This is a genomic window from Pseudooceanicola sp. NS-SX8 (assembly GCF_057380755.1).
Map to the genome: position 1 here is coordinate 2,740,191 of NZ_CM170819.1, position 228,920 is coordinate 2,969,110.

Annotated in this window: 203 protein-coding genes, 4 tRNA genes and 4 pseudogenes (2 of these 211 cut by a window edge); 111 read left to right on the forward strand and 100 right to left on the reverse strand. The window is 65.9% G+C overall.

Annotated elements, in window-relative coordinates:
- On the reverse strand, positions 1-50 hold the 5' end (the start) of the coding sequence (locus AC2IR1_RS12525; RefSeq protein ID WP_486472302.1) for an invasion associated locus B family protein. The gene continues 532 nt to the left of window position 1, outside the view; the window shows 50 of its 582 coding nt (coding positions 1-50); it begins with the start codon at positions 48-50; the stop codon falls past the left edge of the window.
- A 671-nt stretch (positions 51-721) separates the two neighbouring features.
- Here AC2IR1_RS12525 and AC2IR1_RS12530 point away from each other — a divergent pair.
- Positions 722-2,272 carry a helicase HerA-like domain-containing protein gene (locus tag AC2IR1_RS12530; RefSeq protein ID WP_486472303.1) on the forward strand — a complete coding sequence of 517 codons (1,551 nt, stop codon included), beginning with the start codon at positions 722-724 and terminating at the stop codon, positions 2,270-2,272.
- 226 nt (positions 2,273-2,498) lie between these two features.
- On the forward strand, positions 2,499-2,843 hold the full coding sequence (locus AC2IR1_RS12535) for a hypothetical protein (RefSeq protein WP_486472304.1): 345 nt from the start codon (positions 2,499-2,501) through the stop codon (positions 2,841-2,843).
- A 195-nt stretch (positions 2,844-3,038) separates the two neighbouring features.
- On the opposite strand, the gene AC2IR1_RS12540 is transcribed toward AC2IR1_RS12535, so the two are convergent.
- Positions 3,039-3,260 (reverse strand): hypothetical protein, encoded by a 222-nt coding sequence (locus AC2IR1_RS12540; RefSeq protein WP_486472305.1) that lies wholly within the window; start codon positions 3,258-3,260, stop codon positions 3,039-3,041.
- Positions 3,261-3,459: 199 nt separating this feature from the next.
- On the opposite strand from AC2IR1_RS12540, the gene AC2IR1_RS12545 reads away from it, so the two are divergent.
- Positions 3,460-4,332 carry a hypothetical protein gene (locus AC2IR1_RS12545; RefSeq protein WP_486472306.1) on the forward strand — a complete coding sequence of 291 codons (873 nt, stop codon included), beginning with the start codon at positions 3,460-3,462 and terminating at the stop codon, positions 4,330-4,332.
- A gap of 18 nt (positions 4,333-4,350) precedes the next feature.
- Here AC2IR1_RS12545 and AC2IR1_RS12550 read toward each other — a convergent pair whose 3' ends face one another.
- Together AC2IR1_RS12550 and AC2IR1_RS12555 are read right to left on the reverse strand one after the other, a co-directional pair.
- Positions 4,351-5,646, reverse strand: coding sequence for a sulfatase-like hydrolase/transferase (locus tag AC2IR1_RS12550; protein WP_486472307.1), 1,296 nt, complete (start codon positions 5,644-5,646; stop codon positions 4,351-4,353).
- A 193-nt stretch (positions 5,647-5,839) separates the two neighbouring features.
- Positions 5,840-6,847, reverse strand: a complete 1,008-nt coding sequence (locus AC2IR1_RS12555; protein ID WP_486472308.1) for a GlxA family transcriptional regulator — start codon at positions 6,845-6,847, stop codon at positions 5,840-5,842.
- Positions 6,848-7,029: 182 nt separating this feature from the next.
- Here AC2IR1_RS12555 and AC2IR1_RS12560 point away from each other — a divergent pair, with 182 nt between their 5' ends.
- Positions 7,030-8,397 carry a class II 3-deoxy-7-phosphoheptulonate synthase gene (locus AC2IR1_RS12560; RefSeq protein ID WP_486472309.1) on the forward strand — a complete coding sequence of 456 codons (1,368 nt, stop codon included), beginning with the start codon at positions 7,030-7,032 and terminating at the stop codon, positions 8,395-8,397.
- A gap of 148 nt (positions 8,398-8,545) precedes the next feature.
- Here AC2IR1_RS12560 and AC2IR1_RS12565 read toward each other — a convergent pair whose 3' ends face one another.
- Positions 8,546-9,319: a PAS domain-containing protein gene (locus tag AC2IR1_RS12565; protein WP_486472310.1), complete on the reverse strand. Its 774-nt coding sequence runs from the start codon at positions 9,317-9,319 to the stop codon at positions 8,546-8,548.
- A gap of 306 nt (positions 9,320-9,625) precedes the next feature.
- Here AC2IR1_RS12565 and AC2IR1_RS12570 point away from each other — a divergent pair, with 306 nt between their 5' ends.
- The 10 genes from AC2IR1_RS12570 (at position 9,626) to phoB (ending at position 19,695) form a co-directional block, all read left to right on the forward strand.
- On the forward strand, positions 9,626-10,516 hold the full coding sequence (locus tag AC2IR1_RS12570) for a YicC/YloC family endoribonuclease (protein WP_486472311.1): 891 nt from the start codon (positions 9,626-9,628) through the stop codon (positions 10,514-10,516).
- Positions 10,517-10,831: 315 nt separating this feature from the next.
- Entirely contained in the window at positions 10,832-11,476 is a 645-nt protein-coding gene (gene gmk / locus AC2IR1_RS12575; protein ID WP_486472312.1) for a guanylate kinase, read from the forward strand.
- A complete protein-coding gene (locus tag AC2IR1_RS12580; protein ID WP_486472313.1) occupies positions 11,473-12,006 on the forward strand; it encodes a gamma carbonic anhydrase family protein in 534 nt (177 codons plus the stop codon). Before gmk ends, AC2IR1_RS12580 begins: the two co-directional genes overlap by 4 nt.
- Before the next feature lie 184 nt (positions 12,007-12,190).
- Positions 12,191-13,231 carry a sensor histidine kinase gene (locus AC2IR1_RS12585; protein WP_486472314.1) on the forward strand — a complete coding sequence of 347 codons (1,041 nt, stop codon included), beginning with the start codon at positions 12,191-12,193 and terminating at the stop codon, positions 13,229-13,231.
- A 212-nt stretch (positions 13,232-13,443) separates the two neighbouring features.
- Positions 13,444-14,472, forward strand: a complete 1,029-nt coding sequence (locus AC2IR1_RS12590; RefSeq protein ID WP_486472315.1) for a substrate-binding domain-containing protein — start codon at positions 13,444-13,446, stop codon at positions 14,470-14,472.
- A 107-nt stretch (positions 14,473-14,579) separates the two neighbouring features.
- Positions 14,580-16,043, forward strand: a complete 1,464-nt coding sequence (gene pstC / locus AC2IR1_RS12595; RefSeq protein WP_486472316.1) for a phosphate ABC transporter permease subunit PstC — start codon at positions 14,580-14,582, stop codon at positions 16,041-16,043.
- Positions 16,040-17,407 carry a phosphate ABC transporter permease PstA gene (gene pstA, locus AC2IR1_RS12600; RefSeq protein ID WP_486472317.1) on the forward strand — a complete coding sequence of 456 codons (1,368 nt, stop codon included), beginning with the start codon at positions 16,040-16,042 and terminating at the stop codon, positions 17,405-17,407. Before pstC ends, pstA begins: the two co-directional genes overlap by 4 nt.
- 30 nt (positions 17,408-17,437) lie before the next feature.
- Positions 17,438-18,235 carry a phosphate ABC transporter ATP-binding protein PstB gene (gene pstB / locus AC2IR1_RS12605; RefSeq protein WP_486472318.1) on the forward strand — a complete coding sequence of 266 codons (798 nt, stop codon included), beginning with the start codon at positions 17,438-17,440 and terminating at the stop codon, positions 18,233-18,235.
- 31 nt (positions 18,236-18,266) lie between these two features.
- Positions 18,267-19,001 (forward strand): phosphate signaling complex protein PhoU, encoded by a 735-nt coding sequence (phoU, locus tag AC2IR1_RS12610; RefSeq protein ID WP_486472319.1) that lies wholly within the window; start codon positions 18,267-18,269, stop codon positions 18,999-19,001.
- A 1-nt stretch (position 19,002) separates the two neighbouring features.
- Positions 19,003-19,695, forward strand: coding sequence for a phosphate regulon transcriptional regulator PhoB (phoB, locus tag AC2IR1_RS12615; RefSeq protein ID WP_486472320.1), 693 nt, complete (start codon positions 19,003-19,005; stop codon positions 19,693-19,695).
- Between the two features lie 860 nt (positions 19,696-20,555).
- Here phoB and AC2IR1_RS12620 read toward each other — a convergent pair.
- The 4 genes from AC2IR1_RS12620 to AC2IR1_RS12635 form a co-directional block, all read right to left on the reverse strand.
- Complete coding sequence (locus AC2IR1_RS12620) at positions 20,556-21,089, reverse strand: chemotaxis protein CheD (RefSeq protein ID WP_486472321.1); 534 nt, start codon at positions 21,087-21,089, stop codon at positions 20,556-20,558.
- A 12-nt stretch (positions 21,090-21,101) separates the two neighbouring features.
- A complete protein-coding gene (locus AC2IR1_RS12625) occupies positions 21,102-22,160 on the reverse strand; it encodes a protein-glutamate methylesterase/protein-glutamine glutaminase (RefSeq protein WP_486472322.1) in 1,059 nt (352 codons plus the stop codon).
- An 84-nt stretch (positions 22,161-22,244) separates the two neighbouring features.
- Entirely contained in the window at positions 22,245-25,274 is a 3,030-nt protein-coding gene (locus AC2IR1_RS12630; protein WP_486472323.1) for a methyl-accepting chemotaxis protein, read from the reverse strand.
- Between the two features lie 252 nt (positions 25,275-25,526).
- A complete protein-coding gene (locus AC2IR1_RS12635) occupies positions 25,527-26,132 on the reverse strand; it encodes a response regulator transcription factor (protein WP_486472324.1) in 606 nt (201 codons plus the stop codon).
- Positions 26,133-26,286: 154 nt separating this feature from the next.
- Between AC2IR1_RS12635 and AC2IR1_RS12640 the strand changes: the two genes are divergently transcribed.
- Both AC2IR1_RS12640 and AC2IR1_RS12645 read left to right on the forward strand, forming a co-directional pair.
- On the forward strand, positions 26,287-26,847 hold the full coding sequence (locus tag AC2IR1_RS12640) for a putative pterin-binding protein (protein ID WP_486472325.1): 561 nt from the start codon (positions 26,287-26,289) through the stop codon (positions 26,845-26,847).
- Between the two features lie 37 nt (positions 26,848-26,884).
- Entirely contained in the window at positions 26,885-29,356 is a 2,472-nt protein-coding gene (locus AC2IR1_RS12645; RefSeq protein ID WP_486472326.1) for an ATP-binding protein, read from the forward strand.
- On the opposite strand, the gene AC2IR1_RS12650 is transcribed toward AC2IR1_RS12645, so the two are convergent.
- Genes AC2IR1_RS12650 through AC2IR1_RS12675 form a run of 6 tightly spaced genes read right to left on the reverse strand, consistent with a single transcriptional unit; the run spans position 29,344 to position 35,451 of the window.
- Positions 29,344-30,708, reverse strand: a complete 1,365-nt coding sequence (locus AC2IR1_RS12650) for an aminotransferase class III-fold pyridoxal phosphate-dependent enzyme (protein ID WP_486472327.1) — start codon at positions 30,706-30,708, stop codon at positions 29,344-29,346. The genes AC2IR1_RS12645 and AC2IR1_RS12650 overlap by 13 nt on opposite strands.
- Before the next feature lie 4 nt (positions 30,709-30,712).
- Positions 30,713-31,501: a carbon-nitrogen hydrolase family protein gene (locus AC2IR1_RS12655; RefSeq protein WP_486472328.1), complete on the reverse strand. Its 789-nt coding sequence runs from the start codon at positions 31,499-31,501 to the stop codon at positions 30,713-30,715.
- 8 nt (positions 31,502-31,509) lie between these two features.
- A complete protein-coding gene (locus tag AC2IR1_RS12660) occupies positions 31,510-32,535 on the reverse strand; it encodes an extracellular solute-binding protein (RefSeq protein ID WP_486472329.1) in 1,026 nt (341 codons plus the stop codon).
- A gap of 59 nt (positions 32,536-32,594) precedes the next feature.
- Positions 32,595-33,401 carry an ABC transporter permease gene (locus AC2IR1_RS12665; RefSeq protein ID WP_486472330.1) on the reverse strand — a complete coding sequence of 269 codons (807 nt, stop codon included), beginning with the start codon at positions 33,399-33,401 and terminating at the stop codon, positions 32,595-32,597.
- The gene (locus tag AC2IR1_RS12670) at positions 33,398-34,321 is read right to left on the reverse strand and encodes an ABC transporter permease (RefSeq protein WP_486472331.1); all 924 of its coding nucleotides are present in this window, start codon (positions 34,319-34,321) and stop codon (positions 33,398-33,400) included. Before AC2IR1_RS12670 ends, AC2IR1_RS12665 begins: the two co-directional genes overlap by 4 nt.
- Entirely contained in the window at positions 34,321-35,451 is a 1,131-nt protein-coding gene (locus tag AC2IR1_RS12675) for an ABC transporter ATP-binding protein (protein WP_486472332.1), read from the reverse strand. The genes AC2IR1_RS12670 and AC2IR1_RS12675 overlap by 1 nt, the downstream gene beginning before the upstream one ends.
- Before the next feature lie 82 nt (positions 35,452-35,533).
- On the opposite strand from AC2IR1_RS12675, the gene AC2IR1_RS12680 reads away from it, so the two are divergent.
- Complete coding sequence (locus tag AC2IR1_RS12680) at positions 35,534-36,334, forward strand: helix-turn-helix transcriptional regulator (RefSeq protein WP_486472333.1); 801 nt, start codon at positions 35,534-35,536, stop codon at positions 36,332-36,334.
- Between the two features lie 458 nt (positions 36,335-36,792).
- On the opposite strand, the gene AC2IR1_RS12685 is transcribed toward AC2IR1_RS12680, so the two are convergent.
- From AC2IR1_RS12685 to AC2IR1_RS12715, 7 genes are all read right to left on the reverse strand, one after another.
- Positions 36,793-36,882: transfer RNA gene (locus AC2IR1_RS12685), tRNA-Ser, on the reverse strand.
- A gap of 207 nt (positions 36,883-37,089) precedes the next feature.
- Complete coding sequence (locus AC2IR1_RS12690; protein WP_486472334.1) at positions 37,090-39,651, reverse strand: DUF3772 domain-containing protein; 2,562 nt, start codon at positions 39,649-39,651, stop codon at positions 37,090-37,092.
- An 18-nt stretch (positions 39,652-39,669) separates the two neighbouring features.
- A complete protein-coding gene (locus tag AC2IR1_RS12695) occupies positions 39,670-40,704 on the reverse strand; it encodes a cysteine synthase A (protein ID WP_486472335.1) in 1,035 nt (344 codons plus the stop codon).
- 57 nt (positions 40,705-40,761) lie between these two features.
- Positions 40,762-41,889, reverse strand: coding sequence for an NUDIX domain-containing protein (locus AC2IR1_RS12700; RefSeq protein WP_486472336.1), 1,128 nt, complete (start codon positions 41,887-41,889; stop codon positions 40,762-40,764).
- Position 41,890: 1 nt separating this feature from the next.
- Positions 41,891-42,337: a TrgA family protein gene (locus tag AC2IR1_RS12705; protein ID WP_486472337.1), complete on the reverse strand. Its 447-nt coding sequence runs from the start codon at positions 42,335-42,337 to the stop codon at positions 41,891-41,893.
- Between the two features lie 264 nt (positions 42,338-42,601).
- Positions 42,602-44,023, reverse strand: a complete 1,422-nt coding sequence (locus AC2IR1_RS12710) for a cryptochrome/photolyase family protein (RefSeq protein WP_486472338.1) — start codon at positions 44,021-44,023, stop codon at positions 42,602-42,604.
- A 109-nt stretch (positions 44,024-44,132) separates the two neighbouring features.
- Positions 44,133-45,269 carry an anhydro-N-acetylmuramic acid kinase gene (locus AC2IR1_RS12715; RefSeq protein ID WP_486472339.1) on the reverse strand — a complete coding sequence of 379 codons (1,137 nt, stop codon included), beginning with the start codon at positions 45,267-45,269 and terminating at the stop codon, positions 44,133-44,135.
- A 64-nt stretch (positions 45,270-45,333) separates the two neighbouring features.
- On the opposite strand from AC2IR1_RS12715, the gene tyrS reads away from it, so the two are divergent.
- Positions 45,334-46,590 carry a tyrosine--tRNA ligase gene (gene tyrS / locus AC2IR1_RS12720; protein WP_486472340.1) on the forward strand — a complete coding sequence of 419 codons (1,257 nt, stop codon included), beginning with the start codon at positions 45,334-45,336 and terminating at the stop codon, positions 46,588-46,590.
- A 71-nt stretch (positions 46,591-46,661) separates the two neighbouring features.
- Here tyrS and AC2IR1_RS12725 read toward each other — a convergent pair whose 3' ends face one another.
- Positions 46,662-47,480: a GNAT family N-acetyltransferase gene (locus tag AC2IR1_RS12725; RefSeq protein WP_486472341.1), complete on the reverse strand. Its 819-nt coding sequence runs from the start codon at positions 47,478-47,480 to the stop codon at positions 46,662-46,664.
- A 181-nt stretch (positions 47,481-47,661) separates the two neighbouring features.
- Here AC2IR1_RS12725 and AC2IR1_RS12730 point away from each other — a divergent pair, with 181 nt between their 5' ends.
- On the forward strand, positions 47,662-48,027 hold the full coding sequence (locus tag AC2IR1_RS12730; protein WP_486472342.1) for a SpoIIAA family protein: 366 nt from the start codon (positions 47,662-47,664) through the stop codon (positions 48,025-48,027).
- 81 nt (positions 48,028-48,108) lie between these two features.
- Here the strand turns inward: AC2IR1_RS12730 and AC2IR1_RS12735 are convergent, their stop codons facing one another.
- From AC2IR1_RS12735 to AC2IR1_RS12760, 6 genes are all read right to left on the reverse strand, one after another.
- Positions 48,109-49,743, reverse strand: a complete 1,635-nt coding sequence (locus tag AC2IR1_RS12735; RefSeq protein WP_486472343.1) for a BCCT family transporter — start codon at positions 49,741-49,743, stop codon at positions 48,109-48,111.
- Positions 49,744-49,762: 19 nt separating this feature from the next.
- Positions 49,763-50,179: a universal stress protein gene (locus AC2IR1_RS12740; protein ID WP_486472344.1), complete on the reverse strand. Its 417-nt coding sequence runs from the start codon at positions 50,177-50,179 to the stop codon at positions 49,763-49,765.
- A 359-nt stretch (positions 50,180-50,538) separates the two neighbouring features.
- Complete coding sequence (acuI, locus tag AC2IR1_RS12745) at positions 50,539-51,531, reverse strand: acryloyl-CoA reductase (protein WP_486472345.1); 993 nt, start codon at positions 51,529-51,531, stop codon at positions 50,539-50,541.
- A 53-nt stretch (positions 51,532-51,584) separates the two neighbouring features.
- Positions 51,585-52,100 carry a DinB family protein gene (locus tag AC2IR1_RS12750; protein ID WP_486472346.1) on the reverse strand — a complete coding sequence of 172 codons (516 nt, stop codon included), beginning with the start codon at positions 52,098-52,100 and terminating at the stop codon, positions 51,585-51,587.
- Positions 52,101-52,237: 137 nt separating this feature from the next.
- Entirely contained in the window at positions 52,238-53,383 is a 1,146-nt protein-coding gene (gene aroB / locus AC2IR1_RS12755; RefSeq protein ID WP_486472347.1) for a 3-dehydroquinate synthase, read from the reverse strand.
- Between the two features lie 2 nt (positions 53,384-53,385).
- Entirely contained in the window at positions 53,386-53,979 is a 594-nt protein-coding gene (locus AC2IR1_RS12760) for a shikimate kinase (protein ID WP_486476415.1), read from the reverse strand.
- Positions 53,980-54,063: 84 nt separating this feature from the next.
- Here AC2IR1_RS12760 and AC2IR1_RS12765 point away from each other — a divergent pair, with 84 nt between their 5' ends.
- From AC2IR1_RS12765 to AC2IR1_RS12780, 4 genes are all read left to right on the forward strand, one after another.
- Positions 54,064-54,213 carry a hypothetical protein gene (locus AC2IR1_RS12765; RefSeq protein WP_486472348.1) on the forward strand — a complete coding sequence of 50 codons (150 nt, stop codon included), beginning with the start codon at positions 54,064-54,066 and terminating at the stop codon, positions 54,211-54,213.
- A complete protein-coding gene (locus tag AC2IR1_RS12770; RefSeq protein WP_486472349.1) occupies positions 54,203-55,900 on the forward strand; it encodes a hypothetical protein in 1,698 nt (565 codons plus the stop codon). Before AC2IR1_RS12765 ends, AC2IR1_RS12770 begins: the two co-directional genes overlap by 11 nt.
- A 46-nt stretch (positions 55,901-55,946) precedes the next feature.
- The gene (locus AC2IR1_RS12775; protein WP_486472350.1) at positions 55,947-56,900 is read left to right on the forward strand and encodes a tyrosine recombinase; all 954 of its coding nucleotides are present in this window, start codon (positions 55,947-55,949) and stop codon (positions 56,898-56,900) included.
- 148 nt (positions 56,901-57,048) lie between these two features.
- On the forward strand, positions 57,049-58,386 hold the full coding sequence (locus AC2IR1_RS12780) for an HlyC/CorC family transporter (RefSeq protein WP_486472351.1): 1,338 nt from the start codon (positions 57,049-57,051) through the stop codon (positions 58,384-58,386).
- 88 nt (positions 58,387-58,474) lie between these two features.
- Here AC2IR1_RS12780 and AC2IR1_RS12785 read toward each other — a convergent pair whose 3' ends face one another.
- On the reverse strand, positions 58,475-59,647 hold the full coding sequence (locus tag AC2IR1_RS12785; RefSeq protein WP_486472352.1) for a DUF2254 domain-containing protein: 1,173 nt from the start codon (positions 59,645-59,647) through the stop codon (positions 58,475-58,477).
- 174 nt (positions 59,648-59,821) lie between these two features.
- Here AC2IR1_RS12785 and AC2IR1_RS12790 point away from each other — a divergent pair, with 174 nt between their 5' ends.
- The 5 genes from AC2IR1_RS12790 to AC2IR1_RS12810 all read left to right on the forward strand — a co-directional run bounded on the left by AC2IR1_RS12790 (position 59,822) and on the right by AC2IR1_RS12810 (position 66,279).
- A complete protein-coding gene (locus AC2IR1_RS12790) occupies positions 59,822-62,230 on the forward strand; it encodes a GcvT family protein (RefSeq protein WP_486472353.1) in 2,409 nt (802 codons plus the stop codon).
- A gap of 297 nt (positions 62,231-62,527) precedes the next feature.
- Complete coding sequence (locus AC2IR1_RS12795; protein WP_486472354.1) at positions 62,528-63,277, forward strand: cytochrome c biogenesis CcdA family protein; 750 nt, start codon at positions 62,528-62,530, stop codon at positions 63,275-63,277.
- Between the two features lie 65 nt (positions 63,278-63,342).
- The gene (locus AC2IR1_RS12800) at positions 63,343-64,599 is read left to right on the forward strand and encodes a hypothetical protein (protein ID WP_486472355.1); all 1,257 of its coding nucleotides are present in this window, start codon (positions 63,343-63,345) and stop codon (positions 64,597-64,599) included.
- A complete protein-coding gene (locus tag AC2IR1_RS12805) occupies positions 64,596-65,945 on the forward strand; it encodes a cytochrome P450 (RefSeq protein ID WP_486472356.1) in 1,350 nt (449 codons plus the stop codon). The genes AC2IR1_RS12800 and AC2IR1_RS12805 overlap by 4 nt, the downstream gene beginning before the upstream one ends.
- A gap of 106 nt (positions 65,946-66,051) precedes the next feature.
- Positions 66,052-66,279, forward strand: a complete 228-nt coding sequence (locus AC2IR1_RS12810; protein ID WP_486472357.1) for a sulfurtransferase TusA family protein — start codon at positions 66,052-66,054, stop codon at positions 66,277-66,279.
- Positions 66,280-66,377: 98 nt separating this feature from the next.
- On the opposite strand, the gene AC2IR1_RS12815 is transcribed toward AC2IR1_RS12810, so the two are convergent.
- From AC2IR1_RS12815 to purC, 7 genes are all read right to left on the reverse strand, one after another.
- Complete coding sequence (locus tag AC2IR1_RS12815) at positions 66,378-69,116, reverse strand: Rne/Rng family ribonuclease (RefSeq protein ID WP_486472358.1); 2,739 nt, start codon at positions 69,114-69,116, stop codon at positions 66,378-66,380.
- Positions 69,117-69,910: 794 nt separating this feature from the next.
- A complete protein-coding gene (locus AC2IR1_RS12820) occupies positions 69,911-71,248 on the reverse strand; it encodes a sigma-54-dependent transcriptional regulator (RefSeq protein ID WP_486472359.1) in 1,338 nt (445 codons plus the stop codon).
- Between the two features lie 23 nt (positions 71,249-71,271).
- On the reverse strand, positions 71,272-73,026 hold the full coding sequence (locus AC2IR1_RS12825; protein ID WP_486472360.1) for a sensor histidine kinase: 1,755 nt from the start codon (positions 73,024-73,026) through the stop codon (positions 71,272-71,274).
- Positions 73,027-73,171: 145 nt separating this feature from the next.
- Entirely contained in the window at positions 73,172-73,840 is a 669-nt protein-coding gene (gene purQ / locus AC2IR1_RS12830; RefSeq protein WP_486472361.1) for a phosphoribosylformylglycinamidine synthase subunit PurQ, read from the reverse strand.
- Positions 73,841-73,928: 88 nt separating this feature from the next.
- Positions 73,929-74,414 carry a DUF1203 domain-containing protein gene (locus AC2IR1_RS12835; RefSeq protein ID WP_486472362.1) on the reverse strand — a complete coding sequence of 162 codons (486 nt, stop codon included), beginning with the start codon at positions 74,412-74,414 and terminating at the stop codon, positions 73,929-73,931.
- 451 nt (positions 74,415-74,865) lie between these two features.
- Positions 74,866-75,093, reverse strand: coding sequence for a phosphoribosylformylglycinamidine synthase subunit PurS (gene purS, locus AC2IR1_RS12840; RefSeq protein ID WP_486472363.1), 228 nt, complete (start codon positions 75,091-75,093; stop codon positions 74,866-74,868).
- 14 nt (positions 75,094-75,107) lie between these two features.
- The gene (gene purC, locus AC2IR1_RS12845) at positions 75,108-75,866 is read right to left on the reverse strand and encodes a phosphoribosylaminoimidazolesuccinocarboxamide synthase (protein WP_486472364.1); all 759 of its coding nucleotides are present in this window, start codon (positions 75,864-75,866) and stop codon (positions 75,108-75,110) included.
- A 296-nt stretch (positions 75,867-76,162) separates the two neighbouring features.
- Between purC and AC2IR1_RS12850 the strand changes: the two genes are divergently transcribed.
- The 3 genes from AC2IR1_RS12850 to bmt all read left to right on the forward strand — a co-directional run bounded on the left by AC2IR1_RS12850 (position 76,163) and on the right by bmt (position 79,597).
- Positions 76,163-76,474: a DUF1476 domain-containing protein gene (locus AC2IR1_RS12850; RefSeq protein WP_486472365.1), complete on the forward strand. Its 312-nt coding sequence runs from the start codon at positions 76,163-76,165 to the stop codon at positions 76,472-76,474.
- 199 nt (positions 76,475-76,673) lie between these two features.
- Positions 76,674-78,563, forward strand: a complete 1,890-nt coding sequence (locus AC2IR1_RS12855; RefSeq protein ID WP_486472366.1) for a GNAT family N-acetyltransferase — start codon at positions 76,674-76,676, stop codon at positions 78,561-78,563.
- Positions 78,564-78,589: 26 nt separating this feature from the next.
- Positions 78,590-79,597 carry a betaine--homocysteine S-methyltransferase gene (gene bmt, locus AC2IR1_RS12860; RefSeq protein WP_486472367.1) on the forward strand — a complete coding sequence of 336 codons (1,008 nt, stop codon included), beginning with the start codon at positions 78,590-78,592 and terminating at the stop codon, positions 79,595-79,597.
- A 99-nt stretch (positions 79,598-79,696) separates the two neighbouring features.
- Here the strand turns inward: bmt and AC2IR1_RS12865 are convergent, their stop codons facing one another.
- Complete coding sequence (locus AC2IR1_RS12865) at positions 79,697-80,785, reverse strand: PA0069 family radical SAM protein (protein ID WP_486472368.1); 1,089 nt, start codon at positions 80,783-80,785, stop codon at positions 79,697-79,699.
- A gap of 181 nt (positions 80,786-80,966) precedes the next feature.
- Between AC2IR1_RS12865 and AC2IR1_RS12870 the strand changes: the two genes are divergently transcribed.
- From AC2IR1_RS12870 to AC2IR1_RS12880, 3 genes are read left to right on the forward strand one after another with little or no spacing between them, the layout of a single operon-like run.
- A complete protein-coding gene (locus AC2IR1_RS12870; protein WP_486472369.1) occupies positions 80,967-81,668 on the forward strand; it encodes a corrinoid protein in 702 nt (233 codons plus the stop codon).
- A 13-nt stretch (positions 81,669-81,681) separates the two neighbouring features.
- Positions 81,682-82,323: a DUF1638 domain-containing protein gene (locus tag AC2IR1_RS12875; protein ID WP_486472370.1), complete on the forward strand. Its 642-nt coding sequence runs from the start codon at positions 81,682-81,684 to the stop codon at positions 82,321-82,323.
- Positions 82,320-82,820 carry a hypothetical protein gene (locus tag AC2IR1_RS12880; protein WP_486472371.1) on the forward strand — a complete coding sequence of 167 codons (501 nt, stop codon included), beginning with the start codon at positions 82,320-82,322 and terminating at the stop codon, positions 82,818-82,820. Before AC2IR1_RS12875 ends, AC2IR1_RS12880 begins: the two co-directional genes overlap by 4 nt.
- 3 nt (positions 82,821-82,823) lie before the next feature.
- On the opposite strand, the gene AC2IR1_RS12885 is transcribed toward AC2IR1_RS12880, so the two are convergent.
- Positions 82,824-83,222: a SufE family protein gene (locus AC2IR1_RS12885; protein WP_486472372.1), complete on the reverse strand. Its 399-nt coding sequence runs from the start codon at positions 83,220-83,222 to the stop codon at positions 82,824-82,826.
- Between the two features lie 162 nt (positions 83,223-83,384).
- Here AC2IR1_RS12885 and AC2IR1_RS12890 point away from each other — a divergent pair, with 162 nt between their 5' ends.
- Positions 83,385-83,891: a hypothetical protein gene (locus AC2IR1_RS12890; RefSeq protein ID WP_486472373.1), complete on the forward strand. Its 507-nt coding sequence runs from the start codon at positions 83,385-83,387 to the stop codon at positions 83,889-83,891.
- A gap of 84 nt (positions 83,892-83,975) precedes the next feature.
- Here AC2IR1_RS12890 and rnd read toward each other — a convergent pair whose 3' ends face one another.
- Positions 83,976-85,139 carry a ribonuclease D gene (rnd, locus tag AC2IR1_RS12895; RefSeq protein WP_486472374.1) on the reverse strand — a complete coding sequence of 388 codons (1,164 nt, stop codon included), beginning with the start codon at positions 85,137-85,139 and terminating at the stop codon, positions 83,976-83,978.
- A 128-nt stretch (positions 85,140-85,267) separates the two neighbouring features.
- Positions 85,268-86,377 (reverse strand): NADH:flavin oxidoreductase, encoded by a 1,110-nt coding sequence (locus AC2IR1_RS12900; protein ID WP_486472375.1) that lies wholly within the window; start codon positions 86,375-86,377, stop codon positions 85,268-85,270.
- A gap of 120 nt (positions 86,378-86,497) precedes the next feature.
- Here AC2IR1_RS12900 and AC2IR1_RS12905 point away from each other — a divergent pair, with 120 nt between their 5' ends.
- A complete protein-coding gene (locus tag AC2IR1_RS12905) occupies positions 86,498-86,902 on the forward strand; it encodes a winged helix-turn-helix transcriptional regulator (RefSeq protein WP_486472376.1) in 405 nt (134 codons plus the stop codon).
- Positions 86,903-87,002: 100 nt separating this feature from the next.
- Positions 87,003-87,179: a hypothetical protein gene (locus AC2IR1_RS12910; protein WP_486472377.1), complete on the forward strand. Its 177-nt coding sequence runs from the start codon at positions 87,003-87,005 to the stop codon at positions 87,177-87,179.
- On the opposite strand, the gene purN is transcribed toward AC2IR1_RS12910, so the two are convergent.
- Both purN and purM read right to left on the reverse strand, forming a co-directional pair.
- On the reverse strand, positions 87,176-87,748 hold the full coding sequence (purN, locus tag AC2IR1_RS12915; RefSeq protein WP_486472378.1) for a phosphoribosylglycinamide formyltransferase: 573 nt from the start codon (positions 87,746-87,748) through the stop codon (positions 87,176-87,178). The two genes, AC2IR1_RS12910 and purN, sit on opposite strands and share 4 nt — an antisense overlap.
- A 5-nt stretch (positions 87,749-87,753) precedes the next feature.
- A complete protein-coding gene (gene purM / locus AC2IR1_RS12920) occupies positions 87,754-88,797 on the reverse strand; it encodes a phosphoribosylformylglycinamidine cyclo-ligase (protein ID WP_486472379.1) in 1,044 nt (347 codons plus the stop codon).
- 167 nt (positions 88,798-88,964) lie between these two features.
- On the opposite strand from purM, the gene AC2IR1_RS12925 reads away from it, so the two are divergent.
- Positions 88,965-89,040, forward strand: a tRNA-Ile gene (locus AC2IR1_RS12925).
- Between the two features lie 426 nt (positions 89,041-89,466).
- Here AC2IR1_RS12925 and AC2IR1_RS12930 read toward each other — a convergent pair.
- Positions 89,467-90,363: a LysR family transcriptional regulator gene (locus tag AC2IR1_RS12930; protein WP_486472380.1), complete on the reverse strand. Its 897-nt coding sequence runs from the start codon at positions 90,361-90,363 to the stop codon at positions 89,467-89,469.
- Between the two features lie 179 nt (positions 90,364-90,542).
- Between AC2IR1_RS12930 and AC2IR1_RS12935 the strand changes: the two genes are divergently transcribed.
- The 3 genes from AC2IR1_RS12935 to AC2IR1_RS12945 all read left to right on the forward strand — a co-directional run bounded on the left by AC2IR1_RS12935 (position 90,543) and on the right by AC2IR1_RS12945 (position 92,441).
- On the forward strand, positions 90,543-91,619 hold the full coding sequence (locus AC2IR1_RS12935; protein WP_486472381.1) for an alpha/beta hydrolase: 1,077 nt from the start codon (positions 90,543-90,545) through the stop codon (positions 91,617-91,619).
- A 223-nt stretch (positions 91,620-91,842) separates the two neighbouring features.
- Entirely contained in the window at positions 91,843-91,995 is a 153-nt protein-coding gene (locus AC2IR1_RS12940; protein ID WP_486472382.1) for a carboxymuconolactone decarboxylase family protein, read from the forward strand.
- Between the two features lie 50 nt (positions 91,996-92,045).
- A complete protein-coding gene (locus AC2IR1_RS12945; RefSeq protein ID WP_486472383.1) occupies positions 92,046-92,441 on the forward strand; it encodes a (R)-mandelonitrile lyase in 396 nt (131 codons plus the stop codon).
- A 502-nt stretch (positions 92,442-92,943) separates the two neighbouring features.
- On the opposite strand, the gene AC2IR1_RS12950 is transcribed toward AC2IR1_RS12945, so the two are convergent.
- Both AC2IR1_RS12950 and AC2IR1_RS12955 read right to left on the reverse strand, forming a co-directional pair.
- A complete protein-coding gene (locus tag AC2IR1_RS12950; RefSeq protein WP_486472384.1) occupies positions 92,944-93,648 on the reverse strand; it encodes a hypothetical protein in 705 nt (234 codons plus the stop codon).
- A 369-nt stretch (positions 93,649-94,017) separates the two neighbouring features.
- Complete coding sequence (locus AC2IR1_RS12955; RefSeq protein ID WP_486472385.1) at positions 94,018-94,683, reverse strand: gamma-glutamyl-gamma-aminobutyrate hydrolase family protein; 666 nt, start codon at positions 94,681-94,683, stop codon at positions 94,018-94,020.
- 305 nt (positions 94,684-94,988) lie between these two features.
- On the opposite strand from AC2IR1_RS12955, the gene AC2IR1_RS12960 reads away from it, so the two are divergent.
- From AC2IR1_RS12960 to AC2IR1_RS12985, 6 genes are read left to right on the forward strand one after another with little or no spacing between them, the layout of a single operon-like run.
- Entirely contained in the window at positions 94,989-95,900 is a 912-nt protein-coding gene (locus AC2IR1_RS12960; RefSeq protein WP_486472386.1) for an N-formylglutamate amidohydrolase, read from the forward strand.
- A gap of 21 nt (positions 95,901-95,921) precedes the next feature.
- Complete coding sequence (locus AC2IR1_RS12965; RefSeq protein WP_486472387.1) at positions 95,922-97,517, forward strand: ABC transporter substrate-binding protein; 1,596 nt, start codon at positions 95,922-95,924, stop codon at positions 97,515-97,517.
- Between the two features lie 55 nt (positions 97,518-97,572).
- The gene (locus AC2IR1_RS12970) at positions 97,573-98,538 is read left to right on the forward strand and encodes an ABC transporter permease (RefSeq protein ID WP_486472388.1); all 966 of its coding nucleotides are present in this window, start codon (positions 97,573-97,575) and stop codon (positions 98,536-98,538) included.
- 8 nt (positions 98,539-98,546) lie between these two features.
- Entirely contained in the window at positions 98,547-99,437 is an 891-nt protein-coding gene (locus AC2IR1_RS12975) for an ABC transporter permease (protein ID WP_486472389.1), read from the forward strand.
- A gap of 4 nt (positions 99,438-99,441) precedes the next feature.
- Positions 99,442-101,133: a dipeptide ABC transporter ATP-binding protein gene (locus AC2IR1_RS12980; protein WP_486472390.1), complete on the forward strand. Its 1,692-nt coding sequence runs from the start codon at positions 99,442-99,444 to the stop codon at positions 101,131-101,133.
- A gap of 46 nt (positions 101,134-101,179) precedes the next feature.
- The gene (locus tag AC2IR1_RS12985; RefSeq protein ID WP_486472391.1) at positions 101,180-102,112 is read left to right on the forward strand and encodes a LysR family transcriptional regulator; all 933 of its coding nucleotides are present in this window, start codon (positions 101,180-101,182) and stop codon (positions 102,110-102,112) included.
- Positions 102,113-102,500: 388 nt separating this feature from the next.
- Here the strand turns inward: AC2IR1_RS12985 and AC2IR1_RS12990 are convergent, their stop codons facing one another.
- The gene (locus tag AC2IR1_RS12990) at positions 102,501-103,460 is read right to left on the reverse strand and encodes an SMP-30/gluconolactonase/LRE family protein (RefSeq protein WP_486472392.1); all 960 of its coding nucleotides are present in this window, start codon (positions 103,458-103,460) and stop codon (positions 102,501-102,503) included.
- Positions 103,453-104,292 carry an SMP-30/gluconolactonase/LRE family protein gene (locus AC2IR1_RS12995; RefSeq protein ID WP_486472393.1) on the reverse strand — a complete coding sequence of 280 codons (840 nt, stop codon included), beginning with the start codon at positions 104,290-104,292 and terminating at the stop codon, positions 103,453-103,455. The genes AC2IR1_RS12990 and AC2IR1_RS12995 overlap by 8 nt, the downstream gene beginning before the upstream one ends.
- A 260-nt stretch (positions 104,293-104,552) precedes the next feature.
- Between AC2IR1_RS12995 and AC2IR1_RS13000 the strand changes: the two genes are divergently transcribed.
- From AC2IR1_RS13000 to AC2IR1_RS13010, 3 genes are all read left to right on the forward strand, one after another.
- The gene (locus AC2IR1_RS13000) at positions 104,553-105,236 is read left to right on the forward strand and encodes a TetR/AcrR family transcriptional regulator (protein ID WP_486472394.1); all 684 of its coding nucleotides are present in this window, start codon (positions 104,553-104,555) and stop codon (positions 105,234-105,236) included.
- Positions 105,237-106,286: 1,050 nt separating this feature from the next.
- Positions 106,287-107,447, forward strand: a complete 1,161-nt coding sequence (locus tag AC2IR1_RS13005) for an ABC transporter substrate-binding protein (RefSeq protein WP_486472395.1) — start codon at positions 106,287-106,289, stop codon at positions 107,445-107,447.
- A gap of 97 nt (positions 107,448-107,544) precedes the next feature.
- Complete coding sequence (locus tag AC2IR1_RS13010) at positions 107,545-110,154, forward strand: methyl-accepting chemotaxis protein (protein WP_486472396.1); 2,610 nt, start codon at positions 107,545-107,547, stop codon at positions 110,152-110,154.
- A 198-nt stretch (positions 110,155-110,352) separates the two neighbouring features.
- Here the strand turns inward: AC2IR1_RS13010 and AC2IR1_RS13015 are convergent.
- Both AC2IR1_RS13015 and AC2IR1_RS13020 read right to left on the reverse strand, forming a co-directional pair.
- Positions 110,353-110,576: pseudogene (locus AC2IR1_RS13015) on the reverse strand (transposase); the annotation flags it as partial.
- Positions 110,577-110,759: 183 nt separating this feature from the next.
- On the reverse strand, positions 110,760-111,680 hold the full coding sequence (locus AC2IR1_RS13020; protein ID WP_486472397.1) for an alpha/beta hydrolase: 921 nt from the start codon (positions 111,678-111,680) through the stop codon (positions 110,760-110,762).
- Between the two features lie 107 nt (positions 111,681-111,787).
- Between AC2IR1_RS13020 and AC2IR1_RS13025 the strand changes: the two genes are divergently transcribed.
- The gene (locus AC2IR1_RS13025; protein ID WP_486472398.1) at positions 111,788-112,684 is read left to right on the forward strand and encodes a LysR family transcriptional regulator; all 897 of its coding nucleotides are present in this window, start codon (positions 111,788-111,790) and stop codon (positions 112,682-112,684) included.
- Positions 112,685-112,756: 72 nt separating this feature from the next.
- Here AC2IR1_RS13025 and AC2IR1_RS13030 read toward each other — a convergent pair.
- Positions 112,757-113,107 (reverse strand): annotated as a pseudogene (locus AC2IR1_RS13030) (transposase); the annotation flags it as partial.
- A gap of 483 nt (positions 113,108-113,590) precedes the next feature.
- On the opposite strand from AC2IR1_RS13030, the gene AC2IR1_RS13035 reads away from it, so the two are divergent.
- Positions 113,591-114,799 carry an MFS transporter gene (locus tag AC2IR1_RS13035; RefSeq protein WP_486472399.1) on the forward strand — a complete coding sequence of 403 codons (1,209 nt, stop codon included), beginning with the start codon at positions 113,591-113,593 and terminating at the stop codon, positions 114,797-114,799.
- Positions 114,800-114,813: 14 nt separating this feature from the next.
- Here the strand turns inward: AC2IR1_RS13035 and AC2IR1_RS13040 are convergent, their stop codons facing one another.
- Positions 114,814-115,704: a LysR family transcriptional regulator gene (locus AC2IR1_RS13040; protein WP_486472400.1), complete on the reverse strand. Its 891-nt coding sequence runs from the start codon at positions 115,702-115,704 to the stop codon at positions 114,814-114,816.
- A gap of 121 nt (positions 115,705-115,825) precedes the next feature.
- Here AC2IR1_RS13040 and trxB point away from each other — a divergent pair, with 121 nt between their 5' ends.
- The 10 genes from trxB to AC2IR1_RS13090 all read left to right on the forward strand — a co-directional run bounded on the left by trxB (position 115,826) and on the right by AC2IR1_RS13090 (position 125,732).
- Positions 115,826-116,770 carry a thioredoxin-disulfide reductase gene (trxB, locus tag AC2IR1_RS13045; RefSeq protein ID WP_486472401.1) on the forward strand — a complete coding sequence of 315 codons (945 nt, stop codon included), beginning with the start codon at positions 115,826-115,828 and terminating at the stop codon, positions 116,768-116,770.
- 34 nt (positions 116,771-116,804) lie between these two features.
- Complete coding sequence (locus tag AC2IR1_RS13050) at positions 116,805-117,128, forward strand: thioredoxin family protein (RefSeq protein ID WP_486472402.1); 324 nt, start codon at positions 116,805-116,807, stop codon at positions 117,126-117,128.
- A gap of 37 nt (positions 117,129-117,165) precedes the next feature.
- Positions 117,166-117,594: an OsmC family protein gene (locus AC2IR1_RS13055; protein ID WP_486472403.1), complete on the forward strand. Its 429-nt coding sequence runs from the start codon at positions 117,166-117,168 to the stop codon at positions 117,592-117,594.
- 104 nt (positions 117,595-117,698) lie between these two features.
- The gene (gene grxC, locus AC2IR1_RS13060; protein WP_486472404.1) at positions 117,699-117,956 is read left to right on the forward strand and encodes a glutaredoxin 3; all 258 of its coding nucleotides are present in this window, start codon (positions 117,699-117,701) and stop codon (positions 117,954-117,956) included.
- 90 nt (positions 117,957-118,046) lie between these two features.
- Positions 118,047-118,532 carry a DUF2938 family protein gene (locus AC2IR1_RS13065; RefSeq protein WP_486472405.1) on the forward strand — a complete coding sequence of 162 codons (486 nt, stop codon included), beginning with the start codon at positions 118,047-118,049 and terminating at the stop codon, positions 118,530-118,532.
- Between the two features lie 642 nt (positions 118,533-119,174).
- Positions 119,175-120,800: an iron uptake transporter permease EfeU gene (efeU, locus tag AC2IR1_RS13070; protein ID WP_486472406.1), complete on the forward strand. Its 1,626-nt coding sequence runs from the start codon at positions 119,175-119,177 to the stop codon at positions 120,798-120,800.
- Positions 120,800-121,993: an iron uptake system protein EfeO gene (gene efeO, locus AC2IR1_RS13075; RefSeq protein WP_486472407.1), complete on the forward strand. Its 1,194-nt coding sequence runs from the start codon at positions 120,800-120,802 to the stop codon at positions 121,991-121,993. Before efeU ends, efeO begins: the two co-directional genes overlap by 1 nt.
- An 87-nt stretch (positions 121,994-122,080) precedes the next feature.
- The gene (locus tag AC2IR1_RS13080; RefSeq protein WP_486472408.1) at positions 122,081-123,319 is read left to right on the forward strand and encodes a Dyp-type peroxidase; all 1,239 of its coding nucleotides are present in this window, start codon (positions 122,081-122,083) and stop codon (positions 123,317-123,319) included.
- Positions 123,320-123,747: 428 nt separating this feature from the next.
- Positions 123,748-124,707: a CobW family GTP-binding protein gene (locus tag AC2IR1_RS13085; RefSeq protein ID WP_486472409.1), complete on the forward strand. Its 960-nt coding sequence runs from the start codon at positions 123,748-123,750 to the stop codon at positions 124,705-124,707.
- Entirely contained in the window at positions 124,704-125,732 is a 1,029-nt protein-coding gene (locus AC2IR1_RS13090) for a WD40 repeat domain-containing protein (RefSeq protein WP_486472410.1), read from the forward strand. Before AC2IR1_RS13085 ends, AC2IR1_RS13090 begins: the two co-directional genes overlap by 4 nt.
- Positions 125,733-126,343: 611 nt before the next feature.
- On the opposite strand, the gene AC2IR1_RS13095 is transcribed toward AC2IR1_RS13090, so the two are convergent.
- A complete protein-coding gene (locus AC2IR1_RS13095; protein ID WP_486472411.1) occupies positions 126,344-127,276 on the reverse strand; it encodes an IS5 family transposase in 933 nt (310 codons plus the stop codon).
- A 78-nt stretch (positions 127,277-127,354) separates the two neighbouring features.
- Between AC2IR1_RS13095 and AC2IR1_RS13100 the strand changes: the two genes are divergently transcribed.
- On the forward strand, positions 127,355-127,642 hold the full coding sequence (locus AC2IR1_RS13100; protein ID WP_486472412.1) for a hypothetical protein: 288 nt from the start codon (positions 127,355-127,357) through the stop codon (positions 127,640-127,642).
- 85 nt (positions 127,643-127,727) lie between these two features.
- Positions 127,728-128,762, forward strand: a pseudogene (locus tag AC2IR1_RS13105) (recombinase family protein); the annotation flags it as partial.
- A gap of 496 nt (positions 128,763-129,258) precedes the next feature.
- Here AC2IR1_RS13105 and AC2IR1_RS13110 read toward each other — a convergent pair.
- From AC2IR1_RS13110 to iscR, 13 genes are all read right to left on the reverse strand, one after another.
- Positions 129,259-129,335 (reverse strand) — tRNA-Arg (locus AC2IR1_RS13110).
- A gap of 111 nt (positions 129,336-129,446) precedes the next feature.
- Entirely contained in the window at positions 129,447-130,457 is a 1,011-nt protein-coding gene (locus AC2IR1_RS13115) for a methyltransferase (protein WP_486472413.1), read from the reverse strand.
- A gap of 413 nt (positions 130,458-130,870) precedes the next feature.
- Positions 130,871-132,091 carry a cysteine desulfurase gene (locus AC2IR1_RS13120; protein ID WP_486472414.1) on the reverse strand — a complete coding sequence of 407 codons (1,221 nt, stop codon included), beginning with the start codon at positions 132,089-132,091 and terminating at the stop codon, positions 130,871-130,873.
- A 43-nt stretch (positions 132,092-132,134) separates the two neighbouring features.
- Complete coding sequence (locus AC2IR1_RS13125; protein WP_486472415.1) at positions 132,135-132,692, reverse strand: YIP1 family protein; 558 nt, start codon at positions 132,690-132,692, stop codon at positions 132,135-132,137.
- Between the two features lie 89 nt (positions 132,693-132,781).
- Positions 132,782-133,267 carry a YIP1 family protein gene (locus AC2IR1_RS13130; RefSeq protein ID WP_486472416.1) on the reverse strand — a complete coding sequence of 162 codons (486 nt, stop codon included), beginning with the start codon at positions 133,265-133,267 and terminating at the stop codon, positions 132,782-132,784.
- On the reverse strand, positions 133,267-134,580 hold the full coding sequence (gene sufD, locus AC2IR1_RS13135; RefSeq protein ID WP_486472417.1) for a Fe-S cluster assembly protein SufD: 1,314 nt from the start codon (positions 134,578-134,580) through the stop codon (positions 133,267-133,269). The genes AC2IR1_RS13130 and sufD overlap by 1 nt, the downstream gene beginning before the upstream one ends.
- Complete coding sequence (sufC, locus tag AC2IR1_RS13140; protein WP_486472418.1) at positions 134,580-135,335, reverse strand: Fe-S cluster assembly ATPase SufC; 756 nt, start codon at positions 135,333-135,335, stop codon at positions 134,580-134,582. The genes sufD and sufC overlap by 1 nt, the downstream gene beginning before the upstream one ends.
- Before the next feature lie 26 nt (positions 135,336-135,361).
- A complete protein-coding gene (locus AC2IR1_RS13145) occupies positions 135,362-135,961 on the reverse strand; it encodes a class I SAM-dependent methyltransferase (RefSeq protein ID WP_486472419.1) in 600 nt (199 codons plus the stop codon).
- Positions 135,962-136,276: a heavy metal-binding domain-containing protein gene (locus AC2IR1_RS13150; RefSeq protein WP_486472420.1), complete on the reverse strand. Its 315-nt coding sequence runs from the start codon at positions 136,274-136,276 to the stop codon at positions 135,962-135,964.
- Positions 136,277-136,290: 14 nt separating this feature from the next.
- The gene (locus tag AC2IR1_RS13155; RefSeq protein ID WP_486472421.1) at positions 136,291-137,085 is read right to left on the reverse strand and encodes a polysaccharide pyruvyl transferase family protein; all 795 of its coding nucleotides are present in this window, start codon (positions 137,083-137,085) and stop codon (positions 136,291-136,293) included.
- Positions 137,085-138,614 carry a Fe-S cluster assembly protein SufB gene (gene sufB, locus AC2IR1_RS13160; protein WP_486472422.1) on the reverse strand — a complete coding sequence of 510 codons (1,530 nt, stop codon included), beginning with the start codon at positions 138,612-138,614 and terminating at the stop codon, positions 137,085-137,087. The genes AC2IR1_RS13155 and sufB overlap by 1 nt, the downstream gene beginning before the upstream one ends.
- 124 nt (positions 138,615-138,738) lie before the next feature.
- On the reverse strand, positions 138,739-139,797 hold the full coding sequence (locus AC2IR1_RS13165) for a cysteine desulfurase family protein (protein ID WP_486472423.1): 1,059 nt from the start codon (positions 139,795-139,797) through the stop codon (positions 138,739-138,741).
- A complete protein-coding gene (gene iscR, locus AC2IR1_RS13170; RefSeq protein WP_486472424.1) occupies positions 139,797-140,255 on the reverse strand; it encodes a Fe-S cluster assembly transcriptional regulator IscR in 459 nt (152 codons plus the stop codon). The genes AC2IR1_RS13165 and iscR overlap by 1 nt, the downstream gene beginning before the upstream one ends.
- A 332-nt stretch (positions 140,256-140,587) precedes the next feature.
- On the opposite strand from iscR, the gene AC2IR1_RS13175 reads away from it, so the two are divergent.
- Positions 140,588-141,244: an alpha/beta hydrolase gene (locus tag AC2IR1_RS13175; protein ID WP_486472425.1), complete on the forward strand. Its 657-nt coding sequence runs from the start codon at positions 140,588-140,590 to the stop codon at positions 141,242-141,244.
- A 12-nt stretch (positions 141,245-141,256) separates the two neighbouring features.
- Positions 141,257-141,514 carry a hypothetical protein gene (locus AC2IR1_RS13180; protein WP_486472426.1) on the forward strand — a complete coding sequence of 86 codons (258 nt, stop codon included), beginning with the start codon at positions 141,257-141,259 and terminating at the stop codon, positions 141,512-141,514.
- A gap of 43 nt (positions 141,515-141,557) precedes the next feature.
- Here AC2IR1_RS13180 and AC2IR1_RS13185 read toward each other — a convergent pair whose 3' ends face one another.
- The gene (locus AC2IR1_RS13185) at positions 141,558-142,481 is read right to left on the reverse strand and encodes an HNH endonuclease (protein ID WP_486472427.1); all 924 of its coding nucleotides are present in this window, start codon (positions 142,479-142,481) and stop codon (positions 141,558-141,560) included.
- A gap of 209 nt (positions 142,482-142,690) precedes the next feature.
- Between AC2IR1_RS13185 and AC2IR1_RS13190 the strand changes: the two genes are divergently transcribed.
- The 4 genes from AC2IR1_RS13190 to AC2IR1_RS13205 all read left to right on the forward strand — a co-directional run bounded on the left by AC2IR1_RS13190 (position 142,691) and on the right by AC2IR1_RS13205 (position 148,706).
- A complete protein-coding gene (locus AC2IR1_RS13190) occupies positions 142,691-143,830 on the forward strand; it encodes an HD domain-containing protein (protein WP_486472428.1) in 1,140 nt (379 codons plus the stop codon).
- Between the two features lie 71 nt (positions 143,831-143,901).
- A complete protein-coding gene (locus AC2IR1_RS13195) occupies positions 143,902-145,758 on the forward strand; it encodes a P-loop NTPase fold protein (RefSeq protein ID WP_486472429.1) in 1,857 nt (618 codons plus the stop codon).
- A complete protein-coding gene (locus tag AC2IR1_RS13200; protein WP_486472430.1) occupies positions 145,755-147,437 on the forward strand; it encodes a hypothetical protein in 1,683 nt (560 codons plus the stop codon). Before AC2IR1_RS13195 ends, AC2IR1_RS13200 begins: the two co-directional genes overlap by 4 nt.
- Positions 147,438-147,830: 393 nt before the next feature.
- Positions 147,831-148,706, forward strand: a complete 876-nt coding sequence (locus AC2IR1_RS13205) for a GNAT family N-acetyltransferase (protein WP_486472431.1) — start codon at positions 147,831-147,833, stop codon at positions 148,704-148,706.
- A gap of 240 nt (positions 148,707-148,946) precedes the next feature.
- Here the strand turns inward: AC2IR1_RS13205 and mfd are convergent, their stop codons facing one another.
- Together mfd and AC2IR1_RS13215 are read right to left on the reverse strand one after the other, a co-directional pair.
- Entirely contained in the window at positions 148,947-152,423 is a 3,477-nt protein-coding gene (gene mfd, locus AC2IR1_RS13210) for a transcription-repair coupling factor (RefSeq protein ID WP_486472432.1), read from the reverse strand.
- 3 nt (positions 152,424-152,426) lie between these two features.
- Complete coding sequence (locus AC2IR1_RS13215) at positions 152,427-152,948, reverse strand: component of SufBCD complex (RefSeq protein WP_486472433.1); 522 nt, start codon at positions 152,946-152,948, stop codon at positions 152,427-152,429.
- A 231-nt stretch (positions 152,949-153,179) separates the two neighbouring features.
- On the opposite strand from AC2IR1_RS13215, the gene hemB reads away from it, so the two are divergent.
- Together hemB and AC2IR1_RS13225 are read left to right on the forward strand one after the other, a co-directional pair.
- A complete protein-coding gene (gene hemB / locus AC2IR1_RS13220) occupies positions 153,180-154,175 on the forward strand; it encodes a porphobilinogen synthase (protein WP_486472434.1) in 996 nt (331 codons plus the stop codon).
- Between the two features lie 219 nt (positions 154,176-154,394).
- Complete coding sequence (locus AC2IR1_RS13225; protein WP_486472435.1) at positions 154,395-154,958, forward strand: lipid-binding SYLF domain-containing protein; 564 nt, start codon at positions 154,395-154,397, stop codon at positions 154,956-154,958.
- A gap of 72 nt (positions 154,959-155,030) precedes the next feature.
- Here AC2IR1_RS13225 and AC2IR1_RS13230 read toward each other — a convergent pair.
- A pseudogene (locus AC2IR1_RS13230) lies at positions 155,031-155,294 on the reverse strand (usg protein).
- 194 nt (positions 155,295-155,488) lie between these two features.
- Here AC2IR1_RS13230 and gyrA point away from each other — a divergent pair.
- The 3 genes from gyrA (at position 155,489) to AC2IR1_RS13245 (ending at position 160,417) form a co-directional block, all read left to right on the forward strand.
- A complete protein-coding gene (gene gyrA, locus AC2IR1_RS13235; protein WP_486472436.1) occupies positions 155,489-158,221 on the forward strand; it encodes a DNA gyrase subunit A in 2,733 nt (910 codons plus the stop codon).
- Positions 158,222-158,254: 33 nt separating this feature from the next.
- Positions 158,255-159,094, forward strand: coding sequence for a LysR family transcriptional regulator (locus AC2IR1_RS13240; RefSeq protein ID WP_486472437.1), 840 nt, complete (start codon positions 158,255-158,257; stop codon positions 159,092-159,094).
- Between the two features lie 600 nt (positions 159,095-159,694).
- Positions 159,695-160,417, forward strand: coding sequence for a hypothetical protein (locus AC2IR1_RS13245; RefSeq protein ID WP_486472438.1), 723 nt, complete (start codon positions 159,695-159,697; stop codon positions 160,415-160,417).
- 76 nt (positions 160,418-160,493) lie between these two features.
- Here the strand turns inward: AC2IR1_RS13245 and AC2IR1_RS13250 are convergent, their stop codons facing one another.
- The 3 genes from AC2IR1_RS13250 to AC2IR1_RS13260 all read right to left on the reverse strand — a co-directional run bounded on the left by AC2IR1_RS13250 (position 160,494) and on the right by AC2IR1_RS13260 (position 163,973).
- Positions 160,494-161,996 (reverse strand): carboxypeptidase M32, encoded by a 1,503-nt coding sequence (locus AC2IR1_RS13250; protein WP_486472439.1) that lies wholly within the window; start codon positions 161,994-161,996, stop codon positions 160,494-160,496.
- A gap of 1 nt (position 161,997) precedes the next feature.
- Complete coding sequence (gene ctaA / locus AC2IR1_RS13255; protein WP_486472440.1) at positions 161,998-163,131, reverse strand: heme A synthase; 1,134 nt, start codon at positions 163,129-163,131, stop codon at positions 161,998-162,000.
- 107 nt (positions 163,132-163,238) lie between these two features.
- Entirely contained in the window at positions 163,239-163,973 is a 735-nt protein-coding gene (locus tag AC2IR1_RS13260) for an RNA methyltransferase (protein WP_486472441.1), read from the reverse strand.
- 328 nt (positions 163,974-164,301) lie between these two features.
- Between AC2IR1_RS13260 and AC2IR1_RS13265 the strand changes: the two genes are divergently transcribed.
- Positions 164,302-164,919, forward strand: coding sequence for a thiamine phosphate synthase (locus AC2IR1_RS13265; RefSeq protein ID WP_486472442.1), 618 nt, complete (start codon positions 164,302-164,304; stop codon positions 164,917-164,919).
- A 3-nt stretch (positions 164,920-164,922) separates the two neighbouring features.
- Here AC2IR1_RS13265 and olsA read toward each other — a convergent pair whose 3' ends face one another.
- From olsA to AC2IR1_RS13280, 3 genes are all read right to left on the reverse strand, one after another.
- Positions 164,923-165,759 (reverse strand): lyso-ornithine lipid O-acyltransferase, encoded by an 837-nt coding sequence (gene olsA, locus AC2IR1_RS13270; protein WP_486472443.1) that lies wholly within the window; start codon positions 165,757-165,759, stop codon positions 164,923-164,925.
- 1 nt (position 165,760) lies between these two features.
- Positions 165,761-166,534 carry an L-ornithine N(alpha)-acyltransferase gene (gene olsB, locus AC2IR1_RS13275; protein WP_486472444.1) on the reverse strand — a complete coding sequence of 258 codons (774 nt, stop codon included), beginning with the start codon at positions 166,532-166,534 and terminating at the stop codon, positions 165,761-165,763.
- A gap of 234 nt (positions 166,535-166,768) precedes the next feature.
- Positions 166,769-166,948 carry a DUF3553 domain-containing protein gene (locus AC2IR1_RS13280; protein WP_486472445.1) on the reverse strand — a complete coding sequence of 60 codons (180 nt, stop codon included), beginning with the start codon at positions 166,946-166,948 and terminating at the stop codon, positions 166,769-166,771.
- Between the two features lie 53 nt (positions 166,949-167,001).
- Here AC2IR1_RS13280 and AC2IR1_RS13285 point away from each other — a divergent pair, with 53 nt between their 5' ends.
- The gene (locus tag AC2IR1_RS13285; protein WP_486472446.1) at positions 167,002-167,607 is read left to right on the forward strand and encodes a histidine phosphotransferase family protein; all 606 of its coding nucleotides are present in this window, start codon (positions 167,002-167,004) and stop codon (positions 167,605-167,607) included.
- 61 nt (positions 167,608-167,668) lie between these two features.
- On the opposite strand, the gene AC2IR1_RS13290 is transcribed toward AC2IR1_RS13285, so the two are convergent.
- The 8 genes from AC2IR1_RS13290 to AC2IR1_RS13325 all read right to left on the reverse strand — a co-directional run bounded on the left by AC2IR1_RS13290 (position 167,669) and on the right by AC2IR1_RS13325 (position 174,927).
- The gene (locus AC2IR1_RS13290) at positions 167,669-168,934 is read right to left on the reverse strand and encodes a glutamate-5-semialdehyde dehydrogenase (RefSeq protein WP_486472447.1); all 1,266 of its coding nucleotides are present in this window, start codon (positions 168,932-168,934) and stop codon (positions 167,669-167,671) included.
- 125 nt (positions 168,935-169,059) lie between these two features.
- Positions 169,060-170,193, reverse strand: a complete 1,134-nt coding sequence (gene proB / locus AC2IR1_RS13295; RefSeq protein ID WP_486472448.1) for a glutamate 5-kinase — start codon at positions 170,191-170,193, stop codon at positions 169,060-169,062.
- Positions 170,181-171,224 carry a GTPase ObgE gene (gene obgE / locus AC2IR1_RS13300; protein ID WP_486472449.1) on the reverse strand — a complete coding sequence of 348 codons (1,044 nt, stop codon included), beginning with the start codon at positions 171,222-171,224 and terminating at the stop codon, positions 170,181-170,183. The genes proB and obgE overlap by 13 nt, the downstream gene beginning before the upstream one ends.
- Before the next feature lie 49 nt (positions 171,225-171,273).
- Complete coding sequence (locus tag AC2IR1_RS13305; RefSeq protein ID WP_486472450.1) at positions 171,274-171,879, reverse strand: GNAT family N-acetyltransferase; 606 nt, start codon at positions 171,877-171,879, stop codon at positions 171,274-171,276.
- Positions 171,880-171,977: 98 nt separating this feature from the next.
- A complete protein-coding gene (rpmA, locus tag AC2IR1_RS13310) occupies positions 171,978-172,247 on the reverse strand; it encodes a 50S ribosomal protein L27 (RefSeq protein WP_486472451.1) in 270 nt (89 codons plus the stop codon).
- Between the two features lie 27 nt (positions 172,248-172,274).
- Positions 172,275-172,910: a 50S ribosomal protein L21 gene (locus AC2IR1_RS13315; protein WP_486472452.1), complete on the reverse strand. Its 636-nt coding sequence runs from the start codon at positions 172,908-172,910 to the stop codon at positions 172,275-172,277.
- Positions 172,911-173,122: 212 nt separating this feature from the next.
- The gene (locus AC2IR1_RS13320) at positions 173,123-174,007 is read right to left on the reverse strand and encodes a hypothetical protein (RefSeq protein WP_486472453.1); all 885 of its coding nucleotides are present in this window, start codon (positions 174,005-174,007) and stop codon (positions 173,123-173,125) included.
- A gap of 2 nt (positions 174,008-174,009) precedes the next feature.
- Positions 174,010-174,927 carry a DUF2059 domain-containing protein gene (locus tag AC2IR1_RS13325; RefSeq protein WP_486472454.1) on the reverse strand — a complete coding sequence of 306 codons (918 nt, stop codon included), beginning with the start codon at positions 174,925-174,927 and terminating at the stop codon, positions 174,010-174,012.
- A 352-nt stretch (positions 174,928-175,279) separates the two neighbouring features.
- Between AC2IR1_RS13325 and AC2IR1_RS13330 the strand changes: the two genes are divergently transcribed.
- Both AC2IR1_RS13330 and AC2IR1_RS13335 read left to right on the forward strand, forming a co-directional pair.
- Positions 175,280-175,369, forward strand: a tRNA-Ser gene (locus AC2IR1_RS13330).
- 269 nt (positions 175,370-175,638) lie between these two features.
- Positions 175,639-176,460 carry a transglutaminase family protein gene (locus tag AC2IR1_RS13335; protein WP_486472455.1) on the forward strand — a complete coding sequence of 274 codons (822 nt, stop codon included), beginning with the start codon at positions 175,639-175,641 and terminating at the stop codon, positions 176,458-176,460.
- A 272-nt stretch (positions 176,461-176,732) separates the two neighbouring features.
- Here the strand turns inward: AC2IR1_RS13335 and AC2IR1_RS13340 are convergent, their stop codons facing one another.
- The 6 genes from AC2IR1_RS13340 to AC2IR1_RS13365 form a co-directional block, all read right to left on the reverse strand.
- Positions 176,733-177,530: a hypothetical protein gene (locus AC2IR1_RS13340; RefSeq protein ID WP_486472456.1), complete on the reverse strand. Its 798-nt coding sequence runs from the start codon at positions 177,528-177,530 to the stop codon at positions 176,733-176,735.
- A 700-nt stretch (positions 177,531-178,230) separates the two neighbouring features.
- The gene (locus AC2IR1_RS13345; RefSeq protein WP_486472457.1) at positions 178,231-180,216 is read right to left on the reverse strand and encodes a glycosyltransferase; all 1,986 of its coding nucleotides are present in this window, start codon (positions 180,214-180,216) and stop codon (positions 178,231-178,233) included.
- Positions 180,216-180,935, reverse strand: coding sequence for a hypothetical protein (locus AC2IR1_RS13350; protein WP_486472458.1), 720 nt, complete (start codon positions 180,933-180,935; stop codon positions 180,216-180,218). The genes AC2IR1_RS13345 and AC2IR1_RS13350 overlap by 1 nt, the downstream gene beginning before the upstream one ends.
- Positions 180,936-181,103: 168 nt before the next feature.
- Positions 181,104-182,084: a 4-hydroxythreonine-4-phosphate dehydrogenase PdxA gene (gene pdxA / locus AC2IR1_RS13355; protein ID WP_486472459.1), complete on the reverse strand. Its 981-nt coding sequence runs from the start codon at positions 182,082-182,084 to the stop codon at positions 181,104-181,106.
- A gap of 218 nt (positions 182,085-182,302) precedes the next feature.
- Positions 182,303-183,058: an RlmE family RNA methyltransferase gene (locus AC2IR1_RS13360; RefSeq protein WP_486472460.1), complete on the reverse strand. Its 756-nt coding sequence runs from the start codon at positions 183,056-183,058 to the stop codon at positions 182,303-182,305.
- A 160-nt stretch (positions 183,059-183,218) separates the two neighbouring features.
- Entirely contained in the window at positions 183,219-184,331 is a 1,113-nt protein-coding gene (locus AC2IR1_RS13365; protein ID WP_486472461.1) for a Ppx/GppA phosphatase family protein, read from the reverse strand.
- Positions 184,332-184,625: 294 nt separating this feature from the next.
- On the opposite strand from AC2IR1_RS13365, the gene AC2IR1_RS13370 reads away from it, so the two are divergent.
- From AC2IR1_RS13370 to AC2IR1_RS13420, 11 genes are all read left to right on the forward strand, one after another.
- Positions 184,626-184,931, forward strand: coding sequence for a virulence factor (locus tag AC2IR1_RS13370; protein ID WP_486472462.1), 306 nt, complete (start codon positions 184,626-184,628; stop codon positions 184,929-184,931).
- Between the two features lie 132 nt (positions 184,932-185,063).
- Positions 185,064-186,011 carry a methylenetetrahydrofolate reductase gene (locus tag AC2IR1_RS13375; RefSeq protein WP_486472463.1) on the forward strand — a complete coding sequence of 316 codons (948 nt, stop codon included), beginning with the start codon at positions 185,064-185,066 and terminating at the stop codon, positions 186,009-186,011.
- Positions 186,012-186,185: 174 nt separating this feature from the next.
- A complete protein-coding gene (locus tag AC2IR1_RS13380) occupies positions 186,186-187,145 on the forward strand; it encodes a methyltetrahydrofolate cobalamin methyltransferase (protein ID WP_486472464.1) in 960 nt (319 codons plus the stop codon).
- A 273-nt stretch (positions 187,146-187,418) separates the two neighbouring features.
- Entirely contained in the window at positions 187,419-187,694 is a 276-nt protein-coding gene (locus AC2IR1_RS13385) for an STAS domain-containing protein (RefSeq protein WP_486472465.1), read from the forward strand.
- Positions 187,691-188,056: a response regulator gene (locus AC2IR1_RS13390; RefSeq protein ID WP_486472466.1), complete on the forward strand. Its 366-nt coding sequence runs from the start codon at positions 187,691-187,693 to the stop codon at positions 188,054-188,056. Before AC2IR1_RS13385 ends, AC2IR1_RS13390 begins: the two co-directional genes overlap by 4 nt.
- Positions 188,057-188,069: 13 nt before the next feature.
- Positions 188,070-190,238, forward strand: coding sequence for a chemotaxis protein CheA (locus AC2IR1_RS13395; protein WP_486472467.1), 2,169 nt, complete (start codon positions 188,070-188,072; stop codon positions 190,236-190,238).
- Entirely contained in the window at positions 190,231-190,689 is a 459-nt protein-coding gene (locus AC2IR1_RS13400; RefSeq protein WP_486472468.1) for a chemotaxis protein CheW, read from the forward strand. The genes AC2IR1_RS13395 and AC2IR1_RS13400 overlap by 8 nt, the downstream gene beginning before the upstream one ends.
- Positions 190,686-191,546, forward strand: coding sequence for a CheR family methyltransferase (locus AC2IR1_RS13405; protein ID WP_486472469.1), 861 nt, complete (start codon positions 190,686-190,688; stop codon positions 191,544-191,546). Before AC2IR1_RS13400 ends, AC2IR1_RS13405 begins: the two co-directional genes overlap by 4 nt.
- Positions 191,547-191,564: 18 nt before the next feature.
- Entirely contained in the window at positions 191,565-191,951 is a 387-nt protein-coding gene (locus AC2IR1_RS13410) for a response regulator (protein ID WP_486472470.1), read from the forward strand.
- Between the two features lie 4 nt (positions 191,952-191,955).
- Positions 191,956-192,372: a hypothetical protein gene (locus tag AC2IR1_RS13415; RefSeq protein ID WP_486472471.1), complete on the forward strand. Its 417-nt coding sequence runs from the start codon at positions 191,956-191,958 to the stop codon at positions 192,370-192,372.
- A gap of 255 nt (positions 192,373-192,627) precedes the next feature.
- The gene (locus AC2IR1_RS13420) at positions 192,628-193,383 is read left to right on the forward strand and encodes a LuxR family transcriptional regulator (RefSeq protein WP_486472472.1); all 756 of its coding nucleotides are present in this window, start codon (positions 192,628-192,630) and stop codon (positions 193,381-193,383) included.
- Between the two features lie 346 nt (positions 193,384-193,729).
- Here the strand turns inward: AC2IR1_RS13420 and AC2IR1_RS13425 are convergent, their stop codons facing one another.
- The 4 genes from AC2IR1_RS13425 to AC2IR1_RS13440 form a co-directional block, all read right to left on the reverse strand.
- Positions 193,730-195,004 (reverse strand): MFS transporter, encoded by a 1,275-nt coding sequence (locus tag AC2IR1_RS13425; RefSeq protein WP_486472473.1) that lies wholly within the window; start codon positions 195,002-195,004, stop codon positions 193,730-193,732.
- 178 nt (positions 195,005-195,182) lie between these two features.
- Positions 195,183-196,058 (reverse strand): translation elongation factor Ts, encoded by an 876-nt coding sequence (gene tsf / locus AC2IR1_RS13430; protein WP_486472474.1) that lies wholly within the window; start codon positions 196,056-196,058, stop codon positions 195,183-195,185.
- Between the two features lie 79 nt (positions 196,059-196,137).
- Entirely contained in the window at positions 196,138-196,920 is a 783-nt protein-coding gene (gene rpsB / locus AC2IR1_RS13435) for a 30S ribosomal protein S2 (protein ID WP_486472475.1), read from the reverse strand.
- Positions 196,921-197,131: 211 nt separating this feature from the next.
- Positions 197,132-198,292, reverse strand: a complete 1,161-nt coding sequence (locus AC2IR1_RS13440; protein WP_486472476.1) for a HupE/UreJ family protein — start codon at positions 198,290-198,292, stop codon at positions 197,132-197,134.
- A gap of 227 nt (positions 198,293-198,519) precedes the next feature.
- Between AC2IR1_RS13440 and AC2IR1_RS13445 the strand changes: the two genes are divergently transcribed.
- From AC2IR1_RS13445 to AC2IR1_RS13455, 3 genes are all read left to right on the forward strand, one after another.
- Positions 198,520-199,425, forward strand: a complete 906-nt coding sequence (locus tag AC2IR1_RS13445; RefSeq protein WP_486472477.1) for a PfkB family carbohydrate kinase — start codon at positions 198,520-198,522, stop codon at positions 199,423-199,425.
- A 37-nt stretch (positions 199,426-199,462) separates the two neighbouring features.
- Entirely contained in the window at positions 199,463-200,365 is a 903-nt protein-coding gene (locus AC2IR1_RS13450) for a pseudouridine-5'-phosphate glycosidase (protein ID WP_486472478.1), read from the forward strand.
- Between the two features lie 116 nt (positions 200,366-200,481).
- Positions 200,482-201,171: a DUF502 domain-containing protein gene (locus AC2IR1_RS13455; RefSeq protein WP_486472479.1), complete on the forward strand. Its 690-nt coding sequence runs from the start codon at positions 200,482-200,484 to the stop codon at positions 201,169-201,171.
- Positions 201,172-201,204: 33 nt separating this feature from the next.
- Here the strand turns inward: AC2IR1_RS13455 and AC2IR1_RS13460 are convergent, their stop codons facing one another.
- Together AC2IR1_RS13460 and AC2IR1_RS13465 are read right to left on the reverse strand one after the other, a co-directional pair.
- The gene (locus tag AC2IR1_RS13460) at positions 201,205-202,251 is read right to left on the reverse strand and encodes a patatin-like phospholipase family protein (RefSeq protein ID WP_486472480.1); all 1,047 of its coding nucleotides are present in this window, start codon (positions 202,249-202,251) and stop codon (positions 201,205-201,207) included.
- Positions 202,252-202,302: 51 nt separating this feature from the next.
- Positions 202,303-203,076, reverse strand: a complete 774-nt coding sequence (locus AC2IR1_RS13465; RefSeq protein WP_486472481.1) for a 3-hydroxybutyrate dehydrogenase — start codon at positions 203,074-203,076, stop codon at positions 202,303-202,305.
- Between the two features lie 416 nt (positions 203,077-203,492).
- On the opposite strand from AC2IR1_RS13465, the gene AC2IR1_RS13470 reads away from it, so the two are divergent.
- A complete protein-coding gene (locus tag AC2IR1_RS13470) occupies positions 203,493-205,340 on the forward strand; it encodes an extracellular solute-binding protein (RefSeq protein ID WP_486472482.1) in 1,848 nt (615 codons plus the stop codon).
- Positions 205,341-205,642: 302 nt separating this feature from the next.
- Positions 205,643-205,789, forward strand: a complete 147-nt coding sequence (locus tag AC2IR1_RS13475) for a hypothetical protein (protein WP_486472483.1) — start codon at positions 205,643-205,645, stop codon at positions 205,787-205,789.
- 11 nt (positions 205,790-205,800) lie between these two features.
- On the opposite strand, the gene AC2IR1_RS13480 is transcribed toward AC2IR1_RS13475, so the two are convergent.
- A complete protein-coding gene (locus tag AC2IR1_RS13480; protein WP_486472484.1) occupies positions 205,801-206,424 on the reverse strand; it encodes a helix-turn-helix domain-containing protein in 624 nt (207 codons plus the stop codon).
- 85 nt (positions 206,425-206,509) lie between these two features.
- Between AC2IR1_RS13480 and AC2IR1_RS13485 the strand changes: the two genes are divergently transcribed.
- From AC2IR1_RS13485 to AC2IR1_RS13515, 7 genes are all read left to right on the forward strand, one after another.
- The gene (locus AC2IR1_RS13485; protein ID WP_486472485.1) at positions 206,510-208,045 is read left to right on the forward strand and encodes a class I adenylate-forming enzyme family protein; all 1,536 of its coding nucleotides are present in this window, start codon (positions 206,510-206,512) and stop codon (positions 208,043-208,045) included.
- Positions 208,029-208,688, forward strand: coding sequence for a DsbA family oxidoreductase (locus tag AC2IR1_RS13490; protein WP_486472486.1), 660 nt, complete (start codon positions 208,029-208,031; stop codon positions 208,686-208,688). Before AC2IR1_RS13485 ends, AC2IR1_RS13490 begins: the two co-directional genes overlap by 17 nt.
- A 170-nt stretch (positions 208,689-208,858) precedes the next feature.
- A complete protein-coding gene (locus tag AC2IR1_RS13495) occupies positions 208,859-210,067 on the forward strand; it encodes a multidrug effflux MFS transporter (RefSeq protein ID WP_486472487.1) in 1,209 nt (402 codons plus the stop codon).
- 166 nt (positions 210,068-210,233) lie between these two features.
- Positions 210,234-211,448, forward strand: a complete 1,215-nt coding sequence (locus AC2IR1_RS13500) for an NADP-dependent isocitrate dehydrogenase (protein WP_486472488.1) — start codon at positions 210,234-210,236, stop codon at positions 211,446-211,448.
- A 234-nt stretch (positions 211,449-211,682) separates the two neighbouring features.
- A complete protein-coding gene (locus AC2IR1_RS13505) occupies positions 211,683-212,309 on the forward strand; it encodes a YitT family protein (RefSeq protein ID WP_486472489.1) in 627 nt (208 codons plus the stop codon).
- Between the two features lie 62 nt (positions 212,310-212,371).
- A complete protein-coding gene (locus AC2IR1_RS13510) occupies positions 212,372-213,007 on the forward strand; it encodes a YitT family protein (protein ID WP_486472490.1) in 636 nt (211 codons plus the stop codon).
- 9 nt (positions 213,008-213,016) lie between these two features.
- A complete protein-coding gene (locus AC2IR1_RS13515) occupies positions 213,017-213,349 on the forward strand; it encodes a DMT family transporter (RefSeq protein WP_486472491.1) in 333 nt (110 codons plus the stop codon).
- A gap of 87 nt (positions 213,350-213,436) precedes the next feature.
- Here the strand turns inward: AC2IR1_RS13515 and AC2IR1_RS13520 are convergent, their stop codons facing one another.
- A complete protein-coding gene (locus tag AC2IR1_RS13520; RefSeq protein WP_486472492.1) occupies positions 213,437-214,309 on the reverse strand; it encodes an NAD(P)-dependent oxidoreductase in 873 nt (290 codons plus the stop codon).
- 110 nt (positions 214,310-214,419) lie between these two features.
- Here AC2IR1_RS13520 and AC2IR1_RS13525 point away from each other — a divergent pair, with 110 nt between their 5' ends.
- From AC2IR1_RS13525 to hflX, 5 genes are all read left to right on the forward strand, one after another.
- Positions 214,420-216,921 (forward strand): penicillin acylase family protein, encoded by a 2,502-nt coding sequence (locus AC2IR1_RS13525; protein ID WP_486472493.1) that lies wholly within the window; start codon positions 214,420-214,422, stop codon positions 216,919-216,921.
- A gap of 228 nt (positions 216,922-217,149) precedes the next feature.
- Positions 217,150-218,526: a Trk system potassium transporter TrkA gene (gene trkA, locus AC2IR1_RS13530; RefSeq protein ID WP_486472494.1), complete on the forward strand. Its 1,377-nt coding sequence runs from the start codon at positions 217,150-217,152 to the stop codon at positions 218,524-218,526.
- Between the two features lie 9 nt (positions 218,527-218,535).
- Positions 218,536-220,086: a TrkH family potassium uptake protein gene (locus tag AC2IR1_RS13535; RefSeq protein ID WP_486472495.1), complete on the forward strand. Its 1,551-nt coding sequence runs from the start codon at positions 218,536-218,538 to the stop codon at positions 220,084-220,086.
- 124 nt (positions 220,087-220,210) lie between these two features.
- Entirely contained in the window at positions 220,211-220,450 is a 240-nt protein-coding gene (gene hfq, locus AC2IR1_RS13540; RefSeq protein ID WP_085890017.1) for an RNA chaperone Hfq, read from the forward strand.
- Positions 220,450-221,721: a GTPase HflX gene (gene hflX / locus AC2IR1_RS13545; protein ID WP_486476416.1), complete on the forward strand. Its 1,272-nt coding sequence runs from the start codon at positions 220,450-220,452 to the stop codon at positions 221,719-221,721. Before hfq ends, hflX begins: the two co-directional genes overlap by 1 nt.
- A gap of 91 nt (positions 221,722-221,812) precedes the next feature.
- Here the strand turns inward: hflX and AC2IR1_RS13550 are convergent, their stop codons facing one another.
- Positions 221,813-222,277: a DNA polymerase III subunit chi gene (locus AC2IR1_RS13550; RefSeq protein WP_486472496.1), complete on the reverse strand. Its 465-nt coding sequence runs from the start codon at positions 222,275-222,277 to the stop codon at positions 221,813-221,815.
- Between the two features lie 4 nt (positions 222,278-222,281).
- Positions 222,282-223,748: a leucyl aminopeptidase gene (locus tag AC2IR1_RS13555; RefSeq protein WP_486472497.1), complete on the reverse strand. Its 1,467-nt coding sequence runs from the start codon at positions 223,746-223,748 to the stop codon at positions 222,282-222,284.
- Positions 223,749-224,031: 283 nt separating this feature from the next.
- On the opposite strand from AC2IR1_RS13555, the gene lptF reads away from it, so the two are divergent.
- The 4 genes from lptF to AC2IR1_RS13575 all read left to right on the forward strand — a co-directional run.
- Complete coding sequence (lptF, locus tag AC2IR1_RS13560; protein WP_486472498.1) at positions 224,032-225,180, forward strand: LPS export ABC transporter permease LptF; 1,149 nt, start codon at positions 224,032-224,034, stop codon at positions 225,178-225,180.
- A complete protein-coding gene (gene lptG / locus AC2IR1_RS13565) occupies positions 225,177-226,292 on the forward strand; it encodes an LPS export ABC transporter permease LptG (RefSeq protein WP_486472499.1) in 1,116 nt (371 codons plus the stop codon). The genes lptF and lptG overlap by 4 nt, the downstream gene beginning before the upstream one ends.
- A complete protein-coding gene (locus AC2IR1_RS13570) occupies positions 226,292-228,472 on the forward strand; it encodes an LPS-assembly protein LptD (RefSeq protein WP_486472500.1) in 2,181 nt (726 codons plus the stop codon). Before lptG ends, AC2IR1_RS13570 begins: the two co-directional genes overlap by 1 nt.
- Before the next feature lie 209 nt (positions 228,473-228,681).
- On the forward strand, positions 228,682-228,920 hold the 5' end (the start) of the coding sequence (locus tag AC2IR1_RS13575) for a peptidylprolyl isomerase (protein WP_486472501.1). It continues 1,030 nt past the right edge of the window; the window shows 239 of its 1,269 coding nt (coding positions 1-239); the start codon lies at positions 228,682-228,684; its stop codon lies beyond the right edge, outside the window.

Genomic DNA, 228,920 nt, shown 5'->3' on the forward strand with positions numbered 1-228,920 from the left:
ATCAGCACTGCGGTCACGAGGGCGAGCGAAAGGTTGGAGATAGAGCGCATCGTGCTTCCCGTTGAATGATTGCGTTGCCGCCCGCTTAGCATGGGCGAACGGCGGTGTCAGGTCCCGCGCGGCGGGCTTTGGACACAACTGCGTAAATGGCGGGCGGTTCCCCGCTGTTTTTGCAGGGTGAACGGCTGGCGGGGCAGGGGGTGCCTGGCGGATCGCTCCCGGGGCTCTCCGGGACGTGAAGAGAGCGGAGCGTGAGCTGGGCCGGAGGTGGAAAAAGGGGCCGAAAACGGCCCCTTTTCCCTTATTTTTCGCTCCCCGTCGGACTGGCCGACTTGTATTTGAGGTCACGCTAGGCGCTTTGCATGGGGTAGTCAACACGGAAATATGACAGCCCCGTGGCAGCAGGTTAAAGCTGCTTAATGCCTGTGCGCATTGAAAAGTGTGGCGCTAATGCGCGTCAGTTTGTCATAGGCAATTCGCTGCCGAATGGGGCCGCCCTGCGGGGCAATCCGGGGGCGGGGGCCTAAGCCGATCGGGGACAAAAATGCCGCGCCCCGAAAGGCGCGGCCAGTCTGACAGGGAGGAAGTCTGTTCTTCGTCAAGAGGACATGAGACGAAGAACACGTGGACCAAGCTGGCACCAATTGGTTAAGCAATTACTCCGGACCGTACGTTCGGGAAGACATATCGGCCCGGGGGCCGCGAAACGGGGGCGGAAAGCATGAGCGATTTGAAGGGCATTTTCATCGGTGGCGGTGGCGAAGGCTATATCGAGCCGCAGGAACTGGCGCTGGAATATGCCAACCGGCACGGGCTGATCGCGGGGGCCACGGGCACCGGCAAGACGGTGACGGTGCAGATCATGGCCGAAAGCTTTGCCGCCGAGGGGGTGCCGGTCTTCCTCGCGGATGTGAAGGGGGACCTGTCGGGCATCGCCAAGGCCGGCGATCCGGCAGGCAAGCTTCACAATGCCTTCACCGCTCGGGCGATCCAGATCGGCTTCGACGCGTACGACTACACCGCCTTTCCGGTGATCTTCTGGGATCTTTTCGGCGAGCAGGGCCATCCGATCCGCACCACGGTGACGGAGATGGGCCCGCTGCTGCTGGCCCGGCTGATGGAGCTGAACGACACCCAGGAGGGGATCCTGAACATCGCCTTCCGGGTGGCCGATGAACAGGGGCTGGCGCTGGTCGACCTGAAGGACCTGCAGGCGCTGCTGGTCTGGCTGGGGGAGAACCGGGCGGAGCTGAGCCTGCGCTACGGCAATATCGCCACCGCGTCGATCGGGGCGATCCAGCGGCGGCTGCTGGTGATGGAAACGGAGGGCGCGGTGAAGCTCTTCGGGGAACCGGCGCTGGAGCTGGCGGACCTGATGCGGGTGGACCGCGACGGGCGCGGGGTGATCTCTGTCTTGGCGGCGGACAGGCTGATGCAGACGCCGCGGCTTTACGCAACCTTCCTGCTGTGGTTGCTGTCGGAGCTCTTCGAAGAGCTGCCGGAGGTGGGCAACCCCGAAAAGCCGCGCATGGTCTTCTTCTTTGACGAGGCGCATCTGCTGTTCGACGACGCGCCCAAGGCGCTGCTGGACAAGGTGGAGCAGGTGGCGCGGCTGATCCGGTCGAAGGGCGTGGGGATCTACTTCTGCACCCAGAACCCCGCCGATGTGCCCGATGACGTGCTGGGCCAGCTGGGCAACCGGGTGCAGCATGCGCTGCGCGCTTTCACCGCGAAGGACCGCAAGGAGCTGCGCCTGGCCGCCCAGACCTATCGCGACAACCCCGATTTCGACATCGAGGAAGCCATCACCCAGGTCGGAACCGGGGAGGCCGTCACCAGCTTCCTGCAGAAGAAGGGCGTCCCGGGGATCGCGCAGCGCACGATGATCCGGCCACCTTCGTCGCAGCTGGGCCCGATCACGCCGGCGGAACGGCGGGCGATCATGGCCGCGAGCCCGGTGGCCGCGCAGTACGACAAGCCCGTGGACCGCGAAAGCGCCTACGAGATCCTGGCGAAGCGGGCAGCCGTGGCGGCGAAGGAGGCTGAGGAGGCCGAACGCCGCGAGGCGGAGATGGAGGCGCGCGAACGCGAGGAAAAGGCGCGGCGGCGCTACTCCGCACCGCGCAGCAGCCGGAGCCGGTCGTCGCGCGACGGCGGGCTGGGCGCGGACCTTGGCCAGGCGCTGCAGAAGGCGGTGATCCGGGAGCTTTCGGGCACCACCGGCAAGCGGATTGTCCGTGGCATCCTGGGATCGCTGTTCAAGGCGCGCTAGCTTCGCCCCCGGTGCGGGCCAGACATGGAGGATCAGCATGGGCGCGGGGGCGGGATGCCGCTGGCGCCCTTGCTTTCAACGGTATTCCTTGCCTTGCAGGCAAATCTCGGTCACCGTGAAACTTGTATGCAGACATCCACGTATCTGAGGGCGACCGGGGTCAATCCCGGAGGCTGCACGTGCAGATACGTGTTCGGATTGGTTGCAACAGGAGATCGGTCGTCCCGTGAAGGAAGAAACCTTTACCCTTGCCGGAGAACTTGCACTTGGCACCCTGCAGGGCCAGGATCTTCGCGATGCGCGGCATGAGCTGGACGTGAACCCGGACATGCGTGCGGCCTACCGGGACTGGTGCGAACATTTCAGCCGGGGCTATGCGCTGCACCAGGCGCCCGACGTGGCGCCGCCAGCCCATGTCTGGCGCGGGATCGAAAGCGTGCTGTTTGCCGAAGAAGGGCAGAAGGCGCGCCTGTGGAATCTGATCCGGGCGCCGGAAAATCGCCCGCTTGTCTTGGCGGTTGCCGCCGCGAAGGTGAGCCTGATCCTGTGGATCCTCTACCTGTTCCTGTAGCGCGCCAAGGTTCTGAGGCGCGACATCTTTCCTGAAACCTGCTGCAAGTCCCCCGCTCAAATCCCACGGTGCGGCGGGCCGATCGACCCGTGCGGTCCCTGGTCTTGCGGTCTGGCTTGAGTGAGGTGTTTCGGCCTGTCGGCCGGCCGGGGACGCGCGTCCCAGCCCCCGCTGGACGCTTTCGCCGGTGTGCCGTCAGCCGTTTCCAGGCAGCGGGCTTGCCCCGTCGAGCGCGCGGCCCAGGAAGGGCACGAGCGTCAGCGTGGCGGCAAGGGTCGCGACAAGCGCGACGAGGAGGACCGTCAGGTGATCCATGAAACCGGTCGCGATGGCATAGGCCAGGATCGCCACCAGCGGAACGTGCAGAAACAGGGCGCAAACGACCTGTACGCGCCGTTTGAGGTGAGTGTCATGCATTCGCTTTCTCCCAGAACGTGCAATATTGCGCATTAGGGACAATTTTTGCATCTCTTCGATTTGCTGGCAAGTGTGAGAATTTGGCGATGACAACATGGTCAAGCGTATGGAAACATGGGAAAAGATGGTGGCGCCGCCAGTTGACCAGCGGGTAAGCTGGCGGCGCGTCCCCGGTCGGGGCGGTTAGGGGAATTCGGACATGCGCAGCAGGGTGGGCAAGAAGTTTGGCAACGGGAGCGACGGGGGGATCCGCCGCCGGACCCTGCTGTCGGGGCTGACATCGGCCACGGCCTTTGCGGCCTGGCCGGGGCAGGTCCTGCGCGCCCAAGATATCGGCGAGCAGGGTATCGGCGGGCAGGATGTGCCCGTGCTGCGCCCAAGGGTCACCCGCCCGAAGCGGGAGCCGGAGAGGGTCCTGTTCATCGGCAACAGCTATTTCTACTACGGCGACAGCATCCATTACCACGTGGAGCAGATGTTTCGCGCGGCCTTCCCGGACCGGCCGAACCTGTTCCGGCTGGCGGCGATTTCGAACGGCTATCTTGAGGAACAGCCGATCGATGCCTTCCTGCAGCTGGGCGGGGAGGAGGGGTTCGACATGGTCGTGCTGCAGGCCCATTCCACCGCGATGCTGACGGTGGCCAAGCACACCGGATTTGCCCGGGCGGCCAGTTCTGCCGCGCGCAAGATCCGCGCGGCGGGGGCCGAGGTCGCGCTTTACATGACGCCCGCCTATACCGAGCAGCACTGGCTTTATCGTCCCGGCCTGCAGGGGCAGCTGGAGCGGGGCTATACCGCGGCGGGCAACCGGCTGGACGCGCTGGTGATCCCGCTGGGGATCGCCTTTGCCCGGGCGAAGGCGGCGCGGCCTGACCTGGCGCTGCACCGGGCCGACAACAGCCATCCGACGCTGGCGGGCACCTACCTGGGGGCTGCCACGATCTTTGCCAGCTTCTACGAGACCTCGGTGGTGGGCAATTCCTGGACCTACCGGGGCGCCCTGCCGGAGGCGGAGGCGCGTTTCCTGCAGGAGATCGCGGAAGAGGCCGTGACGGCCTATTTCGGCAGCTGATCGGGCTGCCGGCGGGGGTCAGTTCACGTTCAGGCCGTATTCCGCGCAGGTGTCGTTGTGGGCCTGGCGCATCTCCTCGTAATCGGGGTGATCGGGGCCGAGGTCCGTGGTCTGCCACCAGTCGTTTTCGACATCGAAGAACTCGGTGGTGCCATCGGCGTAGCGGATGAAGCGGTACTTCCCCTTGCGGATCGAGGAATTGCGGAAGTGGAAGGTGGGCACCGCGCGGTCGGGCACCCGGTCGCCGGCCATCTGCGGCCGCAGGGAATGGCCCACGCTGCCCTCGATCGGCGGCAGGCCCATGTAGTCCATCACCGTGTTGCCGACGTCGATCAGGCCCACGGGGTCCGTCACCACGCGGCCTTCGGGCGCCTGGGGGTCGTGGATGATCAGCGGCACGTTGGTGACCTGTTCCCACAGGCTGCCCTTGGTGAACCGGTCCCTTTCGCCCACGTGCAACCCGTGGTCCGACAGGATCACCACCATGGTGTTTTCCGCAAAGCGGGAGGCTTTCAGCGCGTCCCAGACCCGGCCGATCTGGTAGTCGGCGTAGGAAATGGAGGAGAAGTAGTTGCGCAGGCTCTTCTTCCAGAAGTGGCTCTTGCGCGGGTTAATGTTCTTGTGGCTGATCTCCTCCGCCATGGGCGGTTCGGAGAAGCCGGCCTGCCATTCCTTCGGCTGTTCGAACTGGAAGACCTTGTACATTTCCTTGAACCGGCGCGGGGTGGTCCAGGGGCCGTGGGGCGACTGGAACCCGACCCCGCGATAGAAGGGCGCTTCGCCGTCGTAGTCTTCGAGGAAGGCGATGGCCCGGTCCGCCACGCGGTTGCAATAGAGATTGTCCTCGGCCCACTGGACATTGGTGGCCAGGCCGCCGCGAAAGCCGCCGAACTCGATATGGCCGGGCAGCATACGGTCCTCGTAATGCCGGCGGCGCTTGGCGATGTGGTAAAGCGTGCGTTCATCCGAATGGACGATCTCATGCACCCATTCCGGCAGGGCGCGGTAGCCGCGCATGACCTTGCCCCCGGTGGAGGAATAGACCCCGCTGGATTTCAGCGCATGGGGCCACATCTTCTGCGGCGGGAAGTGGTTGTAGTAGTGCGGATCGCGTTCGACGATGCCCGAGTGATGCGGAGAGATGCCCGACATGAAGCTGGCCCGCGAGGGGCTGCAGACGGGGACCTGGCAATAGGCGGAGTGGAACGCCGTCGACTGGGCGCAGATCCGGTCGAGGTTCGGGGTCTGCAGTTCCTGACCGAAGAGCGTCTTGTACTTCCAGTAGGCGACCATGTCATCGAGACTGATGAGCATGACGTTCTTCTTGGCCGCTGTGGTCACCGGATTGTCCCATCTTGCAATGCACCGGGCGCCTGCGCGCCCGCTGCCACGTCGCGCGCATGCGCGCCCTCTGCCACTATGCGCAGATGCAAAGGCATATCAAGGAGAAGGCCCGAAATCCGAGGGATCAAACCGACCTCTCAGACCGAGCGATCAAACCGGCCCATCAGATCGACAACCGTGTCCCCTGCGTTCCGCGTTCGCGATAGGGCGTCGTCTGATACTGGGCGCGGTAGCATTTCGAGAAATGCGAAGGCGAGGCGAAGCCGCAGGACAGCGCCACGTTGATCACCGACATGTCCGTCTGCATCAGCAGGTTGCGCGCCTTCGACAGGCGCAGTTCCATGTAATAGCGCTTGGGAGAGCGGTTGAGGTAGCGGCGGAACAGCCGTTCCAGCTGGCGGGTCGACATGCCGACTTCCTTGGCCAGGATCGCGGGGCTGATCGGCTCCTCTATGTTGGCCTCCATCATCTGGATGACCTGGGAGAGCTTCGGATGGCGCACGCCGATCCGGGTGGGCACGGACAGGCGCTGCGTGTCCTGGTCCGTGCGGATCGAGGAATAGATCAGCTGGTCGGCCACGGAATTGGCCAGGTCCTCTCCGTGCTGATCCGCGATCAGCTTCAGCATCAGGTCGATGGAGGAGGTGCCGCCGGCGGTCGTCATCCGGTTGCCGTCGATCACGAAGACCGACTTGGTCAGCGAGACTTCCTCGAACTCCTCGGCGAAACTGTCGTGGTTTTCCCAGTGGATCGTGGCGCGCTTGCCATCCAGCAGGCCCGCCTTGGCCAGTACGTGGGCCGCGGTGCACAACCCGCCGATCGCGGCCCCCTTGCGGGATTCGCGGCGCAGCCAGTTCATCAGCTTGCGGGAGGTTTCCTCCTTCACGCCGATGCCGCCGCAGACCACGACGATATCTTCGCGGGTCACTTCGCCCAGCGGCGCATCGACCGAGAAGGTGACGCCGCCGGAACATGTCACCGGCTCCCCCGTTTCGCTCTGCAATTCCCAGCTGTAGAGCGGCTGCCCCGCCATGCGGTTGGCGATCCGCAGGCATTCCAGCGCCGAGGCGAAGGAGAGCATCGTGAAATTGTTCAGCAATACAAAGAGGAAACGGCGGGGGCGCGCCTTGGGAGGGGCTACCGAAGAGAGCGGGGGGCGGAGCTCCGGCATGGGGATACCTGGCAGATGGAGTGGGTCATGAATCGCGTCTCGCCGCGGGGGCTTGCGACGGGATGTCGGCAATCAGCGCAGAGCCCGGTCGCGACGTCAAGCGTCGCAAAAGAATTGTGGCTCTTTCGGGGGCATCTGGGTATACGCTTGACGCCTCAAGAAGCTTGAACCCGGAGGAAGAGATGGGGACCTGGCAGAAGTCCGATTGGCGCAACAAGCCGCGGGTGCAGATGCCTGACTATCAGGATCAGGAAGCGCTGCACGCCGTAGAGGCACAGCTTTCGAAGTATCCGCCCCTCGTATTTGCCGGGGAGGCGCGCCGCCTGAGGGAGCAGCTGGGTGCTGCTGGCCGGGGCGAGGCCTTCCTGCTGCAGGGCGGTGACTGTGCCGAAAGCTTCGACCAGTTCAGCGCCGACAGCATTCGCGACACCTTCAAGGTGATGCTGCAGATGGCGATGGTCCTGACCTTCGGCGCCAAGGTGCCGGTGGTGAAGGTGGGCCGGATGGCCGGCCAGTTCGCCAAGCCGCGTTCGGCGCCGACCGAGACCGTCGGCGGTGTCGAGCTGCCCAGCTACCGGGGCGACATCATCAACGACCTGGCCTTCACCCCCGAGGCGCGGATCCCGAACCCGGGCAAGATGCTGCAGGCCTACACCCAGGCGGCGGCCACGCTGAACCTGCTGCGCGCGTTTTCGACCGGCGGTTATGCCGACGTGAACGAGGTGCACCGCTGGACCCTGGGCTTCACCGCCTCCGACAAGGCGGACCGGTTCCGTGACATGGCCAACCGGATCTCCGACTCGCTGGATTTCATCCGCGCGGCCGGTGTCACCGCCCAGAACGCGCATACCCTGCGCTCGGTCGATTTCTACACCAGCCACGAAGCGCTGCTGCTGGAATACGAAGAGGCGCTGTGCCGGATGGATTCGACCTCCGGCAAGTGGCTGGCAGGGTCGGGTCACATGATCTGGATCGGCGACCGGACCCGCCAGGTGGATGGCGCGCACGTGGAATTCTGCAAGGGCGTGCTGAACCCCATCGGGCTGAAGTGCGGGCCCACGACCACGGCCGAGGACCTGAAGCAGCTGATGGCGAAGCTGAACCCGCTGAACGACATGGGCCGGCTGACCCTGATCGCGCGCTTTGGTGCGGGCAAGGTGAACGAACATCTGCCGCGGCTGATCGAGACGGTGAAATCCGAAGGGGCCAACGTGGTCTGGGTCTGCGACCCGATGCATGGCAACACGATCAAGTCCGCCTCCGGCTACAAGACGCGCCAGGTGCAGACGGTCTTCCAGGAAGTGCAGGAATTCTTCGGCGTGCACCGCGACATGGGCACCGTCCCCGGCGGCGTGCATTTCGAGATGACCGGCAACGACGTGACCGAATGCACCGGCGGCGTCTATGCCGTGTCGGACGAGGACCTGTCGGATCGCTACCACACCGCCTGCGACCCCCGGCTCAACGCCTCCCAGGCGCTGGAGCTGGCCTTCATGGTCGCGGAAGAGCTGGTCAGCCTGCGCGAAACCCGCCTGGCCGCAATCGGCTGAGGCCACGAAAAGTCGGGGCCTGCCGGGACCTTCCCGGGGGCCAGGCACCCGGAACGGAAACCGCCGCGCTGAGGTCAGCGCGGCGGTTTTTCCTTGTGCCGTCCGTCCCGCCTTGGCTGCGGAGCAGGGACCGACGGGAGGGACCGGATCAGTCGTCTTCGACCACGCGCAGGTAGGGGCGCGGCCCGGGTTTCAGGCGCGGGGCATCCTCTGCCCCGGCGGGAACGCGGGGGATCGGCGCGGGGGAAAAACGGGCGGGCGGTTCTTCCAGGCCCGGCCCCTTGTCCGGCCCCTTATTCGGCGTTTTCAGCGCAGGGCCCGGGTCGCCGGCGACGGGATCGGGATCTTCTTCCAGCGGCTCCTTCGCCATGAAGTCGCCCAGCAGCGGGGTGACCTGGTGGCCCGTGATCTCGAACCGGCGGGGGGCGCGACCGATCTCTCCGGTCGTGGCAAGGCAGCCCAGGACGCGGGTGATGTCGCCCAGGTCGCTCTTCATCGGCAGCAGCAGAAGGCGGGCCTCGATCTCGGGCTTGCCGATGCCGCGTTCGGCGTGCAGGTCCACCATGGCCTTGGCAGGGCTGTCGAAGACCTCTTCCAGGATCTCGCCCAGGGCATTGCGCCCGGCGGGGGTCATGAAGGCGGAAAGCGGCATGCCGCGCACCTCCATCCCCATCAGGTCGGACAGGTGCGACCCGGCGATCCGCAGCCGGGCGATCCCGGGGGCCACGCGTTCCAGGATAAAGGCATATTCCAGCGCGCGTTCGATCCCGCGCGGGTCGATATCGGACCGGCGCGGCACCAGCCGCCCGGCACGGATGGCTTCCCAGTAGGCCTCGACCTCCTGCACCGCGTTGAACCGCGCGGCGCTCATGAAACCGGCCATGCTGACGACGGTGCTGCCGTCGCTTGCGTCCTTGGGCATCTCGAAACTCCAGCTTGTGTCACCGCTCCCCCCGTCGCTTCAAGCCTGGCAGCGCCGATGCGGCCCGGCGGGTCCCCCGACCCGTCGCGGCCCCCCGAATGCCGCAGGCCCCGGGCGGACAAGCGGCCCGGGTGACATCACGGCAAGGAGTTAAGACGCCTGGTTCTTGGTTAAAGCTATCTTCACAGAGGTTACGTATCCATTAATATGCCAGAATTGAGTGTAAATTTCCGGGAAATCTCGACCAATGGTTAACCCCTCCCGAAGGGGCAGGATCGAGTGCACCGCGCAAGGAGGGCAGGGCAGATGACCAATTCCATGACGGGCTTTTCGGCCGGACGGGGCCAGGGACTGGGCCACCAGTGGACCTGGGAGTTGCGGTCGGTCAACGCGAAGGGGCTAGACCTGCGGTTGCGGGTGCCCGACTGGGTCCCGGGGCTGGAAGCTGCGCTGCGCGCGGCGCTTGCGGCGGGGCCGGCGCGCGGGTCGGTCACGCTGAACCTGCGGCTGGGGCGGGAGGAAAGCAGCGGCGCGCTGTCGGTGAACCCGGGACAGCTGGGCGCCATGCTGGATGCCCTGGCACAGGTGGAGGCCGCGGCGGAGGCGCGCGGCGTGACGCTTGCCGTGCCCACGGCGGCGGAAGTGCTGGCCATGCGGGGCGTGCTGGAAGTGGCCGCGCCCGAAGAGGCGGGCGAGGCGCTGAGCAAGGCGCTGGTGGCCGATTTCGCCCCCGTGCTGGCCGACTTCCTGAAGATGCGCGCCAGCGAAGGCGCCGCGGTGGAGGAGATCCTGCGCGGGCAGCTGGATGCGATCGAAGCCCTTGTGGCCCGCGCGGCCAAGGCCGCCACGGCCCGCACCCCGCGCCAGGCCAGCGCCCTGAAGGCCGCGCTGGAGCGTGTGCTGGATCACACCACCGGCCAGGACCCGGACCGCATCGCGCAGGAACTGGCCCTGATCACCATCAAGTCCGACGTGACGGAGGAGCTGGACCGGCTGACCGCCCATGTCGCCGCCGCCCGCGCCCTGCTGGCCGAAACCGCCCCGGTGGGCCGCAAGCTCGACTTCCTGAGCCAGGAATTCAACCGGGAGGCCAACACCCTGTGTTCCAAGGCGCAGGACAAGGATCTGACGGCCATCGGGCTGGAACTGAAGACCCTGATCGACCAGATGCGGGAGCAGGTGCAGAATATCGAGTGAACGCTGGCGCCCCTGAAAGGGGTCGGCCTGCGGCCGATGCCTCCGGCGGGACTATTTCCAGCCATCGAATGGGGAAGGGGCAGGGCGCATCGGGGCGGCCCGGAGCGCACCCCCCACATCTATTTTTTGGCCCCAAATATCCTGGGGGGAGTCTCCGGAGGAGACGGGGGGCAAAGCCCCCCTTTCGGCGCGACCGTCCGCCCGCCCGACTTGTCCCCCCGACTTGTCCCCCGACTTGTCCGTCGCCGCAAAACCTGCATAACCGCACAAAGGGGCCGGTGCTGGCCCCGTCAACGGAAGGAAGGAATCCGGGACATGAGCCAGCGGCGCGGTCTTCTCATCATCATCTCCTCGCCGTCGGGCGCCGGCAAGTCGACCCTGTCGCGGCGCCTGTTGGACTGGGATCCCGACATCCGCTTCTCCGTCTCTGCCACCACGCGCGCGCCCCGCGCCGGGGAGGAGCACGGGTTGCACTACTTCTTCCACGAACGTGCGGATTTCGACCGCATGGTGGCCGAGGGCGAAATGCTGGAGCATGCCACCGTCTTCGGCAATTCCTACGGCAGCCCGCGCGGCCCGGTCGAGGAGGCGATCAACGCCGGCAAGGACCTGCTGTTCGACATCGACTGGCAGGGCGGGCAACAGATCCGCGCCAGCGCCCTTGGCAAGCACGTGCTGTCGATCTTCATCCTGCCGCCCTCGATGAAGGAGCTGGAACGCCGCCTGCACGCCCGCGCCACCGACGCCGCCGAGGTGATCGAGAAGCGCATGCAGCAGAGCCGGGACGAGATCAGCCACTGGCCCGAATATGACTACGTCCTGGTCAACGACGACCTGGACGAGACGGAGGAGCGCCTGCGCACCATCATCAGTGCCGAACGGCTGCGGCTGAGCCAGCAGCCCGGCGTGCTGGAGGTCGTGCGGCGGCTGAACGCGGAATACGAGGAGGAGGAAAGATGACGATCTATTCGCTCGACGGGGTGGCGCCGCTGATCGCGGCCAGCGCCTGGGTCGCGCCGGATGCCAATGTGATCGGCAACTGCGTGCTGGAGGCCGACAGCTCGGTCTGGTTCGGGGTCACCCTGCGCGGCGACAATGAGGAGATCCGGATCTGCCAGGGGGCCAACGTGCAGGAAAACGTGGTCTGCCACACCGACATGGGCTTTCCGCTGGAAATCGGCGTCAATGTCACCGTGGGCCACAAGGCCATGCTGCATGGCTGCACCATCGGGGAGAACTCCCTCATCGGCATGGGCGCCACGGTGCTGAACGGCGCGAAGATCGGCCGCAATTGCCTGATCGGGGCCGGCGCGCTTGTGACCGAGGGCAAGGAGATCCCCGACAATTCCATGGTGCTGGGCGCGCCGGGCAAGGTGGTTAAGCAGCTTGGCCCGGACTGGGAACAGCGGCTGACGGCCTCTGCTCTGCATTACCAGGAACGCGCGCGGCGGTTCCGCGACGGGTTGCAGGTGGTGACCTCCGCAGGCTGACAGGCTGGCGGAGAGGGTGCCCCCCGATCTGGGGGGCCGAATGTGACAGCCGGGGCGGGATCCGCGCGTTTTGTCACGAGACTGTCACATATTCCTGTTCCAAGGGCGTCTGCGCGCCACGGCGCGTGCCGGATCGTCGCGCGGGCGGCATAGTGACCGGCAGTGAAAGAACGGACCCACCGACATGCCTGAGACCTCCATCACCGCGCTGCTGAGCGCGATCCCCATGCCCGGCATCCTCGTCGGGCGGGGCGAACGGATCATCGCCGCCAACGAGCTGAGCGGGAACCTGTTCGGGCCTTCCATCACGGGGCGGCATTTCATCACCGTGATCCGCCAGCCTGCCGTGCTGGACGCGGTGGAGCACTGCCTGGCGGACCGGCAGGTGCACAAGACGCAGTACCTGTCGACCCGGCGCGGGCGGGAAACCCATTTCGAGGTCACCTGCTCCTACGTCGATACGGTCGTGGGGCAGGGGGTGGTGGTGGTCTTCCAGGACATGACCCAGGTGACCCAGGCCGAACAGATGCGCCGCGATTTCGTCGCCAATGTCAGCCATGAGCTGCGCACGCCTCTGACGGCGCTAATCGGGTTCATCGAAACCCTGCGCGGCCCGGCGAAGGATGACGCGGTGGCGCGCGAACGCTTCCTGGAGATCATGGGCCGCGAGGCGGAGCGGATGGAGCGCCTGGTGAAGGACCTGCTGTCGCTGAGCCAGGTGGAGGGAGAGGCGCGGGTGCGCCCGACGGAGCGGGTGGCCCTGCATGCGCTGATGCAGTCGGTCTGCCATGCGCTGGCCCCGCTGGCGCGCGATGCGGAGGTGGAGCTGCAGGTGACCGCCGATGTCGAGGAGGTCGAGACCCAGGGCGATCCGGACCAGCTGCGCCAGGTGCTGACCAACCTGGTGGAGAACGCCATCAAGTACGGCCGCAGCGGCAAGCTGGTGACGATGCACCTGTCCGCCCCGGCGGAGATGCCGGAGCTTCAGGGGCAGGGGGTCGCGCTGACCGTGACGGACCGGGGACCCGGCATAGACGAGATCCACATCCCCCGACTCACCGAGCGATTCTACCGGGTGGACAGCCACCGATCGCGCGAAATGGGGGGCACCGGGCTGGGCCTGGCGATCGTGAAGCACATCGTGAATCGGCACCGGGGCCGCATGCGGATCACCTCCCGCCTGGGCGAGGGGACGTCGATCCGGATCGTTCTGCCGGTCACCTGACCGCGCAACGTAACGATTCTTCAACAACTGCAGGGATTTGTCTATTTTCCGGCCCGCCTTTGCGGGCCGGTCTGCGTAAGGCACCATGGAATAAAGAGAAACGTTGTCATGTAACTGTTACAGAACTGTCGCAAAAGCATCGCGCGGGACCTCTAGCAGGGGGACGCAAGGCCGCCGGGGGATGGTGGCCTCTCAGAAAACAGGAGCATTCCATGTCCTTCATGAAACTGACCGCCTCGGCGCTTGCCGTTGCCGCCGTTTCCGCCACTGCCGCGTCCGCTCGCGACAACCTGCAGATCGCAGGCTCCTCGACCGTTCTGCCCTACGCGTCCATCGTCGCGAAGGCCTTCGGCGAGAACTTCGAATTCCCGACCCCCGTCGTCGAATCCGGCGGCTCCTCCGCTGGTCTGAAGCGCTTCTGCGAAGGCGTCGGTGAAAACACCATCGACATCGCGAACGCCTCCCGCGCGATCAAGTCCTCCGAAGTCGAAACCTGTGCCGCCAACGGCGTGACCGACATCATCCAGGTCCGCATCGGCTACGACGGCATCGTCTTCGCCTCCCAGATCGACGGCCCGGCCTACACCGCCTTCGAACCGGCCGACCTCTACAACGCCCTGGCACCCAAGGTGCTGAAGGACGGCGAACTGGTCGACAACCCCTACACCAAGTGGTCCGACTTCAACGCCGATCTGCCCGACAGCGAGATCCTGGCCTTCATCCCGGGCACCAAGCACGGCACCCGCGAAGTCTTCGAAGAGAAGGTCCTGGCGGCTGGCTGCGAAGCCACCGGCGCAATGGAAGCCATGGTTGCCGCCGGCATGTCCGAAGATGACGCCGAAGATGCCTGCATCTCCGTGCGCACCGACGGTGCCTCCGTCGACATCGACGGCGACTACACCGAGACCCTGGCCCGCATCGACGCGAACCCGAACGCCATCGGCGTCTTCGGCCTGGCCTTCTACGAGAACAACACCGACAAGCTGAAAGTGGCGACCATGTCCGGTGTCGAAGCCTCGACCGAGACCATCGCCTCCGGCGAATACCCGGTGTCCCGCCCGCTGTACTTCTACATCAAGAAGGCCCACATCGGCGTGATCCCCGGCCTGAAGGAATACGCACAGTTCTTCGTCTCTGACGAAGTTGCCGGCCCCGATGGTCCGCTGTCCGCCTACGGCCTGGTCTCCGACCCGGAACTGGCCGCCACCCAGGCCATGATCGAAAACGAAGAGACCATGTAAGGGTCTTCCGGGCAGCCCCCCCCGGGCTGCCCACCGAAACTTCGGGCCCCGACCGGCCTTTCCGGTCGGGGCCCTTTCGCCCTAATGCCCAATCCAGCGAGTATTCCATGCCTGCAACCTGGATCTTCCTGATCATCCTGGCGCTTGCCGTCATCGGATACGTGCTGGGCCGCAAGCGCGCCCTGGCTTCCGCAGGCGGGGACGCACGCCACCTGCATTCCCTGCCGACCTACTACGGGTCGAACGCCGCGCTCTTCGTGCTGGTCCCCTCGCTTCTGGTGCTGGTGGCCTGGCTCTTCGCGCAGCCGATGCTGATCGAAAACCGGATCACCCACATGATCCCGGAAGACCTTTACGAGACCGAAGGCGAGCTGAGCCTGGCCATGTCCGATGTGCGCCGGATCGCCGACGGCCTGGATGTCGCGGTGGAGCGCTACGCGCTGACCCCGCAGGAGGCAGGCTCGCTCCGGGTCGAGGATACCGATGTTCGTGCGCTGCTGGGCACCGTGGGGGTCGCGCTCGGCTCCGAGGTGCAGGCACCGATCCTGCAAGCGGCACAAAGCTGGCGGGAGATGACGAAATCCGGCAACCGGATCCGCACCGTCGTGGTTCTGCTGATCGCGCTGGCCGGGCTTGGCTACGCGGTGGCGCGCACCAACAAGGATTTCCGCGCCCGGAACGCGGTGGAAAAGGTGGTGAAGGCGCTTCTGGTGCTGGCCGCCTCGCTGGCGATCCTGACCACCGTGGGCATCGTCCTGTCGCTGCTGTTCAACACCATCGAGTTCTTCAAGCTCTACCCGGCGAAGGATTTCTTCTTTGGCACCACCTGGTCGCCCTCCTTCGGCGGCGGATCGCAGCTGGGCATCATCCCGCTGCTCTGGGGGACGCTCTACATCTCTCTCATCGCGCTGATCGTGGCCGTGCCGATCGGGCTTTTCGCCGCGATCTACCTCAGCGAATATGCCTCTCCGGCCGTGCGCGCCTTCGCCAAGCCGATGATCGAGGTCCTGGCCGGCATCCCGACCATCGTCTACGGCCTCTTCGCGCTGGTGACGGTGGGGCCCATGCTGCTGTCGGTCTTCGGGCCCGACAGCATCGGCTGGATGAAGGGCGGCACCGCCGTGATGACCGCGGGTCTCGTGATGGGGATCATGCTGATCCCCTTCGTCAGCTCCCTGTCGGATGACATCATCAACGCCGTGCCCCAGGCGATGCGCGACGGCTCTCTCGGCCTGGGCGCCACCAAGTCCGAGACGATCAAGCAGGTGGTCATGCCTGCGGCCCTGCCGGGCATCGTGGGCGCCATCCTGCTGGCCGCCTCCCGCGCCATCGGTGAAACGATGATCGTGGTGATGGGGGCAGGGGCCGCGGCCCGCCTGTCGCTGAACCCCTTCGAGGCCATGACGACGGTCACCGCCAAGATCGTCAGCCAGCTGACCGGCGATGCCGATTTCGCCTCGCCCGAGGCGCTGGTGGCCTTTGCCCTGGGCATGACGCTCTTCGTCATCACCCTGGCGCTCAACATCTTCGCGCTCTGGATCGTGCGCAAATACCGGGAGCAATACGAATGACCGACGCGACCGCAAATTCCCCGGCGTCAAATCCCGCGGCGCCGAAGCCGTCTACCTCCCTGCTGGAGCAGGACGCCCGCACCAAGAAACGCAACGCCCAGGAAGCCCGCTTCCGCTTTTACGGCATGGCGGCCGTCGGCATCGGCGTGCTGTTCCTGGTGGTGCTGCTGGTGGCAATCATCCGCAACGGCGTGCCCGCCTATACCCAGACCTTCATCGAACTGCCCGTGCAACTGACGGCAGAGAAGCTGGACAAGAACGGCAACCGCGACCTTGACGACATCAAGAAGGTCTCCACCTTCGGCTACAAGCCCCTGGTCGAGGCCTCGCTGATGACGCTGCTGCAGGACAAGGGGATCGAAACGCCGATCACCAAGGCCTCCGACCTGGGCAAGATGATCTCTTCCTCCGCGGCCGCGCAGGTGCGGGACACGGTGATCGCCAACCCCGATCTGATCGGCACGACGCATGTCTTCCGGATCCTGGCCTCCTCCCGCGTGGATGGCTACCTGAAGGGGCGCGTGACCCGTGAAAGCCTGGCCCGGGACAAGAACCTGGATGCGGAACACCTGGACGTGGTGGATGCGCTGAAGGCCGACGGGGTGATCTCCCGGCCGTTCAACTGGGCCTTCATCTTCGGCGCCGACTCCTCCGAAAGCCGCCCCGAACAGGCCGGGATCGGGGTGTCGATGCTGGGCTCGCTCTTCATGATGCTGGTGGTGCTGGTGCTGTCGCTGCCCATCGGTGTCGCGGCCTCCATCTACCTGGAAGAATTCGCGCCCAAGAACCGCTTCACCGACCTGATCGAGGTGAACATCTCGAACCTGGCGGCCGTGCCGTCGATCGTCTTCGGTATCCTGGGCCTGGCCGTCTTCATCCAGTTCATCCAGCTGCCGCAGTCCGCGCCGCTGGTGGGCGGGCTGGTGCTGACGCTGATGACCCTGCCGACGATCATCATCTCGACCCGGGCCTCGCTGAAATCGGTGCCGCCCTCGATCCGCGATGCAGCGCTCGGGGTAGGGGCCTCCAAGATGCAGGCGGTCTTCCACCACGTGCTGCCGCTGGCCATGCCCGGCATCCTGACCGGCACCATCATCGGCCTGGCGCAGGCGCTCGGCGAAACCGCGCCGCTGCTGCTGATCGGCATGGTGGGCTTCATCGCCTCCAACGTGCCCGACGGCATCGCCGCCGGTTTCCTGTCGCCCAACTCGGCCATGCCCGCCCAGATCTACGAATGGGCCAAACGCGCCGACCCGGCCTATTACGAACGTGCCTGGGGGGGGATCATCATCCTGCTGCTCTTCCTCATGACCATGAACATCATCGCCGTCATCCTGCGCCGTCGGTTCGAACGCCGCTGGTAAGATCTGGTAAGAGATAGGGGAACCGAACCCATGTACGACTCGCCCGCCCTGGAGAATGAAGTGAACAGCAAGAACATCAAGATCGCCGCCAAGGACGTTCAGGTCTTCTACGGCGACACCCACGCCATCAAGGACGTCAACGTCGAGATCCAGGACAAGACCGTCACCGCCTTCATCGGCCCCTCCGGCTGCGGCAAGTCCACCTTCCTGCGCTGCCTCAACCGGATGAACGACACCATCGACATCTGCCGCGTCGAGGGCGACATCCTGCTGGATGGCGAAGACATCTACGACAAGCGCGTCGACCCGGTGCAGCTGCGCGCCAAGGTCGGCATGGTCTTCCAGAAGCCGAACCCCTTCCCGAAGTCGATCTACGACAACATCGCCTATGGGCCCCGCATCCACGGCCTGGCCAAGTCCAAGGCCGACCTCGACGTCATCGTCGAAAAGTCCCTGCGCCGCGGCGCCATCTGGGATGAGGTGAAGGACCGCCTGAACGCCCCCGGCACCGGCCTGTCCGGCGGCCAGCAGCAGCGCCTGTGCATCGCCCGCGCCGTGGCCACCGAACCCGAAGTCCTGCTGATGGATGAACCCTGTTCCGCGCTCGACCCGATCGCCACCGGCCAGGTGGAGGAGCTGATCGACGAACTGCGCGACAGCTATTCCGTGGTCATCGTGACCCACTCCATGCAGCAGGCCGCGCGGGTCAGCCAGAAGACGGCCTTCTTCCACCTCGGCAACCTGGTGGAATACGGCGAGACCAGCCAGATCTTCACCAACCCGGTCGACCCCCGCACCGAAAGCTACATCACCGGCCGCATCGGCTGATCCGAACTCAGGGGTGAGGAGCCCGAACGACATGGCCCAACATATCGCAAGCGCCTACGACCGCGATCTGGAAACCGTCCAGGCCCATATCATGAAGATGGGCGGCCTGGTCGAACAGGCGATCCTGGAAGCCTCCGAAGCGCTGGAAGCGCGGGATGAGGAAAAGGCCGAGAAGGTCCGCCGCAACGACGTGACCATCGACGACATGGAAGAGATGATCCAGACCGAAGCGGCCCGGATCATCGCCCTGCGCCAGCCGGCGGCGGGGGACCTGCGCATCGTGCTGACGATCCTCAAGATCGCCGGCAACCTGGAACGTATCGCCGACTACGCCAAGAACATGGCCAAGCGGACCTCGGTCCTGGTGCAGATGCAGCCGATCGCGGGGGCCCACACCGCCCTGCGCCGCATGGCGCGGGAGGTCGAGGCGATGCTGCGCGACGCGCTTGACGCCTATATCCAGCGGGACGCGGCCCTGGCCCAGGACGTGATCACCCGCGACCGCGACGTCGACCAGATGTACAATGCGCTGTTCCGCGAATTCCTGACCTTCATGATGGAAGATCCGCGCAACATCACCGCCTGCATGCACCTGCATTTCATTGCCAAGAACACCGAGCGGATGGGCGATCACGTCACTTCCATCGCCGAACAGGTGGTCTATCTCGTCACCGGAGCCGCGCCCGAAGAGGCGCGTGTAAAGGGCGACAAGACCTCCACCGACCTGTCCGTTGCCCCCTCCGCGCCCCTGAGTGGAGACGAGTAAAATGCCCGCAGAACAGCAACCCACGGTCCTGGTCGTCGAAGACGAACCGGCCCAGCGGGAGGTCCTGGCCTACAACCTCGAGGCAGAGGGGTTCCGCGTGTCCCGGGCCGAGAACGGCGAGGAGGCGATCCTGCTGGTGGATGAGGTCGCGCCGGACATCATCGTGCTGGACTGGATGCTGCCGAACCTTTCCGGGATCGAGGTCTGCCGCCAGCTGAAGATGCGCTCCGAAACCCGTGGCGTGCCGATCATCATGCTCTCTGCCCGTTCCGAAGAGGTCGACCGGGTGCGGGGCCTCGAAACCGGCGCGGACGACTACGTGGTGAAACCCTATTCGGTGATCGAGCTGATGGCGCGGGTGCGCGCCCAGCTGCGGCGCACGCGCCCTGCCTCCATGGGGGAACGGCTGGAATACGAGGATATCGTTCTGGATGCCGAAACCCACCGGGTGGTCCGCGCGGGCAAGGAGCTGAAGCTTGGCCCGACCGAGTTCCGGCTCCTGTCCACCTTCATGGAGAAGCCGGGCCGGGTCTGGTCTCGCGATCAGCTTCTGGACCGTGTCTGGGGCCGCGACATCTACGTCGACACGCGCACCGTGGACGTGCACATCGGCCGCCTGCGCAAGGCGCTCTGCGCCCATGGCGGCAGCGATCCGCTGCGCACCGTGCGCGGTGCCGGCTACGCGCTCGGCTGAGGCAAACCGGGCAGGGGGATCGCCCCCCTGTCCAGCACAGCTCAAACCTGAGCATCACACCGCAACCACCTGCAATACCGACATTTTCCCGTAGGGCGGGTTTTCAACCCGCCAATGCTTCGTGTCCGACCCGCCAATGCTTCGCATCCAAGCCGCCGATGCTCCTGGTCACGTTGCCACTCCCGTCCCACGGCCACATCCCCCCGACACGCGCACCCAAACCGCGCTGCATGTCGCATCCATCCCGCAGGCCAACTCTCTGAAATTTCGGCGCCCAGGCGTCAATCCAGAGCGGTGATAGCGCCATGGTATGGAAGCGGCTGTAGAGGATGTCACAGTAGCGTCGGAAGTCGTAGCGTCGACGGATCTGCACCAGCTTCTCCGCCGGGGCGGCGCAGGATGATGGTGCGTCGGTGCGGCTTTCCAGAGGCCACGGCCCCCAGATCGCGCACCTAACTGCCCGCGACGCCCCGAACCGATCACCGCCGCAGCTCCCGACATCCTCACCCGCCAAGCGCCCGCAGCGCTGCCATCTCAATGCCACAGACCCGCTGACTGGTGGAGAAACGCGCAAACCCTCGTAAAACAAGGCGCCGGGGGCCATTCCACGTTCCGCACCCACAAATACTATAATCGGTATTATGTAATTTAACTGTGCTAACCAGACGCACCCGTTTGCGACCCGGCTACCAGATGATGCCCTTCGCTTCCTGCATCAACAAGGCTGAAAAACTTCTCCATTGCAACGCGTTACAGAGATCAGCGAACCTGTACCACCGCTCTGTCTGCTCTCTGCCCACAGGCTCCATCGCCATTGCGCCCCGACGCTTCCCTGTCGCCTGCGCTCCCACTCATCCATGTCAGAACAGTTCGACACCATTGCGCGGCTCGGGCTGCGGCTTGTGAATGGGTTCGACCACGTCCGGCGCCGCCGAAACCGTGCGCTGCATCACGCGCCCCTCGGACACGTGGAACCGGATCTGGCGCGCCGAATTGCCGCCCAGGCTCTTGCCCAGCAACGGAATGCCCTCACGCTCCAGGTACTCCACGACGAAGCTGCCGTTGGTGTGGCCGATGTCCGACAGTCCGTTGATCATGTTCGCGCCGCCAAAGACCTTGGCGTTAAGGCGCCCGCGCACGGCCCCCAGGCGCACCAGCCCGTTGATTAGCAGCTCCATCGCATTGACCCCGGCGTAGTCGTTCACGCCAAGCGCCGTATGCGACCGCGCCACCAGGATATGGTTCATCCCGCCGGTGCCTGCGACCGGATCCCAGACGCAGGTCGCGACGCAGGACCCCAGGATCGTGGTGATCGTGCCACCCTGGGTCCGCGACACGGCGAATTCGCCCTGGGTTATGTTGATGTTCGGGCCTTGCCCCCTGGCTTCCCTCACGTCGTCACTCCCTCACGTCCGGCGCCCGTCACAGGCGGTGCAGATCGCCTGGGCGATCTCCGGCAGCGCGAGCTGCTCATCCAGGATCCCCAGTTCCGCCGCGGCGCGCGGCATTCCGTAGACCACGCTGGTGTCCTCATCCTGGCCAATGCAAAAGGCTCCGTTCCGTTTCAATTGCTCCATGCCGCTGGCGCCATCCTTGCCGATCCCCGTCAGCAGCACCGCAACCACATCCCCCGCATTGTCCACGGCGGACATGAACAGCTCGTCAACGGATGGGATATGTCCGTTCCGTTTGGGCGCATCGATCGCCCGGATCTGGAAAGCGCGGCCCGCCCGGCGCACGCCGGTATGTTCCGATCCGCCCGGCGCCAGGTAGATGTGGCCTTCCTGCAGCGGCTCGCCATCCCGGGCCAGCTGCACGCGCTGCGCCAGCAAGTCATCCAGCCGCCGCGAAAAACTGACGAGAAAGCTTTCCGGCATATGCTGGGAAATCACGATCGGCGGACAGTTCGGCGGCATGCGCCGCAGCACCGTTTCCACGGCCGTCACGCCCCCGGTCGAGGCCCCAAGCAGCACCACCTTGCCGTTCCAGCGCCCGTAGCGCGCCTGGGGCACCTCGGCGTCCCGGTCCGGTCCGGGCATCTGGCCCTGGCCCCGGCGAAACCGCTTGGCCGTCCGCACCCGGGACACCAGCTTTTCCAGCGCCTCTTCCGTCATGCCGCTCAGCGGTTTGGGCAGCACATCGACCGCGCCCAGCGACAGCGCGCGCACCGCGTTTTCACTGCCTTGCTGGGTGACCGAACTGAACATGATCACCGGCATCGGCCGCAACCGCATCAGCCGCTCCAGGAATTCCAGCCCCGTCATCCGCGGCATTTCCACATCCAGGGTCAGGACATCCGGTTCCAGCTTCTTGATCATTTCCCGCGCCATGTAGGCGTCATTCGCCACGCCCACGACCTCGATCTTGGGGTCCTTGCTCAGCGCATGCCGGATCAGGTTCTGGACCGAGGCCTGATCATCGACGATCAGCACCCTCGTCACTGCGGACTGACTTGAAGTTTGCATTCTAAGCCCCTGCAAATCCGTTATTATTCAGATTAACGCCCGACCTACGTCGCTCCCTGTCGCATCGGGCGGCCCCGGTCGCGCTCAGAAATCCTCCCAGTCGCTCGCATCCAGCGCGGGGTTCGGCGCCAGCGCCAGGTTCCCCTTGGTGCCCCCGCCGGTGGCCTTCTTGCGGGCGGGCCTTGGGCGCTGCACCGGGCGTTCCTCGGTCGGCATGTCCTCGACCCGGAAGTGACCGATCGTCTCCGACAGGCTCTCCGCCCGATGGGCCAGCGCATGGCTCGCCGATGTGGTTTCCTCGAACATCGCCGCGTTCTGTTGCGTCACGTGGTCGATCTGGTTCACGGCGGAGTTCACCTGGTTCAACCCGATGCTCTGCTCCTTCCCGGCCTGGGCGATCTCGGCGATGTAATCGCTGATTTCCGAAATGGAGCTGACGATCTTCTTCAGCGTCTCGCCCGTCACGCCCACCAGTTCGACCCCGCGATTCACATGCTGGCCCGAAACCGTTATCAGCTGGTTGATCTCTGCCGCCGCATTGGCACAGCGCTGCGCCAGGGCGCGCACCTCGGTCGCCACCACGGCAAAGCCCCTGCCCGCCTCGCCGGCACGGGCGGCCTCCACCCCCGCGTTCAGGGCCAGAAGGTTCGTCTGGAACGAGATATCGTCGATGACCGAGATCACCTTGACGATCTCCTTCGACGAACTGGCGATCTCTGCCATGGCGTTTTCCGCCTCGTCCACCACGCTGCCGCTTTCCTCGGCCCGGGCACGCGCCTCCGTCACCACCTGGTTGGCGCGGGCGGCGCCATCGGCGGTCTGGGCGATATTCGTCGTCAGCTCGTCCAGGCTTGCGGCGGTGTCCTGCAGGGTCATCGCCTGGCGTTCGGTCCGCACCGACATCTCGTCCGCCGCCTTCACGATCTCCGCCGTCTCGCTCTGCATGGCAGAGGTCTGCTGCGCGATATTGCCCATGGCGCGGGTCAGATTGCTCAGCGCGTCGTTGAAATCCGTCCGCAGCTGCTCGTACTCCGGCGCGAAGGGCGTGTTCAGACGGGAGGTCAGATCGCCGTTGGAAATGTCGCGCATGCCGATGCGCAGCGCCTCCACCACCTTCTGCTGGGCCTGCTGCATGATCTTCTGGCGTTCCTCGGCATCGCGCAGCTGCGCCTGTGCCGAAGTCACGTCGGAGCCGATCAGGGTGATCCCGCTGGTGTCGCCACGGCTGTCGGTGATCGGGTAGATCCCGCCCTCGACCATCGCCTCGGCCCCGCCGGGGCAGCTGATCAGGAAGCGGCCCTGCACCGCCTCGCCCGCCATCACCCGCGCCAGCAGGCCATCGCTCTGGGCGCTGCCATCCAGGCGCAGGCAGTCGGTGAAGCTGGTGCCAAGAAGCTCCGCTTCCTCGCGGCCGATCATGGCGGTGAAATTCTCGTTCAGGCGGGTGAACTTGCCCGCGACATCGCATTCGACGAAGATCTGTCCGCTATTGATCGCATTCAGCACAGAGGTGCGCCGGCGGACCTCGGTCACGTCGACCCATTCCACCACCAGCCCGGCAAAGTTCTCCTCCTTGTCGAAGACCGCGTTCAGCTCGATCTGCACGCGCGCGTCGCCCACCCGGATATCGGTCTGGAACGGCAGCTTGTCGGGCTGCTGGATCAGGGCGCGGATCTGCCCGGGCTTGGCATGGAAGATGTCCATGTTGACGCCGATCAGGTCATCGGGGTCGAAGCTGGCCATGATCTTGCGGAATTCGCTCAGCTGGCTGCGCATCATCTCCCGCACGGCGGCGTTCAGGTAGGTAATGTTGAAATCGTGGTCCGTGATCATCAGCGCGGCGGAGGTAGAAGCCAGCGCCGCCGTCTGGAAGGCCATCTCGGACTGCAGCGCATGGGCCTTGCCCAGGGTGCCGCGCAGATCGTCCAGGTCGCGGGCGATACTGCCCAGCTCGTCTCCGCGTTTCACATGCGGCACCGGCGTTTCGAAATCGTCGTCCCGCACGGCAGTGATGCTGTTGCTCAGATCCCGCAGCGGGCGCGTGACGCTCAGCGCGATCAGCGTGCCCAGCACCGCGGCGAGAGCCAGGATGATCCCGCCATAGGTCAGCGTCGTAGACAGGAAGCTCGACACCGGCGCCAGGATTTCCTTGCGGCTCTTCATGGCCAGGAACAGCCAGCGTTCCCCGAAGACATCGGCGGGCGCGAAGCCGGTCAGGATATCGGGCACCGAACTTTGCGACGGCGGCACCTCGCTCACGCCGCTCTCTCCACGCAGGCCGGCGCCGATCGGGCTGGCGGGATCGATCCGGCTCGCGGTCCAGGAGGTCGCAGCGGTGCGCGGGCGGCCATCGGCGCCCAGGACGAAGGCCTGGCCGGTCGTGCCCAGCCCGCCGGTCTGGCCCAGGTTTTCGGTAATGGTGCCCGCGGTGATCCGGAAGGCGATCGCGCCCAGCGTCACGTTGTTGCCATAGCCCACTGGCGCGATGACGAAGGCGGACTGCTCGGGCAGGTCCAGGTAGTCGCCGAAGTCCATGAAGACCGGATCGCTGGAGGCATCCATCTGCATCACCGCCATCGCCTCGCGCAGGAAGGCCTGCTCTGCCAGGTCGCCCTGCCCCGCCGCGAAATCGGCGCCCTTCATCACGGTGTAGACGATATCGCCCTGCGGGTTCATCAGGAAGACATCCGCATAGCCGCCACGCTTTGCCAGGCCCCGGAAATGATCGTGGAAGCGGGTATGGACCAGCGAATAGACCGATCCGTCCCCGGCATCGGTCAGACCGTCCCGTTCCTCTGTCCCGTAAAGCCCGCGCAGCTGGGTCGCGGCCGTGGGACCCAGCGTCGCCCAGGCGGCGTTGAAGCTGCGCAGCGCGTTGTAGACCAGCGCGTTGCGCGACTGCATCTGCAGGTCGGTCAACACATGTTCGGACCAGTTTTGCAGCGCCCGCGCCCGGGCCTCTGCGATCTCCACCAGCTCGATCTCGCCGCTTTCCATCAGGGTGCGTTTCGCGGTCGAATAGGACATGTAGCCCATGATGCCCAGCGACAGCGCCACGATGAGGAAGAAGAAGGCAGGCAGGCGCAGTGCGATGCGAAGTCTGGAAAGGCCCATGTGGTTCCCCTGGTTATGCGTCCCGATTGACCGTTTCGGCCCAGAACGGCCCGCGGCAATGGCCGTACGGACCGGTGAAAACTGGTCGGCAGATATGGGGGGCAGCCGTGAAAATTGGCTTAATCGGGCCCCGCCGCGGCCTCGGGACAAGCCCGGAAATATCGCAAATTGCGGAAAAATCCGAACCCGCCACGGCCTCGCAAGAGCATAATACCGATTAAAAACAAAGTCTTGAGGCGCATATCTCAGGCGCTACACCAACCCCAGATCCCGCCCGATCAGCGCCGCTTGCGTCCTGTTGCGCGCGCCCAGCTTCCGGCTCAGCCGCTGCACATGCAGCTTCACCGTGACCTCCTGCAGGCCCAGCTGCCGGGCGATCTCCTTGTTGGGCCAGCCCTGCGCCAGCCCCGTCAGGATCTCTCTCTCCCGGGTCGAAAGGGGCTCCCTGATGGCAGCCTCGGCGGAGGTATGACGCTGGATTTCCTCCAGGATCCGCGCAGGCGGCAGCGCCTTGCCCAGCACCGCCCGGGCCCCTGCGCGGGTCAGGGCCTCGGCCTCCGCGCGGTCATGGGCGCCCGCCATGACCAGCACAGGCACCGGCCCCAGGACCTCCGCGATCCGGGCCAGGCCCGCCGGCGGCTCCAGGTCCGACAGCTTCAGATCGACCATCAAGAGGTCCGGCAGCGCCCCGGATTGAGCCCCGGATTGGCCCCCCGACGGTACCCCGGACAGCGCCTCTGACAACGCCTCTGACAGGGACCCGCAGCAGCGCACCTCGATCCCCCGCGCGCGCAGCCAGGCCGCGAGCGTGTCACGCAACAGCGCGTGGTCATCGACCATCAGGATACGGATCGTCACAGCCTGCCTCCCAAGCCTCTTCCCAGCCAGCATCCCACCGGCACATTCGACCCGGCGTCGGGGCCAAATGCCGTCCGGCTACAGGGAACCTTAAGACATTGGCGGTAGCCAAACCCTTACCGCCACAGGACTGACCGCAGGAAAGGATCGGCCCATGCCCCACCTGATGACCCACCCCAGGCACCACAGGATGCTGCGCCCGGGGCCAGCCCGGATCACCGGAACCACCGCCCGCCCGGCACCCATCCTGCCGCGCCTTCTGCTGGCGCTGACGATGCTGATGACACTCCTCTGGGCCGCTCCGCTGCGGGCGGGCGACACCCTGCTCACCCTCACCCTGCCCGACCGCACCGTCACCCTGGATCGCACCGCGCTCGAAGCGATGCCGGTGTCCGAATTCGAAACCAGCACGATCTGGACGGAGGGGGTGCAGCAGTTTCGCGGCGTCCGCATGACCGACCTGCTGGCCCGCTACGACATCACCACGGGCATGCTGCAGCTCACCGCGGCAAATGACTATGCGATCGAAATCCCGGTCGACAGCTTTCGCAGCGATGGCGCCATCCTGGCCTATGACCGCAACGGCGCCCCCATGACGCTGCGCAGCAAGGGGCCGCTGTGGCTGGTCTACCCCTATGATTCCTCGCCCGATTTCCGGTCCGAACTGATCTATTCCAACTCGATCTGGCAACTGGACCGGATGCGGCTCCACTGACCCCGGCGCGGGCGCGGCGGCAATGAAACGGCGCATCATGGCCCGTCATGTAAAGGCCGGTCACATAAAAGACCGCCACATCAAGGCCGCTCACGCGCAGGCGGGACGCAGGCAAGCTGGCGATCCGCCCCAGGGGGCGGAGGGCACCGCTGCCAAGGCAACCACCCGGCGCGCATCCCGTCCCCCCCGGCACGCCCGGATCGACGCGGCCGTCACCCGGCTGACGGTGCTGGGCACCATTGCGGTCCTCTGTCTCGTGGTGATCTCCTTCCTGCTGACGGAGGTGCGTCAGAAACTGGCGGAGCTCGCCTCCTCCCCGGCGGACAACGTCCAGTGGTCTCTCGTCCAGCTGGAGGTCGAATACCTCAACCTGCAAAAGGCCGTGGGCGTGGCGCAACTGGCCACCGCACCCACCCGGGGCGCGCCCTCCGCCTCCGCGACGTCCCCCCCGGACAGCCGCGCCGACGCAGCCGCCAACGCCCCGGCAGAGGCGCTGCTGCAGGTCCGGCGGCGCTATGACATCCTCTACAGCCGCTTCGACACGCTGGCGGTCTCCCCGCTCTATGCCGGGGCGCTGCGCGATCCCTCGCTCGGCGGGGCCTTCGATCACCTCCGGCAGGAGGTGATCTCCCTCGCGCCGCTCATCGACGGGGATGACGACGCCCTGACAACCGCCCTGCCCCAGCTGGCCCGCACGCTGGAAGACCGGCGGCCCTCGCTGCGCCGCATGCTCTCCTTCGCCAACCTGCAGCTGGTGCGCGCCTCCGACAGCGCGCGGCTCGACGTGCTGAAGGTGCTGAAGGTCCTGGCGGCGGCCAGCCTGGTGCTTCTGGCGGCGCTGACGGCGCTGGTCGTGCTCTTCCGTTCCCTCGCCCGGGTCTCCGAACGCCGCCTGGCCCAGCGGCAGGAGGCCGCGGCGCGGCTTGAAACCATCTTCTCCACCTCCCGCGATGCCATCCTGATGCTGGATGCCCGGGGGCGCATCCGCGATGCGAACCTGGCCGCGATCACCCTGCTGGGCACCGAACACGGCCTGCTGAACGGTCAGCCCGTGGGCCGCTTCCTGCGCTACGAGGTCGCCGAAGGCTCCGTCCCCGTGACCGGCAAGGCCCTGCTGGAGGCCTGCGCGGAAGGTGCGCGCACCGGCTATCGCCTGCTGGGGCGGCGCCGCGACGGGGCGCGCTTCCCGGTCGAACTGTCGATGGACGTGACCGACCGTACCGGCGAACGCGCGCTGGTCTGCGTGCTGCGCGACATCTCCCACCAGGTCGCGGCGGAACATGAACTCATGACCTCCCGGGACAAGGCACTGGCCGCCGAACGGGCCAAGGCGCGCTTTCTCGGCGTCATCAGCCATGAAATGCGCACGCCGCTCAACGGGATCCTGGGGGCCATCGACCTGATGGCGGAAAACGACGACCCGGCAGAGGGGCGCCGATTCATAGAGGTCGTGCGCGGTTCCGCCCAGTCGCTGCTGCAACTGGTGAACGACGTGCTGGACATTACCCAGATCGAAGGCGGCGACATCACGATCCGCGCCCTGCCCTTCGACCTCGACAGCCTGCTGGCCGATATCCTGGCCGCGGAAATGCCGCGCGCCCGGGCGCAGGGGAACCACCTCTTCCGCATCGGCACGGCAGAGGCCGGCTGGGTCACCGGCGATGCCACGCGCCTGCGCCAGGTCCTGCTCAACCTCGTGTCCAACGCGGTGAAGTTCACCCGCGACGGCTCCGTCAGCATCGAGGTCCGGCGCGATGCGGAGGAGGTCACCTTCCTGGTGCGCGACACCGGCATCGGCATGACGATGGAGGAAGCCGCCCGCGTCTTCGACGATTTCGTCCGCCTCGACGGGGCGCTGCACCGCCAGATCCAGGGCACCGGCCTGGGCCTGGGCATCGCCCGCCAGCTGGCCCGCGCCATGGGCGGAGAGATCGAGGTCGCCTCGGCGCCCGACAGGGGATCGGTCTTCACCCTGCACCTGCCGCTGCCGCAGGCCTCCGGCCAGAGCCGGCCGCGCGCCACCGGCGCCGATGCAGACGACGCCCCCCGCGCCCCGGCGCAGCGGATCCTGCTGGTGGAGGACAACCCCACGAACCGTTTCGTCGCCCGCCGCATGCTGGAACGCGACGGCCACGCGGTGACAGAGGCCCATGATGGCCGCGCCGGGGTCGAGGCCGCCCAGGCCGCGCCCTTCGACATCATCCTCATGGATGTCTCGATGCCGGTGATGGACGGGCTCGAAGCCTCCGCCGCGATCCGCGCGGGCGACGGGCCCAACCGTTGCACCCGCATCGTCGCGCTGACGGCCCATGCGGGCGAAGATGTCTCCGAACGGCTGCTGGCGGCGGGCCTGGACGAGGTCGTGGCCAAGCCCATCCGCGCCCGGGTCATCCGCCGCCTTCTGGCCGAACCCCGGCGCAGCCCACGCCACGCGGCAAGGGCCGAAAGGGATGCAACGGACGGCGGGGACGGCACGCCCCCGCCATCCTCATCACCTCAGAGCGACTGAGCGACCTCCACGATCGCCTCGCGCAGGATCTCCGCGCAGCGGTCGATCATCGCCTCGTCCATGATCAGCGTCGGCGACAGGATCAGCGAATTGCCCAGCGGCCGCGCGATCAGCCCGCGCTTCTGCGCCGCCTTCGCCACCCGCTCGCCGATCATCACCTCGGGTGCAAAGCTCGCCTTCGTCGCCTTGTCCTGCACGAACTCGATGCCGATCATGAAATGCGACCCGCGCACCTCTCCCACGATCTCCAGATCCGCCAGCGCCTTCAGCCCGGCCTCGAACCGCGGGCCGGTCACGCGCACCCGCTCGGGGATCCGCTCCGCCTCCATCAGCGCGATATTGGCCAGCCCCGCCGCCGCCGCCGCCGGGTGCCCGGCATAGGTCATCCCCTGCAGGAAGCTGCCGCCGGGGCCGGAAATCACCTCGTGGATCTCATCCGACAGGATCGTCGCCGACAACGGCTGGTAGCCCGAGGTCAGCCCCTTCGCGGTGTTGATGATATCCGGCTGCACGCCGAAAACGTCCTTCGAGGCAAAGAAATGCCCAAGCCGGCCAAAGGCGGTGACCACCTCGTCGCTGACATACTTGATGTCATTGGCGCGGCAGACCTCGGCCATGCGCAGGTGATAGCCCTCGGGCGCCACGATCACGCCGCCCGCGCCCATGATCGGCTCCGCCACGAAGCAGGCAATGTTGTCCGCCCCGATCCGCGCGATGGTCTCCTCCAGGTCGAGGATCAGCGCATCGAGGAATTCCGCCTCGGTCATCTCGCCGCCCTCGCGCCAGTAATGCGGCGACTTCAGGTGATGCACGATCTCCCGCGCGCCGGACCAGCCGACGGAATAGACCGGCGTGGTCATCGCGGCGGTCAGGTAGCTGGACCCGTGGTAGGCGCCGTGCCGGCTCAGCACCATCTTCTTCGCAGGCTTGCCCAGACGCTCCCAGTAGTGGTGCAGGATCCGCACCGCGCCGTCATTGGCCACCGACCCGGAATTGCCGAAATGCACCTTGTTCAGGTCCCCCGGCGCCAGCTCCGCCACCTTTGCGGCCAGCGCTGCGGCGGCGGGATGGGTGAAGCTGTAGAAGGTGGAATAGTAATCCAGCTCCTTCAGCTGCGTGGTGATCGCGTCGATGATCTCGTCCCGGCCGTGGCCGACGTTAACGCACCACAACCCGCCGATCCCGTCGATGTACTCGGTCCCCTCGGCATCGCGCACCATGGCGCCCCTGGCGCCCACGATGGCCATGCGCGCGGCATTCTGCTTCAGCGCGTTCAGGTCGGCCCAGCACTGGACCAGGTGGTTGTCGGCGGACAGGATCTCATCCGTGCTCTTGGGCAGGTCCAGGCTCATCGTCTCATCTCTCTTTCGCTTCTGTGAAATCTTTCAACTGGCGCGACCGCAGGTCCGCCGCCACCTCCGCCGCCGGGGCAAGATCGGCCACCAGCAGCACTTCGCCCCGTCCCGCAGCGGCCAGCGCGCGCCCGTCCGGCCCCGCGATCACCGATCGCCCGCCGAACCGCAGCCCGCCGTCCGCCCCGCAGAAGTTGGCATAGGCAATCACCATGTCCCCTTCAGAGGCCCGCGCGGGCACCAGCAGGTCGGACACATGCTCGAACCCCTCCGGGTTCGCCGTCGGCACCAGCAGGAGGTCAACCCCCCGCGCCGCCAGCGCCCGCACATGGGACGCGAATTCCACGTCGTAGCAGATCAGCAGACCCGTCCGGATCCCCTCCAGCTCGAAGTCGACATAGGCCTCTCCCGCCACGAAGGAGGCCTTCTCCATCGGGCCGAAAAGCTGGATCTTGCGGTAATGGCCCAGCAGGCTTCCCCGCCGGTCCAGGCAGGAGGCGGCGTTGTAGACCGCCGCCCCCTCCCGTTCCGCCCAGCCGATGGTCAGGCCGCATCCCTCGGCCCGGGCCATCTCGGACAGCCTGCGCAGCCACCCGGCCTCAAGGCCATGCTCAAGGCTCTGGGCGACTGTCCCGTGCAGGTCCGGCCGGTTGTAGCCGGGCAGGAACAGCTCCGGCATCACCAGCATATGCGCCCCGGCCGCCGCGGCGGCGGCAAGGGATCTGCGGATGACGGAGAAAGCCTCCTCCGTGGCCCCGCCGCAGGCGGGGCCCTGGTAAAGTGCCAGTTTCATGGATGGGATTACTTCTTCAGGTTGGTCCAGATCTGGTCGTACATGACCTGCACATCCTGCGGGCAGGCCTCGACGAAGACGCCATGTGCGCCTTCCGGCGGATTGCCTTCGGGGCTGTCGGCGACCTCGGGCAGCAGGAAGTCATGCACGCCCTTCACGCCCGCGCTGTAGCGCGCGTAGTTGGTCAGCTCCGCCGCGTTTTCCGGCTCCAGCATGAAGTCCATGAACTTCAGCGCGTTCTCGCGGTTGGGGGCATCCTTCAGCAGGGCCAGGTTGTCCATCCAGACGATGAACCCTTCCTTGGGGAAGGCATATTCGATGTTGGCGCCCTCTTCCCGCGCCTTGGACGCGAAGCCGGACCAGATCATGCCGGCCGCCGCATCACCGGACACCAGCACGTCCTTGGCCACGTCGGACCCGAAGCTCGCCCAGCCCTTCTTGGCCTCCTGCACCAGCGCGTTCAGCGCCTTCAGCTGCTCGCGGTCGCTGGTGCACTGCGGGATGCCCAGATGCAGCGAGGCAAAGGTCAGCGTCTCGCCCGCCGTGTCCAGCACGTTGATCTTGCCGTAAAGCTCCGCCGGCGGCTCGAAGATGATCGAGGTGGTCTCGATATCGCCCTTGTAGACGTCGCGGTTGACCGCGAAGGAGGTCGACCCCCACTGGTAGGGCACCGAGCTGTGGCGGCCCTCGTCGAAGGGCACGTCGACCCACTGCTGTTCGATATTGTCGAAGTTCGACAGCTCGGAAGGCTCGAAGGTGTCCAACATGCCCTCGTCGCCGAGGATCTTCACCATGTAGTCGCCCGGCACGGCCAGGTCGTAGCTGCCCAGCTTGCCCGCCTTCAGCGCCGCCAGCAGCGCCTCGTTGCTGTCGTAGGTGTCCATGGTGACATGGATGCCGGTCTCCGCCTCGAACTTGTCGAGCAGGTCCTGGGGCATGTACTCGAACCAGTTGTAGAGCATCAGGTCACCTTCCGCATGGGCCGCGGTGGCGACGCTCAGCGCCAGGATGGAGGAGGTAAGGAGCTTTTTCATGAGGATCTCCGCTGTTGGTTGGGTTGGTTATGGTTGTTGGTCGTGCGTATTGGGTCAGGTCAGGACTTCTGCTGGCCGATCCGGCCGATCAGCCAGGACAGGGTGACGAAGACCACCGAGATGCCCAGCATCAGCGTGGAAATCGCCATGATGTTCGGTTTGATCCCCTGTTTCACCGCGCCGAAGATGGCGGTGGGCAGGGTCTCCACCCCCGCGCCCTTGACGAAGTTGGTGATCAGGAAGTCGTCGAGCGAGATGATGAAGGCCAGCAGGAAGCCCGACAGGACGCCCGGCATCATCAGCGGCAGCAGCACCAGCTTGAAGGCCTCCCAGGGGCTTGCGTAAAGGTCCATGGCCGCCTGTTCGTACTGGTCCGAAAGGCTCTCCATCCGGGCGCTGATGGGCAGGTAGGCGAAGGGGATGCAGAAGGTGATATGCGCCAGCAGGATCGTCCCGATGCCACCCCGGAACCCGATGGTGGTGAAGAAGATCAGGCTGGCCACCGCCGTCACCACCTCGGGCACCATCAGCGGCAGGTTGATCAGGGCGAACCCGGCCATCTTGCCCCGGAACCGGCCCGCCCGGTGCATCGCCACGGCGGCGCTGGTGGCGATGATCGTCGCCGCACTGGCCGCCAGCACCGCGATCACCAGCGAGTTGACCATGGCGCGGCGGAACTTCGGGCTCTCCGGTCCGGTGAAGACATCGACATACCAGTCCAGGCTGAACCCGCCCCAGTTGGTGATCGAGGTCGAGGCGTTGAAGCTGTAGACCCCCACCACCAGCAGCGGCGCGTAAAGCACCACAAGGCACAGGACGGTCACCGGGAAGAAGCCGGGAAAACGGCGCAGGTCGAGGCTCTTCATCGCTGCGTCTCCTTCATCTGGGCGCGGGCGTAGATCAGCAGGACGCCCATCACGATGGTCATCAGGATCATCGCCACGGCGGCCCCGAAGGGCCAGTTGCCGGCAGCACCCTTGAACTGCTCCTCGATCAGGGACCCGATCATGAAGGTCTTCGCCCCGCCCAGCAGGTCCGGCGCCAGGAAGGCCCCAAGCGAGGGCACGAAGACCAGGATGGATCCCGCGATGATCCCCGGTTTCACCGCCGGCAGGATCACCAGCCTGAGCGTGGTCCAGGGCCCGGCGTAAAGATCGGCGGCAGCCTGGCTCAGCGCGAAATCGTAGCGTTCCACGGCGGCATAGATCGGCAGCACCATGAAGGGCAGGTAGCTGTAGAACAGCCCCAGCTGGACGGCGAAATTGGTGTTAATCAGGTGCAGCGGCTCCGCGATCAGGCCCAGCCCGGTCAGCGCCGCGTTCAGCGGCCCGTCATCGCGGATCACGAACTTCATCGACACGGTGCGGATCAGCAGGTTCACCCAGTATGGGATCGTCACCAAAAACAGCCAGACCGCCCGCTGCGACGGCGCCCGCGTGGCGATGAACCAGGCCGTCGGGAAGCCGATCAGCAGGCAGGCAATCGTCGCCACCCCGGCCTGCCAGATCGACCGCCAGAAGATGCCGATATAGGTCCATTCGATCTTCGGCGCCTCGTCTCCGAACAGGCCCCGGTCGAAGAAAAACTGGTCATAGGCCGCCAGCGTCGGCTTCCAGATGACGCCGCCCCGGAACTCCTTGGTCAGGAAACTGTAGACCGCCATCAGCAGCACCGGCAGCAGCAGGAAGATCCCGATGACGACCCAGCTGGGCAACATCAGCCGTCCCGCGTTGCCGCGATAGATGTCCGAAGACTGGCCCGGGCCGCCGGGCGCTGCCCCGGCCATCAGTCCGCCAGCAGGCGCGCCGCACCTGCCTCCAGCGTCACGCCGACCTCCGCGCCGCGCTCCGGCACCTGTGTGCCCGCCGCATTCTGCAACCGCAGCTTCAGCTGCGTCCCATCCGCCAGCCGCGCCAGCATCTGGATGTCGGTGCCAAGATAGACCTCATCCTCCACCACGGCGGTCAGCTCCCCTGCCCCAGCGGCACAAAGCGCCATCCGCTCGGGCCGCACCGACAGGTGCCCGCGCCCGGAAACGGCGCCGGGCGTCGCCGGACAGTCGATCGGCGCGCCCCCGGGCAGCACGACATGTGCCATGCCCTCCGAAACGCGCTCCACCGCGACCTCCAGCAGGTTGGTCTCCCCGATGAAATCGGCCACGAACCGGTTCGCGGGCGCCTCGTAGATCTCCCGCGGGCTGCCCACCTGCTGCACGTGACCGGCGCTCATCACCGCAATCCGGTCCGACATGGTCAGCGCCTCTTCCTGGTCATGGGTGACAAAGACGAAGGCGATCCCGGTCTCCCGCTGCAGCGCCTTCAGCTCGGCCCGCACCGCCTGGCGCAGCTTCAGGTCCAGCGCCGACAGCGGCTCGTCCAGCAGCAGGACCTGCGGACGCGGCGCCAGCGCACGGGCCAGGGCCACCCGCTGCTGCTGCCCGCCGGACAGCTGCCCGGGCTTGCGGTCCGCGAATTCCGTCAACTGCACCAGCGCCAGAACCTCACGCGCCCGCCCCGCCGCATCCGCCCTGGTCCAGCCCAGCCGCCGGGTGCCGAAGGCCACGTTCTCCGCCACGCTCATGTGCGGGAACAGCGCGTAATGCTGGAACACCGTGTTCACCGGCCGCTTGTGCGGCGGCAGCGCGGCAATCGGCGCCCCGCGCAGCAGGATCTCGCCCTCGGTCACATCCTCGAACCCGGCAATCGCCTTCAGCAGCGTGGTCTTGCCGCAGCCCGAGGGGCCCAGCAGGGTGAAGAACTCGTTTTCCCGGATTTCCAGCGACACACCGTGCAGCGCCGTGAACCCGCCATAGCGTTTCACCACCTGCCGCACGTCCACGGCGATACCGCCCGTGCCTGCCTTGCCCGTGCCTGCCTTCACGGTCCCTGACGTCTCGGAAATCCCAGCCTGTTTCATCGCTGCTTGCATACCCCGTCTATTCGCCCTCATACCCTAGAATGACGATTTACAGGGGGTATATACCCCCATGGAGGTATGGATGCGTAATTTGCCCAACATGACCGAGGCCGGCCTTGGCCGCGCCATTGCAGCGCTGGGCACGGATCGCTTCGAAACCCATCTAAATCAATGGCTTGCCCGCTGCTTTGAGATCGACAACACCTCCATGCTGGCCTATTTTCAGGACCGCCCGCCCCAGGCGCTCTTCACCCGTGCCGAAGAAAAGCGCGTCCATGCAGAGCTCGAATCGGCCTACATCCAGGGCGGCGCATACCTCCTCGATCCCTTCCATGCCCTGCACGTGGATCGCGCCGCCCCCGGGCTCTACCGCCTGCAGGACATCGCCCCGGACCAGTTCCGCCGGAACGAATATTTCGCCGTCTACTACCAGCGGACCACGCTGATCGACGAACTGGCCTATGCCGCAAATCCCGCCGAAGGGGTCTCCGTCCATGTCTGTCTTGGCCGCGACGCGACCTCGGCCCGGCGCTTCAACGCCCGCGACATGGAAGCGGCGGCGCGTATCGCGCCCATCGTCACCGCCCTGATCGAACAGCATTGGAGCACGCTCTCCTCCACCGGCGATTTCTCCGAAAAGGCGCTCTCGACCCGGCTGATCGCGGAACTGAAGGCGCACAACGGCATCGCCCTGTCCCCCCGCCAGGCAGAGATCGCGATGATGATCCTGCAGGGGCACAGCTCCGTCTCCATCGGCCTGCGCCTGGGGATCAGCCCCCAGACCGTGAAGGTGATCCGCAAGCAGCTTTACCGCAAATGCGCGATCTCCTCCCAGGCGGAGCTCTTCTCGCTGATGATGCCGCTCTTCTCCGCGCTGACCTGAAGCCAAAGGGGCCTGCCCCGCACCTACCCCGTAGGGCGGGGTTCACCCCGCCGCTCCCGCCACCCCCGACGCCCGCGCTTACGCCGTAGGGCGGGGTTCACCCCGCCGCTCGCGCCGCCCCCAAAGCCCGCGCTACGCCGTAGGGTGGATGCAATCCACCTGCCGAAGCCCCGCCCAAACCCACCGCACGCTCCGTTAACCCGCGGCGTTTTCCGGTTTCTGCACCGCCGCGATACCGACGCAATACCGACGTGATACCGACGTGCCGTTTTGGCCCCGAAACGCCTGTTAACCCGGGGTTTCACAAGGTGAGTCGCCGCAGTGCAGTACCGACGTTGGGACGATGCGGGTAAGGTCCCGTTCACCTTTCGATACGGGTTGCGATCTGCCGTGTGCCGGAAACGAAGAAGGCCCGCTTGCGCGGGCCTTTCTGCTGCCAACCATCCCCGGGGGGATGATGGCGGAGAGACAGGGATTCGAACCCTGGAGACGGTTTCCCGCCTACACACTTTCCAGGCGTGCGCCTTCGACCACTCGGCCACCTCTCCGTGAGGGGGCTTCTAGCTAAGTTCGCAGGGGGAGTGCAAGAGGCCAAAGTCAAAAAGATGAAGGTTTTTTTCGCCCTTCCGTCAGGGGCATGAACCACCCCCGCGCCGAACCCCTTGCAGGCTTGGCGCAACCCCGGAATCAGGCCCGAAATCCGGCCCAAAATCAGGCCCCAATTCCGGTTCTGAAACCGGGGCCCTCAGCGGCGCTCAGCGCTCCCCGCCGTCGCCATCTCCATCGCCACCGGCGCCGCCGTCCTCGATGTCCTGCGGGCGCAGCTGGGCGCGCGCGGCAGCCGGGCTGATCGCCTCCTCGCCGCCGGCGGGCTTGCCCTGGGCTTCTGCGGGTTTCGCTTGCGTCGCAATGGGTTGCGCATCGTCCGCGCGCGGCCCGCGCCCCTGATCCTGCCCCTTCGGCATCAGCGCCTCGGGGTTGCGCAGCCAGATGTCGCGCTGCGCGAAGGGGATCTCTATTCCCTCCTCGCGGAAGCGTTCGGCGATGCGGTGGTGCATCTCCGTCTGGACCACCAGGATCTGCGTCACGTCGCGCAGAATTGCCCGGATTTCGAAGTTCAGACTATCCGCCCCGAAGGCGGTGAAGATCACCCCCGGCGGCGGATTCAGCAGGACCAGCGGCTGCTCTTCCGCGATCTCCTGCAGGATCTGCACGACCCGGCGCGTATCGGTCCCGTAGGCCACCCCGACAGAGACGATCAGCCGCCCGATCAGGTTCCCCCGGGTCCAGTTCGTCACCTGCCCACTGATCAGGTCGGCGTTCGGCACGATGACATCCGTCCGGTCAAAGGTCTCGATCCGGGTGGAGCGGACGGAGATCGACCGCACAAAGCCCATCTGCCCGCCGACCTCGATCCAGTCGCCCTCCGAAATAGGCCGTTCAATCAACAGGATAATGCCCGAAACGAAGTTCGACACGATGGTCTGAAGGCCGAAGCCGACCCCGACCGAAAGCGCACCGGCGACAATGGCGAGGGAGCTGAGGTCGATCCCCGCCGTGGTGATCGCCACCAGCGCGGCAAGGAAGATCCCGACGTATCCCAACCCGGAAATCACCGCGTTCTGGCCGCCCTTGTCCAGCTTGGTCTTGGGCAGGACAGAGGTCTTCATCGTCCCCTGCACCAGCCGAGTGATCCCGTATCCCAGCACGAAGACGATGATGAAGATCATGAAATCGCTGGGAGAAATATGCGTCTCCCCGATGTCGAAGCCGACCTTGAAGCGGGTCCAGGCCTCTGCCAGGTCGGTCTGGCGCGCGCCCCAGATCAGCGCGAAGAGCGGGATGGAAAGCACCGTCAGCAGGAAGGCCAGCAGCACCGGCAGCAGCGCCTCGGTCGCCCGCGCGCGGTCCCCCGTGATCACCACGTAAGTTTCCAGCACCAGCTTCTGCAGGATCGACAGAAGCGCAATCAGTTCCAGCGTGTAGAGCGTGCGGATGGTCAGCGCCGTGCCGACCTCGAAATACCCGATCGCGGCCAGAATCGGCCCCGCCACGGCGCAGATGGAAACGGTCTGCCCCAGCAGGAACACCAGCTGCCGCCGGAAGGAGGCATTGCCCGCGCCCTCCTCGTCCTCGACCTCTGTCCGGCCGTGTTGCACCAGGAAGCGCGAGATCCGCAAAAGGAACAGCCCGGTGACGACAAGTAGCGGGAAAAGCAGGACATTATGCGTCGCGGCAGAGAAATCTTCCTGCGACGCAGCCTGGTAGAACATCCAGTAGAGCGCCAGGACGAGGCCCAGCACATTGGCATAGACGCGGCCCTCGCGGCGCTGCGTCGGGCTCAGTTCCAGCATCACCCCCGCCCGGTCGGACACGGGGAAGACATAGCCGCTCAGCCAGCGGGTGGTGAACAGCAGCAGCCCCGCCCCGAAGAGCGAACGCATCACCGCATCGCCCCGGTCGCCCAGCAACCCGCTGGTGATCGCCGCCGCGCTCAGGATCGCCACGCCGACGGCCGGCAGCGCGATCTGCCCAAGCGACACGATGAAGGAGGCGAGCCAGCGTGCGGCCGATCTTTCCTGGTCCAGCAGCCTGACTGCCAGCCGCTCGATCCAGCCGCGCCCCCGCGCCACCAGCAGCAGCGCCAGCAGCACCAGCAGGCCGATGACCGGAAGATTCCCCTTGAAGACAGAGCGTTGCGCCTCGTCCTTCCAGTTGGAGGAGATGTCGGAAACGATTGCGCTCAGGAAGGATTTCAGGTCCTCGAAGGCCCCCGGCCACTTCGTCGGATCCAGGGGCGACGGCCCCAGTTCCAGCAGGGCCTTGGTCTGACGCGCGCGCATCGCGGCATCCAGGGCCTGGATCAGCGCATCGGCCCGGCTGTAGGCGATCTGGGCCTGGCGCGCAGGGCTTGCCAGCTCATCCAGCCGCGCCTGCAGCTCCTCGCGCTGCTGGGCGATGGCTTCCGTCTCCTCGCCGTTCTCCGGCGCCGGACCCAGGGTGTCCAGCTGGGCCTGGGCGGCGCTGATGGCGGCGGAATTCGCCGTCTGGGCGGAATCGAACTTCGACCGCCAGGTGACCAGGTCCGTGCGCAGCGCGGTCAGGGCGTTGTCGCTCGTCCCGTCGTCGCTGATCGCAGTTTCCGCTTTTGTCGCAAAGGCTTCCCAGTCGGAATAATCCGACGACGTCAGGGTTACGGTCTGGCTGTCACCGTCCTGTGCCACCGCCGGGGCCGGTGGCAGCCCGGCGGTGAGAAGGAGTGCCAGACACAGCGCGAGGATCCGCAGGGAAGCGGGGAAGAAACGTCTCGCAGTCATGGGCACTCCTTGGTCGTGTCAGTCGTCGGCGAACACCCCAGGAATAGACCGGGGCGCTTCCGTCATCCAGCCCGGCGTGGGCAGCCCCTTGGCGCGCAGGAACTCGGGGTTGAACAGCTTGGACTGATATCGGGTTCCGTAATCGCACAGTACAGTCACGATGGTGTGTCCCGGCCCCATCTCTCGCGCCATGCGCACCGCACCAGCCACGTTGATACCGGACGATCCGCCAACGCACAGGCCCTCTTCGGCCAACAGGTCAAAGCAGTAGGGCAGCGCCTCATCATCCGGGATCTGGTAGGCGAAATCGGGCGTAAACCCTTCCAGGTTGGCGGTAATCCGCCCCTGCCCGATGCCTTCGGTGATCGAGCCGCCTTCGGATTTCAGCTCCCCGGTCTTGTAGTAGCTGTAAAGGGCCGCCCCCATCGGATCCGCCAGGGCGACCTTCACGCCCTTCGGCTGCAGCGCCATGGCCGTGCCCACCAGCGTCCCGCCGGAGCCGACGGAGGCGACGAAGCCGTCAACCTTGCCATCGGTCTGTTCCCAGATCTCCGGCCCCGTGGTTTCCACGTGGGCCTGCCGGTTGGCGACGTTGTCGAACTGGTTGGCCCAGATCACGCCCTTGTCGCTGGTCTTGGCCAGCTCCTCTGCCAGGCGCTGCGAATAATGCACGTAGTTGTTGGGGTTGCGGTAAGGCGCCGCCGGCACCTGAACCAGCTCGGCCCCGGCCAGGCGGATCATGTCCTTCTTTTCCTGGCTCTGGGTCTCGGGGATGACGATGACCGTCTTGAACCCCATCGAGGCCCCCACCAGCGCCAGCCCGATCCCGGTATTGCCGGCCGTGCCTTCGACGATGGTGCCGCCGGGTTCAAGCTGCCCCTTGGCAATGGCGTCCTTGATGATGAACAGCGCGGCACGGTCCTTGACCGACTGGCCGGGGTTCAGAAACTCCGCCTTGCCGAGGATGGTGCAGCCCGTTTCCTCGCTCGCGCGGCGCAGCTTGATCATGGGCGTGTTGCCGACGGCCTGAGCCAGGTCCTGAGCGATAAGCATGGGCGTCATCCTTCCGTTGAATTCCGGCACCAGATGTATCCCCCGGCGCATGGCAACTCAAGCCGCACCCCGCAACTCGGAACGCTTGGATGCCAACCAGAGCAGGGAAAGGATCAGCGGCGCGTTTCTGGCCTCGCCGGAGGACACCAGTTCCATCGCACGGTCGAAACTCAGGACATGGGTCCGGATGTCCTCGACCTCCTCGTCCAGTCCGCCGCTGCCCTGGCCCCGCTCGGCCAGCGTGCAAAGGCCCAGGTAGCAATGATGAAACTCGCTCAGACAGCCCGGCGAAGGATAGACGGACCCGATGTGATGCACCGTCTCCAGCGCGATCCCGGCCTCCTCCCGCGCTTCGCGGCGCGCGCAGTCCTCCGGGCTCTCTCCCGGGTCCACCCGCCCGGCGACCGGTTCCAGCATCCAGGGCAGCGCCTCGCCCCGGGCATAGGGCCCCATGCGGAACTGCTCCACCAGCAGGACCACGTCGCGCACCGGATCATAGGGCAGCACGATCGCCGCGTCGGGCGCCAGGTAGACCTCCCTACGGATCAGGGGGGAACTCTTGCCCTCGAAGGTCTGGTGTTTCAGGTCGTAGGTCCGGGCGTAGAAATATCCCGCGTGATCATCGAATTGCGCCTCTTCCTCCACCCAGGGCTGTTCCGGCCCGCGGGCAAAGGCATGCACCGCCGGATAGCGTTCGGCCGCCACGCGGGAGGCGGCGCGCGCACGGATCTGGTCAAGCCGGAACCGAAGGTCCCCGCCACTGAACCGCCCCTGCAGCTTCATGATCTCATCCGCCGCGTGACAGGCTTCCTCGCCGCGCGACAGGGCCCAGTTCGTCATGTTCCAGTAGCCGGGCGCGACGCTGGCGCGGGGGCGTTCGGGGCGGAAGACGGTCGTGCGCACCGCCTGTCCGCCGCATTCGACGGTGACCTCTGCCGGGGTCAGCCCGTGAGCATCGGCGTAATGGGCCAGCTTGCCCGCGATCTCCGGCGTCAGCTCCTGCAGCAGCAGCCCGCGCGAAGCCGCCCCCGGTTCCTGCAGCAGGACCGGCCAGTCATCCTTGCGCCGGGGCGCCGCGCGGTAGCCTTCAAGGATCGCGGGCTCGCTCAGCGGGATGTCCCCGGCCACGATCTGCATCATCACCGGCAGGCAGAGCGGGCCATAGATGAAAACACTGCGGGTCATGTCACCTCCAGATGCGGTCGACGGCCTTGGCAAGGATGGCCGCCAGCATGCCACCGCCGAGCAGCGTCAGGATGATTTCCGGGTGCAGCATGTTGCGTCCCCAGCGGGCCGAAATAGGCAGCATGTCCAGCAGGGCCTCGATCGGCCCGTGGTAGCGGTGATCCAGCGCCTTGCGCAGCGCCTCGTTGCCGGAAAACAGGAAGAAGGCGACAAAGAGCATCATGATCAGCCCGGTCAACCCATAGCTGATCACCTGCGCGGTGCTGGACCGCCGGTTGATGCGTCGCCCGATATAGATCCACCCGGTCCAGATGCCGACGGCGGCACTGACCCAGGGAAAGAGCCCGAAATTGTAATCCTCCGGCCAGGCCTGCATCACCTGGTTCGACACGATGTAGCCCGTCGCGCCCAGTGTTGCCGAGGCAGCAACCTTCCCCATGGTCAGCATCCGGCGCCTCCTGCTCGTCTCGTTCCGGCCGTGTCTTTCCCTTCGCGTTTCGCATTTTCGGCACGGGCAAGGCAAGGACCCCCGTAGGTACCCCGCGGGCCCCCTCCCACCACAGAAACATGAGGAAGCGCCTGCAACCACTTCAAAATAATCCAATAATTACCAAAGCTGATGTTCGACCTCAGCCGCGCAACTTCTGCTCCGGCACGCGGGGCGCTTGCCAGTTCAGCAGCAGGACAGGCCCCGGTGACCCGTCATGGCCGATCAGGCCTCAGCCTTCAGATCCTTGTAGACCGCCAGCGCCCTTTCCCGGCCCGCCTTCAGGTCCGACACCGGCGCAGGCCGGGGATCATCGGGCGACAGGTTCCAGCTCAGCGGTGCCGCCTCGAAGAAGCTCAGCGCATCCTCCCCCGGGCTCCTCTGCCCCTCTGCCAGCCAGCGCCGGCGGTAGGCGGCCTGCTTGTCGAACTTCTCTGCCTGGGTGTCGGGGTTGAAGATCCGGAAGTAGGGAGCTGCATCCGGGCCACAGCCCGCGACCCATTGCCAGCCCATGGCATTGGAGGCCGGATCCCAGTCGACAAGGCAATCCTCGAACCACTTCTGCCCGACACGCCAGTGCACCAGCATGTGCTTGGTCAGGTAGGAGGCCACGATCATCCGTGCCCTGTTGTGCATCCGCCCCGTCACGAAAAGCTCCCGCATGGCGGCATCGACGAACGCGATCCCCGTGCGTCCCTGCTTCCAGGCCAGCACCTCCGGCCTGTCCTCGTCCTCCGACCAGGGGAAGTCATCCCATTCCTCGCGCCAGTTCCGGTCCAGCATCTGCGGCATGTGGTACATCAGGTGATAGGCGAACTCGCGCCAGACCAGTTCCTTCAGGAAGGTCTCCGCCCCCGCCTTGCCTTCCTCCATCGCGCGGCGCCCCGCGTGCCAGCACTGGCGCGGGGAGATCTCCCCCACCGTCAGATAATGCGACAGGTCGGAGGTGCCCTCGACCGCCGGCAGATCCCGCTGCGCGCCATAGCCCTCAACCCGGTAGCGCATGAAGGTTGCAAGCGCCTGCTGCGCCTCCGCCTCGCCTGCGGCGACATGGCCGCGAACGACGTCCCGCCCGCGCCGCATCGGCGCCGACAGGGCCCAGTCGGTCAGCACCTCGCTCTCGGGCCAGGTATCTGGGGCCGCGATCTCCTGCGGGGCGGCGATGGCGGGCGGCACATCGCGCCCGCGCACGGCCCGCCAGTAGGGGGAATAGACCCGGTAGGGCCCGCCCTGCCCGGTCGCCACATCCCAGGGTTCGAACAGCACGTGCCCGGCAAAGCTGCGCGCCTCGATCCCGTCCTCCTTCAGCCCGGCCTTGACCGCCTTGTCCCGCTCGATCGCCTGCGGATCGTAAAGCCGTTGCCAGTAGACCGCCCCGGCGCCGGTTTCCTTCACCAGGGCGCGCAACACGTCCAGCGCATCACCGCTGCGCAGGATCAGCCGCGCCCCCCTGTCCTCCAGCCCCCGCGCCAGCGCCTCCAGCGCCATCTCCAGCCGCAGCGCAGGCGCCGCGCCCAGCCCGGTCACGCTCCCGTCCCGGATCACCACCGGGATCACCGGCCCGCCCCGGGCCACGGCGGCGGCCAGCGCCTCGTGATCGCTCGTCCTCAGGTCACGGCGAAACCAGATCAGGGTGGGTGCAGTCATCGGTCTTCCTCGTCTTTGCAAGACGATACGTAGCGCGGCCCCCGGTTGGATCACTCAGGCCACTAGAATTTCCGGGCGCATTGTTGGGCAGATTTCCGGGCAAATCAGCTCAGGGCGCCAACGCCCGCCGCACGGGCCGCGAAATCTCTCCTCCGCCGACCGCCATCCGCACGCCGGTCGTGCCCTCGCAAGAGGTCGGCAGCCCCTGGAAAACCCGCGCCGCGAGGTAGGCAAAGGCCTGGGCTTCCAGCATGTCCCCGTCAAAGCCTGCGTCCTCCACCGGGACCACCGGACAGTCCAGCGACACCTGCAGCATCTCCATCAGCACCGGGTTGAGGCGCCCGCCGCCGGTCACCAGAAGGCGCGCGGGCGGTTCGGGAAGATGCTCCATCCCGCGCATGACGGCGGCGGCACACATCGCCGTCAGGGTCGCGGCGGCATCTGCATCGGGCAGTTCGCGCACCAGCTCCACCATCGCGGGGAAATCGTTCCGATCCAGGGACTTCGGCGGCATTCTTGAGAAATAGGGATCCGCGAGGAAAAGCTCCAGCGCGCCTTCGGCCACGGTCCCGGTGGCGGCAAGCGCCCCGTCACGGTCAAAGGCCTCGCCCCGGCGATCCTGCATCAGGTCATTGACCGGCGCATTGGCAGGCCCGGTGTCGAAGGACAGCAGCGCCCCGGCTGCCTCGGGCGCGGCGATGCGCGGGTCGGCCCAGGTCAGGTTACCGACACCGCCGAGGTTCAGGAAGGCGACCGGGGCCGCGACGCCCATCTGCCGCGCCAGCGCGTGGTGATAGAATGGGGCCAGCGGCGCGCCTTCCCCGCCAAGCGCCACATCCGCGCTGCGGAAATCCCAGACCACGGGCCAGCCCAGCCTGTTGGCCAGCGCCGCCCCGTGCCCGGCCTGGAAGGTGCCCCGGCCGCGCGGTTCATGGGCCAGGGTCTGGCCGTGAAACCCCACCAGGTCGACCTCTTCGAACTGCGCCAGCAGCTCCGCATGGGCGCTCAGCACGACATCCTCTGCCGCGGCAATCCTCGGATCCGGCTCCGCCCCGGGCCAAAGGCCGAAGGCCGCCGCGATCACCCGGCGCTCCTCAGGGCTGTAGGGCCTGTAGGCGGCAGGGCCGAAGCCCAGCACCCGCGCCCCGTCGGTTTCCAGCACCGCCGCATCCACCCCGTCCAACGAGGTGCCCGACATGGCCCCCAGGACACGAAGTGGCCGCAACTCCCTTGTACGCTTCGACATGGTCTTTCCCTCTGCCCCCACCGGCACTATAGAGTGCCGCGCAACCCTGATACGGACAAGAGTGATGACCTACACCCCCAAATCCGACTTCATCAACGTGATGCAGCAGCGCGGCTTCGTGGCCGACTGCACGGATTACCAGGGCCTGGACGAGGCGCTGGTGAAGGGGATCGTGCCCGGCTATATCGGCTTCGACGCGACGGCGAAATCGCTGCACGTCGGGTCCCTCATCCAGATCATGATGCTGCGCTGGCTGCAGAAGACGGGTCACAAGCCGATCACCCTGATGGGCGGCGGCACGACAAAGGTGGGCGATCCTTCCTTCCGGGCCGACGAACGCCCGCTGCTGACACCGGCGCAGATCGACGACAACATCGCCGGCATCCGCAAGGTCTTCTCGGCCTACATCGACTACGACAGCGGGGCCGACAACGCGGCGCTGATGCTGAATAACGCCGAATGGCTGGATGAACTGAACTACCTCGACTTCCTGCGTGACATCGGGCGGTACTTCTCGGTCAACCGGATGCTGTCGTTCGAAAGCGTGAAATCCCGCCTGGACCGCGAACAATCGCTGTCCTTCCTGGAATTCAACTACATGATCCTGCAGGCCTACGACTTCCTGGAGCTGAACCGGCGCTACGGCTGCCTGATCCAGTTCGGCGGTTCGGACCAATGGGGCAACATCGTCAACGGCATCGACCTGACCCGCCGGGTGATCGACAACCAGGTCTTCGGCCTGACCTCGCCCCTGCTGACCACCTCGGACGGCAAGAAGATGGGCAAGTCGCAGGATGGCGCGGTCTGGCTGAACGCCGACATGCGTTCGCCCTACGAGTTCTGGCAGTTCTGGCGCAACACCACCGATGCCGACGTGGGCCGCTTCGCCAAGCTCTATACCGAGCTGCCGGTAGAGGAATGCGAGCGTCTCGGTGCCCTCGGCGGGTCCGAGATCAACGCGGCCAAGATCATCCTGGCCAACGAGGTCACGACCCTGCTGCACGGCGCCGACGCGGCAAAGGCGGCAGAGGCCACCGCGCGCGAAGTCTTCGAGAAGGGCGGCGTGGGCGATGACCTTCCGACGCTGGAACTGACGGCCGAAGAAGTGGGCGGCGGAATTTCCGTGGCCCAGCTGATCGTGCGCACGGGGCTTGCCAAGACCGGCAAGGAGGCCAAGCGCCTGATCGCCGACAACGGCGCCCGGATCGACGACGCGCCGCTGACCGATGCGGGCCTCATGCTGGATGCGGCGGCCCTGTCCTCCCCGGTGAAACTTTCCGCCGGGAAGAAGCGCCACGCGCTGGTCAAGCTGGCCGACTGATCGCCGACTGATCGCCGACTGATCTCGGTCACATCCGAATCCGAAGGGGCCCTGCGGGGCCCCTTTTCGTTTTAGCCAAGCTCCATCGAGGCAATCGCCATCAGGCGCCCGTCACCTTGGGGCGCGGCACCACGATACATCCGGGCGGTGGCAAAGGTCTCCTCCCAGCCCAGCCCTTCCAGATGGCGCGCCAGCGGGCTGCCCGGCGCCGTATCGATGAAAACCTCTTCCGAAGGCAGCTCCGCCAGGGCGGCCCGGGCCAGGCGCATCGCCTGCTCCGGATCACCGGCCAGGATCGGCCCGATCTTCACGCCCGTCCGGCACCGCCGGATCGTCGCGACCCCACCCGAGGCGTCCATGACCGTCCGCCGCGTCTCCGCCGGGGCGACCCAGGCCGCAAGGAAGGCGTCCCGCCGGTATCCGCAGGCCGCCGCATCCAGCGCCAGCACCTGCGGCAGATCCTCTGCCGTCACGGCGCGCACGCCTTGGGCCGCCTCTGCGTCCAGCGGCCCGGTGAACCGGCGCGAGGCCCCCGCGCGCACGAAGCCCGACAGGGCATAGTTCGCCTCCTGCGCCGCCACGCCATCCAGGCCCACGACACGCCCGCCCGCATGGGCCAGCGCATGATCCCACAGCGCCTTGCCGATCCCCTTCCCGCGCCAGTCCGGATCGCAGATGTAGAACCCCAGAAAGGCCATGCCCGCATCATGGTTCACCACGGAAATACAGGCGACGGGGCGGCCCGCGACCTCTGCCAGGAAGAAGCCGCCGGGATCGGCGGCATGGAACGGTCCCGCGTCCTGCAGCCCGGGGTTCCATCCCTCCGCCGCGGCCCAATCGGCCATCATGGCCAGATCCTCGGCACGCGCGGTTCGAAATTCAGGGGGCATGGGGTGTCCTTCCGGCTGGGTCTGCCGACCCTCGCAATCCGGCGGATCCCGGTCAAGTTGCATCCCCCTGGACGTCGGCTCTTGCAGTACGCCGCCGTCGGGTGTCCGCTGGGCCCGGACGACTCGGGTGGGCGCCACTTCGGCCCCGCCCCGGAAAGCCCGCCCCGGAAAGGAGGATCCGATGATCGAAACCCGCTACGATGCCGAAAAGGCCCTGCTGGTGGCCAGCGCCGCCGGAGAGGTGACCGAGGCGGATTATACCGAACGCCTCGTGCCCGCGATCGAGGCCGCCTGCGTCAACGGCCCCATCCGCATGCTCTACGAATTCGGGCCGGAGTTCGAAACCTTCTCTGCCGCCGCGATGTGGCAGGACACGAAGGTGGGCCTTCTGCATATGTCCGACATCGCCCGCGTCGCGGTCGTAACGGATGAACCCTGGCTCTCGGCCATGGTGCATGCCTTTTCCTGGGCCATTCCGGTTCCGGTCCGGGTCTTCGGCAATGACGCCATGGGCGCCGCCAACAGCTGGCTTCTGGAAGACGACTGACACCGTTCAGCAGTCATGACAGACCTGCAGACACGAAAAGGGCCCCGAAACCGGGGCCCTTTCCTGTTCTATCGCGAAGGATCAGTTCCGTTCGGCCTGCAGGCCGCGCCAGATGGCAAAGCACATCAGCAACAACACGATGGTGAAGGGCAGCCCGGTGGAAATCACCATGGACTGCAGGCTGGAGAGCCCACCGGCCGACAGCAGCAGCACGATGGCCACCGCGCCTTCGAAGACGCACCAGAAGACTCGCTGCGGCACCGGCGCATCGACCTTGCCGCCCGCCGTGATCGTGTCGATCACCAGCGACCCACTGTCAGAGGAGGTGACGAAGAACACGATCACCAGGACGATCCCCACGAGGGAAGTGATCCCCGTGAGCGGCAGGTGATCCAGCATCTTGAACAGCTGCAGCGGCAGATCGGCGTCCTGCGCGGCGGTATAGCCGTCCTGCACGACCTGCTGGATGGCCACGCCACCGAAGACCGACATCCACAGCACGCAGACCAGCGAGGGGATCAGCAACACGCAGATGATGAACTCCCGCACGGTCCGACCGCGGCTGACGCGGGCGATGAACATGCCCACGAAGGGGCTCCAGGAAATCCACCAGGCCCAGTAGAAGCTGGTCCAGCCCTGCATGAAGTTCACGTCCTCGCGGCCCACCGGGTTCGACAGCGCCGGCAGGTATTCGATATAGGCCAGCAGGTAGTCGGCAAAGCCCGTCAGGATCGCCAGGGTGTGCCCGGCGAGCAGCACGAAGACCAGCAGCACGAAGGCCAGCCCCATGTTGATCTCCGACAGGAGCTTCACCCCGCCATCAAGACCCCGCAGGACCGAGACCAGCGCGATGGCCGTGATCCCGGTGATCAGCAGCACTTCCACCGTGTCGCTGATCGGGATCCCGAAGAGCTCGTTCAGACCTGCATTGGCCTGGGTCGCGCCGAAGCCCAGCGATGTCGCCAGCCCGAAGAGCGTGGCGAAGACCGCCAGGATGTCGATGGCATGGCCCCACCAGCCCCAGACGCGTTCGCCCAGGATCGGGTAGAAGGCCGAGCGGATCGTCAGCGGAAGACCCTTGTTGTAGCTGAAGAGCGCAAGCGCCAGCGCCACCACGGCATAGATCGCCCAGGGGTGCAGCCCCCAGTGGAAGATCGTCGCGGCCATGCCCAGCCGGATCGCCGCCTGCTCGTCACCGGCCGCAGCCCCCAGCGGGGCCCAGTCGGTGCGCATGCCGTCTTCGACGGAGGTCCCGCCGAGGGAGCTGGAAAAGTGGCTCATCGGTTCGGACACGCCATAGAACATCAGGCCGATGCCCATGCCGGCGGCAAAGAGCATCGCGAACCAGCCGACATAGCCGTAGTCGGGCGTCGCATCCGCCCCGCCCAGCCGGACCGCCCCCAGCGGGGTCACGATCAGCAGCAGGCAGAACAGCACGAAGATGTTGCCGGCCGACAGGAAGAACCAGTCGAAGCCCTTGGTGACGCTGTCGAACAGCCAGCTGAACAGCGTGCCCGCCTGCTCGGGCAGGACCAGCGTGTAGAAGACGAAGGCCACGATGGCCACGCCCGAGATCAGGAAGACGGGGTTATGGATGTCGAAGCCGAAGGGCCCGATACTGCCGTCGATATTGTCCTGTCCGATCTCGTATTCGGTATCGATGACCTCTGCGGCGCCTTCCGGCGCGGGAATTCCCTGGTCGTCGGTATCGCTCATGTGTTTCTCCTTCTTCCGTTCAGCTGCGCACGATCATGACGGAGACCTTGGCATGGCCCGCCACGCGCCCGCCGTTGGACGGCCAGACGTAATCGGTGATGTTGGGAATATGGCTCGCCATGACGACAAGATCGGCGCCCGTCTCCTCGACCGCTTTCAGCAGCGCATGGTCGATCTCGACCGAGGGGTCATGCTCGATCATGACATGGGATGTCGCGGGGCACCCGTGGCTTGCGGATTGGTCCGCGGCGAATTTCGCCAGCTTCTCTCGGTACTCGTCGACCGTATGGGCGATGGATCCGGGCAGGGCCGAGGTGACGCCGACATAGACGACCTCCGCCTGCCATGCAGACGCGAGAGAGGCCGCAACCTCCAGCGAGCGGGAGAGCCTGTCGGCATGGGTCAGGTCCACAGGGACCATGATCTTCGTGAACATTCACGCCTCCTTTCCGTCGCGCCGCCCCCTCTGGCCTTCCCGCGATCCGGTGATCGCGCGGCATGCCGCAGCTGGGGCGCGCAGGTTTCCGGGCCCCTCTTGCGGGGGCCTGGTTGAAGGGTAGGTCTGCGCGAAACTTTGCCTAGGCAGTGAACGCCAATTTTTGCCCAAAAGCGACAAAAGACCTGTCGCGAAGTGGCATTTTCACACGCATGGGGTGAATTGAGGTCCCTGCCGCGCGCTGGCACACCCAATGCTGGCCAGGAAAATGGGGCGGGAAAGAAAAGGGACCGGGCATGGGCCGGTCCCTATGGTGTCTCTGGCGGCGTGCCTGGCAAGATCACGCGCAGCCGGGTGCCTCAGGCAGACAGGTCGACGACCACCCTGCCCTTCACCTTCCCGGCCAGGATATCGGCTCCAAGTCCGGGCAGATCCTCCAGCGTGGCGGGCCGGATCATCTCTTCCAGCTTGGCCATGGGCAGATCGGTCGCGACCCGTTTCCAGGCACGCAGGCGGTTTTCGTAGGGCTGCATCACGCTGTCGATCCCCAAAAGGTTCACCCCGCGCAGCAGGAAGGGAATGACCGTCGCCGGAAGCTTGGCCCCTCCCGCCAGGCCCACGGCGGAAACCGAGGCACCGTATTTCATCTGCCCCAGCACCCGGGCCAGCATCTCTCCACCCACGGCATCGACGCAGCCGGCCCAGGTCTCGCTTTCCAGCGGCCGCTTCACCGTCTCGTTCAGCTCCTCACGCGCGACGATGCGGGTGGCGCCCAGGTCCGTCAGGTAATCTGCCGTTTCGGGACGTCCGGTCACCGCGGCAACCTCGTAGCCCAGGTGCCCCAGGATCGCCGTGGCGACGGAGCCGACGCCACCTGCGGCGCCCGTCACCAGGACCTCTCCCTTCGCGGGGCTCAGCCCGTGGTCTTCCAGCGCCATCACCGCCAGCATCGCGGTGAAGCCCGCGGTGCCCACGGCCATCGCCTGGCGCGGGGTCAGCCCCTCGGGCAGCGGCACCAGCCAGTCGGCCTTCACCCGGGCCTTCTGCGCATAGCCGCCCCAGAAGGCCTCTCCGACACGCCAGCCGGTCAGGACAACCTTGTCCCCGGGGGCATAGCGGGGATCATCGCTCGCCTCGACCGTGCCGGCCATGTCGATGCCGGGCACATGCGGATAGTTCCGCACCAGCCCGCCGCCCTTGGGCGACAGGCACAGCCCGTCCTTGTAGTTCACCGTGGAATATTCCACCGCGACCAGGACCTCTCCCTCCGGCAGGTCCGCCTCGGAGATCTCGCGGATGGCGGCAACGGCATCGCCGTCGCCCTCCTTTTCCATCATCAACGTCTTGAACATCTCTTCTCTCCCTTTCTCGGTCTCTCGCGCGCACCTGTCCGGGCCCGGGCCGGTTACAGCCAGGGCCCCTCCTCCGGCATCAAGATAAGGTCGGTATCCTCCGTCTCCACCCCGGCCGCGGTCAGCATCGCGTGGATCTGGCCCCGGTGATGGGTCTGGTGATTGAAGATATGGGTCACCACCTGGCTCATCGGCCGGCGGGAGGTCTTCCCGCTCAGCACCGCGGTCCAGGTCAGATCCCCCGTCAGGTCCAGCGCGCGCAGTTTCTCGGCCCAGAGGATCAGCCGGGCATCGGTCCGGTAGCGCTCCGCCTGCCAGGCGGCGAAGGTCGGCATGAACCGCACGCTGTCCGGCCCCGAAACCGCCGGCGCCGGCGCATCGCCCAGGCGCGACATCCACAGCGCATCGGCCCACAGGACATGGTTCGCCGTGCCCAAAATCGACCCGAAGAAGGCCCCGCGATCCTGGGTCAGCGCGGCCGCATCCAGCTGCGCCATGGCGGCGGTCATCTGCTTGTTCTGCCACGCGTTGTAGCGGGCCATGGTCAGGCAATAGGCGGGGGTGATCATCTGCGGCCTTTCCTCGTCACGGCGCGATAACATCGCGCACGGCGGGGAAATGCAAGACCGTCAGATGGTTGGGCCAAATGCTCGGGTCAATTGCTCGGGCGCCCGGTCCGACCAACCCCAGAGCAGTCCTGTGCCGATCAGCGCAGCGACAGCGCCTCTTCCAGGACACGGCGCACCACGTCACCGGGCACGTCGGAGGTCACGAAGGCCTCCCCGATGCCACGCGCCAGGATGAACCGCAGCTTGCCGTCGACGACCTTCTTGTCCTGTGCCATCAGCGCCAGCAGCCCTTCGGCATCGGGCAGCTCGCCCTCGATGTCGCGCAGGTCCACCTTCATGCCCATCTCGCGCAGATGCGCGCGCACACGGCTCGGCGCTTCCTGCGAACACTGGCCCAGTTTCGACGACAGCTCGAACGCCAGGGCACAGCCGATGGCCACCCCTTCGCCATGCAGCAGCCGGTCGGAATAGCCCGTGGCGGATTCCAGCGCATGCCCGAAGGTATGGCCCAGGTTCAGCAGCGCACGGTCGCCCTGCTCCGTCTCGTCCCGCGCCACGATCTCCGCCTTCATCTCGCAGGCGCGCTTGACCGCCATGACCCGCGCATGCATGTCGCCCGCGGCCAGCTTCGGGCCCATGGCCTCCAGCCATTCGAAGAACAGCAGGTCGCCCAGCAGGCCGTATTTCACCACCTCGCCGTAACCGGCCAGGAAATCGCGCGGTTGCAAGCTCCCCAGGATCGCCGTATCCGCCAGCACCAGCGACGGCTGATGGAAGGCACCGACCAGGTTCTTGCCGTGCTGGCTGTTGATCCCGGTCTTGCCCCCGACCGAACTGTCGACCTGCGCCAAAAGGCTCGTCGGGATCTGCACGAAGCGCACGCCGCGCCGCAGGACCGAGGCGGCAAAGCCCGCCAGGTCGCCGATCACCCCGCCGCCGAAGGCCACGACCACGTCGGAGCGTTCGACCTTCTGCTCCAGCAGCCATTCCACCGCACGGGTGAAATGCGGCCAGGATTTCGTCGCCTCGCCCGCCGGCAGGGTCAGGGACACCATCTCGATCCCCGCGCCCGCCAGCCCGTCCCGAAGCGCCTTCAGGTGCAGGGCCGCGACGTTTTCGTCGGTCAGCACTGCCACGCGCGGACGCCGCAGCAAAGGCGCGATGCGGGCACCCGCTTCGGCGATCAGGCCGGGGCCGATCACGATGTCGTAGCTGCGCGCACCCAGGGCGACCGTCAGGGTCTCGGGCGCGATCTCGGGCAGGGTCTCGGGGGCGGACGTCATCGTCAGGTTTCCTCCAGCACGTCTCCTCTGGCCGCCAGGGCGGCCACGACCTTTTCGGCCATCTCCTGCACGGAATAGCGCGCGTCGGCCTGCACGGAAAGATCCGCCAGCCGGTAGACCGGCACGCGCGTTTCATAGAGACGGGTCAGCGTCCCCTTGGGATCGGCCGTCTTCAGCAGCGGCCGCGTATCGCGATGGCGCACGCGGTTCCACAGGATGTCCAGGTCCGCATCGATCCACAGCGCGACACCACGGTCCGTGATCATCCGCCGGTTCGGCTCGGCCATGTAGGCGCCGCCGCCGGTGGACAGGATCGCGGGATCCTCCTCCAGCAGGCGGGCGATCACCTGGCTCTCCTTCTTGCGAAAGAACGCCTCCCCGTCGCGCGCGAAAATCTCCGCGATGCTCATGTTCGCAGCAGCCTCGATCTCGGCGTCGGAATCCCTGAAGGGAACGCCCAGGATCTGCGCCACGGCCTTGCCCACGGCGGTTTTCCCGGCGCCCATCATGCCGACCATCACCACGCTTTTCTTAAGCTTCCAGCTCATTGCCCCCGCATGCTCGTGCCGCCTTTCGGCGTCGCACTGCCTTTTGATCGTTTTCGCGCCTGAATGACGTGATCTTGCGGAAAAGGCCAGTTATAAGTTGCCAAAACGACAGGCAAACGGGACGACAGAAATATGCTCCGCATCCTCAAATGGCTGCTTTACCTGGCTATCCTCGGCGGAATCGCCCTGGTCGCATACGCCTATGTCGGCCCCTGGCTCGGCGCCGACTTCGCGCCGCCCATGCACGAGATCCGGACGCCCCTGGTGCTGGATGCCGGCTAGGGCCCTCCGCCGCCCGGCGCATTTCCGCGCATCGGTGCTGGGCCTTTCCCTGGCCCTGCTGCCCGGGCTCGCGGTTTCCCAGACCTTCGGCATCTCGCAGATGCAGACGACCGACAGGTTCGGCATGGCTACCAGCCTGCCGGTGACCCAGCCTGACCGCCGCCCCGGCAGCGCGCAGGCCACCACCGGCGGCACCTCCGGCCCCATAGGCGCCATCGACTGGCTCGATGCGCTGAACCAGGCGGGGATCACCGCCCCGCAGGAGGACGCCACGTCCGACATCGCCGAAAGCGCCCTGGCGCCGGAGGTGCGCACGCTTACACTCAGCGCCTCCGATGCGGGCGCCGTGGGGCTTTTGCCCGCCTCGGTCACCGGGCTGCCGACGACGCTCTGGCAGGGCTCCGACAGTGCGACCCTGATCCAGCGGATCTCGACCCTGGATGTCGCGGGCCTGCCCGCGATGCAGGCACTTCTATACACGCTCCTGCTGGCCGAAGCGGATCCCCCCGAAAGCACCAGCGCGCAGCAGGACGATCCGCTCCTGCTTGCCCGCATCGACAAGCTTTCGGACCTGGGCGCGCTGGACCCGGCGCTGGCGCTCATCGAACGGGCGGGGCAAACCCGCAGCCCGGCGCTCTTCTCGGACTGGTTCGACCTGTCGCTGCTGGCCGGGCTCGAAACCCAGCCCTGCCGCCGCATCGCCTCGGATCCCGAAATCGCGCCCTCCCAGTCGGCGCGCATCTTCTGCCTGGCCCGCAATCGCGACTGGCAGACCGCGGCCCTGCTGCTGGAAACCGCCAGCGCCATCGGCACGCTGGAACCGGCGGACGAACAGCTGCTGACGCGCTTCCTGCATGTCGACCTGGATGACACGGCCGCGCCCCTGCCGCCCCCGGCCCATATCACCCCGCTGCGCTTCCGCCTGTCCGAGGCGATCGGCGAACCGCTGCCCACCAATGACCTGCCGCGCGCCTATGCCTATTACGACCTGCGCGGGCGGGCCGGCTGGAAGGCCGCGCTGGAAGCGGCGGAGCGTCTTTCCCGCTCCGGTGCGCTGCCGGAAAACCGGCTGCTGGGCCTTTATTCCGGCGGGCAGCCCTCTGCCTCCGGCGGGATCTGGGACCGCGTCGCGGCGGTACAGGCCTTTGACGCCGCCATCGGCGTGCCGCGCCCGCTGACGCAGAATGTCATCGACACCCTGCCCCCCGCCTGGGACGCCATGCGCGGCGCGGGGCTGGAAACCGCCTTTGCCGCGCTCTACGGCGCGCGGCTGCTGCCCTATGCCTCTGGCAATGGCGCGGCCTCCCGCATCGCGATGCAGGCCGTCCTGCTCTCGCCCGATGCCACCACCCTGGCGGAGGATCTGACGGCCCATAACGCGACCGAAACTTTCCTGCTGGCCCTCGCGCGCGGCGAACCCGGCACGGTGGAGGCCCCCTCCTCCCGCGCCCGCATCGTCTCCCAGGGGTTCTCGGCCGATGTAGAACTGCCTGACCGGCTGCAGGACCTGATCCGCCAGGGCCGCCTGGGCGAGGCGATCCTGGGCGCGATGCAACTCTATACCTACGCCATGTCCGGCGACCTGAAGGACAGCGCCCCCGCGCTCGCCACCTTCCGTGCCATCGGGCTCGAAGACACCGCCCGCGCCGCTGCCCTGCAGATCCTGCTGCTCGACGACAGGGGCTGACGCCATGAGGCCAGCACTATGAGGCCAGCACGATGAGGAAGGCGCAATGACAGCCGGGTGCAGCCACTGGATCTCCGCCTTTCTCGAAGCCCAGGCGGCAGAGGCGGGCGCGGCGCGCAACACGCTGCTGGCCTACGGGCGGGACCTCAAGGATGTCGAAGCCTGGCTGACCGGCCAGGGGCGCGACTGGCTCAGCGCCGCGCGCAGCGACATAGAGGCCTACCTGGTCCATTGCGACGCGCAGGGCTTTTCCCGCGCCACCCGGGCCCGCCGCCTTTCCGCGATCCGCCAGATCTACCGCTTCGCCTACGAAGAGGGGCTGCGCGACGACAATCCCGCGATCCAGATCCGTGGCCCGGGTCGCAGCCGCGCCCTGCCCAAGATCCTGGAGGTGGAGGAGGTCTCGCGCCTGCTGGCCGCCGCCGCGACACAGGGCAGGACAGAGGCGGACCGCCTGCGCAACCTCTGCCTGGTCGAAGTGCTCTATGCCACGGGGATGCGGGTCAGCGAACTGGTCTCCCTGCCCGTCGCCGCGGCCCGGGGCGATCCGCAGGTCCTGCTGATCATGGGCAAGGGCGGAAAGGAACGCCTCGTGCCGCTCTCGCCGCCCGCGCGCGCCGCCCTGGCCGACTGGCTGGCGACCCGCGACGCGGCAGAGGCCGAGGCCCGCGCCAAAGGCCTGCCCGAGTCGCGCTTCCTCTTCCCCTCGCGCTCCGCCGACGGGCACCTGACCCGGCACCGCTTCTACCTGCTGATCAAGGAAATCGCGGTGGCCGCGGGCGTGTCGCCGGAAAAGGTAACCCCGCACCGCCTGCGCCATGCCTTCGCCACCCACCTGCTGCAGAACGGCGCCGACCTGCGGGCGATCCAGGCGCTGCTGGGCCATGCCGACCTCGCCACGACCGAGATCTACACCCACGTGCTGGACGAACGCCTGCGCGAACTCGTCGAACAACACCACCCGCTGGTGACACGCGGCACCGATCCCGGCGACAGCTGACCCCGCACCCCGACAGCGCGAGAAAACTCCCGCGAAGCACACTTAGCCCCCCCCGCGCTCCCGCGCCACAGCTGGCCGTCGCGCCGCCGCCTCCCCTTGATCCCGCGCCCCGCCGCGCCCATAACCTCCCTGACGCAACGGAGCATTCATGGACAACGCAAGCGCAGCATCCACCGGCCTCGCCGCCCTAGACGCGGCCTTCTGGCTCACCACGGCGGCCATCCTCGGCCTGCTGGTCTTCTCGGCCTTCTTCTCGGGCTCCGAAACGGCGCTGACGGCGGCCTCGCGCGGGAAACTGCGCGCCCAGGCCGACAAGGGCAGCCGTGGCGCCGAACGCGCGCTGGCCATCACCGAGGACAACGAGCGCCTCATCGGCTCCGTCCTGCTGGGCAACAACCTGGTCAACATCCTCGCGACCTCGCTCACCACCTCGCTCTTCACCCGGGTGCTGGGCGATGGCGGCGTGGCGCTGGCGACGCTGGTGATGACCCTGCTGGTGCTGATCTTCGCCGAAGTCCTGCCCAAGACCTACGCCATCACCAATGCCGAAACCGCCGCCTCCAAGGTGTCCGGCCCGATCGCGCTGGTGATCGCCGTGGCCGCGCCCGTCGTCAGCATGGTCCGCTTCCTCGTCCGCATGGTGCTGCGCCTCTTCGGCGTGAAGACCGACCCGGACAGCCAGATCCTCGCCGTGCGCGAAGAAATCGCGGGCGCGCTCAATCTCGGCCACTCCGAAGGGGTTGTCGAAAAGGAAGACCGCGACCGGATCCTGGGCGCGCTCGACCTCGGCGATCGCACGGTGGAGGAAATCATGCTCCACCGCTCGCGGATAGAGATGATCAACGGCGCCGACAGCCCCGAGAAGATCCTGTCGCAGTGCATGGAATCCAACCATACCCGCCTGCCTGTCTACGAAGGCGACCACGAGAACATCATTGGCGTCCTGCACGCCAAGGACCTGTTCCGCGCCATCTACTCCATCGCGACAGAGGCCGGTGCGCCCTCCGACGTGCTGAAGGATTTCAAGATCGCGGACGTGATGATGCCACCCTACTTCGTCCCCGACACCACCACGCTGGACGAACAGATGCGGCAGTTCCTGCACATGCGCACCCATTTCGCCCTGGTGGTCGACGAATACGGCGTGCTGCAGGGCCTGCTGACGCTCGAAGACATCCTGGAAGAGATCGTGGGAGAGATCACCGACGAATTCGATCCGGCCACGGCGGAACACACCGTCAAGCGGACCGAAGACGGCGCCTATGTGGTGGACGGGGCCATGACGATCCGCGACCTGAACCGCGCCATGGAATGGACCCTGCCGGACGAGGAGGCCAATACCATCGCCGGCCTCGTCATCCACGAAGCGCAGACGATCCCGACCGTGGGACAGGTCTTCTCCTTCCACGGTTTCCGGTTCGAGGTCTCGGCCCGGAAGGAAAACCGCCTGACCCGGCTGAAGATCCGCCCCCTCGACGCGGCCTGATCCGGGACTGACCGGGGCCTAATTCGGGCCTGATCCACATCACCGGGGCGGCGCAGCGCCCAGGCGCGCCTGCCCTCCCCGCATCTGCTCAGCCCTCGCGCTCGCGTTGCAGCCCCGTGGCCGCCCTGGCGATCCCGGCATCCGGATGCCGGGTCAGCGCCGAAAGCGCCCGGTCGAACGGTTTCGCCAGCTCGGATCGTTCCGCCCCGTCGCGCAGGATTGGGGCCAGGCAGTCTTCCACGATTTCGCCGGTGTCGATCGGCGGCAGGTACAGCCGGTCGTGACGGGCCTCCTCCGGCGCGGCAAAACTCGCATCGGCGTCCAGCAGGACCCGGGTGATCCGGTGCAGCATGTCCAGCGCGGTCCCCGGATCGTTGATCCCCGGCGACAGGGCCCGCACCGCGATTTCGCCCAGGCAGGTCAGGCCGAACCCCGGATCCTGGTCGAAATTGCGCAGCGACCCCAGCGTGACATTCGCCCCCACCGCATCCCGCAACGCCTTGCTGCCCTCGATCCGGGCCAGCGGTTCGCCCCGGTGCAGGTAACGGCCCACCGGGTGCAGCAACCAGATCCGCCCGTCGCAATCCTCTGCCGCCGCCTGAAGCCGGTCCTGGTAGATAGCCTGCAGGTAGCCGCTGGTGGGCGCGGCAAGCACCTCCGCCGTGTCCGGTATCGCGGCGGGGTCCAGGGGATGCGCCCCAAGGCAGGGCGCCTCGACCCGCATCTTCAGCGCCTGGGCGGTGCTCTCCTCTATCCGCTGCGCGGTGTTGATCAGGCTGCCCAGCATCTCCATGTGCGAAATCCACCGCACGATGGCCACCACGATCAGCGCCACAACCAGCAGCGTCATCCCGAACAGCACCAGAAGCTCCCGCCCCTGGAACACGTCCATATCCCGCAGGATGATCGCCGACAGCGCGTAAAGGTAGGCCCCCACGAAGGTCGCCAGCACCGTATGCGTCGTGGTGTCCTGCAGCAGCATCTGGTGCGCCCGGGGCGTCCAGCTGTTGCTGACCATCCGATGCGCCGCCGCCATGATGGTGAGGGAGAAGGTCGTGACCGTCAGCATGGAATTGGCGATGATCGACAGGATGTTGTCGACCGCCTCACCGCCCACCAGCGGGTCCAGCCCCTCCGGAATCAGGCGCGAGCCCAGCTTCGACAGGCCGAGCGCGAGGAAGGCCAGAAGCGCGATCAGGATCACCCGCACCACAAGGCGGCGGGAAATCTCGTGCAGTTTGCGCAGGAAGGAAGGCAGCATGGGTCACTCCGGGTCAGATCACCGATAGATAAAGCGGCAGCGCCCCGGGGAAAGACCTGCGGAAAGGCGGTCGCGACAAGCGCAGCCGTCCATATGCGACACCACCTGTCGCAGAAGGACTAGCCGCCCAGCCGCCCCCTTCGCAGGCTTTTTCCGAGGCAACAGGAGGTCCCCATGCAAACCACCACCAGAGTCGCGGTCATCGGGGGCGGCGTTGTCGGCTGCTCCGTCCTCTACCACCTGACCAAGCTCGGCTGGTCGGATGTCATGCTGCTGGAACGCTCGGAACTGACCTCCGGCTCCTCCTGGCATGCGGCGGGCGGCTTCCACACCCTCAACGGCGACACCAACATGGCGGCGCTTCAGGGCTACACCATCGGCCTCTACAGGGAGCTGGAGGAGATCACCGGCATGTCCTGCGGGCTGCACCAGACCGGCGGGCTGACCCTGGCCGCCACCCAGGACCGTTTCGACATGTTCCTGGCCGAACGCGCCAAGCATCGCCACATGGGGCTGCATACGGAAATCATCGGCCCGGATGAGATCAAGAAGCGCTGCCCGGTGACCAACGTCGACGGCATCATCGGCGCGCTCTGGGATCCGCTGGATGGCCACCTCGACCCCTCCGGCACCACCCATGCCTATGCAAAGGCCGCCCGCATCGGCGGCGCTACCATCGAAACCCACTGCCGCGTCCTGGAAACCAATCCCCGCCCCGACGGCACCTGGGACGTGGTGACCGACAAGGGCACGATCCACGCCGAACACGTCGTCAACGCCGGCGGCCTCTGGGCGCGCGAAGTCGCGGCCATGGCCGGCGTCTACCTGCCGCTGATGCCGATGGAGCACCACTACATCGTCACCGACGACATTCCGGAAATCTATGAACGCGACAGCGAACACCCCCATGTGGTCGACCCGGCGGGCGAAAGCTACCTGCGGCAGGAGGGACGCGGCCTCTGCATTGGCTTCTATGAACAAAAGCCCCGCGCCTGGGCCGTGGATGGCACCCGCTGGGACTTCGGCCACGAACTGCTGCCCGACGACCTCGACAAGATCAGCGACAGCATCACCTTCGCCTACAACCGCTTCCCGGTGCTGCAGACGGCGGGGCTGAAGCGCGTGATCCACGGCCCCTTCACCTTTGCTCCCGACGGCAACCCCCTGGTCGGCCCCGTACCGGGCCTGCGCAACTACTGGTCCGCCTGTGCCGTCATGGCAGGCTTTTCGCAGGGCGGCGGCGTCGGCCTGATGCTGGCGCAATGGATGATAGAAGGCGAATGCGAACGCGACACCACCGCGCTCGACGTCGCCCGCTTCGGCACCTGGACCACGCCCGGCTATACCCTGCCCAAGGTGATGGAGAACTACCGGACCCGCTTCTCCGTCTCCTACCCGAACGAGGAAAAGCCCGCCGCGCGCCCCTTCCGCACCACGCCGATGTACGACACCTTCGATGCCATGGGCGCGGTCTGGGGCCAGCAATACGGTCTCGAAGTGGTCAACTACTTCGCGACAGGGGATGAACCCCGCTACGAAACCCCCTCCACCCGCCGTTCCAACGCCTTCGCGGCCACCGCGCGCGAAGTGGCAGCGGTGCGAGAGGCGGTCGGCATCAACGAGGTCCAGAACTTCGGCAAATACGCGGTCACCGGCGCAGGCGCCCGCGCCTGGCTTGACCGCATCATGGCCGGTCGGATCCCGAAACCGGGCCGTATCTCCCTCACCCCAATGCTCTCCCCCTCGGGCAAGATCATCGGCGATTTCACCGTCGCCTGCCTGTCGGAGGCGGAGTTCCGCCTCACCGCCTCCTACGGCGCCCAGGCCTACCACCTGCGCTGGTTCCAGCAGAACCTCGATGATGGCGTGACCGTCACCAACATCTCCGACCTCTCGACCGGCTTCCAGGTGGCTGGCCCCCGCGCGCGGGAGGTGCTGCAGGCCTGCACCCGCACCGATATCTCCGACATGCGCTTCCTCGACGTCCGCCGCCTGACCGTCGGCATGGCCGATTGCATCGTCCAGCGGGTCAGCTACACCGGCGACCTCGGGTTCGAGATCTACACCGATCCCATGTCCCAACGCGCGCTCTGGTCCGCCCTCTCCGCAGCTGGCACGCCCCTCGGCATGAAACCATTCGGCATGCGCGCCATGATGTCCCTGCGCCTCGACCGGCTCTTCGGCTCCTGGCTCCGGGAATACTCGCCCGACTACACGCCCGCCGAAACCGGCCTCGACCGCTTCATCGCCTGGTCCAAGCCCGACGACTTCATCGGCCGTGCCGCCGCCGAAGCCGCCAGGGCGACCGGGCCGACCCGCAAGCTCATCGGCTTCGTGGTAGATGCGGAGGACTGCGACGTCCACGGCTACGAACCCATCTGGCTCGCCGGAGAGGTCGTGGGCTACTGCACCTCGGGAGGCTACTCGCACCACCTGGGCCAGTCCATCGCCCTGGGCTTCCTGCCCACGGCCGACGCCACCCCGGGAACCGAGGTCGAAATAGAGATCCTGGGCCAGATGCGCCGCGCCACGGCCATCGAACAAACGGGCTTCGATCCCGACGCGGCCCGCATGCGCGGCTGACCGCGCCGCCTGCATCTCCCGTCGGGTGCCTCCGGCGGGAGTATTTTCCGCCCAGTGAAAGAGCGGGCCATTCCACAACAGGCTCCGTCCTTCACCTTGTCTCGCGTCCCACGCGCATGTCCTGAGGGCGGTCGCCCCGTAGGTACTGGCGCCGCTCATTCACTGGGCCAGAAATACTCCGGGGGGAGGCTCCGGCACGGAGACGGGGGGCAGCGCCCCCTCCCTTCCCACCGCCCCACACGGCCCTGTGACACGTTGACAGGTGACGCGCGGCGCCGCGCAGGCTACTCCGGTCCCATGTTCGGAATCGAGATCATGGACGCCGCGCTTCTGCCGGCGATGTTCGTCGCACTTGCAGCCGGGGTGGTCTCCTTCCTCAGCCCCTGCGTGCTGCCCATCGTGCCGCCCTACCTGGCCTACATGTCCGGCGTTTCGCTGAACGACCTGGGCCGCCACGGCGCCCGCGCCCGCGCGCTCCTGCCCGCGCTCTTCTTCGTGCTGGGACTCTCGACCGTCTTCCTCTTCCTCGGCTTCGCCGCCTCCGCCATCGGTTCCGTCTTCCTGCGCTACCAGGGGACCTTCAACATCGTGGCCGGCATCGTGGTGATGATCTTCGGTGCCCATTTCGTCGGCGTCTACCGGATCGGCTTCCTCGACCGCGAAGCGCGGCTGGATGCGGGCGACCGCGGCGGCAGCGCCTTTGGCGCCTATGTCCTGGGCCTGGCCTTCGCCTTCGGCTGGACCCCCTGCATCGGCCCGCAACTGGGCACCATCCTGTCGCTGGCAGCGCAGGAGGCCTCGCTTGCCCGCGGCACCCTGCTGCTGGCGGTCTACGCCGCGGGCCTCGGCATCCCCTTCCTGCTGGTCGCGGCCTTCCTGCCGAAGCTCGGCGGGTTGATGGGCTGGATGAAACGCCACATGGAGCAGATCGAACGGGTGATGGGCCTGCTGCTCTGGACCATCGGCCTGATGATGCTGACCGGCGGTTTCTCCCGTTTCTCCTTCTGGCTGCTGGAGACCTTCCCGGCCCTCGCCACCATCGGCTGATCGCGCGCCGCTAAACCCTTCACGCCCCTGATTTCCCCCGCTAATGTGGCCACGAGAGAGGTCACATGAGCAGCCCCGCCCCCGGAAAACACAGCGCCGAGACACCCCGCCGGGTGGCCCGCAGGCATGTCTTCTACATCCCGGGCTACGACCCGATCCATCCCCGCCGCTACCGCGAACTCTACCGGAAGGAAGGCGCGGCCCAGGCCGCGATCTCGGGCTATGGGCTGACCCTTTCGCCCCGTCCCAAGGCCGCCCGCTACGGCTGGCAGGTGGAAGGAGAGATCGAGGGCGCCCACTGCGACACCACGGTGGAGGTACTGGTCTGGTCCGACATCGTGCGGGATTCGATGGGCCACGGCATCGCTGCCACCTACCTGCAGCTGGCCCGGACCGCCTGGGAATACATCGCCACCGGCGCGCTCTTCCGGCTGATGCGGCTGCGCAAGGGACCGGTGATCGCGGCGCTCTACCCGGTGGGCTTCCTCCTGCTGCAACTGCTGCTGGCGGCGGCAATCGGCTGGGCTCTTGGCGCCGGGATCACAGCCCTGCTGCGCCTCGCCAGCCTGCCCTTCGCGGCCCTTCCGGGCTGGCTCGCCGGTCTCGCCACCATCCCCCCTGTGCTGAACTGGTTCCGGAAACGCGACGGCAAGTTCTTCGCCTATTACCTGATGCACGACTACGCCTTCTCCGCCCGCTACCGCGGCGCCAATCCCCCGGCGCTTGAGGCGCGCATGGCAGAGTTCCGCAGCGCCATCGCCGCGGCGCTCACCTCGGATACGGACGAGGTGCTGGTCGTCGGCCACAGCTCCGGCGCGCACCTCGCGGTCTCGATCCTCGCTGACCTGATCCGCGCGGGCGAGGCCCCGGCGGAGGGTCCCGCGCTTTCCTTCCTCTCGCTCGGCCAGGTCGTCCCCATGGTCTCCTTCCTGCCGGACGCCACCCGCCTGCGCGCGGACCTGCACGACCTCTCGGCGCGGGACGAGCTCTTCTGGCTCGACGTCACGGCGCCCGGCGACGGCTGCGCCTTCGCGCTCTGCGATCCCGTCGCCGTCACCGGTGTGGCCCCCGACAACCAACTCTGGCCGTTGGTGATCTCGGCCGCCTTCACCCAGACGCTTTCCCCCGAACGCTGGCAGGCGCTGAAACGCCGGTACTTCCGGCTGCACTTCCAGTACCTCTGCGCCTTCGACCGGCCCGGCGATTACGACTACTTCCGCATCACCGCAGGGCCGCAGACGCTGGCCGCCCGCTTCGCTGGCCGCGCGCCGTCGAAAAGCCTTATCGCCACCCCGGTGAACCGCTTCCGGAGCCTCTCGTGATCCCGCCGAAGCCCCCCTCGCGCCCCAACCGCGTGTCCCTCTGGCGCTATGCCCGGCTCTTCCGCGCCGACATCCTCTCGGCCCAGCCCGCGCGGCTCTACCGCGCCTGGATGGCCGAATTCCGCACCCCCTTCTTCCGCTCCTTCCTCGTCAACCAGCCCGACCTGGTGAAGACCGTGCTGAAGGACCGCCCCCTCGATTTCCCGAAATCCGACCGGGTGGGCGAAGGGCTGCGCCCGATCCTGGGGAACTCCGTCTTCCTGACCAACGGCGCCACCTGGCAGCGCCAGCGCCGCATCATCGACCCGGCCTTCGAAGGCGGCCGCCTGCGCGACACCTTCCCCGCCATGCAGGCCGCCGCCCGCGCCTCCGCCGCCCGCCTCGCGGCCCGCACGGGCACGGAGGTGGAGCTGGAAGAGGAAGCCAGCCACGCAGCCGCCGACGTGATCTTCCGCACGCTCTTCTCGATCCCCATCGAACATGAAGTCGCCGCCCGCGTCTTCCACCGCTTCCGCGACTACCAGCGCGCGCAGCCGATCCTGAACCTCGCCGCCTTCATCCCCCTGCCGCGCTGGATGCCCCGCTTCCTGCCGCGCGAAGCGAAACGCGCGGGCGCCGAGATCCGCGCGCTGATCCGCCAGCTGACCGAAGACCGCCAGGCCCGCATCGCCGCCGGCACCGCCCCTGACGACCTCGCCACCAAGATCATGACCACGCCGGATCCCGACACCGGCCAGCTCTTCACGGCAGAGGAAATGGTCGACCAGGTGGCGATCTTCTTCCTGGCAGGCCACGAAACCTCCGCCTCCGCGCTTGGCTGGACGCTCTACCTGCTGGCGCTCTTCCCCGACTGGCAGGACCGCGTGGCGGAGGAAGTGGCCGGGGCCGGAGCGCTCGGTTTCTCCGACATGTCGAAACTGAAGCTGACCCGCGATACCTTCCGCGAGGCGCTGCGGCTCTACCCGCCCGTGCCCATGATGGTGCGCGAAGCCGCCTGCCCGGAACACTTCCGCGACCGCGAGGTGCCGAAAGGGTCGCAGATCGTGATCAGCCCCTGGCATCTGCACCGCCACGAACGCCTGTGGGACCGGCCCGACGATTTTGATCCCGCCCGCTGGCAGAGCGAGAACGGCCGCAGTTGCATGCGCGATGCCTTCATTCCCTTCTCCGCCGGTGCACGCGTCTGCACCGGGGCGGGGTTTGCGATGATGGAAGGCGTGCTGCTGCTGGCAGAGATCCTGGGCCGCGTCCGCGTCACCCCGGTGGAGGAGCGCCCGCCGGAGCCGGTGGCGCATCTGACGGTGCGCAGCCGCAGCGGGATCTGGTTGCGGCTCGATCCGCGCTAGCGGAGAGGCCGGGGGCGCTGCCCCCGGACCCCCGGGATATTTCCGGCCAAAAAATGGGAGGGGCGTGGTGCTTTACAGGACCTCGGCAGGCGCCTAACCAGAAGCCATGGATGACCCGACAGAGATCGACGCCCGCGGGCTGCGCTGCCCGCTTCCGGTGCTTCGCGCCCAGAAGGTGCTGGCGGGGCTTGCCCCCGGCGCGCGGCTGCGCATCCGCACCGACGATCCCATGGCCCTGATCGACATGCCGCATTTCTGCGCCCAGACGGGGCATGAGCTGTTGTCGGAACGCGATGAGGGCGCATCTCACCTCTTCGAGATCCGCCGGGCCTGACCCTGCGGCGCGCCTCGTGCCTCTCGAAAGGTCCGGGGACACGAAAAAGGGCCGCACCTTCCGGCGCGGCCCTCCTGTCTTTTCAAGCGGTCAGCGGATCAGCTGCCGATCGACCACCAGCCACGCTTCTTGGGCTTGGGGGCCTCTTCCTCGGCTGCGGCCTCTCCGGCCATGGCGGGCTCGGGCTCTTCCGCTGCAGGTTCGGCGGCGGGGGTCTCTTCCGCGGGGGCTTCGGCGGTCTCCGCCTCTGCCTCGACCTCAGAGGCGACCTCCGCCGGAGCTTCTTCTGCGGGCGCCTCGGCAACTGCCTCGGGCGCTGCTTCGGTCGCCTCGACCTCGGGCGCTTCTTCCGCGACCAGGGTCTCATCCGGGGTCTCCGCCTCGACCTCTGCAGGGGTCTCTTCCGCCACGGCCTCCGGTGCAGCTTCGGCGGAAGCCTCTGCCACCGGCGCCGTCACGGCGCTGTCATCGCCGGCCTCGGTACCCGTGTCGGTCCCGGCATCCGAACCGGAAACGGAATCGTCACCGGAACTCACGCTGTCGTCGCCGGATCCGATGGAATCATCCCCCGACCCGTTCTCGCCCGACTTGGACTTCCGCCGACGACGCCGACGCCGGCGCTTCTTCTTCGGCTGCTCTTCGCCCTCCTCGCCAGAGGTCGGCGCGACCTGTTCGGAGGCCTTGCGCTCCGCCTCGGCCTCTTCCTCTTCGCGCAGGGCTTCCGCTTCGGCCTCGGCCTCCGCATCCTCGTCGATGCTGTCCATCAGCGAGGTATCGACGGAAACCACATGGGCCACCTCGACGACCTTGCGGGTCGCGGTCTTGAACTTCTCCATCTCGAAGTCGGGGCTGACCAGCGACGGGTCACCCTCGATCCGTACGGCCATGCCGTAGCGGCCCTCGATCTGGGCGACATGTTCGCGCTTCTGGTTCATCAGGTAGTTGGCGATGCCGACCGGGCATTTCACCAGAACCTCGCGGGAGCGGCGGCGCGTGCCCTCTTCCTCGATCTGGCGCAGGATCGACAGCGCCATGTTGTCGTCCGACCGGATCAGGCCCGTGCCGTGGCAATGCGGGCAAGGCTGGGTCGTCGCCTCGATCATGCCCGGGCGCAGACGCTGACGGCTCATCTCCATCAGGCCGAAGCCGGAGATGCGGCCGACCTGGATCCGCGCGCGGTCGGTCTTCAGCTTGTCCTTGATCTTCTTCTCGACGGCGGCGTTGTTCTTGCGCTCATCCATGTCGATGAAGTCGATCACGATCAGGCCGGCAAGGTCCCGCAGACGCAGCTGGCGCGCCACCTCTTCGGCGGCCTCCAGGTTGGTCTTGACGGCGGTTTCCTCGATCGAACCTTCCTTGGTGGCCCGGCCGGAGTTCACGTCGATCGCCACCAGCGCCTCGGTCACGCCGATCACGATGTAGCCACCGGATTTCAGCTGCACCACCGGGTTGAACATCCCGCCAAGGTAGCTTTCCACCTGGTAGCGCGCGAACAGCGGCAGCTGGTCGGTGTAGTGCTTCACGTTCTTGGCGTGGGACGGCATGATCATCTTCATGAAGTCCTTGGCGTTGCGGTAGCCCCGCTCGCCTTCCACCAGCACCTCGTCGATCTCGCGCGAGTAGAGGTCGCGGATCGACCGTTTGATCAGGTCGCCTTCTTCATAGATCTTGGCGGGCGCGATCGACTGCAGCGTCAGTTCGCGGATCTGCTCCCAGAGCCGCTGCAGGTATTCGTAGTCGCGCTTGATCTCGGACTTGGTGCGCTTGGCACCGGCGGTCCGCACGATCAGGCCCGCGCCGGTGGGCACGTCGATCTCGTTGGCGATCTCTTTCAGCTTCTTGCGGTCCGCGGCATTGGTGATCTTGCGGGAAATGCCGCCACCGCGCGCGGTGTTGGGCATCAGGACGCAGTAGCGACCGGCCAGGCTCAGGTAGGTGGTCAGGGCCGCGCCCTTGTTGCCACGCTCTTCCTTGACGACCTGCACCAGCAGGATCTGGCGGACCTTGATGACTTCCTGGATCTTGTAGCGCTTGGGCCGCGGCTTGCGCGGCGGGCGGATATCCTCGTGATCGTCGTCATCGGCGACCGACTCGATATCGCTGTCCTTTTCATCCGCGCCCGAACGACGCGAACGGGACCGGCGGCGGCCGCCCTTTTCTTCCTCGTCGCTGTCGTCCTCGTCGTCAGCGGCGGCTTCGTCGTCGCTGTCGGAGGCCTCGACTTCTTCGGCCCCGGCCTCTTCAGCGGTGGCCTCTTCGGCGGTCGCCTCTTCCGAGGCCTCTTCGCCGGTCTCAGGCTCCTCGACCGGGGTATCCCGGACGGTCATCATGGGGGAGCTGCCCTCCTCCACGCCGTCCTCGCCCGATGCGGTGACCTGCTCACCGTCGAGGTCGATGGTCTCCATGCCCTCGATCTCGTCGCTGGGCTTGGCCTCCACATCGCGGCTGGCCTTGGCGTCGCCATCGGCGGCCTTCTCGGCCTTGGAGGCAGAGCGGGACCGCTTCCTGGGCTTTTCGTTCTCTTCCTCGCGGGCGCGCATTGCCTCGGCATAGGCGCGCTCTTCCTCCATCAGGGCCTCACGGTCCGCGACGGGGATCTGGTAGTAATCCGGATGGATCTCCGAAAAGGCCAGGAAACCATGACGGTTCCCGCCGTAGTCGACGAAGGCCGCCTGAAGCGACGGTTCGACCCGGGTTACCTTTGCGAGGTAGATGTTGCCAGCAAGCTGGCGCTTGTTCTCGGATTCGAAGTCGAATTCCTCGACCTTGTTTCCGTCCACGACCACGACACGCGTTTCTTCCGCGTGTGTGGCATCGATGAGCATCTTCTTTGCCATGTAATCCAATTGCACGCCGAAAGGCCCCCGTCTGCCGGGGGTGACCCGGGGGGAGCGGAAGCATTGGCGGCGTGTCTGTCAGGGGCGAGGTGGGCACGGGCACGGGCGCTGCAAGGGCCGCCCGCGGGGGGCTGCCTCCTGCCTGTCTCGTTGCTCTCGCGCTTCATCGCGTTTCTTCTCCGACGGTGATCCCGGCCCGGTTAAGTTCCTGGTCGCATAGTCCCGACCGGATCTTCCTGGTGCCGCGTCACCGCCCATTCTGAACCGGCGCGGCCCGTGGGCCCTCCGGCAAGTGCGAAACCCGTGAGGGTTCAATCGATCTGGCACCCGGACGGAGGTCTTTCCCGTCACACCCGAAGCCAGCGAAACTGTTCAGGGCCTCTGCGATCCCTCGGGTATCGCTTATGGCCGTTTCATGAACATAAGGTGCATCATGGCCCGCTGACAATGCAGAAAATTACGCAACCACTGCGGGAGGTCCGGTTTCGACCCGTTTTTGCCGTTCGGTCAAAGCCAGCCGGTCAAGGACTGTGCCGCCAGACGCCCGCGCCAGGTCCATGGAAGCAGGCCCCCACCTCGTGAGGGATCCCGTCAAATTCGCCTGTCGTTCGAATGTCAGCGGGGAATGGGGCTCCGCCCCCCGGCCGCCTGCGGCGACCTCCCCCCGGAGTATTTGTGGCCATCGAATGGAAGAAAGCGGCACTTGTTTCATTCGATGGCTGAAAATACTCCGGGGGAGTCTCCTGCGGAGACGGGGGCAGAGCCCCCCTCCCCGATCTCCGTACGGCGCGCGGTCAGCCCAGGTAGTCGGCGCGCTGCAACCCGTACTTGGCCATCTTCTCGTTCAGCGTCCGGCGCGGCAGGCAGAGCTCGTCCATCACGCTGGCGATCGACCCCTTGTGGCGACGCATCGTGTTGTCGATCAGCATGCGTTCGAAGGCTTCCACGTATTCCTTCAGCGGCTTGCCCTCGGTGGTCATCACCGGCTGCATCTCCTCGTTCTCGCTCATCAGAAGCGAGGCGATGGTGCCGGACCCACGCCGCGACTGCAGCACCGCGCGTTCGGCGACGTTGATCAGCTGGCGCACGTTGCCCGGCCAGGGCGCCTGCAGAAGCTGCGCCGCTTCCTGGGCCGAGACCTGCGGCGCATCGCAGCCGTATTCATCCGAGAACTGCTCGCTCAGCCGCGTGAACAGCGCCAGGATATCCTCGCCCCGCTGACGCAGCGGCGGCACGGTGATGCGCAGCGCCGCCAGGCGATAGAAGAGGTCCGGCCGCAGCACGTCCTCGCAGGTGCGATCCTGCTCCTGCAGGTTGGAAATCGCCACGATCCGCGTCTCGGCCGGGGTGCCCTGCTCGTTGATCGCCGACAGGAGCCGCGCCTGCAGGCTTTCCGACAGCGCCTCGATGTCTTCCAGCACCAGGGTCCCGCCCCGGGCCTCCTCGATCGCCGGCAGCTGGGTGTCCTCGGGCATCATCGGGCCGAAGAGGCGCTTGGACAGCTGCTCCTCTTCCAGCGCGGCGCAGCTCAGCAGGACGAACTTCTTGCCCGCCCGCGCGCCGACCGCATGCAGCGCATGGGCCACCAGCGTCTTGCCCGTCCCGGTTTCGCCGTCGATCAGCACGTGACCGTCGGCCTGGCCCAGGTCCAGGATATCCTCGCGCAGCCGCTCCATCACCGGGCTGGTGCCGATCAGCTTCTTCATCAGCTGCCCGCCGTCCGACAGCTCCCGCCGCAGCTGACGGTTGTCCATCGTCAGGCGCCGCGCATTGGCGGCCTTCTTGGCCAGCTGGGTCATCTTGTCGGGGTTGAACGGCTTTTCCAGGAAGTCGAAGGCGCCCATGCGCATCGCCTCCACCGCCATCGGCACGTCGCCGTGACCGGTGATCATGATCACCGGCAGCGAACTGTCCGTGCCCATCAGCTTCTTCAGGAAGGCCATGCCGTCCATGCCGGGCATCTTGATATCGCTGATCACGATACCGGGATAATCGGGGCCGAGCTTCTTCAGCGCCTCTTCGGCGCTCGGGAAGGTCTCGGTGTCATAGCCCGACAGGGCCAGCCACTGGCTGATCGACTGACGCATGTCCTGCTCGTCGTCGACGATCGCGATCTTCATGGCCTTTTGCATCTGCGTTTACTCCGCTCTTCTTATTACTCTGCGGCTTCGATCTCTTCGGACAAGATAGGAAGCTGTACTTCGAAAACAGCCCCACCCCCCTCTGCGTTCCGTGCCGTCAGACGACCACCTAGGTCGGCGACGATCCCGGACGAGATGGCAAGTCCGAGCCCGGTGCCGTCACCGGGCTGCTTGGTGGTGTAGAAAGGTTCGAACAGCGCATCGAGGTCCTGGATCCCCTCGCCGTTGTCGCGCACGGTCAGGGTCGCCGTCTCCCCCGCCGACAGGATGATGTCCAGCCGCGCGTCATCGACGTTCACCGTCGCATCCAGCGCGTTCTTCAGCAGGTTGATCATCACCTGCTCCAGGCGGACGCGGTCCGCCATGACCATCACCGGACGATCCGGCAAGGCCCTGGTAATGCGCACTTTTCTTTGCCTCAGCTGCGGCTCCATCATCGACAGGGAGGAGGCCAGCGCATCGCCCACATTGACCGGGGTGAAGCCGTCTCCGCCCGTCCGGGCATAGGATTTCAGCTGCCGCGTGATGGCGCCCATGCGCCCGATCAGGTCATCGATCCGGCTGAAAGAGGCCAGCGCCTCGTCCGGTCTGGCCCGCTTCAGAAGCAGTTGCGCGCCGGCCAGATAGGTCTTCATCGCGGCCAGCGGCTGGTTCAGTTCATGGGCCACCGCGGCGGACATTTCCCCCAGTGCGGCCAGCTTCTGGGACTGCGCAATGGTCTGTTCTGCCACCTCCAGGTTCTTTTCCATGCGCTCCCGCTCGGCGATTTCCCGCTGCAATTGCTCGTTCAGCAGCCGCAAATCGGCCGATTCCCGCTGGAACACGTTCAGCCGCAGGATGGTCTTGCGGCTCAATGCGTAGAAGGCGAGCGCCAGAAGGATGGCAAATCCCATGATCTCCAGCGCCAGAACGCCGTTCACCCGCTCCCGCACGGACTGGTAACTGGTGTAGCTGACGACCTGCCAGCCCCGGAACGGGATGCGGGAGGTGACGCGCATCATCGCCTCGCCCTGCAGGTAGCTGTCGGCATCCGTGGTCCAGTCGGTGGTGGCATAAAGCGCCCGCTCGATGGCCGAGGACGGGGTTTCCCGCGCCGTCGCCTCCTCCTCGGTCAGCCCGCGCCACAGCGCCTCGGTCGACAGGATGATCTTGCCCTCGCTGTCCTTCACCGCCAGCGCATCGGAAATCCCCGCCCAGCTGCGTTCGAACTTCGCCAGGTCGGCTTCCACCACGATGACACCGATCAGGTTGCCCTGGTACTCGATCCGCCGCGAATAGGTGAAGGCATAGCCCCCCGACTCCCGTTCGGAGATGTTGAACACCGTCGCGTTGGAGCGCTGCGCCTCGACGAAATAGGGGCTCTGCCGGTGGTTCTCCCCCAGCCTGTTGCGATCCGTCGCCGCCACGATCCGCCCGTCCTCGTCCAGCAGGACAAGGCTCGCCGCGCTGATCTCGTCCAGGAAGGACATCAGCCGCTGGGTCGAGGTGCTGTAATCGTCGCTGTTGAGCGCCCCGATCAGCTCCTGATCGCGGGCCAGCAACTGCGGCACGATGGAATTCAGCTGCAGTTCGCTGACGATATTCGCCCCGAACAGCGCCAGCCGCAGCTCCGCCCGGGTGCGGGTCGGCTCGGTGTAGCGTTTCATCAGCATGGCATTGGTCACGGCCATCACCGCGATGACCATGACAAGGAAAAGCGCCAGCGCGATGCGGGCGCGCCAGGAGATCGTCCGCCCGGGTCGACCGGCAGGGGGCTTTGGGCTGTCCATTGCGGGAAAATACACCGGCGAAGGCCCGGCGCTCAAGCACTCCGATGGGCGCGGACGGCGGCAAAGCGCCTATCCGGCCCACTTAACGCAGGAGCCCGGCACCATTGGCGCCGGGCTCCCGTAACTCCTGCCTGCAGGGGCGTGATCAGGCCTCGACCAGCGCCTCCAGGATCGAGGTGAACATGGCCGCACCATCGGTGCCGCCATGGCCCTCGTCCGCGGCCCGCTCGGGGTGGGGCATCATGCCCATCACCCGGCGGTTGGCGGACAGCACGCCCGCGATGTCGCCGGCAGATCCGTTGGGGTTGTCCTCGTAGGTGAACAGGATCCGGTCCTCGCCCCGCAGCTCCGCCTGCAGCTCGGCATCGGCCTGGTAGTTGCCGTCATGGTGCGCGATCGGAATGTTGACCGTGGTGCCCGCATTGTAGAGCCGGGTGAACACGCTGTCAGAGGTCTCCACCTTCAGCGGCACGGTCTTGCAGATGTACTTCAGCCCGGCATTGCGCAGCAGCGCGCCCGGCAGGATCCGCGTCTCGGTCAGCACCTGGAAGCCGTTGCAGATGCCCATGGCATAGCCGCCGCGTTCGACGTGGCGCTTCAGGCTGGCGCAGATCGGGCTGTTGGCGGCAATGGCACCGCAGCGCAGGTAATCGCCATAGCTGAAACCGCCCGGCACGCCGACGATATCCACGCCCTCGGGCAGATCCTGGTCCTTGTGCCAGACCATGGTGACATCTGCCCCGGCCTTTTCGAAGGCCACTTGCAGGTCACGGTCGCAATTCGACCCGGGGAAGACGAGGACGGCGGCTTTCATGGGAGGCTCCCTTGCGCGGATGGGGATTTGCCTTGGCTCATACGCGCAAGGCGGCCCCGGATCAAGCCGCCACCGCCCGCCGTTTCGCCTATTCCCCCGCCGTGGCCCGTTCCCCGGGCACTGCCCGCGCCTGCCAGCAATTGTTGCGGGCCGAACGGATGTCGACGAAGGCAATCCCCTCCCGTGCAAGCAGTGCCTCCACGTAGTCCTCTATCTCCGCCACCGGGGTGATCTGCCCGGTCCCGTAGACGATCCGCTCCCCGGCGTCATAGGCCTTCACCAGGTAATCCGGCGACAGGCCGATGACCGGCGGCAGCCCGTCCCCTGCAAAGGGCGCGCATTCGGCAGCGCAAAGAAACGCCGGCCCAGCCTCCGCATAGGGCTGCAGGCGGTCGAAGGGCCGCAGGGCGAAGATCAGCATCTCGGCCCCCTTGGGGATGTTGCACAGGCAATGCCGGCAGGGCGCCCCATCCCAGGGGTTTACGATCCGCTCCGGCGCCTGCCCGTTGGCATCGGGCCCGCCCGCCCGCAGCGCCCGGGCCTGCGCGGTGGGAATTCCATGAAATCGGTGCATCGGCATCTCCTGTCCAGATGCCCCTTCCTGTCGCATCCCGCGCCCTGCGAGCGACCCGCTTCCTGCGCATTGGCGCCCGCAGCGGGCCATGCCCGGCCGATGCCACACCAGATACCTGGATCCGATATCCCAACTCTCCGCCCACCAGCGCCATCCCGGCCCCCGTGGCGCCGCCGCCCCTCCCATTTTCTGGCCCCCAATATCCCCGCCGGAGGCACCGGCGCAGCCGGTACCCCGCCCTCGGCCCACGCAACGCCCGATGCCTTAACCACGCAGATCCGCCGTTTGCACACCGCCAAAATACCGACGTGATACCGACGCGATACCGACATCACGTTTTTCGCGTCTTCCCGGGCGTTTACCCCCGATTTCGAATCAAAAACCCCGCCGTGAAGATCACGGCGGGGTTTTTGGTCATCGAACGGTGAAGGTTAGCCAAAGGCTAACGGCATCACATCTCGATCGAGTAGCTCTCGATCACGGTGTTCGCCAGCAGCTTCTCGCACATCTCGGTCACGGTCGCTTCGGTCGTGCCATCTGCCAGGTCCAGCTCGATCACCTTGCCCTGGCGGACGCCTTCGACCCCGTCGAAGCCCAGACCCGTCAGCGCGTGGCGCACGGCCTCGCCCTGGGGATCCAGGACACCGGTTTTCAGCATGACATGAACGCGGGCTTTCATCGTGGCCAGCTCCTTCAGTTGATCAGCGTGGGCTTGGTGGTTCCGGCGTTGCGCGGCATCACGCCCAGGCGCTGCGCCACTTCGGTATAGGCATCGGTCAGGCTGCCCAGGTCGCGACGGAACACGTCCTTGTCCAGGTGCTTGCCGGTCTCGATGTCCCACAGGCGGCAGCTGTCGGGGCTGATTTCATCAGCAACGACAAGGCGTTGGAAGTCGCCTTCGTAGACGCGGCCGATCTCGATCTTGAAGTCGACCAGCTTGATGCCCACGGCCAGCATGACGCCGGACAGGAAGTCGTTCACGCGCAGCGCCAGGTGGACGATATCGTCCATGTCCTGCTGGCTGGCCCAGCCGAAGGCAGCGATATGCTCTTCGCTGACCATCGGGTCGCCCAGCTCGTCGTTCTTGAAGCAGTATTCGACGATCGGGCGCGGCAGCTGCGTGCCTTCCTCGATGCCAAGCTTCTTCGACAGGGAGCCGGCGGCCACGTTGCGCACGATCACTTCCAGCGGAATGATCTCGCAGCTGCGGCACAGCTGTTCGCGCATGTTCAGGCGGCGGATGAAGTGGGTGGGAACACCGATGGTGTTCAGCCCGGTCATGAAGAACTCGCTCAGGCGGTTGTTCAGAACCCCCTTGCCCTCGATCACGTCCTTTTTCTGGGCGTTGAACGCGGTGGCGTCATCCTTGAAATATTGAACGATGGTCCCCGGTTCGGGGCCTTCGTAAAGGATCTTGGCCTTGCCTTCATAGATTTTTTTGCGTCTTGCCATTGGCGTACGGCCTTTCTCACGGCGCGGGGACTCGCCCGCATCTCGGCCCTCTTAGATCAAGCGGGCCAGCGTCGCAAGCGTGGCGCCTGACGTGGCGGCGCCTGAAGGGAAACTCCCGTGGCAAAACGGCGGCCCGAACAAGGAGAGGCCCCGGCAAGCGCTCTGCGGGGTGACAAAACCGCTCCCGCCGGCTCTTCGTGCTTTGCGGACGGTTCCGCAGGGTCTAATCTCTTGCCACGGGCCATAATACGAGGCCGCCCCGCTCTCGAAGTACCGCCACAGGAGGAGTTCCGACCATGCCCCATCTCGACGACCGCGAAGCCGCCTTCGAATCGAAGTTCGCCCATGACGCCGAAATGCAGTTCAAGGCAGAGGCCCGCTGCAATCGCGCCCTCGGCGAATGGGCCTCCTCCCTGCTCGGCAAGACCGGGGACGACGCCACCGCCTATGCCACCTCCCTGGTGAAGGCCGACCTGGCCGAACCCGGGCACGAGGACGTCATCGGCAAGCTCGTCATCGACCTGGCCGGGGTCGCGGATGAATCCACGATCCGCGCGAAGCATGCCGAGGCGCTGAGCGCGGCCAAGATCGCCCTGATCGACGCGTGATCCCTGGCCGCCTCTGACACATCAAGCCCCTTGAAAACCGGGCATTTCCCGGGGTGACCCTCCCTTCGCGGCGGTGGCCCCGGGTCAGCTCTCCCTCGAATGCCGCTCACTTCGTCGTCCGGCGTTAAGGCCACGGCAAGAAACCCTGCCTACCCCTTTCTGCGGGAACGGGAGAAGGGGTCCGCCGATGACCGAAGTGATGAGAGTTTCGCGCCGCGGCCCCCGCCGCTGGCTGCGCTTCGCCGCGCCGGTGCTGGTGGGCGGGGCCTGTCTCTGGCTCCTGGCGAACCGTCTCCATGCCCTCGACCTGTCAGAGGTCGGCGCGGCGCTCGGGGCCGTCTCCGTCGGGCAATGGGCGGCGGCGGCGCTGGCAACCGCGCTCTCCTTCTGGTCGCTGGGCCGCTATGACGCGGTGATCCATCGCCACCTGCGCACGGGCGTTTCGCCAGGCCGCGCGCAGACCTCGGGCATGGCCGCCATAGCCCTGGCACAGTTCATCGGCCTTGGCGTCGTGACCGGGGCGCTTGCCCGCTGGCGCCTGCTGCCGCTTCTGGGGCCCCTGCGGGCGACCCAGGTCACCGCCGCCGTGTCCGCCTCCTTCCTCGTGGCCTGGGCCGTGGTGACGGCGGCCGCCTGTCTGCTGCTGGCGCCCTACCTCTTGCCGGAATGGCTGGCCCTGCTGGCGCTCGCGCTCTGCCTGACGCTGCCTGCGGTGTCGCTCTTCGCGCCCGAACTGCGCTTCGCCCGCCTGCGCCTGCGCTTCCCCTCGCTGCCGGCGATGACCTCCGTCACGGTCTTTGCCGCCATCGACACCTGCGCGGCGGCCGTCGCGCTCTGGATCCTGCTGCCGGACCCGCCGGCGCTGACGGCCTTCCTGCCGGTCTTCCTCCTGGCCCTGGGCGCGGGGCTCTTCGCGGGCACCCCGGGCGGGGTCGGCCCGTTCGAGCTCTCTCTCCTGGCCCTGCTGCCGGACCTGGCGGAACCGGGCCTCATGGCGGCGGTCCTGGCCTTCCGACTGGTCTACTACCTGCTGCCTGCCGCCCTGGCCGGGCTCTACCTGCTGCGCCTGCGCACCGAGGCCCGCGCGCCCGCCCGCGCCCATGTCCCCCGCGCCGTGCCCGAACTGCTGCTGGACCAGGCGCCCCGGGCCGAAAGCGGCGTCGCGCGACAGAACGGCGCCCGGCTGCTGCGCGCCCCCGATGCGGCGGGCCTGTGCATCGACACGCCGCAGACCCTGACCCTGCTCTTCGATCCGCTCTGCGGCCCGCTCGACCGGCTGCTGCCCGGGCTGCGCACCGCCGCGCGCAACTCCAACCGGATGCCCGTCGTCTACAAGTGCAGCGCCCGCCAGGCCCTGCGCGCCCGCAGGGCCGGCTGGCGCCTTCTGCGCGTGGCGGACGAAGCGGTAATCGACCCCGGCGCCTTCTCCCTCTCCGGCTCTGCCTACCGGCAACTGCGGCGAAAGCTTCGCAACGCCGAAAAGGCCGGGATTACCGTCACTTGCGACGCGGATCTGCCCGCGGCTCTGCCCCTCGCGGAAATGGCCCGCCTGGATGCCCAGTGGAAAGAAACCCACGGCCTCGCCCGAGGCCTGTCGACCGGGCGCTTCGCCCCGTCCTACGTGGCACGCCAAAGGGTCTACTGCGCCCACCTGGACGGGCAGCTGGTCGCCTTCGCCACCTTCCACGCCAACCGCAACCAGCTCTGCCTCGACCTGATGCGCCACGGGCCCGGGCTGCCGGACGGCACCATGCACCGGCTCATCGCCGCCGCCCTGGAAGAGGCGCGCGAGCGTGGCCTCCAGCTCTCCCTTGCCGCCATGCCCGCCCGCGACCTGCGCGAACCCCGCCTGATGGCCCGGCTGCGCGCCGACATCGCCCGCCGTTCCGGCGGCGACGGGCTGACCCGGTTCAAGGACAGCTTCGCCCCCCGCCGCCAACCTCTCTACATGGCTGCCCCCAGCCGGCTGGCCCTTGCCCTTTCCGTCCTCGACCTTGCCATCGCCATGCGTCGCCCGGCCGCAACGCGGGAGGATCCCCTTCCCTCGCGCCGCGCCCTTGCGTATGACGGGGAAAACCTGCCCCGGTAGGTCCCTGCCTCAGCGAGGAGCATCCCATGACCAACGCCCTGACCCGCCTGCTGGAAACCCGCGACTGGCTGATGGCCGATGGCGCGACCGGGACGAACCTGTTCAACATGGGCCTGACCTCTGGCGACGCGCCCGAAATGTGGAACGTCGAACAGCCGCAGAACATCCGCACACTCTACGCCTCGGCGGTCAACGCCGGCTCCGACATCTTCCTGACCAACAGCTTCGGCGGCAACGCCGCACGGCTGAAACTGCATGACGCCCAGTCCCGCGTGCGCGAGCTGAACCGAGCCGCCGCCGAACTGGGCCGCGAAGTTGCCGACGCGGCAGGCCGCCCGGTGGTCGTTGCAGGCTCCGTCGGCCCCACGGGGGAGATCATGGCCCCCCTCGGCCCGCTCTCCCACGAAACCGCGGTCGAGATGTTCCACGAACAGGCCGAGGGTCTGAAGGAAGGCGGCGTCGACGTGCTCTGGCTCGAAACCATTTCCGCACCGGAGGAATACCGCGCCGCCGCAGAGGCTTTCAAACTGGCCGACATGCCCTGGTGCGGCACCATGAGCTTCGACACCGCCGGGCGCACCATGATGGGCGTCACCTCCGAGGCGATGGTGAAGATGATCGGCAAGCTGGAAAACCCGCCGATCGCCTTCGGCGCCAACTGCGGCGTCGGCGCTTCCGACCTGCTGCGCACCGTGCTGGGCTTCTCGGCGCAGGGCGTCGAACTGCCGATCATCGCCAAGGGCAACGCGGGCATTCCCAAGTACGAGGATGGCCACATCCACTACGACGGCACGCCCGATCTGATGGCCGATTACGCCGTCATGGCCCGCGACTGCGGCGCCACGATCATCGGCGGCTGCTGCGGCACCATGCCCGAACACCTCGAAAAGATGCACGAGGCGCTCTCCACCCGTCCGCGCGGCCCCCGCCCCACGCTGGAGGAGATCGCGGCGACCCTCGGCGCCTTCTCCTCGGCCTCCGACGGCACGGGCGAGGATGCCGCCCCTGCCCGCCGCAAGCGTCGCCGGGGCTGATAGGACGGGCCTCGTCCGGGGCCTTAGGGCCCCACCGTGCGGTCGGTTACCGACCCCTTCACATTTCGGGCCGATAAAGGTCAGCGTCGAAAAAAGGCGTCAGAACAGGCTCAGCTGTTCACCGGGCTTCACCGGCACACGGAAAAGATCGCACCGCAGCTCCGGCTGTTCCCGGTCCAGCCCGTTGCGTTTCACCGCGGCCCGGAACCTCTGCGCGATCATCGCCGCATAGGGCCCTTCGCCGCGCATCCGCTTGTGCCAGTCCGACGCATAATCCTTGCCGCCGTGCATCTCCCTCAGCCGGGTCATGACGCGCTTGGCGCGGTCGGGGTAATGCTCCGCCAGCCATTCCTGGAACAGCGGCGACACCTCCCGCGGCAGGCGCAGCATGATCCAGCTGGCGGAAACGGCCCCGGCCCTGGCCGCCTCGGCGATGATCGCCTCCACTTCCGCATCGGTCAGCCCCGGCACCACGGGCGACACCATGGCGCGCACCGGGATCCCCGCCCGGCTCAGCGTGCGGATCGCCTGCAACCGCTTCTCCGGCGGGGGCACCCGGGGTTCCATCTTCCGGGCCAGGTCACGGTCCAGCGTTGTGATGGAGATCCCGACCCGCACCAGCCCCAGCTTGGCCATCTTCCGCAGGATGTCGACATCGCGCAGGATGCCTGTCCCCTTGGTCACGATGGCCACCGGATGCCGGTGCGCCCAGAGCACCTCCAGGCACTCCCGCATCAGCTCCATCCGATGCTCAACAGGTTGATAAGGATCGGTATTCGTGCCGATGGCCAGGGGCGCCACCTGGTAGCTGCGCTTGCCCAACTCCTGCGCCAGGACCTCTGCCGCATTGGGGCGCGCAACCAGCCGCGTCTCGAAATCCAGCCCCGGCGACAGGCCGAGGTAGGCATGCGACGGCCGGGCAAAGCAGTAGATGCAGCCGTGCTCGCAGCCGCGATAGGGGTTGATCGACCGGTCGAACGGCAGATCGGGCGAGCGGTTGTAGGTGATCAGGCTCCGCGCCTGTTCCTCCCGCACCTCGGTCCGGATCTGCGATGCCTCCTCGATCACCTCCCAGCCGAAATCGTCGGGCACCGTCGACAGCGCCTCGTACCGGCCGGTGGCATTGCTGACAGCGGCACGGCCCTTGCGGGCCTTCTTGTCGATCATATGGGCAGGATCATGGAACATAGGGGGAACATATCCTGCGCCGTGGCCAAGCTCCATGATTCCTTTTCAGGAAATCTTTCCCCTACGCCGACTATAGGTCGGTGCCCCCCTCCGAATTGTCGCATTTCGGAGAGTCAGCGAAAGCCCTCTCGGCAAGGGTAAACCATGGGTCAAACCCCGCGCAGGCAGATTGGAAACCGCCATGTCCGATGAAGAAGACGACATCATCCTCTCCGAACTCGACGACGAGGAACTGGTCCAGCAGATGATGGACGACCTCTACGACGGCATGAAGGAAGAGATCGAGGAGGGCGTGAACATTCTGCTCGAACGCGGCTGGGAACCCTACCGGATCCTGACAGAGGCGCTTGTCGGCGGCATGACCATCGTCGGCGCCGATTTCCGTGATGGGATCCTCTTCGTGCCCGAGGTCCTTCTGGCCGCCAACGCGATGAAGGGCGGCATGGCCATCCTGAAGCCGCTTCTGGCCGAAACCGGGGCCCGCACCATCGGCAAGATGGTCATCGGCACGGTGAAGGGCGACATCCACGACATCGGCAAGAACCTTGTGTCGATGATGATGGAAGGCGCCGGGTTCGAGGTCGTGGACCTGGGCATCAACAACCCCGTCGAAAGCTATATCGAGGCGATCCAGAAGGAACAGGCCGACATCCTCGGCATGTCCGCCCTGCTGACCACGACCATGCCCTACATGAAGGTCGTCATCGACACGCTGAAGGAACAGGGCATCCGTGACGATTACATCGTGCTGGTCGGCGGCGCGCCGCTGAACGAGGAATTCGGCAAAGCGATCGGCGCCGATGCCTATTGCCGCGATGCCGCCGTGGCCGTGGAAACCGCCAAGACCTGGATCGCGCGCAAGCACAACCAGCTGAACGCCTGACCCGTGGCCGCCCATGCCCCAGCTGCCCGATGATCAGCACCTGACGACCCGGGGCGCCGAGCTGACGGAGCGCGGCGCCACGACCCTGCTGATCGCCTGCGGCGCCCTCGCACATGAGGTGCTGGCGCTGAAACGGCTCAACGACTGGCATCACCTCGACCTCGTCTGCCTGCCCGCGATCCTGCACAACCGCCCCGAAAAGATCACCGATGCCGTGTGCGAGGTCGTCACGGCCCGACGCGCGGATTACGCCGACGTCATGGTGCTTTACGCCGATTGCGGCACCGGCGGGCTGCTGCAAGCGGAATGCGAACGGCTGGGCGTCCGGATGCTGCCCGGCGCCCATTGCTACGCCTTCTTCGAAGGGGTCGCAGCCTTCGAAGCGCGGGAGGAGCTGACGGCCTTCTACCTGACTGACTTCCTCGCCCGGCAGTTCGACGCCTTCGTCTGGGAACCCCTCGGCCTCAACCGTCATCCTGACCTTCTGCCGATGTACTTCGGTCACTACGAAACGCTGGTCTACCTCGCCCAGACCGATGACGCAGCACTCACCGTAAGGGCGCGCGCTGCCGCCGACCGGCTCGGCCTTGCATTCGAACGTCGTTTCACGGGATATGGCGATCTCGCCACCGCCCTGGAACGGACTTCGACGTGACCGACCTGCTGCAAACCGACTGCTCCAAATGCGCCGCCCTCTGCTGCCTCGCCCTGGCCTTCGACAAGGGCAAGGACTTCGCCTTCGACAAGAACCCGGGTGAACCCTGCCGCAACCTCTCCGGTCACCAGTGCTCCATCCATGACAAGCTGACGGATCAGGGTTTCCCCGGCTGCGTCGCCTACGATTGCCTGGGCTCCGGCAACCGTGTCGTGCAGGAGGTCTTCGCCGGGCGCAGCTGGCAGAAGGACCCCATGCTGACCCGCCCGATGATGGAGGCGTTCTCGGGCATGCGGGAGGTGCACAAGCGCATCGACCTGCTGCGCGCCGCCGAAACCCTGCCCCTGTCGAAGCAGGACGACCAGGCCCGGCGCGACTTCCTCGCCCAGCTGGAACAGCACCGCTGGAGCGGTGCCGAGCTCAATGATTTCGAGGTCGGCCTTGCCCTGGAGATCGACATCTTCTTCCACGGGCTCAGGAAATACGTGCCGCGCTAGGGCTCAGCCCTGTTCCTGGATCCGCTTGATCATCGCGCGCAACCCGTTGGACCGCTGAGCGGAAAGGTGATCCTGCAGGCTCAGCCGGGCAAGTTCGGCCATCGGATCCACCGACTTCAGCTCCGCCTCCGGCACCCCGTCGTAAAGCGCCTTCAGCACGGCAATCAGGCCGCGCACGATCATCGCGTCGCTTTCCCCGTCAAAGTGGAAGATTCCGCCCTCGGGGCGCATGTGCAGCCAGACCTGGCTGGCGCAGCCATCCACCTTCGTCGCCGGAACTTTCAGCGCATCGGGCAGAGGATCCATCGCCTTGCCCAGCTCGATCACGTGGCGATAGCGGTCCTCCCAGTCCTCCAGGAATTCGAAATCCTCGACGATCTCTTCGAAGGCAGCCTGAGCCATGGCGATCTCCTGTCTTGCAGCTTCCCCCGGGTTACGCCGCAGCCGCGCCAAGGTCCAGCCCCGCCCATGCCGCAGGCAGCGAAAGCGCTGGCTTTTCAAGCCCTCCGCACTGCGTTAGAGGAGATATGGACCATCAAGGCCAGAGCCAGGGGGCACCGATCCATGCGCAAATTCATTCCCGTCATTCTGATTGCCACGATCGGCCTCTCGGGATGTTCCTACGTGCGGGACAGCCGTATCAACCCGTTCAACTGGTTCGGTTCCTCGCAGTCCCGCCCCCTGACGGAGCAAGAAGCCTCCACCGCCAATCCGCTGATCCCCAAGAAGAGCGCCCTGGCCAGCAAGGAAGTGCCCGACACGCGGCAACCCGTGGCCGCCATCGAAAGCCTGGTGGTGGAGCGTATCCCCGGCGGTGCCATCGTGCGGGTGACCGGTATCACCAACTCCACCGGCGCCTTCGACGTCGAGCTCAAGTCCGCCGCAGGCACCGACCCGGTCGAAGGCGTGGCGCGCTACACCCTCGTGGCCTATGAGCCCGTCCCCGCCGTTCCGGGTCCGATCCAGAATCGCCGCGTTGTCGCGGCTGCCCGCCTGACCAATCTTGAACTGGGCCGAATTTCCAGCATCGAGGTCATGAGCGCCAGCAACGTCCTGACCAGCCGCCGCTGAGCCCTTCGTCATTCAACGAAAAAGGCGCGCCCGTTTCCGGACGCGCCTTTTTTCATCGGTGTGTTTTCCTCGCTGATCCGCAGATCAGTCGAGGGAAACGGTGACCACCTTCTGCCCCTTCGTGGCAAGACCCACCTTGCCCTCGCAGAGCTTGATGGCATCTTCGCCGAAGACATCGCGGCGCCACCCCCTGAGGGACGGCACATCGCGCACGCCCGCGGCAAGTTCATCCAGCTCCGAAGTTGCCGCAATCAGCTTGGCAGCCACGCCCGCGGTGTCGGACTTGGCCTTCAGCAGGACGCGCAGGAGGTCCGCCAGCGCGGGGTTCACCTGCAGCTTTTCCTTCGACTTGTCGGGTTTGGGCAGCTCCGCATCGGGGCATTCGAGCCCTGCCTTGATCGCCGCCAGGATCCCTTCGGCGATATCGCCCTTGCGCGCCTCTCGCAGCAGCAGACGGGCGCGCGAAAGATCCTGCGGGGTCTGCGGCTTGGTCGAGGCAAGCTCGACCAGGGCGTCGTCCTTGTAGACCCTGTTGCGGGGAACGTTGCGGGTCTGGGCGTAGGATTCCCGGAACTTCGCAAGCTCGCGCAACACCGCCAGGAACCGGCCGGAATTGGTCCGCGTGCGGACCCGCTGCCAGGCATCTTCCGGGCGCACGATATAGGTTTCGGGGTTGGTCAGGATCCCCATCTCTTCCGCCACCCAGGCGGCGCGGCCGTCCTTGGCCAGCTGAGCGGACAGGTATTCGTAGATCTTGCGCAGATGCGTCACATCGGCGATCGCGTATTTCTTCTGCGCCTCGGTCAGCGGGCGACGCGACCAGTCGGTGAAACGCGAAGACTTGTCCAGGTTTTCCTTGGCGATCTTGCGCACCAGCGTCTCGTATCCCACCTGCTCGCCAAAGCCGCAGACCATGGCGGCGACCTGGGTGTCAAACAGCGGTTCGGGGATCAGCCCGGCATCGACGTAGAAGATCTCCAGATCCTGGCGCGCCGCGTGGAAGACCTTCACGACAGAGGTGTCGCGGAACAGCTCGTAGAGCGGATCCAGGGAGAGGTCCTTGGACAGCGGATCGACCAGCACCGCGTCAACCTCGTCATCCTCGCCCGGAACGGCAAGCTGCACGAGGCAAAGCTGGGAGTAGTAGGTCCGTTCACGCAGGAATTCGGTGTCGACCGTGACATAGGGCTTGGTCCGCGCCATCGCGCAATAGGAGGCCAGTTCCTCGGTACTGGTAATCGTCTGCATCTAACACTTTCTGCTGGTCAGTCTGATCCTGCCTTCACCCACCTGTCATACTGACCTTGCGCAGGGATGGAAAGGGGCGGTCAAGACCACCCCTTTCCAAAGTCTCCGCCTGTGGCGCCAAGGCTCGATCAGGCCAGTTCGGCCAGGTCCGCCGCGACGAACCCCTTCAGCTGATCGGACTTGCCGGCATGGACCTTCGACACCCATTGCGCGTCGCTCAGCAGGGCGCGTCCCACGGCGATCAGGTCGAATTCGTCGGCCTCCATCCGGCGCACCAGCTTGTCCAGCGGGGTCACTTCGGACGCCTCACCACCGAAGGCGGCAAGGAACTCACCCGACAGCCCCACGGACCCGACGGAGATCGTCGGGACGCCGGTGATCTTCTTCGCCCAGCCAGCAAAGTTCAGCCCCTCCTCGCCGTCGATCTCGGGGAACTCGGGCTCCCAGAAACGGCGCTGCGACGCGTGGATGATATCGACGCCCGCCTCGACCAGCGGCATCAGCCAGGCTTCCATTTCCCTGGGGTCCTTGGCCAGCTTGACCGTGTAGTCCTGCTGCTTCCACTGGCTCAACCGCAGGATCAGGGGGAAGTCGGGGCCCACGGCCGCCCGCGCCGCCTTCACCGCCTCGACCGCGAAGCGGGACCGCTCCGGCAGGGTCGCGCCGCCCCAGGCGTCGTCGCGCAGGTTGGTGCCTTCCCAGAAGAACTGGTCGATCAGGTAGCCGTGGGCGCCATGCAGTTCCGCCACGTCGAAGCCCAGGCGCTTCGCGTCTCCGGCCGCCTTGCCGAAGGCCGCGATGGTGGCCTCGATATCCGCCTCGGTCATGACATCGCCGCGCGGATCCCCAGGCCCCACCAGGCCGGACGGGCTTTCAACCGGCACATCGGGCTCCCACGCGCCACCACGGGTCGAGCCGGTGTGCCAGATCTGCGGGCCCATCTTGCCACCAGCGGCATGCACTTCGTCGATGACCTCTTTCCAGCCGTCCAGCGCCGGGCCGTGGAAGAAGGGAATCCCCGGAAGATTGCGCGAGGCGGGCCGGTCGATCACCGTCCCTTCGGACAGGATCAGCCCGACCTCCCCTTCCGCCCGGCGGCGGTAGTAGGCGGCATTCGCCGCACCGGGGATCCCGTCAGGCGCCATGCCTCGGGTCATCGGCGCCATGACGATACGGTTCTTCAGCTCCAGGCCCTTGTAGCTGAAGGGGCGGAACAACGTGTCTGTGGACTGTGTCATGATCGGTCCTCTCTTTTCGCAGGTGCAGCAGGATTGCCGCGATTGCGACATAGGTATATTCTCGATACCTAGTGTCAATCAGGCACCAGGACTGCACTACGTCACCCGGAGGTAACCCCCATGGAAGACCTGCCCCACGAAGATCAGACCGCCTATCGCGTTTGCGGCCCCGAATACTTCGCGGCGCATTGCCCCAACCGGGAACTCTTCGATCAGATTGCCGACAAATGGTCGATGATGATCCTCAGCGTGCTTGCCGATGAATCAACCCGGTTCAACGGATTGAAACGCCGGCTGGAGGGGATCTCGCAGAAGAGCCTGACCCAGACCCTGCGCAAGTTGGAGCGAAACGGCCTCGTGGAGCGGCATGTTTTGCATACCTCTCCTGTCGCGGTGGAATACCGGCTGAGCGAGCTCGGCGGCACCCTCCTGCCCCCGTTCCGGGCCCTATATGGCTGGACGAAAAAGCATTTCCCCGAAGTTCAAGCCGCTCAAAAGGCCTATGACGAACGGACCAGAAGGTGACATCACGCTACGTGATGAAATCACAAACAAGCATTCATTTCCGTGAAATCCGGGGCTGAGCTAGAGCCGTTCCATACCTCTTGTCAGGAAAGGAACTCCCATGGCCCAGGTCATTCAACTCTTCCCCGTCACCTCCCGTCGTCTGCCGATCAAGGCGGTCACTGCGGCTGGCCTTCTGGTCGCCCTGCTGCTCTCTGCCACCCTGATGCCGCGCACGGAAATCGCGCCCGACATGGCCTGGCGCGGCAATTCCGGCTCCCTCGAAGCGCTGCGTTAAGCGAGCGTCTCTGCGAACTTCCGCAGCATGGCCGGGTAGAGCTTGTGCTCTTCCTTCAGGACGCGGGCGGCCAGCAGCTCCGGCGTATCACCGGGCTCGATCGGCACGCGCGCCTGACCGACGATAGGACCATCGTCAAGCTCGGCCGTCACCTCGTGCACGGTGCAGCCTGCCTCGGTCTCTCCGGCCTCAAGCGCGCGTGCATGGGTATGCAGGCCCTTGTACTTCGGCAGAAGAGAGGGGTGGATGTTCAGCATCCGCCCCTCGTAATGCCGGATGAACCCCGGCGTCAGGATCCGCATGAAACCTGCCAGGCACAGGATGTCCGGCTCGGCCGCGTCCAAGTGCCGGATCAGCTCCGCCTCGAAGGCAGGACGGTCCTTGCCGAAGGGGCGGTGATCCACGGCAAAGGTCTCCACCCCCATGGCGCGGGCCTTTGCGAGGCCACCGGCCGCAGGATCGTTTGACCCGACAAGAACGGCACGGGCGGGGTGATCTCCGGTCATGCTTTCCAGCAGGCGGACCATGTTGGATCCGCCGCCGGAAATCAGGATGGCAACTCGTTTCAACGTGCTCAGCCTTCCAGGGCCGGGTAGCGAATGCCCGTCTCTTCGGTCACGACACCGATGCGGGACACGGTTTCACCGGCGGCGGCGAGCAGTGCGATCAGGGCCTCGGCCTCCGCCTCTGCCACCACCAGCACCATGCCGATACCGTAGTTGAAGGTCTTCAGCATCTCGGCCTCGGCGATACCGCCCTGCGCCTGCAGCCACTTGAAGACGCCCGGCTTCTCCCAGGCGTTCAGGTCGACCTCTGCGCCAAGCCCTTCCAGCACCCGCGGCAGGTTCTCCGTCAGGCCGCCACCGGTGATATGGGCCAGGGCATGGACGCCACCGGCCCGCACGGCCTCGAGGCAGGACTTCACGTAGAGACGGGTCGGCGTCAGAAGCGCCTGCCCCAGCGAGCCTTGGTCCCAGGGACAATCCGCGTCCCAGCCAAGGCCGGACAGTTCGACCAGCTTGCGAACCAGCGAGTAGCCGTTGGAATGAACCCCGTCAGACGCCAGGCCGAGCAGGACATCCCCCGCCGCAACGCCCGCCGGCAGGTCGCTTCCGCGTTCCATCGCGCCGACGGCGAAGCCGGCAAGGTCGAAATCGCCCTTGGAATACATGCCCGGCATCTCTGCCGTTTCACCGCCGATCAGCGCGGTGCCGGAAGCGGCGCAGCCCTTGGCGATCCCCTCGATGATGACCGCAGCCTGGTCAAGCTCCAGCTTGCCGGTGGCGAAGTAGTCGAGGAACAGCAGCGGTTCCGCGCCCTGGCAGACGAGGTCATTGACGCACATCGCCACCAGGTCGATCCCGATGGTGTCGAAATGGCCCGTGTCGATCGCGATGCGCAGCTTGGTGCCCACCCCATCGGTTGCCGCCACCAGGATCGGATCGTCGTAACCTGCCGCTTTCAGGTCGAAAAGCGCGCCGAACCCGCCAAGGCCGGACATCGTCCCGGGCCGGTTTGTCGCCTTGGCCGCAGGCTTGATCCGATCGACCAGATCGTTACCGGCCTGGATATCCACACCTGCATCGGCATAGGTAATGCCGTTCTTGCCGTCGCTCATCGCCGCGCCCTCGAAAACACTGGAAAATTGCGCCGCTGACTAGCCGATTGCCCCCCATGGTGCAACGAGAAAGCGCTTCAAGCACCCAATGGAAGGCAAGAGCGCCGCGGTTTCGCCCCCTGCCCGCTTGACCCCCTCCGCCGCGCAGCCTATCGATGACCTCCGGAGGGCCTGTAGCTCAACGGTTAGAGCAGAGCGCTCATAACGCTTTGGTTGCGGGTTCAAATCCTGCCGGGCCTACCATCCCCCCTCCTTCTCCTTTTGTTTTCAGCTGCGATGTGGAGCACGCCGGAGCATGGCAGGCGGACCACGGTTTCAAGGGATTCTACGTCTCCAAAACGTAAGGCGGACTCACTCAGAACACTTGAACTCCCGGCAGGTGCCCTGACGCTTTCGCGACGGGCGGATCACGGACTGTCGCGGCGGTGCAAATCCGATCTCCCAACATAGAAGGACCTGCCATTCGGAGCGGAGAGCGAGCGGGAGTCGTGCTGCATCGGGGTATGCCGGAACCTGACGACCGGTCGACAGATCAGACGGCTTGACCAGCTAGAATGCTCCTAGTCCGGCATTGTTTCCAGGACCCCGCGTTCGAGCATGCGCCCTCGCATTTGGCGAAACGACGGCGTCATTTTCTGTCGACGCGAAGACCACTTGCGTGAACACATGTCATGATCTCGCCGAGCGCAGCCGGTCGATCAGAAGCCGGAGAGCCGAGGTGAGGTTCCGTCGCCCCATGTAGCACAGGTGGTATCCGTCGAAGGGCGGGCAGAATTCGGCGAGGACTCTCCGCACACGTCCGGTATCGAGGTCCGCGCGGACTTCCGGCAGCGGCAGGTAGCCGAAACCGTGACCCGCCCGAACCGCTTCCATCACGAGACCGGGATCATTGAGGATGAAGGGACCGGTCAGCTTTTTCACCACCTCGGTGCCTTCGATCTCGAACTCCCAGTCATAGACCGGCCCGTCGGAGCGGTGCCGCATCAGGATACAGTCATGCGCGTCAAGATCATCCGGGTGCCGCGGCGTGCCGCGCCGCGCGAGGTAGTCGACACTGGCGACCGCCGCCATTTCCAACCGAGGCCCGACAGGGATCGCGATCATGTCGGGGCTCAAATGCTCTCCGAGCCGGATTGCGCAGTCATAGCGATCCTCGGCCAGGTCGGAAAGGCGCCCCTCGCTGCTGATTTCGATACGCACGTCGGGATAGTCACGCACCAGTTGCGAGGCCACCGGCCAGAGGATGTCACGTGTCGCGGGCACGCTGGAGGTCACCCGCACCAGCCCCGAGGGACGCTCACCCAGGGTGCGGATCTCCTCAATCCGGTTGCCGAGCTTCTGGAAGCTGGGGCGCAGCGCCGCGAGCAGCTGTTCGCCCGCATCTGTTGGCGTCACCCTCCGCGCGTTGCGGTTGAGCAGCCGCACCCCGATCTTGTCTTCGAGCCGCCGTATGGTGTGGCTGACAGCGGATTGCGACACGCCGAGACGGTGCCCGGCCCGGGTAAAATTGCCTTCTTCGGTGACGGCAAGCAGGGTCGAAAGATCGCCGAGCAATTCACGGTCCACGTCGCGCTCCTTCCGTGTTTCGCAATGTTCTGGGGCAAGGCAAAGCGTGAGGCAAAGGAAAAGCGCCACTTAAGCATGAATTCAGGTCATGATGACGATAAGGCAGGGCCGCCTTATCCGGCCCCGGGGACAGCTCCAAATAGCAGGGCAGACACCATACCCGAACAGGAACTCCCGACATGACCACCCCGATCGCTCCCCAGAACCCCGCCCGTCGAGACTTGCTTATGGCTGCCGGAATGGGCGCCGCCGCGCTTGGCGGCGCGTCACTGACCGCCGAGGCCCTACTGGCGCAGGCCACCACCGACTGGGACAAGACCTTCCCGCAGAGCGAGCGCGTCAATCACCGCAAGGTCAGCTTCACCAACCGCTACGGCATTGCGCTGGTGGGCGACCTCTACCTGCCGAAAGATCGCGGCGACGGGCGGCTTGCCGCGCTTGCGGTGGCCGGCCCCTTCGGCGCCGTCAAGGAACAGGCCGCGGGCCTCTACGCGCAGGAGATGGCCGAACGTGGCTTTGCCGCCATGGCCTTCGACCCCTCCTATATCGGCGAAAGCGGCGGTGCGCCCCGCTACGTCGCCTCGCCCGACATCAACACCGAAGACTTCATGGCCGCGGTCGACTTCCTTGGCCTGCAGGACGTGGTGGACCGCGACCGCATCGGCATGATCGGCATCTGCGGCTTTGGCGGCATGGCGCTCAACGCGGCGGCCCCGGACAAGCGGGTCAAGGCGGTGGCGGTGACCTCGATGTACGACATGAGCCGGGTCAACGCGCGCGGGTATTTCGACGCGATGACGGAAGAGGATCGCGCCGAAGCACTGACCGCCATGAGCCTCCAACGCTGGGAAGACGCAGCCACGGACGAAGCGCCGAAGCTGGCCGGCGGTCTGCCCGACACGCTGGACGGCATCGATAACCCGGTGATCGCCATGTACCACGCCTATTACAAGACGGGGCGTGGCTATCACCCGCGCTCGCTCAATTCCAACGGCGGCTGGAACGTCACCTCGGCCATGTCCTTCATGAACATGCCGCAGCTGACCTACATCCACGAGATCTCGCCGCGGCCGGCCCTGATCATCGCAGGCTCCGAGGCCCATTCGCGCTACTTCAGCGAAGACGCCCATGCCGCGGCGCGCGACCCCAGGGAGCTGATGATCATCAACGGCGCGGATCACTGCGATCTCTACGACCGGAAGGACGTCATCCCCTTCGACCGGCTCCAGGCGTTCTTCGAAGATCATCTCGCGTAAGTCCCGGCCTGCCCCCGAGCGCGAGGCAGGTCACTTCGCACCACTCCCGATAATGGAGGCGGCAGGATGAAGCGCACCCTCACCGCACTTGCACTTGGCCTCGCCGCTCCCGCAGCCGTCGACCAGCAGACAACGCAGACCACACCGGTGGAGCGGGGTGGCCGGATCGACAGCCCAAGCCCCGCACCAACACGGCGCAGATCGCCAACGCCCAACCCAACAGATGCCCTTCCACCTGAACCGCGCGATGGACAACGGGCTGACGCAGGAAGAGGCAAGCGCGATGCTCTTGCTTCTTGCCCTCTATACGAGCTGGCCCAGGGTGTTCCCGGCGATGCCCGTGACGCGGCAGTTCTTGGAGAACCACGCAAACTGAAATCCTGCGGCGCGGCCCCGGCCCCGCCGCCTCACCAACGGAGACATTCCATGAAGATCATCCGAGCAGGCAGCACGCCCTCCACCCCCGGTCCCGAAGACTATTTCACCGGGACCGTGCGGATCGACCCCATGTTCCAGGCCGACGCCCCGGGCCGCACCAGCGGCGCCCATGTCACTTTCGAGCCCGGAGCCCGCACCGCTTGGCACACCCACCCTGCGGGACAGACCATCATCATCACTTTCGGCCGCGGCCGGGTGCAGCGCGAAGGCGGCCCGATCGAAGAAGTCACAACTGGCGACGTGGTCTTCTTCCCCGCCGAGGAGAAACACTGGCACGGTGCATCGCCCGAAACGGCCATGTCGCACATCGCCATTCAGGAGAGCATAGCCGGCACGCCAGTGACCTGGCTGGAGAAGGTCTCGGACACGGACTACACCGGGTGAAGGCAACCGCGCTGCCGCACATAGTGGCGGCAGCGCGGCGATGGCTCCACGGCCCAGCTCCAACGCTGCGGGACGTGGCCGTGAGCGATCGTATACTTTGGAACACCTGCGACGAACCTGTAGACACTTCGAACGCGGGTTCGCCAATGCTTCGGCTCGGCAACCGCGGCAAACGGCGGATCTTTGGAAGCCGCAACGCTATGCGACGGCGGCAAAGAGGGTGTCGGGAAGGGCCGAAACACCGGGAAGCCATGGCAGCAGAGAACCTGCAGGCATGCCTGTTTCTGCGAATTACTGCCGTCCAGAGGCTTCAGATCCTGTGACCGCTTTTCGCAAAACGGCCGACTGTACCAAGCGCCGAGAATGGCCGGACCCAGCCCGAACTGACTTCTGCTTTAGGCTACTTTTGTTGGCAACAGGGGCGTGAAAACAGGCTTTATGCATGGTCTCTAAGCCGATCTAACGCTCGCACCAAGACCCGTGCTTAATGCTGAAGACTAAATTAGCTTTGAAAAAATTTGATGCACTTCTTAAAGTACTTGGACCGAACAACATCCCTAATCGGAACGGTATATCCATCTGACTTGAGGAGGCAATAAACAGTTCCGTCAGGAGAAATCCCATCAAGGTACGCGAACTCTTCACCAAGTGTTCGCGACATGGAGCTAACCCACATCAGATCATCGCACGAACTATTACCACGGCAGAGTTTAATGACTGATTGAAGCCTAATATCCTCGGATAGGGTGGAGTAGACCGCCGCGCGTTCTAAATCACCGGATGCAGCAAGCTGAAACGCCATCCTACCCGAAGCCAAGTTGGCAGAATTGTAAATAGCAACAGGATCTCTTGAAATAGTCGCCAGCAGAAGTCCTACCAGGGAGCCGAGACCACTATTTGGAGACACCCGCCCCTCCATTCTTTCAAGGAGATGTCGCTCATTTAGTTCTGATTCAGATATAATAAAGTTCTCCGTTGCGTGACAGTCGGGGCCCGGAACTGACGCCTCCCCATTCAAGAGAGCTTCGTACTCCGAGCAGGGGGAAATTCTCTCAAAAACGCTTTCAGCGTTCCTAACATTCCCACCACGGCCATCCGCATTAGCCGTTGCCGCGACGTGGAGAAAAACAAATGTGACCCACACGCCAAAAAACCTCAAACACCTAATAGGTACTAAGCCAGAGAGATCTTTTGCGCTAAATGACAAGAACCTTCTCCTACAATATGCAGCAAAGAAATATGAGACTCGGCGAAGGATAGAGACTACAGTCGGCGCCCCCTAGCGTCAACTCTCACGCGTGCATTGAAAACCGAGGGAGCATGCAATGGATTAATATCTGTATCCAGGTCCTCACACGACATTTTCGCGCTCCCTCATGCAAGCCTAGTAAGCGAACTCAGAAGGCGGCTGCGACGTCAGCCGTAGAGGCATTAGACGAAAGCTCTCCAAAAATGGAGCGATGGGGCTAGCCTCGCAAGAACCACGGCTGAGAGACGCCCGCTTTCTGCGCATAGCAGTCATCCAGTGGCCCAGGCGTAGCTGTCAGCTACCGGCGCAAAGCGCCGCACACTTCTGTCAACAAAACGCTTGCTCGAGCAGGCGCAACTGGGCCGAAGACGAGGAGGCAAGCTCCTCGGGGTGCCATTGCACTGCAAGGACCCGCTGCGTGGCGTCTTCGATCCCTTCGATCAGGCCATCCAGCGTCGTCACGGACGCCTCGAAGTTCTTAGCCAGGCGCTCGATTCCTTGGCGGTGGATGCTGTTGACCCCGAAAGGATCGGGGCCAAAAATCTCCGCCAGCTGCCCGGAGCGCGCCTGCACCTGATGGGCGATACTGTCGCGCGGAAGGTCAGGCCGGTGCGTGTCCTGCCACGAGCTGGCCGCGAGATTCTGACATAGGGTGCCACCGAAATAGACGTTGAGGAACTGCATCCCACGACAGATCCCAAGGATCGGCAGCCCGCGCGCCAGCGCTTGGTCAGCCAGAGACCATTCCATGGCATCGCGCGGCTCATCCACCGCCTTGCGGATGGCTGGATCCAGTTCCTGCCCAAAACGGGAGGGATGCACGGCCGCACCCCCGGCGAAAACCACTCCGGAAACGTCCTCTTCCAGCAGAGAAGGCCCCTGCCCCGGCACCATCGGCTGCGGCGCGAAACCCGCCAGCTCCAGGGCCCGCACATAGGGGGCCACGGGCGTTACCTCGCCGACCGAGACCGCGATTTTTCTGCGCTCTGCCATCCGTTCCTGCCTTTCCGTGCCCCCAGGCACCTGCCTTCTCTCCATCGAGAACTTGAATGTGTTTCGCCCATCAAAACCGGCTCAAACCGACTGCGACACCCATAGTCGCGCTTGCAGCACAGCTTAAGCGGGTCAGAACTTCCTCGAGCGGTGATCTCGCAGGGCGCGTGAGAGCGCAATCATATTGAAGAAACTTATGGGAATAGTCGGTTCCTCAATAAGGTTTTCGCCTTCCCGGCCCGCCGCTAGAGCAAGAGCACGCCGGGCGGCAGCGCCCCCGGTCTCAGACGACCAAGGAGAGCCCCGTGCACGCAGACCCCCGTTTCCAAGCTGAGACCACCTGGCCTCCCGTCACGGTGACTTCCCCAGACCTGCCCCGGGTGCCGCTGATCGTCTCCTTCCCGCATAGCGGCGAAACCTACCCGCCCGACTTCGGCTTTCGGGCCGAGCTGACCAGGGAGCAGATCGACTACCCCACGGACAAATACGTGGATGAGCTTTTCTCGGCCGCCCGGGACCTCGGCCTGGCAACAGTGAAGGCCAACTTTCCCCGCACCTATGTCGACGTGAACCGGCATCAGCACGACATCAGCAGCGCCATGCTGGAAGATCCCGAGAGCTGGTATGGCCGCCTGCAACCCACTGCCGAGGCCTCCGGCTCGACCCTTTTCTGGGCACTGGCCAACGATGTGCCGATCTACGACCGCAAGCTGAGCCAGGCCGAGGCGAAGCGGCGCATCGCGCGCTATTTCGTTCCCTATCACCAGGCCCTGACCCAACTGATCGAGCAGACCAGGCAGACCTTCGGCGCGGTCTACCTGCTGGACTGCCATTCGATGATGCGCCGCGACAGTGCCGCCCGGGGCGGCGCCGAGCGACCCCAGGTGGACATCGGCACTCGTCATGGCCAGTCTTGCGCCCCGGAGATCGCCGATGCCCTCGCCGGCAGCTTCCGCGCCCATGACTACGACGTGGGCACCAACCGCCGCTTCGCCGGCGGCGAGATTACCCTGCGCTACGGCTGGCCCGAACTTGACCAGCACGCCCTCCAGGTCGAACTGCGGCGCGATCTCTACATGAACGAAACGACGCGAGAGCGGTCCCACCGCTTCGCCAAGATGCAGCAGCACTGCACAGAGGCCCTCAAGAGCCTGATGGGCGCCGTCGCCAGCCGTGAAGGCATTGACCTCGACGCCCAGATCCGCCCCTCCAACTGACATCCAACACAGAGACACAGAATGAAGACACGTCATATCGCCCCCCTTCTGCTGACCACCGCGCTTGCCGCCGCCCCCGCCGCGGCCGAGACCCTGCGCCTGGGCTATGCCACCGCCCCGGTCAGCGCCGATCCCTTCCCCTTCAGCGACACCCAAACCGCCAGCCTGGCGGAGCATGTCTTCGAGATGCTGGTCGACCTGGACACCCAGCCGCTGCTGGCTACGGAATGGGAATGGGAAAGTCCCACCACCTTCGTGATGAAACTGCGCGGAGGCGTGACCTTCTCCAACGGCGCGGCCTTCACCGCGCGTGATGTGGTCTTCAGCACCTGCCGAATGATGTACCGCGTCGATGGCCGCCCGAACGTGCTGACCTCGTCGCTGGGGCCGATCACCAATGTCGAACCCATCGACGACCTGACGGTGCGCTTCACCACGACCGCGCCCTACCCGATCCTGATCCAAAAACTGAAGTTCCTGAAGATCCTGTCGGCGGAAACCTACGGTGTGACCGATCCGATCGCCTACACCCGCGACGGCGACTGCGGCATCGCCGAACAGTACCCGACCCAGGCCGAGTTCGAACAGGGCGACGCCGCCATTGGCACGGGCCCCTATGTCTACGAAAGCTTCCAGCCCACCGGGGATGCCGACCTGGTCGCGAACCCGACCTACTGGGGCACGGCACCCGAATGGGACCGGGTCGAGGTGCGCTCGGTGCCGAATTCCGGCGCACGGACTGCGGGCCTGCTTGCAGGTGACTACGACGTGATCGACAAGCCCTCCGCCGAGGACCAGTCGGTCATCGCCGCGGACGAGGATTACACCGTGACCTCGACGCCCGGCCTGCAGACCATCTTCCTGGTGCTGGATACCAACCCCGAAGGCGCCGTGGGTGTCACTGCCGCCGATGGCTCGGCCCCGCTGTCCGACGTCCGCGTCCGTCGCGCGCTGTCCATGGCCATCGACCGTGACGCCATCGTGGATCGTCTGTTCCAGGGCAATGCGACAGCCGCCAACCAGTTTGCCCCCAGCTACCTGGCCGGCGCCGCACCCGACATGCCCGACCTGCCCTACGATCTGGATGCCGCCAAGGCACTGCTGGCCGAAGCAGGCTACGAGGACGGCTTCGCGATCCAGCTGTCGGCACCGAACGCGCGCTACGCCAACGGCACGACCGTCGCCCAGGCGATCACCCAGTACTGGACGCGCCTTGGCCTTGAGGTCACGCTGAACACCCAGCCCTGGGCCGGGTTCCGCAGCGAACGCGCCGACCACCAACTGGGCGCCTTCATGTACGGCTGGGGCCACCCACAGGGTCCGGGCCAGCTGATCTCCGGCGCCTTCGCTCAGCGGGACGCGGATCTGGGTCTCGGCTCGGCCAACTTCTCGTCCTATGACGATCCGGCGTTCGAGGAACCGATCCGCGCCTGGGCGGTCGAGACCGACCCCGCCGCCGCCGATGCACTGCTCGCGGAGGCCATGCAGGTGGCCATGGACCAGCTGCCGGGCATCCCGCTGTACTACAACCACGAGACCTGGGCACATCGCGCCGATCTCGAGGTGACCAACGGGACCGCCGGCCGGACGCTGGCCACCATGGTCCACTCGAAGTAATCAGCCCCGCCCTCGCCGATCCACACCGGCGGGGGCGGCCACAACGGAGCCCCGAATGCTGAACTACATCGCCCGGCGGATCGGACAGAGCATCGTGCTGCTGCTGATCATGTCCGTCCTCGTCTTCTTCGGCATGTATGTCGTGGGCGACCCGGTCGAGGTGCTCGCCTCGGACGATTTCAACCAGGCCGACCGCGAGGCGCTGGCCGGTGCCCTTGGTCTGGATCGCCCGTTGCCGCTGCAGTACCTGTCCTTCCTGGGCAATGTCGCGCAGGGCGATTTCGGGCAGTCCTTCGTCTACAACCGCCCCGTGATGGACCTGATCCTGGAACGCCTGCCCGCCACGATCGAAGTCGTGCTTCTGGCGATGACCATCGGCATCGTGCTGGGCGTGCCCCTGGGCATCTATTCGGGGCTGAGGCACCGTAGCCCGGCGACCAAGGCGATCAGTTTCGGCACCACCGTCGGCTATTCCATTCCCAATTTCTGGCAGGCGTTGCTGTTCATCCTGATCTTCGCGGTCTGGCTGCGCTGGCTGCCCGCCTCGGGGCGCGGCGACACGATCTCGCTTCTGGGGATCGACTGGTCGCTCTTCACCCGTGACGGTCTCAGCCACCTGCTCCTTCCAGCGCTGAACCTGTCGATTGCCATCATCTGCATGCAGACCCGTCTGACGCGGTCCGGCACGCAGGAGGTGATGCACCAGGACTTCATGATGTACGCCCGCGCCAAGGGCATCCCGCGCCGCCGCCTGATTGGCCGCCACCTGATGCGCAACATCCTGATCCCCATCGTCACAATCACCGGGCTGGAGTTCGGCACCCTGATCGCCTTCTCAACGGTGACCGAAACGATCTTCTCCTGGCCGGGCATCGGCAAGCTGCTGCTCGACTCGATCTACAATGCGGACCGGCCCGTGGTCGTCGCCTACATGATCCTGATCACGCTGATGTTCGTGATGATCAACCTGGCCGTCGACATCCTTTATGCGGTGCTCGATCCGCGCATCCGTCATTCCTGAGGCCCCAGATGCAAGACACCCTTCTCCGAGGCCTGCACCGCGCCCGCAAGACCTTCCGCCGCCGTTACCTGGCCCAGGCCGGGCTGGCCGGTCTGGTGGTGATCCTGGCGCTGGCGCTGCTGGCGCCCTGGATCGCGCCGCAGGATCCCTATGACCAGATGCAGCTGGACATCATGAACGGCCTGATGCCCCCGGGATCCGAGATGATGGACGGCAGCATCGCCCGTCTGGGCACCGACTCGCTGGGGCGCGACATCCTATCGGCCGTTCTGTACGGCAGCCGGACGTCGCTGCTGGTAGCCGTGGTCTCGGTCATCGCAGGCACCACGGCAGGCGTCCTGCTGGGGCTGCTGTCGGCGCTGAAGGGCGGCTGGGTCGATACCGTCATCATGCGCGCCGTCGACCTGACGGTCAGTTTCCCGGGCGTTCTGCTGGCCATCATGTTGCTGGCGATCTTCGGATCCGGCATCGACAAGGTTATCCTGGCCCTGTCCATCGGCATCTGGGCGCAGGCCGCGCGGCTCGTCCGCGCCGTGGGTCAGTCGGAAATGAAGCGCGACTACATCGCCGCTGCCCGCCTGGGCGGGGTGGCCGAATGGCGGATCCTGCTGCACTTCCTGCTGCCCAACTCCATCGCCCCCGTGCTGGTGCTGCTGCCCATGGCCTTTTCCGGCGCGGTGATCGCGGAATCCACCCTGTCCTTCCTGGGCGTCGGCGTGCCGATCACCCAGCCCTCGCTGGGCTTGCTGATCTCGAACGGCAACGACTACCTGCTGTCGGGAAAATGGTGGATCTCGATCGTGCCGGGTCTGGCGCTGCTGGCCATCGTGCTGTGCATCAACGTCGTGTCGGACCGGATCCGCGAACAGGCCAACCCCTATCTTCAAGGCAAGGAATGACCCGATGACCGCCCTGCTGGAAATCGACGATCTGACGATCCGCTACCGCCTGGCCGACGGAGAGAGCTTTACCGCGCTCAGCCATCATTCCCTGACCCTGGCGCGTGGCGAGGTGCTGGGCATTGTCGGCCAGAGCGGCGCCGGCAAGTCGACCGTCGGCAAGGCCATCCTGGACCTGCTGGAGGAAAACGCCCAGATTGCCACGGGCCGGATCCTGCTGGATGGCCAGGACATCCGCGCCATGAGCCGCAAGGCCCGCGAGGGCCTGCGTGGCGGCCGGATCGGCTATATCTACCAGAACCCGATGACGGCGCTGGACCCGGTGCTGACCATCGGCGAACAGCTTCTGGAATCGATCGAGGCCCACACCGGCAAGCGCGGAACGGCGGCCCGCGCCCATGCCATCGACCTGCTAAGCCAGGCCGAGGTGCCCGATCCCGAAAGCCGCCTGTCGAAATATCCTCACCAGCTTTCGGGCGGGCTTTGCCAGCGGATCGTCTTTGCCATAGCCATCTGTGCCCGCCCCGACCTGCTGATCGCAGACGAGCCAACGACGGCGCTGGATGTGACGGTGCAGAAGGCGGTGCTGGGTACGCTGGAAAAGCTGGCACGCAGCGAAGGCATCTCGATCCTGCTGATTACCCATGACATGGGCGTCGTGGGGCAGATGTGCGACCGGGTGCAGGTGCTGCGGCACGGAAAGCTGGTCGAGGAAGGTCCAACGCGACAGATCCTGACCTCACCCACCCAGCCCTACACGCAACAGCTGATCGCCGCGATCCCGCCAATGGACCGGCGGATCGCGCGCTTCGACGTGCTGGAAGAGCATAATGAGACCGAGGGACGGGCCCGTGGCATCGCATATCTGCGCGCTGGCATCGCCGACGCGCCTGCGGGCGGCGACGGCCCGCTGCTCTCTGTAGCCGGCCTTTCCAAGACCTATGCGCCCGACCGCGGCACCCCGGGCAGCACGCCCTTCCGCGCCCTTGCCGATGTCAGCTTCGAGGTCCGTGCGGGCGAGGTTCTGGGCATTGTCGGGGAAAGCGGTTCGGGCAAGTCGACCATCGGGCGCTGCATCCTGCGCTTGCAGCAGACTGACGCCGGTGCCCGCATAGCCTTTGCCGGCCGCGACATCGCCAGCTATCAGGACCGCGCGGGCCAGCGGGCGCTGACTGGCGCGCTGCAGTGCATCTTTCAGGACCCCTACTCCTCACTGAACCCGCGGATGTCAGCGGGCCGCAACATCACATATGCGCTGACTGCGCGCGGCGATCTGGAACGCACCGCGGCACGGCAACTGGCGGGCGACCTGATGGAGGTGGTCCGTTTGCCCCGCGCCGCCGCCGACAAGATGCCACACGCCTTCTCCGGCGGGGAACGCCAGCGCATAGGCATCGCCCGAGCCCTGGCCATGCGACCCCGGCTGATCTTCTGTGACGAGCCCACCTCGGCGCTGGACGTCACGGTGCAGGCGGAGGTGCTGAACCTTCTGAAGGACCTGCGCGAAACGCTGGGTCTGACCATGGTTTTCGTCAGCCACGATCTGGCGGTGGTGCGGCAGATGTGCGACCGTGTGCTGGTCATGAGGTCCGGTCAGGTGGTCGAGCAGGGATCGGTGGAGGAAGTTCTGGTAGCCCCCGCGCAGGACTATACGCGCGCGCTGCTGGCTTCGATCCCGAGCCTGCGGTCCCCCTGATCGCCCTCGCCCCGAAGCAAACGAACCGCGCCCAGTGCAACCTTCCGTGCAGTCCCGTAAGATCCGCCGCCTGAAATACATCGAGGCCTTCACCGCAGTGATGCGTAGCGGCTCGATCTCGGCTGCCGCGCGCCAGATGGGCATGTCCCAACCCGCCGTCAGCCAGTTGATCGCCAATTTCGAAGAAGCGATAGGAGCGCCCCTCTTCGTGCGCCGCAACGGGGCGATCTACCCCACCAGCCGGGCCGAGAGCCTTCTGGATGACGCCCTCGACCTGCTCAGCCTCATCGACCGCATGGAAATGCGCATGGCACTCAAGACCGACCGCCCCCTGTCGCACCTTCGGATCTCGGCCACGCTGTCCTTCATCAGCGAGGTGTTGCCCCTGGTCATCGCCGAGTTGCGTGCCGCCGAACCCGGGCTCAGCTGCTCCGTCGCCTCCCACGCGGTGGACGAGATGACCCAGGCCGTGGCCGAGGGGCAGATCGACTTTGCCTTCCACACCCGGCCGCTGGAACACCCGGGCATCATCAACATCCGCCAAAGCGACCAGCCTCAGGTCTGCATCCTGCGCGCCGACCATCCTCTGGCCGCCAAACCCAGACTGCAGGTTGGTGATCTGGGCGGCAATGCCTTCATCATGCCCTCCCGCCGCGATCCCTATTACGGCTACTACCGCGAGCTGTTCGCGCGCCACCGGGTCAACTACTCCGTCGCGCTGCAGGCGCCCTTCGCCAGTTTCGCCATCGAGATGGCCGGTGTCCTGAACGCGCTGTCCTTCAACAGCGCCCTGATGGCGGCTCTGGCATGCGACAGGAACCCCGAACTGACCTGGCGCCCAGTCGATGGCCTGGATGCCCACACCAGCTACTACCTTTCCTTTTCTTCGCTAATGAACGGAACACCGACCCAAGCCCTTCTTCAGAAATGCTTTGGAGCTGTCCTGGACCGCGTCCGACCCGCAACGGCCAACACCTAGTCCCTCGACATTATTCGAAGGTGGGCTTTTTTCTCCAATTAGCCGAGCATGAAAGCGGCGGTCCCCTCACCGGCAGTGAGGATTTTGCTCTGATTTTCGGATTTCCCCCCGGGGAGGCCTGACACCCGCCAAAGCCCGTAGCTACTGTTCCTGTCAGGCGTAGCAAAGGCTCACTTTCGGCCCTGGGCGGGCTTTCCCCAGCAGGATCAACGCTTCGGTGCAGCTGCCCCGAACCGATCATTCGGGGCATCATGCATCACTGCCTGGCACACCAGGGTCGACACTGCGGACAGCCGACATGTTTCAGAGGCTACGGAGAACAGCCACGTCCTGCCGTGCTCGAAAACATGCCGGTGGCTCACACGGCGCAACGAGCGCGTCGGCGCGATCAAAGCCCTCGCCGCGGCCAGTCGATGGCAACCACCCGCCCCGTGACACCGCCGTCGCTTTGCTCTGTCTCGTTCCCCGTGACATAGACCCTGCGCTTGTCCGGCCCGCCAAAGACCAGATTGGTCGGCGAAATACCATCCACCTGAACCGCGTCCAGGCGTTCGCCCGCAGGCGACATCACGACCAGCCCGGCCGCCCAGGTGGCTACAACGATATTGCCGTTCGCTTCGACCTTGAACCCATCCGGTCCGGCCTCCGCATCGACGACCCCAAGCTCGATGACATCGGCAGCCCCGCTCTCCGTCACGGCCCAGCGTCCCTGACCTGACAGGACAAGCGATGAGATGGCATGACCATTGACGAAATAAAGCGTGGCCCCGTCCGGCGAAAGGCCGATGCCATTGGCGCCCTCAATGTTCTCGGCAACCAGACGAATGTCGCTGCCATCCGGCTTGGCCCAGTAGACCTTGCTGTCCGACATGTCGGTGAACCAGATGTCGCCATACTGATCGAAGATCAGATCGTTCGGCCCCTGCAAATGCTGCCCATCCGCATGGTCATAGAGGGTTTCGACCGTCCCCGCAGCAAGATCGACCCGCACGAGCGCGCCGGCATCCACCGCCCCCGGCCCGCCCCCGATGCAGGTGACATAAAGCTTGCCGTCCGGCCCGAGAGCGGAGCCCGCAGGACCGTTGGGGATCTCGGCAATCGTCGCGGTGGTGCCGTCCAGTCCGACACGGGTCACCCGGTTGCCCATGATCTCGCAAATCGCAAGGCTGCCATCGGGCAGCACGCTCGGCCCTTCGGGAAAGGTCAGCCCACCGGCAATCACCGTTTCGGCAGGGGTTTTCGCAGTCAGCCGGGCGGGCCAGCCAAAGGCAGGAAGGCTCAGGGCCGCGCCAAGGCCCGCCAGGACGGAACGACGGGTCAGCGCGGCGTTTGAAAACAGATCAGACATGGCGCGCGACTCCCTTGGCATCCCATGGGTAGGCGTTCAGATCCCCGATCCCATCACCGGTCATTTCCACCACATAAAGCGTCTCAAGATTCGTCCCGCCAAACACCATGTTCACGATCCGGCGCCCGTCAAAGCCGATCACCTCGGCCCCTGTGCCATCGGCGGCCACGCGGTAAATTCCATCGTTTCCAACGGCCAGGATGATCCGGCCATCGGCCTGAACCTTCATCCCATCGCCATGCATCTCCCCCAGATCGCTGACCATGCGACGTTCGCCCAGCACGCCCGCCCCCGTGACGGGATAAGCGACAAGTTCACTGCCGTCGGTCACGTAAAGCTCAGCGCCATCGGGGGACAGCGCGATGCCATTCACCCCCTCCAGCCCCTCGGCCACGACGGTCACGGCGCTTTGTTCCGGATCGACGTAGAGGATGTTGCCCGCCACCGCATCGGTGAACCACGCGGCGCCGGCCTCGTCCACGGTCAGATCGTTCGGGCCCTGGATGGGGCTGCCATCACTTTCATCGAAGAGCACGTTCGCCTCGCCCGTCGTCAGGTCGATCAGCGCGATTTGCCCCGTGTCGCCCTCTTCCGCGGCGTCCATGCCATGGCTGGCCAGAAAGGCGCCCATGTTCATCCGCGCCACAAGCATCCTGTTCGGGGAAATCAGCGCCGTTCCGGCCAATCCCCGGCCAAGGGAGGCAAGCGTCTCGGGGCTCTCAGGCGCATCTGGCACCGATCGCAAGACCAGCCCGTCACCGAAAGACACAGCCGCGACGCGCCCGTCGGCAAACCATGTCGGACCCTCGGGGCTGGTAATAGTGCTGAGCAACACGCCGCTTGGCGCCGGAGCGTCGGCAAAGGCTTTGCGCCCGACAAACCCGGTCAGAGACACGGCGCCCACAAGCGTGAGAAGATGTCTCCGGTTCAAGTTAAGGTGCTGATGATGCACGACACTCTCCTGATATTTCGGTATGAATTCAAATGATCCGCATGTGTTCCCACACCGGCGCGTCTCACCTTTGACATTAACGGTAATATAGATTACCCAAACTATTGCCAGCCCCGATGGCGGGTTTGTGAGGACAGGCTGTGACGGACCATACCCATGCCGCCTTGACGACCGGGTTACCAAGCCCGCGGCGCAACGGGCGACCCAAGACCGAAACTGATACGAACAAGCGCCAGAAAATCGTCGATGTGACCTGCGCGCTGTTTCTCGATCAGGGCTACCAGGGTGTGACCATGGCCGAGGTGGCCGCGACCGCACATGTGTCGCTCAGCACCGTCTACCGGCTGTTCCCGAACAAGCTTCAGCTGTTCGTAGCGATCGTCGAAAAGCACCGACAAAGCATGGTGGCCCTGCCGGGCGACTATGACGACTTGCCTGTCAACGCGGCGCTGGAGCGGATTTTCAGGGTCGATCTGGACGAAGCAACCGAACGCTGGCGGGCCGATCTCGTGATGCGCGTCATGGCTGAGGCGGAACGCTTCCCGGAGTTGAGGACGGTTTTCCTTGGCAAGGGGCCGGATCAGTCCCGCAGTTTGCTGGCAGACTGGCTGAAGGCCCAGCATGAGGCGGGGCGCATTCATGCGCCCGATGCCCATGCCGCGAGCAGGATGCTCATGGATGTCGCCTTCGGCATGTCGATCCGGCAGGTCAATGGTGACCCGGACAGTCCGAGCGGCGCGGCACGGACAGCCTATCTGAAAACCTGTTTTGAAATGGTTGCCAAAGGGCTGGCCCCGCGAAAAGAACATGATGGTGATGAGTGATGCGACGGGGGGGGGTGACACGGTGGCGGAACAGGCCCCCGCAGGGCGCAGCTCGCCACGGTTGCGAGCCCGTCTCTGGGAACATCATTGGATTTTTGCGATCCTGCTGATCTGTCAGCTGGGGCAGGTTTCGGCCTCTCTTGTGCTGCCGGGTTCAACGCCGATGGGATCGACGAAGGGATTCCTGCCGAGCCAACGGACTTGATCCTGCAGTTCGGCGGGTGATCTGGCCGGCCTCTCTGGCGCTACTTCTACCGACCAATACTGGCAGGCCCTCTCGGACTACGTGGTGAACAGGCGTCTCTCCACCCTCTGACATTGCCCCCGTCCTGTTGCCCCCGCGAGTGATCGGGGGAGGTACCTTTTTGTCGGCAGTATTCTGTTCGGTGTGTCAGCTGTCGGCCGAGGCTCGCCGGATGACCAGTCCCCGCCCTTTGGGTCGGAGACTGCCGCCACGTCGCGCCTGGCAAGACCGGCGACGAGACGGGCGGAGAACCACCATTCTCTGCGCTGCGCATAAGCGTCCAGCAGGCGTCGGGAGCGGACGCACGGATGAACTTGTTGCTGTAATCGACCGCAAGGTTGCCTGCCCCCCTTTATTCACAGACATCAGCTTCAATCGCGGCCTTTCCGGGGACTGAGCAGCAGTCAATTATGGGATAGTGGATTTAAATTTAATGCCCTGGCTCTCAATCGGCGCTTTCGGCTAGGCCGATATTGCCGCGCACGCCCATGTCCACCTGATGAATTGTGCCCGCCGCGACAGTCTTCTGGCTGGCAGGCAACAGTTGCAGGACGGGTGCCAAACCTTGCAGTACCACAGGAACCGGACCTGCTACATTGTTCCCTGACACTATCCCGAAAACCTGCCCAGACTGCGGGCCGAGGGGTGGCTGTCCCTCGCCCCCTCCCCGTTCGGGGCCTGATCCGGGAAGCGGTCGGTCGTATGATTTCATTAAGGAAAGACGGCTTCTTTTGAACGGGCCTAAGCTTCTGGCAAGGAATTCGTGCCAAGCCTCCTTGCGATGCTCTTGTCGGAAGGACCCTGCAATGATGAAGCACGTACTCGGCGTGGCCTCTCTGCTCGCCGTCGCTGCCCTGTCCCCTGCCCATGCGGAACAGGGAATTACGGACACAACCGTCACATTCGCCCAGGTCGCCGCCTTCGACGGCCCCGCCGCCGCACTCGGCACCGGGATGCGCCAGGGGATCGAGGCCGCCTTCGAGGAGGCGAACCGGAATGGCGGCGTGAACGGACGGATGATCGCGCTCGACACCTATGACGACGGCTACGAGCCTGACCGCTCGATGACCGTGGTCCGCGAGGTGATCGAGGACAACGCCCATATCGGCCTCATCGGCCCCGTCGGCACGCCCACCTCGCAGGCGACGCAGCCCCTTGCGACGGCCGCCAACCTGCCCTTCATCGGTCCCTTCACCGGCGCCGGCTTTCTGCGCGACCCGGCGCTGAAGAACGTAGTTAACATCCGGGCGACCTATGGTGCGGAAACCGCGGTCTGGATTGACCACCTTGTCGATGATCTGGGCCTGGAACGGATCGCGATCCTCTACCAGGATGACGGCTTCGGCCGTGTCGGCCTGGACGGCGTGACCGCCGCGATGGAAAGCCACGGAATGGAATTGGTGGCTCAGGGCACCTACACCCGCAATACCGTCGCCGTGAAGTCCGCCCTGCTGGCTATCCGCAAGGCCGATCCCCAGGCCGTGGTCATGGTCGGCGCCTACAAGCCGATCGCCGAATTCATCCGTCTGGCGCACAAGATGAAAATGTCGCCGGTCTTCGTGAACATCTCTTTCGTGGGCTCCGATGCCCTGGCCGCCGAACTTGGCCCAGAGGGTGAGGGTGTCATCATCAGCCAGGTCGTGCCCTTCCCCTGGGATGACGGCATTCCCCTCGTCGCCACCTATCACGCCGCGCTGACCGCCGCCGATCCGGATGCCAAGCCCGGTTTCGTCTCCCTGGAAGGCTACGTCACCGGCCGCGTCGCCATTGCCGCGCTTGAAGCCGCAGGCACAGATCTGACCCGCGAAAGCTATCTCGCGGCGCTGCAGGGGCTTGGCACCCTCGATCTGGGCGGGTTCATCCTCACCTACGGGGCGAATGACAACCAGGGGTCGGACGTCGTCTTTCTGACCCAGATCCAGCCCGACGGCAGCTTCATGCCCGTGCCCTTCGGTCAGGGCGGCTGAGGCCGCGCCCCGGGACACCCCCACGCCGCTCATGGAACAAGGGCGCCGGCTCTTGGGGCCGGCCCCGCACTGAAATGTGGAATGGACGAGCTTCAGCATGGATTTCTTCGGTAGCGTACTCGCACGTCTCGTCGTGGTCCTTGGCGCAATGGCCGCCATGACCGCGGCTGCTGTCGTCGTCGGCTGGAACGTGTTCCAGTCCGTTGCGACGGAGGTCGGACACCTCGGCTCGGAAAGACTGCCTCAACTGGAACAAAGTGCGGATGTCTCGAGCTCCGCCCAGGAAATCAGCCGCAACCTCTCCGACCTGCTCGCCGCCATGGACCTCCCCACCCTGCAGCAGATGCAATCCGAAACGGACACGATCATCGCCACCGCGCAGGAGCGCATCTCGAGGCTCGCGCCCGAGGCACGCAACGATTTGCAACCTGCCCTGCGGCGTGCCGGCCAGGCGCTGGCGGATCTCGCGACCGCGCGGCAGACGCAATTCCTGCGTGGGGACGAAATCGCCGCAGCGGTCGACCATGCCACGGACCTGGATACCCAGCTTTCCGCCGCCCTGGCGACGGCCGCCGATGACGCCTACTTCGAGCTGGCAATGAACGGCGAGGCCACCATCGAAGGCGTCGACCAGCGCCTGACGGAGCTGGTCAGCCGCGACGTGGCCCTCCTGTCCGCCACCCAGCAGGCCCGGGCGGAGATCAACCTGATCAGCGGCCTGGCCCTGGCCGCCCTGCGCACCAGCGACAGCGCCACCCTCTCGATCCTCCACGACCTGGAGCTCTCTTCCACGCAGGCGCTCGACGTGCTTACCCGACAATTGGCGGCCGATCCCGGCACCCGGGCCGCCGCCGAAGCGGTCGATGCGACGCGTGCCGGCATGGCTGCCGCCTTCGAACCCGTCCCCTTCAGCCGCAAGCCCGATATCCGCGACCTTCTCGAACTGCGTCGCACCTCCGACACGACACTCGCGACGGCCCTGGATGACATTTCTTTCGAGCTGGAGATTCAGACCGAGGACACGAAGGCGGGCAATTCCGACGCGATCCGCAAGCTCCTGGATGATCAGGTGACACGGATCATGGAGATCGGCACCCTCGACAGCGTTGCCAAGGCCTTCTTCGCGACGGCGCTTCAGGCCTCGCTGGCCCGCACCCCCGAGGAACTTGCGCGTCGTACCGCCGCCCTTTCCGGGGCCGCCGGGCGCCTGCGCGAGCTTCAGGCCGGCGAAACGCCCGAACTCCAGGCCGCCATTGATGCCATGCTTGGCCTCGCGGATCCCGACGCCGGCGTTTCCCCGATCCGCGCGGCAGCCCTCGATGCCAAGGCGGATGCCTTGAAGGCGGAACACACCGCCACCGAAACCGTGACCGAAATCCTCAACCGCATCTCGGCCTACAGCCGGTCCGCCCGCTCCGCGATCGGTGCCGCGGCGGGATCGATCGAGGCCAGCATCACCAGCGCCCGGGCCAGCATGTCCCTGATCGGCATTCTCAGTCTCGCCCTCTTCTGCGTGCTGCCCCTGCTGACATGGCTCATGGTCGTGCGCCCGCTCAATCGCATCACCCGGACCACCGAACGCCTGGCAGGCGGCGACCTGGCCGAAGTCACCGGCCTGGCACGCAGTGGCGAACTTGGTCGCCTGGCCAGGGCGCTGCAGATCTTCCGGGACGGCGCACTGGAGCGCAAAATGCTGCAGGAGACCGAGGAAAAGGTCGCCCGGGAGCGCGCGGAAGAACAGGAGCAGGTTGTCGGCGCTCTGGCCTCGGGCCTCAAGCAACTTGCCGCCGGCGATCTTACCCACGAGATCCACGACACTTTCCCAGGGGCCTATGATGCCCTGCGCACGGACTACAACGCCGCGATCGGCACACTCAGCAAGATGATCCACCAGCTGTCCGACTCGACCCAGACGATCTCGCACAGTTCTCAGGAAATCGCCCGCGCTGCGGCGGACCTCTCGCGCCGCACCGAATCCGACGCCGCCACCCTTGAGGAATCCGCCGCTGCCCTGGAAGAACTGACCAGCTCCGTCGCCTCTGCCGCCAGTGGCGCCGCCAAGGCCAATGAGCTGGTCGGATCGGCTCGGCGCAGTGCCGAAACCAGCCGCGGGGTCATGACCGAAGCCGTCGCCACCATGGGCAGTATCGAGGAATCCTCGAAACAGATCAGCCGCATCACCGCCGTCATCAACGACATTGCTTTCCAGACCAACCTGCTGGCGCTCAATGCCGGGGTCGAAGCGGCCCGAGCGGGCGAGGCCGGGCGCGGCTTTGCCGTCGTTGCCCAGGAGGTACGTGCGCTTGCCCAGAGGGCCTCTGAGTCAGCCAGCGAGATCAATCGGATCATCGGTCAGTCAACGTCACAGATTGCCAGTGGCGTCAGCTCGGTGGGCCAGGTCGGCAAGGCGCTGGAGACGATCATCGCCTCTGTGGTGGAGATCTCGGAACACGTCGGCAATATAGCCACCTCTTCCGGCGAGCAGTCCCGCGGCATCGGCGAAATCAACCAGGCGGTCGGCCAGCTCGACAATGCCTCTCAAAAGAACGTCGCCATGTTCGAAGAGACCACGGCCGCCTGTGCCGCGCTCGAACAGGAAACCCGGCAACTGTCCGGGGTCGTGGAGTGCTTCACGGTCAAGGGGTCTACTGGCGGCGATACTTCCTGGTCCGCCGACCAACCTGGCGCGCCTTCCCAAGTTGCCTAAACACGCGGGCGCGGCCCTCGAGGCGTCGGCGCTCGTTCCGCTGCCCGTTCATCCAGCCGGTTCAATTGTCACTTTGCGACCACCGGACGAATACCGCTGGTTAGCCCACCAGATGCTGTTGCACGATGCCCCGGATGGACCAGTTCGGGAAGCTGCACCGCAGCGTGTCCGAACCTTGTGAACGGCTGGTCAGGGCCGAGAGGGGATCAGCAGGTTCAGAGGCGCACCGGAGCGCCGATAGGGAATCTGCACAGCGATCCGGGCCTGACCCCGCCACAGCGTCGAATAGTCGGGCATAGACAGTCGAGCCCCGCCATCTCGATCAGGCTTACGACCAGACCGACGGTCTGGCGGAGCGGCAGGCCGAACAGCACTTTCAGCATCAGGCAGGTCTGAGTGGCGCCGTCGGAGAAGGTTTCGGGGGGAGGCGCGCTGGCCGATGCGCTCCTCTTTCCAGGACATTTTCGGACTTGTTTTGTTGATGCCTGATGGTCCAATCTGTGGACCACGTTTCGGGCCGTGGTCCACTTCTTCAAAAGTTGATGCCAGCAGTTCCGGGCGACACTGCACCCAGGAACCGGCCGGATCATGGGGGCGCCGAGGTATCAGGCACCAAGCTTTTCGCGGAAGAACGGTGCCAGCACGTTGACCGCCTCGTCCACGAACGCAGCCCCATCGTAGAGCTCCATGTGGTTCGCCCCCTCCACCACGTGCAGCGCCTTGTCAGTGCTGGCCGCACGGTCCAGAAGATCGTCGCTCATCCACTTGCTGCCCGCCACGCTGCCGGCGACGAGCTGCAACGGCTGGGTCAGGTAGCTTTCGGCGAAGTTGTAGGCGTCGTAGGTGGTCAACTGGGTCAGGCTGCGGGCCAGGCCATAGCCCGGTGCGGTGGCGCATTGGGCGCGCTGCGTGTGGTAATATTCCCAGGCCTGGCGCATCTCCTCATTGGGCGCGTCCTCTTCCTTCATCGGGGCCAACGGCATCTGTGCGAGCGCGCCTCCCGCGGCGTCGCTGGTACGGGCCGAAGAACCGAACTCAAGGAACGGCAGCGCGTCGGCGTCGGCCACGTCATTGTCCCAGCCGTTGCGGAACATCGCCCCGACATTGACCGCGCTGACCGTGCCCACGGCCCTGATCCGGCGATCGTTGATCGCTGCATTCGCGGTATAGCCGGCGCCTGCGCAAATCCCCATCGCGCCGATCCGCTCCGCATCGATGAAGTCGAGCGTGGTCAGGTGGTCGATCACCGCGCTGACGTCCTCGGTCCGAATGTAGGGATTTTCCAGCTGCCGGAGGTTGCCGCCGCTTTCGCCCTGGTAGGAAGCGTCATAGGCGATGGTGACAAAGCCATGTTTCGCCAGATCCGCGGCATAGGTGCCAGCGGTCTGCTCCTTCACGCCGCCGCCGGGATGGGAGACGACGATGGCGGGGTAGCGGGTCCCCGCCTCGAAGCCCTCGGGCAGGTTCAGGACGGCGGAGATCTCGATGGCGGGGTTGTTCGTGTTGGGGAAGGTGATCTTCTGCATTCTCTGGCTCCTCTGGGCTCAGTGCGTGTCGTTGCACCCAATATGACCCTTGAGAAGTCCAGTGATTAGACGGTAGGTCCTTCATGGACCTATAAGTGAGGTGATGAATGCGGCGCGAAGATATCGCCGATCTGGCGGCCCTCGTCACGGTGGCCGAGGAAGGCAGCTTCACCCGCGGCGCCTTGCGGCTGGGGATTTCGCAATCCGCGCTGAGCCAGATCGTGCGGCGGCTGGAGGACCGGCTGGGCCTGCGCCTTCTGGCGCGCACCACGCGCAGCGTCGCGCCCACCCCGGCGGGCGAACGGCTGATCCGCAAGCTTGCGCCGCTCCTGCGCGAGATCGATGCCGACCTCGCCGAGCTGAGCGAATTCCGCGACAGGCCTTCCGGTCATATCCGCATCACCAGCACCGAACACGCCGCGAAGACCGTACTGCTGCCCGCGCTGGCCGAGCTTTTGCCCGACTACCCGGATGTCACGGTCGAGGTCATCGTCGACTACGGGCTGGTCGACGTGGTGGCCGATCGGTTCGACGCGGGCGTGCGGTTGGGTGAACAGGTCGAGAAGGACATGATCTCGGTCCGGATCAGCCCCGAAGTGCCCATGGCCATCGTCGGAGCACCCACCTATTTCGACCGCCATCCCGCCCCGAAGACGCCGGAGGATCTGGGCGCGCATCGCGCCATCAACCTCCGCCTGCCGACGTCGGACACGATCAGCGCCTGGTGGCTGGCCAAGGGCACTGAGACCAAGCGTGTCCGGGTCGACGGCGCGGTCACCTTCAACACGCTTGAGCTGATCCTGCACAGCGCGCTGGCCGGCCAGGGGCTGGCCTACATGCCCCTCGACCAGGCGGCGCCCCAACTGGCAGACGGCTCGTTGCGCCAGGTGCTGGCGGATTGGACGCCGCCCCTGCCGGGCTATCACCTCTACTACCCGAACCGCCACCACAGCGCGCCTGCCTTCCGGCTGGTGGTCGACGCGCTGAAGGCACGACGGGACTGAGCGGGGTCGTTTCAAGGGGCAATGTTGCACTAATCCGACGACAGGGCGATCTGCGCCTTTCCCCGTCGGCCTTTATGCCAAAGCTTCGATCTTGGCCGGTCCGAGGGCCGAACAGCGGTTCATGATTGCGATGCGAATTTGGATTTCGGTGGTCTGGAGGTCGGGATCTCGTGACATGATCCGATCACCCAAAAGCTTCAGTCGGTTTTTCTGCGCCTCGACGCGACTTCGCGCGTGGTAGCCAGTCCATTTCTTCCAGATTGATCGCCCCAGACAACGCGTCGCCCGCAGGATCTCGTTTCGCGATATCGCGGCGGGGCAGTCCGGCTTCCACACTCGGCCATTGCGACGGATTGGTATGATCGGTTCTGTCCCATGTTCGAGGATCGCTTCATGGCAGCGGCGGGTGCCATAGGCGCCATCCACTGCCCGGCAGGCGCATCCACAGGATGCTGCCGAGTATCCGTGATGATCAAGAGGGATCTGGCACCCATCTTCTGCCATCCCTGATCAATGCGTTCGCAAGGACGACAAGCTTCCTCATGACGGCAGTAACCGCGGCCTTGTGCGATTTTCCAGCAAGGATCACGTCGTCGAGTTCGGGCGTATGGTCTGCCGTGCCGCCGCATGACCGGTTCGAGCCCAGGGGGCCGGATGCTGCACAACACACGAATGGTCCCGAAACATAGACTGCTTGCATCGACTGGCGAGACCATGCTGCACGAGGCTGCGGATGGCCGGTTTTGGGAAGCTGCATGTGGAATAGCTCGCACGCGAACCGCTCCCCTGGCCATCAAATCAAAACCAATTCCATATTGGAATTTAACGTCCTTCCCGACCGCCCCTAGATCCATAGGCATCTCGCCCGCTTATCAAGTCGGGCCTCTCAAGCTATCGGAGATCCTCATGCCTATCGGAGTCTGGGCCCTGACGGCTGCGGCGCTCGCCATTGGAATGGCCGAGTTCGTGATCGTCGGCATCCTGCCCCAAATCGCCCGTGATACCCAGGTGAGCCTGGCCACCGCGGGCCTCACCGTCAGCATCTACGCGCTGGCCGTGGCCGTCGCCGCCCCCCTGCTGACCGCCCTGACGGGGCGGTTCGACCGCAAGAAATTGGTTTTGGGCCTCATGGTCCTCTTCGTCATCGCCAATACGCTCTCCGCCCTCGCACCGACCTTCGGCACGCTGCTTGTCGGCCGCATCCTGTCGGGTGTCGTGCAAGGCGTCTTCTACTCGGTCGCCACCGTCATCGCCGCGCAACTGGTGCCGAAGGAAAAGGCGGGTCAGGCCATTGCGACCATGTTCACCGGGATCACCCTGTCGCTGATCTCGGGCGTGCCGGTGGGCACCTTCATCGCCAACTACTTCGGCTGGCGCGCCACCTTCGTCGCAGTCACCGGCATCGGCGTGCTGTCCTTCCTGGCGCTGGCATGGCTCCTGCCGCGCAACATCGAACGGCCCGCGCCCTCTTCCTTCGCAGAGCAGATGTCGGTCGTGCTGAAGCCGCGCCTCGCGCTCCTGTTCGCGATCACGCTGGTGGGCTATGGCGGGTCGTTCGTGGCCTTCACCTACCTGTCCCCGATCCTTGAGCAGTTCACCGGCATGACCCCGAACGGCATCGGCACGCTGCTGTTCTTCTACGGCGTCGCCGTGGCGATCGGGAACCTTGTCTGCGCGCGGATTGCGGACCGCGTCGGCGCAATGCCCGTGCTGCTGGGGATCTACGGCGTGATGTCCCTGGCGCTGCTGCTGCTGATCCCCTTCGCGGGCAAGCTGATGACCGTCGCGCCGCTGGTGATCATCTGGGGCATCGTGGCCTTCGGCTCAGTGTCGATCCTGCAGCTTTACGCCGTGAACCAGGCGGCGCTGATCGCGCCCCGGCTGGTGAATGCGACGTCCAGCATGAACATCTCGGCCTTCAACCTCGGCATCGCGCTTGGCGCGGGCGGCGGTGGCTGGGTGGTCGATCACCTCGGCCTCGGCATGACCGGTCCGGTGGCCGGGGTCGTGGTGCTGGCCGGCCTGGCTCTGGCCGTGGTCAGCGCCGGCATCGACCGCCGCCACTGCGCCGCGCTGCGGGCGCGCAATGGTGGCGAGTGTCCCGAGGCGGCATGACCAAAGAGGGGCCGTCAGGCGGCGGCCCCTTCCAACGCCAGATCGCGCAGGGTGTCGAGCAGCCGCGAGGGGTCGTCCTTCCGCCAGGCAAGCGCCACCGAAAGCGAGGGCGCCGGATCTTCCAGATCCACGATCCGCATGTCGCCACTGGCCGCACAATCGATGCGGTTGGTGACGAAGCTCACGCCCATTCCCGCCTCCACCAGGCACAGGCAGCTCTGCCCCTCGGTGCAATCCTTCACCTTCGGCCGGAAGCCGGAGACGGCACAGGCGCGGATGATTTCGTCATGCACGCCGGGGTTCTGGGCGCGGGCCGGGATGATGAAGGTCTCCCCCGCGAAGGCCGAGAGCGGCAGGGCCGAATTGCCGAGCGTCTTCAGATGCGGATGCGTCACCGGCACGGCCAGGCGCATCTGTTCCGAGTGGATCTCTCGCACCTCCAGCGCCGGGTCTTCGGCAGGCATCAGCAGGAAGGCGGCGTCGATATCGGCGGCCAGCAGGTCCTTCACCTGGGCGTCCGTGGGCAGCTCGTGGATGGAGACCTCGATCTCCGGATGCGCCGCGCGGAAGCCACGGATGACGCCTGGAAACACCGTCTGCATCGCCAGCGGCGTGACCCCGATGGCAAAGCGCCCGCTTTCTTCGGCAATCGCATGACGCACGGCCCGCTGCACCTGATCGAGATGCGCCAGCAGCCCGTCGGCCTCTCGCCGCAGCACCACGCCCGCAGGCGTCAGTGAAACGCGCCGGGTCGTCCGCTCGAACAGCTTCACCCCCAGCTTGTGCTCCAGCTGAGCGATGGTCTTGGTCACCACCGGCTGGCTCATGTTCAGCATCTCGGCAGCGCGGTTGAAGTTCAGCGTCTCTGCCACGCGGGTGAAGCACCGCAGTTCCTTGATTTCCATGACCGCCCCATTGATGCTCTTTCGGAATTTATTGCGATAGCTAATGCGAAATTAAACTCCGTCCTTCGCCGCATATATGTCTGTCACGACGACAAAGGCAAGCGAAGGGGCACGAAAGACGATGCACCGCAAACTCATCATCCTGGGCTCAGGCCCGGCGGGCTGGACGGCGGCGATCTACGCCGCCCGCGCCGGGTTGGAGCCGCTGCTGCTGACCGGGTTGGAACCCGGAGGGCAGCTGACCATTACCACCGACGTGGAGAATTATCCCGGCTTCGCGGACCCGATCCAGGGCCCCTGGCTGGTGGAACAGATGCGCGACCAGGCCCTGCGCATGGGGACCGAAGTGGTCACTGACATCATCACCGACGCCCGGCTGAAACCAGAAATCAACCTGACAGCAGACAGCGGTACCAGCTATTCTGCGGAGGCGCTGATCATTGCGACAGGCGCCAAGGCCCGCTGGCTGGGCCTGCCGTCAGAAACCGCTTTCCAGGGCGGCGGCGTAAGCGCCTGCGCCACCTGCGACGGGTTCTTCTACCGGGGCCGCACCGTGGTTGTCGTGGGCGGTGGGAATACCGCAGTGGAAGAGGCGCTCTTCCTCGCCGGTATCGCAGAGAAGGTGATCCTGATCCACCGCCGCGACAGCCTGCGGGCCGAGAAGGTGATGCAGGATCGCCTGTTCGCACATCCGAAGATCGAGGTGCAGTGGCACTCCGAAGTGGCCGAGATCACCGGCACGGACAGCCCCAGGGTCGTCACCGGCGTCACCCTGCGCGATACCCGTGACGGCACCCTGCGCGCACTGCCCACCGAGGGCGTCTTCATCGCCATCGGCCATGACCCGGCGACGGAGGTCTTTGGCACTCAGCTGCCGCTGAAACCCGGCGGCACCATCCTGACCAAGCCCGACAGCACCGCCACCGGCCTTCCCGGTGTCTTTGCGGCGGGAGACGTGGCGGACGACCAGTTCCGCCAGGCCGTCACCGCCGCAGGCCAGGGCTGCATGGCCGCGCTGGAGGCCGAACGCTACCTCGCCGGGCTGCCCCTCTCCGTTCCGGCCTGAAACCCCGACGACACATCAAACTGAAGGAAAAGACATGACGAAAGACGTGACCACGCTGGATGCCAGCAACTTCGACAGCTTCATGGGCGGCCAGGGCCGCGTGAAGGTCCTGCGTTTCTGGGCCACCTGGTGCCAGCCCTGCATCGCGTTGGAGCCGACCTACAACGAAGTCGCCTCGGAACTTTCCGACACTGCGGCTTTCGCGGAGGTCGACATCGACAAGGCGCCCGAGATCGCCGGCGCCTTCGGCATCCGCTCCGTCCCCACCGTGATCGTGATGAAGGACGGGCAGCCCGTCGACATGGTCGTCGGCCTGAACCCCAAGGCGCAATACGTGCAGGCCGTGAAGGCGGCCTGACCCAAACGAAGGATGAACCAAACGAAGGAGAAGACCCATGGCTGATATCAAGATGACCTCCACCTGGGACGGTGATTTCAAGGGCGCGGGCACGATCACCGGCGAAGGCTGGGACGTGGGCATCGGCATCCCGGCGGAGCTCGGCGGTTCTGGCGCGGGGGCTGATCCCAAGTCGCTTTTCACCTCCGCGACGCTCGCCTGTTTCACGGCGACACTGCGGGCCATCACCGCGAACAAGAAGGTGCCCGTGGAAAGCATCTCCGTCGACACGCAGGCGACCGCGACGGACGACGACTTTGCCATTCGCCACACCGCGAACCTGGCGCTGAGCGCGGACGCCACCGACGCCGACCGCGCAGCGGCCGAGAACGCCATCGCGACGGCAGACAGGGTCTGTGTCGTCGGCAACCTGGCCAAGAAGGCGGGCGTAACGATCGACGTGACGCCACAGATCACCATCGGTTGAACCCCGGAACCGGAACGCGGCGGGGCGCCTTCGGGCGCCCCGCCTGCGAAAACCAGACCGCAAAACCTGACTGCGAAAGCCTGCCTCCGAAAGAAGGACAAGACATGGCAAAGATCGACATCTACACCACGCCCTTCTGCGGCTTCTGCACGCGCGCCAAGGCGCTGCTGTCCCGCAAAGGCGTGGCCTTCAACGAGATCGACGTGATGGAAGGCGACAAGCGCCGCTGCATGATGTCCCGTGCAGGCGGCGCCCACAGCGTGCCGCAGATCTTCATCGGCGACATCCACGTCGGCGGCTGCTCGGATCTCCTGGCGATGGAACGGGCCGGCCAGCTCGATCAGATCCTGGGTCTCGATTGATCTGATTTCGAAATCAATCGAAGCGCGAAACAGAATTTATCACCGCGCGATGGCAGCGCTACCCCAACGACAGCATCGGAGGAGATTCACATGACCACAGACATCATCACCTTCATCCTCGTCGTCGGGATCGGATCCACCATCGCGCTCGATCTCTGGGGGGTCTTCACCGCCCGGATCGGCTGGATGCCGGGCACGCACTGGCCCTCCGTCGGGCGCTGGCTTCTGGGTCTCCCGGCCGGGCGCCCCGTCCTCGATGGCAGCGACACCCGCCCGCACAGCGGGGCCGAGGCCGCCACCGGCTGGATCTTCCACTACCTGGTCGGCATCGGCTACGCGATCATGTTCCCGCTCTTCTGGGGGGCCGCCTTCATCTCGGCGCCCAGCTTCTTGCCGTTCTTCCTGATCGGCGTCGTGATCAGCACCCTGGCGGGCCTGATCATCCTGATGCCCGGCATGGGCGGAGGCCTCTTCGCCCGCAAACTGCCGAACGCCGGCGGGATGATCGTCTACGTGCTGATCGCGCACGTTGTATTTGCCCTGGCGCAGTACCTGCTGGCGCTTGCGGTGGCGTAACCCGCGCGGGTTCACCTTCCCCCGCCCCGGCCCGGATCGCTCAAGGCAGAGATCCTTCGCTTGGGGCGCGCGCTGAACGCCCTCGCCGTCCGGGCTGATCTGCAATGGCAACCACCCGCCGGACCACATGCGCGCCGCGGCAGAGGCGATGACCCAAGGCGCCTGATCGGGCGATTCACCGCCAGAGATGTGCAGGAAGATCGCGCCGCCGCGCCTCTTGGCGGGTCCGTCAGGGGCCGGGCCCGCCCCTATGCAGGTCATGCTCTCCTGCGCCAAAGGCCGCATGGTTCATCCACTGCTTTCCCTGCCGGGCACTGCCCGCGACATTTCGCTACATCCGGCCATTCTTTCCCCGGACTATCGCTGTCCCATCCCCCCATTCGCCTTTGCCCTCCGTTCCAAGCTGCCTTGCCTGAAAGGCCCGCCTCCCCGCCGCGTGCCCGGCCCGGCAAGGGCACTGGTTCGGCCAAGATCGCGTCGGCGTGATTTGACACTATCCCTGCTTGAGCAGACTGAATAGGAGATCGTTTTTGTCGGAATTGATTGCGCTGCGGCCGGTTTCTGCGGCCATGACATCAGATCCGGCACTCGGAAAGGACAGCCGCGCGGCCTCCCGAGCTGCGCAGAAGAAGGGTCAGGGACATGCTCGCCACGTTCGTCATTGCACTCAGGGAGGGGCTCGAAGCCTCTCTCATCGTGGGGATCATCGCCGCCTTCCTGCGTCGCAACGGCCATGGCCTCGGCCCGATGTGGGCCGGTGTCGCGCTGGCCGTCGCACTCTCCTGTGCCGTCGGCGCCGGGCTCACCCTTCTGCAGCAGAGCTTGCCGCAGGCCCAGCAGGAGGCGCTGGAAACCGTCATCGGCGTGATCGCCATTGTCTTCGTCACCGGCATGATCTTCTGGATGGACCGTCACGCCGGCGAGATGAAACAGGGGCTCGAAGCCGAAGCAGCGGCCGCCCTCGGCAAGGGACGCGCGCTGGCACTCGCGGCCATGGCCTTCCTCGCCGTGCTCAAGGAAGGCTTTGAAACCGCGGTCTTCTTCCTCGCAACCTTCTCCGCCGCGCATTCGGCAGAGCTTGCAGCCATCGGCGCGCTGGTCGGGCTCGCCATTGCCGTGCTGATCGGCTGGGGCATCTATACCGGCGGGGTCCGCATGAACCTCGGCCGGTTCTTCCGTTTCACCGGCGCCTTCCTGATCCTCGTCGCGGCGGGTCTCTGTGTCTCCACACTGCGCACCGCCCATGAGGCCGGCTGGCTGAACGGCGGCCAGCAACAGGTAATGAACCTCACCTTGCTGGTCCAGCCGGGCACCGTGCGGGCCGCGCTCCTCACCGGCGTGCTCGGCATTCCCGCCGATCCGCGCCTGATCGAGGTGCTGGGCTGGCTCGCCTATCTCGTGCCGGTCTCCCTCGTTCTCTACTGGCCGAAGCGGCTGCGCCCCGCCCCCAGGCGCGTGGCCCAGATCCAGATGGGCTTCGCCGTCGCGCTCGCCGCCCTCTCCGCCGGCCTCTTCATGATCCCGCGCCCCGCCCTCAGGGGGCATGTCTCCGCCCCTCTGGTGGCACAGCGCGGCGGCGGCCATGGCTCCGCCCGCCTGCGCTCGGGCACGCAGGGGAACACGCTCTTCGTGACCTGGCAGACCGAAGACAGCCCAGAGGGCGCCGCCCTGCGCATGAGCGACACCGAGGGCCGGGACGAGCTGCACAACGGCATCATGACGCGCGCCGCCTCCGCCGAGCAGATCGATAGCGTCAAAGGCGCCGCGCAACTGGATTTCAACACCCTGGTCACGCTGAACGCTGGACGGCGCCCGATCGGCCTCACCCCCGCACGCTACCCCGGACCGTACGACGCGAAATGGACCGCGACGCGCCGCGCGAACTCCTGGTCGGTCGGCGAGAGCCTGCTCGACCTGCAGGGAACAACCGCCGTGACCGTCACCCTCTCCGGGGGCGGCCTCGACACCCCGCGCACCCTGCGCGTCCGCGACCTGCCGCCACAGCTCCTCGCCCTCGTCGGCCCGGCGCGCTGGCAGGCCGATCCCACCTATGTTTCCGAGATGACGACTGCCCTGCAGTCGCATGCCACGACCCTTCAGGAATGGCGCCTCTGGGCGCGACAGCTGCCCGCCGTGGTGCTGGCCGTCGCCCTGGCACTGGCCATTCGTGGAGGCGCCAGCCTGCGCAGGATGCGCCGCGCCAGCCCTGAACGTTTCCTCAGAACCCAAGGCGCTCGCGCCGAACCAGCTCCGAAAGGATCTCTTTGATGAAAGCATCTCCCCTTCTCCTGTCCGCCCCGATGGTCGCGCTTCTCGCAGCCGGGCAGGTCTCGGCCCAGACGGCCGAGACAAACGAAAACGGCGCTGCCCAGGTCACCATCTCGCTGACCTCCGACAACGGCGGCAGCTGCGTTCTCAGCGCCGACCAGGCAGCCGCCGGCCCCGTCACCTTCACCGTCAAGAATGTCTCCGCCACCGCCCTGACCGAGGTCGAGCTGCTTTCGGGCAACCGCATCATGGGCGAAAAGGAAAACCTCGCCCCCGGCCTGCCGGCGGTGTCCTTCACCGTCACCCTGGGGGGCGGCGACTACGAGGTCTACTGCCCCGGCGCGGCCGAGCAGAAGGTGGCCTTCACCGTGACCGGCGCCGCCGCACCGCGGCCCCAGGGTGACGCGGCCACGCTGCTTCAGCAAGGCACCGAGGGCTATGCCGAATACGTCAACGAAACCGTCGACGCCATGCTGGTGGCCGTCACCCGCCTGAACGACGACATCGACGCCGGCGACCTGGAAGCAGCCAAGCTCGACTATGCCCGCGCCCGCCCCTTCTACGAACGTGTGGAATCTGACGTCGACGGCTTCGTGCTCGACGGCTTCGACGCCACCGACAACCACGGCAACCTCGACTACCTGATCGACATGCGCGCCTCCAACATCGACCCCGATGTCGGCTGGCACGGCTTCCACGCCATCGAGCGCGATATCTTCGAAAAGGGCGAGATCACCGATGAGACCAAGGCCACCTCGGCCGAGCTGGTGAAAAACGTCCAGCTGCTCGACGAAGTCGCCCCGACGCTGGAATTCTGGCCGGAAGACCTGGCCAACGGTGCCGCCGACCTGCTCGAAGAGGTCCAGAACACCAAGATCACCGGCGAGGAAGAAGCCTACAGCCATATCGACCTGCTCGACTTTGCCGGCAACGTCGAGGGCGCGCAGCAGGCCTTCGCCTACCTGCAACCCGGCATGGAAAAGATCGACCCCGAGCTGACCCGCCGGGTCAGCGACGAGTTCGCCAGCATCCGCAGCCAGCTCGACGGCTATCGTGATCCTTCGGTTGCCGGCGGCTATGCGCTCTACACCTCCGATCTGCAGGCCTCCGACAAGGTCAAGCTCAGCCAGGCCATCCAGTCCCTGCAGGAGCCCCTGTCGCGCATCGCCGAAAAGGTCGCGACCGCAGGCTGATGCCTCTGCCCGCCCCGGCGCGCCACCTGGCGTTCCGGGGCGGGCCCCTCCCCAGCTGATCCCACTGCCAATTCCCGGAGGTTTCCCGTGTCCGATCATAAAATCCGCCGCCGCAGCCTGCTCCTGGCCGCCGCCAGCGCCCCTCTCGCCGGCCCCGCCATGGCCGCAGCAACCGGTGCAACCGATGCCGGAACGGCTGCTGACGCCCCGCAGGATCATGTGGACCTGACGCTCAGCCACCCCTTCTACGGCTCGGGCCCCCAGGCCGGGATCGCGACACCGCCGCAGCGCCATGCGGTCTTCATGACCTTCGACCTCACCACCAATGATCCGCGCGACCTGCAGCTCCTGCTGGCCCGCTGGTCCGCCTCCATCGCCCAGATGCAGAAAGGCGAGACCGTCGGCCAGGTCGAGCCCAACCGCGCCCATGCCACGGCACTGGACACCGGCGAGGCGCTGGATCTCGGTCCAGCCTCCCTCACCGTCACCGTGGGCTTCGGCCCCGGGCTCTTCGACGAGCGGCTCGGCCTGCAGGCCTTCCGCCCCGCCGCGCTGCGTCCGCTCAAGCAGCTCCCCGGCGATGATTTCGACCCCGCCCTCACCGGCGGCGACCTCTCGCTGCAGGCCTGCGCCGATGACCCCCAGGTAGCCTATCACGCGATCCGCGTCCTGGCCCGTCTGGCCAAGTCCACCGGCGCCGCCGCCACCCGCTGGGCCGTGATCGGCTTCGGCCGCGCCTCGGCCGGCACCGGCCAGACCACGCCCCGCAACCTGCTGGGCTTCCGCGATGGCACCCGCAACATCTCCACCCCGGAGCAGATGGAAGAGTTCGTCTGGTCGGACGACCCTGTCTGGGGCCCCGGCGGCAGCTATCAGGTGGCCCGCAAGGTCCGCATGCAGATCGAGAGTTGGGACACCGACCGGATCGATGATCAGAACGCCGTCTTCGGTCGCCACAAGGTGAGCGGCGCGCCCCTGAGCGGCGAGCAGGAATTCGACACCCCCGATTTCACCGCCGAGGGCCCCGACGGCCTGCTGATCCCGGCGGATTCCCACATCAGCCTCGCCGCGCATGAGCACAACAATGGCCTGCGCATCCTGCGTCGCAGCTACAATTACACCGACGGCATCAACAGCCTCGGCATGCTGGATGCCGGCCTGCTGTTCATTTCCTACCAGAACGATCCCTCGGGCTTTGAAACCCTGCAGACCAGGCTCGGCGCCCATGACGCCCTGAACGAGTATATCGCCCATATCGGCTCGGCCATCTTCTACACGCCCCCCGCCGTCGCCGAAGGCAGCTACATCGGCGCCCAGATGTTCTGACAGATGTCCTGACCCGGCCCGGCGCGGGGTCCTGCCTCCCAGAGCCCCCCCGCCCGACCGCCTCCCTTACTGCCATGAACGTGCTGCCCCTCCGGCATCAGGGCCGGGCCCGTCTGCACCACTCCTCTCTCCCGGATCTCCCGGTCCAGACACCTTGCGGCCGGCAATCGCCGGAGTTGTCCGGCCACGGGTTTGGTCTTTCGGAGGAATCTTGTTATGCTATAACGTAGCAATAAATCCCGGCTTCAAGTATCTGGCCGGGCAACGGGTCCGGCATCACCGGGATGCCGGAACAGCGCGGAAGCAAGGGGTGGCGACCCGTTCGGCGGCCCGCCCTCTCTTCCAGCCACATCCGCCGCCTGTCAGGTTTCCGCCCGCAGGTTGCGTCAACCCGTTTCCAGAACGCCAGTTTCTCAAGGAAAAGCACCATGCCCGCACAAATACCCGTGACCGTCCTCACCGGCTTTCTGGGAGCCGGAAAGACCACGCTGCTCAACCGCATCCTGACCGAACAGCACGGCAAGAAATATGCCGTGATCGTCAACGAATTCGGCGAGACCGGCATCGACAATGAACTCGTGGTGGATGCCGACGAGGAAGTCTTCGAAATGAACAACGGCTGCATCTGCTGCACCGTGCGCGGCGACCTGATCCGCATCCTGACCGGCCTGATGAAGCGCCGAGAGCTGGACGGCATCCTGATCGAGACGACCGGTATGGCCGATCCCGCCCCCGTCGCCCAGACCTTCTATGTCGATCAGGACGTGGCCGGCAAAACCCGTCTCGACGCGATCGTGACCGTGGCGGATGCCGTGAACCTGCCCACGCACCTCGACGAGGCCCACGAGGCGGCCGAACAGATCGCCTTTGCCGATGTCGTGCTGCTCAACAAGGTCGATCTCGTCGATGCCAAGGCTCTGGCAGAGATCGAGGCGCGCATCCGCTCTATCAACCCCTATGCCCGGATCCTGCATTCCGAGAAATGCGGCGTCGAACTGGACGCGGTCCTCGGGCTCGACGCCTTCAACCTCGATCGCGTGCTCGAGATCGAGCCGGGCTTCCTCACCGAGGAACATGACCACGATCACGAGGAGGACGTCTCCTCGATCTCCTTGCAAACCGACAAGCCGCTCGACCCGGACCGTTTCAACATCTGGTTCGGCGGCCTTCTGCGCGACAAGGGTCAGGACATCCTGCGCTCCAAGGGCATTCTCGACTTCCGCGGCGATGACCGGCGCTTCGTGATCCAGGGCGTGCACATGCTGATGGACGGCGATTACCTCGGCCCCTGGCCCGAAGGCCCCCGCAGCTCCAAGCTGGTCTTCATCGGGCGCAACCTCGATGGCATGAACCTCCGCGAGGGATTTGCCGCCTGCGAGGCCGCATGATCGGCGCCTCCACGACCGAGCGCCCGCTGCTGCCCCAGGGCCGCGACGGCGAGATCTTCGAGACCGGCGCCGTTCCGGTGGAGGCCGCAGCCCATGGCACGTCGGTCATTTCGGCCTGGGGCGATGGCATGCTGCGCATCTTTCGCACCGACACGCCCCCCGAGGAACGCCCGGTTCACGATGGCGCGATCCTGGCGATGGCCGTTGGCCGCGACGGTGCCGTGCTGACCGGGGGCGATGACGGGCTTCTCGCCGTCACCCGCCCCGAGGGCGTCGAGGAGCTCGCGCGCTTTCCCCGCAAATGGGTCGACACGGTGGCGGTTTCCGTCACCGGTGTCATGGCCGGATCGGTGGGCAAGACGGTGCACCTGATCCAGGAAGACGGGCGCAGGCATACCCTCGAACACCCTTCGACCGTCGGCGCCATGGCCTTCGATCCCAAGGGCAAGCGCCTGGCGGTGGCCCATTACGGTGGCGTCACCCTCTGGACGCGCGATGCGCGCAAATGGAAGTCTTCCAGCCTGAAATGGGCTGGCAGCCACATCCGGGTGACCTGGTCGCCCGATGGCAAGTTCCTGATCACCTCCATGCAGGAGAATGCGCTCCATGGCTGGCGCCTGAAGGACAAGGCCGATCTGCGCATGTCCGGCTACCCCGCCAAGGTGCTGGGGCTGGCCTGGGTCGGCGCCCTGCCCTGGCTGGCCACCTCCGGTGCCGAAGGGGCCATCCTCTGGCCCTTCGCGGGCATCAACGGCCCGATGGGCCAGGGCGCACTGCCGCTCTGTCCGATGCAGGGTGTCATGGCCACGGCGGTCTGCGGCCTGCCCGATCATGACGTGGTGCTGACGGGCTTTGCCAATGGCGCGATCCTGGGCAGCGGCACCGGCGAGGGCGCAGAGCCGATGATGGTGCAAGCCCTGCCGGGCGCCCCCATCGTCGCCATGGCCGTCACCGAAACCGGCGGCCACCTTCTGGCCGCCAACGAGGATGGCCGGGTCTTCTGGGGCGGCCTCCTGGAAGACTGATGAACTTTACCCCATCGGCCGGGCACGCCCCGGCCGATGGGCCTCCCTGGGTCTCGCTCCGGCGCGCAAACCGCCCCGACCTGCAGGCCCGGCGGAAACGTCACCAAAATCGACTGCAAGAAGAGCACCGGCAAGGCCCTTGGAAAGCCCTTGCGCCACGGTATCATCGTCTCGTCACTGTCTGCGGATCAAACGGAGGGTGATGAGAGACGCGAACTCGGGCGGGTTCCTCAAAAAGCAATTGCTTTGCCGACGAATCCGAACCGAATTTGACTCCCGGTGTAGCGCCGCAGTGTAGCACTCGATCCTGTCAGGATCACACGGACCACCGCACACAAAAAGCACAACTATCTGATATGATTGGCGCACCTGAAGGGACAAACTTCGAACTCCTTGTTCAACGTGCTGCAAGCTTGGGAGGCGGAGTTAAGCCGCTTCACCCTTGCTGGGCGGCTGGAGACATCTTCATGATGCGAAGGCAGACTTGAAGCTCAATGGCGGCGACGTCCAACCGGTGCTCCACCACTGAAAGGCCAATCAGAGTGCACTCAAGGAGTGGGCTTGTTGCGCTATTCGACTGACCTGACGAGGAGCCCCTCTCCCCGCCGGCTTCAGACCACGGCTTTGATCTCGGCCCTGCCGAGGGCCGAGAAGCGGTTCATGATGGCGATGCGGATCTGGATTTCGGCGGTTTGGCGGTCGGGGTCTCGGGACATGATCCGTTCGCCGAAGAGCTTCAGCCGGTTCATCTGTGCCTCGACCCGACTTCGGACATGGTAGCCGGCCCACTTCTTCCAGAGTGCCCTGCCGAGGTGACGCGTCGCGCGCAAGATCTCGTTTCGCGCCAATGCTGCGGAGCAGTCTTCTTTCCAGGCGCGGCCGTTCCGGCGGATCGGTATGACGGCATCGGCGCCGCGCTCGATGATGGCGGTGTGGCATCGGCGTGTGTCGTATGCGCCATCGGTGGTGACCGTGGCGATCTCCTCGCCCTCGGGAATTTGCGACAGCAGGTCTGGCAGCAGGGGGCTGTCGCCTTGGCGGCTTGACGTGAACTCGACCGCGCGTATGTCGCCGGTCTCCGTGTCCATGGCGATGTGAACCTTGCGCCATTGCCTCCGGCGGGAGGAGCCATGCTTCCGGGCCAGCCATTCGCCATCGCCACGGAACTTCACCCCCGTGCTGTCGATAAGCAGGTTCAAGGGCTTGCCCGAGCGGCGATAGGGGATCTGCACCCCGATCCGCGCTTGCCGTCGGCACAGCGTCGAATAGTCCGGAGCTGGCCAGTCGAGCCCCGCCATCCGGATCAGGCTCTCGACCAGCCCGACCGTCTGCCGCAGTGGAAGGCCGAAGAGGACCTTCAGCGTCAGGCAGGTTTGGATCGCGGCATCCGAGAACGTCTCGGGCCGCCCCCGTTTGCCGGTCTTTCCGGCGTGCCAAGTCGTCGTTGGGTCGAACCAGATCGAGAGCGATCCCCGCTGGCGCAGCGCCGCATTATATTCGGACCAGTTCGTCGTACGATAGCGGGTGGGAGTGGGCTTCGGCATGGCCCCGAACTAACGCTCTGGATTCGCGCAGTGAATCCTCAGCACTGATATGTGCAACAAGGCCGTTCGAACATGCCCATGAACAATGAAAACGTGATCCCGTTCCCCACTCCGAGCCGCCGCCATCGGCTCGAGATTCCTGACATCAAGCGCTACGAGACCTATCTTTCGGAAATCGCTCCGACGCCCGACGCCCAGCGACAGCTCATCGAGGCACTCTGGTTGCTCATGATCGGTGTCGTCGACTTCGCATATGGCCTTCATCCCGCTCAGCATCCTGAGGTAGCCGGAGAACTCGATGACCTCGATGACCTCGACGGCGCAATCATCCGCGCGGTCGATGAATTCAGCAGGAAGGTCGCCTGAAGTTTGAATTTCAGGAGACATCACTTGATGCCTGGCAGCGGCGACGACGCCGCTGCAGGTCCCACCTCGATCAAGTAGGTAAGTCATGCATGAAGTAACACCCATCGAAAAGAAGCAGAAATGCGTGATCTACGTGCGCGTTTCATCAGCCAAGCAAGTCGCTGAAGGGACTGGCTTGTCCAGTCAAGAAAGAAGCTGTCGGAACTACGCCGAAACTCGAGGCTATCACGTCGCTGAAGTATTCAGTGACATCGTCTCAGGTACAGTCGGCGAACGTTCAGGCACCAAAGCCCTAGTCCGTTACCTCAAGGTGCAGAGAGCCGAAAATCTCGTGGTGGTCGTTGACGACATCGACCGCTTCGCGCGGGACGTGGTCGTTTACGGCGAGCTGAACAAGCAGATCGCGTCTCTAGGTGCGCGCCTTGAGAGCCCTAAGTTCGAAACACCGGCTGACGCTCATTCGAACTTTCTCCTGAAGCTACGGGTTCTCTTAGGGGAACTCGAGGCTGGGAAAAATCGTGAGAGGTCCCGAGACAGGGTCATAGCGCGCCTTCAAGGGGGGTATTGGACTTTTGCCGCCCCAACCGGGTATCGGTACGAAAGACGAGGACGTGACGGCAAGGTCCTAGTCAGGCAGGAACCTGTGGCTTCGATCCTCGCAGAGGCGCTGAACGGATATGCAACCGGACGCTTCCAGTCGCAGACGGAGGTCAAGCGCTTCCTCGAAACTCAACCTGAGTTCCCCAAGCATTACCGAGGAACCGAAGTTTCGCTGGACCGGGTGAAGCAAATGCTCACCAATCTGCTGTATGCCGGATACATTGAGCGGCCTGAACGCGGCATTCCACTAACGAAAGCGTTCCACGATCCACTCATCTCGTACGACACCTACCTCATCATTCAGGATCGACTGAACTCAGCTGCCGTGGCGCCAGCTCGCAAGGACATCAACTTGGAATTTCCTCTCCGTGGTTTCGTGACCTGCGCATCATGCGGACACTCACTGACCGCGTGTTGGTCCCGGAGCGGGACTGGCCGTCAGGACCCTTACTACCTGTGTCAGTACCGCGCGTGCCCGGAAAAGGGGAAGTCGGTCGGGCGCGAGAAGCTCGAATTTCAGTTCGAGGCACTGCTCAGGTCGCTTCAACCAGACCCGGCGACCCTGAAGCTTGCCGAAGCGGTGTTCAGAGATGCATGGGCGCGGCGAGAGACTTGGGCCAAACAGGAGATCGGAAAGCTCCGACAGCGCCTTTCTCAGCTAGAGAAGGACAGCTCCAACATCCTCAGCCGCGCGGCTCAGACCCAGAGTGATGTGATTGCAGCAGCGTACGAGGCCAAAGCCTTGGAGCTAACCAGTGAAAGGGCGCGAGTGGAGTCGCAGATACGAGCTATCAGCTTCCCAGACCGATCATTCGACGAAATGTTCGAACTCGCGATGAAGCTTCTCTCAAACCCTTATGAGATATGGAAAAAAGCCAATACCACACTCAAGAAGGTGATCCTGCGGCTCGTTTTCACTCGCCCCATGGAGTTCTGCCGAAAATCAGGTGTTCGAACTGCCGAAACCACCTTGCCGTTCAAGGCCTTACGGTACTTGGAGGGTAGTGATTTCAAAATGGCGCACCCGATAGGATTCGAACCTATGGCCTCTGCCTTCGGAGGGCAGCGCTCTATCCAGCTGAGCTACGGGTGCCTGTCGCGTCCCTATATCGGCTCGACGCGCGGGGGGCAATGGCCCGATCGCACGCCGGGGCAATTTTCTGACGATGGGCACGGGACTTCCACCCGCAGCCCATCCCGCACCTCAGGCCTTGCGACCCTGGGCCAGCATGGTCATCTCGGGGATCATCGTGCGGATGCCCACATCCTCGAAACCGGCCTCCACCAGGGTGCCTGTCAGCCATCCCGCATCCAGCGACCGCGCCTCGGGCGTGAAGGCCGTGTGCTGCAACTGCCAGAGCGCGGCAAGCGACGGCCCGGTCCGATCCGCTTCGACCACGAAATCATGGATCAGCAGCAGGCCGCCGGGCTTCAGCGCCGCCTTGGCCCGGGCGATCAGATCCTCGTGCGCCTCCCCCGGCACGCCGGAAAACAGGTAGGACATCAGCACCAGGTCCTGGCCGCCGGGAAACTCCGTCTCCAGCGCGTTGCCTTCCATGTAGGTGATCCGGTCCGACAGGCCCGCATCCTCGACGTAGCGGCGGCCAAGCGCGGCCACGTTCGGGAATTCCAGCACCGTCGCCGTCAGATCGGGGTTCTTGCCGCAAAGCACGATGTCAAAGGCCGCCGTGCCACCGCCCACGTCCAGCAGCTTGCTGCGCCCTTCCAGGTCCAGGCTCCGCGCCAGCTGCCGCGCCGGGCCAAGGGACCCGGCATGCTGGCTCTCGGAATAAAGCTTCGCCTCCTCCGGATCGGCAAACCAGTCGGCGTAGGATCCGGTCGCGTCCTCGTCCATCTTGCCGGTCAGCGCGCCCTCGATCTGGTCCAGAAGCGGGTACATCTGCTTGCCCACCTGCAGGCGCAGGTAGTCGCCGAAGTCGTATTTCGCCCCCTTCACCAGGAAGGCCTCGGCGGCGGGCGAATTGGCAAAGCGTCCCGCCTCGACGGAGACGAGCCCCATGCCCGCCAGCGCCGTCAGCAGCGTCATCGCGCGATCCTCGTGGATCCCGGCCGCCTGCGCCATCTCGGCGGCGCTCTTCGGCCCCTCCGCCAATGCCGTGAAAACCCCGAGCTCCAGCGCTGCGAAAAGCGCCTTGGACCCCATGAATCCAAAGGCAATCTGGGAAATCTCGTCGGCTTCGGTCAGCAGGGACATGCGGGGCTCCTCGGGTTGTTGAACTGGCGCCAGACTAACGCCCTGCCCCCGCTTTGACACCCGCCGAGGCCGAAAACGACGCATGAAATGTCGCAAACGCCCGTTTCAGGCGCCGAAAGCGCCGCCTCGCCCTTTCCCCATCACCGCACAACCCGCTGTTCCGGCGCGACAAATCCAACGGGCGCCTTCAAAGCCACCGCCCCCGTGACGTCTGGATGAAATTCGCCGGAACAGCTGCATATCCCCGGCCCCAAGGCCCTGTCAGACGCCTGCCCCAAGCCATCCTGGGGGCCATCCCTCCGGCGGAATGCGAAACGGGGACAGGCCCCTCCGGACCCGCCCCCGTCGTCAATCTCCGCTCCGACACCCTCGCGAAGCTCGGGCCAGGATCACGACGGCCCCGTCAAAGCCCCTCAGGCGAACAGATCATGCGCCAGTTCCAGCGCGTCGATCAGCACGTCGACCTCTTCGCGGGTGTTGTACATGGCGAAACTCGCCCGGCAGGAAGCACTGATCCCCAGAACCTCCATCAGCGGCCCGGCGCAGTGATGGCCCGCGCGCACCGCCACCCCCTTCTTGTCGAGGATGGTGGAAATGTCATGCGCATGGGCCGCCCCGTCCAGCGTGAAGGAGAAGATCGCCCCCTTGCCCGGCGCCTGCCCCTGGATGTTCAGCCAGTTCAGCCCGTGCAGCTTCTCGCTGGCATAGGCCGCGATATCCTGCTCATGGGCCGCGATGTTCTCCATCCCGATGTCCATCATGTAGTCCAGCGCCACGCCCATGCCGATGGTCTGCACGATGCCCGGCGTGCCCGCCTCGAACTTCATCGGCGGCTCGGCATAGCAGATGCCGTCGCGTGTCACTTCCTTGATCATGTCGCCGCCGCCCATGAAGGGGCGCATCTCGGCCTGGCGCTCGGCCCGGATGTAGATCGCACCCGACCCCGAGGGACCATAAAGCTTGTGCCCGGTGATCGCGTAGAAATCGCAACCGATCTCCTGCACGTCCACGGGCATGTGCACGGCCGCCTGCGACCCGTCGATCAGCGTGGGAATGCCACGCTCGCGCGCGGCGGCGCAGATCGTCTTCACGTCCACTACGGTGCCCAGCACGTTGGACATCTGCGTCATCGCGACCAGCTTGGTCTTCGGCCCCATGGCCGCGATCACCTTCTCGGGGTCAAGCGACCCGTCCGGCTCCAGGTCGACCCACTTCAGCACCACGCCCTGACGTTCACGCAGGAAGTGCCAGGGGACGATATTGGCATGATGCTCCATCACCGACAGGATGATCTCGTCGCCGGCCTGCAGGCGCGGCGCGGCCCAGGAGTAGCTGACCAGGTTGATCCCCTCCGTGGTGCCGGAGTTGAAGACGATCTCCTCCTCCGAGGCGGCATTCAGGAACCGCTGCACCTTGGCGCGCACACCCTCGTACTTCTCCGTCGCGAGGTTCGACAGGAAGTGCAGCCCGCGGTGCACATTGGCATATTCCTCGGCGTAGCCACGGGTGATCGCATCGATCACCACCTGCGGCTTCTGGGCCGAGGCGCCGTTGTCCAGGTAGACCAGCGGCTTGCCGTTCACCTGACGGGAGAGGATGGGGAAATCCTTGCGGATCGCGTTCACGTCATACATTTTCAAACCTCCGGGCGGCCAGGGCCACCGCAAATTCACCCGCTCAGGTATCCAGACCGGCGGGCATCGACCCCGCCAGGATGGATGCCGCGAGAGAGGTGACGACCAGCGTCACCACGAATACCACGCCCAGCACCCAGACCGCCTTCCAGCGGGTCGCGAACCGGTGCGCCGCCGCGACGAAACAGATGGTCATGTAGATGCCCCAGATGCCTGCGGCCATGCTCAGGAACGGGCCCAGCACCGGCAGCAAGGTCGACAACACCAGCAGGGCCACCTGCGCCACAAGCCGGATCGCCTGCATCCACAGCACCACGCGCAGCAGCTGCGCCATGGTGCCCACCCCGCCGAACTGGGCGCCCACCATCTGCAGCAGCCAGGCGCTGATCCAGATGATCCCGCCCGACAGGACCGCCAGCAGCACCGGCGCCATCGGCACGATCCCGTGCAGCAGCAGCGAATAGAGCATGCCGTTCAGCACCGCCAGCAGGGCCAGCACCAGCATCGGCACCCCATCGGGCACCGGCATCTTCTGCAGCCGCACGGCGGCGCTTCGCGGATCCAGCACACTGTCCCGCGCCAGCTCAACCCAGTCCTGCATCATCTCTCTTCTATGGCCTCTTCTGTGGCCCGACCTGCGGCCACCTTGCCGTTCATCCCCGGGTGGGGCGTAAATTCCCCCGGGGACATTCACCCCCGGGCCCGCTCCGCCTCTCGCAGGCCTGCCATCCAGACCCAGAGAAAGACCACGAACCACAGCAGGCCAACCACGCTTTTCGCCGCGCCCGTACCGATGAAACCCGATACCAGCCCGTGCAGCAGCATCAGCGGCATCGCCGCAACCAGCGCCCAGAACAGCGCCAGCCGGGCGCCGTACCCGCTGCCCTTGCCGCCGACCAGGCGCGCGACGACATGCGACAGGCCCGCCAGCACATAAAGCGCAAGCGGCAGGATGAAGACAACGCCCAACAGCGCACCGCCCAGCATCATTTGCAGATCCTCGCCCGTCAGCCAGGCCTCCCGCGCAAGCCGGGGCCACTGCGCCACGAACATCGCGACACAGCCCCCCATGCAAAACGCAAGCGCCCGGTCCTCCCGGGCGCCCTCGTCCAGCATGCGGCCCACCACCGTGTCGGGGGCGCGGTAGCTGGCCGCGATGTTGCGCAGCAGGGACATCAGCCGCGACGCCGCTCCAGCCAGGCGGTCAGACGGCCCAGCAGTTCCTCGCGCAGCTCTTCCGCCTCGATCTCCTCCAGCGCTTCGGCAAGGAAGGCGATGGTCAGCAGATCCTGCGCCTCGGCCTGCGGCACCCCGCGCGACCGCAGGTAGAACAGCGCCGTGTCATCCATCGCGCCAGAGGTCGACCCGTGCGAACAGGCAACGTCATCGGCGTAGATTTCCAGCTCCGGCTTGGCCAGGAACTGGCTGTCGTCGTCCAGCAGCAGCGACTGGCTGATCTGGTAGCCGTCGGTCTTCTGCGCGCCTTCCTTCACCAGGATCTTGCCCTGGAAGATGCCCTTGGCGCCGTTGCGCAGCACCTTCTTGAACACCTGGCGGCTTTCGCAGTTCAGCGCGTCATGGGTCACGAAGACCGTGTCGTCGTGGTGGAAATCGCCGTCGCCCATGCAGGCGCCCGCGACATGGGCCACCGCGTCGTCGCCCAGCAGCTCCAGCACGGCCTCGTTCCGGGTCAGCACGCCATTGGCGGTCAGGGTGAAGCTCTTGAACAGGCTTTCCCGGCCCAGACGGCCGAAGATCGAGGTGAAGGCCCGGCGCTCGTGGTCACGGCCCTGGCTGCGCACGTGGTGGAAGGCGCCTTCGTCGGCCACGTCCACTTCCATGCACTTGCTGAAACGCGCCGCGGCGGGGCCGTTTTCCAGCACCGTCAGATCGGCGCCCTCTTCCACCTTGATGACGTGGTGCAGCACCGCGTCGGAGGTTTCGGAGCCATGGCGATAGATCAGGTTGATCGGCTTCGCCGCCTTGCCGGTGGCACGGATCAGCACGCCGTCGGTCGCAGCCCAGGTGTTCAGCGCCGCCAGCGGGCGTTCCACCGGATCCTGGCCCGCGGTTTCCAGCGCGCCGTACAGGCCCTTGGCCCAGTGGATGTCACTGGTGGCCTCGGCCAGGCGTTCGATCGTCACGCCTTCCAGCTCCAGCGGGTCGCTCTCCTCGGGGCTGAAGACGCCGTCGACGAAGACGATCTTCAGGCGGTCGATGCTGTCGAAGACCGGCGCCTCGGCCGGATCGAAGACGGCGGCCTTGGGCGCCTCGGTCTGCACCAGGGTCGCCGGACGGGTCCAGCGCCAGTATTCGTCACGCGGCTGCGGCAGGCCCATGGCCTTGACCCGCGCCAGCGCGGCCTCCCGCGCCTCCAGGGTCCAGCCTTCGGTCGCGCCACAGGTCATCGCGCCGATGCGCGCCTCGGTCTCCTCCGTCCGCCGGGCGGAGGGCTTGGTCTTGATGGTCCGGGACAGGATGGCCGACATTACTCGACCTCCGCCAGGATATCCGCATAGCCGTTGTGCTCGACTTCCAGCGCCAGCTCGGGGCCGCCGGTCTTCACGATGCGGCCATTGGCCATGATGTGCACCACGTCGGGTTTGATGTGGTCCAGCAGGCGCTGGTAGTGGGTGATCACCAGGAAGCCGCGGTTTTCGTCACGCAGGGCGTTCACGCCTTCCGACACCAGCTTCATCGCGTCCACGTCCAGACCGGAATCGGTCTCGTCCAGGATGCACAGCTTCGGCTCCAGCATGGCCATCTGCAGGATCTCGTTGCGCTTTTTCTCCCCGCCGGAGAAGCCGACGTTGACGGGGCGCTTCAGCATCTCGGCGTCGATCTTCAGGCTCTTGGCCTTTTCACGCACGACCTTCAGGAATTCGGTCGAAGACAGCTCTTCCTCGCCACGCGCCTTGCGCTGTGCGTTCACGGCGGTGCGCAGGAAGGTCATGTTGCCCACACCGGGGATCTCCACCGGGTACTGGAACGCCAGGAAGACGCCAAGCGCCGCGCGCTCCTCGGGGTCCATGTCCAGCAGGTCCTCGCCCAGCAGGGTGGCCGACCCGTCGGTCACCTCATAGCCGTCACGGCCCGACAGCACATAGGACAGCGTCGACTTGCCCGACCCGTTCGGGCCCATGATGGCATGCACCTTGCCTGCCTCGACGGTCAGGTTGACGCCCTTGAGGATCTCTTTGCCCTCTTCTTCAAGTCGGGCGTGCAGGTTTTTGATTTCCAACATGTTTTTACCTTTCCTCACGCAGCACATCAGGGCTGCGTCATCATTCGGATCACATCCAGAAGCCGATCCGCGGGGACCGGCATGGGGTTTATGTCAAACACGGCCAGGCGGCCGATCAGGGTTGGCTTGCCCACGAAATCCTCGATCTCGTGGTATTGCTCGCGGTTCTTGTAGTCGTCCAGCAACAGCGTCACCGGACGGGTAATGTTGAAGGCCGTCGCCAGCACGCAGCCGGTCCGGAACCGCCCGTCCACCAGCACCACGTCCGGATGCGGCAGGTCCCGCCCCCAGACCGCCAGCGGATAGGCGGCAAAGCGGCGCCAGCTCCGGTCGGTCTCCGGATGGCCCCATTCCTTGGTCGGCCCGATGTCGGCGTGGATCACCTCCACCTTGCCCGGCACCGGGTTGGCCTCGAACCAGTCGCGCATCATCTGCGCCCAGGCCCCGTCACTCTCGACCGTGGTGACCTGCCGGCCCAGTTCCCCGGCCAGGACAGTGCTGCCGCCCGATCCGTATTCCAGGATCACCCCGGCCTCACGGTAGGCCAGGCGCACTGCCTCGGCCTCCGCCTCCGGGAAGGTCAGCTCGGGCCGCTGCAGGCCGGTATCCGCGCGCGCTTCGGCCACTTACTCGACCACCACGGCCGTGCCGGAGATCGACACCATCAGCATGCTGTCGCCCACCACTTCGTAATCCAGGTCCACGCCCACCACCGCATTGGCGCCCAGACGCGCCGCGCGCGCCTCCAGCTCCCGGGTGGCGGTGTCGCGGGCATCCTGCAACTTGGCCTCGTAGGCGCCGGACCGGCCGCCGATCACATCGGTGATCGAGGCAAAGAAATCCCGCACGAAGTTCGCCCCCATGATCGCCTCTCCGACGACCAGGCCGCGATACTCGGTGATGCGGCGCCCTTCGATGCTGTTCGTGGTGGTCACGATCATCGTCTCTCTCCTTCTCACGCCCGCAGCCGTTCCGGGAACAGCCGCATCAGGTCATCCTTCGACCGCGCGATACCTTCCGCGTAGGGCAGATCGCCCTGCGGCAGCCCCGCCAGCATCCCCGGCAGCTCCGCCAGTTCGACCGGACGGCCGATGGCCCGGTTGATCCCGGCGGCGTAGTCCACGAACTTCAGCTTCGGCGCCACGTGGATGCCCGCCGGGTTCAGCCAGGTGTTCGGCACCCCGAAACTGTCCGCCACGATCAGCCCATGCAGGGAGGAGCTGACGACATGGGCACAGCTGCCGATGGTCCGGCAGACCTCCAGCGGGTCGGCGCGCACGTCGATCAGCTCCAGCACCGGGTTGGCCTCGACCATGGCCTGAAACGCCGGGTCGCCCGCGTGGGAATAATGCGGGATCAGGCCGATCCGGTCGCGCCGGTCCTGCGGGCCAAGATAGTCCCCCAGAAGCAGCCCCGGATCGCCGTAGCCCGCGACCTCGATCTCCAGCAGGGATTCGGTCACCGGGCCGCGGACACAGGCGAACTCGACATTCTCGACGAAGTCGAGCTCCACCGCCCGCAGCATGCCCGATCCCCAGACCACCGGCTTCGGCCCCTTCCGGGGCTTGCGGTCGCCGTAGCGGATCATGTGCATGATCGACCCGATGGCGCTGATGTCCTGGCTGCCGTAGTTGGCCCAGATCACCTCGCGGCCCGAAGCATGGGCCGCGGCAAACTGGCTGATGGCATCGCCGAAATTCGGCTTCGCCGCCCACCAGTAGAGCTTCAGGGGATCGCGGGCCTCAGCCATCAGCCGACGGATCCCTCCAGGCTGATCGCGACCAGCTGCTGCGCTTCCATGGCGAACTCCATCGGCAGCGCCTGCAGCACTTCCTTGCAGAAGCCGTTGACGATCAGGGCCACGGCCTCTTCCTCGTCCATGCCGCGCTGCTGGCAGTAGAACATCTGCTCGTCATCCACCTTCGACGTGGTCGCCTCGTGCTCCACGCGGGAGGAGTTGTTGCGCACCTCGATGTAGGGCACCGTATGCGCGCCGCAGTCGGACCCGATCAGCAGGCTGTCGCACTGGGTGTAGTTGCGGCTGTCCTTGGCCTTCGGATGCATGCTGACCTGGCCGCGATAGGTGTTCTGGGCCTTCCCGGCGCTGATCCCCTTCGACACGATGCGCGAACGTGTGTTCTTGCCCAGGTGGATCATCTTCGTGCCGGTATCGGCCTGCTGGTAGTTGTTGGTGATGGCGATGGAATAGAACTCGCCCTGGGCGTCGTCGCCGCGCAGGATGCAGGACGGGTACTTCCAGGTCACGGCAGAGCCGGTTTCGACCTGCGTCCACATGATCTTCGAGCGGTCGCCACGGCAATCGGCACGCTTGGTGACGAAGTTGTAGATACCGCCCTTGCCCTCGTCATCGCCGGGGAACCAGTTCTGAACGGTGGAATACTTCACCTCCGCGTCTTCCTCGACGATGATCTCCACCACGGCCGCATGCAGCTGCGCGGTGTCGCGCTGCGGCGCGGTGCAGCCTTCCAGGTAGCTGACATAGCTGCCCTTGTCGGCGATGATCAGCGTGCGTTCGAACTGGCCGGTGTTTTCCGCGTTGATGCGGAAGTAGGTGGACAGCTCCATCGGGCAGCGGGTGTTCGGCGGCACGTAGACGAAGCTGCCGTCAGAAAAGACGGCGCTGTTCAGCGTGGCATAGAAGTTGTCCGACACGGGCACGACCGAACCGAGGTACTTCTTCACCAGCTCCGGATGCTCCCGGATGGCTTCGGAGATGGAGCAGAAGATGACGCCGGCCTTCTTCAGCTCCGCCTGGAAGGTGGTGCCCACCGAAACGCTGTCGAACACCGCGTCCACGGCGACCTTGCGCTCGGGTGCTGCCTCGTCCTTCATCTCCTCGGCGCCCTCGACGCCGGCCAGGATCATCTGCTCCTTCAGCGGGATGCCCAGCTTCTTGTAGGTTTCCAGCAGCTTGGGATCCACGTCGTCCAGCGACTTGGGCTTTTCTTCCATGCTCTTGGGGCGGGCATAGTAGTACTGCTTCTGGAAATCGATCTCCGGGTAGTCGACCATGGCCCAGTCCGGCTCTTCCTTTTCCAGCCAGCGCTGGTAGGCGGCCAGACGCCATTCGGTCATCCACTCCGGCTCGTGGTTCTTGGTGGAAATCAGGCGCACGATGTCCTCGGACAGGCCCATCGGGGCGTAGTCCATCTCGATATCCGTGTCCCAGCCGTACTTGTAGGTGTTGATCTTGGCGACGGCATCCACCGTTTCCTGATCGACGCCTTCCTTCACTTCGGGGGTATCCATCTTACTCATCATCTCGTCCTGTCCGGCTGGCCCGCATTGCGCGGGCGTCGTCTTTCGGGGGTGGCGGCCCGGGGTCATGTCCGGGCCCCGCCTGTTCAGTTCAATTTCGGGTCTTTTTGCTGGCGGGGGTGGCTCAGGCCGCCCTTGCGCGCCGCTTCTTCCTCTGCGCCAGCCAGGCCCTGGCAAAGCGCTCGATATCATCGGGCCGCGTGTCGGGGCCCAGACTGACCCGCAGCGCACCGGAGGCCGCCTCCTCGTCGTAGCCCATGGCGCGCAGAACCCCGCTCGCCCGGACCTTCCCGCTGGAGCAGGCAGACCCCGCCGAAACGGCAAAGCCCGCAAGATCCATTTGCATGACCTGTGTCTCCCCCTTCCAGCCGGGGGTGACAAGGCACATCGTGTTGGGCAGCCGGTCCGCACCGGCGCCCGCGATTTCCGGGCTCTCGCCCAGGTCCGCCAGCCCTTCGGCCAGCAGGGTTTCCAGCCGGTCGCGCATCTGTCGCACCGCATCCCAGCGACCGCTGGCAAGCTCCTGCGCCGCCGCCTCGGCCGCAGCGCCGAAGCCCGCGATGCCGATCAGGTTCTCGGTCCCGGCCCGGCGGCCCATCTCCTGGCCACCACCCCGAAGCTGCGCAGCAAGATCCGTGCCACGTTTCAGCACCAGCGCGCCAATGCCCTTGGGTCCGCCCAGCTTGTGCGCGCTGACGATCCCCATCTGGGTGCCGAGCCAGTTGAAGGCAACCGGCAGCTTGCCGAAAGCCTGGGTCAGATCGCTGACGGCCAGCCCTTCGGGAAGCGCCTGCACCACCCCGGTTTCGCTATTGGCCAGCTGCAGGCAGGATCCCGCCGGATCCTCCACCGTCACCCGGCCCGCGTGATCCACCGGCATCCGCTCGCCCGCGCCCCAGGCCAGCACCGCGTCATGCTCCACCCCTGCAACGCGCAGGCCCCGGCCCGCCATCGCCAGCGAAGAGGCCTCGGTCGCGCCGGAGGTGAAGACGATGTCGTTGCCCTCCGCGCCAAGCGCCGCGGCAACCTGGGCGCGCGCACGCTCCACCAGGCCCTTGGCCTCGCGCCCCTCGGCATGGACGGAGGACGGGTTGCCCGCCACCTCCATCGCCGCGACCATGGCCGCCTTGGCCTCGGGCCGCAGCGGGGTCGTGGCATTGTGGTCCAGGTAGACGCGTTCCATCACTCGTCCACCACCTGGAACAGGTTCGGCACGGCGGGACACGGCGCCAGCTCGTTCTTGACCACGTCCCCAAGGGTCGTCTGGTGCAGGAAGACATAGACATGCGCCGACAGACCTTCCCACAGGCGGTTCGTCACCGACTGCGCCCGGCTGCCCGACTGCCCGCCCGACACGCCCGCGCCCTTGTGCATCGCGCTCACCGTTTCGTCGACGGCGGCCAGAATATCCACCACGCGGATTTCCGGCGCGGGCCGCGACAGCTTGTAACCCCCGCCGGGCCCCCGCACGGAGGCGACCAGCCCCGCCCGGCGCAGCTTCACGAAAAGCTGTTCGAGATAGGGAAGCGACACCGACTGGCGGCGGGAAATATCGCCAAGCGCGACCAGGCTGCCTTCCGGCTGCAACGCGATATCTGCCAGCGCGACCATGGCGTAACGCCCCTTGGTGCTCAGCTTCATCTGCCCACTCCTCACTCGACCCACGTGCGCCCTCGGTCCGGCGCCGCAGCTGGCCCCGTGGTGGTGACTCGGCCTCCAGGACCATGCGTCACCCTCTCGGGACGGTTGATTTCATTGACCTTCGCTCCGGCCCGGATTATCTCGCTTTGACACCCGTCGCCAGAGGTTCGGTCCTCTTTAGAATATTTCTAAGGTACCCGATAATATTCGTCAAGAATGAAGGTTCACTCCCGGCCGCGCGGGGGCGCCGGATCGGGCACGGGACGCACGCGGGGAAAAGAGACACAGCGGCGGACCGGACGCGGCCCGCCCGATAGTTGAGGAAGTACTGAATGCCCGAGGTCATCTTTCCCGGACCGGAAGGTCGCCTGGAAGGCCGCTACCACCCCCAGAAGGACCGTGACGCACCGATTGCCATCGTGCTCCATCCGCACCCGCAGTTCGGCGGGACGATGAACAACAAGGTCGTCTACAACCTGCATTACGCCTTCTACAACATGGGCTTCACCGTGCTGCGGTTCAATTTCCGCGGCGTGGGCCGGTCCCAGGGCGAATATGACCAGGGCGTTGGCGAACTTTCCGATGCCGCCTCGGCGCTCGATTACCTGCAGTCGATGAACTCCAATTCCAAGCACTGCTGGGTTGCCGGTTTCTCCTTCGGCGCCTGGATCGGCATGCAGCTGCTGATGCGCCGTCCGGAAATCACCGGCTTCATCTCGGTCGCACCGCCGGCGAACATGTACGACTTCTCCTTCCTGGCACCCTGCCCCTCCTCCGGCCTGATCATCAACGGCGCGGCCGACCGCGTGGCACCGCCCGCGGACACCAGCTCCCTGGTGGGCAAGCTGCAGGAGCAGAAGGGAATCACCATCACCCACGAAGAGGTGCCCGGTGCCGGCCACTTCTTCTCGGAAGAGGACCAGATGCAGCACATGCTGGGCTCGGTCACCGACTACGTGAAGCGGCGCCTGACCGAAACCAGCCGCTGAGGAGCCGCGCCCATGTCCGCCACCCTCGACAGCCTTGCCGCCACCCTTGCGGAGGATTGCATGGCCGCGATGAAGGCCACCGGCCACGATCGCCTCTACGTCGAGGTAGGCAATGTCCTGGGCGCCTCCTCCCAGACGCTTGAAGAAGCGTTCCTGACGGAAATCCGCGTCCGCCTGGCCGACCGGGCGGCGCGGGACTTCCTCCTGCGCCGGGTGAAGGAGCTGCGGGCGGAACAGAAGGCGCAAGGCCAGGCCCAAAGCCAGAGCTGAACCGACAGGCTGAACCGACAGGCGGCGGCCCGCGGTCGCCATTTCACCCCCAGGGGGTGTCCCCGGCCGACAGAACCTGACCGAAGATATTTTCCCGATGCCAGCGCAGGTTCTCCGGATGCGGGGCATGATGCGGATCGCGCGGTGAAATCAGCCGCCCGTCCCTTGGCAGCAGCCGTTCCACCACATCCCCCGGCACCTTGTTGCGAGAGATCAGGATCGTGCGGCAATCCTCCGCCACCGAAATCAGCCCCCGGTCGAACATCCAGTGCAACGTACCCGACAGCGCCAGCCCGTTGCGCACGCTGTCGCTGCCCTGCCGTTCGACGGGTCGGATATGCGCCGCCTGCACCTCGGGCCGTCCGCCGCCATTGCGCAGCATCAGCCCCGACATGGCACAGCGATAGCCATAGGCCTCCCGCACCTTCCGTCGAAACGCCACGTCGCGATAGGGCCGCCGCGTCAGCCGTTCCAGCACCGGCCGCTCGAAGGGCTCCGCCCCCTCGGCCACGCCCAGGGCGGCCGGGTCGTACCGCACCGCCTCGATCCGCTCCAGCTCCTGCGGCAGCCCCCGGTTCACGATCTCCGCGAACTCCGCCTCCGGCAGGCGCCGCACCGCCAGCTGTACCGCGCCGCCCTTCTTCGGGCTGCCGTCCGGCTCCCTCAACGCGGCTTCCCAGGGGCGCCCGCGCTCCAGCCGCGGCACCTCGCTATCGAACTCCAGGTAGCTCCCCGGCGCGATCACCGCCAGGTAGCGCCCCTCGACGCCCGGCTTCTCGATCACTTCCATGATCTTCGCCACGGCGAAATAGCCGCGCGGCCCCGCCTTCACCGGCTCGGAATAGACCACCCAGTCGCCCACGGCCTCCCGCATCGCCTTCAGATAGCTGCGGGGAAAGTCGTAGACCCTGTCGGGCTCATCCTCGTAGATCGAGTCCGCCTTGTGCATCAGAACCAGGTTAACCATTCCCCCAGGAAACCGCCCCGGCCGCGAAACGCAAGCCCCATCCGCCAACGCACGGGCGCCCCGCACCGGCCCCACCCATTTTCTGGCCCGAAATATCCCGGGGGAGTCGCGGCCTGCCGCGACGGGGGCAGCGCCCCCTTCCACCTCCCCACCCCTTGCACCTGCCCCGCAATGCTCCTACCCCGGGCGCAACAGACAGGAGCAGACCCATGGACAGCCAAAGGCTCGACGCCCAGCTCGCCTTCCTGCAGGAAGCCGACAAGCTGAAGGGGGTCACCCGCGCCTCCACCCTGACCGACCAGTCGCGGCAGGAAAACTCCGCCGAACACTCCTGGCAGGCGGCCCTCGGCGCCATGATCTGGCTGCCCGAGGTCGACACCGGCACCCTCGACCGCATCCTCGCCATGCTCCTGCTGCACGACCTGGTGGAGATCGACGCAGGCGATCAGCCCATCGACCTGCCCTATGACCCCGTTGCGCTTGCCGCCGCCGAAGAGGCCGCAGCCGACCGTCTCTTCTCCCTGCTGCCCGCCGATCAGGGCCCCCGCCTGCGCGCCCTGTGGGAGGAATTCGAGGCGAAGCAGACAGAAGCCGCCCTGCTCGCCAAGACCGTCGATTTCGCCATCCCCGTGCTGCAGGTCTGGGCCGCCAGCCCCCGCCGCGATGACCACGAACAGGTCGCCCGCGACAATACCGCCACCGGCCGCGCCCGGCTCATCGCCGACACCCGCCCCGATCTCTTCGCCTACCTCCACTCCGAAATGACGGTGGGCACGCCCGAAATCACCGCCCGCTCCGCCTTCCTGGCCGAAGCCGACCGGCTGAAGGGCATCAACCGGGCCACCACCCTGGGCGATGCCTCCCGGCACGAGAATTCCGCCGAACATTCCTGGCACCTCGCCCTCTACGCGCTGGTACTGGGCGAACATGCGCCCGACGGCGTCTCGCTCTCGCGCGTGCTGCGCATGCTGCTGCTCCATGACCTGGTGGAGATCGACGCGGGCGATGTGCCCATCTACGCCCAGACCGCCGCGGGCCAGGCGGAAACCGAAGCGGCCGAACTCGCCGCCGCCGAGCGCCTCTTCGGCATGCTGCCCGAAGCAGAGGGCGCACCGCTCCTCGCGCTCTGGCAGGAATTCGAAGCCGCCGCGACGCCGGATGCGAAATTCGCCAAGGCGCTGGACCGTTTCCAGCCTCCGCTGCAGAACCTCGCCTCCGGCGGGGTCTCCTGGCTCAACCACAATGCGACCTTCGAAATGGTCGAGGCCCGCGTCGGCGCCGCCATCTCCCGCTCCATGCCCGAATTCTGGGCCCATATCGCCCCGCAAATCCGCGCCTTCCTCGGCTGACGCCTCTCCTTCGGGACTGGACCACACGCCCCCGTTTGCCTAGCCTCCCTCTGCCATGACCGGAGGAACGGATGTCCCCCAACGACGCGGCGCGCGCGGCGCTTCTGCAATACATGAAACTGGATGCGCCCGGATATGCCATCCTGATCGACGCCCCCTGGGGCGCCGGCAAGACGCATTTCGTCAGGGACGTGCTGGGTCCTGAGCTCAAGGACGACACCGCCCGCTACGTCACCCTGAATGGCGTGGCGGACAGGCTGGGCTTCACCCGCGCGTTGCTGGCCGAAAGCCTGCGCACCAAAACCCTCCAACGCACCCAAAAGATCGGAAAGGCCCTGGGCGCGGCTCTGTCGGCCATCCCCGGCGCACCGGATTTCGCTCAGCTCGGTACGCTGGGCCGGGACATGGCCGAACGTGCGATGCTCGACAACTTGCCCGACACGCTGATCTTCGATGACCTCGAACGCAGCACCCTCGACGCCCGGTCCCTCTTCGGTCTGATCAACGATTTCGTCGAACACGGCGGCAAGCGGGTGATCCTGCTCGCCAACAGCGACAAGCACGCGAACGTCGATGTCTTCCGGGAGCAGAAGGAAAAGCTGATCGGCAAGACTCTCCCGCTCGCGCCTGACTTCTCCGCGGCTTACGGCCGCTTCCTTGCCAAGGTCCCGAAGGGACGCGGCCGCGACTGGTTCAGCACCCACGAAACGCTGGTGCAAGAGGTCTTCGCCCTGTCGCAGACAGGCAACCTTCGCCTTGTCCGCCATGCGATCCGCGACTGCGCAATGGTTCTGAACCGGATCGACCCGAAGTTCTTCGAGGCGAAAGAGGCCATGGCCCGCTTCGTGAGGACCTACCTGGTCTTTGCCATGGAGATCCAGAGTGGCGCGCTCGATCCTGCAAGAATGGAAAATCGCTCCGATCGTGCGATTCTGCGGAAAGCCGAAGATCCGGCCGATCACCATTCCCTCAGGACCCTGTTTGATCGCTACGGAGACAAGGGGATCGACGTTCTTGCCTTCTCCGGCTCGACGCTCTCTCAGACACTCGGGGTAAGCCTGTTCCGGAAAGGGTATGCTTCCGACGATCAGTTGAACGCGGAACTGGCCGAAACAGAACAGTTTCACAGGATTGAAGAGGAGGAGCCCTGTTGGCAGCGCGCCTGGGACTGGCGGCTGGAGCTGGGCTGGGACCAGCTGGGTCATTTCATCGAGGAGCTGCACTCGGAAATCTTCGAGAAACACCCCATGGTCCCCGGGCCCTTTCTTCATATCGCCGGCAGCTTGATCGATCTCGCGAAAGAAGGCGGAGTGGCGGAAACGCCCGAACAAATGAGAGACAGGATACTCGACCGGATTTCATATCTCGCCGAAAACGATCTGGTCCCGCCTGCGGAAAAGGGGATCACGCTGAATTGGTCCGGCGAACTTGACCGGTTTAGCTACGGAGGGCGTTCGTATAACCTGAACGACCACACGCGCCCCCTTCTCGACGCCATGGCGCAGGCTCAGGTCGCTGCGTACTGCCAATGCGAGGCCGATGATCTTGAGGCCCTGCTCCACCTCGCCGAAACGGATCTTCTGGCCTTTCAGGAAGAGTTTTCCGAAGACAACCGCCGGAAGAACTACCATGACGTTCCGGTCCTGCACCGCCTGAACCAGGATCGCCTGCTGCGCGCCTTTCTGAAAGCCTTCCACTCCGGCCAGCAAGGGACCCTGCGCTCGCTCTTCATGACCATGGCAGGGCGAACGCAGGGGACAGATGACTGGCAGGATGAACTGCAATGGGCCGCAGACTTCAGAAGCCTCCTCGAAGCGGAAGCGGCCAAAGTCGGTCGCGCGGCCAGCGCGCAAATTACCACCATCCTGAACATTTGCTGGAATTTCCCCGCCCCCGAAACCCCGCCCGCCACGGACGACGCCTCATGACCTACCCCTTCGACCTCGGCACCTATTCCCTGCCCGTCACCACCACCTCCGCCAAGGCGCAGCGCTGGTTCGACCGCGGGCTCGCCTGGACCCACGGCTACCACCACGAAGAGGCGATCCGCTGCTTCCGCCGGGCGATCGACCACGATCCCGACTGTGCCATGGCCTACTGGGGCGTCGCCTATGCCTCGGGGCCGAACTACAACTACCCCTGGCGGCTGATGGACTGGCCCACCCGGGAACAGGCCCTGCTGCAGGCGCATGAGGCGACGCGCGCCGCGCTCGACCGGCTCGACGGCGCAACGCCCACCGAAGAGGCGCTGATCCGAGCCCTGCCCGCGCGCTATCCCGCCGCCACCCCGCGCGACGACATGCACCCCTGGGACCAGTCCTTCGCCGAGGCGATGCGCGCCGCCCATGACATCCTGCCAGATGACCCCGACATCGCCTGCACCCTGGCAGAGGCGCTGCTGAACCTCACCCCTTGGCAGATGTGGGACCTGAAGACGGGCGAACCCGCCCCCGGTGCTGCAACCCTCGAATGCCGCCGCCTGCTGGAAACCGCCCTGGCGCGGCCCGGCGCCATGGCGCATCCCGGGCTGCTGCACCTCTACATCCACCTGATGGAGATGTCGCCCACCCCCGAAGCGGCCCTGCCCGCCGCCGATGCCCTGCGCACCCTGGTGCCCGACGCGGGCCACCTGGTGCATATGCCCACCCATATCGACGTGCTCTGCGGCGCCTACCAGGACACGGTCTTCTGGAACCAGCAGGCGGTGCGCGCGGACATGAAATGGTACGACCACGCCGGCGGGCTGGATTTCTACACCGGCTACCGCCAGCACGACCTGCACTTCGTGCTATACGGCGCGCTCTTCCTCGGGCAGGAGGCCCCCGCGCGCGAAGCGCTGCGCCTGCTGGCAGACACCACCCCCGAAGAGATGCTGCGCATCGAAAGCCCGCCCATGGCCGATTTCTTCGAAAGCTTCCTGGCGATGGAGCCGCACCTGCTGATCCGCTTCGGCCGCTGGGAAGAGCTGCTGGACCTGCCCCTGCCCGCCGACCGCGACCTCCACCGCTGCCGCACCGCCTACACGCTCTACGGCAAGGCACTGGCCCATGCGGCCCTGGGAAATGTGCCCGCAGCCCTCGACCTGGAACAGCAGTTCCTCGCCGCTGCCGATGCGGTGCCCGACAGCCGGCTCATGCACAACAACCGCGTCACCGACCTGCTCGCCATCGCCCGGGAGATGCTGCGCGGCGAAATTCTCTACCGCGAGGCCCGCTTCGAGGAAGCCTTCGCCGCCCTGCGCCGCTCCGTCGCGCTGGACGATGCGCTGCCCTACGACGAACCCTGGGGCTGGATGCAGCCCGCGCGCCATGCCCTGGGCGCGCTGCTCTTCGAACAGGGCCAGGTGGCGGAGGCGGAACAGGTCTACCGCCAGGACCTGGGCCTGCTGCCCGGCCTGCCGCGCGCCTCGCATCACCCCGACAACGTCTGGTCGCTCAAGGGGCTGCACGATTGCCTGGCCGCGCGCGGCGACACGGCCGAACTGCCCCATGTGCGCCAGCGCCTTGACCTGGCCCTGGCCCGCGCCGATTTCGGCTTCGGTGCATCGTGCTTCTGCGCCCGCTCCGCCATGCAAAGCCGCCCCGCAACCTGCTGTGCTCAATCGTAGGGTGGATGCCAATCCACCATCCCCACCCATCCCCAGGCCGCCCCACCCAACCGCCGGACGGCGGGGTAAACCCCGCCCTACGGCCTCGCTCCGCACCATGGCGCCACCGGGTGCCCTCGGGCGGCGGGGTCAAACCCCACATTGCGCCAATTGCCCCACGGTCCACATGCGGCCCACAGCCCCGTAGGGTGGATGCCAATCCACCATCCCGACGCACGCCCATCCCGACGCACGCCCATCCGGGCCCACCCGCGCCGGCGAGCGCCCGATCGGTGGATTGCCATCCACCCTACAGGCTCTCCGCTCAGGGCGGGGTTCCCCCACCCCAGATAGCTGACCCAAGTCAACTACCCGATTGACCCACCCCCAATTACCTGACAAACGTCAGCTATCATGACACCAACCCCCATCTCCCGCTTCCGCCGTTTCTCCCGCGCCGTCACGTCAGAGGTCGGCGTCCTCGATCACTCCTTCCTCGGCCGTGGCCGCCCGCTGGGGGCTGCCCGCGTTCTCAACGCCATCGGCCAGGGCCGGACAGAGGTGGCACAGATCCGCGACTACCTCGGCCTCGATTCCGGCCTGCTCTCCCGCCTGCTGCGCAGCCTCGAAGGCGAAGGGCTGATCACAACCCGGCCCGATCCGGCCGATGCCCGCGCCCGCCTCGCCGCCCTCACCCCCGCGGGAGAGGCCGAATTCGCCGCCTACGAGGCGCTCTCGGATGACCGCGCCCGCGATGCCATCGCCCGCCACCCCCGGCCCGACGCCCTGCTGGCGGCGATGGATCTCGTGGCCTCGGCCCTGGGCCGCGACCGCATCACCCTGGAAGAGGCCGACCCGCGCTCCGACGCCGCCCGCTACTGCCTCGGCGAATACTACGCCGAACTCTCGCGCCGCTTCGAAACCGGGTTCGACGTCAACCTGTCCCGCGATCCCGAAGCCACCGCCATGCAGCCGCCGAAAGGCAGCTTCCTGCTCGCCATGTCCGACGGGCTGCCCATCGGCTGCGGCGGGCTGAAGGGCAACGGCACCCCGGTTGCTGAAATCAAGCGCCTCTGGGTCGCCCCCTCCGCCCGGGGCCTCGGCCTCTCCCGGAAACTGATGACCGCGCTGGAGGATCGCGCCCGCGCCCTCGGCATCGCCACCCTGCGGCTCGACACCAACTCGGCCCTGCCCGAAGCCGTCGCGCTCTACCGTAACTCCGGCTGGACCGAGATCGACCGCTTCAACGACGATCCTTACCCCGATTACTTCTTCGAAAAGCACCTCTGACCCGGTCCGCACCCTAAACCGGGCCACGCAGTCCTCGCCGGCTCGACCCAGCCCGCCGAACCAGCCAGCCCAAAAACCAAACAGGCCCGAAAACCCAAAAGGCCGGAGCGTCATCGCGCCCCGGCCCTCCCATTTTCTGGCCCCAAATATCCCCGCCGGAGGCTGGCCCGCAGGGCCAAATCCCACCGGCAGGATACCGATGCGATACCGACGTAATACCGACGTTTTTTTCCGGCGTTTTCAGGCCTTTGCCTTTTTCGCCTTTTTCTCTTTTTCGACCACCTTTTCGGCCAGGTCGCGGGCGATGGCAAAGCCGCCCTTGATGCGGTCCGCCTCGGACTTCCAGTCGCGCCGGACGACGATCTTGTTGTCCTTCACCTTGGCCAGCCCGCGCTGATCGCGGATGAATTCCACCAGCCCCTCGGGGGACACGAACTTGTCGTTGTGGAACTGGATCGTGGCGCCCTTCGGGCCCCCGTCCAGCTTGGCGATCCCTGCCCGCTTGCACATGGCCTTGATCCGGACGACCAGCAGCAAGGTGTTGACCTCTTTGGGCAATTTCCCAAACCGGTCGATCATCTCTGCCGCGAAACCTTCCAGTTCCACCTTGGTAGTGAGCCCCGACAGACGCCGGTAGAGGCCAAGGCGCAGGTCCAGGTCCGGCACGTAATGTTCGGGGATCAGCACCGGCACGCCCAGGTTGATCTGCGGCGCCCAGGTCTCCTCGGCGTCCAGCAGGCCCTCGGCCTCGCCCGACTTGATCTTGGCAATCGCCTCTTCCAGCATCGACTGGTACAGCTCATAGCCCACGTCGCGCATGTTGCCCGACTGTTCCTCGCCCAGCAGGTTGCCGGCACCCCGGATATCAAGGTCTTGGGATGCAAGGGTAAATCCGGCCCCAAGCGTATCGAGGGACCCCAGCACCCGCAGCCGTTTCTGCGCCGTGTCGGTCAGTTTCATCCGCGGTTTGGTGGTCAGATAGGCATAGGCGCGGGTCTTCGACCGACCCACGCGGCCCCGGATCTGGTAAAGCTGGCTCAGCCCGAACATGTCCGCCCGGTGCACCACCATCGTATTGGCGCGCGGGATGTCCAGACCGCTTTCCACGATGGTCGTGGCCAGCAGCACATCATACTTGCCGTCGTAGAAGGCATTCATTCGCTGGTCCAGGTCGCCGGCGGCCAGCTGCCCGTGCGCGGTCACGTAACTCACTTCGGGCACTTGGTTTTTCAGGAAATCCTCGATCTCCGGCAGGTCGCTGACCCGGGGCACGACGAAGAAGCTCTGCCCGCCGCGATAGTGTTCGCGCAGCAGCGCTTCGCGGATGGTGACCCCGTCGAACTCGCTGACATAGGTGCGGATCGAAAGCCGGTCGATGGGCGGCGTACCGATGATCGACAGATCCCGCACCCCCGACAGCGACAGCTGCAGCGTGCGCGGAATGGGCGTCGCCGTCAGGGTCAGCACATGCACGTCGCTCTTCAGCTGCTTGAGCCGTTCCTTGTGCCCCACGCCAAAGCGCTGTTCCTCGTCGACGATCAGCAGGCCGAGGTTCTTGAATCGGATCCCCTTCGCCAGAAGCGCATGGGTGCCCACGGCGATATCGACCGTGCCATCCGTGATCCCGGCGCGGGTGCGGGTTGCATCCGCCGATCCGACAAAACGGGACAAGGGACTGACCTGAATAGGAAATCCTCGGAACCGCTCGGCAAAATTCTGGTAGTGCTGCCGCGCCAGCAGCGTGGTCGGCGCGATCACCGCGACCTGCACGCCGGACATGGCGGCGACGAAAGCGGCCCGCAGCGCGACCTCCGTCTTGCCGAATCCGACGTCGCCGCAGACCAGCCGGTCCATCGGGTGGCCGCTGTCCATGTCGTGCAGCACATCGTCGATCGCCGACAGCTGATCGTCGGTTTCCTGGTAGGGGAACCGTGCCAGGAAGCTGTTCCACTCGGCCTCCGGCGGCTCCATGATCGGCGCGCGGCGCAGCGCACGTTCGGCGGCAACCCGGATCAGCCGGTCCGCCATCTCGCGGATGCGTTCCTTCAGCCGGGCCTTCTTGGCCTGCCAGGCACCACCGCCCAGCTTGTCCAGCAGGCCCTCTTCATGGCCATAGCGGGACAGCAGTTCGATATTCTCGACCGGCAGGTAAAGCCTCGCGTTTTCGGCATATTCCAGCAGCAGGCATTCATGCGCGGCACCTGCGGCGGTGATCACCTCCATGCCGTGATAGCGACCGATGCCGTGATCGACGTGGACCACCAGGTCACCCGGGCTCAGGCTCTGCGCTTCGGTCAGGAAGTTCTCCGCCCGCCGCTTGCGCCGTGCGCCGCGGATCAGCCGGTCGCCCAGCACGTCCTGTTCGGAAATCACCGTCAGCGGCCGGTCGTTCCAGGTCCCCTCGAACCCGTGTTCCAGCGGCCAGATCGCCAGGTGCAGACCGCGCTTGTCGATCCGACTGGCATCGGTGATCGAGATCGCCTCCTTCAGCCCCTCGTCCGCGATCAGCCCTTCCAGCCGCTCCCGCGCGCCTTCGGAATAGGAGGCGACAACCACCGGCCCCAGCTGAAGCTTTGCCTTCACATGATCCGCGAGAGATTTGAAAAGGCTCACATTTTCAAGCTGCCGCTCGGGCGAGAAGTTGCGCCCCAGGCGCCCGCCCGCGTCCAGCACCCCAGGTCCCGGCGACTGCGCAAGCGGCGAGATCTGCAGCAGGCGACGGCCCGCGACCTTTGCCTCCCACGCGGCATCATCGAGGTAGAGCAGCGCCGGCGGAACGGGTTTGTAGACCGAGCCCATCCGCGCACGATCCTGCAGCGCGATCCGACGGCTTTCGTACTGATCCGCGATGGTATCCCACCGCGACAGGCGCGCCGGCGTGGACTGGTCATCCAGCGTGACGGTCGCCTGCGGCAGGAAGTCGAACAGGGTTTCCAGCTTCTCATGGAAGAACGGCAGCCAGTGCTCCATCCCCTGCTGCTTGCGCCCTGCGCTGACAGCCTCGTACAGCGGATCATCGGTGCCCGCCGCGCCAAACTCGATCCGGTAGTTCTGCCGGAACCGGGTGATCGCCGCTTCATCCAGGATCACTTCGGACACCGGCGCCAGTTCCACTAGGTCCAGCTTGTCCGTCGTCCGCTGGCTGCCCGGATCGAACCGCCGCGCACCGTCCAGCACATCCCCGAAGAGATCCAGCCGCACCGGGCCGGAAGGCCCCGGGGGAAAGATGTCGATGATGCCGCCGCGAATGGCGTAATCGCCGGGCTCGGTCACCGAGTGGGATTGCGAAAAGCCCATTCGAACCAGGAAGTTGCGCAGCGCAGTTTCATCGACCCGCGCGCCCACCCGGGCAGAGAAGGACGCCTCTTTCAGCACCTCCCGCGCCGGGATCCGCTGTGTCGCGGCATTCAGGGTGGTCAGCAGGATGAACTGATCCGGCATGCCGTGGACCAGCCCGGCAAGGGTCGCCATCCGCGTGGCGGAGATATCCGCATTGGGCGAGATCCGGTCATAGGGCAGGCAATCCCAGCCGGGAAAGGTCAGCACCGGCATCGTCGGATCGAAGAAGTGCAGCGCATCCAGCATCGCCGCCATGCGCTTGTCATCGCGCGCGACATGCAGCACCGGCGCGCCGGTCTTGGCCACTTCCTTCAGCAGGAGGGCCGCGTCATAGCCTTCGGGCGCACCGCCGAGGGTGAAATGCTCGTTCGATGCCAAGGCTCAGCCTCCGAAGGTGCTGTGCATGCCGTTGACGAACATGCCCCAGAAAGAAGTCACGAGGATGGCGAAGAGGCCGATGATCTGGATCGAAAGCCGCAGCCCCCGGATCCGGGCATAGATTTCCTGCGTCGTCATCTCGGGCCGTGCCCCCAGCTGCCGCGCCGTGCGCATCGAAAGCAGCCAGACCAGGGTCATCGGGAAACCGATCAGGACAAGCGCCTGGCAGAACTCCACCCAGTAGTAGAACCCAAGGATCGCAAGTGCGGTCAAAACGAAGCTCAACACTCCAACCGCAATTTCACCAGCATTATCAGAGATGTAGAGCATGCGGTTCACGTTGATCCGGACGAGGTCACGCATGTCGGCCTCGATCTGCCCGCCCTTCCTGTGCGCCCGCTGCACAAGGTCGAAGGGCACGCCAAGCACCCAATGGCTCGTCGTGGACCAGATGACCGCCAGCGAAAGCCAGAACCACAGGTTGGAGAAGGACCGCAGGTCGATCAGATGAAAAATCGTGGCCATAGCACCCACCGGCGACATGTCCTTTCTACTCGACGTCAGTCCGTGTCGACCGGATATAACGGTTGCATCGGCGATTGCCCAGCCCCCCAGTCAGCCCCAAGGGCGCCCCCGCGCCCGGAAGAAGGACACGTGAAGGTGAGCAGGCCAACGCGCGCCGGGCCTCGTGCCAGGTCTTGAGGTTGTCGCCCGATCCATGGCATCCCGTTCCGGCACATGTCCGGGAGACAGATCATGCTACCCATCCAAGCCCCCTTTCCCGCAACGCGCCTGCGCCGGACCCGCAAATCCGCCGCGATCCGCGACCTGGTGCAGGAAAACGTCTTTACCGTGAAGGACCTGATCTGGCCGGTCTTCGTCTGCGAGGGCGAAAACCATGAAGAGCCGGTGCCCTCCATGCCCGGTGTCTTCCGGCGTTCCGTGGACCGCATCGCGGAAGCCGCCTCGGAAGCGTTCGATCTGGGCATCCCCGCGATCTGCATCTTCCCCTACACCCCGGCGGACAAGCGCAGCGCCGACGCGGCGGAGGCCTGGAACCCGGAAAACCTGTCGAACCGCGCCATCCGCGCCATCAAGGCTGCCGTGCCGGAGATGATGGTGATGACCGATGTCGCGCTGGACCCCTACTCCGACACCGGCCAGGACGGCTATGTGGTGGACGGAGAGGTGGTCAACGACCCGACGGTCGAAGCCCTGGTCAAACAGGCCATGTCCCAGGCCGAAGCGGGCGCAGACATCATCGGCCCGTCCGACATGATGGACAGCCGCATCGGCGCGATCCGCACCGCGCTGGAAACCGGCGGCTTCCAGAACGTGATGATCCTGTCCTACGCGGCGAAATATGCCTCTGCCTTCTACGGCCCCTTCCGGGACGCCGTCGGGGCCTCCGGCGCGCTCAAGGGCGACAAGAAGACCTACCAGATGAACCCCGGCAATTCGGACGAGGCGATCCGCCTCGTGGCACGGGACCTGGAGGAAGGCGCCGACATGGTGATGATCAAACCCGGCATGCCCTACCTCGACATCTGCCGCCGCGTGAAGGACAGCTTCGGCGTGCCGACCTTCGCCTACCAGGTCTCCGGTGAATACGCGATGATCCAGGCCGCGGCGCAAAACGGCTGGATCGACGGGGAAAAGGCCATGGTCGAAAGCCTGCTGGGGTTCAAGCGCGCGGGCTGTGACGGCGTGCTCAGCTATTTCGCGCCGGCCTTCGCCCGCCTGACCGCCTGACCCTCGCCAAGGCGACGGGGCCCGGGCGCAGAGCCGTCCGGGCGCCTGCCGGTGCTGCCTGCTCGGCCCGTTTATGCCTTTTTCGCCCTGGTGCGATCAACACTTGGTGACACTTCCCCGACGGACCGCTATCAATGGCGCCATAAAAGCCGGCCTACCGGCAGAGGCAGTTCATCGACATCACGATCCCGCCCCGGGATCGGGCAAGAGGGCACAGACATGACCCATCTGACGCGACGCGCATTCACCTTCTCCGCGCTGGCCGCCGTGCCAGCAGTATCCGCCTGCTCCGGCAACGGCTTTGCCAACAACGGCGCCGCCACCATCGACGCCCGCGTCGATGCGACCCTGGCGCAGATGTATTCCGAATTTCCCGGCACCCGGGATCTGTCGAACAAGGCCGCCGGCATGCTGGTGATGCCCCTGCTGACCGAGGCAGGCTTCGGCATTGGCGGCGGCTACGGGCGCGGCGCACTGCGCGTCGGCGGGGCCACGGTGGATTACTACTCCGCCACCCGCGCCAGCGCCGGCATCCAGATCGGCGCGCAGCAATATGCCCACGTCCTGTTCTTCATGACCCAGGACGCCCTGCAGGACTTCCGCCGCAACGACGGCTGGGCCGCCGGGGCCGACGCGGAAATCGTCTTCAACAACCTGGGCGAGACGCTGCGGGCAGAAACCACGACCTCGCTCGCCCCGGTGATCGCGGTGATCTTCGCCCAGGCGGGCCTGCGCGTCGGCGCGACGGTCGAGGGCCTGAAGTACTCCCGCATCATTCCCTGATCCAAACGACATGACCAGGGCGGCCGGATGTCCGGCACAGCAACAAAAGGGCGCCCCGGGGCGCCCTTTTCGTCAGTGATAGCGCAGCTCTCCGACGACATTGCGCCACTCCCCGCTGCCGATCATCTTTCGATGGGTATAGCGCACCGAATGCAGCGGGCCCTCGATCTTCTCCTGCCAAAAGGCGATGAATTCGAACAGCCGGGGGTGATCCGGCGCCAGGTCGTACTCCTGCTAGATGTAGCTGTTCAGCACGTTCCTGTAGTCGGGCATGCGGTAGAAAATCTCCGCCGTGGTCAGCCCGTATCCCTTCAGCATCAGCTCCGTTTCGCGCATCCTGATCCCGTCCTTTATCCAGACCTGCGAAAAGCCTTGATCGAGATCAGTTAAAATACAACAAAAACAGCCTGTTATCAGGTTGTCCCGGCGGCTGCCAGATCCATGGTTGCGCAAGCATTGCACCCCAGATCGTGGCGATGTTATAGTTCTGTCAACAAGATATAGAACCGTTCCCAAGACAGGCGCTGCACGTGACCGATACTCCGGAAACCCCTGAAAACGATCAGGAAAAAAGCCCCGCTCCGGCGGCCGGCCCCTCCGTCTCCATCACGGAGGAGATGCGCTCCTCCTATCTCGACTATGCCATGTCGGTCATCGTCTCGCGGGCCATCCCGGATCTGCGCGACGGCCTAAAACCTGTGCACCGCCGGATCCTCTTCGCGATGAACGAAGTGGGCAACACCCACGACAAGCCCTACCGCAAGTCGGCACGTCCCGTGGGCGACGTCATGGGTAAGTACCACCCTCACGGCGACAGCGCGATCTACGACGCGCTCGCCCGGATGGCGCAGGACTTCTCCATGTCCCTGCCGCTGCTGGATGGCCAGGGCAACTTCGGCTCCATGGACGGGGACAAGCCCGCGGCCATGCGTTACACCGAGGTCCGGATGGACAAGCCGGCGCAATACATGCTGGCCGATATCGACAAGGAAACCGTCGATTTCCAGGACAACTATGACGGCAAGGACAAGGAACCCTCGGTCCTGCCCGTCCGCTTCCCGAACATGCTGGTCAACGGCGCAGGCGGTATCGCCGTCGGCATGGCCACCAACATCCCGCCCCACAACCTGGGCGAGGTCGTGGATGCCACGCTTGCCCTGATCGAGAACCCGGATCTTTCGACCGAGGAACTGATCAACTACGTCCCCGGCCCCGACTTCCCCACCGGCGGGATCCTCCTGGGCCGGTCCGGCGCGCGCAAGGCCTACCTCGAAGGGCGCGGGTCCTGCATCATCCGGGCCAAGACCCACGTGGAGGAACTCCGCAAGGAACGTTACGCCATCGTCGTGGACGAGATCCCCTACCAGGTGAACAAGTCCGCCATGATCGAGAAGATCGCGGAACAGGTCCGCGACAAGAAGATCGAAGGCGTCGCCCATGTTCAGGACGAATCCGACCGTCAGGGTGTCCGCGTCGTGGTGGAACTGAAACGGGACGCCACCCCCGAGGTCGTGCTGAACCAGCTCTTCCGCTTCACCCCGATGCAGACATCCTTCGGCTGCAACATGCTGGCGCTGAACGGCGGCAAGCCCGAAACCCTGTCGCTCTACGGGTTCCTGTCGGCCTTCATCGACTTCCGCGAAGACGTCGTGGCGCGCCGCACCGCCTACCTGCTGCGCAAGGCCCGCGAACGGGCGCATATCCTGTGCGGCCTGGCCGTCGCCGTGTCCAACGTGGATGAGGTCGTGGCGACCATCCGCGCCTCCGCCGATGCGGCAGAGGCCCGGGAAAAGCTGATGACCCGCCGCTGGCCCGCGGCCGAGATCGCGGATTACATCCGCCTGATCGACGACCCGACCCATACGATGAACGAGGACGGCACCTACAACCTGTCCGAAACCCAGGCCCGCGCCATCCTGGAACTGCGCCTGCAACGCCTGACCCAGATCGGCGTGAAGGAAGTCACGGACGAGCTGCAGGAGCTTGCCTCCAAGATCAAGGAATACCTGGAAATCCTCGGCTCCCGCGAGCGGATCATGGAGATCATCTCGAACGAGCTGCAGGAGGTGAAGGACCTCTTCGCCGTGCCCCGCCGGACAGAGATCGTCGACTGGGGCGGCGACATGGAAGACGAGGACCTGATCGAACGCGAGGACATGGTCGTCACCGTCACCGCGGGCGGCTACATCAAGCGGACCCCGCTGACCGACTTCCGCAGCCAGAAACGCGGCGGCAAGGGCCTGTCGGGTGGCGCGATGAAGGAAGACGATGCCGTCACCACGCTCTTCGTCGCCAATACCCACACGCAACTGCTGTTCTTCACCACCGACGGCATGGTCTACAAGTTGAAGACCTGGCGCCTGCCGCTTGGTGGTCGGACGTCCAAGGGCAAGGCGATCGTCAACATCCTGCCCATTCCCACCGGCGTCTCCATCGCGGCGATCATGCCCGTGGACCGGGACGAAGAGGAATGGGGCGACCTGCAGATCGTCTTCGCCACCTCGGCCGGTGACGTGCGCCGCAACGCGCTCTCCGATTTCACCAACGTTAAACGCAATGGTAAAATCGCCATGGAGCTGCCCGAAGGTGTCAGCCTGGTGAATGCGCGCATCGCCTCCGATGAGGATGACGTCATGCTGGTCACGGCCTCCGGGCGCGCGATCCGCTTCCCCACCACCGCCGTGCGGGTCTTCAAGGGCCGCAAGTCGACCGGTGTGCGCGGCATCCGCCTGTCCGAAAATGACGGCGTGGTGTCCATGTCCATCATCCGCCACTTCGAAGCGACCTCCGACGAACGTGCCGCATACCTTAAAATGCGGCGTCTGATGGCCGGCGTGACCGAAGAAGCGGAAAGCGACGAGGAAGAGGGCAACGCCGACAGCCTGCTCCCGCAGGAGCGCTACGCAGAGATGTCGGCGGCTGAAAACCTGATCCTGACGCTGACGCAGAACGGTTCCGGCAAGATGTCCTCGTCCCACGATTACCCCGTGCGTGGCCGTGGTGGCATGGGTGTCACCGCCATGGACAAGGCCATGCGCGGTGGTCCGATCGTCGCTTCCTTCCCCGTTGAACTGGATGACCAAATCATGCTCGCCACCTCTCGCGGGCAGTCCATTCGGGTGCCAGTAGAGGGAATTTCCTTCCGTTCCCGTAGCGCGGGTGGTGTTCGTGTGTTTAATACGGGTAAAGATGAGCATGTCGTCTCCGTCGCCCGTATTGTCGACCAGGGTGAGGAAGACGGTGAAGATGGTGAGGCCGGGTAACCCCCGGCTCCACGCCCCTTGGAGCGCATTGACTTGAAGAACTGGGACGACCTCCGCTACCTGGTTGCCGTGCACAAGACCGGCTCTATGAGCGCCGCCGCACGGCTTCTTGAAACCAATCCCGCGACGGTCTCCCGCCGTCTGGCACGCCTGTCAGAGACGCTGGGCTTCGATCTCTTCCTGAAGACCCCGCAAGGGTGGACGGCGAACGAGGCGATCGGCGAGTTGATCGAAACGATCACCGCCTTCGAGAACGAGATCGAATCCTACCTCAATGCCCGCGACACCAGCGCGAGCGGTGCCAATGGGCACGTCAGCATCGGCTGCTCCCCCTCCATCACCGCCAGCATCCTGCTGCCCGGTCTGAAGGACTTCCTCACCAGCCATCCGGAGCTGGAAATCAGCTTTGCCAACCAGTTCTACCAGGATGCGCTCGGCGACAACGACCTGTTCATCTCGGCCGTCCGGCCCCAGCAGGGGCGCCTGGTCGTGCGTTTCATCGGGAAGTATTCCACCAACGTCTATTGCTACCCCGACAGCCCGCGCAACGGACAGTGGGTCGGCCTCCACGGGCTGCATGACCGCTACCCGCCGCTGCAGCACGCCCGCACAATCATGGGTGGTCGGGACCCGGTGATCCGTGTCGAGACACTTCTGGATGCGCTCAACACCGTTCGCAGCACCGGCCTGCCCGGAATCGTGCCCACGCTCGCCGCGCAAAGCGATCCCGGCCTGATCCCCTTCGACCCCGACAGCCGCCCGCTGCAGACGCCGCTGTACCTGTGTTTCCACGAAACCCGTCGCAAGGACCCGCTTCTTCAATTGGTTGCGGACTGGATCACGGCACGGTTCAACGACTTCGAAACGACCTGAGGTCTTCTGATCAATGCAACCGCAGGTATGTCGGGCATTTTCATCCCGACAAGCCTTCCGCATGCCCATAGTTCTTGTCATGCGCAACTGAACGTGTTCCATTGGGACCCGGGAAGGTACCAAACCTCTCCCAACGGTTGAACAGGGACAAAATTTTCAGATACAGATGCCCCCGGTTCCAGGGCCCGCAACGGGCTGTCCGGATCGGAGATGGCACATGTCTTCGGAGGGGGCTCAACGCGCCCGTTCAGCGGCGGACCCCGGTTCGCAGCGCCCTCCAAACCAAGGCTTGGCGCTTCTACCCCGTCAATCCCTTTCACTCGGCCGGCCCGAACAGCCGGCCGTTTTCTTTGCGCCCCTCGCCGCGTGACGCGCAGTTTCACAGCCACGGCAGACCGCCATCGCACACCGGGAAGCCGCGTCACCCGCACAGCACGGCGGGCGCTTTTGCAGGGTCCGATGGGCGATTGCATCGTTTACTTTCAGGAAAAACACTGCAATTTCGTTCGGGCCAGCCGGTCAGGGCCCGCCCGCCTTTGCCCGGACCGGCTCCTTTCAGGTACACCGGCCCAGACGTCGGCCCAGACACGGATGGTTTCCATGATCAAGTCTTCCCCTCGTTTCCCGTCCACCCGCAGCTGCCTTCCCGCGCTCCTGCTGCTTGCGCCGATGCTCAGCCCGGCTGCCGCCCAAGCACAGCTCGTGCTCGACGGCCAGGTCAAGGTGGAGGTCGCCCACAATGACGATACCGGCGTGAACACCAAGCGGATCCGCGGCAGTTTCGACGGCATGATCTGGAACAACATCGGCGTTCAGCTCGACCTCGGCACCGGCAAGCACGAGAATCACACCTCGACCGCGCCCTCGGCCACACTGCACCTCTACCATGCCCCGACCGACTCCCTATCCTACGGTGTCTACCTCGCCGCAGAGGACCGCCGCCCGGGCAACTCCTACTTCTGGGGTGGGGAAATCGCCTACGAGGCCAATGGCTTCGGGGTCGAGGCCTACGCCGCCTACCGCGACGACATCGCCGAAACCACGGACGGCAGCCGTTACGGGGTCGACCTGACCTATGTGGCCACCGGCGCCCCCCGCTGGACCTTCCTTGCCGGCGCCGTGGCCGACAACGGCGATCCGCTGGATCGCAGCTATGGCTACATCGGTGCCACCTATGCGCTGAAGGACGGGATCGACCTGGGCATGACCGCCGGCAGCACCGATGACGGCGCGGCCATCGCCTCCGTCCTGGTGACCTTCACCTTCGGTGACGGCCCCACCTTCCGCGCCCGGGACTCGCTGGAACAATACCCCGGCTACTGATCGCCGAAGCCGCAACGCGAAGGGCCGCCCGGGAAAACCCCGCGCGGCCCTTTTCATGTCTCACCGCCACGCGGGGTCAGAGATCGTAGATCTCCGAGAACTTGGCCTCGATGTAATCCAGCAGCGGCCCCGCCGTCGGCGCCTTGCCGCAGGCCCGGGTGATCACGTCGCGCGGTTCGTACAGCCCGCCGTGACGCTGCACCTTCTCTGCCAGCCAGCGGGTGGCGGGCGTGGTGATGCCCTTCGCCAGTTCCGCGTCCAGGTCCGGGACCTCGGCCCGCATCGCCTCGGCCAGGCAACCGGCGTAGACATTGCCCAGGGAATAGGTCGGGAAGTAGCCGAAGAGGCCGCAGGACCAGTGCACATCCTGCAGACAGCCAAGCGAAGCGCGCGGCACGGCATAGCCGAAGTCGGCCTCGAACCGGTCGTTCCAGGCCGCTTCCAGATCCGCCACCTTCAGGTCACCGGAAATCAGCGCCTGTTCCAGGTCGAAGCGCAGCATGATGTGCAGGTTGTACTGCAGCTCGTCCGCCTCGGTCCGGATGTAGTCGTTCTTGACGTGGTTCACGGCGGCATAGAAGGCCTCGGGGCTGTCCACACCGATCTCTCCGAAATCGGACCGCATCTGGTGGAACATCCATTCGGTGAAGGCGCGCGACCGGCCCAGCTGGTTCTCGTAGATCCGGCTCTGGCTTTCGTGCACGCCCATCGACACGCCCTGCCCCAGCGGGGTCAGCATGTAGCCCGCGTCGATGTTCTGCTCGTAGCAGGCGTGGCCGACCTCATGGATGGTCGAGTAGAAGCAGTTGAACGGATCCTCGGGATTGGTCCGCGTGGTGATCCGCACATCCGCCCCGGAGCCGGAGCTGAACGGATGCACCGCCTTGTCGATCCGGCCCCGCTCCATGTCGTACCCGAAGGCCAGCGCCAGCTTGCGGGTGAACGCCATCTGCGCATCCGCCGGGAAATGTCCCTTCAGCGCGGCGGGCTCGGGCTTTTCCAGGACCTTGCCGCGCAGCGCCACCAGGCGCGGACGCATCTGTGCGAACATCTCGCCCAGCTGGGCGGCCGTGGCGAAGGGTTCGTAATCGTTGACCAGCGCGTCGTAGACGCTCCCGCCATCCGCCCCGCCATCAGCCAGGGCCTGCCCCTCCTGCTGGCGCAGCTCGATCACCCGGGACAGCACCGGCGCGAAGGCGGCGAAGTCATCCTTCGCCCGTGCCTCGGCCCACTGGCCCTGGGCCACGGACATCACCCGCGCGATCTCTTCGGCCAGGTCCGAAGGGATCTTGCCGGCCCGTTCGTAGTTCCGCCGGATATGGCGCAGCTTGGCGGCATCCGCCTCGCTCATCTCTGCGCCTTCGCAGGCGGCAAGCCACTCTCCCAGGCGGGGATCGGTGCGGCGGGCGTGCAGCACGGCTTCCATCGCCGCCATTTCCTCGCCCCGCTGCTCGGCCGCGCCACGCGGCATGTAGGTCTCCTGGTCCCAGCCCAGCCGGCCGGCAACCTGGCCCAGGGCCTCGGTCTGTTTCTGGAAGGCCAGCAGCTCGGCCAGGGGAAGGTTGGTTCCGGTGGTCATCTCAGCCTCTCACGCTGGTGGAAACGGGATATGCGGCGGCAAAGCGGGCGCGGATGATCAGCACCCAGGTCAGCACCGCCCACAGCTGGTGGGTGATCGCCACATGCAGCTGGGCCGCGGTCATCACCGCCGTGATCCCCAGGACGACCTGCCCCCAAAGCGCGATATAGGCCAGGGTAAAGGCGCCACGGGTCGTCTTGTTGGGCGAGCGGCGCGCCTTCAGGAAGACCACCGTGCCGAAGATCAGCAACAGGTAGCCCCAGCACCGGTGGATGAACTGCACCAGACCGGGATTTTCCAGGAAGTTGCGCCAGACCGGCTCGATATCGAAGGCATAGGGCGGGAAGACCTGCCCGCCCATCAGCGGCCAGTCGGTGTAGCTGCGCCCGGCGTCGATCCCGGCCACCAGTGCGCCCAGCAGGATCTGGATGAAGGCCATGTGCATCCACCCGGTGCCCAGGCTGAAGGGCTTTGCCTCCCGCGCGCGGCGCGCCTGCATCAGGTCGCGCTCTTCCCGGCCCAGCAGGAAGACGTACCAGGCAATCGTGCCCAGGATGCCGAAGGCCAGGCCAAGGTGCACCGCCAGCCGGTACGACGCCACGTCCAGCATGTCGTTGCCGAGGCCGGAGGACACCATCCACCAGCCGACCGCACCCTGCAGCCCGCCCAGGACCCCCACGAGGAAACTGCGTTTCAGCCAGCCGGCCGGCATGCGGCCCGCCACCCAGAAACCGAAGAACCCGATGGCCCAGACCAGCCCGATGGCACGGCCCAGGTTGCGGTGGCTCCACTCCCACCAGTAGATCTGCTTGAAGTCAGACAGCTGCATCCAGCTGTTCTGCTCCGCAAACTCGGGGATCTGCTTGTAAAGGTCGAACTCTGCCTGCCAGTCCGTGGCATTCATCGGCGGCAGGGCCCCGGAAATCGGCTTCCACTCGGTGATCGACAGGCCGCTGTCGGTCAGACGGGTCAGCCCGCCCAGGGCAATCATCGCGACGACCATCAGGAACAGGATCGCCAGCCAGATGCGCAGCCCGCGCCGCGCCCCCCGCTTGCCCGCATCAATACCGCCGGTGCGGATCTCTGCCTTCTGGTCGGTGCCGACCTCTTCGAAAATGCTGCGCTTCTCGCTCATGCATGGCCCTCGCTGGCTCTCATTGGCCCGCGGACCCTAGTCCCGACTATGGCCGGGGACAAGCCACAGGCATGTTACGGACGGGTGTATCCGTCAGGGTGAGACAGTCAGTCGCCGCGTTCTTTCCAGCGCACCATCTGGCGCAGGATCCCGTGCATCATCTGCACGTCCGACCGCGTCAGCGGCATCCGCGACCACAGGTTCCGCAGCACGATCTTCATGCCCTCCGCCTTGGTCTCGGGAAAGAAGAAGCCCGCCTCGTCCAACCGGTTTTCGTAGTGATCGGCCAGCTTTTCCACCTCGACGTTGGTGGCCCAGTCCGCGCCCGCCATCTCGATCCGCTCCGCCTCCACATCGACCGCCTGACGGCGCCATTCATAGGCCGTCAGCAAGACGCATTGCGCCAGATTGAGGGAGGCGAACTCCGGGTTCACCGGCACGTTGATGATCGCATTGGCTCGCGCGATGTCGTCGTTTTCCAGCCCGGCACGCTCCGGCCCGAAAAGCACGGCAACCTTCTCGCCGCCGGAAATCTTCTCCCGCGCGATCTCCATCGCGCGCTCCGGCGTCACCACCGGCTTGGTCAGCCCCCGCGCCCGCGCGGTGGTGGCAAAGACGTAGGAACAATCCTCCAGCGCATCCGCCGTGGTCTCGCACAGCATCGCCTCGTCCAGCAGCCGCCCCGCGCCGGAGGCCATGGCAACCGCCTTCTGGTTCGGCCATCCGTCGCGCGGGCTCACCAGCCGCATCCGGTCCAGGCCGAAGTTCCACATCGCCCGCGCGGCCCCGCCGATATTCTCCCCCATCTGGGGACGGACGAGGACGAAGGCTGGCTGGGACATGGGAGATACCTCTTTTGACTGAAGCCTCCTCCTATCCCCGCCGGCCTTCCCTGTCGAGGGTGCCCCGGCCCGCCGACGCCTCCGGCAGGCGTATTTCCGGCGGGTTGAGGCCGCAACCGCGCCCCATACCGTGCAGGCCACGCCCGCCTCCGAACCTGCCGCACGGCTCCGGGTGCCGTCCCCATCCCTTCAACCCGGCCGAATTACTCCGGAAATACTCTGGGGAACGCGCGGCACGCGCGGGGGGCAGCGCCCCCTCTGCCCACGCATTCCCTTTGCACCGCCAACGCTTACGCGTTATAGCGGCGCGAAACTCGAAGAGGCTCGCATGTCCCAGGAAGAACAGCCGCAGATCTACCTGATCTCCCCGCCCGAATTCGACCTGATGGAATTCCCCGACCGGCTTGCCGCCGTCCTGGACGCGCGGGAGATCGCATGCGTGCGCCTCGCGCTCGCCTCCCACGACGAAGACCGCATCTGCCGGGCCGCCGACGCCCTGCGCGAAGTCACCCATGCCCGCGACGTGGCCCTGGTGATCGACCGCCATATTCTGCTGGCCGAACGCATGGGGCTGGACGGTGTCCACCTCGAAGACGGCTCCCGCTCGGTCCGCAAGGCGCGCAAGGCCCTTGGCAACGACGCCATCGTCGGCGCCTTCTGCGGCACCTCCCGTCACGACGGCATGACCGCCGGCGAAGCGGGCTGCGACTACATCTCCTTCGGGCCGGTGGGCGAAACCGCTCTCACCGATGGCGAAACCGCCGAATTCGAGGTCTTCGAATGGTGGTCGCAGATGATCGAAATCCCCGTCGTCGCCGAAGGCGGCCTGACCCCCGATCTGGTGGGCAAGCTGGCGCCGGTGACCGATTTCTTCGGCATCGGCGATGAAATCTGGGCCTCCGAAGATCCCGTCGCCGCGCTCAAGGCGCTGACCGACCGGTTCTGATCCTCAGCTCTCGCGCTGCCAGTCCCAGGGCATGCCGCCGCGCACCTGCGCTTCGCAGGCCGCGGCCAGGGCTTTCCTGTCCGCGAAATCCGCGACCTTCAGGGGCGGGTGGTAGATCACCTCGACCCCGCCCTGCGGCCACGCGGCCAGCACCTTCAGGAAGCTCGCGCCGAATTCCATCGCGCCCCACCAGCCATAGAACCGCGGCTCGCCCCCGCGCGGCGCGCGGTAGAGGACGCTGACGGGCTGGATATGGCAGAAGTCCCGCAGCTCCGGGTCGAAGAAGGCCCCGAAGAGGGAGGACTTGAACGGCAGCACCCGCCGCCCGTCGGTCGATGTGCCCTCGGGGAAGAACATCAGCCGCTGACCGGCGCGCAGCCGTTCCAGGAACACCTCCTGCTGACGTTTCGCATCGCCCCGGCGGCGGTTGATGAAAACGGTGCCCGTGGCCTTCGCCAGCTGCCCGATCCCCGGCCAGCCCCCGACCTCGGACTTCGACACGAAGAAGACCGCCCGCGGTGCCGACAGCGTGAAGATATCGAGCCAGCTGGTGTGGTTCGACACCAGCGCGCCTCGCTCCCGCATCGGGCGTCCCGTCACCTTCAGGCGCATCCCGGAGACGAGGAAGAACGCCCGGCAGGTGATCATCTGGAACACCGGCGACACCGGGCGGCGCAGGCCGCAGAAGGGGCTTTCGACCAGCCGCACCAGCAGCAGCAGGATCAGGCAGACCAGCAGGATCAGCCCCAGGGCCAGGACACGCAGCACGACACGGCCCCAGCCGGCGGGCGTGATCTTCACCTCTTCCGGCGGCGTCTCGGACTCCCAGGTCTGGTTCATTTCACTCTCCGCGCCGGAACAGGCGGCTCTGCTTCTCGTTCAGAAGCCGGGTATCCAGGATCAGGCAGACGTCGACCGTGTTGAAGGCATGATCCACGTAGGCGCCCTCCCCCACGAAACCACCCAGCTTCAGGTACCCCTTGATCAGCGGCGGCACCGCGCGCATCGCCGCGACCCGGTCCAGCTCCCCCTCGGGCACGAGGTCCATCCGCTGAAAGGCCCCCGGCTGCGCCCGCACCCGCAGGGGCTCCGGCGCCAGGTGGCGGGCATGGAGCACCGAAAGCGGGGCAGCCAGGGCCTCGATATCGGTGCCATGGAAAGAGGCCACGCCGAACAGGATCTCGATCCCCCTCTCGGCCACGTAGTCTGCCAGGGCGGCCCACATCACCATCATCGCCGGGCCGCCGCGATAGTCGGGATGCAGGCAGGACCGGCCCAGTTCCAGCAACCTGCGCCCGGATGCTGTCAGCTTCGACAGGTCGTATTCATCGGCGGAATAGAACTGCCCCGCCGCCTTCGCGGCGCTGTCGGTCAGCAGGCGGTAGACGCCCACCACCTGCTCCCGCAGCGGCCCCGGACGAGAATGGTCGATCAGCAGAAGGTGGTCGAAATGGGGATCAAAGCGATCCTGCTCCAACCGGGCGGCGTGATCCACCATGGCCCCACCTCCGCCAAGCTCCTCGACGAAGACCTTGTAACGCAGATGCTGGGCGGCGTGGATTTCCGCCTCGCTGGCGGCCAGGCGGGTTTCGAAGTGCGGTCCGTTTGCGGTCATGCCTGCCTGTGCTGTCCCGGTTCCACGGGGCGTTCCCCGCGCCGGCCTGCCGCCGGTTGCGGTGTTTTAGGCAAGACCCGTCGTCAGGGCAAGGACCCGCGCCGCCCCAGGCAGGCAGGCGGCGGGGCACATCCGGGGCCGATTTCCCGGCAGGATGGGGCGAAAACTCCGACCTATTGCGAATAGCTTGATCCGTAAAAGTCGAATTAACCTCTTCTATACCATTCGGCGGCTTCAGTGGTCGAAGACAGGAATCAGGTCCACCCGATCCCCGTCGATGACGACCTTGCCGGCCTCGGGGAAGTTCACCGTGATCCGGCCGCCGATATTGGACTGCACCTGCCCCACGCCCCATTCGGGTTGAGAGGGATGTCGCACGCAGGTGCCGGGTTCAAGAAGGGAGTTGAGGCTCATCGGGGGTCCGATCGGGTTAAGAGTTGACCGTTTGCAGGTAGGAAGGATCTCCGATGCAGAATACGCATCTTCTGGCGTCACTGATAGGGTCACGGATCTGCCATGACCTGATTTCCCCGGTCGGCGCCATACAGAACGGGCTGGAACTGCTCTCGCTCGATGGCGGCCTCAAGGGGCCGGAGATGATGCTGATCTCCGATTCCGTTTCCGCCGCCTCCGCCAAGATCCGCTTCATGCGCATCGCCTTCGGCATGGCCGGTGACGGGCAGAAGATCGGCCGCCGCGAAGTGGCCGCCATCCTCGACGATCTCAGCCGCTCCGGCCGGATCACCTATGACTGGACGCCCCAGGGGGACTTCCTGCGCACCGACATCCAGGAGGTCTTCCTGGCGCTGCTCTGCATGGAAAGCGCGATGCCGCAGGGGGGTACGATCACGGTCACGCGCCCCGATGACAGCGACACCGGATGGGAAGTCTCGGGGCCTGCGCTGATCAACCGCCCCGACCCCGCCTTCTGGGAGGCCCTGACAGGCGATGGCGAAGACGCCGCCATCATGCCCGCGCATGTGCAATTCGCCCTGCTGCCCGCCCTCGTGCGCGCCCGTTTCGGCACCCTCGATCTGCGCGCAGGCGAGGGCTGCCTCACACTCACCTTCTGAGCCTGAACGCAAAGGGCGCGGCCACCGTCGGCGCCGCGCCCTTTCCGGGATCCTGCGGATCTCAGCTCCGGACCGTGCCCTTGCCGGTCACCTGGTACTTGAAGCTGGTCAGCTGCTCGGCCCCCACGGGGCCACGTGCATGCAGCTTGCCGGTGGCGATGCCGATCTCGGCGCCCATGCCGAACTCGCCCCCATCCGCAAACTGGGTCGAGGCGTTCCACATCAGGATCGCGCTATCCAGCCGCTCGAAGAAATAGGCCGCGGCCTTTTCGTCCTCGGTGATGATCGCCTCGGTGTGCTGGCTGCCATAGGCCCGGATATGCTCGATCGCCTCGTCGACGCCGTCCACCAGCTTGGCGGCACAGATCATGTCGAGGAATTCCTTCCCGAAATCATCCGCCTGCGCCGGGGTGACACCCGCCACCTTCTGCAGCTCACCAGCGCCGCGCACCTCGACCCCGGCCTTCAGCAGCGCCTCGACCAGGATCGGCCCGTGCTGGGTGTAGAACCGCCAGTCGATCAGCAGGCACTCCATCGCCCCGCAGATCCCGGTGCGCCGGGTCTTGGCGTTCAGCACGATTTCCAGCGCCATGGCCGGATCGGCCGTCGCGCCCACATAGGTGTGGCAGATGCCTTCGAGGTGGGCAAAGACCGGCACCCGCGCCTCGCGCTGGACCAGGCCCACCAGGCCCTTGCCCCCGCGCGGCACGATCACGTCGATCGTCTCCACCATGGTCAGCATTTCCTTGACCGCCGCCCGGTCCCGGGTCGGCACCAGCTGGATCGCGGCCTCGGGCAGGCCGGCGGACTTCAGCCCCTCCACCAGGCAGGCATGGATCGCCCGCGAGCTGTGGAAACTTTCGGATCCGCCCCGCAGGATCACCGCATTGCCCGACTTCAGGCACAGCGCACCGGCATCGGCGGTCACGTTCGGGCGGCTCTCGTAGATCACGCCGATCACGCCCAGGGGCGTGCGCACCCGCTTGATGTTCAGCCCCGTCGGCATGTCCCAGTCGGCGATCACATCCCCCACCGGGTCCTTCTGCTCCGCCACGGCGCGCAGACCGTCGACGATGCCGCGAATCCGCGCCTCGTCCAGCAGAAGCCGGTCCAGCATCGCGGCGCTCAGGCCCTTCTCCTCGGCATAGACCATGTCTTCGCAGTTCGCGGTGATGATCTCCTGCCGGCGGTTCCAGACGGCCTCGGCCGCCCCGATCAGGGCCGCGTGCTTGCGGGCTGGGGAGGCAAAGGCCAGTTCGGCGCTCGCGGCCTTTGCGGCCTCGCCGATGGTGCGCATGGTGGCGGCGATATCCTCGATGTCCTTCATGGCCTTCTCCTTGCCTTCCTGTGTCGGGGCCTTCCTGTGCCGGGGCCTTCCCGCGCCGGGGCCTTCCCCGAAACCCGCCGTCCCGGCTGATCCGGGTCCGCTCGGGTGGTGGTGATACGCGCAGCCTACGCCACGCGCACCGCAACTGTCATGTCATCCCTGTGCACCAGCGCGGCGCGCCCGGGATAGCCCAGCAGATCCTCGATCTCCTGGCTCTGGTGGCCGCGAATGGCCTCCGCCTCCTCCGAGGTATAGCGCGTCAGCCCCTGGCCCAGGACCATCCCGTCCGGGCCAACCAGCTCGATCGCCTCGCCCCGGCCGAACTGGCCCTCGACCCGCGTCACGCCGGCCGGCAGCAGGGACCGGCCCCGCAGCAGCGCCCGCACCGCGCCCGCATCCAGAACGTAGCGCCCCTGCGGCTTCATCGAGGCGATCCAGCCCTTGCGCGCATGGCTCGGGTCGCCCTCGGCGGTGAACCAGGTGGCGGCGGCGCCTTCTGCCAGCTTTCTCAGCGGGTTGATCCGCGATCCCAGCGTGATCGCCATGGCACAACCCGCGCCGCTGGCGGTCTTGGCGGCCATCAGCTTGGTCTTCATGCCGCCCTTCGACAGGCCCGACCCGGCGTCGCCCGCCATGCCCTCGATCTCCGGCGTGATCCGCTCGACCACATCGAAGCGCGTCGCGGTCGGATCATCGCCGGGATTGGCGGTATAAAGCCCGTCGACATCCGACAGCAGCACCAACCGGTCCGCCCCGACGGTCACCGCGACCTGGGCGGCCAGCCGGTCATTGTCTCCATATCGGATCTCATCCGTGGCGACTGTATCGTTTTCGTTGACAATCGGTACCGCCCCGTAGCCCAGCAGGGCTTCCAGCGTGTTGCGGGAATTCAGGTAGCGGCGGCGGTTGGCGCTGTCTTCCAGCGTCACCAGCACCTGCGCCACGGTGATCCCGTGCCGTTTCAGCGCCCGGTCATAGGCGGCTGCCAGGCCGATCTGCCCCACGGCCGCGGCCGCCTGCGCCTGTTCCAGCGCCAGCGGGCCCAGCCCCAGACCCAGCACCCCGCGCCCAAGCGCGATGGAGCCGGAGGACACCAGCACGACTTCCGTGCCGCCCTTCTTCAGTTCGGCCACGTCATCGCACAGCGACTGCAGCCAGTTGGCCTTCAGATGGCCGGTCGCGGCATCGACCAGCAGGGCCGAGCCGATCTTCACCACAAGGCGCTTCGCGCCCGCCAGTGAAGGCGTCAGGGATGCCAAGGCGCATCCTCCTCTTCTTCGTCGCCTCCCTTGCGGCGCAGGCGATCGTCGTCAATGCGCGCGCGCAGGGCGCGCAGAACCTCTGTCGTGCCCTCGCCCGTGGCGCCGGACATGAACATGACAGGGCCGCCGGTCACCTCTTCCAGGAACTCGCGCTGCATTTCGCGCAGCTCCTCGTCCAGGGCGTCGACCTTGTTCAGCACGGTGATGCGTGGCTTCTCGGACAGGCCGGCGCCATAGGCTTCCAGCTCCCCGATGATGGTCTCGTAATCCTCGGCCACCTCGTTGGCCGTGCCGTCCACCAGGTGCAGCAGCACTGCGCAGCGCTCCACATGGCCCAGGAACAGGTCGCCCAGGCCGCGGCCCTCGCTGGCACCCTCGATCAGGCCCGGGATGTCGGCCACGACGAATTCCACCCCGTCCACACCCACGACGCCCAGGTTCGGGTGCAGGGTGGTGAAGGGATAATCCGCCACCTTAGGCCGCGCGTTGGAGGTCGCGGCCAGGAAAGTCGACTTGCCCGCGTTCGGCAGGCCCAGCAGGCCCACGTCCGCGATCAGCTTCAGCCGCAGCCAGATCGTGCGCTCCACCGCTTCCTGCCCGGGGTTCGCCCGGCGCGGCGCCTGGTTGGTCGAGGTCTTGAAATGCGCGTTGCCGAAGCCGCCGTTGCCGCCCTTCGCCAGGACGACCCGCTGGCCCACCTCGGTCAGATCCGCGATGACCGTCTCCTCGTCCTCTTCCAGGATCTCGGTGCCCACGGGCACCTTCAGGATGATGTCGTCGCCATCGCGCCCGGTCGACAGGCGGCCCATGCCGCCCTGCCCGTTCTGTGCGAAGAAGTGCTGCTGGTAGCGGAAGTCGATCAGCGTGTTCAGGCCTTCGACGGCTTCGGCGATCACCGAACCGCCCTTGCCGCCGTTGCCGCCATCAGGCCCGCCGTATTCAATGAACTTCTCGCGCCGGAACGAGATGCACCCGTTCCCGCCCGCGCCGGAGCGAATGTAGACCTTTGCGAGATCGAGGAATTTCATCGTGCTTTCCCTGCCGCAAAGGTCGCTCTAACTCAGGCGCGCCCGCGGCTCAATCGAGTTTTCGGATATAGGTCCAGGTCGCGACCTTGGCCCCCCGGGCGACCGAATAGCTCTCGGCATCGCCCACGTATTCAAAACCGTTCTTCGTCAGCACCCGGGCCGCGCCCGGGTTGTCCTGGAAGACCGAGGCGAAGAAGCTCCGGTCGCCCAGCGGGTTCGCCGCAATCAGCGCCTCCACCGCGGCAGAGGCCGCATGGCCGTTCCACCAGGCCGGTGCCACCCAGTAGCCGATCTCGGACTGTTCGCCGTCGATCCGCTTCAGGCTGATCACGCCCTTCAGCTCCGGCCCGCCCTGGCGGGAGGCATCCATCGCCCAGATCACCTCGCGCGGGCTTGGTGCCAGCGCCCGGGTGATGAAGCTGTCCGTCGTCCCCGGTGGCAGCGGATGCGGCACCGAGGTGGTCATCTTCGCCACCCGCTCGTCCCGCGCGTAAAGGTCGATCATGCCGCTGTCGGCATAGCGCAGCGGGCGCAGGTCCAGCTCCTCCCCCTCGATCACGGGTTGATCGAATTCGGGCGCGGGACGGTCGGCCGCGGCGGCCAGGATGGCGCTGCTGCGGGACTTGATCGGATCCTTGATACTGCTGTCGACCATTGGGGTGCTCCTCTGGGGGTCTGGCCCCTTCACCTCCTAAACGGCTGAGGGGACCGGCTTTAGCCGATCCCCTCTATCATGTGCGCATGAAGGTCGGCTTACTCGGCGGCTTCAGCGACTGGCAGGACGGAAATGAAGGTCCGGCCTTTAAGGCCCTTGTGGAACTTCACGTTGCCGTCGGTCGTGGCGAAGATCGTGTGATCCTTGCCCATGCCAACGCCTTCGCCGGGGTACCACTTGGTGCCGCGCTGACGTGCGATGATGTTGCCGGAGATGACGATCTCACCACCGAACTTCTTGATGCCGAGGCGGCGACCGGCAGAGTCGCGACCGTTGCGGGAAGAACCGCCAGCCTTTTTGTGTGCCATCTTGCGTGTCTCCTGTTAACGGGGCCCTTACTGGGCCAGTTCCTTGGCTTGCTCGACCCAGCCTTCGCGCTCGATGCGGCCCTTGAAGGACAGCTCTTCGTCGAACTTGGCAACGTCGGCGTCGGTCCAGGCTGCGATCTGGGCGAAGGAGGTGATGCCAGCGGCGATCAGCTTCTTCTCCAGGGCGGGGCCCACACCGGACAGTTTCTTCAGGTCGTCGGCGCCTTCGGCAGCCGGGGCGGCCTTGGGTGCAGCGGCCTTCTTCTCGGCCTTCTTGGCGGGCGCAGCTTCGACGACGCCAGCGATGGAGCCGGTGCCGATGGCGGCCTTGACGCCGGTCTTGTCACCACCCTCGGAGAGGATCTCGGTGATCTTCAGCAGGGTCAGCTGCTGGCGGTGGCCCTTGGTGCGCTTCGAGGAGTGCTTACGACGGCGCTTCACGAAGGAGATGACCTTGTCACCCTTGATCTGGTCGACCACTTCGGCCTGAACGGCAGCGCCGGTCACGAAGGGGGCACCCACGGTCACGGTGTCGCCACCGAGCATCAGGATGTCATTGAACTGGATCTTCTCGCCGGCATCAGCTGCCAGCTTTTCGACGCGCAGCAGGTCACCGGACTGGACCTTGTACTGCTTGCCGCCGGTTTTCAGAACCGCAAACATGTGCTCTTCCTTTTTCTGACGCGTCCTGCGGCCCCCGTTTCCGGTGTTGTGACCCGGTGAACCTTCGCCCACCTGTCGGTCGCCTTCGAACTGCGCGCCCTGTCATGGGCGAAATTGAAACGCCCGGCAAGGCACGGGCCCGCCGGGATGGGCGGCTTATCAGGGGGAACGGCCTGCTTGTCAAGCCCTGCAAGGGGCTGCGCGCGAAATCCCTAAAGATCCTCCCCCGCCATCAGGGCGGAGACCGACAGGCCAAGCGCGTGATAGGCTTCATTGTACAGCACGTTGAAGCCCGCGAAAAGGGCACCGTTCAGATGCCGGCCCGCCGCCGTGCCGGCCATCGCGACGTGGCGATCCAGCACCGGGTCGGGCAGATCGGCATAGGCATGGGTCAGGAAGGCGCGCAGCCAGCCTTCGCTTTCCAGCCGGATCTCCTCCTCCTGCTGCCAGACCTCCTGCTGCATCTGGGCTTCGCTCAGCGCCAGCGCACCGCCACGGGCCAGGCCCTCGTAGAACTTCAGGTTCGCGGTCAGGGCGCTGCCCAGGTTCATCTCCACCAGGTCGCCCGCCTCGATCATCGCGGTGACGGCGGCGAAAAGGTGGGGGTCCTCGACCTGCGCAAGGGCCGCCTCCCGATAGGCCGCCTCCTCCACCGCCGGGTCCAGCATCTCCTGCCGGGCTTCCATCTCGGCGGCCAGCACCATCTGCGCGTCCGGCCCCGCGTAGTAGACGATCAGCCGGTCAACCAGCGGCGCGCCCGCCCGGGCCATGCAGGTCACGAAAACGCCGCGCAGGGTGGCATCCATGCGCGGCGTGTCAAAGATCTCATCGGCGCGATCGCGCAGCCTGGGGGCCGCCGGTGGGCCAAGATAGTCGCGGGCCAGGCCCTCGCTCATCCGCAGCCCTTCCAGCCGCATCAGCGCAACCAGCCGCGGCATCTGCAGCAGCCGGTAAAGCTCTGCCGCGCCCTGCTCGCCCGCCCCCTGCTCTCCTGTGCCCGGGGCGCCGCCGCCCGGATCGGCCCGGGCACAGACCGGAAGGGTGGCCAGCAGCACCGGCAGGGCCACGGTCGCCAGGCGCGCCGCGGCCCCCACCATGGTTAAAGCTCCTCGCCCAGCTGGGCGCCCGAAAGCAGGCCCGCGGCGGTTTCGAACCGGTTCGCCATGACCTCGTACTGCACGGCGTTCATCAGTTCGTAGACCTTCTGCATGCCCGGATCCTCCAGCGCATCGGCATAGGCCTCGATCTCCTCGACCGTGAAGTCCTGGTAGGTAAAGGCCGCATTGGCTACCGCCCGCTGCGTGCCGTCGCTGCTCTGCATCTCGCGGAACTGCTGGGCGATCATGTCGCGCAGGTCGTCATCGCCGACCCGCAGCTCGATCACCCCGGCATTGCGCGCGGCGATCATGAAACGCGCCTGCACCTCCGCCATCGCCTCCGCGCCGTCGCTGGTGTCATCCAGCGCGGAGACCAGCCGTTCCAGCGCCGCGACGCGATCCACGTCCTTGTTTTCCAAAAGCTCGGTCAGCACGGCCATCGCCTTGTCGCCCCGCGTCGGGTCGGTATCCATGTGAGAGGCATCCTCGACCTCGACCAGCCGCTGGCCCAGTTCGCTGCCGTAGAAGTCGCGGGCGGTGCTCATCTCCTGCTCGGTCAGCGTCTCTTCCAGCATGCCAAGCGCGATATCCTGCATCTCGTCGCTGGTGAAGACCTTCTGGGCCATGACATTCCACAGCCCCTCGAAGCCCGGATCGTCGATGCCCAGCATCGCCGGGCCGTCCGGCGCCGACAGGGCGATCCCGTCCAGCGCCACGTCGAAACCGGTCACGCGCAGGAAATCCTGCGCCTCTTCGCGGCTGGCGGCCCGGCCCGGCAGGGCCAGCGCCATCAGCACCGCCAGGGTGCCCAGCACCAGCGTCAGCACCATCCGCGGCTGCGGCAGGGCCCGGGCAGCGCTGCGCGCCGCGACGCGGCCGCGCTGCGGACGTTGGAAGGGGCGTGTCTGGATCTCGGTCATCCGGTGTCTCCTCGTGATCATCACCCTAGATTGAAGCGCTTCGGCCCGGGCTTTCAAGCCCCCGCCCCCTCACCTTGCCGTGCATGACGGCCTTCGTCAGCTTTCTGGGCGGCTCCCCGCCGCATCTCCCATCATACCACCGATCCGGCCCCGCCGTACCCCCTGCCGTACTTCTGCCGTACCCCGACCCTGTCCCCGCCCTGCGCGCCCCTCCACAGGCCCCGCGCTGCCTCCCGCCCGGGTCCTGTCCGGCCCCGGATCAGCGCTCCCGCCCAGATTTCCTGTCATGTCCCTGAAAACCCCTCTTGAACCCGTCCGCGTTTCTCTTTAGACGGCCCTCCACGACCCCCGCGGAGAGGTGCCGGAGTGGTCGAACGGGGCGGTCTCGAAAACCGTTGATCCTTCACGGGATCCCAGGGTTCGAATCCCTGTCTCTCCGCCACTTTCCCCGAAAGCGGCATGCCCGGCCGGGGCCCGCAGGGCACTGGCCCTGCAGTTCCAGGCCCAGCAATCAGAGCTCAGCAACCCAGGGCCCGGCAGCCGATTGCCGCGCGGTCGAATGACCGCCATCGTAGCGCCGGCCCGATCCGGCTGCCCTCCGCGCATCACCCGCCCCCATCCCGGCCCCCATACCGGCCCTGCGGCGACCACATGCCTTGCCCTGCCCGGCCTCGCCTGCTCTGATCGCGGCAACCGACCTCCGGGATCCCCATGCGCTTCACCGTCCAGCACGACACGCTCTACCGCTATTCCACGCCCGTCCGCCTGGCCGAACACCTGCTGCGCCTGACACCGCGCGACGATGCCGGGCACTTCGATCACCGGCTGGAGGTCTGTCCCACGCCTGCCTGGCGCACGACAGGCCCGGATCCCGACGGAAACCGGATCACCCGGCTCGGCTTCGACACCGACACGACTGAACTGCGCATCACCAGCCGCTTCAGCGGCGACACCGCGCCGCCACGCCCAGCCCTGCCCGCGCTGCCGCCCCTGCCCTGGGCGCCCGCCGGCTTGCCAGAGTACCTGGGGCCCGGCGAAGACCCCGCCGTCACGGCCTTCGCCCGGGACCTCGCCGCCCGCGCGGGGGGCGATCCGGCGCGCTTCCTCCTGTTGCTGACCGAAACGCTCTACCAGCGGACGGACAGGCACATCCGGACCGAGGGCAACGCCCAGACCGCGCGCCAGACCCTCGACACAGCCCGCGGTGCCTGCCGCGACCTTGCGGTGCTCTTCATGGCCGCCTGCCGCAGCCAGGGCATCCCCGCGCGCTTCGCCTCCGGCTACCAGGCCCGGGCCGAATCCGTCGATGGCGGCCGGCACCTGCACGCCTGGCCAGAGGTTTTCCTGCCCGGCGCAGGTCCCGCCCATGGCTGGCGCGGGTTCGATCCAACCCACGGCATCGCCGTCACCGACGGGCACGTCGTCCTGGCCGCGGCGGCCGAACAATCCGCCACCATGCCGGTCGAGGGCGGCTTCTTCGGCAATGGCGTCACCTCGACCCTGACCTTTTCCCTGCGCATCGACACCGTCTGACCCGGCGGCGCGCGCGACGCCCTCAAACCGCCCCCCCAAAATCGCCCCGCGCGCCTCGGCCCTGACCCAGTGGCCAAACCTGACCCCCGGTTGCTGCCCAGGTTCTCAGCCCGAGGCGCGGGAGATAGCCTTCTGCCCCTGCACTTGCCCCGCACACCCGCCAGTCATTCGCTCCCTGACTTGGGTCATCCTCGGGCCGATCACTCAGGCTCACAACACCGCCCACAACACCGCTCTCAGACCCCGTCCGACGCCCCAGTCACCGGTCGCGGCTACATCGCCGCGCTCAGCATCCAGCGGTGCGGGCTGTCCTGCAGGGCCTGCGCCACCGCGTCGTAATTCGCCAGGATCTCGCTCAGCGGTTCGGGGTTCATCTTGCGATGCGACGGGGCCAGCGGCACCTCCTGCACGCCCATCACCTGCGCCGCAAGCGACCGGGTCTGTTCCGCGAAATTGCCCGCCTCGTCGAACATCTCCTCGTAGATCAGCTCATGTCCGTTGCGCAGCGGAGCCAGCATCTGCCGGATCGCGACATCCATGCCGATCAGGCGCTCGATCTCCGGGATCAGGGTGTCGGGATCCAGGGTGATCTTCGGCTTTTCCTCCTGCGCGCCCTCGCCAGCCATGGCAAACCACTTGCCCGACGCATTCAGCAGCGCCTCCGACACGATCAGCCGCAGCTTGTTGCGCCGCACGATCTGGATCACCGGCGCATCCCGGCCATCGATGAAGGAGACCAGGAAGGGGCGCGCATTGCTCACATCCTCCGAAACCGGGATCAGGTTCAGCCCCCAGTATTTCAGGTCCAGCAGCAGCGGACGCCCCGCCGCCTCCTGGCGGAGCTCGCCGATGTAATCCGCAAAGAGCCGCTGATGGCGGATCGGCCAGACCCATTTCGGATCCTCCGCCACCCGGCGCGCGACATAGCCGTAAAAACCCCGCTCAGCTTCCAGCTTGGCGCTCATGATCTCGTGACAGTTCAGCCCGCCGCACCGCTCCAGCAGGTCGCGAAAGACGGTGGTGCCGCTGCGATGGCGGCCCAGCAGGAAAATCAGGTCAGTCTGTGCCATGGGCAGGCTCCTTGCGGCGACGGATGGAGAGGACGGATCCCCGGGCCGGACCCGGGGCCCGAGTTGGCAGGGAGCCCAGTGAGAGGACGGCTTGCGTGGACCCGGCTGATCCGGGCGTCCCGCGAACGGGGCACCACACGCCAACCCACATGTCGGGCGCGCGTCTGGCCCCCTCGGGACAAGGCGCCCGACCTCTGCCGGCCCGAACACCTGCCCTGATATCGAGACGGATTTTCGTGCGGCTCCCTGCGGATAGGCGGGACGCCCTCCCGCCGCGCAGGCACATGCGGCTGGCCAAATGCGGGCCGCGGCACGCAGTGGGCGCGCCCGGAAGCCGGATCGAAGACCCCGCAAGGCCCGGCACCCCGCCCGCCCCCGGCGCAGCGCTGCGGTGCCCGCAAGACGGGCCGCGAAAACAGGCCATGGCCGCCACGGCACATCGCCCCGGGGGAAGGGAGCCGCACGGGGGCAGGATTGCCGGCACTCGGCCCGACAGCTGCCGGTTGGCTGCGCTTCAGGCCGGCAGGCTTCAGAGGATAGCGCCCAGGGGTGACACAGGTCGGGCCGGCACCCGTCAGGGGAACTACCGTCCGGGCGAAATCCATCAGGGGGATGGGTCCTGGCGCGCCGGGGACCGGGGTCTCTGGGTGCGGCCCGGCCGTTTTCCGGGTCGAATTTACAGGCAGCCTATTGTCAGGGATCATCGGCTCACCCCCTCTGCGTAAAGCGCCCGCGCCAGCATCGCCGCCCGCGCCGGATCCGCGCGGCACATCTCCAGCGCCGCCTCTCTCACCATCAGGCGCGATCCGGCATTCTGCCCCTCCGACCAGGGCCAGGACATGGATCCCTTGCGGAACCGGTAGAAGAACCCCTGCTCCGGCAGCAGCGCGCCCAGGTGGCCGCGCGCGGTGAATTCCAGCCAGAACGCCCAGTCGTCGCCCTCTCCGTTGCGGCGCGTGGCGTCAAAGCCGATATCGCGCAGGATCGCCGTGGGGATCAGGGCCGTCATCCGGTAGTCGTTGGTCAGCAGGTGCAGGTGGTCGCCCAGAAGATGCGCCAGCACCGGCTCCGCGCTTTCCCCGAAATTGCGCCGCTGCGGGATCACCGCGTCGGGCCGGGCCGGGTTCTCGTTCCAGGCCTCCAGCAGGTGGGCCAGCAGATCCGGCGCCAGCAGGTCATCGGTATCCAGGAACAGCGACAGCTCCGTCTCGCAGGCCTCCGCCAGGGTGTTGCGCGCCGCAAGCAGGCCGCCGTTGGGCTGCCGGATCAGCTGGCAATCGGGCAGCATCGCCCGGGCATAGTCGAACCAGGGCCGGGCGGCCTCGGGGCTGCCATCGTCGCAGATCAGCACGCGGGGCGGGCCCGCGCTCTGCCAGGCGAGGCTGTCGATGGTCTCAGGGAATTCCTCTCCGGGCTTGTAGGCGGGGATCAGTACCGTCACATCCCCCGGCCCCGCCGCGCGGCGCGCCACCGCATGGGTGCTGCGCCCCCGCTTGGCGCCCAGCGCGCGGTCGTAGACCTCTCCCATTTCGCCGGCGATCCGCTCCGGCGCCAGGACCTCCCGGCAATAGGCGCGGATATCGCGGCTGATGCCTCCCGCTTCCTCCAGCATGCGGGCCATCTGCCCCTGCATCTGCCGCACCGATCCCATCCTGGGATCCAGCAGGTGATGCAACCGTTCCTCGGGGAAGAACTCCGCCATGGGGGTGCCATCGCGCACCACCGGCAGCAGGCCCGCGTCGATACTCTCGATACAGGCGTAGGAGAAGGTCTCCGCACTGCCCAGCTGCGGACAGATCGCCCCCGCCTCCAACAGGTCCATCGCCCTCTCCCGCGGCAGGTAGTCGCTGAAGAAGACCGCCTCCCGCAGGCCGGGCGCCAGCCGGGCACGCACGTAATCCTGCATGTCCCGCATCCGGAAGGGCGTGTCCACGACCCGCCCCACCAGCCGGATCTGCCGCAGCGGATGCACCTCGTGCAGCAGGTTGGCGAGATAGATCAGCTTGTCGATCCCCTTGGAGATCGAGATGCGCCCCATGTAGAGGATCTCATCCCGCAGCCCGGGCCAGGGGTCTCCCTCCAGGCGGAAGGCATAGGGTTCGCGCACCTGGGCAACCTTGCCGGCAATGCCGTAGCTTTCAAGCCGGGCGGCGGCCGCGCGCGAAGGCGCGATCACCAGGTCGGACACCCGCGCCTGCTGACGCTCGCACAGGTGATTGATCCGCGCGCCCGCCTGCATCGGGATCTGGTCGGCCTCGAAGAAATCCTCGATGAAACCGTGGTTGTAGGTGACGAACAGGCAATCCCGCGCGCCCCTGCGGTTCTGCAGCGCCTGGTAGACCGACAGGCAGGGCGCCAGGAAATCCGTGGCCTCCACCACGTCGATCTCCCACTCCCGGATCTTCTGGGCGATCCGGTCGGCCAGCCATGTCGCGATGAACAGGTTGTGGCTCTCCACCGGGCAGACGCGCCAGACCTCCTTCGGGTCCACTGCCTCCACATGGACGTTCTCCCGGCGGAAGGGCGCGTGGCGCGCGGGGCGGGCAAAGGGCTGCACCTCGGACCAGGTGAACAGGAACACCTCGTGCCCCGCGGCCTCCATCGCCGGCACCATGTACTCCAGGTAGGTGGCAATCCCCCCCGAAGGGGTCAGCGGCGTCTCGCGGGAGACGTAGAGGATCCGCATCAGCCCTCCTCCACCGCCAGCACCTGGAAATGATCCAGTTTCAGCGCATAGACACCTGCCAGGGGCAGCTCCAGGATGACCAGCGCCTCGGTCACCTCCTCCAGGTTCAGCTCGGCCAGGGCGGCGGCCCCAAATCGGGCGCTGTGCTCGAAGGGCATGGTCGAAACCGGGATCCGGTAGCCCAGGTGATCCGTCGCCCGGCCATCCTTGCGGTGCAGCCGCAGCGTCAGCGTCACCGAACGCGGCAATTGCGCACTGTTGCCCGGCCCGATCTCGAAGAAGCTGACGGTATCGACCCGCAGCCCCCTGGCCGACTTCAGCGCCTCGACCGACAGGGTCGTTTCAAGGGTCACCCACCGGGGCTTCTCCACCAGCGGAAAGACCGGGTTCACCGAAAGCCGCGCCACGCCGCGTTTTGCCGGATCCCCGGGCGACAGCGCCTTGAGCCCGATGGTGGCCCCGGTAGCCCCAACCTCCTGGTCCATGCCGACCCAGACGCCCTTGGCGAAATGCTTGTAAGGCTCGACAGAGGTCGCAGCCAGCGGGGCCGCATCCCTGAACAGCGTCGACAGCCCCGAGGGGATCTCGCTCAACCGGTCCAGGTCCCCGGGCGCGACCTCGGAAATCTGGCTCTCGATCTCGGCCCGCAGGATGCGCACCATGCGTTCCATCCCGCTCAGCTGGGTCCGGATCCGGCCCAGGTTCGTCTCCATGTTCATCCTGCCCTCCCGCGGCAAAGCACGGCCGGCGGGAAGCGGCGGTTTCTCCGGCCGCGCCCCATCCAGCACCGCAACTGTCGCGGAAAGACGGTTAATTCGCCGTTAAACGAGATCGGCCCCCGGGCCGCTCCCGCGCCCCTGCGTCAGCAGGCCGCAATCGGCCCCGTTTCAGCCCCGGGCGGCGACCATGGCCTGCGCGTGCCTCAGCGCCAGCGCCATGGACCGCGGATCGGCCAGCCCCTTGCCCGCGATGTCGAAGGCGGTGCCATGATCGGGCGATGTCCGCACGAAGGGCAGGCCCAGGGTGATGTTCACCCCCTCTTCCAGACCAAGGTATTTCACCGGGATCAGCCCCTGGTCATGGTATTGCGCCACCACCACGTCGAACTGCCCCTTGCGCGCCTGCATGAAGACGGTGTCGCCCGGCCAGGGGCCGCTGGCGTCGATCCCCTCGGCGCGGGCGGCCTCGATCGCGGGGCGGATCACCTCGATCTCCTCCCGCCCGAACAGCCCGCCTTCCCCGGCATGGGGGTTCAGCCCGGCCACGGCCACCCGGGGCGTGGCAATACCGAAGGCGCGACAGCCCTCATGGGCCAGACGCATCGCCCTCAGGTTCGCCTCGAAGGTCGCCAGTTCCACCGCATCCTTCAGCGAAACGTGGATGGTCACCAGCACGGTACGGATCACGTCATTGGCCAGCATCATGGCCACTTCGACACCGCCTGCGTGATGGGCCAGCATCTCGGTATGACCGGGGAACTTCACCCCCGCGGCGCTCAGCGCCTCCTTGTGGATCGGCGCGGTCACGATGCCCGCGGCCTCGCCCGCCATGCACAGGCGGATCGCCTTCAGGATCGCGTCATGGGCGGCCTGCCCAGCCTCAGCGCTGACAGCCCCATAGGGCGCGGGCGCCGGAGCCGCTTCGCCGGTTTCCAGCAGCCGCAGATGCCGGGGCGACAGAGGCGCCTCGGCCATGCCCGTCACCACCTGCAGGGACCAGTCCCCCTCCAGCAGGCCCAGCGCCCGCTCGGCCACGACGCGCTGACCCAGCAGGACGCCCGCATCGGTCCCGGCCTCCGCCAGCGCCTTCAGCGCGATCTCGGGCCCGATGCCCGCAGGATCCCCAAGGGTGATGGCCAAACCGCTCATATCCGTATCCTTCACTGCCGCGCGGCACCGCAAAGGCCGCATTCACGCGCACCATAGCCCCCTGACGCCCAAGCGAAAGCCCCGCCGCACCACCGACCGGCGCACCGCACCCCTTGAGACGAAAGAACCCCGGCACAGGCCGGGGTCCCAGGTCAGATCACATTCGCGGGCCGTTGCGCCGGTCTATGGCGCTCACCCCGCCCGGGCAGGGCCAGGCCTCACGCCTCGTCGTCCTCATCCGCGGCGCCGGCCCCGCCACGGCCCCGGAACCCGGTCGCCACCACGAACTTCTCCGACGAGTCGGAACGGGAGGACGGCGGCTTCATGTGGTGCACCTTGGTGAAGTTCTGCTTCAGCAGCTTCTGCAGCTCTCCCTCCGCGCCCCCGGCCAGCACCTTCGCCACGAAGGTCCCGCCCTCGCTCAGCACGTCGAAGGCAAGGTAGGCTGCCGCCTCGCAAAGCGCGATGATCCGCAGGTGGTCCGTCTGCTTGTGCCCGGAAGAGGCGGCAGCCATGTCGCTCATCACCACGTCGGCCTCACCGCCCAGCCATTCCTTGACCTGCAGATCGGCATCGTCGCTCATGAAGTCCAGCTGGTGGACCTCGGCCCCCGGGATCTCGTCCACCTCCTGCAGGTCGACGCCGATGATCCGGCCCACGGCCTTGCCCTTCTTCTCGCCCAGCGCGTTGATCCGGGGCACGGCCACCTGGATCCAGCCACCGGGGGCACAGCCCAGGTCGACCACCCGCGCGCCGTTCACCAGGAAGCGGAACTTGTCATCCAGCTCCATGATCTTGAAGGCCGCGCGCCCGCGATAGCCCTCGGCCTTGGCCCGTGCCACGTAGGGGTCATTCAGTTGCCGCTGCAGCCACCGGGTGGAGCTCAGCTTGCGGCCCCGCGCGGTCTTCACCTTCACGGTCAGATCCCGCTGTCCCCGCCCCGAGGTGTTCTTTCCGGTCGGTTTCTTCGCCACGCGCCCGCTCCATTCGTTGGCCCAAAATACTCCGGGGGAGTCGCGGCCCCGCCGCGACGGGGGCAGCGCCCCCACCCGCTCTCATCAAGAGATACGCCTAGAATAGCAAAACCGCCCCCCTGTCAAAGGGGGCGGGCTTATCCATTCCTCTCAAGGCCCCTCAGAAAGGCCCATCCTCCAGCACACCGTCCTTCGACATCTGCGCATAAAGCAGCCCCTCGCGCAGACCACGGTCCGCCACGCTCAGCCGGTCTGTCGGCCAGCAGCGCAGCAGCGCCTGCAGGATCGCCGCCCCGGACATGATCAGCGCCTGCCGGTCCTGCCCGATGCGCGGATCCTTCCGCCGCCCTTCCTCGCCCAGCTCCAGGTACCCCCGGATCACCCGGTCGATCTGGTCACTGGTCATGCGCAGCCCGTCCACCTTCGTCCGGTCGTAGCGCTTCAGGCCAAGGTGGCTCGCCGCCACCGTGGTCACGGTGCCCGAGGTCCCGATGATCTGGAACCCCTCGCGCGCCTGCTCGTCCTTGTAGGGGGCGAACTCCGCCAGGCTCTCCTCGAAGAACCAGGACATCAGCGCGAACCGCGCGCTGTCATCCTCCACGTCGCGGAACTGGTCGCGCAGCGTCGCCACGCCCAGCGGCACGGAAATCCAGTCCACCACCTTGGCGGCGGGGAACGGGCTTTCGGGCGGGTGGAACCCGGCATGCAGCCGCATGATCGCCTTCGGCCGGTCGCGCTGGGGCACGCTCGTCAGGTCGATCCAGACCAGCTCGGTCGAGCCGCCGCCGATGTCCACCACCAGCAGCTGCTCGGTCCGCGTGCTCACCAGCGGCGCACAGCTGATCACCGCCAGCCGGGCTTCTTCCTCCGGCTCGATGATCTCCAGCTTCAGGCCCGTCTCGCGACGCACCTGGTTGATGAAGCTGCGGGCATTGCAGGCCCGCCGGCAGGCTTCCGTGGCCACAAGGCGCATATGCTCCACCTTGTGTCGCTTCAGCTTCTGCTGGCAGATCCGCATGGCCTGGACCGTCCGGGCCATGGAGGACCGGGACAGCCTGCCTGACCGTTCCAGCCCGGAACCGAGCTGCACGGATTTCGAGAAACTGTCGACGACATGAAACTGAGAACCCTTGGGCTGGGCGATCAGCATGCGACAGCTGTTTGTTCCCAGATCCAGCGCAGCATAAAGCTCCGACGGATCGGGTTGTGGGGATGCGGGACTCTCGACCGGTTTCGGGAAAGCGCCCGCACCTTTGGGACGCCTGGGCGCCATGGTCGCGCCCTCCTTTTTCGTGTTGTTTTTGAAAGTAATCATTTAGCCCCCACCGCGCAAGATGGTTGCGCGGCCAACGTGATCACAGCCGCAGGACAAAGGGTGCACGCACGCACCTCCCGTAGGGTGGATGCCAATCCACCATCCTCCCACACCCCATCCCCCACAAACGCCAAACCACGCCCACACCACCACCATCCCCCCGCCACAGGTCGCATTCCCGCCGCCGAGGGTCGCGCCCGGCCTCGCCCCGGGGCGCGGGCGCGCGCAAGCTCGTCCAAAAGGACCGCCCCGATGCCCGATCTCACCATCCTCTACTGGCGCGACATCCCCGCCCAGGTCATCGTCGGCCGGGGCCGCCGCGCGGCCAAGGCGCCGCTGCCGGAACGGTTCGAACAGGCCATCGACCGCGCCGCCATGGCCTCGGGCGCCCATGGCACCGACGCCTATCTCGCCGAATGGCGCAAGGGCGATCCGAGGGAGGTCGACGGCGACCCGCAACAGGTCGCATCCGACGAAATCGCCCGGCTCGACGCCGCCTATGATCCCGAAAGGCTCAGAACGCTGATCGCCAATGGCGGCCATGCGCCCCAGGAGTGAACGCCCGCCTCATAGCCGGGCCTGACAACCGGGGCCAACAAGGACCAGACCGAAGACCAGACCACCGGAAGACCCACCGCAACGGGGCTCACCCTATCGAAGCCCGCCCCCTCTCATATCTCGGAGCCGCCCATGGCCATCCTCCCCTTCCGCCGCAGATCCGCCCCCGGGCCCTCCGCCCCGGCTGCCGCCCGCACGGCTCAGGCCAATCCCCAGCCGGGCATTTCCGCCATGCTGCAGGGCTACTCGATAGAGGTCATGCCGCGCACCGCCGCCAAGGTCGAAGATTTCCGCGCGCTCCTGCCCGAAGGCACCCGGGTCTACATCGCCCATATCGACGGCACGCCGATCTCCGACATGGTGGAAACCGCCGCCCGCCTCGCCGATGACGGGTTCGAAGTCGTGCCCCATATCCCCGCCCGGCTGATCCCCGATGCCGCCACCCTCGATGACTGGATCGCCCGCTACCAGGGGGAGGCCGGCGTGCGCGCCGCGCTCCTGCTGGCCGGGGGGCTGGCCCAGCCCAGGGGCACCTTCCACAGCTCGATGCAGCTGCTGGAAACCGGCCTCTTCGACCGTGCTGGCTTCACCCGGCTGCAGGTCGCCGGCCACCCCGAAGGCAACATGGACATCGACCCCGACGGTTCCGATGCCCAGGTCGCCGCGGCGCTGCGCTGGAAACAGGCCTTCTCCGAACGTACCGATGCGCAGATGGCGCTGGTGACGCAGTTCGCCTTCGACGCCGCCCCGGTGCTGGCCTGGTCGCGCCGCCTGCGGGACGAGGGCATCACCCTGCCCGTCCACCTGGGCCTCGCCGGCCCGGCCCGGTTGCAGACCCTGATCAAGTTCGCCGTGGCCTGCGGTGTCGGCCCCTCCCTGCGGGTGCTGCAAAAGCGCGCGATGGATATCGGCAAGCTGATGTTGCCCTATGAACCGACGGAGGTGCTCTCCGATCTCGCCGCCGCCGCCGATCGCGGGCTCATCGAACAGGTCCACCTCTTCCCCCTCGGCGGGATCTCCGCCGCCGCAGACTATGCCGCACGCCACGGCTGCGGCCCCGCCCTGCGCGCCGAAGCCTGACGCGACAGCCCGGGGTTCAAACCACCCCACCCCGTGCCTGGCCGCGCCCTCCCCTCCGGCGGTCATTGCGGGCCTCACCCGGGGCCGGCCCGGCCCCAAACCAACCGTCGTGTTACAGACGCGATACCGACGTAATACCGACGTTTTTTTCGTTTGTTTTCAAAGGAGGGGCAAATGGCCCGCACAGTCCTGGAATCCGCTTCGAAATCGGTCGTGATCGGCTTCGACGAACCCTTCTGCGTGATCGGCGAACGCATCAATCCCACGGGCCGCAAGAAGCTCGCGGCAGAGCTGGAGGCGGGTGATTTTTCCACCGTCGAACGCGACGCGCTGGAACAGGTCGCCTGCGGGGCTGCCGTGCTCGATATCAACGCCGGGGTGGTCTACAATTCCAACCCCAATCCCAATGAAACCGAACCGCCGCTGATGCGCCGGATTGTCGAACTTGTTCAAGGGCTTGTCGATGTCCCCCTCTGCATCGACAGCTCCGTTCCCGGGGCGTTGGAAGCCGGGTTGGAGGTGGCGCAGGGCCGCCCCCTGGTGAACTCCGTGACCGGCGAGGAAGAGCGCCTGGACCTCGTCCTGCCGCTGGTAAAGAAATACAACGTGCCGGTCGTGGCGATCTCCAATGACGACACCGGCATTTCCGAGGATCCGGAGGTGCGTTTCGCCGTCGCCAGGAAGATCGTCCAGCGCGCCGCGGACTACGGCATTCCCGCCCATGACATCGTTGTCGACCCCCTCGTCATGCCCGTCGGCGCTATGGCCACGGCCGGGCGCCAAGTCTTTGAACTGGTGCGGAAATTGCGGGACGAACTGGGGGTGAACACGACCTGCGGCGCCTCCAACATCTCCTTCGGGCTGCCGCATCGGCACGGCGTCAACGCCGCCTTCCTGCCCATGGCGATCGGCGCCGGGATGACCTCCGCCATCATGAATCCCGTCCGCCAGCAGGAGATGGAGGCGGTGAAGGCCGCCAACCTGCTGATGAACGCCGATCCCAATGGCGGAGAGTGGATCCGCTTTTCCCGCGTGGTCGATGCCGTGGCCGAGGGCGCCAGCTTCGCCGAGGCCGCCCGTGCCTCCGCCGCCGCCGGGTCCGGCCGCAGCGGTCGCCGCCGCCGCCGCGGCTGACCCGCCCCGCGCCCGCTCCCGCGTGACCCGGTCCCGCCCAAAGGGCCCTGCTGCCTGCCAGCAGGGCCTGAAATCATTTCGGCCCCCCGGAACTTTTCCTTTCTTTTCATAAATTTGTCGCCGCCGCTTCAGGCATCGCCTGCAAAAGCCGTGCAAAGACCGCTCCAGCGTAACCTCGTCTTAACACGCCCGGACCTATGACCTTCGTGACGCAATGGAACGATGGGAGTCTGGCATGTATTCGCCTCGCCTTCTGGACACCGGCAGGTGGCCATGACAGAGCCGCTGGTCCTTCACCCCAAGCTGGATCTGCCGGCAGCCGCCCCCCTGGCGGAGGAACTCAGGGCGCGGCTCGACGGCGATGTCGTCGTCGATGGCGCGCAGGTCACGCATCTCGGCGCCCTCTGCCTGCAGGTGCTCCTCGCCGCCGCGGCCTCCCTGCGCGGCAAGGGACACGCAATCACCTTCACCAACTTCAGCGACAAGGTCGTCGAACAGATGGCCCAGATGGGCTTTTCCCCGGAAACCCTGGCGGAGGGCAAGGCATGAGTCTCAAGGTTCTGGCCGTCGATGACAGCCGCACCATGCGCGACATGATCCGCATGGCCCTGATGCCCGCAGGCTTCGACGTTCACCTGGCCGAAGATGGTGTTCACGGGATCGAGGTCCTGGATGGCCTGGGTCCCGACGCGATCATCACCGACATCAACATGCCGCGCATGGATGGCTTCGGTTTCATCGACGCCGTCCGCGAGCAGGAGGAACACCGGGCCACGCCCATCCTCGTGCTGACCACAGAAAGCGCGCCGGAACTGAAGATGCGCGCCCGCGAGGCCGGTGCAACGGGTTGGATTGTCAAACCTTTTGACCCTGCCAAGCTCGTCAAGGCCCTGCAGATGGTTGCCGGCTAGAGGAGGGCTGGAAATGTCCGATCAGAACGACCCGATGGCGGAAATCCGCGCCTCGTTCTTCATCGAGTGCGAGGAACTGCTGGAAGCGCTGCAGGATGGCCTGCAGGAAATGGACGAGGGCAGCGAAGATCCGGAAACGATCAACGTCGTCTTCCGCGCCGTCCATTCGATCAAGGGCGGCGCCGGCGCTTTCGGGCTGGAGGCGCTGGTTCGTTTCGCGCACCGCTACGAGACCGTTCTGGACGAGGTGCGCAACGGGGCACTTCATCCCGACAGCGAGGCGATGAAGCTCTTCTTCCTGGCTGCGGATCACCTGTCGGACCTCGTGCGCGCCTGTCGTGACGATACCCCCCTGCCCGAAGCTACCAGCGAGGAACTGCTGGAACGTCTCGACGCCCTGCTGGGCGAGGAAGGCGGCAGCGAGGAGGTTGAGGCAGAGGATTTTCAGCCCCTGGGCCTGGGCCTCGCGCTCGACCTGCCGGACCTTGCCCCTACAACCAACCGCTTCACCATCCGCTTCAAACCGGACCAGGAGCTCTTCGCCACCGGCAACGAACCCCTGATGCTGCTGCGCAATCTTTGCGATCTGGGCGAAGCAGAGGTGCGCTGTGTCTACGACGACCTCCCCTCGTTGGAGGAGCTCGCGCCGGAGACCCCTTACATCGAATGGCTGGTGGAGCTTGAGACGGAAGCGGCAGAGCCGGAGATCCGCGATGTCTTCGAATTCGTGGACGGGCTGTGCGAGATCGAGATCACCGGTGAAGACGGCGCAGAAGCGGCCGATCCCGCACCCGACGAAGACAGGCCCGAAGGCCTGCCCCCGTCAGCCGACACCCCCAAACCCGAGGCACCTGAAACCGACGCACCGGAGGACAGCGCCCCGGTGGTTGCCGTGGTTCCCCCCGCCTCCGCAGAGGCCAAGGAACCTGCCGATCCGGAGCAGAAGAAATCCGGCGCGGGTCAGGCAAAATCCGTGGTCCGTGTGGATCTTGAGCGGATCGAACGGCTTGTGAACCTCGTGGGGGAACTGGTTATCAACCAGGCCATGCTGTCGCAAAGCCTGGACGAGGCCGGCCTCTCCCCCCACTCCGACGCCATGAACGGGCTGGAGGAATTTCAGCGCCTGACCCGCGACATCCAGGACAGCGTGATGATGATCCGCGCGCAGCCTGTGAAGTCGCTCTTCCAGCGCATGTCGCGCATCGTGCGTGAAGCCTCTGCAGCGGTCGAAAAGGAAGTGCGCCTCGTGACCGACGGCGAAGCGACCGAGGTCGACAAGACGGTCATCGAACGCCTGGCCGATCCGCTGACGCACATGATCCGCAACGCCGTGGACCATGGGCTGGAAACGGCAGAGACCAGGCAGGAGCTCGGCAAGCCCCGTGCAGGCACAGTGACCCTGACCGCAGCGCACCGGTCCGGGCGCGTCATCATCGAGGTCGCGGACGACGGCGCGGGCATCAACCGAAAGCGAGTGCAGGAAATTGCCGTCACCAAGGGCCTCATTGCCCCGGATGTTCAGCTTTCCGACGGCGAAATCGACAACCTCCTGTTCCTGCCCGGTTTCTCGACCGCGAAGACGGTCTCGAACCTTTCGGGGCGCGGCGTCGGCATGGATGTGGTCAAGACCTCCATCCAAAGCCTCGGCGGCAGGATCTCCATCGCTTCGGAACCCGGAAAGGGCACGACCTTCTCCATCAGCCTCCCGCTCACGCTGGCGGTGCTGGACGGGATGGTGGTCAACGTTGCGGGGGAAACCCTTGTCCTACCCCTGAACGTGGTCGTCGAAACCCTCTCCCTTGGCCCCGACGATGTGCAGATGTTGCGGCCCGGGTCCTACGTCGTCCGCGTGCGCGGCGGCTTCGTCCCGCTCTACGATCTGGGCGTGATGCTGGGCTATCGACATACCCGCAAGACCGACGAAGGCTCCATCGTCCTGCTCATCGTCCTGGAAGACGGCAGCCGGGCGGCCCTGGTGATCGACGGGATCCAGGATCAGCGCCAAGTCGTCATCAAGGGGCTCGACGACAGTTTCTACAGGGCGCCGGGCATCGCCGCGGCGACCATCCTGGGCGATGGTCAAATCGCCCTAATCCTCGATCCGGCCGACGTGATTGCCGGCATGGGCCACATGCGCGGTGCGGATCTCATGTTTTCTGAAAGGATGATCGCCAATGAGTGAACAGGGCCAGAACAAGGACCTCGAACTTCTGACCTTCCGCGTCGCGGATCAGGAGTATTCGCTGGACATCATGTCGGTTCGGGAAATCCGCGGCTGGACCCGGACGACGCCGATGCCCCATGCGCCGGACTACATGCGCGGCGTCATCAACCTGCGCGGCACGGTCCTGCCGGTGATGGATCTTGCGCGGCGTCTCAACCAGCCGTCGCAGGAAACCAATGACCGCAACGTGATCATCGTGGTCAAGCTGCACGGGACCCTGACCGGCCTCCTGGTCGATGCCGTGTCCGATATCGTCGCCATCACCGAGGACGAGTTGCAACCGCCCCCCGACATGTCCTCCGATCCCTCCCTCTCGGTCGTGCGCGCCCTGACGGTGATCGACGACCGGATGATCCGGGTGCTTGATCTCAACGCCGTGGTGCCCGTTTCAAGCGATGAGGCCGCATGACGCGCGGGGGTTCCGATACGACGTCCATGGCGATGGATGCGAAGTCCTTCGCAGCGATCGCCACCATGGCCAAGCAGGAAGCCGGGCTTGTCCTGGCGGAGGGCAAGATGACCATGGTCCAGTCGAGGCTGCGCAAGCGGCTGATGGCCACGGGTCAGCCCAGCTATGAAAGCTATTGTCGCTTCGTGTCCTCTTCCGAAGGGGAGGAAGAGCGCCGCTACATGATCTCCGCGCTGACGACCAACGTCTCGCACTTCTTCAGGGAGTCCCATCACTTCGACATTCTGCGCGAAAAGATCGTCCCGGTCATGCTGCAACGGGCGCGGGCCGGCCATCGGATCCGCATATGGTCTGCCGGCTGCTCTTCCGGGCAGGAGCCCTATTCGATCTCGATGTGCCTGCACCAGGCCGCGCCGGATCTCGTCGGTCGAGATATCCTGATCCTGGGGACGGATATCGACCCCGCCATCCTGCAGAAAGCCACCGACGCGGTCTATTCGGAACAGCAGATTGCCGGAATACCGTCGGACATGCTGAGCAACTACATGGAACGGGACGCGCGCAGCGGCCACTACCGGGTCAGCGACCAGATCCGCAGGATCGTCCGCTTCAAGGAGCTCAACCTGCTGCGCGACTGGCCGATGAAGGGTCAGTTCGATGTCATCTTCTGCCGCAACGTGGTGATCTACTTCGATGCGGCGACCCAGGCGTCGCTCTGGCCCCGCTTCCGCCAGCGGCTGGCCGACGGCAACTGGATTTTTCTCGGCCATTCCGAGCGGATTTCGGATTCGGCCATGCATCTCTTCGAACCCAATGGAATGACCGCCTACAGGGCGGCCGGTCCCAAGGCATCCTAAGTCGGGAAGGAACGATCGATGGCTCTCAGAGACCAGATCAGAATCATGGTCGTGGACGATATGTCCACCAGCCGCGGCCTCATCACCCAGGCCCTGGACGCTTTCGGAATCCGCAATGTGGCCACCTCTGCCGATGGGCCAACCGCCCTGAAGACCCTGGAAGCCAAGCCTGTTCACCTGGTGATTTCAGATTTCAACATGCCGGGCATGGATGGCCTGCAACTGCTGCATCAACTGCGCACCGGGGCCAAGACGAAAGGGGTGGGGTTCATCCTGATCACCGGCAAGGCCGACAAGGCGATCATCGACAAGGGCAAGCAGCTCGGCATGAACAACTTCCTGAAAAAGCCGTTTGAACCCAATGACCTGCGCAGCTGCATCGAGGCCGTGGTCGGGCGACTGTAAAACGATGTCCCGCGCACCCTCCCCTAAAATGCCCGCCGGCGATCCGGGCCACGTCAATCTTCCCGCCCCGGAGCTGGCAGAGATCCTGGCGGGCCAGGTCTCCGGCCTGCGCTCGCTCACAACGGGCCTGGAAGATGCGCTTTCGGCCAGCCTTTGCAGCTGCAAACCCCTGACGGAGGATGCTTTCCTGACCCTGCAGCGCATCGACTACATGCGTCAGGCCCTGAAGGACCTGGAAGGCATCCTGCTGCGGTTCGGTCCCGCACTGGACTGGGCAGAGGGGCATCACCTGACCCACGAGGCACTCCACGAAACCGTCGATATGGGAGATTCCATCAAGCCCATCCTAAAGGCGTCCGGAAACCGCCCGCAGGAAGAGGAACCGCCCTCGCACGGTGCGGGTGACCTCGACCTCTGGTGATCGCCCCCTGTCCGGTGGCAGCCCGTGCCCTTGGGCAAAGCCGCCGCGACACTGTCCAACAAGCGGGCAAGCAGACGCCATTGCGCAACACCCCGGGCCAACCGGGCCGTTGCCGCACCAACAGATGCTCGACAAAGGATCACTACTCGGGCTAAACCCGCCGGGTAATGAATTTCTGTCGGCTCTGAACCTGGCGCGCGCCCCATATTCTTAGGCGTCCCACAGGGCCATGTTTGTCGGGGGGGACCGAAAAGGATGATGCGTCGGGAATATCTCGAGCTGCTCACCAACGCGCCCTCGATCGAAGCGCTTTGGGACCTGCATTGTCGCCGCATGGCCGAATACGGCTTCGATCGCCTGCTTTATGGTTTCACCCGCTACCGCACCGCCACTTCCCTGGGCGATCCTGAAGACTTCGTCATCCTGACCAATCATACCGAGGCCTATCGCAAGGCCTTTCTGGAGCATGGCCTGTACTTCCACGCGCCGATGGTACGCTGGGCGCTGGATAACGAGGGCGATTGTTCCTGGCGCATCCTGGGAGAGATGACCGCTGCCGGTGTCCTGACCGAGAGTGAGCGCAAGGTCATAGAATTCAACCGGTCGATGGGCGTGACCGCCGGCTACTCCATCTCGTTCAAGAGCATTTCGCCCCGCACCAAGGGGGCCATCGCGCTGACTGCCCGCCCGGGGATGAGCCAGGACGAGGTCGACGCTGTCTGGGCGGATCATGGCCGCGACATCGTCATCATGAACAATGTCGCCCATCTGAAGATCCTGACCCTGCCCTATTCCGGCCCCGCGCGGGAGCTGACCCGACGCCAGCGGGAGGCCCTGCAGTGGGTGGGCGACGGCAAGACGACCCAGGATATCGCGCTCCTGATGGGGCTGACGACTGCCACGGTGGAAAAGCACCTTCGCCTTGCGAGAGAGAATCTCAACGTTGAAACGACAGCCCAGGCCGTTCTGAAGGCGGCCTTCCTAAATCAGATGTTCATATTCGATGCCTGACGTTGATTCCATACCTTCACGGGGGTATGGAATTCCTGCCTTTCGGACTGATTCCTGTAAGTGTTTGGGATCAGGTAAGGTTTCCCTTACTTCCCGTCAGGCGACAAACACAGCATTCTGCAGATGTTCCGTGAGTGGTGGCTTTGAGCCATGGAACATTCGGATCGGATCCTTGCGATACCAAGGCTCTGCGGTCCGACCGGGAGACCGGAGCCGGTTGGGGGGTGTATTGGTCCACCCTCCAATCTGGCACTCGGCGGGGTGATCGTACCATCCCCATTCGACGAAACCCCTGCCAAATGGCGGTGCCGGTTGTCCCGACCGGCACCGTTTTTGCGTCTGGCTGTCAGCACTGCGGCGCAGCGGCGCCCGGCCTGAACCCCGTGCCGATGGAGCGCCAAGCAAAAAGCGTCAGGATCAGGATTCCGATACCCGCGACGTAAAACGGCATGGTCAACGCCAGGTGCCGCGGCATGACCCCTTCGCTGACCTGTACCACCAGCCCCGAAAGCGTCAGGCCCACGGGCATCATGCCCCAGGACGCCATCCGGTACAGCGAATTCACCCGCCCCCGCATTTCGTCCGGCACCGCGCGCTGCCGGAAGGAGACGGAGACGGTATCCCAGAGCAGTCCCAGGAAGGAAAAGAGCATCAGGCTCAGGGCCAGGCCGAAACCGCCCGAGGCCACGGGCACCAGCAGGAAGGCAACCGCACACAGGAGCGACGAGTACTGGGCGACCAACGCCCCGCCCATGCGCCGGATCACCGGCGCCGCGATAAGACCGGCCAGGATCCCGCCGCAGGCCCCGGCCGAAAGGATCAACCCGAAACTGCCGGCCTCCAGCCCAAGGTTTTCCTGGGCAAAGAGAACCAGGGCCACGACGACCATCTGGTGCAGGCCGTTGAAAACACCGGTAAAGATCGCCAGAAGGCGCAGCATCGGGTGTTTCATCAGGAACCCTGCGCCCTCGGCCAGTTCCCGTCGCCAGTGACGTCGGGGCGGCGGGGCGGAACGGCGCCGCAGGTCCAGCCCCATCAGCAAGAGCGCCGCCAGAAGGTAGGCCACCGCATTCAGCAGGAACGGCAGCGGCAGCGAGGCCGCGATCAGAAAGGCCCCGATGGCCGGCCCCAGCAGGGTGTTCCCGACAAGTTCGACCGTCCAGAACTGGGCATTGGCCTTCTCCAGCTGGTCGTCTGGCACGAGCGATGGCACGATTGTCTGCGCGGCCGTGTCCCGAAACACCTCTGCCACCCCGATCAGCGCGGCACAGCCGGCAAGAAGCGCGAAGAGACCGGCGTTTGTCGTCCCGTGGTCCGGTGGTTCGCCCAGGGGAAGCGCCTGCCAGATCGCAGCCGCCGCCAGGCCAAAGGCAAGCCCCCGCGCGACATCCATCGTCAGCAACAGCTTCTTCCGGCTCGCGCGGTCGGTCACGATCCCTGCCGGCATCGCGAACAGGAACCAGGGAAGGCGCAACGCCACGGGCATCATCGTGATCAGCAGCGGGTCCCGCGTGAGGTGAGAGGCAAGCCAGGTCCAGGCAAGAGTGGCCACCCCATCCCCGAGATTGGTCAACCCGCCCGCCAGCAGAAAACGCCGAAACATCGAAACACCATCGGACATGCGCCGTCCCTCCCTCCATCTTCAGTCGAAGGCTACCCCCTCAACCGTGGTAGAGCTCAAGGTCAAAATCGGAAATGTCCTCAAGGCCTTGCCAAATCCCTACGCGCACGCACAGAAAAAGGGCCGGGATTTCCCGGCCCTTTTGCAAATCTCGGAAGCTCGCCGCAGCGCGAGGGGATCAGCCCTGAGCAGCCTTGGCCACTTCAGCTGCGAAATCCTCTTCCTTCTTCTCGATGCCTTCACCGACCTGCAGGCGGATGAACCCGGTGATGGTCGCGCCGGCTTCCTTGGCAGCCTGCTCGACGGTCAGGTCGGGGTTCACGACGAAGTTCTGGCCCAGCAGGGTGACTTCCGCCAGGAACTTCTTCATGCGGCCTTCGATCATCTTCTCGATCACGGCTTCCGGCTTGCCGGATTCACGCGCGATGTCGATCTGAACCTGACGCTCATGCTCGACCACGGCGGAGTCCAGCTCTGCTTCGTTCAGCGCGGCCGGGTTGACGGCTGCGATGTGCATTGCAACCTGCTTGCCGAAGGCTTCGTCGCCACCGGTCATGGCAACCAGCACGCCGATCTGGCCGAGGCCGGGGGCAGCTGCGTTGTGCACGTAGGACGAAACGACATCACCCTCGATCTTCGCCATCCGGCGCAGGGTCATGTTTTCACCGATCTTCGCGATCTTGTCGGTCAGCAGTTCGGAAACCTTCTTGCCTGCGACGTCGGCTTCGGCCAGGGCTTCGACGGTGTCGACACCAGTCGCGGCGGTTGCGATAGCAGCAACCATTTCCTGGAATTCGGCGTTCTTCGCGACGAAGTCGGTTTCGGCGTTAACCTCGACAGCCACACCGACGCCACCGTTCACTTCGACGGCCACCAGGCCTTCGGCAGCGGTACGGTCGGATTTCTTGGCAGCTTTCGCCAGGCCCTTGGTGCGCAGCCAGTCGATGGCGGCTTCCATGTCGCCGTCGGTCTCGGTCAGCGCCTTCTTGGCATCCATCATGCCTGCGCCGGTCATCTCGCGCAGTTCTTTAACCTGTGCAGCAGTGATCGCCATGGGGTGATCTCCTTACGGTCTGAAATAGGGTCCGGCCGCCGTTACCATGCGGCCGGTGACAGTTCTGTAACGGACCGGCTTACGCCTGTGCTTCCGCTTCCGCAGCTTCGGCGGCCAGGGCTTCTTCTTCGTAGCCCTCGACCAGCTCGCCAACGTCGACGCCGGCGGCGCCCAGCTGGGCGGTCATGCCGTCAAGCGCAGCGCGGGAGGCCAGGTCGCAGTAGAGGGAGATCGCGCGGGCCGCGTCGTCGTTGCCCGGGATGATGTAATCCACGCCCTCGGGGGAGCAGTTGGTGTCGACGATGGCGACGACCGGAATGCCCAGCTTCTTGGCTTCGGCGATGGCCAGCTGCTCTTTCTTCACGTCGATGATGAAGAGCAGGTCGGGAATGCCGCCCATTTCACGGATGCCGCCCAGGGAGGCCTGCAGTTTGGCCTGCTCGCGCTCCATGCCCAGACGCTCTTTCTTGGTCAGGCCTTCGGCGCCGCCTTCCATCTTCTCGTCGATTTCCTTCAGACGGTTGATGGACTGGGACACGGTTTTCCAGTTGGTGAGCGTGCCGCCCAGCCAGCGGTGGTTCATGTAGTATTGTGCGCACTTTTCAGCGGCTTCGGCGATCGGCGCGGAGGCCTGACGCTTGGTGCCGACGAAGAGGACACGGCCGCCCTTGGCGACGGTCTCGCGGATGACGTTCAGAGCAGCGTCCAGCATCGGGACGGTCTGGGTCAGGTCGAGGATGTGAATGCCGTTGCGCGCGCCGTAGATGAACTCGCCCATGCGGGGGTTCCAACGCTGCGTCTGGTGGCCGAAGTGCACGCCAGCTTCGAGCAGCTGACGCATGGAGAACTCGGGAAGAGCCATGCTTCTTTTCCTTTCCGGTTTGCGCCTTGGCGGGGGTGTGAACCTTATGGTCAACCGGTGGACGCATGGGGATGTCTCCCCCATGGGCCCGACCCCACCTGCGGGATTGAGTGGCGCTCCTATAGAGCCAATCGCGCGGGGGCGCAACCCTTGCCTGCAAAGTGGCGCCGGTCAGGCCTTATCCCCGGCCAACGGACGAGCCCGCGACCTGTCAGGCGAAGGCCAGCCCGATCGCGGCGAGCGATGCAACGATGGCCACAGGCGCCCTCAGCCGTCGTGGCAACCTGGCTTCCCCGTCCTGCCAGTGACCGACCAGGACGAAGACAGCGAGAAGGGTCCAGATTTCCGCAATGAAAAGGCCCGCACTGCCCCCAAGGAAGACCGCGATCTCGTTCCGCACCGGAAGCCCCCCTGCCGTCAACACCGCAGCATACCCCACCCCGTGAACTGCACCTGACAGGGCCACGAAGATCTGTCGCGGTCTTCCAAGCTCCTTTTTGCCCAGATAGCTCAGCGCCAAAAGGATGGTCGTGGCGGCAACGATCAGCGGCAGATGCTCCTGCAGGCCAGCGACAGGCGCTGGCAGGGCGGCCCGCGCACCGACGAGCCAGGACAGCACGACACTGTGACCCGCAGCATAGGCCAGCAGCCCCCGGATCTGCCGCCCGGATCCCAGGTGCCCCAACAGAAGAACCACCAGGAAAAGCAGATAGGCCGGCGACCAGGACAGGATCAGCGCGAACCCTGTCGGAATGTAGGAAAGCGCCACCGGAAGTGCGGACCGGATAACGCCCCCCTCTGCAGCCAGTAGGGGCGCGGTGTCTCCCGGCTGCATCAGAAGCGTCAGGGCCCCGTCCGGATCCGCACCAGCCGCCGGAACCTGATGGAGAACCATCATGCCCAGCTTCTCCGCCCACGGCAGGCGGTATTGCACGCGACCCGGAGGCAACGTCCCCGAAAGGTCCAGCCTGACAAGGCCCGCAAGGCTGTCCGGCACGGCGACCGCGTCAAGTTGCAGCGTGATGAAACGCTCCTGCCCGTCATCAACCTCGAAAAACGGAGAAAGTCGCGGCCAGGCGTCTTCGATCCAGGCCTCGCTGCCCGCGCCTTCGGGTTGGCTTGTCGGCAAAAGGGACAACAACTTTTCGGGCGCAGTCACAAGGCTGACCGAAAGGGCCCTGTCCTGCGCGGACACCGTGACGACAGAAGGAAGCCCCTCTTGCCCCAGGGCGTCACCGCCCTGCCCGTCGGCGGCCATCGCGGGCACGGCGAAAAGGCACTGGAAAAACATCACCACCAGGATGAGGTTGCACCGGATCCCGGCTTTGCGCCCCGGGCGCGCCCCTCCGGTCGGGCTATTCAGAAACGTCACGCCAACAACTCCGGCAACTGGTTACTTCCATGACGCAGGGCCATGGGCGGACGGCAACAGGCGCATCCGGTGGCAAAGGCATATCGCAATTTCAGGTTAGCGCCACAAAAATCCACCCAAGAGCATACGCAAGCGCAGGTTCCCGCTCAGCCGGCATGGCACATGACGCGACACCGCCGCTGCACGCCAAGGCTTGCGCCCCGCCGCATTCGCGGCGACAAGAGCGCATGACGCCTCATTCCGACAACAGCCCGGACATCCTCTGCATCGGATCGGTGCTCTGGGACATCATCGGCCGTTCGGCCAGCCATATGCGACAGGGTTCCGACGTTCCGGGGCGCATCACGCGCCTGCCCGGCGGCGTCGCCATGAACATCGCCATGACCCTCGCGCGCTTCGGCATGCGCCCGGCCCTCCTGACCGCGATCGGCCAGGACCCGGAGGGCGATGAACTGATCCGCGCCTGCACCGATCTGGGCATGGAAACGGCGCATGTCTACCGGTCCGAGGATCTGCCGACAGACCGCTACATGGCCGTCGAAGGGGCCAATGGCCTGATCGCGGCCATCGCCGATGCCCATTCGCTCGAAGCGGCCGGCGCCAAGATCCTGCGCCCCCTGTCGGACGGCACCCTTGCCAGCGCCGCCGCGCCCTATGCCGGGCCCGTGGCCCTGGACGGGAACCTGACCCTCTCCCTGCTGGAAGAGATCGCGGCCTCGCCCCTTTTTGCGGAGGCAGACCTGAGGGTCGCCCCGGCCTCTCCCGGCAAGGCGGAGCGGCTCCGCCCTTTCCTGACCCGCAACCGCGCCCTGCTCTACGTCAACCTCGAAGAGGCCGGGCTGCTCTGTCAGCGCGAATTCACGACGGCCGAGGCCGCGGCCACCGGCCTGATCGAACGCGGCGCCAACCGTGTCCTGGTGACCGACGGCGGCCGCCTGGCTTGCGATGCCTCTTCCGATGGCCTCGTCACCGGCTGCCCGCCCGAGGTGCTGGTGACCCGGGTGACCGGCGCCGGCGATACGTTCATGGCGGCGCATATCGTCGCCGAAGCCCAGGGCTGCAACCGGCAGGAGGCGCTGGATCGCGCCCTCGGCGCCGCCGCCCGCTACGTTTCCGGAGAGACCGGCCTCTAGGCCCTCTCCGCCCAAGACCATCCTGAAGGACCTCCCCATGCTCAAGCTCTCCAAATCTGCGGAACTGGTTGCCGCGCAGGCCCAGGGCCGTGCCGTCGTCGCCCTGGAAAGCACGATCATCACCCACGGCATGCCCTACCCCCAGAACCTGGAAACCGCCCGCCAGGTCGAGGCCGATATCCGCGAAGCCGGCGCCGTGCCCGCCACCATGGCGGTGATCGACGGCACGCTGCACGCCGGCCTCGAAGCCCATGAACTCGAAGCGCTGGCACAGCGCAGTGACGTGGCCAAGCTTTCCCGCGCCGACATGGCGGCCTGCATGGCCACCGGCGGCACCGGCGCCACCACGGTGGCCGCGACGATGATCGCCGCCCGCCTGGCGGGTATCGAGGTCTTCGCAACCGGCGGCATCGGCGGCGTGCACCGCGGGGCCGAGCTCAGCTTCGACATCTCCGCCGACCTCAAGGAACTGGCCGAAACCCCTGTCACCGTCGTGGCGGCAGGGCCCAAGGCCATTCTCGACATCCCCAAGACCATGGAAGTGCTGGAAACCTACGGCGTTCCCGTCATCGCCTACGGTCAGGCGGAACTGCCCGCCTTCTGGTCCCGCAGCTCCGGCCTGACGGCGCCGCTGTCGATGGACACGGCAGCCGACATCGCCGCGGCGCACCGCATGCGCGGCGCCCTGGGCCTGCCCGGTGGCCAACTGGTCGCGAACCCCGTCCCCGAAGCGGATGAGATCCCCCGCGCGGAGATCGACCCGATCATCGCCCAGGCGCTCTCCGAAGCAGAGGCGCAGGGCATCACCGCCAAGGAAGTCACCCCCTTCCTGCTGCAGCGCATGTTCGAACTGACCGAGGGCCGCTCCCTCGTCACCAATATCGCGCTGGTCCGCAACAATGCCCGCCTTGCCGCGGCGATTGCCCAAGCCTTGACCTGAACCCCGGCCCTGCGAACCTGGGGTAAGGTTCGGTCAGCCATTTCTCCGGCGCCCCATTGCGGGCGCCGGTCAAGGTGCATAGGTTACTGAGCCGAAACCCCTTTCGCGACATCGAGATGAACGATCCCCTGAACGAGACCCCCGCACCTGCCCCGCGCGCTGGCATCTTTGCCCGGCTGCGCTCCTCCTTCCTGACGGGGATCGTCGTCATCGCGCCTGTCGCGCTGACGCTCTGGCTGCTCTGGACCATGCTGGGCTGGGTCGACGGTTTCGTCCTGCCGCTGGTGCCCGAACGCTTCCAGCCCGAACAATACATCGGCATCAACCTGCGCGGTGTCGGGATCATCTTCTTCCTGGTCTTCACGATCCTCATCGGCTGGATCGCCAAGGGGCTGATCGGCCGTTCGCTGATCCGCTACGGCGAAAGCGTCGTTGATCGCATGCCCTTCGTGCGTTCGATCTATTCCGGCGCGAAACAGATCGCGGAAACCGTCTTCGCCCAGTCCGAACGCAGCTTCGAAGAAGCCTGCCTGGTGCAGTATCCCCGCAAGGGCGTCTGGGCCATCGGCTTCGTCTCGACCGAGGCGAAGGGCGAAATCTCCACCCGCGCCGAGACCGGATCGCAACTGCTGTCGATCTTCGTGCCCACCACGCCGAACCCGACGTCCGGCTTCCTGCTCTTCTTCCCCGAAGAGGACGTGATCAAGCTCGACATGACGATCGAAGACGCGGCGAAATTGGTGATCTCTGCCGGACTGGTCTACCCGAACGCCAGCGATCCCTCGAAGCCCGCACGCCGGTCCTGATCTGATCCTGATCGCGCGCGCGGGCCCTGTCCGTCAGGTGAACATCTCTTTCAGATCAATCGTCGAATGCTCGTTCAGCGCGGATCGGTTTTCCGACAGGAACCGATCCGCCGTCCTGCGCCCCGCTTCCTTCAACGTGGTCAGCAGGTAGCCGTTGGGGAACATTTTCGTCGCGACCGAAAGATCCTGCATCACCTCGTCTTCCGAGATCCAGTGCACCAGGATGCGCTTCTTCTCCGCCGTGGTGACCTTCCCCTCCTCCAGCAGCCGCTGCACGAACTCCACTGCGCGCAATTCCCGCAGCAGGGAGGAGTTGAAGCTGATCTCGTTGATCCGGTTTTGGATCTGAGCAGGCAGCATAGGCAACTCGTCCCGCTCCATCGGGTTCAGCGATACGATCAGAACGTCATCGGGCAGATGCGACTTGAACAGGGGGAAGAGCGCCGGGTTCCCCGCGTAGCCGCCATCCCAGAAGGCTTCCTCCCGGCCTGATTTCTCGTCGAAGAACTCGATCGCGGTGAAAATCGTCGGCAGGCAGGCCGAGGCCAGGATCGCCTCCGCCGTCACCTCCTTGCCTTCGAAGACGCGGATCTTGCCATCCCGCACCTTGGTGGCAGAGATGAACAGCTCCGGCCCGTCGCACCCGCAGACCGCGTCGAAATCGAACCGCTCCACGATGGGGCGCAGCGGATTGCGGTAGAAGGGGCCAAGCGCATAGGGCGTCGTCACCAGCGACAGCATGTCGGCCACCTGCCCCGCCAGGGAATATTCCACGGCCTTGCCGATTTCCCGCGTGCCGGGCAGAGGCAGCCCGGCCAGGAACCAGGGCCAGAAGCCCTGTTCTTCCACCGCACCCATCTGGCTCCAGAACCAGTCGAGCTCCTCACGCGCGCCCTGGCGCCCGTTCTTCGCCCAGCCAGCCTTCAGCGCGGCGCCGTTCATCGCTCCGGCCGAGGTGCCCGAGATGCCGCCGAATTCCAGCCCCTCGTCCTCCAGCAGCCGATCCAGCACGCCCCAGGTAAAGGCCCCGTGGGCGCCGCCGCCCTGAAGGGCCAGGTTGATCCGTTTCGTCTCGGCCATAGCAGCCTCCCAGGACTGAAGACGGGGCGCCGTGATGGCGCCCCGCACGGGTCAAAGCGCGGTCCAGCCTCCGTCGATGCTGATCGTGGTGCCGGTGATCTGTTCCGCCGCAGTCGAACAGAGGAAGGCCACCGTGCCCCCGATCTGTTCGGTGGTCGCGAATTCCTTGGACGGCTGGCGTTCCAGCAGGACATCGCGCACCACATCTTCGCGGGACATGTCGTATTTCTTCATCGTGTCCGGGATCTGCGCCTCCACCAGGGGGGTCAGAACGTAGCCCGGGCAGATCGCGTTGCAGGTGATCGGCACTTCGGCCGTCTCCAGCGCCACGGTCTTGGTCAGGCCGACAATACCGTGCTTGGCGCTGACATAGGCCGACTTGAAGGGGCTCGCGGTCAGACCGTGGGCCGAGGCGATGTTGACCACCCGGCCCCAGCCCTTTTCACGCATGCCCGGAAGGGCCGCCGCGATGGTGTGGAACGAACTGGTCAGGTTGATCGCGATGATCGCGTCCCATTTCGCAACGGGAAAATCCTCGATTGCCGACACATGCTGGATCCCGGCGTTATTGACCAGGATATCGCAGCCCCCGGCCTTTTCGATCAGGGCGCGGCATTCCTCGCCCTTGGACATGTCGGCCTTGATGTAGCGCACCTCGGTGCCGTATTTCGCCGCCATCTCCTCTGCCATCTTGTGGTCTTCGTCGGTGTCGGTGAAAGAGTTCAGCACCACCTTGGCGCCTGCCTTGGCCAGCTCCTCCGCGACCCCCAGGCCGATGCCGCTGGTCGATCCGGTCACGATCGCCGTCTTGCCGCTTACACTCATTGGTCTCTCCTCATCTCTCCGGGCGCACCCGGTCGAGGCTGACAATAATGCTGCGAATGCGAAAAGCGAGGGAAAGCCGCCCTGCCGTCGCGGGCTCGTGCAAATTCATGAACGGCGCGTGTCCGCCCGAACCGCCCGCCGGAGCCGCGCAAGACAGGCGAAACGGCAGCGCATCCAGGCCTCTGCATCCGACGGAACAGGCCCGCCAGCGGCCCCGGAACAGGCACAAAAAAAACGCCGGCACGAAGCCGGCGTTCAGTTATTGAGGCAGGTTTCATACAGGCAAGAAACCTATCGAGCAGTGGCTTCTTTATAAGCAATCCTGCGCCGTCATGAAAGCTAAAAGTTTGAAAAGGCGGGAGTCCGCGTCTAGGCTGCAGACCAACAAAACAAGGTTTCCAGGGAGCAGCAGCGAAATGAAACCCAAACACTCCTTCAATCCCGGTCAGGCCCTGCGCGGCTTCGCAGGCTTGCTCGCAGGGGCGATTCTCTGCGCCGCAGCAGCGATTCCCGCGCAGGCTGAACCAAGCCATGGCCTTGCCATGTATGGAGAACCGGCCCTTCCCGCGGATTTCACCCATCTGCCCTACGCCAACCCCGATGCGCCCAAGGGCGGAACCTTCGTGACCGGCAATACCGGCAGCTTCGACAGCCTCAATCCCTTCATCGTGCGCGGACAGGTCCCCTGGCAGCTGCGTTTCCTGACCCACGAAAGCCTTGTCTACCGCAGCCAGGATGAACCCTTCACCGTCTACGGCCTTCTCGCCGAATCGATCGAGACAGACCCGAATCGCCACTGGGTGGAATTCACCCTGCGTCCCGAGGCCAAGTTCTCCGACGGCTCCCCCGTCACGGTCGAAGACGTGATGTGGTCCTACGAAACGCTCGGCACGGAAGGCAACGCGCGTTACCTCGGCCTTTGGTCCAAGATCGAGAAGATGGAGCAGACCGGCCCGAACAAGATCCGCTTCACCTTCAACACCGATGACCGCGAACTGGCCCTCATCGTCGGCATGCGCCCGATCCTCAAGAAGGCGCAATGGGAAGGCAAGGATTTCACCCAGTCCGGCCTGGACGTGATTCCCATCGGGTCCTCCCCCTACGTGATCGACAGCTTCGACCCCGGCCGCAATGTCGTGCTCAAGCGCAATCCCGATTACTGGGGCAAGGACGTTCCCGTTGTTCAGGGGCTGCAGAATTTCGAAACGATCCGCATCGAATTCTTCGGCGATCAGAATGTCCTGTTCGAGGCATTCAAGGCTGGCGAAATTTCCTTCGTTCGCGAATTCAACGCAGAGAAATGGGATCGCGACTACGATTTCCCCGCCGTTCAATCCGGCGACATCGTGAAATCGGAAATTCCCTCGCAGAGGCCCTCGGGCATTACCGGCTACGTGATGAATTCCCGCCACGCGCCCTTTGACGATATCCGCGTTCGCGACGCGATGATCTATGCCTTCAATTTCGAATACATCAACGAAACGATCACCGGCGGCAAACAGCCCCGGATCACCTCCTACTTCTCCCACTCCAAGCTGGGGATGGAACATGGCCCCGCAACGGGCCGCGTGAAGGAGCTGCTGGAACCCTATGCCGAAGACCTCGCCCCCGGCGCGCTCGAAGGCTACGACCTGCCCGTCGGTGACGGATCGGCCCGCAACCGCGCCAACCTCGCCCATGCGGCGGACCTGCTGGACGAGGCAGGCTGGACGGTCGCGGACGACGGCAAGCGCTACAATGCCGCCGGCGACCCGCTGTCCTTCGAAATCCTTCTGCGCCAGGGCGATCAGCAGAACGAGTCGATCATCGACATCTACATGGATGCGCTGGAACGGCTTGGCGTGGACGCCACGATCACCACGGTGGACTCGGCCCAGTACACCCTGCGGATGGAAACCTTCGATTTCGACATGACGGACATGCGGCGTCAGTTCTCCCTTTCCCCGGGCAACGAACAGCGCATCTACTGGGGCGGCGACAGCGCCGATCAGAACGGATCGCGCAACCTGATGGGCGTGAAGAACCCGGCAATCGACGCCATGGTCGACTCCATGCTCGCCTCCCGCTCCTCCGAGGACTTCACCGCAGCCGTGCGCGCGCTGGACCGCATCCTGACGACCGGTCGCTACGTGATCCCGATCTTCACCTACGGTCAGGGGCGCATCGCACATGACAAGGATCTGAAGCATCCCGACGTGATCCCGATCTACGGCGACGGCTTCTACTTCCTGCCCGAGGTCTGGTGGATGGACACGGCGGAGTAACGCCGCCGCCGCTTCACCAGCCATGAAACCGCGGAACGCCGGGCGCCTGCCCGGCGTTTTCCTTTCCGACACCAGGAAAGGAGCTTCCCATGCAATGGCACGCCATCGCCCGCCACTAGCCCGCTTTCGTCCCCGCGATCCGGCAACGCTGGCCAGATGCGAATGAAGCAGACCTTCTCGCCCTCGACGGGACCCAGACAAGCCTCGCGCTCTACCTCGCCGAAAGGACCGGCAGGGACGTCACGGAACTGAACGAGGAGATCGAGGACTGGCGCGCCGGCGCCGCCCCCGCGGACATCCACATGGATGAGCACGAGGACATGGAGAACATCTCCAACTCCGGCCGTTTCGTGCATGACGGGGAAGACGTCTACGATGACGATCAGGCGTTCGGGGATGACGGCGCCGCATCGGCCCCCTCATCGCCCACCCTCGGGCGGACGGGCTGACGCCCTGCCGCTCAGCTCAGCGAGGTGACCCAGAGGATCGTCGCATCGTCCTCACTGACGGAAATCACGTTGTGCCCCATCGAGGCATCGTAATAGGCGCTGTCGCCCCGGCGCATCTCCACCGGTTCGTAGAACTCGGTATAGAGCCTGATGACACCGGTCAGAACGTAGAGGAATTCCTCGCCGTCGTGGCGCACCCAACCGTCGAATTCATCCATCGACCGGGCGCGGATGCGGGCACGGTAAGGCAACATCTGCTTTCGGGTCAGCCGCGCGGCCAGAAGGTCATGCTCGTAGGTGGCCGTCGCCTGCGGCTGGCCCTCGCCCGAACGGTCCAGCGCCATGCGCCCCATGACCTGCTGTGCCTTGGGCGGGGTGAAAAGCTGCGGCACGGAAATGCCCAGCCCCGTCGCAAGCTTCTTCAGCGCGTCGTAGGTGGGCGACATCTGCCCGTTCTCGATCTTCGACAGGGTCGACCGCGCCATGCCGGCCTTCACCGCGGCCTGCTCCAGCGTCCAGTCCCGCGCGCGGCGCAGCTCGCGCACGCGCTCCCCCAGGTCCAGGGGTTCGCCCCCGGTTTCCTCCCCGTTCTCGCGGGCGATGCGGATGAGTGTGCGCGGATCAGTCTCGTTCATGTCCCAGTCTATAGGCAGGGTGGCGTCCGCTTGCAACGCTGGCGCAACGCTTGCCACGGCCCCGCCCGCCCCCTAGCAATATGTCATGACAGACCTTTCCCTCTGCGACCGGGGGCCCTTCGCGCCCTGTCCCGCGCCCTTCAACATGGCCCGGCACGTCCTCGCCGCCGGTGCGGCAACGCCGGACAAGGTCGCCCTGTCGATCCTTGGCCTGTCACGCGCCGAAAGGTGGAGCTTTGCGCGCCTTGAAACAGCCGTACGGGGCACGGCCACGGGCCTGCTCGCTGCGGGGCTTGCCCCGGGCCAGGTTGTGCTGATGCGGCTGGGCAATTCGGTCGACTTTCCCATCGCCTACCTCGGCGCGATTGCGGCGGGGCTGGTGCCCGTGCCCACCTCCGCCCAGCTGACGGAGAGAGAGGTGGCACAGATAATCGCCACCGTCGCCCCGGCGGCCATCCTGCAGGCAGAGGGCATCGCGACACCGACTGTTCAGGTGCCGGTCCTCGGTACGCAGGCGCTGCGCGCCATGCGCGACCTGCCGCCCGCCGACTGGCACATGGGGGACCCCGACCGGCCCGCCTACATCGTCTTCACCTCCGGCACCTCGGGCCATCCGCGCGCCGTGCAGCACGCGCACCGCGCCATCTGGGCCCGGCAGATGATGCACCGGGACTGGTACGGCCTGCAGGTCGCAGACCGCCTGCTCCACGCCGGTGCCTTCAACTGGACCTTCACCCTCGGCACCGGCCTGATGGATCCCTGGACCCTCGGCGCCACCGCCCTCATCCCGGCCGAGGGCACGCCGCTGGAAAGCCTGCCCCTGCTTCTGAAACGGCACGAGGCGACGCTCTTTGCCGCCGCCCCCGGCGTCTATCGCAAGCTGCTGTCGCACCACCCGCAGCTGTCCCTGCCGAAACTGCGCCACGGCCTGTCGGCGGGTGAAAAGCTCTCCGACCGGATCCGGGAGGACTGGCGCGATGCCACCGGGCTGGAGATCCACGAGGCCTTCGGCATGTCAGAGGTCTCCACCTTCCTCTCCGGCTCCCCCTCCGGCCCTGCCGCGCCCGGCACCCTGGGGCGCCCGCAGCAGGGCCGCCGCATCGCCATCCTGGGCCCCGACGGCACGCCCGTCCCGCTGGGAAAGGAAGGCACCATCGCCGTCGCCCGCAGCGATCCCGGCCTGATGCTGGGATACCTGAACGCGCCGGAGGCCACCTCCGCCCGCATGTCCGGCGACTGGTTCCTGACCGGCGATCACGGCACCATGGCCGCCGACGGCTCCGTCACCTATATCGGCCGCACGGGCGACATGATGAACGCCGGCGGCTACCGCGTCTCACCGCTGGAGGTGGAGGCCGCGCTTTCGGACCTTCCCGGCGTGACCGAGATCGCGGTGACCGATGTGGAGGTGAAGGAAGACGCCACCCTCATCGCCGCCTTCTACACCGGCACCCCGCAGGATCCCGCGGCGCTTTCCGCTCTGGCGGCGGAGCGGCTGGCCCGTTACAAGCAGCCCCGCATCTGGCAGCACCTCGACGTGCTGCCGCGAAATCCCAACGGCAAACTGCAGCGCGCCGCCCTCCGCGCGCTCTGGGAGACATCCGATGACCGTGAAGCTTGATATCCTCTCCGATCCGATCTGCCCCTGGTGCTACATCGGCAAGACCCTGCTCGACCGCGCCCTGGCAGAGCGGCCGGCCCATCCCTTCACGATCGAATGGCATCCCTTCCAGCTGAACCCCGACATGCCCCGCGAAGGCATGGACCGCCGCGCCTACCTCGTCTCCAAGTTCGGCGAAGACACGGCCGACCGCGTCTATGGCCAGATCGCCGACCGGGCCCGCGATGAAGGGATCGAAGCCGACTTCCCCGCCATCACCCGCACCCCCAACACCCTGGATGCTCACCGGCTGATCCACTGGGCGGGCCTTGAAGGGGTGCAGAACGTGGTGGTCGATGCGCTCTTCAAGGCCAACTTCCGCGAAGGGCGCGACATCGGCAACCACGAGGTCCTGTGCGATATCGCCGACAGCGCCGGAATGGATGCGGCCCTGGTCGCGCGCCTGCTGGAAAGCGACGCCGACGAACAGGCGATCCGCGACCGCGACGCCCATTCCCGCCAGATGGGCGTCAACTCCGTGCCCACCTTCATCGTCGCGCAGAAACACGCGGTGCCCGGCGCCCAGCCGGTGGAGCTCTGGCTGCAGGTCATCGACGAGATCGCGGGCCAGATCGCGGCGGACGAAGACGCCGGCACCGCCTGACACCGACCATCCGCCCCTGGCAACGAACGCGCATCGGAACCGCCGCCAAGGGCCGCCCGGCCTGCGCAACGCGTCCGCCCGCCGGCCCCATGCGCGCGCGCCGGGGGCGGCGCTGGTACTGCGCGAAAAAACCTGCTAGCCGCATGTAAATCGCAGAGGGAGGAGACCAGATGCCCAAGCGCCTGCACCCGGTGGAATTCGTTGGCCTGATGGCCATGATGATGGCCACCGTCGCCTTCTCGATCGACTCCATGCTGCCCGCCCTGCCGGAAATCGCCAACGACCTGGCGGATGGCGTGCGCAACAATGCCCAGCTGGTCCTGTCGGCCTTCATGGTCGGCATGGGCATCGGCACCTTCTTCACCGGGCCGCTGTCGGACAGTTTCGGACGCAAGCGGGTGATCCTGACCGGCACCGCGCTCTACCTCCTGGGGGCCGTCCTTGCCTGGCGGGCCCCTACGATGGAAATGCTGATCTTCGCGCGCTTCCTGCAGGGGCTTGGCGCCTCGGCCCCCCGGATCGTCTCCATCGCCATCATCCGCGACCTCTACGCGGGCCGCGAAATGGCCCGGCTGATCTCCTTCGTGATGATCGTCTTCACCATCTTCCCGGCCATGGCCCCCTTCATCGGCGACCTGATTATCTCCGCCACCAGCTGGCGCGGGCTCTTCGTCGTGCTCTTCCTCTTTGCCTTCATCGCCGCGCTCTGGCTGACGACGCGCCTGGACGAGCCGCTGCCGCAGCAATCGCGCCGCGCCTTCCGCGCCCGTGCCCTGATCGACGCCATGAAGGAGATGTTCGCCATCCCCATGGTCCGCCTGTCGATCCTGGTGCAGACCGCGATCTTTTCGATGCTCTTCACCTCGATCTCCATGATCGAACCCACCTTCTCCCTGATCTTCGAACGTGCCGACAGTTTCCCGCTCTGGTTCTTCGGGATCGGCATTTTCTGCGCGACCTCCTCCATGGTGAACGCGGCCCTGGTGGGGCGCTACGGCATGCGGCTCATCATTTCGGTCACCCAGGCGGTCTTCCTCGCGCTCTGCCTCCTGATGCTCTGCGTCCACCTCTTCGGTGGACACGGCGCGGGCTACTTCGCCTTCTACGTCCTCTGGCAGGGGGCCGTCTTCTACCAGATGGGCCTGACCATGGGGAACCTGAACGCGCTGGCCATGGAACCCATCGGACATATCGCGGGCCTCGCCGCCTCTGTCCTGGGGGCGATCTCCACCATCACCGGGGCGATCGTCTCCACCATCGTGGCACAGCTTTTCGACGGCACCCTGCTGCCGCAGCTGCTGACGCTGACGGTCCTGGGCCTCATTTCCTTCCCCCTGACCCTGCGCATGCGCGGGCTGGAGCGTAAGCGCGACCGCTGACGCCTATCGGCTGCACGCGGCACGGGCGAAGCCGGACTCTGCGCACGAAAAGTTGTATACCAACGCATACCGGGGTTTCCGCTAACATTAGATTAGTCTATGGAAGCGATGAAAGCCGCACGCGGCTTGATTCCAGCCCGTTCCGAACATCGCAGGGAGCCAGCCCATGACGAAGATCAAGGTGGAGAACCCCGTCGTCGAACTCGACGGCGACGAGATGACCCGCATCATGTGGGATTTCATCAAGAAAAAGCTTATCGAGCCCTATCTGGACATCGACCTGCTCTACTACGACCTGTCCATTCAGGTCCGGGACGAGACGGAAGACCAGATCACCATCGACGCGGCCGAGAAGATCAAGGAAGTCGGCGTCGGCGTGAAATGCGCCACCATCACCCCGGATGAAGCCCGGGTGGAGGAATTCGGCCTCAAGAAGATGTGGCGTTCGCCCAACGGGACGATCCGCAACATCCTCGGCGGCGTGGTCTTCCGGCAGCCGATCATCTGCCGCAACGTGCCGCGCCTCGTGCCCGGCTGGACCAACCCCATCGTTGTCGGCCGCCATGCCTTCGGTGACCAGTACAAGGCCACCGATTTCCACTTCCCCGGCAAGGGCCAGCTGACGATGAAGTTCGTCGGCGAGGACGGCACCGAGATCGAGAAGGTCGTCTATGACGCGCCCGACGCCGGTGTCTACATGGGGATGTACAACCTCGACGAGTCGATCCGCGACTTCGCCCGCGCCTCCTTCAACTACGGCCTGACCGTGGGCTGGCCGGTGTACCTGTCGACCAAGAACACGATCCTCAAGGCCTACGATGGCCGCTTCAAGGACCTCTTCGCAGAGATCTACGAGGCAGAGTTCGCCGACAAGTTCAAGGCCGCCGGCATCTGGTACGAACACCGCCTGATCGACGACATGGTCGCCTGCGCGCTGAAGTGGAACGGCAAGTTCGTCTGGGCCTGCAAGAACTACGACGGCGACGTGCAGTCCGACACTGTGGCCCAGGGCTTCGGCTCTCTCGGCATGATGGCCTCCCAGCTGATGACGCCCAACGGCAAGATCATCGAGGCAGAGGCCGCCCACGGGACCGTGACGCGCCACTACCGCCAGCACCAGGAAGGCAAGCAGACCTCCACCAACTCCATCGCGTCGATCTACGCCTGGACCGGTGGCCTGAAGCACCGCGCCAAGCTGGACGAGAACACCGCGCTGATGGCCTTTGCCACCACGCTGGAAAAGGTCGTCGTGGAAACCGTGGAATCGGGCTTCATGACCAAGGACCTCGCCCTGCTGGTCGGCCCCGACCAGGGCTGGCTCACCACCATGGGCTTCCTCGAAAAGGTCGATCAGAACCTCAACAAGGCCCTGCGCGGCTGACGGCCGCCATCGTCCTGACGACAGCAACGACAAAAGGGGCGGCCATAGGGCCGCCCCTTTTGCATGCGCCCGGTCCCTGGGCGCCCCCGACAGGCGCCCCCGGATGCCACACCCTGCGCCGCTCCGCCGGCACCCGGCGTCAGATGGCCACGGATTGTGCGATCCCCCCTGTGCAGGCGGAACGGGATGCGCTAAAAAGAGGAAGCATTGCTGACTTTGTTTCCAGGGAGAAACATGCCCGCACCTATCCCCATTCCGACCGAATATCGTCAGAACCACACCTGGCTCGAAGACATCCAGGGCATAGCCATCGCCATGCTGACCACGGCCACGGGCCTGGTCTTCATCTCGTCGCTGGGGTTCATCACCGGACAGACCGCCGGGCTGGCGCTGATCATCGCCTATGTGACCGGATGGAGCTTCGGCACGGTCTTCTTCGCCGTGAACCTGCCCTTCTACGCCTTCGCCTGGAAACGGCTGGGCGCGGAATTCACGCTCAAGAGCTTCTTCTGCGTCACCGCCCTGTCGATCATGGTGGACTGGATGCCCCTGGGGCTCAGCTTCGAACACCTCAATCCGATCCTCGGCACCACGATCTTCGGATGCCTGACGGGCTACGGGCTGCTTGGCGTCTTCCGCCACAAGGGATCACTCGGCGGACTTGGGGTCATCGCGCTGCTGATCCAGGACAAGACAGGTTTCCGCGCGGGCTACGTGCAGTTGATCATCGACGCGGTCCTGTTCACGATCGCCTACTTCCTGTTCGACACCCGCACCGTGCTCTATTCGCTCTACGGGGCCGTGATCCTGAACGGTGTCATCGCCTTCAACCACCGGCGGGACCGCTACATCGCCGACTGACCGCCTCTGGACAGTCAATTTCCCCCGGATTACGACGGACGCACCATCACCCGGGGACGAAGATGACCGACACGAACACGCCTGAACAGCGGACGGAAACCGGCAAGGCCGGCCACAGCCTTCTGGAAGACATCCAGGGCATTTTCTACGGCACCGCCATGTCGGGCTTCGGCATCGTTATCCTGACCCAGCTCGGCCTGGTCACGGGCCAGACCGCGGGCCTTGCCGTGCTGATCGCCTATGTCACCGGCTGGGGCTTCGGACCTGTGTTCTTCGTGGTGAACCTGCCGTTCTACTGGCTTGGCTACACGCGCATGGGGCTGAAATTCACGGTGAAGACCTTCATTTCGGTCCTGATGCTCGCCGTGCTGTCGAAATTCATCGGCACCCAGGTCGTCTTTGCGGAACTCACCCCCTGGGTCGGCGCCATCCTCTTCGGCTTCGTCACCGGGTCGGGCCTTCTGGCGCTCTTCCGGCATGGCGCCTCGCTGGGCGGGATCGGCATCCTGGGCCTCTACCTTCAGGACAAGACCGGCTTCCGCGCCGGCTGGACCCAGCTGGCCTTCGATGCCTGTCTCTACGTGGTGGCCTTCTTCGTGCTGCCCGGCGCCGCCTTCCTGTGGTCCCTGCTCGGCTCGATCGTGGTGAACTTCGTCATCGCCATCAACCACCGCAAGGACTGGTACGTCGCGACCTGAGGATCCCCGATGCCCGCCTACCTGACCCTCGTCATCGCCGTGGCGCTTGAAACCATCGGCACCTCCGCGCTGCACGCCAGCCAGCAGTTCACCCGGCTCGTGCCCTCCGCGATCACGCTGGTGGCCTATGGGTTCAGCTTCTACTTCCTTTCGCTGACCCTGCGCCACATGCCGGTGGGCGTGGTCTACGCGCTCTGGTCCGGGATGGGCATCGTCTTCATCGCCATCATCGGCTTCGTCATCTTCGGACAGAAGCTCGACCTGCCCGCGATCCTCGGCATGCTGCTGATCGGCGCGGGCATCGCGGTGATACAGCTCTTCTCCAACGCCTCGCCACACTGAAGCCTGCTCGGCAGACTTCACGTGGCAGACATGAAAAAGGGGCGCATTGCGCCCCTTTCGCGTTCCTTGAAACGGATCCTCGCCGGTTCAACCGAAGGCCTTCAGCCGCTTGATCAGCGCCGAGGTATCCCAGCGACCGCCCCCCATGGCCTGCACGTCCTTGTAGAACTGGTCCACCAACGCGGTCATCGGCAGGGGCGCACCGATCTCATCGCCCGTGGACAGGCAGATGTTCAGGTCCTTGCGCATCCAGTCGACGGCAAAGCCGTGTTCGAACTCGTCCGCCAGCATGGTCTGGTACCTGTTCGACATCTGCCAGCTGCCCGCAGCCCCCTGGCTGATCGCCCCGATCACCTTCTCGCCGTCCAGACCGGCGGCCTGGGCGAAGTTCAGCGATTCCGACAGGCCCTGCACCACGCCGGCAATGGCGATCTGGTTGCACATCTTCGTCAGCTGCCCCGCGCCCGACGGGCCCATCAGCAGGCAGGCCTTGGCATAGGCGTCGATCACCGGCTCGCACCTGGCGAAGACATCCTCGTCACCGCCGCACATCACCGACAGCGCGCCGTTCTCGGCGCCCGCCTGCCCGCCGGAGATCGGCGCATCCAGATAGCCCAAGCCCTTCTCTGCGGCGATGGCGTAAAGCTCGGCCGTGACGCGGGCCGACACCGTGGTGTGATCGACAAGCACCGCGCCCGGCGCCATGCCTTCGAAGGCGCCGCCCTCACCTGCACAAACGGCACGCAGATCGTCGTCGTTGCCGACGCAGGTCATCACGAAATCGGCACCGGCCGCGGCCTCTGCCGGGGTCTTGCCAAAGGCCCCGCCGTGCTCGGCCACCCAGGCTTCGGCCTTGGCCGTCGTACGATTGTAGACCGTGACCTCGTGGCCCTTGGCGGCCAGGTGGCCCGCCATCGGATAGCCCATCACGCCCAATCCCAGAAAGGCGACTTTCACCATGGCTCATTCCCCTGTAATGCTGCACGCGCCGGTGCGGAAACCGGCGCCGCTTGTAAATCGTGGCGCCAGACTGTCCGGCGTCTCGCCGGAACGCAAGGGCAGGAGAACCAATGAAATTCCTTTTCCGCTGGCTGCTGCGCATTGCCGGGGCACTGGTCGTGCTTTCGGTCATCGCTGCCGTCGGAATCTACTTCCTCGCCTCGCGTTCACTGCCCGATTACGACAAGACCCTGAAGGTCGACGGCCTCTCCGCGCCGCTGGAAATCGTGCGCGATACCGCCGATGTGCCGCATATCTTCGGCAAGACCGACGATGACGTCTTCTTCGGCCTGGGCTACGCCCACGCCCAGGACAGGCTGTGGCAGATGATCACCCTGCGCCGTACCGCCCAGGGCCGCCTGTCCGAACTTTTCGGCACCCGGACCCTGTCGGTCGACCGGCTGATGCGGCGCTTCGACCTCTACAACCTCGCCCTGCAGTCGGTGGAAGACCAGGATCCCCGCACCCTGGCCGCGCTGAAAGCCTATTCTGCAGGCGTCAACGCCCGCATCAACGAGGTCAACCGCGATGCCCTGGGCCGCGGCGCGCCGGAGATGTTCCTGGTCGATGCCACCGTCGCCCCCTGGCGGCCCGCCGATTCCATCGCCATCGGCAAGCTCATGGCGCTGCAGCTTTCCGGCAGCCTCGCCTCAGAGGTGGAGCGCGCCCGGGTCTTCGCCGCCCTGCCCGATCCCTCGATGCTGGAAGACATCCTGCCCGATGCGCCCGGCACCGCCATCGCGGCGCCCGATTATGCCGCGCTGATGCCCTCCCTCGACGGGCCCGGTACCCGCTATGCCGATGCGACGCCGTCCCGCGGCTTCACCCCAGAAGGGCTGCCCGACAGCACCTTCTCCCCCTTCGCGAGCAAGGATTTCGCCGGCGCCTCCAACGCCTTCGCCGCCGCGCCCTCGCGCTCAGCCACCGGTGGCACGCTGCTGGCCAATGACCCGCACCTGGGCTTCACCGCGCCGACACTGTGGTACCTGGCCCGGATGGAACTGCAGCAGGGCGGCGTCATCGGCGCCACTATCCCCGGCCTGCCCTCCATCCTGTCGGGCCGTTCGCACTTCCTCGGTTGGGGGCTGACCTCCTCCTACCTCGACGATGCCGATGTCTACATGGAAGAGGTGAACCCCGACAATCCCGAGGAATACCGCACCGCCGACGGCTGGAAACGGTTCGAGACCCGCAAGACGATCATCAACATCAAGGACGGCAAGCCCGTCACCCTGACCCTGCGCTGGACGGACAACGGCCCCGTCCTGCCCGGCTCGCTCTATCGCCTGGGCTCTATCACCCCGCCGGGGCATGTTCCCTCCGTCGCCTGGACCGCGCTTTCGCCCGATGACACCACCCTGTCCGCCGGGGTGAACCTGATGTACGCCCGCACCGTCGAAGAGGCGATCGAGGCCGCGCGCCCACAGATCGCGCCCTCGCAGAACCTGATGCTGGCGGACGCCACGGGCATCGCCTTCAAGATGATCGGCGCCGTACCCGCGCGCGATCCGGCCCATGACACCAAGGGCCGCCTGCCCACCCTGGGCTGGGTCAAGCACAACCAGTGGTCCGGCACCCTGCCCTACGACGACAACGTGCAGATCATCGACCCGCCGGGCGGGCTGCTGGGCAATACCAACAACAAGTTCACCGACCGGCCCTTCCCCGGAAACGTCACCTTCGACTGGGGCGACACCCAGCGGATCCACCGCTGGCAGCGGCTGATGCAGACCCGCCAGGTCCATACCCGCGACAGCTTCATCGAGGCGCAGCTGGATACCGTCTCCTTCACCGCCCGCTCGCTCCTGCCGCTGATCGGCAAGGACCTGTGGTACACCGGCGAACCCGCGCCCGACGGCACGCCCGAACACCTGCGCGAACAGGCGCTGAACCTGCTGGCGAACTGGAACGGAGAGATGAACGAACATCTCCCCGAACCGCTGCTCTACGCCGCCTGGCTGAGGGAGCTTCAGGACAAGCTGATCCGGGACGAGCTCGGCCCGATTGCCGATGATTTCACCCATGTGGATCCGGTCTTCATCGAACGCGTCTACCGTGACATCGACGGGGCCTCCCGCTGGTGCGACATCATCCAGTCGACGCCGAAGGAAAGCTGCACCGACATTGCCCGCCAGGCGCTGGACGAGGCCCTGCTGAAGATCAAGGAACGCTACGGCGACAACCTCGAAAGCCTCCGCTGGGGGGACCTGCACCAGGCGGCCCATGATCACCAGTTCCTGGGCAACGTCCCCGTGCTGCGGTATTTCTTCAACATCCGGCAAAGCACCTCGGGCGGCGACAACACGCTGATGCGGGGGCTGACCTCTGGCACCGGGGACAACCCCTTCCTCAACGTGCACGGCGCGGGCTATCGCGGGGTCTACGACTTCGCCGACCCCGACAGTTCGGTCTTCGTGACCGCGACGGGCCAGTCCGGCCACTTCCTGTCGCGCCATTACGATGACCTGGGCGAACGCTGGCGGCGCGGGGAATACATCCCCATGTCCCTTGACCAGGGGCTTGCACGGGCCGCGGCGGTCGGCGTCACGCACCTTCTTCCCACCGGCGGCTGATCCCCCCCCGGATGGCGGCCCCGCCCGTCATCCGGGGATCCGGCCCGGCCAGCACAGGCCGGCACAGGCCATCAATTGCCAGCCCAGACACATGCCGCCGCCTCAAGGGCATCGCAGACGGCACAATTAACCGGGCGGTACAAACTCATTGAATTGAATTGACCGCTCCTGCCTGCTCTGCCATGCAGGTTTTTCGTATAGCGCGCAGGGACAGCGGGATCCGAAACCATGAAAGTCATCATCTGCGGGGCAGGCCAGGTCGGCTGGCAGATCGCCCGGCACCTTTCTGGCGAAAACAACGACGTCACCGTCGTGGACAACAATCCGGACCTCGTGCGGCGCGCCACCGACACGCTCGACGTGAAGGGGATCGCGGGCTTTGCCTCCTACCCCGACATCCTCGACCAGGCCGGGGCGCGTGACGCGGACATGATCATCGCCGCCACCTTCTCGGACGAGGTGAACATGGTGATCTGCCAGGTTGCCCACTCCGTCTTCTCGGTGCCGCGCAAGATCGCCCGCCTCCGGGCGCGCTCCTATCTCGAAGCGATCTATTCCGATCTCTACCGCCGCGATCACCTGCCGATCGACGTCGTGATCTCTCCCGAACTGGAAGTCGCCGAAGCGGCGCTGCAACGGCTTGCAGCCCCCGCCGCCTTCGACGTGGAACAGTTCATGCAGGGCAAGGCGCAACTGCTGGGGATCAACATCGACCCGGACTGCCCGGTGGTGAACACCCCCCTGCGCCAGTTGACCGACCTCTTCTCGACCCTGCGGGCCGTGGTGGTGGGCATCCGGCGCGAAGGCCGCCTCTTTGCCCCCGAACCCGGCGATCAGATCTTCCCCGAGGACGAATGCTACATCTGCGTCCACGCAGACGACGTTGCCCGCTGCCTGGAGGTCTTCGGCAAGACCAACAAGCAGCAGGATCGCGTGGTGATCATCGGCGGCGGCAATGTCGGGCAGACGGTCGCGAAGCGGCTGGAAGGATCCGGCCGCCGGATCCGGTCCAAGGTGATCGAAAAGAACCGCAAGGTGGCGGAAAGGGCCGCCGACGCCCTGGAACGAACCATCGTTCTGAACGGCGACGGCCTGGATTCGGCCCTGCTGGCCGAAGCGGGCATTTCCCGCGCCGATGCGGTGCTCTGCATCACCGATGACGACAAGACCAACATGCTGGCCGCCGTCCGGGCCAAGAACCTGGGCTGCCCCATGGCCATCGCGCTGATCAACGACCCCACGCTGGTGCCGCTGATGGCGCCGCTGGGCATCGACGCCTACATCAACCCGCGTGCCACCACCGTGTCCTCGATCCTGCGCCACATCCGCCACGGGCGCGTGCGCGGCGTCTACTCCATCGGCGACGCCGAGGCAGAGGTGATCGAGGCCGACGTGCTTTCCACCTCGCCCATGGCCGGCCGTCCGATCCGCGACATCGCCTTCCCCGAAGGCGTGCTGGTGGGCGCCGTGATGAAGGACGGCAAGGTCATGCGCCCCAGTGCCGATCTGCTGATCGAAGAGGGCGACTCGATCATCCTCTTCGCCCTGACCCCCGACGTCCCGGAAGTGGAGCGCCTGCTGCAGGTCTCCATCGACTACTTCTAGGGCCGCCGGATGCATCCGCCGGTCCCCGCGCAGCAGACATTTTCCCAACGGCTGGAAGGGCAGCCCCTCTTCCTGGTGCTCTTCGCGCTGCTCTCCGTCTCGATGCTGGTGCCTGCGGGCCTCGCGCTTGGCATGGAAGATTTCGCCACCGCGCGGGCCTTCTTCTATACCGCCATCCTGGGCACCGCCGTGGCGGTCATGATCGGGCTGGCCCGCGGCAGCCGCCGGGAAGAGGCGACGGGCCGCGCCGATCTCTTCGCCCTGCTCTCGCTCTTCGCGGCCTTCCTCTGCCTGCCCGTACTGCTGGCCGTGCCCTTTGCCGAAAGCCTGCCCAACACTCGTTTCATCAACGCCTACGTCGAAATGGTCTCCTCCTTCACGACCACCGGGATGACCTTCTTCGATGATCCCCGCAGGCTCTCGGCCCCGCTGCACCTGTGGCGCGCCCAGGTCGCCTGGATGGGCGGTTTCCTGATCTGGGTCTCCGCCGCCGCCGTCATGGCGCCCTTGTCGCTGGGCGGGTTCGAGATCACTGCCGCGGGCCGCGAAGAAGGCGAAAGCCGCATGGCCCGGTTCCAGCGCGCGGGCGTCATCCGCCGGGTGATCCGGGGCGCCATGCAGCTGGGCCCGATCTACGTCGGCCTGACCGCCGCGCTCTGCGTGCTGCTGCTGATCGCCGGCGACGACCCGCTGGTTGCCGTGATCCACGCCATGTCGACGCTCTGCACCTCCGGCATCTCCCCCGTGGGCGGCCCGGCCGAAGGCGGCTCCGGCGTCTGGGGGGAGGTCATCATTTCCGCCTTCCTCCTGATCGCCCTGTCCCGCGTCGCCTTTTCCTCCGACACAGTGACCGAACGGATCCGCCTGCACCGCGACCCCGAATTCCGCCTCGGCATCTCCATCGTCATCGTGGTGCCGCTGCTGCTCTTCCTGCGCCACTGGATCGCCTCCTTCGACGTCGGCTCGGGCGAGGATTTGGGCCTGGGCTTCGGCGCGCTCTGGGGGGCGATCTTCACCGTGCTCTCCTTCCTCACCACCACCGGCTGGGAAAGCATGCACTGGCAGACCGCACAGGCCTGGTCGGGGCTGGCCACGCCGGGCATGGTCCTGATGGGGCTGGCCATGGTGGGCGGCGGCGTGGCCACCACCGCGGGCGGCGTCAAGCTGCTGCGCGTCTACACGCTCTACCTCCAGGGCCGGAGGGAGCTCGACCGGCTGGTCCATCCCTCCTCCGTTTCCGGCACCGGCATCGCCGGGCGCCGCATCCGCCGCCACGGCGCCTTCCAGGCCTGGGTCTTCTTCATGCTCTTCGCGATCTGCCTGGCCGCCAGCATGGCGATCCTCTCGGCCCTGGGCATCGATTTCGAAAGCGCCACGGTGCTGTCGGTCGCGGCCCTGGCCAATGCCGGACAGCTCACCGTGCATGGCGGCGCCGAACCCGTCGCCCTGCTCGATCTCTCCTCCACGGCCAAGATGACGCTCTGCGCCTTCATGATCCTCGGCCGGTTGGAGCTGCTGGCGATCATCGCCCTGTTCAACCCGGACCTGTGGCGCGACTGATGCACACCTGCGTCAGCGCATGCCAATCGAAGATCGGGGCTGGAATCTTTCCAGTCTCCTCTCCATACTCGGGCCCGCAAGAGCCGCGCACGGCGATAAAAAACGACTATAAAGGCGTAACAAGATGGCTTCCGATAGACAGAACCTCCAGGACGCATTCCTGAACCACGTTCGGAAAACCAAGGTTCCCGTCACTATTTTCTTGATTAATGGTGTCAAACTCCAGGGCGTGATCACCTGGTTCGACAACTTCTGCGTGCTGCTGCGCCGGGATGGACAGGCACAGTTGGTTTACAAGCACGCGATCTCCACGATCATGCCGTCGCAACCGATCTCCCTTTACGAAGGCGACGGCGACAATTGATCGGACATGAAACGGCGCTCACCCGCGCCTTCGTGATCCACCCCGAGTTCAAGGGGGAAGAGGCGCGCCACGCGCCTCGCTACGCATTGGCGGAGGCGGTCAGCCTTGCCCATGCGCTCCCCGGGCTCGAGGTGGTTGGCGATCAGCTGGTGCGCATTGCCACGCCGCAGCCGAAAACCCTCTTCGGCTCCGGCAAGGTCGAGGAACTGAAACAGGTCCTCAAGGAGGCCGAGGTCGAGCTTTTGCTGATCGACGGCCCCGTCAGCCCGAAACAGCAACGCAACCTGGAAAAGGCCTGGGACGTGAAGATCCTGGACCGGACCGGGCTGATCCTGGAAATCTTCTCCGACCGCGCCCGCACCCGTGAAGGCGTGCTGCAGGTGGAACTGGCCGCCCTCGGCTACCAGCGGACGCGCCTGGTGCGCGCCTGGACCCACCTTGAACGGCAGCGCGGCGGGCTCGGCTTCGTCGGCGGCCCCGGCGAAACCCAGATCGAGGCCGACCGCCGCGCCATCGACGACCAGATGGTCCGCCTGCGCAAGCAGCTGGAAAAGGTGGTGAAAACCCGGGAGCTGCACCGCGCCTCCCGTGCCAAGGTGCCCTTCCCGATCGTCGCACTGGTGGGCTACACCAACGCCGGGAAATCCACGCTCTTCAACCGGCTCACCGGGGCGGAAGTGCTGGCCAAGGACATGCTCTTTGCCACGCTCGACCCGACCATGCGCCGGGTAAAGCTGGAAACCGGGGCAGAGGTGATCCTGTCGGACACCGTGGGCTTCATCTCGGACCTGCCGACCCAGCTGGTCGCGGCCTTCCGCGCCACCCTAGAAGAGGTGCTGGAAGCGGATCTCGTGCTGCATGTGCGCGACATCTCGCATCCCGAAACCCGGGAACAGAAGGCCGATGTCGAAGACATCCTGGCCGATCTCGGCCTGTCCGAAGACGTGCCGGTGCTGGAAGTCTGGAACAAGATCGACCTCCTGCCGGAGGGAGAGGCGGACCGCCTCATGACCTCCGCCGTGCGGGATGAAACGATCCTGCCGATTTCCGCGATCACCGGTGCCGGCCTGACGGAGCTTCTGGCCGAAATCACCCGCGCGCTGGATACCGAACGGGTGAGAGAGACGATCACCCTGCCCTTCACCGATGGCAAGCGCCGCGCCTGGGCCTTCAAGGAAGGCATCGTCCAGGCAGAACGCCAGACGGAGGAAGGTTTCGAACTCGACCTCCTCTGGACTGCGCGGCAGGCGGAACGTTTCCGCGCGCTCTGACAGAGTACTGCGATTGGGGGCAGTCCGTCAGGGCTGCCCCGATCAACCGCCAGCTCCCGCCGCAGGCGATCACTTCCCCCGCCGCAGGCAATTACTTCGCAGCGCTTTCCGCCTTCTTCTCCCACCGCCCGGATTCCTCGGACCAGTAGACGGCCGCGCAGCCCGCGCCGGTCAGCGCCTTCCATTGCCCTCGGGCATGGGACAGCGCTGGTTCGTCATGGCCATCGAACAGGATGCAGGCCCGTTTCAGCCCGTCCAGCTCCCCCGGATCGACCGCCGCGCCATCAATGGACATCAGGCAATCGGGCGCATTGGCGGCCTGGCCCAGGGTCAGCAGCACGGGTTGCAGCTCCGGATGGGGGTTCTTGTCCTGTCCGTGCGGCAGGAAGCTTTCCTCCGGGCCCAGCCACAGCTTCTGATCCAGCCAGTCCAGCCGCTCCGCATCCTGCCCGCGCACCGCAACCTTCCATCCCGCCGCCAGCGCGCGCGGCAGCAGGGCCTGCAACGCGCCGTCGACCGAGGATCGGGTCAGGTGGTAGAAATAGACCTCTCCCAAGGGATCAGTCCTTCGTCTCGTAGCCGTCGGCGATCAGCCGGTTCAGCGCCAGCACGCCCCAGCCGGTGGCACCGCCCGGCGCCAGGGCCGTGCCGCCTTTGGTGAAGGCCGTGCCCGCGATGTCGAGGTGGATCCAGGGCGTCTCCGGCTTGACGAAATGCTGCAGGAACTGCGCCGCGGTGATCGACCCGGCAGGCCGGCCGCCGGTGTTCTTGATGTCACCCACCCGCGCCTTGATCAGGTCATCGTAGCCCTGCCCCAGCGGCATCCGCCAGGCGCCTTCGCCCTCGGTCTTCGCGGCCTTCAGGAAGGCCTCGCAGAAACCGTCCTCGTTGGAATAGACCCCGGTGTTTTCATGGCCAAGCGCGACGATGATCGCCCCGGTCAGCGTCGCCAGGTCCACCATGCCCGCCGGGCTGAACCGCTCTTGCGCGTACCAAAGGACATCGGCCAGCACCAGGCGCCCTTCGGCATCGGTGTTCAGCACCTCGATCTTCTTGCCGTTCATCGCTGTCAGCACGTCGCCCGGACGATAGGCATCGCCGCCCGGCATGTTTTCGACCAGGCCGACAAGGCCAACCACATTGGCCTGGGCCTTGCGCAGCGCCAGCGCCTTCATCGTGCCCGCCACGGTCCCCGCGCCGCCCATGTCCATGGTCATCTCCTCCATGCCTGGCCCAGGCTTCAGGCTGATGCCGCCGGTGTCGAAGACGACCCCCTTGCCCACCAGCGCCAGCGGAGCCGCCTCCGCCTCGCCCCCCTTCCACTGCATGACCACGACCTTGGACGGCGACGAAGACGCCCGCCCCACGGCCAGCAGCGCGCCCATGCCCAGCTCTTCCAGCTGCGCCTCTTCCAGGACCTCGACCTCGACGCCGAGATCGCTCAGCCCCTGCAGCTCTGCCGCGAAGGTCTCCGTCGTCAGCACGTTGGCCGGCGCATTCACCAGGTCACGGGTGAAGAAGACCCCCGCCACCAGCGCATCCAGCGCCAGCGCATCGACCTCGGGCGCGGGGCTCATCACCGTCACATCGCCCTTCTCGCCTGCCTTGACGCTCTTGTGCGCATCGTAGTCATAGGCCCGCAGCTTCAGGCCAAGCGCCAGCTCCGCCGGCGCCTTCAGCCCCGCGGTCAGCACCAGCATCCCGCCCTTGCCCAGGAGTTTGCCCAGCTTCGCGCCGGTCTTGCGCGCCAGTTCCGCCCCGGGCTTCTTGGGCAGCACCACCACGTCCAGCGCCTCTGCCGCCAGCCCCGCCGGAAAGGCGAGGGAGATCACCTCACCCGGCTTCCGCCCGGCCCAGCTCTCCGCCTCGATCATCCGCGCCAGCGCCCCCCGGGTCAGCTTGTTCAGCCGCCGCGCCGGCGCCGACAGGCGGCCATCGGGCTCCACCACCAGGGCCACCCGGCCGGTCTGGCCTGCCAGGGCATCAAGATCGGGGTCGCAAAAACGCAGGGAAACGGGATCGGTCAAGAGCATCATCCTTGTCAGCTTCGCCCTGCGGCACGCGCGTGGCGGCCCGGGCGGATGGGGGCGCCCGCCTGCCCGCCCGGCCGTCAACGGACCCGTCCCGGTCCGGACGCCGCCGGAGGGTCCGGGGCCTTTGATGGGCGACGCTAACCCGCCACGCCGCCTTTGACCAGATTGCAGTTTTCCCTGCCCGTCAAACCCGCTAATGTCGGCCAGCGACCTGCCGGGGGGCGGGGCGCAGGCTGCTGTTTTGACTCATGAACCAAGGTCCTCCCGGGGGGTGCGCGTGGCGCGATTCGACAGATACATCCTGTCGCAACTGATGATGCTCTTCGGATTTTTCGCACTGGTGCTGGTGGCGATCTACTGGATCAACTCGGCGGTGCGGCTCTTCGATCAGCTCATCGCGGACGGACAATCGGCCTGGGTCTTCCTGGAATACACCGCGCTGACCCTGCCCAACGTGATCCGCATCACCCTGCCGATGGCAGCCTTTGCCGGGGCGGTCTACGTCACCAACCGGCTCAGCTCCGATTCCGAACTGGTGGTCATGCAGGCCACCGGCTTCTCTCCCTGGCGCCTGGCCCGGCCCGCCGTCTGGTTCGGCCTGATCTCCGCCGCCATGCTCATGGTGCTGACCCAGATCCTCGTGCCGCTCTCCCACGGCGAAATCGTCCGGCGGAATCAGGAAATCTCGCGCAATGTGACAGCGCGCATGCTGACCGAAGGCACCTTCCTGCACCCGGCCGGCAACATCACCTTCTACATCCGGCAGATCGACCCCGACGGCACGCTCCACGACATCTTCCTGTCGGACCGGCGCGACCCGCAAGAGGTGCAGACCTATACCGCCGCCCGGGCCTACCTGATCAACGCCGCAGAAAGCGCCGATGCGGCCCCGGAACCGAAACTGGTGATGATCGACGGGCTGGCGCAGACGCTGGATACCGCGACGAACCGGCTTTACACCACGCATTTCAAGGACTTCGCCTATGACGTCGGCGCGCTGATCGACGTGTCCGGCAAGGTCGTTCTGGGCCCGCGTGACCTGCCGATCTGGGATCTGCTTTCCGATCCGGTGGGCGTGGCCGAACGCACCGGCAGCACCCCGGGCCGCGTGGTCCAGGAAGCGCACGGGCGCATCACCCAGCCGCTGCTGTGCATCGTCGCGGCGCTGATCGGCTTTGCCGCGCTGCAGGTCGGCGGCTTCTCCCGCTTCGGCGTCTGGAAGCAGATCATCTTCGCCATCGTGCTGCTGGTGGTCGTCAAGGTTGTCGAAGGGGTCGTGGTGGATGCGACGCGGGTCGACAGGGCGCTCTGGCCCCTGCTCTACCTGCCCTTCCTGACAGGTGTCGGTCTGGCGGGCCTTCTGCTGGCCTGGGCGGCCATGCCCCGGCGCATCCGCCGTGGCCCCGTGGCGGAGATCGCCCGATGATCCTAGACCTCTACTTCGCCCGCCGCTTCGCCCGCAGCTTCCTCATGATCCTCGGGATCTTCTTCCTGCTCACGGCCATGATCGACATGGTCGAACAGATGCGCGAAATGTCGGGCTACGATGTCGGGCTGACCCAGGTGCTGGGGCTGGTCCTGCTCAACGTGCCTGCGGGTCTTTATGAAATCCTGCCGCTGATCATGATCCTGTGCACCGTGGCGCTCTTCATCGCGCTGGCGCGGTCGTCGGAACTGGTGGTCAGCCGGGCGGTCGGCCGGTCCGGGCTGCGCGCCCTGATGGCGCCGCTGGTGGTTGCCTTCCTCATCGGCGTCCTGTCGGTGGCCATGATCAACCCCATCGTCGCCTCCACCTCCAAGCGATACGACGACGTGGCCGAACACTACCGCTCCGGCGGGGCGGCCACGCTCTCCGTCTCCGCCGAAGGGCTCTGGCTGCGCCAGGGCGGCGCCGAAGGCCAGACGGTGATCCGGGCGGCCCGCGCCAATGCCCAGGCGACCGAGCTCTACGAGGTCACCATGATCTCCTACGCGCCCGCCGGCCCGAACGAAGGCGACGGCGGCCCCCTGCGCCGGATAGAGGCCGACCGCGCCCGCCTCGTCGATGGCGCGTGGGAGCTTGACGGGGTTAAGATCTGGCCCCTGACGCGCGGCAACAACCCGGAGGCCGGCGCGGAAACCCATGATCACTACTCGATCCCCTCGACCCTGACCGAAGAGGGCATCCGCGACAGTTTCGGGGATCCTTCGGCGATCCCGATCTGGGAACTGCCTGCCTATATCAAACAGCTCGAAAATGCCGGCTTTTCTGCCCGGCGTCATGCCGTCTGGTTCAACATGGAACTGGCGCGCCCGCTGTTCCTGATCGCCATGGTTATGGTCTCTGCCGCCTTCACCATGCGCCATGCCCGCTTCGGCAAGACCGGCCAGTCGGTCCTGATGGCGATCCTGCTGGGCTTTGCCCTCTACTACGTACGTAACTTCGCCCAGGTGCTTGGGGAAAACGGGCAGATCCCCGTCCTCATGGCTGCCTGGTCCCCGCCCGTGGCCGCGGTCCTGCTCGCCACCGGGCTGCTGCTGCAAATGGAGGACGGATAATGCCCGCCGCTCCCGCCCTCACCCGTACCTTCCTCGCCCGTGCGCGCCGCGCCACGGCCCTGGCCGCGCTCATAGGCCTGGTGCCCAGCCTCGGCGCGGCGGCCGATCCGGCCATGCTGATTGCCGACAGCGTCGCCCTGGACGGCCAGGACCGCATCATTGCCGCAGGCCACGTCGAAGCCTTCCAGGACGGCGCCCGCCTGACCGCCTCGCGGATCATCTACGACCAGTCCACCGGCGAGCTGATGATCGAAGGGCCGATCCGCCTGACCGAAGACGACGGCGCCACGGTGATCATCGCCGACAGCGCCGAACTGGACGAGGATCTGCGCAACGGCCTGCTCACCGGTGCCCGCATGATGCTGTCCTCCCAGGTACAGCTTGCCGCCGCACAGCTCGCCCGCAGCGAGGGCCGCTATAACGAGCTCTACAAGGCCACCGTTTCGTCCTGCAAGGTCTGCAAACCCGGCGAAACGCCGCTCTGGCAGATCCGCGCGACCCGCGTCACCCACGACGTCGAAGAAGGCCAGCTCTACTTCGACAATGCCCGGTTCGAGGTGAAGGGCATCCCGGTCATGTACCTGCCGCACCTGCGGATGCCCGATCCCAGCCAGGACCGCGCCTCCGGCTTCCTGATCCCCACGCTCAGCCGCAACTCGGAACTGGGGACCGGGCTGAAGCTGCCCTATTTCTGGGCCATCGACCCCAGCCGCGACCTGCGCGTCACCCCCTACCTGTCGCAGAACACCCGCACCGTCGAACTGCGCTACCGCCAGATCTTCCGCAACGGCAATGTCACCGTCACCGGCGCCGTGTCCAGCGACGACCTGCTGCCGGGCCAGACCCGGGGCTATGTCGATGCCTCCGGCCGGTTCAACCTGCCCCGCGACATGGTCCTGACCTTCGACCTCGAAGCGGTCACCGACGACGGCTACCTCAACGACTACGACTATTCCGACAAGGACCGCCTCGACAGCCGCATCGCCGTCGAACGGGCCCGCCGCGACGAATGGCTCAGCCTCTCGCTCACCAATTACTACTCCCTGCGCGATGACGAGGATAACGCGACCCTGCCCTCCATCATCGGTGACGCCACCTACGAAAAGCGCTATTTCCCCTCCACCCTGGGCGGCGAACTGCGCCTGGGGACCGAGCTGCACAATCACTACCGCTCCTCCGACAGCGATACCGACGGCAGCGACGCGGACGACATCACCGATGGCCGCGACGTCACCCGCCTGACCGCGACCGCGGACTGGCGCCGCTGGTACACCCTGCCCGCGGGCATCCGTGCGGAAGTGATGGCAGGCCTCGCCGCCGATGCCTTCTATACCGCCCAGGACGCCGACCTGCCCGAAAGCCAGGCCGGCCTCACCCCCATGACCGCCGTCACCCTGCGCTGGCCGCTGTCGCGCGTGACCTCCACCGGCGCCACCCAGGTGCTGGAACCCGTGGGCCAGATCGCCTGGTCCGGCGGGCACAACCTCAACGTCGCCAACGACGAAAGCACCCGGCTCGAATTCGACGAAGGCAACCTGCTGGGCCTCACCCGGTTCAGTGCCCCCGACCGCCGCGAACGCGGCTGGCGCGGTGCCTACGGCGTCTCCTGGGCCCATTTCGATCCCTCCGGCTGGGATGGCCGGCTGGTCCTTGGCCAGATCGTGCAACAGAACCCCTCCGACGACTTCACCAAGAGCTCGGGCCTCTCCGGCACCTTCTCGGACATCCTGGTGGCGGGGCAGATCGTGGGGCCGGACGGCTGGTCTCTCGCCGCGCGCGGCCTCTTCGGCGAAGACCTCGATCCCGGCAAGGCCGAGGCACAGGCCGCCTGGCAGAACGCCCGCGCAGGCATCACCGCCTCCTACGTCTGGCTGGATGCGGATGCGGAGGAAGACCGGCCCAACGTCATCTCCGAATGGGTGCTGGCGGGCGACTACCGCTGGAGCGATACCTGGCTCACCTCCGCCAACATGCGCTACGACGTGGCCGATGACCGCCTGGCCGAAGCGGGCCTGGGCGTCACATGGTCGAACGAATGCGTCGACGTGGCCTTCGCCGTGTCCAAGAGCTTCGCCTCCTCCACCGTGCTCACCCCCTCCACCGACTTCAGCTTCACCATCGAACTGCGCGGCTTCTCCGCCACCTCCGGCGGCACCACCTCGGTCAAGTCCTGCTCGTGACCCATACGGTCATGACGGATACGGGCCCAACCGATATTGAGACGGCAGCGATGCGCCCGGGCGGCCAGAAGCCGCGGCAGCGCACAGGAAGCGATTGAGGCGCGGGCACAAAAGGATATAGATAGGGGCAGGACCGGACGGCCGCCGACAGGCGCGCGACCCGGCCCCGGCAGATAGCCCGGTCAGGGCAGAAAGAGACGCAGGCAGACATGATCCGATCCGTTCCGACCCGACAGCCGCTCCTCAAGGCGCTTTCCCGTGGCCGCAGCCTGGCCCTTGCCGCCCTCGCGGGTCTTTCCCTGGTCGCGACCTCCGGCCCCGATGCCCGGGCGCAGACCTTCGGCCCGGCGATCCGCGTCAACGACAAGGTCATCACCCAGTACGAGATCGACCAGCGCGCGCGGATGCTCACCATCTTCAACGCGCCCGGCGACACGACCGAACTGGC

Coding starts and splice junctions, on each gene's coding strand:
- AC2IR1_RS12545 (WP_486472306.1), top strand. CDS start 3,460: ATGCGCAGCAGGGTGGGCAAGAAGTTTGGCAACGGGAGCGACGGGGGG.
- AC2IR1_RS12875 (WP_486472370.1), top strand. CDS start 81,682: ATGCCCCAGCTGCCCGATGATCAGCACCTGACGACCCGGGGCGCCGAG.
- AC2IR1_RS13180 (WP_486472426.1), top strand. CDS start 141,257: ATGTCCGCCACCCTCGACAGCCTTGCCGCCACCCTTGCGGAGGATTGC.
- AC2IR1_RS12965 (WP_486472387.1), top strand. CDS start 95,922: ATGAAGACACGTCATATCGCCCCCCTTCTGCTGACCACCGCGCTTGCC.
- AC2IR1_RS13485 (WP_486472485.1), top strand. CDS start 206,510: ATGACAGACCTTTCCCTCTGCGACCGGGGGCCCTTCGCGCCCTGTCCC.
- AC2IR1_RS13395 (WP_486472467.1), top strand. CDS start 188,070: ATGTCCGATCAGAACGACCCGATGGCGGAAATCCGCGCCTCGTTCTTC.
- lptG (WP_486472499.1), top strand. CDS start 225,177: ATGATCCTAGACCTCTACTTCGCCCGCCGCTTCGCCCGCAGCTTCCTC.
- AC2IR1_RS13480 (WP_486472484.1), bottom strand. CDS start 206,424: ATGAACGAGACTGATCCGCGCACACTCATCCGCATCGCCCGCGAGAAC.
- AC2IR1_RS13100 (WP_486472412.1), top strand. CDS start 127,355: ATGAACAATGAAAACGTGATCCCGTTCCCCACTCCGAGCCGCCGCCAT.
- AC2IR1_RS13445 (WP_486472477.1), top strand. CDS start 198,520: ATGACGCCTCATTCCGACAACAGCCCGGACATCCTCTGCATCGGATCG.
- rpmA (WP_486472451.1), bottom strand. CDS start 172,247: ATGGCACACAAAAAGGCTGGCGGTTCTTCCCGCAACGGTCGCGACTCT.
- AC2IR1_RS12990 (WP_486472392.1), bottom strand. CDS start 103,460: ATGTCTGATCTGTTTTCAAACGCCGCGCTGACCCGTCGTTCCGTCCTG.
- AC2IR1_RS12715 (WP_486472339.1), bottom strand. CDS start 45,269: ATGTCGAAGCGTACAAGGGAGTTGCGGCCACTTCGTGTCCTGGGGGCC.
- AC2IR1_RS12640 (WP_486472325.1), top strand. CDS start 26,287: ATGCCCCACCTGATGACCCACCCCAGGCACCACAGGATGCTGCGCCCG.
- AC2IR1_RS12850 (WP_486472365.1), top strand. CDS start 76,163: ATGCCCCATCTCGACGACCGCGAAGCCGCCTTCGAATCGAAGTTCGCC.
- AC2IR1_RS13525 (WP_486472493.1), top strand. CDS start 214,420: ATGAAATTCCTTTTCCGCTGGCTGCTGCGCATTGCCGGGGCACTGGTC.
- AC2IR1_RS12740 (WP_486472344.1), bottom strand. CDS start 50,179: ATGTTCACGAAGATCATGGTCCCTGTGGACCTGACCCATGCCGACAGG.
- bmt (WP_486472367.1), top strand. CDS start 78,590: ATGACCAACGCCCTGACCCGCCTGCTGGAAACCCGCGACTGGCTGATG.
- AC2IR1_RS12565 (WP_486472310.1), bottom strand. CDS start 9,319: ATGCCCAAGGACGCAAGCGACGGCAGCACCGTCGTCAGCATGGCCGGT.
- AC2IR1_RS13090 (WP_486472410.1), top strand. CDS start 124,704: ATGATCGGCGCCTCCACGACCGAGCGCCCGCTGCTGCCCCAGGGCCGC.
- AC2IR1_RS13460 (WP_486472480.1), bottom strand. CDS start 202,251: ATGGCCGAGACGAAACGGATCAACCTGGCCCTTCAGGGCGGCGGCGCC.
- AC2IR1_RS13010 (WP_486472396.1), top strand. CDS start 107,545: ATGGATTTCTTCGGTAGCGTACTCGCACGTCTCGTCGTGGTCCTTGGC.
- AC2IR1_RS13515 (WP_486472491.1), top strand. CDS start 213,017: ATGCCCGCCTACCTGACCCTCGTCATCGCCGTGGCGCTTGAAACCATC.
- AC2IR1_RS13190 (WP_486472428.1), top strand. CDS start 142,691: ATGGACAGCCAAAGGCTCGACGCCCAGCTCGCCTTCCTGCAGGAAGCC.
- AC2IR1_RS12695 (WP_486472335.1), bottom strand. CDS start 40,704: ATGCTTATCGCTCAGGACCTGGCTCAGGCCGTCGGCAACACGCCCATG.
- AC2IR1_RS13465 (WP_486472481.1), bottom strand. CDS start 203,076: ATGAGTGTAAGCGGCAAGACGGCGATCGTGACCGGATCGACCAGCGGC.
- AC2IR1_RS13500 (WP_486472488.1), top strand. CDS start 210,234: ATGACGAAGATCAAGGTGGAGAACCCCGTCGTCGAACTCGACGGCGAC.
- AC2IR1_RS12885 (WP_486472372.1), bottom strand. CDS start 83,222: ATGGCTCAGGCTGCCTTCGAAGAGATCGTCGAGGATTTCGAATTCCTG.
- phoU (WP_486472319.1), top strand. CDS start 18,267: ATGGCCCAACATATCGCAAGCGCCTACGACCGCGATCTGGAAACCGTC.
- AC2IR1_RS12820 (WP_486472359.1), bottom strand. CDS start 71,248: ATGCAAAAGGCCATGAAGATCGCGATCGTCGACGACGAGCAGGACATG.
- AC2IR1_RS13400 (WP_486472468.1), top strand. CDS start 190,231: ATGAGTGAACAGGGCCAGAACAAGGACCTCGAACTTCTGACCTTCCGC.
- AC2IR1_RS13185 (WP_486472427.1), bottom strand. CDS start 142,481: ATGGTTAACCTGGTTCTGATGCACAAGGCGGACTCGATCTACGAGGAT.
- AC2IR1_RS12835 (WP_486472362.1), bottom strand. CDS start 74,414: ATGCACCGATTTCATGGAATTCCCACCGCGCAGGCCCGGGCGCTGCGG.
- AC2IR1_RS13165 (WP_486472423.1), bottom strand. CDS start 139,797: ATGGAACGCGTCTACCTGGACCACAATGCCACGACCCCGCTGCGGCCC.
- AC2IR1_RS12750 (WP_486472346.1), bottom strand. CDS start 52,100: ATGATCACCCCCGCCTATTGCCTGACCATGGCCCGCTACAACGCGTGG.
- grxC (WP_486472404.1), top strand. CDS start 117,699: ATGGCAAAGATCGACATCTACACCACGCCCTTCTGCGGCTTCTGCACG.
- AC2IR1_RS13320 (WP_486472453.1), bottom strand. CDS start 174,007: ATGGTGGGGGCCGCGGCGCGCCTGGCGACCGTGGCCCTGCCGGTGCTG.
- AC2IR1_RS13115 (WP_486472413.1), bottom strand. CDS start 130,457: ATGTCCCTGCTGACCGAAGCCGACGAGATTTCCCAGATTGCCTTTGGA.
- AC2IR1_RS12555 (WP_486472308.1), bottom strand. CDS start 6,847: ATGCCGGAGCTCCGCCCCCCGCTCTCTTCGGTAGCCCCTCCCAAGGCG.
- pstB (WP_486472318.1), top strand. CDS start 17,438: ATGTACGACTCGCCCGCCCTGGAGAATGAAGTGAACAGCAAGAACATC.
- AC2IR1_RS13350 (WP_486472458.1), bottom strand. CDS start 180,935: ATGAACATGGAGACGAACCTGGGCCGGATCCGGACCCAGCTGAGCGGG.
- pstC (WP_486472316.1), top strand. CDS start 14,580: ATGCCTGCAACCTGGATCTTCCTGATCATCCTGGCGCTTGCCGTCATC.
- AC2IR1_RS13025 (WP_486472398.1), top strand. CDS start 111,788: ATGCGGCGCGAAGATATCGCCGATCTGGCGGCCCTCGTCACGGTGGCC.
- AC2IR1_RS13455 (WP_486472479.1), top strand. CDS start 200,482: ATGAACGATCCCCTGAACGAGACCCCCGCACCTGCCCCGCGCGCTGGC.
- AC2IR1_RS13420 (WP_486472472.1), top strand. CDS start 192,628: ATGATGCGTCGGGAATATCTCGAGCTGCTCACCAACGCGCCCTCGATC.
- AC2IR1_RS13475 (WP_486472483.1), top strand. CDS start 205,643: ATGGATGAGCACGAGGACATGGAGAACATCTCCAACTCCGGCCGTTTC.
- AC2IR1_RS12650 (WP_486472327.1), bottom strand. CDS start 30,708: ATGAGCCTGGACCTGCCCAAGAGCACGGATGAGATCCTGTCCGCCGAC.
- AC2IR1_RS13055 (WP_486472403.1), top strand. CDS start 117,166: ATGGCTGATATCAAGATGACCTCCACCTGGGACGGTGATTTCAAGGGC.
- AC2IR1_RS12900 (WP_486472375.1), bottom strand. CDS start 86,377: ATGACACAGTCCACAGACACGTTGTTCCGCCCCTTCAGCTACAAGGGC.
- hfq (WP_085890017.1), top strand. CDS start 220,211: ATGGCTTCCGATAGACAGAACCTCCAGGACGCATTCCTGAACCACGTT.
- AC2IR1_RS12645 (WP_486472326.1), top strand. CDS start 26,885: ATGGCCCGTCATGTAAAGGCCGGTCACATAAAAGACCGCCACATCAAG.
- iscR (WP_486472424.1), bottom strand. CDS start 140,255: ATGAAGCTGAGCACCAAGGGGCGTTACGCCATGGTCGCGCTGGCAGAT.
- aroB (WP_486472347.1), bottom strand. CDS start 53,383: ATGACGTCCGCCCCCGAGACCCTGCCCGAGATCGCGCCCGAGACCCTG.
- AC2IR1_RS12825 (WP_486472360.1), bottom strand. CDS start 73,026: ATGGACAGCCCAAAGCCCCCTGCCGGTCGACCCGGGCGGACGATCTCC.
- AC2IR1_RS12710 (WP_486472338.1), bottom strand. CDS start 44,023: ATGACTGCACCCACCCTGATCTGGTTTCGCCGTGACCTGAGGACGAGC.
- AC2IR1_RS13535 (WP_486472495.1), top strand. CDS start 218,536: ATGCATCCGCCGGTCCCCGCGCAGCAGACATTTTCCCAACGGCTGGAA.
- AC2IR1_RS13305 (WP_486472450.1), bottom strand. CDS start 171,879: ATGGTCGACAGCAGTATCAAGGATCCGATCAAGTCCCGCAGCAGCGCC.
- AC2IR1_RS13470 (WP_486472482.1), top strand. CDS start 203,493: ATGAAACCCAAACACTCCTTCAATCCCGGTCAGGCCCTGCGCGGCTTC.
- AC2IR1_RS12660 (WP_486472329.1), bottom strand. CDS start 32,535: ATGAAAAAGCTCCTTACCTCCTCCATCCTGGCGCTGAGCGTCGCCACC.
- AC2IR1_RS13065 (WP_486472405.1), top strand. CDS start 118,047: ATGACCACAGACATCATCACCTTCATCCTCGTCGTCGGGATCGGATCC.
- obgE (WP_486472449.1), bottom strand. CDS start 171,224: ATGAAATTCCTCGATCTCGCAAAGGTCTACATTCGCTCCGGCGCGGGC.
- pstA (WP_486472317.1), top strand. CDS start 16,040: ATGACCGACGCGACCGCAAATTCCCCGGCGTCAAATCCCGCGGCGCCG.
- AC2IR1_RS12975 (WP_486472389.1), top strand. CDS start 98,547: ATGCAAGACACCCTTCTCCGAGGCCTGCACCGCGCCCGCAAGACCTTC.
- AC2IR1_RS13375 (WP_486472463.1), top strand. CDS start 185,064: ATGGCCATCCTCCCCTTCCGCCGCAGATCCGCCCCCGGGCCCTCCGCC.
- AC2IR1_RS13280 (WP_486472445.1), bottom strand. CDS start 166,948: ATGAGCCTCAACTCCCTTCTTGAACCCGGCACCTGCGTGCGACATCCC.
- AC2IR1_RS13510 (WP_486472490.1), top strand. CDS start 212,372: ATGACCGACACGAACACGCCTGAACAGCGGACGGAAACCGGCAAGGCC.
- AC2IR1_RS12905 (WP_486472376.1), top strand. CDS start 86,498: ATGGAAGACCTGCCCCACGAAGATCAGACCGCCTATCGCGTTTGCGGC.
- AC2IR1_RS13290 (WP_486472447.1), bottom strand. CDS start 168,934: ATGAAGGACATCGAGGATATCGCCGCCACCATGCGCACCATCGGCGAG.
- AC2IR1_RS13250 (WP_486472439.1), bottom strand. CDS start 161,996: ATGACCACCGGAACCAACCTTCCCCTGGCCGAGCTGCTGGCCTTCCAG.
- AC2IR1_RS12730 (WP_486472342.1), top strand. CDS start 47,662: ATGATCGAAACCCGCTACGATGCCGAAAAGGCCCTGCTGGTGGCCAGC.
- AC2IR1_RS12630 (WP_486472323.1), bottom strand. CDS start 25,274: ATGGGCCTTTCCAGACTTCGCATCGCACTGCGCCTGCCTGCCTTCTTC.
- AC2IR1_RS13175 (WP_486472425.1), top strand. CDS start 140,588: ATGCCCGAGGTCATCTTTCCCGGACCGGAAGGTCGCCTGGAAGGCCGC.
- AC2IR1_RS13390 (WP_486472466.1), top strand. CDS start 187,691: ATGAGTCTCAAGGTTCTGGCCGTCGATGACAGCCGCACCATGCGCGAC.
- purQ (WP_486472361.1), bottom strand. CDS start 73,840: ATGAAAGCCGCCGTCCTCGTCTTCCCCGGGTCGAATTGCGACCGTGAC.
- AC2IR1_RS13095 (WP_486472411.1), bottom strand. CDS start 127,276: ATGCCGAAGCCCACTCCCACCCGCTATCGTACGACGAACTGGTCCGAA.
- purC (WP_486472364.1), bottom strand. CDS start 75,866: ATGGCAAGACGCAAAAAAATCTATGAAGGCAAGGCCAAGATCCTTTAC.
- AC2IR1_RS13005 (WP_486472395.1), top strand. CDS start 106,287: ATGATGAAGCACGTACTCGGCGTGGCCTCTCTGCTCGCCGTCGCTGCC.
- AC2IR1_RS13505 (WP_486472489.1), top strand. CDS start 211,683: ATGCCCGCACCTATCCCCATTCCGACCGAATATCGTCAGAACCACACC.
- AC2IR1_RS13155 (WP_486472421.1), bottom strand. CDS start 137,085: ATGGCTGAGGCCCGCGATCCCCTGAAGCTCTACTGGTGGGCGGCGAAG.
- AC2IR1_RS12955 (WP_486472385.1), bottom strand. CDS start 94,683: ATGGCAGAGCGCAGAAAAATCGCGGTCTCGGTCGGCGAGGTAACGCCC.
- trxB (WP_486472401.1), top strand. CDS start 115,826: ATGCACCGCAAACTCATCATCCTGGGCTCAGGCCCGGCGGGCTGGACG.
- AC2IR1_RS13520 (WP_486472492.1), bottom strand. CDS start 214,309: ATGGTGAAAGTCGCCTTTCTGGGATTGGGCGTGATGGGCTATCCGATG.
- AC2IR1_RS13405 (WP_486472469.1), top strand. CDS start 190,686: ATGACGCGCGGGGGTTCCGATACGACGTCCATGGCGATGGATGCGAAG.
- purM (WP_486472379.1), bottom strand. CDS start 88,797: ATGAGCGACGGCAAGAACGGCATTACCTATGCCGATGCAGGTGTGGAT.
- AC2IR1_RS13050 (WP_486472402.1), top strand. CDS start 116,805: ATGACGAAAGACGTGACCACGCTGGATGCCAGCAACTTCGACAGCTTC.
- tyrS (WP_486472340.1), top strand. CDS start 45,334: ATGACCTACACCCCCAAATCCGACTTCATCAACGTGATGCAGCAGCGC.
- AC2IR1_RS13215 (WP_486472433.1), bottom strand. CDS start 152,948: ATGGCCACGATTTTTCATCTGATCGACCTGCGGTCCTTCTCCAACCTG.
- AC2IR1_RS13125 (WP_486472415.1), bottom strand. CDS start 132,692: ATGCAGGACTGGGTTGAGCTGGCGCGGGACAGTGTGCTGGATCCGCGA.
- AC2IR1_RS13365 (WP_486472461.1), bottom strand. CDS start 184,331: ATGGCGCCCAGGCGTCCCAAAGGTGCGGGCGCTTTCCCGAAACCGGTC.
- AC2IR1_RS12980 (WP_486472390.1), top strand. CDS start 99,442: ATGACCGCCCTGCTGGAAATCGACGATCTGACGATCCGCTACCGCCTG.
- AC2IR1_RS12680 (WP_486472333.1), top strand. CDS start 35,534: ATGCGTAATTTGCCCAACATGACCGAGGCCGGCCTTGGCCGCGCCATT.
- AC2IR1_RS12590 (WP_486472315.1), top strand. CDS start 13,444: ATGTCCTTCATGAAACTGACCGCCTCGGCGCTTGCCGTTGCCGCCGTT.
- AC2IR1_RS13085 (WP_486472409.1), top strand. CDS start 123,748: ATGCCCGCACAAATACCCGTGACCGTCCTCACCGGCTTTCTGGGAGCC.
- AC2IR1_RS12585 (WP_486472314.1), top strand. CDS start 12,191: ATGCCTGAGACCTCCATCACCGCGCTGCTGAGCGCGATCCCCATGCCC.
- rpsB (WP_486472475.1), bottom strand. CDS start 196,920: ATGGCTCTTCCCGAGTTCTCCATGCGTCAGCTGCTCGAAGCTGGCGTG.
- AC2IR1_RS12765 (WP_486472348.1), top strand. CDS start 54,064: ATGCTCCGCATCCTCAAATGGCTGCTTTACCTGGCTATCCTCGGCGGA.
- AC2IR1_RS13490 (WP_486472486.1), top strand. CDS start 208,029: ATGACCGTGAAGCTTGATATCCTCTCCGATCCGATCTGCCCCTGGTGC.
- AC2IR1_RS13415 (WP_486472471.1), top strand. CDS start 191,956: ATGTCCCGCGCACCCTCCCCTAAAATGCCCGCCGGCGATCCGGGCCAC.
- rnd (WP_486472374.1), bottom strand. CDS start 85,139: ATGCAGACGATTACCAGTACCGAGGAACTGGCCTCCTATTGCGCGATG.
- AC2IR1_RS13260 (WP_486472441.1), bottom strand. CDS start 163,973: ATGTCCCAGCCAGCCTTCGTCCTCGTCCGTCCCCAGATGGGGGAGAAT.
- AC2IR1_RS12655 (WP_486472328.1), bottom strand. CDS start 31,501: ATGAAACTGGCACTTTACCAGGGCCCCGCCTGCGGCGGGGCCACGGAG.
- AC2IR1_RS13450 (WP_486472478.1), top strand. CDS start 199,463: ATGCTCAAGCTCTCCAAATCTGCGGAACTGGTTGCCGCGCAGGCCCAG.
- AC2IR1_RS12670 (WP_486472331.1), bottom strand. CDS start 34,321: ATGGCCGGGGCAGCGCCCGGCGGCCCGGGCCAGTCTTCGGACATCTAT.
- AC2IR1_RS12780 (WP_486472351.1), top strand. CDS start 57,049: ATGGACAACGCAAGCGCAGCATCCACCGGCCTCGCCGCCCTAGACGCG.
- AC2IR1_RS13315 (WP_486472452.1), bottom strand. CDS start 172,910: ATGTTTGCGGTTCTGAAAACCGGCGGCAAGCAGTACAAGGTCCAGTCC.
- AC2IR1_RS13340 (WP_486472456.1), bottom strand. CDS start 177,530: ATGGCACAGACTGACCTGATTTTCCTGCTGGGCCGCCATCGCAGCGGC.
- AC2IR1_RS13495 (WP_486472487.1), top strand. CDS start 208,859: ATGCCCAAGCGCCTGCACCCGGTGGAATTCGTTGGCCTGATGGCCATG.
- AC2IR1_RS12910 (WP_486472377.1), top strand. CDS start 87,003: ATGGCCCAGGTCATTCAACTCTTCCCCGTCACCTCCCGTCGTCTGCCG.
- AC2IR1_RS13285 (WP_486472446.1), top strand. CDS start 167,002: ATGCAGAATACGCATCTTCTGGCGTCACTGATAGGGTCACGGATCTGC.
- AC2IR1_RS13325 (WP_486472454.1), bottom strand. CDS start 174,927: ATGACCGAGATCCAGACACGCCCCTTCCAACGTCCGCAGCGCGGCCGC.
- AC2IR1_RS13345 (WP_486472457.1), bottom strand. CDS start 180,216: ATGCGGATCCTCTACGTCTCCCGCGAGACGCCGCTGACCCCTTCGGGG.
- AC2IR1_RS12580 (WP_486472313.1), top strand. CDS start 11,473: ATGACGATCTATTCGCTCGACGGGGTGGCGCCGCTGATCGCGGCCAGC.
- AC2IR1_RS13570 (WP_486472500.1), top strand. CDS start 226,292: ATGCCCGCCGCTCCCGCCCTCACCCGTACCTTCCTCGCCCGTGCGCGC.
- AC2IR1_RS13120 (WP_486472414.1), bottom strand. CDS start 132,091: ATGTATGACGTGAACGCGATCCGCAAGGATTTCCCCATCCTCTCCCGT.
- AC2IR1_RS12735 (WP_486472343.1), bottom strand. CDS start 49,743: ATGAGCGATACCGACGACCAGGGAATTCCCGCGCCGGAAGGCGCCGCA.
- AC2IR1_RS12775 (WP_486472350.1), top strand. CDS start 55,947: ATGACAGCCGGGTGCAGCCACTGGATCTCCGCCTTTCTCGAAGCCCAG.
- AC2IR1_RS12795 (WP_486472354.1), top strand. CDS start 62,528: ATGTTCGGAATCGAGATCATGGACGCCGCGCTTCTGCCGGCGATGTTC.
- AC2IR1_RS12570 (WP_486472311.1), top strand. CDS start 9,626: ATGACCAATTCCATGACGGGCTTTTCGGCCGGACGGGGCCAGGGACTG.
- AC2IR1_RS12940 (WP_486472382.1), top strand. CDS start 91,843: ATGCCCTTCCACCTGAACCGCGCGATGGACAACGGGCTGACGCAGGAA.
- AC2IR1_RS12785 (WP_486472352.1), bottom strand. CDS start 59,647: ATGCTGCCTTCCTTCCTGCGCAAACTGCACGAGATTTCCCGCCGCCTT.
- AC2IR1_RS13205 (WP_486472431.1), top strand. CDS start 147,831: ATGACACCAACCCCCATCTCCCGCTTCCGCCGTTTCTCCCGCGCCGTC.
- AC2IR1_RS12625 (WP_486472322.1), bottom strand. CDS start 22,160: ATGCAAACTTCAAGTCAGTCCGCAGTGACGAGGGTGCTGATCGTCGAT.
- AC2IR1_RS13225 (WP_486472435.1), top strand. CDS start 154,395: ATGACCCATCTGACGCGACGCGCATTCACCTTCTCCGCGCTGGCCGCC.
- AC2IR1_RS12790 (WP_486472353.1), top strand. CDS start 59,822: ATGCAAACCACCACCAGAGTCGCGGTCATCGGGGGCGGCGTTGTCGGC.
- AC2IR1_RS12550 (WP_486472307.1), bottom strand. CDS start 5,646: ATGCTCATCAGTCTCGATGACATGGTCGCCTACTGGAAGTACAAGACG.
- AC2IR1_RS13040 (WP_486472400.1), bottom strand. CDS start 115,704: ATGGAAATCAAGGAACTGCGGTGCTTCACCCGCGTGGCAGAGACGCTG.
- AC2IR1_RS12665 (WP_486472330.1), bottom strand. CDS start 33,401: ATGAAGAGCCTCGACCTGCGCCGTTTTCCCGGCTTCTTCCCGGTGACC.
- AC2IR1_RS13130 (WP_486472416.1), bottom strand. CDS start 133,267: ATGTCCCTGCTGCGCAACATCGCGGCCAGCTACCGCGCCCCCGACACG.
- AC2IR1_RS12530 (WP_486472303.1), top strand. CDS start 722: ATGAGCGATTTGAAGGGCATTTTCATCGGTGGCGGTGGCGAAGGCTAT.
- AC2IR1_RS12725 (WP_486472341.1), bottom strand. CDS start 47,480: ATGCCCCCTGAATTTCGAACCGCGCGTGCCGAGGATCTGGCCATGATG.
- AC2IR1_RS12810 (WP_486472357.1), top strand. CDS start 66,052: ATGGATGACCCGACAGAGATCGACGCCCGCGGGCTGCGCTGCCCGCTT.
- AC2IR1_RS12855 (WP_486472366.1), top strand. CDS start 76,674: ATGAGAGTTTCGCGCCGCGGCCCCCGCCGCTGGCTGCGCTTCGCCGCG.
- tsf (WP_486472474.1), bottom strand. CDS start 196,058: ATGGCGATCACTGCTGCACAGGTTAAAGAACTGCGCGAGATGACCGGC.
- AC2IR1_RS13335 (WP_486472455.1), top strand. CDS start 175,639: ATGCGCTTCACCGTCCAGCACGACACGCTCTACCGCTATTCCACGCCC.
- AC2IR1_RS12675 (WP_486472332.1), bottom strand. CDS start 35,451: ATGAAACAGGCTGGGATTTCCGAGACGTCAGGGACCGTGAAGGCAGGC.
- sufD (WP_486472417.1), bottom strand. CDS start 134,580: ATGTCGGCCATCCTGTCCCGGACCATCAAGACCAAGCCCTCCGCCCGG.
- olsA (WP_486472443.1), bottom strand. CDS start 165,759: ATGAACCAGACCTGGGAGTCCGAGACGCCGCCGGAAGAGGTGAAGATC.
- efeO (WP_486472407.1), top strand. CDS start 120,800: ATGAAAGCATCTCCCCTTCTCCTGTCCGCCCCGATGGTCGCGCTTCTC.
- AC2IR1_RS12705 (WP_486472337.1), bottom strand. CDS start 42,337: ATGCTGACCATGGGGAAGGTTGCTGCCTCGGCAACACTGGGCGCGACG.
- AC2IR1_RS13380 (WP_486472464.1), top strand. CDS start 186,186: ATGGCCCGCACAGTCCTGGAATCCGCTTCGAAATCGGTCGTGATCGGC.
- AC2IR1_RS13370 (WP_486472462.1), top strand. CDS start 184,626: ATGCCCGATCTCACCATCCTCTACTGGCGCGACATCCCCGCCCAGGTC.
- AC2IR1_RS12865 (WP_486472368.1), bottom strand. CDS start 80,785: ATGTTCCATGATCCTGCCCATATGATCGACAAGAAGGCCCGCAAGGGC.
- sufC (WP_486472418.1), bottom strand. CDS start 135,335: ATGTTGGAAATCAAAAACCTGCACGCCCGACTTGAAGAAGAGGGCAAA.
- AC2IR1_RS12800 (WP_486472355.1), top strand. CDS start 63,343: ATGAGCAGCCCCGCCCCCGGAAAACACAGCGCCGAGACACCCCGCCGG.
- AC2IR1_RS13425 (WP_486472473.1), bottom strand. CDS start 195,004: ATGTCCGATGGTGTTTCGATGTTTCGGCGTTTTCTGCTGGCGGGCGGG.
- AC2IR1_RS12970 (WP_486472388.1), top strand. CDS start 97,573: ATGCTGAACTACATCGCCCGGCGGATCGGACAGAGCATCGTGCTGCTG.
- AC2IR1_RS13150 (WP_486472420.1), bottom strand. CDS start 136,276: ATGATCGTGACCACCACGAACAGCATCGAAGGGCGCCGCATCACCGAG.
- AC2IR1_RS13020 (WP_486472397.1), bottom strand. CDS start 111,680: ATGCAGAAGATCACCTTCCCCAACACGAACAACCCCGCCATCGAGATC.
- AC2IR1_RS13265 (WP_486472442.1), top strand. CDS start 164,302: ATGTCCCAGGAAGAACAGCCGCAGATCTACCTGATCTCCCCGCCCGAA.
- trkA (WP_486472494.1), top strand. CDS start 217,150: ATGAAAGTCATCATCTGCGGGGCAGGCCAGGTCGGCTGGCAGATCGCC.
- AC2IR1_RS12935 (WP_486472381.1), top strand. CDS start 90,543: ATGACCACCCCGATCGCTCCCCAGAACCCCGCCCGTCGAGACTTGCTT.
- AC2IR1_RS12815 (WP_486472358.1), bottom strand. CDS start 69,116: ATGGCAAAGAAGATGCTCATCGATGCCACACACGCGGAAGAAACGCGT.
- pdxA (WP_486472459.1), bottom strand. CDS start 182,084: ATGAGCGGTTTGGCCATCACCCTTGGGGATCCTGCGGGCATCGGGCCC.
- AC2IR1_RS12945 (WP_486472383.1), top strand. CDS start 92,046: ATGAAGATCATCCGAGCAGGCAGCACGCCCTCCACCCCCGGTCCCGAA.
- AC2IR1_RS12870 (WP_486472369.1), top strand. CDS start 80,967: ATGTCCGATGAAGAAGACGACATCATCCTCTCCGAACTCGACGACGAG.
- acuI (WP_486472345.1), bottom strand. CDS start 51,531: ATGTTCAAGACGTTGATGATGGAAAAGGAGGGCGACGGCGATGCCGTT.
- AC2IR1_RS13200 (WP_486472430.1), top strand. CDS start 145,755: ATGACCTACCCCTTCGACCTCGGCACCTATTCCCTGCCCGTCACCACC.
- olsB (WP_486472444.1), bottom strand. CDS start 166,534: ATGACCGCAAACGGACCGCACTTCGAAACCCGCCTGGCCGCCAGCGAG.
- sufB (WP_486472422.1), bottom strand. CDS start 138,614: ATGAGTAAGATGGATACCCCCGAAGTGAAGGAAGGCGTCGATCAGGAA.
- purS (WP_486472363.1), bottom strand. CDS start 75,093: ATGAAAGCCCGCGTTCATGTCATGCTGAAAACCGGTGTCCTGGATCCC.
- efeU (WP_486472406.1), top strand. CDS start 119,175: ATGCTCGCCACGTTCGTCATTGCACTCAGGGAGGGGCTCGAAGCCTCT.
- AC2IR1_RS13035 (WP_486472399.1), top strand. CDS start 113,591: ATGCCTATCGGAGTCTGGGCCCTGACGGCTGCGGCGCTCGCCATTGGA.
- AC2IR1_RS12560 (WP_486472309.1), top strand. CDS start 7,030: ATGGGGACCTGGCAGAAGTCCGATTGGCGCAACAAGCCGCGGGTGCAG.
- AC2IR1_RS13410 (WP_486472470.1), top strand. CDS start 191,565: ATGGCTCTCAGAGACCAGATCAGAATCATGGTCGTGGACGATATGTCC.
- phoB (WP_486472320.1), top strand. CDS start 19,003: ATGCCCGCAGAACAGCAACCCACGGTCCTGGTCGTCGAAGACGAACCG.
- AC2IR1_RS12770 (WP_486472349.1), top strand. CDS start 54,203: ATGCCGGCTAGGGCCCTCCGCCGCCCGGCGCATTTCCGCGCATCGGTG.
- AC2IR1_RS12890 (WP_486472373.1), top strand. CDS start 83,385: ATGCGCAAATTCATTCCCGTCATTCTGATTGCCACGATCGGCCTCTCG.
- gmk (WP_486472312.1), top strand. CDS start 10,832: ATGAGCCAGCGGCGCGGTCTTCTCATCATCATCTCCTCGCCGTCGGGC.
- AC2IR1_RS12690 (WP_486472334.1), bottom strand. CDS start 39,651: ATGACTGCGAGACGTTTCTTCCCCGCTTCCCTGCGGATCCTCGCGCTG.
- AC2IR1_RS12540 (WP_486472305.1), bottom strand. CDS start 3,260: ATGCATGACACTCACCTCAAACGGCGCGTACAGGTCGTTTGCGCCCTG.
- AC2IR1_RS13385 (WP_486472465.1), top strand. CDS start 187,419: ATGACAGAGCCGCTGGTCCTTCACCCCAAGCTGGATCTGCCGGCAGCC.
- AC2IR1_RS13195 (WP_486472429.1), top strand. CDS start 143,902: ATGTCCCCCAACGACGCGGCGCGCGCGGCGCTTCTGCAATACATGAAA.
- AC2IR1_RS12700 (WP_486472336.1), bottom strand. CDS start 41,889: ATGACCCGCAGTGTTTTCATCTATGGCCCGCTCTGCCTGCCGGTGATG.
- ctaA (WP_486472440.1), bottom strand. CDS start 163,131: ATGAGCGAGAAGCGCAGCATTTTCGAAGAGGTCGGCACCGACCAGAAG.
- hemB (WP_486472434.1), top strand. CDS start 153,180: ATGCTACCCATCCAAGCCCCCTTTCCCGCAACGCGCCTGCGCCGGACC.
- AC2IR1_RS13245 (WP_486472438.1), top strand. CDS start 159,695: ATGATCAAGTCTTCCCCTCGTTTCCCGTCCACCCGCAGCTGCCTTCCC.